We start from the raw sequence: 204,136 nt of genomic DNA, 5'->3' as shown, positions 1-204,136 counted from the left end.
CTGCCGTCGTCCCCGCTGGCACAACCGGCGGTCGATCGGTGCCGCCTCTTGACTTAAACCGCGATAGAGAAGCGGACGTTATCGGATTTGACCAAAGGTGCACGTCCGACTCTTCTCTGACTAGGCGCGACCTGTTGGATAGCCTTATCCGCCTAGCGGCAAAGGGAGCCGTATGGGCGGGGTCAATCGATGATGTGATAACCGCCATCGATGTAGAGGACCTGGCCGGTCATGAGCCGGGCTGCATCATGCGCGAGAAATGCCGTCGCGGTGCCGACATCCTCAATCGACACCAGTTCGCGCGCGGGCGCCTTGCGCTTGGCCTTGTCCAGCAGGGCATCGAACTCGGGGATTCCCGAGGCGGCACGCGTCGCCAGGGGGCCGGGCGAGATCGCGTGCACCCGAATGCCCTTCGGCCCCAGCTCGGCGGCCATGTAGCGGACGGCGGATTCGAGAGCGGCCTTCGCCACACCCATGATGTTGTAGTTCTCCACCACCATCTGCGAGCCGTAGTAGGTCATGGTGAAGAGCGTCCCGCCGTTCTTCATCAGCGGCTCGGCCAGCTGCGCCATCTGGATGAAAGACCAGCACGAGACCTCCATCGTCTTCAGAAAACCTTCCAACGGGGCGTCGACAACGCGGCCGGCCAACGTGTCGCGCGGCGCGAAGGCAATGGAATGGATGACGAAATCGAGCTCGCCCCAGGTCTCCGTGATCCGCTCGAACACGGCTTCCATCTGCCCCGGCTGAACGACGTCCAGAGGCAGCACGATCGGTGCTTCGAGCTCCCGGGCGAGCGGCTCGACATAGGGGCGCGCCTTCTCATTGAGGTAGGTCACGGCCAGTTCGGCCCCGAAGGCGCGGAAGGCCCGGGCACAGCCCCAGGCGATCGAATGCTCGTTGGCGATCCCGACGATCAGGCCCTTCTTGCCTTCCAGCAACTTCGCTTTGACGGTTGGAATGCTCATGGGCGGCCTCGGCTCAGGGAGTGGCGGTGATCAGTCTCAGGGTATGGCCGGCGATCATCCGTTCCTCGTCCGTCGGAACGACGTAGAGGCCGACCTGGCTGGCCGGTGTCGAGATCAGCAGCGAGCCGGCCTGATTGGCTTCCGGATCGAGCTCTGCTCCCAGCCACGCCATGCGGCGAATGATCCGCGCCCGCAGCTCGGGCGCGTTCTCTCCGATGCCCGCCGTAAAGACCAAGGCATCGAGCCCATCGAGCGCCGCCGCCAGCGCACCGATATTGAGGGCGCAGCGATAGACGAAGTGGTCGATCGCGAATGCGGCGCGCGGGTCCTCGCTCGACAGCAGATCGCGCATGTCGTTGGAGATGCCCGACAATCCCTTCAAGCCCGCCTCATGATAGAGCAGCTTCGAGACAGCCTCCGCCGACATCCCCTTCTGCATGATCAGGTGCAGCACGACGCCGGGGTCAAGCTGCCCGGGACGCGTGCCCATCGGCAGGCCGTCGAGCGCGGTGAAGCCCATCGTGCTCTCCATGCTCTGGCCGTTCAGCAAGGCGCACATCGAGGCGCCGCTTCCGAGATGAGCGATGATCACGCGGCCGGCGGCTCGATCAGGCATCAGCTCGCGTAGACGGCCGGCGACAAATTCGTATGACAGCCCATGGAAACCGTAGCGCCTTATTCCCTCGGCGTGAAAAGCCAGCGGGAGCGCGTAGAAGTCCGCCAGTTGCGGATGGCTGCGATGGAAGGCTGTGTCGAAGCAGGCGATCTGCGGCACGTCCGGGTTGATCTCCATCGCGAGCCGGATCGGCAGGAGATTGTTGGGTTGGTGGAGCGGCGCCAGCTCGGCATAGGTCGCCAGCTTGTCGAGGAGCGCGTGGTCGATGATGGTCGGCGCGGCATAGTCCGGCCCGCCATGCACGACGCGGTGGCCGATCGCCAGGAGGCTGAACCCCTCCAGGCTGCGCAGCCAGTTTCGCGTCCTGTCGATCGCGGCCGGGAGGTTCGGTACCTCCTCGCGCTGGAAGTTTACGTCGATCAGGGACGAGCCCTTGGCGTCGTAAGCGCGTAGGCGCGGCCGCTGCCCGATGCCGTCGAGCTGCCCGCGCACCTGACGTGCCAACATCCCCCCGGAGACACTGAAGATTTGGAACTTCAGGCTCGACGAGCCAGCGTTCACCACAAGGATCGCATCCATCATGAATACAGGCCCTAGACCGCCGCCACCGAGGAGGTTCCTCGCCTAGCGGCCGCGTAGAGTGCGGCCACGGCGCATGACGCCAATCGCGTGCGCACCGAGTCCGCCCGCGAGGTCAGCACGATCGGCACCCGCGCTCCCAGCACGATGCCGGCGGCGTCGGCATGGGAAAGAAAGGTCAGATTCTTGGCGAGCATGTTGCCGGCCTCGAGATCGGGGACGACCAGGATCTGCGCATGCCCCGCCACGGGCGACACGATGCCCTTAATCGCCGCTGCTTCCGGCGATATGGCGTTGTCGAAGGCCAGCGGGCCATCGACCAGGGCACCGGTGATCTGGCCGCGATCGGCCATCTTGCAGAGCGCCGCCGCCTCCATCGTGGACGGGATCTTGGTCGTGACGGTCTCGACGGCCGAGAGGATCGCGACGCGCGGCACGCCGAGGCCGATGCCTCTCCAGAGATCGACAGCGTTCTGGATGATGTCCCGCTTCGCGTCGACGTCGGGGAAGATGTTGATCGCTGCGTCCGTGATGAAGAGCGTCTCGGCATGGCCGGGCACATCCATGATGAAGACATGGCTGATGCGCCTCTCCGTACGCAGCCCGGTCGCGGAGGCGGCAACTTCCCGCATCAGTTCGTCGGTATGCAGGCTGCCCTTCATCAGCAGCTCGCCTCGCCCTTCCCGAACGAGCTTCACGGCCTGGGCTGCCGCTGCATGGCTGTGGGGCGCATCGACGATCTCGATGCCGTCCAGATCCAGCCCCTCGGCCTTGGCGACTTCCAGGATCCTGGACCGCGGCCCCACCAGAATCGGCGTGATCAGGCCCTCATCGCGCGCCTCGAGCGCGCCGCGCAGGGAGGTCGGATCACAGGGGTGCGCGACGATCGTCACGGCCGGCGCGTCGCTCCGGGCCGCCGCGATCAGCCTTTCGTATTTGGAGCCCGGCTGCCCGGGGCCTGCAGTGGATGACCTGTCGTCGGCCGCGTGCATGCTAAGCCCTCTGTCTTGTGACGACGCGCAGCTTCCCGGGCTCGTTCGAGCCTACCGGCGAAGCAAGCTCGAACAGGCGCCGGATTTCGTCGAGCCGGCCCGCCGGCTCGCCCGAAAGCGGGCCTCGCGCCGTTGCGACCCGCTGAACGAGCTCGAATGCGGCGGTGCGCTCCTCTTGGCCCGGTGGCAGCAGGCCGGGCAGCGTCCTCAGCGCCTCTTCCTGGTCGATCAGCAGCATGAAGAACTGTTCGCGCGCTAATGATTTGAACTCGCTCAGCGTCAGGCGGCGAGCGGAATCGCCCTGCTCGCGAAGCCGCCGGATCGCTTCGAAACCGCGTTCGTCAACGCTTTCCTGCGCCATGCCGACATAAAGAAGCGCCCTCACGCAGGCGTGGAGCACGTCTCCCGCCGCCAGGCCGGTGCGCAGCTCTTCGATCCGCTTCGCCAGCAGTTCGGCGTGCAGCCTGCTCTTCGGGGCGCTTCGAGGGCGCTGCTCCGAGCTCGTGTCGATGCCGACGGCCGATTGCAGCAATGGCGCGCCGTAGATGCTGCGGAACGCCTGCTCGGACATCTGCTCGACCACCTGGCGCCAGTTGTCGAGGGCGTTGACGATCTGCGCGGAGGCGGCTTCCTGGGCCTTCAGGAAGACGTTGTCATCGGCCACCGGCTGGCGCTCCTGACGAACCCCCGACACCGCGGCGTCCAGCCAGGACAGGAACGGGTTCTTCGGGCCGAACATCTCGTATTGCAGGCGCAGCGGATGCATCGCCTGCATCGCCTTCGCGATCACGGGGTTAGCGATTGCCTTCACCCATGGCTGCACCAGCGCGCGGTAGAGCGACAGGTTGATCTCCGAGACGCGGGCGGCGGTCGCGAAGCGGCGCTCGTCGTCGAGGTCGTTGCCGCCGAGCGCGCGGATGTCGTCGAGCGTCCGCGCCTCGCAGCGCATCACCCATTCGCCGGTGACCAGATCCGGGTTGGCGTCGGCGCCGGCTTTCGGTTCGAAGACCGCCTCGTAGAGCCCCGGCGGCAGGACATCGATGAAATCGATGTTGGAGGCGAACTCGTCATGTTCCTTCCGCGCAACCCCCGCCGAGACGAAGATGCCGAGATGCCCGATCTTGTCGTGAATGGCGTAGACGATCGTCTGCCCGTAGGAGCGGATCTCGTCGACGTTGCCATAGAGGTCGAGAATCCAGTCCAGCGCCTGCTGCGGCGGGGTGATGTTGTCGCCCTTCGAACAGAACACCACGATCGGCGAGCGAATGTTGCGGAGGTCGATCGCCGTGCCGTCGGAAGCCCTGATCTCGCCGCAAGCCAGACGATTGCCGATGAAAAGCTCGTCGACGATGAACTGGATTTCCTCGGCGTTGAGCGTGACGTGCCCGCCCCACCATTTCTCGAAGCCGAGATAGCGCTCCACCTCCGTGTCGATCTTCGAATACAAATTGTACTGCTTGCTCCAGAGCGTGTTGGCCGGGTTCTGGTTTTCGAAGTTCTGGACGAGCCACGCGCCGTCGAAGGTTCCCGCGCCGAGATCGCTCGTCAGGGCGGTCAGCCAGCTCCCGCCCAGCAGGCCGCCGGTATATCGCATCGGGTTCTGGCCCTTGACGCCGGCCCAGTAGGACAGGGGCGAGCCGGCGAGAATGATCGGTCCAAAGAGCTCCGGCCTGAGCGCGGCCAAGATCATGACGGCCCAGCCGGCCTGGCAGTTCCCGATCACGCAGGGCTTGCCGTCGGCTTCCGGATGCCGTGCGATGACCATCTCCAGGAAGGCCGCCTCGGCAAGCGCCACATGTTCGATGGTCTGCCCGGTAACCGCGTCGGGCAGGAAGCCGACGAAATAGCAGGGATGCCCCGCCTTCATGGCTACGCCGATCTCACTGTCGGCCTTGAAGCCGCCGATCCCCGGTCCGTGGCCGGCGCGCGGATCGACAATGACGAATGGACGCTTCGCCGGGTCGATGACCATCCCTTCAGATGGCAGGATCCGCGCCAGGACATAATTGACCGGCCGGGGAAGGGAGCGTCCGTCGCAAACGAGCTCGGCCTCATAGTCGAGCACATTTGGGGCGAGCTCAGAGAGGTGCTCCTCGTACTGGACGGCGCGCTGCCTCAGGGCGTCCAGCATCAGGACGAGACGCTGCCCGGCATCCGTTGCATAGGCGAGCGCGTCGGCGAAGGCATCCGTGGGGGCTTTGACCATGGCCGCACTCCGAACCGCTTCAGGTTGAATTTGATGTTCGACGTCGCTGCGGGGGATCCTGCGATCCATCAGACACGATGCTTGAGCGCAGCCCAAAGCCGCGTCGCTGTTCATTCACCGCCCAGCGCGCGTTTCCCCGTCGCGTGGTGCTGCCTCTGTCGGGCATCTCCACCTCCTACGCCGCCCACACCACCACAACGGGCGGCTTCGACGTATTGTCCTTAGGTACAGGTTGCGGTGGCGAAAAATGGCCTCAGACCGCATCGCTCCGCCACGTCATCGCCGGCGAAAATCCCTAGGCTAGCACTCCTTTCAGCCAGGCCAGCGCGCGGTCTTTCTCATCTGCCGGAAATCGGCGGATGTCGGCCGCGACGAAGTGCTTCGCCACATGCGGCTCGAGCTTCAGGAACTCGCTGTCCGAAACGACGGCAATCCGCTCCACCTTGTCATGGTGGCCCATGACGAATTTGAGATGGGAGATGAGGGCGCCGGCATCCTCCCAGCCCCCCCAACCAACGCTGAAGCAGCACAGGAACCCCGGAAATCGGGGCTTTCCTGGGCTGTTTTGCTTTGACGGCCAGTACGAGCTCCCGCAACCACTTCAACTTGGGAGGATGTAAGTTCTGGCCGACGAGACCTTCGAGGATGTCGCCGCCGATCTTCCGCGCTTCATCGATCAGGTCTACAACGCCAGCCGATTGCACTCCGCGCTCGGCGATCCCAGCCCGCAGCAGTTCGAGGATCAGCACGCCCGGCTCACGGTCAAATCCGCAGCCTGATCCTATCCATCGCCAGGGGTCCAATCCAATGCAGAGTCCGTCTTGGGAGCATTCGGGCCGGTGACAATACGTTGTCAGATCAGAGAAATCGTTTCCGCTGTCCCAGCTGCCATGAGCTGGCGCGGCGATAGGGGAAGATCGTTGCTGTGCAACTTGCCGGGTTGCGGTGCGTTGACCCGGGCATCCGCCGCAGGGGCGCAACATCATGACGGATCAGATCCTCAAGGCCACGCGGCAAGTGCCGGCCGACACTGCGTTTGAGCGCTATGTCAGCCTGTGTGGCTGGCGGCGCGAGATAGCCGATCTCTATGCAGCCATCAGGGCAATGCCCGCTCGGGAAGGCTGGGTGCATTGGCGCGGCGTGCGCGACCGGCTGTTCCGCGAGCATTCGCAGTCACCTCTGGCAGCGGCGCGCAGGGCGCAATTTAGCGGCATCGACTGCTTCGCCTACGATCCGTCGCTGCGCTTCGAGGTCGAGCTCGGCCCGGCGCTCGACCGTGCGACGATCGAGTTGGAGGCGGGCAAGGACGGAATGCTGACACTCGTGCCGTTCGCCATGACGATCGGTCTGGAGCCCGCGCTGGGCAAGGAGCTGACGCTCTACTGGATCGAGGGTTATGGCGGCGGGCTGTTCCTGCCCTTCGGCGACGCGACCAATGGGCGCGAGAGCTTTGCCGGAGGGCGCTATCTGCTCGATACGATCAAGAGCGCCGACCTCGGCCGCACGGCCGATGGCCGCCTGATCCTCGATTTCAATTTCGCCTATTATCCGTCCTGCGCCTATTCGAAAGCCTGGGTCTGCCCACTCTCGCCGATCGAGAATCGCCTGCCGGTGGCGATCCGGGGCGGAGAACGGAATGCCCTGCCCGGGGTGTGGTGAGGGATATGGGTCTTCCATCGGGCGAAGCGAACCGCGCGTCACCATTCTTTGTTTCGCCCGTTCCTTGCATCAGCCGCCGCGCTTGCTAGCGTACCCCCATCGCATCCCAAGGAACCCAAGCCATGCGCATTCTCAGAACGGTCTTTGCGGCTGCCGCAGTGGTGGCGGCCGGCCTTTCAACCGCCTCGGCCCAGACCATCAAGATCGGCTCGAAGAACTTCACCGAGCAGTTCGTCGTGGCGGAACTCTATGGTGCGGCGCTGGAGGCCGCGGGCTTCAAGGTCGAGCGCAAGATCAATCTCGGCGGCACGCTCGTCGCGCATGAGGCGCTGAAGAGCGGCGCGATCGACCTCTATCCGGAATATACCGGCACCGGCCTCAACGCCGTGATGAAGGCACAGGGCGTCACCGAGACCGACCCCGAGAAAGTGCGGGGCATGGTCAAGGCCTTCTACGAGAAGGAGTTCAACCTGACTTGGCTGAAACCGTCGGGCATCAACAACGGCTATGCGATCGTGGTGCGGCCCGAGACTGCCAAGGAATTCAACCTCAAGACCTTGAGCGATCTCGGCAAGGCCTCGTCGAAGCTTCGGCTGGGGGCGGGCACGGAGTTCGTCGATCGTCGCGACGGGATTAAGGGGCTGAAGGAGGTCTACGGGGCCGAATTCGCCGAGTTCAAGCAGTTTGCGGCGCTGCGGCTGCGCTATGAGGCGCTGAACCAGAAGCAGATCGAGGTTGCCAACGGCTTCTCGACCGACTGGCAGATCGCGGCTGAGAAATTCGTGGCGCTCGACGACGACAAGTCGCTGTTCCCGCCCTATTTCCTCGCGCCGGTCGTCCGCCCCGAGATCGCCGCCAACGAGAAGATCGTCGCCGTGCTGGAGAAGGTTGGCGCCGCGCTCGACAATCCGACGATGCAGGAGCTCAACCGCCAGGTCGAGGTCGACAAGAAGGAGCCGCGCACCGTCGCAGCCGCGTTCCTGAAGGCCAAGGGGCTGGTGAACTGAGCGCCGGATCGACGCCGGCACGCGACGCGGCTGCGGGCCCCGCCGCGATCGTTCTCGGCGAGGTTGCGATCGGAATCGAGGCGGTCGTCGCGGTCGCGCGCGACTTTGCTCCTGTCGCCCTGCACCAATCCGTCGGCCCGCGCCTGCGGGCGGCACGCGCCGTCGTGCTGCGCGCGCTCGAACGCGGCGACAGCGTCTACGGTCTGACGACCGGACTCGGCGCTGCCGTCGATACGAAGCTTTCGGGCGAGGCCATTCCGGCATTCCAGGCGCGGGCGATCCGGGCGCGGGCCGTCGGCGTCGGCGAGCCCCTGACGACGGAGGCGGTGCGCGCGCTGCTGTTCGCGCGCCTCATCGGCATTTGCTACGGCGCATCGGGGGTGTCGCCGGCGCTGGCAGCGACGGTCGCCGCCATGCTCAACGCCGGCGTCCATCCGATCGTGCGCGGGATCGGCTCGCTCGGCGAGGCCGATCTCAGCCCGCTGGCGCAGGCCTTCCTGCCGCTGATCGGGGCGGGCGAGGCCGAATTCGGCGGCACGGTTCGACCCGGCGGCGAAGCAATGGCGGCAGCCGGCATCGCTCTGCCGGAACTCGGCCCCAAGGACGGGCTCGCTCTGCTCAATGCCAATTCGCAAGGTATCGGACTGGCGGCGCTGGCGGTCAACGCGCTGCGCACGGCCTTGCAGGCCAGTGTCGTAGCGGGCGCGCTCGCGCTGGAGGGATTCCGCGCCAATCTCTCGCCGCTCGACGCCGACCTCGCCGCGATGAGGGGCATGCCGGGTCATCGTGCAGGCGCCGATTGGCTGCGCACGCTGCTTGCCGGCAGCGACCTGTTCGAGGCAGGCACGGCACGGCGGATTCAGGACCCCCTCTCCTTCCGCTGTCTCGCTCCAATTGCAGGCCATGCATCGCGCGCCGTCGCAGCGGCGAGGACAGTGGTCGAAGCGGAAATTGCCAGCGTCTGCGACAGCCCGGCCGTGCTGGTGTCGCGCGACGCCATGCTCTCCAGCGTCAATTTCGACACGACCGAGCTGGCGCTGACGCTGGAGGCGGCAGGCCTTGCGCTGGCGCATCTGGCGACCATATCGGCTGCGCGCATCATGAAACTGATGTCGCCTTCGATGAGCGACCTGCCACGCTTTCTGACACGACATGGCGGCTCGCATTCGGGTTTCGCGACCTCGCAGAAGACTGTGTCGGCGCTGGAGGCCGAGATCCGCCATCTCGCCCTGCCGCTCGGCGCCATGACCCTGCCTGTCGCCGATGGCGTCGAGGACTACGCGCCAATGACGCCGCGCATCGTCGAGAAGACGCATGCGATCGCAAGGCGTCTGACGCGGTTGGCAGCGATCGAGCTCGTCGTCGCGGCGGAAGCCGTCGATCTGCGCGGCGGAATCACGCTCGGGCGCGGCACCGCCGCCGCGCACGCCTTCGTTCGCCGACACGTCGACCGCCTCGACGACGACCGGCCGATGGGGTGCGAATACGAGGCTTTGTCTCTCACCATCGAAGCTGGTGGGCTGGTTCTGGCAGATATAGCGACCGGCGAAGGCTCGGCGCCATGAGTTGGACGATCGAGAACTACGACCGGCTGCTGTTGGCGCTGTGGGAGCATATTCAGCTCGTCGGCGTCGGCCTTGCGATCGCGCTCGCCATCGGCCTGCCGCTCGGTGTGCTCTCGGCGCGCAGGCCTGGCTTTGCGCTCGTCGTGCTGCTGGTATCGGGCGCGCTCTACACCGTGCCGGCGCTCGCGATCTTCGCGCTGCTGATCCCCTATCTGGGGCTGGGCTTCTGGCCGGCGATCGTGGCGCTCGTCGCCTATGCGCTGCTGATCATCATCCGCAATGTCGCCACCGGCCTGCGGGAGATCTCGCCCGATATCCTCGATGCCGCCGACGGCATGGGGTATGGCCGCTGGCGCCGGCTCCTGACCATCGAGCTGCCGCTGGCACTGCCGGTGATCATCGCCGGTATCCGCATCACGGTGGTCACGCAGGTCTCGGTCGCGACCGTGGCCGCCTTCATCAATGCGGGCGGCCTGGGCGACATCATTTTCCAGGGCATCACCCAGGATTTCGGCGAGAAGGTCGTGGCCGGCGCGGTGATGACCTCAGCCCTGGCCGTGCTCTGCGACGAGAGCCTGCGCCGGGTCGAGCTCTGGCTTCGAGCCAAGCAGGCGGAGGCCGCCTGATGGCCGGATGGATCGCCGCCAACCCCTCGATCTTCATCGTCGCGCTGCAGAATCACCTCTGGTTGACCGGTGTCGCGCTGGCTGCCGTGTTGCTGATCGCGCTGCCGCTCGGGCTCGCCCTGACGCGCTATCGCCGCTTCGCCAATGCCGCGATCGCAATCGTCAATATCCTCCGGACCGTGCCGTCGTTGGCGTTGCTCGTCATCATGCTGCCGCTGCTGGGCACGGGCTTCCTGCCCTCCGTCGTGGCGCTGACGCTCTACGGACTCCCGGCCCTGCTGCTGAACACCTATACGGGACTGGCCGAGGTCGATGCCGACATCGTCGAGGCGGCGCGCGGACAGGGCTTGTCCGACAGGCAGGTGATGACGCAGATCGAGATCCCGCTGGCACTTCCGGTGATCTTCGCGGGCATCCGCACGGCCGCCGTCCAGATCGTCTCGGCGGCGACGCTGGCGGCCTTCATCGGCGGCGGCGGGCTCGGCGAGCTGATCACCGCCGGCATGGCCAATTTCAACTTCCCACAGCTGATCGCCGGTGCCGTCGCAGTCGCCCTGTTGGCATTGACGGTCGAGGTCGCCTTTGCGGGAATCGAACGGCTGATGACACGCCAGCTACGGATGGGAGCCTCATGACGATCCGGCTGGAGAAGGTCACGAAGCTGTTCCCCGGCGTTGCTCGCCCGGCCGTGGATGCGCTCGACCTGACGATCGAGAAGGGCAGGGTCTGCGTGCTGATAGGCCCCTCCGGCTGCGGCAAGACCACGACGATGCGGATGGTCAACCGGCTGATCGAGCCGACCTCAGGGCGCATCATCGTCGGCGACAGGGACGTGACCAAGGCAGATCCAGTCGAACTGCGGCGGCATATCGGCTACGTCATCCAGCAGATCGGCCTGTTTCCGCACATGACGATCGCGCAGAACGTGGCCACCGTGCCCAGGCTGCTCGGCTGGGACGCCGCGCGCATCAGGGCGCGTAGCGAAGAGATGCTGGAGCTCGTCGGCCTCGACCCCGCGCTGTATCTCTCGCGCTATCCGCGCCATCTCTCCGGCGGGCAGCGCCAGCGCGTCGGCGTGGCGCGCGCGCTCGCGGCCGATCCGCCGGTGATGCTCATGGACGAGCCTTTCGGGGCCGTCGATCCAATCGTGCGCGGCCGCCTGCAGGACGAATTCCTCGCGATCCTGAAGCGGCTGAGCAAGACCGTCATCCTGGTAACGCACGACATCGACGAGGCGATCCGCATGGGCGACGTCGTCGCGATCATGAGGGACGGCAAGCTTGTGCAATACGACACGCCGGATCGGTTGCTGGCTGCGCCCGCCGACGATTTCGTCGCCGATTTCGTTGGCGCCGATCGGGCTCTGCGCCGGCTTTCGCTGGTGCTTGCGCGCGATGCGGTCGAACCTGGCGGCGTGGCCGAGGGGTTCGACCTCCCGGGGTCGCTTTCCGTCCGTGAGGTGCTGTCGGCATTCCTGGCCGAGGGCCGCGACGCCGCGACGATCCGCGACGAGGACGGCACGGCACTGGGGCAGATCACGCTGGCGGCGATCCGGGCGCGAAGTGCTGGCGGCACCTTATCCTGATCGTCATTGCTTCGCTGTGCTCGCACTGACGGAGGAACTCGGTCAGCTGGGCTGCGCGTAGCCAGCGGCGTCGGCAGTGTCGACCTCGCGGGCCAGCACCCGATAGCTGTCCGGCTCGACCGCCGAGAACCCCGCGAGACGCAGACGCGCCAGGATCTCGCAGCCGGCCCGATCATCGGCTGCGGTCAGGAGGGTGTGCCGCAGTGCCGCGATGGTCGCATCGGCGACGCCTTGCGAGGCTACCAACAGCGGCATCGGTCGCGGCGCTGTCGTCGCGACCACGCGCAGCCGCGCAACTGTCTGAGGTTCCGCTGCCAGCAATAGGTCGTGGAAATACGAGTCGAGCGGGCCGATATCGATCTCGTCGGCGAGCAAGGCATCAATCACCCGGCGTGGCGTCGACAGCGGCCCGATACTGCGCGCGTAGAGCCGGCCCTTCGCCTGCCAGTGGGGAAGCAGATGCGTCCTGACGGCGTTGAAGCCCGATTGCGAGTGCTCCACCGTCCAGCCCAGCCGCTGCCCGAAGCTGTCCTCCAGGGTTGCGATATCGCTGTCGGCCCGTACGACGAGATGCGTCGCATAGAGCGGCCGGCCATCGCCTGAGGCAGGGATCGGCGCGGCCACCGGCCTCAGCGCGAAGCCACCACGCGCGAAGGGATAGCCGCAGATGAAGGTGAGCCCGAGATCATCGCGACGCCAAAGCTCTTCGAGCGGCGCCGGCGCGGCATGTGCGATCACGTCGAGCGCGACCCCGCTCCGGGCGGCAACGTGCGCAAACAGAGCTGCCCAGGCTGCGGCCGTCGTCGCATCGACGGCATACATCCGCGCATTGGCGACCAGGCTCACGCGTAGCGCAGCCGCTGGCCGAGGCCCATCGTCCTGGCTTTTTCCAGCATGAAGTGGCCCAACGCGATGTCCGAAAGCGAAAGGCCGCGATGCCAGAACAGAATGGTCTCGTCATCGCTTTCGCGGCCAGGCTTCAGGCCGGCGACGATCTCGCCCATCTCGGCATGCAGCGTTTGCTCCGAGAGCTTGCCCGCCTCGACATGGGCGCGCAGCGAGCCGAAAGGGCCGCCCTTGCACTGGCCCCAGTCATCGACGACGAGCTTGCTCATGATGTCGGTGAGCGACAATTCGACCGCGCTCATCGTGCCATACGGTACGACGAAGGCGCCCTGCTTGATCCATTCCGTTTTCAGCATGGGCTCGGGCGTGTTCAGCCGCGAAGCCTCGACGACGATGTCGGCGCCTTCCACGCAGGAGCGCCAGTCATCCGTGACGACGATGCGCTTGCCGAGATCGGCCGAAAGGCGCTCGCCAAAAGCGTCCCTGCTTTCAGGGCGTCGGGAATGGACGCGAATCTCGTCGAAGTCGAACAGGGAATCGAGCAGGCGCACGTTCCAGTATGCCGTGCCGCGCGCGCCGACATGGCCGAGCACCTTCGAGTTCTTGCGCGCGAGATATTTCGCGCCAATCGCCGTGATGGCACCGGTGCGCATATCGGTGAGGTGGCTGCCGTCGACGATCGCGGTCGGCACGCCCGTCAGAGGGTCCATCAGCAGGAGCAGCCCCATCTCGGAGGGCAGGCCCTGCTTGTAGTTGTCGACGAAGTCACCGATCACCTTCACGCCGGCGCGATTGATCGGCGCGCGAAAAGCGCCGCGCAGCACATTGAAATGGCCGTTGGCGCCGGCCTTCGGCATCAGATGCACGCGCGGTTCGATCTCTGTCTGCCTGTGCCCCTGTGCGGCAAGACCTGCCTCCACGGCGGCGATGATCTCCGCGTCGGTCAGGGCCAACGCCTCGACATCGAGCGCATTCAGGAAGTCGATGTGAAGCGGGGGATGAGGCATAGCCGTACCACAGCACAACCCGCCGCAACCGTCCAATCCTGGGCGGTATCGCCTCTCATGCGGAGACGACACAAGCGTGGAATCCGGTCGCTCGGCATGGCTGGAAACGGGGTCCTTTCGGAGCCCCTGCGTTGGTCGTCTGATCAACGCTTCCGCATCGGATCGTCGGCAGCCACCTATCCAACCCGCCACCCGCGTCCAGCTTCCGGAAGCGCCCCACTGCCGGCCATGACCCATTCCACCCGAACGCGACGGCACGCTTGTGGCGCGCTGGAGCGGTCGAAGCATCGATCCAACGCGGAGGTCGGCGTCGGTGGACCCATTGGGCAACCCCAGTTTGTGAAGACAGGCGGGGCTTTCGCGTTCCAGGCAAGAGGACAGAAGCTTGGACCGACAGCCAGAGGCAGTGGGTTCGTGACCGCCGATGGCCTCAAAGCCGGGGCCCTTGCCGTTCTTTCCCAGCGAGATAATGCTTTTCGTGTGAAGCGGGCCAGCCCTCGTCGTTGAGGCCGTGTGGTCGCTTGCGACCGAAGAGACGAAAATGGGGGCAGGCGTGGCTGCATCGTCCAAAAACAGCGGTGCCTCGGCGCCTGAGGAGACCGCGCCCGAGCACCCGCGGACCGGCTCCGGCGCTCCTGAGGCAGGGCGTGGCCTGGAGCAGGCCATCGGCCAGCGCATCCGCGCGATCCGGCGCGATCTCGACCTGACCGTATCCGACCTGGCCGGTTCGGCGGGCATCTCCGTCGGCATGCTCTCGAAGATCGAGAACGGCCTGATCTCGCCGTCGCTTGCCAGCCTGCAGGCGATCACGACGGCGCTGAACACGCCGATCAGCTCGCTTTTCACGAGTTTCGAGGAGAAGCGCGACTGCTCCTATGTCGCGGCCGGGCAGGGCGTGCGCATCGACCGGCGAGGCACCAAGGTTGGTCATATCTACGAACTCCTCGGCCATGCGCTCGGCGGCGACATCGCGGTCGAGCCCTATCTGATCACGTTGAGCGAGGATGCCGTCCCCTATACCGGCTTCCGCCATGCCGGGGCTGAGTTCATCTATATGCTGACCGGCGAGGTCGTCTATCGCCATGGCGACAGCCGCTACCATCTGCGGCCCGGCGATTCCCTGATGTTCGATTCCGCCGCGACGCATGGGCCGGAGGACCTTCTGGTCCGCCCTATGACCTATCTGTCGATCATCATCTACGGCCGGCAGCCGGGCAGGATGTAGTTTCTTCATAGGAAAAATATATTCCTTTCGATTGACGCGGCCCCGATGCCTCCTTAAGAATTCCTCGTCATCGGACGATGGCTTCTCCAGGGATCGGCGCCATGTGCGGAATCGTCGGGCTGTTCATCAAGGATCGCGCTCTGGAGCCAGAGCTCGGCGCGATGCTTTCCACGATGCTCGGCGTGATGTGCGATCGTGGGCCGGATTCCGCCGGCTTCGCCATCTATGGCGATGGGACGCCCGGCGCGATCAAGCTCACCTTGCGCGGCCCGGCCGGAACCGACTTCGGCGCGTTGGGCTCGGAACTCGGTGCGGAGATCATCGCGCGCGACACCCATGCGGTGCTGACGGTGTCCGCCGCCGGCGAGGCCGCCTTGCGCGCCAAGCTGGCTGAACTCGCACCCGGCATCGCCGTGGTCGGTGCGGGCACCCGGATGGAACTTTACAAGGAGGTCGGCCTGCCCAGCGATGTGGCGACCCGCTTCGGGTTGGAGCGCATGGCCGGCAGCCATGGCATCGGCCATACCCGAATGGCGACCGAGAGTGCGGTCACGACCGACGGAGCCCACCCCTTCTCGACCGGGGCGGACCAGTGCCTCGTCCATAACGGCTCGCTCTCGAACCATCGCGGCCTGCGCCGCGGGCTGGAGCGCCAGGGCCTGAGCTTCTCGACCGACAACGACAGCGAAGTCGCAGCCGCCTATCTGACGGCCCGCATGCGCGGCGGCGACAGCCTCGGCGAGGCGCTGGAGCATTCGCTGGACGATCTGGACGGCTTCTACACCTTCGTCGTCGGCACCGAATCGGGCTTCGGCGTGCTGCGTGATCCGATCGCCTGCAAGCCCGCTGTGATGGCCGAAACCGAGTCTTACGTCGCCTTCGGCTCGGAATATCGCGCACTCGCCGACCTGCCCGGCATCGGCACGGCGCGGCTCTGGGAGCCGGAGCCCGCGAAGGTCTATTTCTGGGATCGCGCGGAATGACCGAACATCACGCCATCGACCTCGCATTGGGCAGCGTGCGGGAGCTGAACGCGGCCCTGCATGCGCTGGACGGTAAATCTGCCACCGAAAGGCTGCCGACCAACGAGACGCTGTGGCGCGTCGCCAATCCGCGCGGCCAGCATTCGGTCGCGGTCGGCGTCGACGCACCCGTTACGATCGAGGTGGACGGGCCGGTCGGGTACTATTGCGGCGGCATGAACAAGCAGGCCCGCATCACCGTCAACGGCAATGCCGGGGTCGGGCTGGGCGAGAACATCATGTCCGGCTTCATCCATGTGAAGGGCGATGCCAGCCAGTCGGCCGGCGCCACCGGCTGCGGCGGCATGATCGTCATCGACGGCAATGCCTCGGCGCGTTGCGGCATCTCGATGAAGGGCGTCGACATCGTCGTGAAGGGCTCGGTCGGCCATATGTCGGCCTTCATGGCTCAAGCCGGCAATCTCGTCGTCCTCGGCGATGCCGGCGAGGCGCTGGGCGACAGCCTCTACGAGGCCAGACTGTTCGTGCGCGGCAAGGTGGCGAGCCTCGGCGCCGACTGCATCGAGAAGGAAATGCGCGACGAGCATCGCGCCGTGCTGGCCGCCAAGCTCGCGGAGGCAGGGCTCGCGGGCATGGTCGATGTCGGAGAGTTCCGGCGCTACGGCTCGGCCCGCACCCTCTACCATTTCCACGTCGACAACGTGTCGAGCTACTGAGGCGGAGCGCGATGAGCGAGCTGAGCAAGGCCCCCCGCACCCTGCCGCGCGGCTCGGCGACCTTCGACGACTACACCCTCTCCGAGATCCGCCGCGCGGCGGCGACCGGCATCTACGACATCCGCGGCGCCGGTGCGAAGCGCAAGGTCCCGCATTTCGACGATCTGCTGTTCCTCGGCGCCTCGATCTCGCGCTATCCGCTCGAAGGCTATCGCGAGAAATGCTCGACCGAAGTCGTGCTCGGCACGCGCTTTGCCAAGAAGCCGATCACGCTGAAGATTCCCGTCACCATCGCCGGCATGAGCTTCGGCTCGCTCTCCGCCAACGCCAAGGAGGCGCTCGGGCGCGGCGCCTCCGCCCTGGGCACCTCGACCACGACCGGCGACGGCGGCATGACGCAGGAGGAACGGCGGAGCTCGCAGACGCTGGTCTACCAATATCTGCCTTCGCGCTACGGCATGAACCCCGACGATCTGCGCAAGGCCGACGCCATCGAGATCGTCGTCGGGCAGGGTGCCAAGCCAGGCGGCGGCGGCATGCTGCTCGGCCAGAAGATCACCGAGCGCGTCGCCGCGATGCGGACCCTCCCCGTGGGGATCGACCAGCGCTCGGCCTGCCGCCACCCGGACTGGACCGGGCCGGATGATCTCGAGATCAAGATCGGCGAGCTGCGCGAGATCACCGATTGGGAGAAGCCGATCTATGTGAAGGTCGGCGCGGCACGGCCCTACTACGATACGGCGTTGGCGGTGAAATCCGGCGCCGACGTCGTCGTCGTCGACGGCATGCAGGGCGGCACGGCGGCGACGCAGGACGTCTTCATCGAGCATGTCGGCATCCCGACGCTCGCTGCCGTCCGTCAGGCCGCCCAGGCGCTGCAGGACCTCGACATGCATCGCAAGGTCCAGCTCATCGTTTCCGGTGGCATCCGCAACGGCGCCGATGTCGCCAAGGCGCTGGCGCTGGGCGCCGATGCGGTGGCGATCGGTACGGCGGCGTTGGTCGCGCTCGGCGACAACGATCCGCATTGGGAGGCTGATTATCAGGCGCTGGGCAAGACGGCCGGCGCCTATGACGACTGGCATGAAGGCCGCGACCCGGCCGGCATCACCACGCAGGACCCCGAGCTGTCGGCCAGGCTCGATCCTGTCGCGGCCGGCCGCCGCCTCGCCAATTACCTCGCTGTGCTGACGCTGGAATGCCAAACCATCGCGCGCGCTTGCGGCAAGAGCCACGTCCACAACCTCGAACCGGAGGATCTGGTTGCGCTGACGATCGAGGCCGCCGCGATGGCACGAGTCCCGCTTGCGGGCACGGACTGGATACCGGGAGGCACCGGCCGGTTCTGAGCCGCGGCGCGCCGCACAATGTGAATGAGCCCGAAAACGGGCCTTCGAGGGGATTTCGACGGACATGGCCACCGATCTCGCAAAGGTCGCAAGCGAACGCGGCATCAAGTATTTCCTGATCTCCTATGTCGATCTGTTCGGCGGATTGCGGGCCAAGCTCGTCCCTGCGAGCGCGATCGGGCCGATGCAGCGCGACGGCGCGGGCTTTGCCGGCTTTGCGACCTGGCTCGACATGAGCCCGGCTGATCCCGACCTCTTCGCCGTGCCCGATCCCGACAGCCTGATCCAGTTGCCGTGGAAGCCGGAGGTCGGCTGGCTCGCCGCCGATCTCATGATGGACGGCAAGCCGGTTGCCCAGGCGCCGCGCACCGTGCTGAAGAACCAGCTCGCCGCCGCCGATGGCTACACGATGAAGACCGGCGTCGAATGCGAGTACTTCCTGATCTCGTCCGACGGCACCGCGATATCGGACGCGGCCGACAACGCCGTGAAGCCCTGCTACGACCAGTCGGCTCTGATGCGCCGCTATGAGGTTATTCGCGAGATCTGCGACGCGATGCTTTCGCTGGGCTGGGGCGCCTATCAGAACGACCATGAGGACGCCAACGGCCAGTTCGAGATGAACTGGAACTATGACGATGCGCTCAAGACGGCCGACCGCCACGTCTTCTTCAAGTTCATGGTCCGCTCCATCGCCGAGAAGCACGGCCTGCGCGCGACCTTCATGCCGAAGCCCTTCATCGACCTTACCGGCTCGGGCTGCCACATGCATGTCTCGCTGTGGCAGGGGGAGACCAATGCCTTCGCCGATCCGAAGGGTGAACTCGGTCTATCAGGCCTGGGTTATGGCTTCATCGGCGGCTTGATCCACAATGCCGAAGCGCTCTGCGCCATCACCAATCCGACGGTGAATTCCTACAAGCGCATCAATGCGCCGCGCACCGTCTCGGGCGCGACCTGGTCGCCCAACACCGTGACCTATACCGGCAACAACCGCACCCACATGATCCGCGTTCCCGATGCCGGGCGCTTCGAGTTCCGCCTCGCCGACGGTGCCGCCAATCCCTATCTGCTGCCGGCGGCGGTGCTGGCGGCGGGCATGGACGGCATCCGGAACAAGCGTGATCCCGGCAAGCGTCTCGACATCAACATGTATACGGACGGCCACAAGGTCCGCGGCGCCCGGAAGCTGCCACTGAACCTGCTCGACGCGCTGCGCGCCCTCGACAAGTCGAGCATCCTGCGCAGCGCGCTCGGCGCGCCTGTCGTCGATGGCTTCCTGAAGCTCAAGACAGAGGAATGGAACGCCTATTCGCGTCACCTCACGCAATGGGAGCGCGAGACGACGCTCGACATCTGATCGATCGGGTCAGGGATGATCCGGCAGGCCGAGCGCATCGTCAGGCCTGATCCCGAGCGGCCAGCGGAAGCGGCGGTCCGCCTCGTCGATGGCGACGTCGTTGATGCTGGCCTCGCGCCGCCGCATCAGCCCGGCCTCGTCGAACTCCCATTGCTCGTTGCCATGGGAGCGGAACCAGGCCCCCGCATCGTCGTGCCATTCGTACTGGAAGCGCACGGCAATCCGGTTGTCGTGGAAGGCCCAGAGTTCCTTGACGAGGCGATAATCCAGTTCGCGCTGCCATTTGCGGCTCAGGAAGGCGACGATGGCGTCGCGGCCCTGAAAGAACTCCGAGCGGTTTCGCCAGCTGCTGTCTTGCGTATAGGCCTGCGCGACCTTTTCGGGATCGCGCAGGTTCCAGGCGTTCTCCGCCATCCGGGCCTTCAGGATGGCGGTCTCGCGCGTGAAGGGCGGCAGCGGCGGGCGGCTCATCGCCTCACGCCTCCTTGAAGCCGTAATCCGGGATGCCCTGCTCGTTGCCGTAATATTTGTAGGGGAGGAACTTGCCGGACATGCCGATCTTGACGCGGTCGCCCTTCGGGTTGGGCTCGCGCTCGAATTCGATGTTGAAGTCGATCGCGGACATGATGCCGTCGCCGAACTCCTCCTCGATCAGCGCCTTCCAGGCCGGGCCGTTGACCATCACCATCTCGTAGAAGCGGTAGATCAGCGGGTCGGTCGGCGGCATCGGCGTGCCCGTGCCGCGATAGGGCACTTCGTTGAGCATCCGCTTCTCGTTCTCGGTCAGCCCGAACAAAGCAGCTGCCTTCTCCGCCAGCGGCTTCACCAGCTTCATCTGCCCGAGCAGCGCGCCGACGATCAGCACCTCGGACATCCCACCGATCTCCTCGGTGATGTATTTCCAGCTCCAACCCTTCTCGCGCTTGATGTCGAGGATCTTCTCGGTGAGCTCTTCGCGCTTCATTGATGCTTCTCCTTGGGCGGCTTCGATGAATATCGGGCAGTGGGGATCATGCGGCTTGGCGTCCGGCATCGGGGCCGTCCCCGCCTGCGCTCGGTCGCACCACCGGGGGGTGGCGGCGGTCGTAGCCGGCGGGAATGGCGTCCCTGAACGACTTCGAACGGGTGACGAGGAAATCGATCAGGTGGTTCCGGATGGCGTAATAGTCGGGGTGGTGATGGACCTGCGTGCGCAGACGCTCGCGCGGCAGCGGATTCTCGACGATCTCCGCGATCATCGCCTGCGGCCCGTTGGTCATCAGCACGATCCGGTCGGCGAGGTAGATCGCCTCGTCGACGTCATGCGTGATCATGAAGGCGGTCTGGCCGGTTTCCAGGCAGATGCGCCGGACCTCGTCCTGCAGAGTGCCGCGCGTCAGCGCGTCGAGCGCCGAGAAGGGCTCGTCCATCAGCATCATCTTGGGCTCGATCGAGAGCGCGCGCGCGATGCCGACTCGCTGCTTCATGCCGCCCGAAAGCTCGGACGGCTTCTTCAGTTCGGACCCTTTCAGCCCGACTTTCTCGATGAAGGCCATCGCATGGGCGTTCACCTGCGCCCTGGACCAGTCGCGATGCCTTGCCTTGACCGCATAGGCGACATTGCCCAGCACCGTGCGCCAGGGCAGCAGTGAATGGCCCTGGAAGATCACGGCCCGGTCGAGCGATGGGCCTTCGATCGCCCGGCCGTCGACGATGGCAGCTCCCGTATCCGGTGCGTCGAGACCGTTCAGGATGTTCAGGACCGTCGTCTTGCCGCAGCCGGAATGGCCGATGATGCAGGCGAATTCGCCCTTCTTCATCGAGAACCAGAGATCCTCGAACACCGTGGTCGTCCCCCCGCCAGCCTTCGGATAGCGCCGGGCTATGCCTTCGATCGAGATGAACTTCGGGGCTCCAGAGTTCTCCTGCATGACATCAATCCGGATAGGTGACGGCGCGCTGGAGCCGCGCCAGCGTCTGGTCGAGCAGCATGCCCATCACGCCGATGACGGTGATGGCGACGATGACGTTGGTGATCGAGAGGTTGTTCCACTCGTTCCAGACGAAGTAGCCGATGCCCGTTCCGCCGACGAGCATCTCTGCGGCGACGATGACGAGCCAGGCGATGCCGATCGAGATGCGCATGCCGGTCAGGATCGTCGGTGCGGCGGCCGGCAGGATGATGGTGAAGGCCCGCTTCACTGGTCCGACCTCGAGCGTGCGGGCGACGTTCAGCCATTCCTTGCGCACGGCCGAGACGCCGAAGGCCGTGTTCAGCAGCATCGGCCAGACCGAGCAGATGAAAATCACGAAGATCGCCGAGATGCTCGAATCCTTGATCGTGTAGAGGGCGAGCGGCATCCAGGCCAAGGGCGAGATCGGCTTCAGGACCTGGATGAAGGGATCGAGCGCCCTGGAGATCAGCGGCGACATGCCGATCAGGAAGCCGAGCGGTACGGCGAGCAGCACCGCCAGCACATAGCCCAGCAGCACGCGGCCGAGCGAATAGGCGAGTTGGATGCCGAGCCCCTTGTCGTTGGGACCCTTGTCGTAGAACGGGTCGCGCAGATGGCCCCAAATCGTCTTTGCTACATCGAGCGGGCCGGGCATGGCCGATTTGCCCTGGGTGACCTGCTGACCCATCAGCTTGGCGTATTCCGGGTCGATGTTCGCCGCCGGCCCTGCGCCGCCCGACTGGGTCGCGATATGCCAGCAGGCGAGGAAGACGATGAGGATCGCCAGCGAGAGCACCGAAGCGCGGATGTTGAGGGGGAGGGTCATGTTATGGCTCCGCCGTCATTGCGAGAAGCGTAGCGACGAAGCAATCCAGGGGGACGTAGCGCCCTGCGGTCTGGATTGCTTCGCTTCGCTCGCAATGACGGTTCGCGTTTCGCGCGACATCAAGCGTCTCACGTCCGCTTGATCGCGAAGCTCTTGATGTAGTCCTCGGGCTTCGTCGCATCGAAGGTCTTGCCCATCACGACGATCGTCTTGGAGCCGGACGGCGGGGTGAGGCCGACCTCCTGCATCAGCCTCGCGGTGTCGGTCTGGAGGAAGACCTCCTTCGCGACCTTGGCGTAATCGACGTCGCCCTTGATCTGGCCCCAGCGCTTCATCTGGGTGAGGATCCAGACGGCGAAGCCTTCCCAGGGGAAGGGGTCGAAATCGATGCGCTTGGGGTCGCGCTTGATGTTGCCGAGCCCATCCGCATAGGTCCCGGTCAGCACCTGCTCGACCACGGTCACCGGCTGGTTGAGATAGTTGGCGGGCGCGATCGCCTCCGCGATCTGCTTGCGGTTCTCGGCCTTGGAGGCGAAGGCGGTCGCGTCGATGATGGCCTTGAGCAGGGCGGCATAGGTGTTGGGGGTCTGCGTCACGAATTCGCGCGAAGCGGCGAAGGCGCAGCAGGGGTGCCCGTCCCAGATCTCCTTCGACAGGATGTGGATGAAGCCGACGCCGTCGAAGACCGCGCGCTGGTTCACCGGATCGGGTGCGAGGAAGCCGTCGATGTTGTCGGCGCGCAGATTGGCGACCATCTCCGGCGGCGGCACGGCGCGGATCTGGACATCGGTGTCCGGATCGATGCCGTTCTCGGCGAGATAGTAACGCAGCAGGTAGTTGTGCATCGAATAGTCGAAGGGCACGGCGAATTTGAAGCCCTTCCAGGATTTCGGATCGCGCTTGTCCTTGTGCTTCGTCGCCAGCGTGATCGCCTGGCCGTTGATGTTCTCGACCGCGGGCATCGTGTAGGGGATCGGGTTCGAGCCCGCCCCCATCGAGATCGCCAGCGGCATCGGCGAGAGCATATGGGCGGCGTCGTATTCCTTGTTGATCGTCTTGTCGCGGACCACGGCCCAGCCCGCAGTCTTGATGACCTCCACATTGAGGCCGTGCTTGGCATAGAAGCCCATCGGCGAAGCCATGATGATCGGCGTGGCGCAGGTGATCGGGATGAAACCGACCTTCAGGTCCTTCTTCTCCGGCACGGCCTGGGCGAAGGCCTCGGTCGCGGCGGCGAGCGGGAAGAGGCTGGAGATCGCCGTCATCGCGGTCGAGGCGCCGACCTGCTTCAGGAAGAAGCGGCGCTGCGCGTCATGCGGGAAGAGCGCGCGCATGACCGCGTTCTCGACGACGCGGGAATAGCGCCCGTCCTCCGAGGCCGAAACCTCGATCGCCTCGGCCCGCATGGCGCGCTCATGGGCGGACTGGCTCTCATGCCGCCCGCAGTCGCAGCCCCGGCGGATGCGGCGCTCGCCATCGAAGGGATTCTTGAACAAGGCCATGCGCTGTCCTCCGGCTCGTCGAATGGGCTGCTGGTCGTGTCGCTTGGATTAGCAAGCGCTGGGCCAACCGGGCGGGCTCTCGCGGGCGCTTGAAAATCAATAGCTTATGAAAAATCGTGACTTGACGAAATTTCGTGAATGACGAGAGTTCGTGATTTAATTCGCGAGATTTCGTGAGGATCGACGCTGTGAGCGAGCATCCGCAGACGACCTGGCTGTTCGAGAGCATGGTCGACGCCGCCATAGCGGTGGACGTGCTCTCGGGACGGATACTTGCGGCGAACGGGCAGGCGCGGCGGCTGTTCGAGCCGGCTGGCGGCGATCTCGTCGGAACCTCGATCCTGTCGCTCTTTCCGGAACAGGCGGCGGCGCTGATCGTCTTCACGGAGGCGGTGCTGCACAAGGGCAGCTATTGGACGCGCTCGCTGGCGCCGCTGCGGGCCGATGAGGCGCCGATGCACGCCGAATGCATCGGCTCGCGGCTGCTGACCCGGCCGGACCCCTCGATCCTACTCACGTTCTATGATCTGGAGATACGCCACCGGCGCGATCTCGATGCCGAGGCCGAGGACCATCTGCGAGGCGGGCTCGGCGAATGGCGACGCACCGAGCGGCTGTTCCAGGAGCTCGAGCGCAGCAACCAGCTCATCTTGCGCGCGGCCGGCGAGGGCATCTTCGGCGTCAATGCGGAGGGGCGGACGACCTTCGTCAATCCGGCCGGCGAAGCCATGCTCGGCTGGGAAACGGGCGAGCTGATCGGCCGCGACATGCATGCGGCGGTCCACCACCACCGTCCGGACGGCACCCACTACCCGCACCAGCAATGCCCGATCTATGCCGCCTTCCGCGACGGGGCGGTGCATCACGTCGAGAACGAGATGTTCTTCCGCAAGGACGGCTCGGGCTTCTGGGTCGAGTACACCTCGACGCCGATCCGCGACCGGGGCCGCCTCGTCGGGGCGGTGATCATCTTCCGCGACATCAGCCAGCGCCACGAGGCCGACGAGCGCCTGCGCGCGGCGCTGGCCGAGGTCGATACGCTGCGCGAGCGGCTGCAGCGCGAGAACGCCTATCTGCAGGAGGAGATGCGGCTGGAGCGGGACCATCGCGGCGTCGTCGGCCGCTCCGGCGCGATCCAGAAGATCCTGAGCCAGGTCGAGCTGGTGGCGCGCACCGATGCCGCCGTGCTGGTGACCGGCGAATCCGGCACCGGCAAGGAACTGATCGCCAGCGCGATCCATGAGGCGAGCGGACGCAATGCCCGCCCGCTGATCCGCGTGAACTGCGCCGCGATCCCGCGCGAACTTTTCGAGAGCGAGTTCTTCGGCCATGTGAAGGGCGCGTTCACCGGCGCGCTGCGCGACCGTATCGGGCGCTTCGAGCTCGCCGATGGCGGTACCCTCTTCCTCGACGAGGTCGGCGAAATCCCGCTCGAACTTCAGGGCAAGCTGCTGCGCGTGCTGCAGGAGGGCCAGTTCGAGCGCGTCGGCGAGGAGCGCACCCGCCATGTCGATGTCCGCATCATCGCCGCGACCAACAAGGATCTGCGCCGCGAGGTCCGCGGGGGGCGCTTCCGCGAGGACCTCTATTTCCGGCTCGACGTCTTCCCGATCCTGTCAGCGCCGCTGCGCGAACGCGTCGAGGATATTCCGTTGCTGGCCCTGCATTTCCTCGCTGGTGCTTCCCGCAAGCTCAAGGTCGAGGGGCTGACGCTGAGCGAGGGCGATGTCGCGCGGCTCTGCGCCTATGACTGGCCCGGCAATGTCCGCGAATTGCAGAATGTGATCGAACGCGCCGCGATCCTGGCCCGCAATGGCCGACTCCTCATCGACCTGCCGCGCGAGCGCGGGCAGGCCGGCGCGCAGCAGCTTCCCCATGCGGCGACCGCAGCCGTCCTCACCGAGACGGAGAGGCGGGCCCGCGACCGAGCCGCCATCCTCGCGGCGCTGGAGGCAGCCGGCGGCAAGATCAGCGGCCAAGGCGGCGCTGCCGATCTGATGGGACTTCGGCCGACGACCTTGGCTTCGCGGATTAAGGTGCTCGGAATCAGGTGGCGGTCGAACCGTTAGCCGCCAAGCTGCGTGATGCGGGCGAGCGCCGCCGCGAAGCCGTTCAGCGAGATGTTGAACGCGACCGGCTCGCCGGTGGAAAGGTTCAAGGCAGCGGCCGTCAGCGTCTTGCCCGTCTTCATGGCGTCGGTCGCGATGGTCGGGAACGACACCGGCAAGAGGCAGCCGGCCGGCACGCAGGTCGAAAAGCGCAGGCCCTGGCCGAGATCCTTGTCGTCGAGGCGCAGGATCGCGCCGTTCTCGAGGCGCAAGCCGAAAGGCATCAGGATCGCGCCCTCGGTCTTGCCACCCGCCGGCGTGCGCAGCTCGATCGCGAAGACGCGCTGGTTGTTCTGGTTGTTGCCCTGGGCCTGCGACAGCACGCAGGCCTTCTGCCCGTCGCTGAGGCGGCAATCCACCGTCCAGTCGCCGAAGATCTCATTGATGGCGCTGGCGCCGTTGGGCAGCGTCGCCCCGGCCGATTGGCCGACGAATGCGGGGGCGGCGGACTGTGCCTGCGTTTGCATCGGGGCTGTGGCCGGTGCGGGGCGTGCCGCCGGCCTGGCCGGCGCCGGCGCGGGCGGCCGGGGCGCGGTTCGCGGCGGGCTGATCGGCAGCGGGGCGGCGCGCGGCGCCGCGGCGGCGGGCGCTTCCTCCCCGGCGTCGCTGGCCGGCTGCTGCTGCGACCATGCGGCCGAATGCAGGCCGAGCGCGATCACCGAGGCGAGAAGGGCGGCCGGCAGGCGGGAGGCGATGCGGTGGGGCTGGGACATGATCTGGCTCATTGGAAGGGCATTTGGCGTGCCGGTTCAGCGGACGAAGGCGAGCGGGCGTGTGGTGTCGGGATGCAGCATCACTCCCATGCCCACGCCGTAGATGGCTTCGAGTTGCTCGGGTGTCAGGATCTCGTCGGGCGTCCCGCGCGCGATCAGCCGGCCGGAATGCAGGGCGATGATCTCGTCGCAGAAGCGCGCCGCCATGTTGACGTCATGCAGCACGAGGATCACGCCGAGCCCGCGCTCGTCGGCCAGCCGGCGCACCAGCGCCAGAACCTCGATCTGGTGCGCGACGTCGAGTGCCGAGATCGGCTCGTCGAGCAGCAGGCATTCTGCGTCCTGGGCGACCAGCATGGCGAGCCAGACGCGCTGGCGCTCTCCGCCCGACAAGGTCTCGACCAATCGGTCGGCGAACATCTCGACATCGGTCAGCGCCATCGCCTCGGCCACCTTCTCGCGGTCGACCTGCCCGAAGCGCCCGAGCGCGCCATGCCAGGGATAGCGGCCGAGCGCGACGAGTTCGCGCACCAGCATGCCGGTCGCCGGCGGTGTCTGCTGCGGCAGATAGGCGACCTTGCGCGCGAATGTCCGGTCGCCCCAGTCGCCGAGCGGCTTGTCCTCGAATTGCACGCGCCCGCCGCTGGCCGGCTGCTGGCGCGCGAGAATCTTCAGTAGCGTCGACTTGCCCGAGCCGTTGTGGCCGATCAGCCCGACTACGCGCCGCGCCGGCAGGGTCAGCGTCAGCGGCTCCAGCAGCATCCGCTCCGAAATGGAATAGGAAACGCCATCCAGCGCAAACAGGGGCGCGGTGCCGGGGCGTTCCGACGGCGAAGCGTCAAACCGGGAGGGGCTGTTCTTGAACAGTGATTTCATCCGACCGGGCCTGTTGGAAACCTGAGCAAGTTCGTACTGCGCATTGCCCCGCTCGACATCACGGCAGAGGATTGTCGGGCATCACTTAGCCAAAGCCAAATTATCTCACAACAACAATGATTTAGAGAGATTCTAGGATGGCGCGTGAAGCAAGCCTTCATCCGTGACGCATCGCCCGCTTATCGGACGCTGCTGACATGTGATGTCGCCAGGCGAGTTCAGCCGGCCGGTTCGGGCTGCTATGTTCCGCTCCGATACGCGGCGCAGAGTTCGGCGATTTCGCTGCCTGCCTGCGACAGCAGACGCGGGAGAGCCCAGATGACGGCAACACGAGGCACGGTCAGGGTCGGGATCGGCGGCTGGGTTTTCGAGCCCTGGCGCGGCACCTTCTATCCGGACGGCCTGCCGCAGAAGCGCGAGCTGGAATATGCCGCCGGGCGCCTCGGCTCGATTGAGATCAACGGCACCTATTACGGTTCCCAGAAGCCCGAGAGCTTCGCCAAGTGGCGAGAGGAGACGCCCGACGACTTCGTCTTCGCGCTCAAGGGCTCGCGCTACATCACCAATCGTCGCGTCCTGGCGGAGGCGGCGCCTTCGATCGAGAAGTTCATCACCAGCGGCCTGACGGAGCTCAAGCACAAGCTCGGGCCGATCAACTGGCAGTTCATGGCGACGAAGAAATTCGATCCCGCCGATTTCGAGGCTTTCCTGAAGTTGCTGCCGAAATCGCATGACGGCATCGCGCTGCGCCATGCCGTAGAGGTCCGCCATGACAGCTTCCGCACGCCCGAGTTCATCGCGCTGCTGCGGGAATACGGTGTCGCCGTGATCACCGCTGCCGATTCCGATTACACACAGATCGCCGACGTGACGGCGCCCTTCGTCTATGTCCGCATCATGGGCACGCGCGAGGCCGAGCCGAACGGCTATTCCGACGAAGAACTCGACCGCTGGGTCGAGCGCGCCCGGAGCTGGGCGAAGGGCGAGGTGCCCGCCGGGCTTGACAAGGTCGGCCCGGCGGCGTCGGAGGCCGGTCCGCGCGACGTCTTTCTCTATGTCATCAGCGGCGACAAGGTGCGTAATCCGCCAGCCGCGATGGCTTTGACGCAGCGGCTGGCGGGCGGGAACTGATCAGGTTCGTCAGGCTGGATCCTGGCAGACATCGACCCATTCGGCCGATGTCAGTGTGGCCATGCGCTCGGGCGAGATGCGCACGGCGCTCTGGGTCGATCCGGCGGCAGGCACCACCTCGTCGAAAGCCTTGAGCGAGACGTCGCAATAGACCTGCAGCGGCGTGGCGAGGCCGAAGGGGCAGACGCCGCCGACGGGATGGCCGGTCAGGGCGACGACCTCCTCGGCATCCAGCATGCGCGGCTTGCCGCCGAGCGCGGCCTTGACCTTGCGGTTGTCGAGCCTGGCATCGCCGCGCGCGACGACGAGCACGACGCGCTCCCCGATGCGCAGCGAGAGCGTCTTGGCGATGCGCGCCGGCTCGACGCTATGCGCAGCGGCGGCGAGCGCCACCGTCGCGCTGCTCTCGGGCGTCTCGATGATCGCGATGTCGGGAGCATGCTCTGCGAAGAAGGCACGGACGGAGTCGAGGCTCATCGGGCTACCGGAACCTGAGGAAGAGCAGGATCGCGAAGGCGGCCGGCAGGCCGAAGACCAACGAGAAGAACGGCATCTCCTGCAACACCGTATAGCCCGCGCGGCTGACGCCGACCCAGAGGTTGACCAGCGAGGCGACCAGCCACAGAGGCAGGAAGAGCTTGACGGCAAAGCCCGTCGGATCGCCGCCGCCGAGCTTCAGCCAGCGCGCCAGGAAATGCAGGGCGCCCAGCAGAGCGAAGCCGGCTGCAATGATCTTCACCGTATGCATGCCGTCTCCGTTCCCTGTCCGAAAAATGCCTCAGTGCCGGAAATGGCGATGGCCGGTGAAGACCATGGCGAGGCCGGCCTCGTCGGCCGCCTTGATGACCTCGTCGTCGCGCATCGAGCCGCCCGGCTGGATCACGGCCGTGGCGCCGGCCTCGGCTGCAGCTAGCAGGCCGTCGGCGAAGGGGAAGAAGGCGTCGGAGGCCACGACCGAGCCCTTGGCGAGCGTCTCCGACAGGCCGGCCGCCTTGGCCGCCTCGCCGGCTTTCCAGGCGGCGATGCGCGAGGAGTCGACGCGGCTCATCTGGCCGGCGCCGATGCCGACGGTGGCGCCGTCCTTCACATAGACGATGGCGTTCGACTTGACGTGCTTGGCGACGCGGAAGGCGAAGCGCAGATCGGCTAGCTCCTGCGCGCTCGGTTGGCGCTTGGTCACGACCTTCAGCTCCATGTCGTCGACGACGGCATTGTCGCGGGCCTGGGCGAGGAAGCCACCGGAGACGGTACGCAGCGACAGACCGGGCGCGCGCACATCCGGCAAACCGCCGGTGAGCAGCAGGCGCAGGTTCTTCTTGGCCGCGATCAGGGCGATGGCCTCCTCGTCGGCATCGGGCGCGATGATCACCTCGGTGAAGATCTCGACGATCTTCTTCGCGGCCTCGCCATCGAGCTTGCGGTTGAGCGCGACGATGCCGCCGAAGGCCGAGACGGGATCGCAGGCCAGCGCCCGCTCATAGGCGGCGAGCAGCGAGGCGCCGGTGGCGACGCCGCAGGGATTGGCATGCTTGACGATGACGCAGGCAGCCGATGCCTCGGGAGCGAACTCGGCGACGCATTCGAACGCGGCGTCGGTGTCGTTGATGTTGTTGTAGGAGAGCTGCTTGCCCTGAACCTGGCGCGCGGTCGAAACACCGGGCCGGTTGCCCGGCGTGCGGTAGAAGGCGGCCCATTGATGCGGGTTCTCGCCATAGCGCATCGCCTCGGCCAGCTTGCCGCCGAGCGCGCGATAGGCCGGCGCGGTATCGCCGAGTTCGTTCGCGAACCAGTTCGAGATCGCGGCGTCATAGGCCGCGGTGCGGGCATAGGCCTTCTGCGCGAGCTTGCGGCGCAGCGTCAGCGTCGTCGCGCCTTTCTGGGCCTCGAGCTCGCTGAGTACGGAGGCGTAGTCGTCGGCATCCACGACGACGGCGACGTCGTGATGGTTCTTCGCGGCGGCGCGGATCATCGCCGGCCCGCCGATGTCGATATTCTCGATGCAGTCGTCATAGGGCTTGGCCGCGGCGACCGTCGCCTCGAAGGGGTAGAGATTGACGACAAGCAGGTCGATCGGGGCGATGCCGTGGCCCAGCATCGAGGCCTGATGCTCGGGGTGCGAACGGACGGCGAGCAGTCCGCCATGCACCTTGGGATGCAGCGTCTTGACGCGACCGTCCATCATCTCCGGGAAGCCCGTGAGATCGGAGACGTCGGTCACCGGAAGGCCGGCATCGGCGATCGCCTTGGCGGTGCCGCCGGTCGAGACCAGCGCGATGCCGAGCCGGTTCAGCGCACGCGCGAAATCGATCAGTCCGGTCTTGTCGGAGACGGATAGGAGGGCGCGTTCGACGCGGCGAAGCTCAGTCGGCATCGGGACAATTCCAGGATTCTGTGAGGCAGGCGATCTGCAAGGCAGGCGATTTCGCGCGAGCTATCACGCTGCGCCACGCAAAGCAAAAGGATGGCGGTGCGCAGCGGTGCTGCCGGGTTGAAATTTGGCTTGCCCATTTCAACCGTATGGGGAAATCTTGGCTGCAACAACTCAGGGGGTATTATGGCTGACGAGAATGACATTGCCCGCGGCGTCGTGCAGATCGCGAACGCCAACGGCGGCCTTTGCACTTACAAGCGCGCCTATCGTGAAATCCCCAATCACGTGCACTTAAGCGCAGCAAATCTGGCGCCCTCCGTCACGCGCCCAGGCGAGCCGATGTGGCACCAACTCGTACGCAACATTAAGTCGCACGATCAGGTTCCGGGGAACTTCATCAACGACGGTCGCTTAACCCATGTCCCGGGCGTCGGCTACCGCGTATGAGACCGAGGTTTCTCAGTTGAACCGGTGCTTATAGCCCGGCTTGAACCACTTCAACTCGGTCCCGCTGGGCGCATCTTTGTCCCAGACAAACCACGCATACGCGGTGGTACCGCTTCCTTGTTGGACTGCGCCAGCGGGATAGAACGTGATCCGCTCGCTGAACACCCAGACGCGGTTTGGCGGGCATTCGGAGAAAATTGTATTCGCCCGGTTGGCACCTTCAAGAAAGGCGAGCCGCAGGAGCAGCGCGAATTTGTGTTTGGCTTGGGAAACGCCAGACCGAACGAAACCTTCAGCGGCATTGTAAGGTGGATTGGTAACGATATTGTCGGCTCGGCGCTTTGCTTGGAGGAAGTCGATGCCAGCGTCACCGTAACCTCGATCGTACAAATCTGAGCTTACCACTGACCGGGATGCTTGTTCGAGAACGCGTGACATCGCACCGTTGCCGCAAGCCGACTCCCAGACTTCTCCCTTGAATGACTCGTTATCAATCAGTGCGTGTGTCGCCCAAGCAGGCGTTGGAAAGAAATCCGGGCCTTGAAGGTCGGCGAACCGCTTCATAGTCGGCTTGAAGCCGCCATTGAGATTGTAAGTGCTGTCCGCCACGAATCTCTCCTTTTGAGAAAGATTAAACGAATCAGCAGCTTAATATAGCTTTAAAGGGTGGGGCAAAGTGACTCATCTCACTTTGCCGCAGGATCACGCACCCTGTGCCGGTTCCGGGGGAATTCCGTTCTCCGGCGGTGGCTTGAAGCGCGCCGTCTGCGAGGCGGCTGCGCCGACACGGCTGAAGCGCCAGGCGATGCGGGGCATGGCGGCGGCGTCGAAGGCGACGCTGAGCTGCTCGGTGCGCCGCCGCCCATCGGAGGCGGCGAGGAAGATGCTCTCCTCGATCGAAACCGGGAGGCCCGAGGCCTCGAAGGCCCAGACCTCGCCATTCGGCAGCGACAGCATGGCGCCTTGGCCTTCCCGGATCAGGCTCGGCTTGACCGAGGGGTGCAGATGGAAGCGGGCGACGGCCGGCAGGTCGGCGGGCTTGGCCGTCAGTGTGATCTCGTCGTCGCCCGAAAGCGCCGCGCCGTCGCGGGCGAGCAGCAGCCGGCGCGTATGCACGGCGCCGAGCCCGCGACGATAGCCGTCATGGCTGCCGACCCATTCCTGGCCCTCTTCCGAATCCTGACGGGCGACCCGGACATCGGTCGGGCCGGCCACGACCCGCATCTCGCCGAGCACGAGGCCGAAGGCGGCGCTGGAGCGGTCGTCCAGCGTCACCGTGGAATGGGCGGCGGTGCTGCGCGCCGCCAGCCGCAACTCGTTCGAGCCATAGCGGCTGGTGCCGCAATTGACGACGAGGCGCTGGGAGCCGCTGGACAGCTCGAAGGAGAGGCACCCCGCATGCGCCTCGACCGACTGCGCTCCGCGCGGCGGCGGTCCCGCATCGATGACGACGACGCTGCGCTCGCCGGACAGCCGGCTGTAGCCGGAATAGGCCGCCTGCTCGATCGGGCGGGCGCGGGCATCGTCATAGGCGGCGAGCGTTGCCATCAGGTCGGGCGGGGTCGTACCCATGCCGTTGAACAGAGCGAGCGCGCCGTCGCCATGCCGGAACAGCCGCAGATGCGGCATCATCCGCTCGATTCCCATCAGCACGCCACGAGGCGGCTCGATGCCGCGCGCCATGAAGGTCTCGCGCAGCGGCAAAAGGTCGAGCAGGAACTCGATCAGCAGGCGCGGATTGCGGCTGACATGGCCGCCATCGGGCAGGATCTGGTGGTCGAGTTCGTCGGAGAGCAGATATTCCAGCCGCCGCCGACGTCCGTCCTGCCCATCCAGGCAGATCGCGGCGAAGGCGACGGCGATCAGGCAGTTGAGCCGCGCACTGCCTTCGACGGCTCCGGCTAGAGCGAGATTCAGCCGGTCGGCGAGCCGCGAGACATGGCGCACGAAGCGCTCGTAGAAGACGTGGTCGGCGCCCTCGAGCAGCAGCGGCGAATGTGACAGGAAGGAGATCAGCCGCCGCGCCGCGACGGCCGGCCGGCGGGCGATCTCCGTGCGATCGCGCCGTCTCGTCATGAAGTCGTCGACCAGCGCGCGGGCATTGGCGCGGGCGATCGCGGTGTCGGCCGCGTGCATGTGGCGCAGCCAGCCGAAGCCGTGCAGCGCCTCGGCCCAGGCCTCGCTGGGCGGCTGGCTGTCGAAGGGCGATTCGCCATGGGTGCGCAGCGTGCGTCCGGCGAAGGCGTAATAGCCGGCATAAATGTCGCCGGCGGTCGTCGGGTCGGAGGTCCGCAGGTCATGTGGAGCGAAGAGCAGGCGCGTCGCCGTGGAGCGGCCGAAGGGCCAGAGCTTGCGCGCGAAGCCGACGAACTGGCCGCGGGTCCGCCGGGCCGCCCGTCCGATCGCGGCCTGCGCCAACCCCCTGCGCTCAGACCACCCGTTCAATGCCCCGATACGCCCCGTACCCATTACGCATAGAGCCGGATGATTTCAAACGGGATCACGGAGTGAACCCGTTTGAAATCTGAATCCGTCTCTCACCAAAAGCTAGAGCAGGATTCATGCGAAAAAACCGGTTCCCACTTTTTCGCATCCTGCTCTGTGCCGTTCGACAACGCGAATCCCCGCATCGTCATAGCCTGATCAGGCGGCTTGCGTAAAATCCGCTCCATCCCGAGAGGCGGGGCGTCTCGTTGCGGAGCTGGTGCGGGAGCGTGCGCAGGTCGCCATTGCCATCGATCGCATCGGCAAGCCCGCCGATTTCGGCCGGCTCGACCGGCTTGCGGGCGAAGTCGGGATGCGCAGCGAGAAAGGCCTCGATCTGGGCTTCGCCTTCCTGCGGTTCGAGCGAGCAGGTGCAGTAGACCAACCGTCCCCCCGGCCGCGTCAGCCGCGCCGCCGCCTCGAGCAGGCGCGCCTGCAGGGCGACGAGCTTGGCGCGATCCTCGGGAGACTTGGTCCAGGCGACGTCGGGGTGGCGCCGGATCGTGCCGGTGGCGCTGCAGGGCGCGTCGAGCAGCACGGCGTCGAAGGGCTCGGACTCCCAGAGCAGGGCATCCTTCGTGACGATCTCAGCGGACAGGCCGAGACGTTCCAGATTCCCTCTGAGACGGCGCAGGCGCGGGCCGGAGCGGTCGACGGCCGTGACCTGCGCGCCGAGCGCGGCAAGCTGCGCCGTCTTGCCGCCGGGCGCAGCGCAGAGATCGGCGATGCGCTCGCTCGGTTTGGGCGCGATCAGCCGCACGGGCAGCGCGGCCGCGGCGTCCTGCACCCACCACGCGCCTTCGTCGAAACCAGGCAGGCCGGTGATGGCTTGGCGCTCGCGCAGGCGCACGGAACCGGTCGGCAACAGCAGGCCGTCGAGCTTCTCGGCCCAGCTCGCTGCGTCCTCCTTCACGGAGAGGTCGAGCGGGGGCTCGTCGCGATGGCTCTGCGCGATCGCGGCAGCGGTGTCTTCGCCATAGCTCTCCATCCAGCTCTCGGCGAGCCATTCGGGCGTGTCGAGGAAGGGGTCGACGGCTTCCGCGAGAATGGCTTCGCGCTCTCGGGCGAGACGCCTCAGCAGCGCGTTGCCGAGCGCGACATAGCGCGAAGCGCGGGCGTCTTCGTGCAGATGGCGGATGGCGAGATCGACGGCGGCATGGTCGGGCACGTCGAGAAAGAGGATCTGTGCGGCGGCCGCGACCATGATCGGCTCGAATGGCCCTGAATTGCGCGGGCTTCCGCGCTCGAGCCTGGCGTTGATCGCTTCCTGGATCGTGCCGAGGCGACGGAAGGCGGTGATCGCAATGGCGCGGGCGAGCGCGTTGTCGGCCGCGTCCAACCCGAAAGGCGGCGCCAGCCGGTCATGGGTATCGTCGAGCGCCAGCTTCGCGCGCAGCACCTCGTCGATGACGGCTGCCGCGAGCTTCCGCGCCGGCAGCCCCTGAACGGGGGCGCTGTCCGCATCGCCGTCATCCTGCGGCACCTGGTTGCGAGCGCCCTGCCTGCCTGCCTTCGCCACCGGATCAGCCCCACGGCCCGGGCTGATGGCCCGAGCCCGCCCCGCCCCATGGGCTCTGCGCAGCCTGGCCCATAAAGCCGCCAGCATGGCTGCCGATGCCCATGGCGCGAGCCTGCTCCATCAGCGCGGCGATGCGATTGCCGGTGTCGGGGTGTGTCGAGAACAGGGAATCCATGCCGCCGCCAGTCAGGGGATTGATGATGAACATATGCGCCGTAGCAGGCTTCGCCTCCGCCGTCTCGTTCGGCGTATGCGCGACGCCGCCGGCGATCTTGGCGAGAGCATCGGCGAGCCAGACCGGGTTGCCGCAGATCTCGCCGCCGAGCTTGTCGGCCTCGTATTCGCGCGAGCGGGAGATCGCCATCTGGATCACCATCGCCGCCATCGGCGCCAGGATCGAGAGCAGGATCTGGACGACGAGGTTCGGGCGGTTGTCGCGCGAGCCGAACATCATGCCGAAGGTCACCAGCGAGGAGATCGCGCCGGCCATGGTGGCGGTGATCGTCATCGTCAGCGTGTCGTGATTCTTGATATGCGCCAGCTCATGCGCCATCACGCCGGCAAGCTCTTCATAGCTCAGCGTGCGCAGGATGCCGGTCGTCGCCGCGACGGCTGCGTTCTGCGGGTTGCGACCGGTGGCGAAGGCATTGGGCTGATCCTCGTCGATCAGATAGACGCGCGGCATCGGCATGTTCGCGCGCGCCGCGAGGTCGCGCACCATGCCGTAGAGCTCCGGCGCGCTGCGCTCATCGACCTCGTGGGCGTTGTGGGCGGCGAGCGCCAGCCGGTCGGAATTCCAATAGCTGAAGAGATTGGTGACGGCGGCGAAACCCAGCGCCATCAGCATGCCACTGCCGCCGCCGAGCAGGTAACCGACCGCGCCGAAAAGCGCGGTGAGGCCGGCCATCAGCATGCCGGTGCGGACGTAGTTCATCTTCTTCCCCTTATGCGCGCGGATTCGGAACGCGGCGACATGCCTCTCCCCGAACGCGAATTTGCGCCTTATGTGGTGAAGCCGATGCCGATCCTGCAAGAGAGTGCGAGCCGATGAGCCGGGAGAACGAGACCAGCGCCGCGGCGGAGCGATCCGAGACGCCTGCCCGCAAGCTGCCGCCGGCGGCCGAGCGTGCGCTGGCGGAAGCCGCTGCGCGGCGCGCGGCGCTCGACGCCAAGGCCTCGGACCTTGCCGGGGAGCGCGAGATCAACGGCCGTGGCGGGCTCGATCCGGTCCGCTACGACGACTGGGAGGTCAAGGGGATCGCCAGCGATTTCTGAAGCCTGATTGCCATGGCTCTGGCGGCGATCGATCTGTCGTCGTCATTCCGGATCAGCGCCGCTTCGCGGCTTGTCCGGAATGACGACGCGTTGAAGCGCTCGGGACTTTCCCCGCCTATTTCGCCCGCTTCGACCCGACCAGTTCATCCCATTTGCGGAAGGCGACGACCATCTTCTCGGGCTTGAGCGGCAGCTCGATCGGGTTGTTGGCGATCAGATCGGCATATTCCGGCCGCCCGAACTCGGCAATCACCTTCTGGCTGGCCTCGGGCGCGAGCGAGAGCGGCACGTTCTTCACCGCCGGGCCCGGATAGAGATAGCCCTCGTCATAGGAATAGGCCTGCATCTTCGGGGTCAGGACATGGGCCATGATGTCGAGCACGACGGCGAGCCGGTCGTTCGGGATGCCCTTGGGCACGCACATGAAGAAGGCGTCGGAGACCCAGTGGAAGCCCTTGAGGGTCTGGATCTTCGCCTCCTTTGGCACGATGCCGAGCGCGCGGGGATTGATGTCCCAGCCCGTCGTCGAGATGATGATGTCGCGCGAGCCGTCGCCGAACTCCTTCATCGTCGCGCCGGTGCCGGCGGGATAATACTCGATGTACTGGCCGAGCTCCTGGAGATAGGCCCAGGTCTTGTCCCAGCCGCCGACCGGGTCCTGCGGGTCCTTGTCGCCGAGGATGTAGGGCAGGCCCATCATGAAGGTGCGGCCCGGGCCGGAATTCGTCGGCCGCGCATACATGAACTTGTTGGGGTTCGCCTTGGCCCAGGCGAGCAACTCCTCGGCCGTGGTCGGAACCTGCTTGACCCGGGCGGGCATGTATTCGAGCAGCGGGCCGGAGGGGTAATAGTTCACCACCACACCGAAACCGTCGCCCTGGACCTTGTGCAGGTTGAGCGCAGCCGGCTCGTAATTCGCCTCGATATTAGGAAACTTGTCGGCGAAGTCGGGCAGGATCTTCTGCCAGAGCTTCTGGTCGAGGCCCGCTGCGAGACCATCGCTGCCGGTCAGGACGAGGTCGAGATCGGCGCGCCCGGCCTCCTGCTGCGCCTTGATCTTGCTGGCGAGCTCGGGCGCCGGCGCCTTCACGAAGGCGATGCGCGAGACCAGCTTGGGATTGGCGGCGCGATAGTCCTCGAAGGCCTTCTGCATCAGGGCGAGAGCGCCGCCGACGTCGATGATGCTGATGACCACCGGGGCGGAAGGCAGGGGCGGGGAGGCGGCGAGCGCGCCGCCCCTCCCCGTCGCCATCGCGGTGAGACCGCCCAATACGGTGCGGCGGTCGAGGCCTGTCGGATTCCGGCTCATCTGATGTTCTCCCCTTTTATGGTTCAGGCGTTGGTCGGTTCAGGTCGTGGGTTGGGCATCCAGTCTGGTGGCATGACCGAAGCGACGCTCGATTGCGCCGAGACGGACACGCGTGACGGCGAGGTCGTCGGACCAGTCGATCTCGCCGCGATCGAGCCCGACGCCGCGCACCCGCAGGGCGGGCTGCAACGCGGCGAGTGGGTGGTCGGAAGCCATCGCGACGGCCTCGACGGCCGAGGCCAGTCCCCAGGCGACGAGATTGCGGACGGCCTGGTCGAGGCAGAGCGCGGAGCCGGCGAGATTGGCAGCATTCGGCTGGCGCACCGAACCGTCCTCGCGAAGGTCCACGCTCATGCCGGCGAAAGGATAGCTACCCGGCTGCGATGCTGCGGCCGAAACCGCGTCGGTCACGAGAATGGAGCGATCGAGCCCCTTCGCTCGCATCAGTGAACGCAGGGCCTTCGGGTGAAGATGGATGCCGTCGGCGATGAAGCTCGCCCAGAGCCGGTCCTCGGCGAGCTGGGCGAATATCGGATTGACCAGCTTGTGGAGCTGCTGCGGCATGCCGTTGCCGAGATGGGTCGAGAGCGTGGCCCCCGCATCGGCGGCCGCGGCGACCTGGTCGAAATCGGCTGCGCTGTGGCCAATCGCGACGATGCGGCCGGCCCTGGCCAGAGCCGAAACGAGCGCCTGCGCGCCGTCGATCTCCGGCGCCAGCGTCACCATCAGGATCGGCCGGGCGAGGCGGCTTTCCAGCCGTTCGACGAGGTCGGGGTCGGCAGGCGTCATGGCCTGCGGCGGATGGCAGCCGGCATAGCCCGGGGACGGGTTCAGGAACGGCCCTTCGAGATGGTAGCCCGGGCACATCAGCGGGCCGAGCCGGCTCGCCGAGATCGCCGCATCGAGAGCCTGGAAGCGTTCCTCCAGCTCTTCCTGATGGGCGGTGATGATGGTCGGGAGGCAGAGCGTGACGCCCGTCGCGAGCATCGCCTCCAGCGCGTGGTCGATCTCGGCCGGCGTCACCGAGCCGGAATTGAAGTCGATGCCGGCGAAGCCGTTGACCTGGAGATCGATGAGGCCGGGTGTCCGCATCCTCTCCGCCCCGCTCAAGGCTTATTCAGCAGGGCGGCGGCCGGCGGATCGATGAACAGCACGGTGTTCGCGTGCGTCTGCAGGATCGAGGCCGGATGCAGGTTGCTGACGGGACCCTGCAACGCGTCCTTCGCGGCTTGAGCCTTGCGCGTGTCGGAGACGGAAAGCACGATCAGCTCGCTCTTCAGGATCTGCCGCACGCTCATCGAGATCGCCTTCTCGGGCACGGCCTCGAAGGTCGGGAACCAGCCTTCGCCGAATTGTTGCTGGCGACAGGCATCGTCGAGCGTCACGACGATATAGGGCTTATCGGTCTCGAAATCGGCCGGCGGGTCGTTGAAGGCGATGTGGCAGTTCTCGCCGATGCCGGCGAAGCAGACATCGATGCGCTTGCCGGTGATCAGGGCGTCGAGGCGCTCGGTCTCCGCTTCGGCGTCACCCTCGCCGTCGACCGGCACGAAGGCGGGCGCATTGTCGAGCGGTGCCATGAAGCGCAGGCGCAGATAGCGCCGGAAGCTCGCCGGATGTTCCTCCGAGAGGCCGACATACTCGTCGAGATGGAAGGCGGTGACCCTGGTCCAGTCGATCCCCTCGGCGATCACCAGATTCTGCAGCAGCTCGAACTGGCTCGCGCCCGTCGCGACGATGATGTTGGCATGGCCGAAGCGGGCCTGCGCCTCGCGGATCGCCTTTGCGCCCAGCGCGGCGGCCTGCACGCCGAGCGTCGCCTTGTCCGGGACGATGCGGATATCGACCATGCGATTTTTGAACCTTTGCCTATGTGATTGTTTTTTATATCGTCTTGAGAGCTTATGGGCCTCACTTCGAAAGGCAACAGCTATTTTTGAACCTCTGCGTTCGAATAAAGGATTGGGCAGAGCGTGATCCTCGCAACCTTCGACGACAGCGGCTTCGCCGCGGCCCATGACCGCGACTGCGCCCGGGTCTACCGGCTGGTGCTTGGCGGCCTCGCGCATTCCCGTAGCGAGATCGGCCGCCAACTCGGCCTGCGCTCGACGACGACATCGCGCGTGGTCGCCGATCTCGTCTCGCGTGGGCTCCTGCTCGAGACGATGGGCGAGGTCGCGGGGAGGGGGCGGCCAGCCGCCGTGCTGCTCGCCAATACGCGACGCATCGGGGCCTCGGTGGTTTATGTCTCGAGCCGATCGCTGTCGGGCGTGCTGGTCGATCTGTCCGGTCATCTTCTGGCGGAGCGGTCGATCACGATCGACAGCGAGGCCGACAACGATGCGATCGCCGCGGTGATGGCCGAACTCGCCCGGCATCTGCTTGCGCATATGCCGGCCGGCATGAGCCATGCCGGCACGGCCGTTTCGCTATCGGGGCTCATCGACCTGCCGCGCGGGCAATGGCTGATGGCCTCGCGCTGGCCGCGCATGCGCGGTCTCGACGTTGCGGCCGTGCTCGCCCCGATCGCCGGCCCGGTCGAGATCTGCCGCAATCTCGACGCGGAACTGCGGGCGCGGGCGGTGCGCGAGCCCGAACAGTTCTCCGGCGGCACGCTGCTGCTGCATTGGGGCTGGGGCATCGGCCTGTCCTATGCGGTGGACGGACGCCCCTTCGCGCCTGCCGGCTCCTTCGGCGAGATCGGCCATTGGCGACTCTCGGCGCTGGACGGGCGGCGCTGCGGCTGCGGCAACACCGGCTGCCTGGAGACGGGGGCGGCGCTGTGGTCGCTGCTGCCGGCGCTGCGAGCGCGCTGGCCCGATCTGGAGGAGGACGAGGCACGCCTCGCCCGGCAGCTCGCGGGGCGCGATCTTCTCAGTCTTGCGGAGATCGACCAGGCCGCGCGGCTGCTGGCGCGGGCGCTCGCCAATGCCTGCCGCATCTTCTTTCCGACGCGGATAGCCGTCAGCGGCCCCTTCGCCGCCAATGCCGCGCTTTGGGCGCGTTTCGCAGCGCTGCTGCGAGCTGAGGGCACGATGGACGGCCTCGCCCTACCGGAACTCGCGAGCGTGCGGGCCAGCCAGCTTCACGAGATCCATGGAGCGGCGGCGCCGCTACTCGGCCGCGCCACGGAAGCGCTGCTTCGGCAGCAGGGTTGAGGGCCGGGCTCTGGGCGGCCGACTGCGGAATGTCTGCTCGTGATCTCGGGCGCGACCCGCGTCCAGCGCACTGGACGCGCACTTTCGTGGTGCACTAGTATCCCAGCCAAGAGCCCGCAGCCTGCATTTCGCAAGCTTGAAGAGGTCTCGATCCAGGGAGACGACATGACCCATCTGACACGCCGCAACGTGGTTGCCGGCGCGGCCGGCCTTGCGGCCCTCGCCGCCAGCCGCGCTTACGCACAGAACGCGCCAGTCGCGCTCAACATCATCGACGTCGCCGGCAACCTGCAGTTGACGCAGGCGGCGATCGAACGCTTCGCCAAGGACAACCCAAAGCTGATCTCGCGCCTGAACTTCTCGCGCGCGCCCTCGCCGGAGCTGCCGGCCAAGATCAAGGCCCAGCAGCAGGCCAACCGTGTCGATATCGACCTCGTGCTGACCGGGCCCGGCGCGATGTCGGACGGCATCCAGCAAGGACTCTGGATCGACGTCTGGAAGTCGCACACCGCCAGCCTGCCCAAGGCCGAGGACGTCTATCACGAGCAGGCGCTGATGATGCAGCGCAATTTCGGCCAGAACGAAGGCGTGGCCGTGGCCTACTCGCCCTCGGGCCCGCTCTTCGAATATGTCCCGGCGCGCCTGAAGGCGGTGCCGAAGACGGCCGAGGAACTGCTGGCTTATGTCAAGCAGAACAAGAACCGCTTCACCTATGCGAGGCCCGTCAATTCCGGCCCCGGCTGGACCTGGCTTCAGGGCCTGCCCTACATTCTCGGCGATGCCGACCCCAGCGATCCGATCAAGGGCTGGGACAAGAGCTGGGCCTATCTCAAGGAGCTCGGCTCCGGCGTCGATTACTACCCCGCCGGCACCGCCGCGACGATGAAGGAGTTGGGCGAGGGCACGCGCGACGTGATCGTCTCGACGCTGGGCTGGGACATCAATCCGCGCGTCCTCGGCATCGTGCCGAAGGAGGCCGAGGTCTTCGTTCTCGCCAACACGCACTGGATTCCGGATACGCAGTTCATGTGCATCCCCAAGGGCGTGCCGGCCGACAAGGTCACGGCGCTGCTGGCGCTGATGTCCTACATGCTGAAGCCGGAGGCGCAGGCCGGGACCTATGACAAGGGCTATTTCTATCCCGGCCCGGCCGTGAAAGGCATCACGCTCGCCATGGCGCCACAGGAGAGCCGCGACGTGCTCGCCGAATACGGCCGCCCGAAATATGACGAGCTGATCCGCACCCTGCCGACCAAGCCGCCGCTGACGCCGGAACGTCTGGTCGCGGCGTTCCGACGCTGGGACCAGGAGATCGGTGTCGGTCACGCGCCAAAGTAAGGCGTGTCCAGATGCGGTTTGCTGCCATCGGCCTCGACCATCGCCACATCTACCATATGGTCGCAGGCTTGCTGGAGGCCGGCGCGGAATGCGCCGGCTTCGACCCCGCGACGAGCGACGAGCGCGTGCTCGCCGGTTTCCGCGAGCGCTTTCCCGATCTGCGTCCGGTCGAGGCGCAACGTCTGCTCGACGACCCCTCGATCGATCTGATCGTCTGCGCCGGCATCCCCAGCGAGCGCACGGCGCTCGCGATCAGGGCGATGCGGGCCGGCAAGGACGTCATGGTCGACAAGCCCGGCGTGACCAGCTTCGATCAGCTTGCGGCTGTGGAGGCCGTGGTCGCGGAAACGGGCCGCATCTTCTCGGTCTGCTTTTCCGAGCGCTTCGTCGTGCCGGCGACGCTTATCGCCGAAAAGCTGATCGCGGATGGCGCGATCGGCCGTGTCGTCCAGACCGTCGGGCTCGGGCCGCACCGGCTCAATCGCACGATCCGGCCCGGCTGGTTCTTCGATGCAGCGTTCTATGGCGGTATCCTGACCGACATCGCCTCGCATCAGATCGACCAGTTCCTGCATTTCACCGGCTCGACCGAAGCGGAGATCGTAGCCTCCGGCGTCGGCCATTTCGGCGAGGCCGACCTGCCGGACTTCCAGGATTTCGGCGAGATCCTGCTGCGCAGCGACCGGGCCGGCGGCTATGTCCGCGTCGACTGGTTCACCGCCGACGGGCTCTCGACCTGGGGCGACGGCCGCCTGACGATCCTCGGCACGCAGGGCACGATCGAACTGCGCAAATATGTCGACGTCGCCGGCCGTCCCGGCACGGACCACGTCTTCCTCGTCGACAGGGCCGGCACCCGCCATATCGACGCCTCGCGCGAGCCGCTGACCTATTTCCGCAACCTGATCGCCGATATCGGCGCGCGCGGCGAAACCGCAGCGCCGCAGCGCCACACCTTCACCGTCTGCCGCCTCGCACTGGAAGCGCAGGCCAAGGCGGTCTGGCTGCCGGCGAAGCCGGCTGTCGTCCATTCCTGAGGATCGCCAGATATGACAAGCAAGCTCGGCATCGCCGTGATCGGCCTCGGCCCGGCGTCTCTGCCGCATTCCAAGAGCCTGCTGGATCTGGCCGACCGCGCGGACGTCCGCTGGGCCGTCAGTCGGACGGCGGATCGCGCCGAACGCTACGCGCAGCAATTCCCGTTCCCGACGACGACGGATCTCGACGCCGTTCTCGCCGATCCCGCCGTCGAGGCTGTGATCGTGCTGACCCCGCCGTCGAGCCATCTCGACGTCTCCGCGCGCTGCCTCGAGGCGGGCAAGCATGTGCTCGTCGAAAAGCCGCTCGAACTGACCAGTGAGCGCGGGCAGCGTCTGGTTGATGTCGCACGGCGCACCGGCCGGGTCTTCGGCGTGGTGCTGCAGCATCGCTTCCGTCCGGCGAGCCTTCGATTGAAGGCTGCGCTCGATGCCGGCGAACTCGGCGGCATCGAAGCGGCGTTCCTGAGCGTGCCGTGGTGGCGGCCGCAGAGCTACTACGACGAACCGGGTCGCGGCACGCTGGCGCGCGACGGCGGCGGCGTGCTGCTGACGCAGGCGATCCACTCGCTCGACCTGTTCCGCTCGCTGGTCGGCGTCTCCCGGGTCGTCGCGGCGCAGGCCCGCACGACCGGGCTGCATCGCATGGAGACCGAGGACTATGTCTCCGCCCTGCTGGAGACAGGCAATGGCGCGCCGGCGACGCTGATCACGACGACCGCCGCCTATCCCGGCTATCCCGAGCGTATCGAGATCACCGGGACGAAGGGCTATGCCAGCCTGATTGGTGGGCGGCTCAGTCTCGCCTTCCTCGACGGGCGCGAGGAGATCGTCGAGGCGGAGGGATCGACCGGCAGCGGCGCCAACATCATGGATTTCCCGCACGACGCCCACCGCGCCGTCATCGCCGACTTCCTCGACGCGGTCGAGACGGGGCGCGATCCGGTCGTCGCTGGCGAGGAGGCGCTCGCCTCGCAACGCCTCGTCGACGAGATCCTCCTCGCCGCTCGCCGGAGCGCTTGACTTGTATCGGATTTGTATCTTCGATGGCGCGTCCCCGGTGAGGCCGCCCCTTGGTTCGCTACCACGACATCGCTCGCAGCCTCGAACTCGCCCTTGCGGTCGATGGCGGCGATTCGAGAGCCGTTCCCTCCGAGCACGAGCTCTGCGAGCGCTATGACGCGAGCCGCACCACGATCCGCGCCGCGCTGAAGCAGTTGCAGGATCGGGGGCTGATCGAGCGCCGACAGGGCAAGGGCACGTTCTATCGGCCGCGCCACATCGCCAAGGATCTCGGCAGCATCACCGATTTCCACACCGAGGCGCGGAGGGCAGGACGCGTGCCGACCACGCGGATCCTGTCCTGTGGCCGGCGGCCGGCCAGTCCGGTGGAGTTCGCCTTGTTCGGAGCCGATATCGCTGCGGAGGGGATCGTCGACCTGACGCGGCTGGGCTACCTCGATGACGAGCCGGCGGTGCTGCAGCATTCCCGGATCGGGCACGCGACCCTCGGCGAGCTCGATGCGGGGGCGCTCGTGCAAGGCTCGCTCTATCGCTACCTGGCGGATCGCCGCGGCGTCCATGTCGCCACGGTCGAGGAGACGCTGGAGCCTCATAACGCCGATCCCGAGGAAGCCGCCCATCTCGCCATCGTGCCGGGGATGGCGGTCTTCCGTTCGCAGCGCATCTCGCGCGACCGCGTCGGTGCGGTCGTCGAGGTCAGCGTCAACCTGATCCGCGGCGACATGTATCGCTTCACGACGCGCCGCGAGGGGCCGGGGGGCGTTCCATGAGCGTTGTCCTCGCCTGCGATCTCGGCGGCACCAGTTTCCGCGCGGCCCTGATCGACGAGGCTGGTGCGACACGCGCCGAAAGCATGATCCTCGGCCCGACCGCCATCGATCGTATGGGCTGGTCCGAGATCGACGCGACCGAATGGTGGCGCATTCTGGTCGAGTCCGCAGGACAACTCGCGGAGGCCGAGCCCGAACTGTTCGGCACCATCGAGGCGGTGGCGATCTGCGGGGTGACGCGTACGCAGGTCTTCATCGGCCGCGACGGGCGCCAGTTGCGCCCGGCCATGACCTGGAAGGACACCCGCTCGGAAGCTGCCGCCGCCCGGCTTCGCGATAAGCTAACCGACGCCCATCCGGAAAGCGCGCGGATCAATGCCTTCCACCCTCTGGCCCGCCTCGCCTGGCTGGGCTCGGAGGAGGAAGAGAGCTTCCGCGCGCTGGCCTGCGTGCTGGAGCCGAAGGACTATCTGAATGCCCGCCTCACCGGCCGGCAGGCGAGCGACCCGGTTTCGATGGCCCGGCTGTTGGCCTCGGCGGAGACCGTATCGAGCATCGATCCCTTCGCCGCGATTGGGCTGCCGGCCTCGATTTTGCCGCCTATGCTGGAACCTTGCGAGCCGGTCGGGCCGGTGCTGCCGGGCCTGCCGGCGCCGCTCGACCGAATTGCGGGCGTGCCGGTGCTCTGCTCGTCGAACGACACTTGGGCCGCGGTCGCAGGCCTTGGCGCGCTCCGTTCGGGCTATGCCTACAACATCTCCGGCACGACGGAGGTGCTCGGTGCTGTCGGCTTGGAGCCGGTCGAGGCGGAGGGCCTGCTGACCGTCGACTGGCGCGGGCTCTGGCAGATCGGCGGCCCCAGCCAGAACGGCGCCGACACGGTCTCATGGCTGCTCTCGCTGCTCGGGCGGGAGGGTGGCGAGCCCAGCTCGGTCGGGCGCGAGATCGGCGCTCTGCTCGCCGGCCGACGCCACCCCCAGCCCTTGCTCTTCCTGCCCTATCTCCAGGGCGAGCGCGTGCCCTACTGGAACCCCTCTTTGCGTGGCGCCCTGATCGGGCTCAACCGCCAGCATGGTGCAACCGACCTCGCTTTCGCGGTGCTGGAGGGCGTCGCCTTTCTGAACCGGATCGTGCTGGAGCGGGCGGAAGCCGCGCTCGGCGGCCCGGTCGCCGAAATCCGCTTTGGCGGTGGGGCGGCAGTCAATCCGGTCTGGAGCCAGATCAAGGCGGATATCTGCGGCCGGCCGATCGTCGTCGGGGCTTCGAAGGAGCCCGGCCTGCTGGGTTCCGCTATCGTCGCTTGGACCGGGCTTGGGCGCTTTGCCTCGCTGACGGAAGCGCAGGCCGAACTGGTCACGCCGGCCGCGCGCTTCGAGCCCGAGCCTTCGCGCAAGGCTGCCTATGACAGCCTCTTCGCGCTGTACCGGCGCAGCGAGGCGGCTCTCGCGCCGATTTCGGGTGACCTGGCCGCAATCGGGCTTGGTTCCAGTCTCCTGCCCGGCGTCGTCACGCCTTCGCCTTGAGGATCGCTTCCGATGAGCGTCGCCCGCATTGAGAACCGACCCAGCCCCGTCAGCCTAGTAACGGGCGCATCCGGCGGCATTGGCGGCGCGCTCGCCTTGATGCTGGCGGGACAGGGGCACCGGCTGCTGCTGTCGGGGCTCGAGCAGGCTGGGCTCGACGCTGTGGCGCAGGAGGTCGGCGCGCGCGGCGGCGAGGTCGCGACGCTGGCCGGCGATATGCGCGAACGCGATCTCGCCCAGGCTTGCGTCGATCTCGCGGTCTCGCGCTTCGGGCGCCTCGACAATCTCGTGACCGGGGCCGGCGCCTCGCGCCCCGTGCCGCTGGTCGAGATGGAGCACGACGAGTGGGACAAGCTCGTCGATATCAACCTCTCGGCGGTTTTCCGCATCTCCAAGGCCGCCTCGCGCCGGATGATCGCACAGGGCGAGGGCGGCGCGATCGTCCACATCTCCTCGATCGCCCATGCCAATGGCGGCGCGAACCTCGCCTATGGCTCGGCCAAGGGCGGTGTCGCGACCCTCACTTACGGCATGGCCCAACAACTCGGGCGACATGCGATCCGCGTGAATGCGGTTGCGCCCGGCATCATCGATACGCCAATGGTGCGTGGCGGCTTCGCCCAGCGGTTCGACGCGCTGGTCGAGGGCGCGTCCGTGCGCACGCCGCTCGGACGTTTGGGACAAGCTGAGGATGTGGCCGCCGTGATAGCCTTCCTGCTCTCGCCCGGTGCGGCCTTCGTCACCGGGGCGCTGATCCCGATCACCGGCGGCATCGAGATCCTCCAGCCGATCTCGACGATCGCGGCGGGAGCCTGACGCGGATGGGCCGCATCGATCTGCGCACCCTGATCGGGCACTACGGTACGGCGATCGCAGGCCTCGCACTGATCCTGTTCTTCCTGATCTTCGCGCCGAACTTCGCCAGCACGACCAACATCATCAACGTGCTGAAGGATACGAGCTTCCTCGCCATCCTGGCGCTCGGCTTCGCGCTCGCCTTCACGGTCGCCGAACTCGACCTCTCGATCGCGGAGATGGCGAGCCTGGCGGCGGTCGTCTGCGGCTGGCTCGTCCATGCGCAACATCCTCCGGGGGTGGCGGTCGCTGCGGCGCTTGCCGTCGGCATCGTGCTCGGCAGCCTGAACGGCTACGGCGTCACCGTGCTGCGCATTCCCTCGCTGATCATGACGCTCGGCACGGCCGCCATCGCCAAAGGCCTCGCCTTCATGATCACCCAGGGCGTCGCTTTCGTCGGGCGCTGGCCGGTCGGCTTCACCGGCTTGGCGCGCGGCTACACGCTCAGTATTCCCAATCTCGTGCTCTGGATGGCCGGAGCGACCCTGTTCGCCTGGGGCCTCGTCAAATGGACCCGTACCGGCGCGCATATGGTCGCGACCGGCGAGGCGGACGAGGCGGCGCGGCTTGCCGGCATCGCCACGGCGCGGATGAAGCGCATCGGGTTGCTGCTGGCCGGCATCTTTGCTGGGCTGATGGCGGCGCTGCTCGCCGCCAACCTGTCCTCGGCCGCGCCGAACATGGCCGGCGACTACCTGCTCTACGCCATCGCTGCCGTGCTGCTGGGGATGACGATGTTCGAGCCCGGCAAGCCGAACATTCCCGGCACGGTCTTTGCCGCGCTGGTGCTCAAGGTGCTCGGCAACGGCTTGGTGCTGCTCGGCGCGCCCTACTACATTCAGGACATCGTTCTCGGCGCCATCATCATCGGGTCCGTGGCCTTTTCGGCCAGTGCGATGAAGAAGGCGGCGTTCAAGGTCTGACGATTTCGCAAACAATCAAAAACGAGGGGAGACATCATCATGTTCGGGTTCAGGAGAATGCTCGTCGCGGCGGCCGCGCTGGTCGCAGCCTGCCAGTCCGCGCAGGCCTTCGAGGTCGGCATCATCGGTTTCCAGTTCTCGTCGGAGACGCATGCGCGCGTCGCCAACGCCGCTGCCGCTGCCGCCAAGGCCAAGAGCTGGGGCGTGACGCTGCTGAACTCTGAGGGCGCGCTGCCCAAGCATGCCGAGCAGTTCGACGCGCTGATCGCCAAGAAGGTCGACGCCATCATCATCGCCATGGGCAAGCCGGTCGAGGCTGACGCCCAGTTCAAGGCGGCCAAGGACGCGAAGATCCCGGTCATCACTGTGCAGTCGGGTTCGAGCCCGCATGCGCTGTTCGACATCCAGACCAACGAGTACAAGGTCGGCGCCGATGCGGCACTCTACCTGCTCGGCCAGCTCGGCTACCAGGGCAACATCGTCACGGCCCGCTTCGACCTCAATGTTGCCTCGCGTATCCGCGGCCGCATCCTCGATGCGGTGCTGGCGGAGAATCAGGCGGTGAAGGAACTCGGCAAGTTCTCGATGGCCCGCACCCAGAGCTGGCGCGACGACGTCCGCGCCGGCATGCAGGCACTGCTGCTACAGAACCAGGGCAAGATCAACGGCATCTGGGCGTCCTTCGACGGGCAGGCCTACATCATCGACGACCTGCTGCAGGCTCAGGGCGTGAAGAAGGGCCAGATCCCGCTGATCTCGGTCGATGGTGGCAAGGAGACCTATGCCCGCATCGCCGACCCGGCCTCGACCTTCCTGGCCACCGTCGCGATCCCCTTCGAGGAGATGGGCAAGCAGGCGGTCGACGCGATCCAGACCATCGTCGTCGAGAAAAAGCCGAAGGAGGCGGTGGCGAGCGGGCCGTATGTGTTCACGGATGCCGTGCTGGTCGACAAGACGAATGTCGAGAAGTTCCTGAAGTGATGACGGAGGCGCGGGGAACCCCTCTCCCGGATTGGAGAGGGGCAGGGGTGAGGGCAGGTCGGTGCCGAATGGAGTGGCGGCGGTCCCTCATCCGCCCCTGTCGGGGCACCTTCTCCCATCCGGGAGAAGGCAGAGACTGTCGCGGCGACCGAGTCTCGCAATCCAGTCGGAACAAGCCATGAGCACTCCCGCCCCCCTTCTCTCACTGCGCGGCATCGGCAAGAGCTACGGCGCTGTCGTCGCCGTGCGCGAGGTCGATCTCGACATCTTCCCGGGCGAGGTGGTCGCGATCTGCGGCGACAACGGGGCCGGCAAGTCGAGCCTGATCAAGGTGATTTCGGGCGCCGAGGAGCCGACCGCCGGCGCCATCAGCATGCGCGGCAAGCCGGTCTCCTTTGGCTCGCCGCATGATGCACTCGACCATGGCGTGGCGACGATCTATCAGGACCTCGCGCTCGCGCCCCGGCTCTCGATCGCCCAGAACGTCTTCATGGGCTCGGAGCTGACGAAGCCATTCCTGCTGCCCTTCCTGCGCATACTCGACAAGAAGAAGATGATCGCGGAATCCCTGCGCTACCTGTCGCAGCTCTCGGCCGCGGTCACCGACATGACGCGCCCTGTCGAGCGGCTCTCGGGTGGCCAGCGCCAGGCGGTCGCGATCTCCCGCGCGCTCCGCTGGAACGCCGAGATCATCATCATGGACGAGCCGACGGCGGCGCTGGGCGTCAAGGAGAGCGCGCTGGTGCTCGACCTGATCCGCAAGCTCAAGGCCGATGGGCGCACGGTCATCCTGATCAGCCACAATATGCGCGATGTGGTCGCGCTGGCGGACCGGGTCGTGATCATGGGGGCGGGCCGCAAATATGTCGACCGGCCGCTCGGCGACCTCTCCGCCGACGACATCGCGCACATGATCATGGCCGGCAACGCCAAGGTGGCATGACGATGCCCGAGCCGATCATCGTCGATACCGATCCGGGGCAGGACGACGCCGTCGCGCTGCTGCTCGCCTTCGCCAGCCGGGACGACCTCGACATCCGCGCCATCACCACGGTGCCCGGCAATGTTCCGGTCGCGCAGACAACGGTGAATGCGCTGCGCATCCGCGATCTCGGTCGCGCCGGGTCGGTTCCCGTCTATCGCGGGGCGGAGGCGCCCTTGGTCGTCGCCCTGGAGACGGCGGAGTTCGTCTGTGGTCCGGACGGGCTGGCCGGCGCCGACCTCCCGTCGCCTGCGAGCGCGGCCGAGCCAAGCCATGCCGTCGAGGCGATCATCCAGATCTGCCGCGCCGCGCCGGATGGCGGCATCACGCTTTGCCCGCTCGGGCCGCTGACCAATCTCGCTCTGGCCTTTCGGCTGGCGCCGGACATCCTGCCCAAGATCAGGCGCATCGTGATGATGGGCGGGGCGATCGGGCTCGGCAACATGACACCGGCGGCCGAGTTCAACATGCATGTCGATCCGCATGCGGCGGCAATCGTCTTCGGCTGCGGCCGGCCGATCGTGATGTTCGGGCTCGGCGCGACGCTGCAGGCGATCGCCAGCCATGAGCAGATCGAACGCATCGGCGCGCTCGGCAACGCGGCGGGCCGGGCGATCCACGGCATGCTGACGCGCCCGCGTCCGGGTGGGCTCGGCACGGCCGGCCATCCGATGCACGACCCTTGCGTCATCGCCTTCCTGCTCTGGCCGGAGCTGTTCTCGGGCCGCGACTGCCATGTCGAGGTCGAGACCGGCGACGGCCCCTTGCGCGGCCGCACCACCATCGACTGGAACGGCCGCCTCAAGCGCGCGCCCAACGCCCATGTCGTCGCGACGGTCGAGGCGCATGAGCTGTTCGAGCGCATGATCGAGCGCCTCGCGACCTTGCCCTGAGCATCGGACCGAAAAGTGGAATGCACTTTTCGGATCAATCTGATGCGAAAACGGAGAGATAGTTCGCCATGCCCCATTTCGTCGATGCCCTGCAGCAGGAGGCCTCAGTCGCCATCGCGCGGATGCGTGAGAGCGCGATCGAGGCACGCCGCCTGCATGCCCGCGCCGAGTTGATGCGCCATATGCTGACGACGGCGCGCAAGGTGAAGGACAAGCCGCAGGCCGAGGCGGTCGAGATGGTCGTCACCGAATGGATGGAAGCCTGGAACCTCGGCCGCAGCGACTGGCCGCATATCGCCCGCGAGATGGAGCTCTTCACTCAGGCCTTCTATGACTATGCGAATGATCCCAGCGACGCCAACGATGCTCGCGTCGCCGCGGGGGCCGAAGCGCTCGACGCGGCGCTGGCGCGCGAGGGCACCTCGATCGCCGAGCAGATGGCCTTCCGCTCGCAATGCGCCCATGGCTGGTGGGAGCTGGTCGCGCCGACGCCGACCGACCTGCCTGGCCGAAAGACCCGCCCCTCGATGCCGCAGCCGCGCCCCGACGCGCCGTTCTGGGAGGCCGGCTGCGCGGACTTCTGTCGGTAGGTGGCTCAGCCGCCGGGCAGGAAGGCGGTTCGGCCCTCTGCATCCCGCACGGCCTCGATCGGCACGCCATAGAGCGTTTCGAGCTGGTCGGGCGTCAGCAATTCGCCTGCGGGTCCGCTCGCCAGCGCCTGCCCGTCGCGGATCATCATCACGCGGTCGGCATGGCGGAGCGCCTGGTTCGGGTCGTGCGTGGTGAAGAGTACGCCCAGGCCCTCTGCCGCCAGTCGCCGGATTTCGCGCATCACCCGGCCCTGATTGCCGAAATCGAGGCTGGCCGTCGGCTCGTCGAGGATGACATAGGCGGGCTCCTGCGCGAGCGCGCGCGCGATCAGGACAAGTTGGCGCTCGCCGCCGGAGATCAGCGTGTAGGGGCGCTCAGCCAGGCGATCGACGCCGAGCCTCTCCAGCATCGCATGCGCGACCGCATGGTCGCGGGCCGAGGGCGCGGCGAAGAGCCCGCCATGCGCGCTGCGGCCCATGAGCACGACCGCGAGCACGCTGAAGGCGAAGGTGCCGGCATGGGCCTGCGGCACATAGCCGAGCGCCCTCGCCCGCTCTGGCGGGGACAAGTCTCCCAGAGGGCGTCCGTCAAGTGTCAGCGAGCCGCCTCGCGCAGGCAGGAGGCCGAGCAGCGTCTTCAGCAACGTCGTCTTGCCGCTGCCGTTGGGACCCAGCAGGGCCAGGACCTCGCCCTTCGTCAGCGAGAGCGAGATGTCGCGGCCGATGATCCGCTCGCGATAGCCATAGGTCAGGGCGCTGGCAGCGAGGCTCACGACCAGCCTCCGCGTGACGAGGCCAGCAGCCAGATGAAGAACGGCGTGCCGATCACAGCAGTGAGGATGCCGAGCGGTGTCTCGACCGGCCCGGCGGTGCGTGCGAGCGTGTCGATGACGAGGAGATAGCCGCCGCCGAGGATCGCGGCTGTCGGCACGAGCCTGCCGAAATCCGGACCCACCAGAAAGCGGGCGAGATGTGGCACGACGAGCCCGACCCAGCCGATGATGCCCGCCGCCGCGACGCTCGCCGCCGTCACCAGCGTCGCGGCGACGACGATGGCGAGACGCAAGGGGCCGGTGCGCAGGCCCAGCGCGCGCGCTTCCTCCTCCGGCAGCGACATCGCATTCATCCGCCAGCGCAGCGCGACCAGCGCGGCCGAGCCGAGCAGCACCGGCCCGAGCAATGGCAGGAGATCGGCCTTCGACGTACCGGCGAGGCTGCCGAGCAGCCAGAACGTCATGGCGGGAAGCTGGTTGTAGGGGTCGGCCCAGTATTTCACCAGGCCGATCCCGGCGCCGAGCAGCGAGCCGACGACGACGCCGGTCAGCACCAGCACGAGGACGGGATCGCCGCGCCGGATCGCCGATCCGACCAGATAGACCGCGCCGACCGCCACGAGGCCTCCGACGAAGGCGGCAAGCTGGATCGCGAACAGACCGAGCGAGAGATAGATGCCGAGGACGGCACCGAGAGCCGCGCCCGAGGAGGCGCCGAGGATGTCGGGCGAGACGAGCGGGTTGCGGAACAGGCCCTGAAAAGCCGTGCCGGCCACGGCGAGCGCCGCGCCGCAGAGGAGGGCGGCCAGCACGCGAGGCCCGCGGATGTTCCAGATCACGGTTTCCATCTGGGCCGGCAGCCCCGATGGCTGGCCGCTCAGGCCGGACCAGAGCAGGCGCGCGAGATCGCCGGGGCCGATGGGAAAGCGTCCTAGCCCGAAGGCGAGCAGGACAGCGACGGCGAGCAGGGCGACCGCGATGGCGTTGCCGCCGAGGGCGGAGGGCCGCATGGCAGTCAGTTCCGCCCCGCCATGATGCGGTCGAGCTGGGCCTCGTTCGGCGTCACCTGGTAGAACAGCGTGTGGAAGTCGCGCGCGATGGCGCGGATGTCCTCCGGGAAGGCGTCCGGATAGAGCAGCTTGGCCAGCCACCACAGACCGGCCATTCGGTTGACTGAGGGTGGGAAGTCGACCCAGCCGAAGGGCAGCTTCGGCGAGAGATGGACGAGGCCGGTCCTCACAGCCCGCACATCGGCCCAGGCAGGATCGCTGCGCAAGCCTTCGGAGAAGGCGAGGTCGATCGTGACGATCACCTCGGGATCCCAGGCGAGCACCTGCTCGAGCGAAACCTGCGTGAGGCCGCTGCCCGGCTGGTCGGCGACGTTGCGGGCGCCGAGAAAGGACAGCGTCTCGACATTGATCGAGCCGCCGAGCCCGGTTTCCAGCCCGCGCGGGCCGCGTGCATAGTAGACCGATGGACGCTTCTCGGCTGGAATGCCGGCGATCCGCCCCCGTATCGTTGCCATCGCGGTTTCGCACCAGACCGCCAGCGTTTCGGCGCGCTCGCCGCGGCCGGTCAGGCGGCCGAGAATGCGGTAGCTTTCGGGGATCGCGGCGAAGCGGCCGTCGAGCAGAGCATAGGGGATGCCGGTCTGCCCCTGTACGCGCTCGGCCAATTCGACATAGGTCCGCCCGGTCGAGCCGGCATCGACGATCAGGTCGGGCTTCCATTGCAGCACGGCTTCGAGATTGGCGCTGTTGCCGCGCCCGGTGATGCGGCCGACCTCCGGCCGGTCGCCGATGCCGGGTAGCAGGAATTCCAGCTCCTCCGGGCGGTTGGCGCGAGGCCAGCCGAGCAGGAGATCGGGCGCCAGCGTGTAGAGCTGGATCGCGGCCGGCGGGCCGGCGGGGAACACCCGCTCGACCTTGCCGGGAATCGCGATCTCGCGGCCGGCGCCGTCGCGAACGGTCGCTGCGCGGGCGATCCACGGAGCGGCGACGAGCGATCCCAGCCCGGCCAGGACGAGGCGACGGTCAGGCTTGCGCATGGCGATGCTCCCGATCCCGCGAGCCATGCGGGCAGCGATGCGGCTTGATGTCGAGCAGCGGCGTTCCGTCGAGACAGTCGAGCCCCCGCACCAGCAAAACGCTGCCTTCGACGCCCAGCAGCTTCACCCGCGACAGCGCGATCGGGTTCGGTCTCACTGGGGAGCGTAACGCGAAGGTGCCGAGCGGCCGGCCGTCGCGCGGGGTCTGGGTCAGGAGGTCGCGCCGGGCCTCATGCATCCAGTAGAGCAGGTCGAGCTGCTGGAACTGGTCGATGCCGGCGAGCGCGTCGCGCCAAGGCTCGTCGATTTCGACGCGGCAGACCGGGCCGTTCTCCGCATCGCCCTGCCTCGGGCACTGGTCGCGGGAGGCGAAGGGCGTGCGCAGGCGGCCGATGAAGACGAGATGCGCGTCCTGCCGGTCGGGCAGGGGTGCGGAGGTCTCGCCCGGTCGTGTCGCCTGCCAGTCCAATGTCGTCTCCGTTCAGCCGGCCTCACGCGGCAGCGCCGGCGCAGCGAAGCCGTGCCGGGCCAGGATCGCCTGCCCATCCCGCGAGAGAATGAACATGGCGAAGCGCCAGGCATTTGGCGAGGCCCCGTTCAGGACGGTGAGCCCGTAATCCGCACCGACCGCCAGCGTGGCCGGAAGGCGCACCAGCTTCAAGCTCGGCTGCTCTTTCGCGATAGGCGCGGCATTGGTGCAATAGGCGAGGAAGATGTCGGCCTCGCCGCTCGCGAGCTTGTGTCCGTAGGTGTTGATGCCGTCAGGCGTGGGCACGTTCGTCGGCCCGCCCGTCAGCAACAGTGCCTTGGCTTCCAGCGCAGTCTTCGCGCCGCGCTTCACCGCTTCGGCCCGTGCAAAGACCTGGAAGGCGTAGTCGCCCGATGGGTCGGCGCGGGGCGTCGAGGTGCCGAGCTTGATCGCGGGGTCGAGCATCCGCTCCAGCAGGGTCTCCGGCGTCACCGCGACCTCGGGGCGCGCGAAGGCGCAGAGCTCGTTGCGGGCGAAGAGCACGACCGGCCCGGTAAGGCCTGCCTCAGCCAATGCGCGCGGATTGCCGAGATCGGCCGAAGCGAAGACCTCCGCCGCCTCGCCCTTGGCGATCCGCTCCCTCAGCAGGCCGGAAGCGCCGAAGGCTGGCTTCACCGCCAGCTTGCTCTGGAGGGTGAAGGCCTGTGCGACCTCGGTGAGCGCGGCGCGCAGGCTGCCGGCTGCATGGAGGAGGACAGGCTCCTGCGCTTGCGCGACGGAGGCCGTGGCCGACCCGGCCATCACGAGGAGCCCGGCGAGAAGGGCGCGGCGCATCGATTCACGCGCCGGCCTGTGCCGCGTTCGCGAAGAAGAGCTGCTGGCCCTCGATCTTGTAGTCGGCGATCGCCTTCTGGCCCTCGGGGCTGACCAGCCAGTTCACGAAGGCCTGGCCGTCATTGATCTTCACATGCGGGTGCTTGGCCGGATTCACGGCAATGACGCCGTACTGGTTGAACAGTCGCTTGTCGCCTTCGACGGCAATGACGAGATCACCGCGGTTCTTGAAGGAAATCCAGGTGCCGCGGTCGGCCAGCACATAGGCGCCCATGCCGCCGGCCGTGTTGAGCGCAGCGCCCATGCCCTGGCCGATCTCGCGATACCACGCGCCCTTCTTGGCTTCGAGGTCGACGCCGGCCACTTTCCAGAGCGCGAGTTCGGCGGAGTGGGTGCCCGATTTGTCGCCCCGCGAGACAAAGGGGACGCCCTTCTCCTGGATCGCTTTGAGCGCGGCCGCGATGTCCTTCGTGCCGCTGATGCCGGCCGGGTCGCTCTTCGGGCCGATCAGCACGAAGTCGTTGTACATCACCGGCTTGCGCTCGAGGCCGAAGCCCTCGGAGACGAACTTCTCTTCCTGCGCCCTAGCATGGACGAAGACGACGTCGGCGTCGCCGCGGCGGCCGGTGTCCAGCGCCTGCCCGGTACCCTGCGAGACGACGCGGACCTCGATGCCGGTCTTCCCCTTGAACAGCGGCAGAATATGGCCGAACAGGCCGGAATCCTGGGTCGAGGTCGTCGAGGACACCGTGATGAAGCGGCCGTCGCCAGCGGCCGGCGCGGCTGCGGCGGGCGGCGTCGCGGTCGTGGTCTGGGCGAGCGCGAGACTGGTCAGGGCGGCGGAAAAGCCGGCGGCGAGCAGCAGGCGGCGGGTTACGGTCATGGTCGTCTCCTTGGGTTTCTTATTGGTCATCCGATGGCTCACCAGATCAGCTCGCCGGCGAGGAAGGCCTTGGCCTCGGGCGAGTCCGGGCCGGCGAAGAAATCTGTCGCAGGAGCGTCCTCGACCAGTTTGCCGCGATGCAGGAAGAGCACGCGCGAGGCGAGGCGCCGGGCCTGGCCGAGATCATGCGTCGACATGACCACCGTGATGCCTTCCGCCACGAGCGCGGTCAGCAACTCCTCGATCTGCCGGGTCGCGGCCGGGTCGAGCTGCGATGTCGGCTCGTCAAGGAAGAGCAGTTCCGGCCGCAAGGCCCAGGCGCGCGCGATGGCGAGGCGCTGCTGCTCGCCGCCCGAGAGCAGGCGCGCCGCCTGCGCAGCCTTCTCCAACAGGCCGAAGCGCGCCAGCGCCGCCTTGCTGCGCTCGGCGCGTTCGCTGCCGGAGATGCCGGCGGCGGCCAGCGCGTGGGCGATGTTGGCCTCGACCGAGCGACGCAGCATGATCGGCTTCTGGAAGACCATGGCGTGCCGCTTGGCACGTCCCTCCAGTTGCGCCGCCCAGCGTACCCGGCCCTGGCTCGGCGCGAGCAGGCCGTGGCAGAGCCGCAGCGTCAGGGACTTTCCGGCTCCGTTCGGGCCGAGCACGACTGTCAGCCCGCCGGCGGGGATGTCGAAGCGCAGGCCGTCGACGAGCGTGCGCCCGTCGCCGCGGAAGGAGACGGCCTCGACGGCCAGCGGCAGGATCGAGACGAGGTCACGCATGGCTCTCACCCTGCATAGCGGGCGCCGATGCGGCTGGCGCCGAAGGCGACCGCGTTGATGGCGAGCGTCAGCGCGATCAGCACCAACCCGAGACCGAGCGCCAGCGGCAGGTCGCCCTTCGACGTTTCCAGCGTGATCGCCGTCGTCATGGTGCGGGTATGGCCGGCGATGTTGCCGCCGACGATCAGCACGGCGCCGACCTCGGCGCTGGCTCGGCCGAAGCCCGCGAGCAGTGCAGTCGCCAGGGCGAAGCGGCCGTCGAAGAGCAGTGTAGGGATGGCCCTGACGCCTTCGAGCCCGACCGAGCGTAGATGGTCGCGATATTCGATCCAGAGATCTTCGACCGTCTGGCGCGTCAGCGCGATCACGATAGGCAGCACGAGGATCACCTGCGCCGCGATCATCGCGGTCGGCGTGAACAGGAGGCCGAGCGAGCCGAGCGGCCCGGAGCGCGACAGGAGCAGGAAGACGAACAGCCCGGCGACGACCGGCGGCAGCCCCATGAGCGCGTTGAGGCAGACGATGACGGCGGAGCGGCCGGGAAAGCGGGCGAGAGCGAGCGCCGCTCCGAGCGGCAGGCCGACGAGTGCGGCGATCAGGACGGCGGTCAGCGTCACCCCTAGCGACAGGCCGACGATCGCCAGGAAGGCAGGGTCGAGGCCTACCACCAGGGCAAAGGCCGCCTTGAGGATCGCTCCGAAGTCCAAGGTCCGTCCGCTCCCGCTGCTCCGCCGCGATGCAGAGCCTTGTATTTTCTAGAGTTCAATGCGATCAAATGCCAATTCTGGAAAGTTTGCAGGCCAGAGCATGACCGTGCAGGATCTGGTTTATCTCACCACGGAAGAGGCGGCCGGCTATCTGCGGCTTAAGGAGCGCAAGCTCTACGAGCTCGTCGCCAACAGCGCGGTGCCCTGCACCAAAGTCAGCGGCAAATGGCTGTTCCCCCGTGCCGCACTGGACCGTTGGCTGGAAGCGGGGCTGGCCCGGCCCGAGGGTATGCAGGTGGTGAGTCCGCCCCCGATCATCGGCGGCAGCCAGGATTCCCTGCTGGAGGTGGCGGTGCGCGATTCCGGCTGCGGGCTCGCGCTGCTGGCGGAAGGCTCTCAAGCCGGGCTCGACCGGCTGCTGCGTGGCGAGGTCGCCATCGCCGCCATTCACCTCCATGCTACGCCCGACGACGACGAGGCCAATCCGGCCGCGATCCGGGCCGAGCCTGGCCTCTTCGACGCGGTCGTGATCGGCTTCGCCCGGCGCGAGCAGGGGCTGTTGGTCGCGTCCGGCAATCCGCTTGGCATTGCCGGCCTGGCTTCGGCGGTCGTCAAGCGGGCGCGCTTCGCACGGCGCCAGAAGGGGGCCGGCGCGCAGCTTCTGCTCGCCAGCCTGATCGAACGTGAGGCCTTGCCGCAGCAGGCGATGGTGCTGGCCGAGGGCATCTGCGCCACCGGGCAGGATTTGGCGCTGGCGATCCGCACCGGCCGCGCCGATTGCGGCATCGCCTCGCGGGCGATCGCCAGCGCCTTCGGCCTCGATTTCCTGCCGCTGGTCTGGGAGCATGTCGATCTGGCGATGCGGCGGCGCACCTATTTCGAGCCGGCGACGCAGACGCTGCTCGCCTGGATGCGGGGCGACGCGATGCGAGCGCGGGCGCGCGAACTCGGAGGCTATGATCTCTCCTGCAGCGGAATGGTCCGGCTCAATCGTTAAGCCGTTGCATCAGGTCAGCGCGCCGCGCGCCGCCACCGGCCAGAGCGCCTCGACATGGGCGTCGGGCGTGTGCAGGCCGCGCACGCAGACATACCAGTCGTGCAGGTTGACCGTCGGGTCGCAATGGCCCGGCACCAGCAGGAGCCTGTCGCCGCGATGGGGCAGGGCGATCGGATCGCCGGTGAGCACGCCATGCTCGTCGGAGGGCTTGGTGTAGACCACGCCCTCGCGCCGGAACGGCGTCGGCAGGCCTGAATCGATCGCCGCGGCCTTGTGCCCGGCATCGACGACAGCGCGGTCCGGCACCGGCTTGCTCATCACTGCGGTCAGGATGAACAGCGAATGCTCGAAGGTGCGGAAGGGCGTGCCGTCGGCCTGCCGGTTGCGGGCATAGTCGGCGTCCATGAAGATGTAGGAACCTGCCTGGATCTCGTTCCAGATGCCGGACTGACTCTCGATCTCGAAGGTGCCGGTGCCGGCGCCGCTGACGACGCCGCAGGCGAGCCCGGCCTGGGTCAGCCGCTCCACCGTATTGCGCGCTCCGAGGCCGGCGCGTTCGATCGCCTCGCGGCGCTCGTCGATCGAGCGCATATGCTGGGCCGTGCCGTGATAGGCCTGCAGGCCGCCGAAGCGCAGCGTATTGCTGCGCGCGATCGCCTCGGCGAGGCGCACCGCGGTCTCGCCCGGCGCGACGCCGCAGCGCCGGCCGCCGACATCGATCTCGACGAGAACGTCGAGCACAACGTCGTGGCGCGCTGCGGCTTCTGCGGCCTCGCGGACGCCATCGAGATGGTCGACGCAGAGGCTGATCCGCGCCTGGCGGGCGAGCTTCGCCAGCCGGTCGAGCTTGGCGGCGCCGGCGACCTCGTTGCTGACGAGCACGTCGGTGACGCCGCCCTCGACGAGGATCTCGGCCTCGCCGACCTTCTGGCAGCACTGGCCGACAGCGCCATGGGCGATCTGGCGGAGCGCGATCTCGGGGCTCTTATGGGTCTTGGAATGGGGCCGCAGCCGGACGCCGTGGCCCTGCGTATAGGCCGCCATGGTGACGAGATTGCGCTCGAAGGCGTCGAGATCGAGGATGAGGGCCGGGGTGTCGATCTCATTGAGGCTCTGGCCGGCCTGGGCCGGCGGATGCAAGGGCATGGGCTGTCGCGCTTTCCTGAATCGGTTGCGGCCATGGGACGCCAGCTTCTTGTCTGGAGCAAGACCCGACAGGCAAATGGCCCCGGTAGCGTCGTCGCCGCCGCCATGTTAGGTCGCGCGCCATGAAGATAGGCCGCGTTACCGACGACACTCTCGCGCTTTTCCTCCGCGTCTGGCGCGAGCAGGTCAGAGCCTATCTGCCGCAGATGGCGATGATCATGGCCCTCGTGGTGGTGATCGCGGCGACGACGAGCTTCTATCCGCTGCTGATCAAGGCGGCGTTCGACGCCTTCGCCGACCCGCTGACCGCCGAGGCCACCGGCTTCGTGCGCCGGATGGAGCGCCTTGTCTCCAAGTCGATCGGGATCGAGATCGGCGTCGTCAATGCGGTCGCCGTCGTCGTCGTCATCGTCACGGCGATCAAGGGATTCTCGCTGCTGTCCCAGACCGTTATGACGAACAGCGTCGTCAGCCGGATCGAGGCCGACATGCAGACGGCGCTCTATTCGCATCTGATCCGCGCCGACCTGGCGCAGCTTCATCGCGAGAACCCGGCCTCGCTGACCCAGCGCTTCACCACCGATTTCACCTTCGTCAAGGAGGCGCTGACGCGGCTGATCAATATCGCCGTGCGCGACGTGCTGACGGCGATCGCGCTCGTCGGCGCGATGTTCTGGATCGACTGGCAGATGACCCTGGTGGTCATGCTGATCGCGCCGATCGTCGCGCAGCCGATCGGCAAGATCGGCCGCAAGCTCCGCCGCATGGCGACCTCGCAGCAGGAGCAGACCGGGGTCATGGCGAGCCTCGTCACCGAGAGCTTGCAGGGCGCGCGTGCCGCCAAGACCGACACGCTCGAGCCCTATCTCGAACGGCGCGCCGCCGATGCCTTCGCGCGTATTCGCGCGCTCAAGATGAAGGCCGCCAATGCCCGCGGCCGGCTCGATCCGCTGCTCGAGGTCGGCGGCGGCATGGCGGTAGCCGGCGTGCTGGCGGCGATCGGCGTGCGCATCACCTCCGGCGGCTCGACGGTCGGCGATTTCACGGGATATGTCTCGGCGCTGCTGCTGGCGGCCCAGCCGATGCGCTCGCTCGGCAACCTCAACGCCATCGTCCAGGAGGCCGGCGCCTCGCTGAAGCGCTATTATGCCCTGCTTGACGAGCAGCCGCAGATCACCGAGAGGCCGGATGCGAAGCCGCTTGAGGTTGGCGCCGGCGAAGTCGCCTTCCGGCATCTGCGCTTCCGCTATCGCGACGATGCGCGCGCGCTGGAAGGCATCGACCTTGTGGCCGAGGGCGGCAAGACCACGGCGCTGGTCGGTCGCTCCGGCTCGGGCAAGTCGACGTTGCTGGCGCTGGTGCCGCGGCTCTACGACCCCACCGAAGGCCGCGTCGAGATCGACGGGCAGGATCTGCGCGACCTGACGCTCGCCAGCTTGCGCGCGCAGGTCGGTGTCGTCAGCCAGGATGTCGTGCTCTTCGACGATACGGTGCGGGCCAATATCGCCTTCGGGCGGCCGGGCGCGAGCGAGGAAGAGATCGTCGCCGCCGCCAAGGGGGCCGCCGCGCACGACTTCATCATGGCGATGCCGGAGGGCTATGCATCCTCCGTCGGGGAGCGCGGCCAGAAGCTTTCCGGAGGCGAACGCCAGCGCATCGCCATCGCGCGTGCCATCCTCAAGGATGCGCCGATCCTGCTGCTCGACGAGGCGACGAGCGCGCTCGACGCCGAATCAGAGCGGCTGGTGCAGCAGGCGCTCGGCCGCCTGATGAAGAACCGCACCACACTCGTCATCGCCCACCGGCTGTCGACGGTCCGGGAGGCCGATCTCATCGTTGTGCTTGAAGAGGGCAGGATCGTCGAGACCGGAAGCCATGAGGCGCTGCTGACCCGCGACGGCGCCTATGCGCGGCTGCACCGGCTGCAGTTCATCGAGGATTGAGGCGCCTCGCGCTCCGAGCGCGAAGCGCCGTCGGTATCAGGCCGCTACGGCCCTGGCGGGCAGGGCGGTCCCGCGCATCGTGATCGAGAAGGCGGCTGCGAAGAGGCAGAGTGCCCCCGCGATGAAGAAGGCCGGCAGGTAACTCTCATAGACCGTGCGGCTGAAGCCGGCGCCATAGGCGGCGAAGGCCGCGCCGAGTTGGTGCCCGGCGAAGATCCAGCCGAAGACGAGATTGGCCTTGTCGCCAAAACGGTCGGCCGTGATCTTGATCGTCGGCGGCACGGTCGCGATCCAGTCCAACCCATAGAACACCGCGAACAGCCAGAGCCCGTAGAACGAGAAATCGCTGAAAGGCAGGTAGAGCAGCGACAGCCCGCGCAGGCCGTAATACCAGAACAGCAACCAGCGGCTGTCATAGCGGTCCGACAGCCAGCCCGAGCCGACCGTGCCGGCGAAATCGAAGATGCCGATCATCGCCAGCACACCCGCCGCCGTCACCGCCGCCATCCCGTAATCGCCGCAGAGCGAGATGAAATGCGTCTGGACCAGCCCGTTTGTGCTGGCGCCGCAGACGAAGAAGGTGCCGAACAGCACCCAGAAGGTGTGCGTGCGCGAAGCCTCGCGCAGCGCCAGCAGCGGCGACATCAGCATGGCGCGCATGCTGGCATCCTGAGCTGGAGCGGACACGATCTGCTCTGCGCCGTAGGGTGCGAGCCCGACATCGGCGGGCCGGTCGCGCATCAAAGTCAGCACGGCCAGCGCGGCGACGATCAGCATGACCAGGACGACGAGGAGAGCGCTGCGCCAGCCGACACGCTCGGTCAGGCTGGCCAGCAGCGGCAGGAAGAGCAACTGCCCCGTTGCCGTGCTCGCAGTTAGCAGGCCGAGTACCAGCCCGCGCCGCGCCGAGAACCAGCGTGTCGCGACGGTCGCGCCCAGAACCATGGCGGTCAGTCCGGTGCCGAAGCCGACAACGACTCCCCAGAACAGGACCAAATGCCAAAGCTCCGTCATCACGAATGAGCCGAGAATGCCGAGCGTGACCAGCCCGAGCGCGACGCTTGCGACGCGCCGCAGCCCGAAGCGGTTCATGAAGGCGGCGGCGAAGGGGCCCATCAGCCCGAAGAGCAGCAGACGGACCGCCAGCGCCGAGGAGATGTCGGCGGTCGCCCAGCCGAACTCCCGCTGGAGCGGGCCGATCAGCACGCCCGGCGCGCCGACGGCGCCGGCGGTCACAAGCATGGTCAGGAACGTTACGGCGGCCACGACCCAGCCATAATGCCAGCCACGCCTCGCCATCGCGGCTGGCAATCCGGTCGGCTGGGCGGTCTCGGCGGCTAGTGAGGACATGGCGATTTCCTTTTGCGGGTATCTACCCGCATTTGGGTGAGAAAGAAGTGGTCATAGGGCGTTCAAAGCGGCGCGAAGGCCGTCGGCATGTTCGGGTCCGAGCCGGGCCTCGATCTGGCCCTGCACGGCTTCCCAGAGCGGCGCGCCGTCATCGAGAACCCGGTGCCCGTCCGCCGTCAGCGATACCGTGGCCTCGCGCTGGTCCTTGCCGCGCCCGATGGCGAGGAGGCCCATGCGCTCGAGCACGCGGGCATTGCGGCCGATCGTCGAGCGGTCGAGTTCGGTCAGCCGGCCGAGTTCCGTCAGGGTCACCGGCGCGGCGCGCCTGACGGTTCTGAGCAGGCTGAACTGCGAGATGTTCACCCCGACCGGCTCCAGCGCTGCGTCATAGGACGCTGCGATCCGGCGCATGGCAGCGCGAAGGACGGTGCAATAGCAGGGGCTGTTCATATTGCGGGTATATGCCCGCGATCGAGTCTTTGCAAGTGCCGTCATGCCGGCCACGGGGCGCCGTCATCAAACCCTCATGAGCCGCACCGATTCTCCGGCGATGGCTGATTCGATCCTCCGGCTTCATGCTGCCGTGCTGGCGGCGCGCTCGCGTGATCCGGCGCTGTCGCGCACGGCGAGGCTTGCGGGCGAGGGCCTGCCTAAAATGGCCAAGAAGCTCGCGGAGGAGGCCTTCGAGGTTGGGCTCGAGGCGGTGCAGGGCGACCGCCGCCGCACCATCCTGGAAAGCGCCGACCTGATCTACAATCTCGTGGTCCTGTGGAGCGAGATCGGCATCGCGCCGGAGGATGTCTGGCGCGAGATGGACCGCCGCGAGCAGCTTTACGGCATCGCTGAGAAGCTGCCGAAGGCCCGCGGTAAACCGGGAGCAGGCCTGGCGCCGGGTGCGCCGCCGCTGGCCGGGCTCGAACGCTGAGAGGCGGTCTGCGCGCGGCAAGGCTGCGGCGCATGCCGGTCGCGCATTCTCCGGGGCTGCATTCTGCGGTCGGCAAAACTTTCGGGAGCCCGAGACTTTCAGGGTTGCCAAGACGAAAGAGAGCGGCTATCTCCCCCGACATCGGGCCACACGCCACGCGCTGCGGCCCCGATAGGCGCCCGTAGCTCAGCTGGATAGAGCATCAGACTACGAATCTGAGGGTCAGAGGTTCGAATCCTTTCGGGCGCGCCATTTTCTCTTGTAAGTTGCAATTAATGCGACTCAGTCACACATAATCCGACTTTCAGTCAGAGATAGTGCGGCTTCAGCTCAAATTGCGTCACGTCCGAGCGTGATTCCAGCGAGGCGGTGTGAGAATATGCCTGTCGCGCGGGGCCACTCGGCCCCTGGAGTGCGCCCATCGAGGCGGACAGCGTGGCGGCGAGGAATAACCGGGGAGCCGAGCATTCGAACGATGGAAGCCCATGGCCCCACACCGTTCCCTTAAGCTCCAGGACAGAGACCGATTTCATAGCGCCAGACGTCCAGCGGGACGATTCCCTCTGGCGTAGGCAAGTGGCTGGTCATCACGGCCACTAGACGCCAGCCCAGCTTCTCATAGAACCGCGCCGCGCGATCGTTGCCGATGGCACAGGCAAGCCACGCCGTGTCGAAGCCGGCATCGCGAATACGGTCGAGCGCGTCCGTCATCATCGCCGCGGCAACTCCTGGACCGCGCGCAGGAGCCGAGACGTAGAATTGATTGACCATCCGCAACAAGCCTCGCGATGCCGCCGTGTTCGGCGACGATCTGGGCAAGAACCTTTTTCATGTCTGCGGTCTCGACGCGGCCGGCGCGCCGATCCAGCGGGCGACGTTCCGGCGGGACACGCTGCTGCAGTTCTTCGAGCGGGCGACGACGCCGACGATTGTCGGCATGGTGGCCTGTCCTGGCTCGCAGTGGCTGGCGCGCAAGCTCAAGGCGATGGGCCACACGGTTCGGATCGTTCCGGCGAAGTTCGTGAAGCCCTATGTGAAGAGCAACAAGAACGATCTGATCGACGCGGAAGCCATCGCCAAGGCGGTATCGCGTCCAACTTCGGGCGCAGGCTCAAGACCCTCAAAGGCCTCACGCCCTACGAGTTCATCGGCAAACGATGGACGATCGAGCCCGAAAAGTTCAACCTCAATCCGATCTACCAAATGCCGAGACTAAACATCTAGGCCGTTCGCGACGACAATCCGTCTGGTCACACTCGCCTGTGCGGGTGATGCTTCCGCCTTGCGGGCTGTAACCAGCGTTGACATGTGGGATGTCAGGCTCCCCTCGAGCCAAGGCCCGCGTCCCCGCTCATTGCGGCTCGATGCCGAACTCCTTGATCAGCGCGCCCATGGTCGCGATTTCCTTCACCAGGAAGGCGCTGGCGCCAGCGGGCGTTGCGAGCGGGCCAATGTCGACGTCGAAGCCCAGCGTCGGCGCGCGCTCGCGGACATCCGGCAACTGAAGGATCTCGCCGATTCTCTGGGCCATCGCCTGGACGATCTCGGGCGGCGTCCCGGCCGGTGCCATCACCATGAACCAGCCGCCGATATCGGCGCTGGCGAGGGTTTCGGCGATAGCCGGGGTTCCGGGCAGCGAAGCCAGCCGCTTGGTGCCGGCGACCGCCAGCGGCCGCAGCGTCCCTTCCTTGATGAAGGGCTCCGCCACCGAGGCCGACTGGATCGTTGCCTGGACGCGTCCGGCGATCGTGTCCTGGATCGAGTTCGCAGCCGAGGCATAGGGCACCAGCACCATCTTGATGCCGGCGCGCCGGTTGATCGTCTGGCCGATGAGGCCGGAGATGTTGCGCTCGCTGTCGACGGCCAGGCTGATCTCGCCGGGTTTGGCCTTCTCCTGGGCGATGAGGTCCTCCAGCGTCTTGAAGGGCAGGGCCGGGTTGACCAGCAGCACATGATGGCTGCGCGCCGCCATCGCCACCGGCACGAAATCCTTCAACGGGTCGTAGGGCAGCTTCTTGAAGGTGTGCGGATTGGTCGAGAGCGAGGCGGAGGTGGCGAAGAGGAAGGTGTAGCCGTCCGGCGCGGCGCGGGCGACGGCCTGTGTGCCGACGATGTTGGCCGCGCCGGTGCGGTTCTCGACATAGACCTGCTGACCGAGGCTGCGCGAGAGCTTGTCGGCCAGCACGCGCGCCAGGATGTCGGGGCTGTTGCCGGCCGCCTGTGGCACGACGAGCGCTATCGGCCGCTGCGGCCAGGCCTGAGCTTGCGCGCCTTCGATCGCGGCGAGCGCGAGGGTGGCGCCCAGCGCCAGTGATCTGTACTTGGACATCGTGTCCTCCGGGCTCTTCTGTGGTGGGGAGAGAGCGCCGCCGGGCGTGCTCCGCGAGCCTCGAAGGCGCGCTTCCGGCGGCGTCGTTGGTCAGGCCTCTTCGGCGATGCCGTTGCGCAGGACGCCGAGGCGGTCGATCTCGACCTCGACGACGTCGCCGGGCTTCAGCCAGAGCGGGGGGGTGCGCTTGGCGCCGACCCCGCCTGGCGTCCCCGTCGCAATGACGTCGCCGGGTTCCAGCCGCGTGAAGGAGGAGCAGTAGGCGATGATCTTCGGGATATCGAAGATCATCTGCGCGAAGGTCGCGTCCTGCACGACCTGTCCGTTGACGCGGGTCTGCAGGCGCAGATCGGGCAGCGGGCCGAGCTCGTCCGGCGTCATCATCCACGGCCCGAAGGCACCGGTATCGGGGAAGTTCTTGCCCGGCGTGAACTGGTGGGTGTGGCGCTGGAAGTCGCGGACGCTGCCGTCATTGTAGCAGGCATAGCCGGCCACATGGGCGAAGGCGTCCTCGCGGGCGATGTAGCGGCCCGGCTTGCCGACGATGATGGCGAGCTCGCCCTCGAAATCGAGCTCGTGCGAGACGCGCGGCCTGACGATGTCGGCGCCATGGCCGGTCTGGGAATTGCCAAAGCGCGCGAATATCGTCGGGTTCTCGACCTCCGCCCGACCGGTCTCCTTGCGGTGCATCTCGTAGTTCAGCCCGACGCAGAGGATCTTGTCGGGGTTCGGCACGACCGGAAGCCAGGTCACGGCCGAGAGCGGATGGCGCGGGGCCCTGGCGGCGGCCGCGGCGGCCTCCGCCAGGGCCGAGGCGGCGATGACGCTCTTGAGGTCGGGATAGCGGGCCGACAGCACGGCTCCGAGATCGACGGCGTCCTCGCCGTCGATCAGGCCCCATGTCGGTGCGCCCTTGAGGCGGAAGGTGGCAAAACGCATCGGGACGGGTTCCTCTCAGGACAGGGCGTGTTCGATGGGGACGGCCGACGCCGCGGGGGAGCGGGTGGCGAGGCCGAGGGTGAAGGCGTCGATCAGTGCGGCCAGCGCCGGGCCGTCCGCGGCCGTGCCAAAGACGTAATGGTCCGGCCGCACGATCGCGGAGGCACGGCCGCAGGCGGCGAACCAGTCGCGCAGGACACCGTCGCATTCGGCGACGGTGACGTCGGCCTGGGCGACCGGCGCGGCTCCGGACGAGTCCAGCGCGATGACGCTGAGGCCCCCGGCCCGTGCCGTCGTGAGAAGGCCCTCCGGCAGGGTGCCGGCGAGCGTGGACTCGATCACGAGGCGGCTGCCCGCTCCCGCGACCGCGTCGAGGCGCGCGCGCCCCTGCGCCGTCTCGACCCAGGGCTGCGGGAAGAGCCGGCCGCGCGCCGGATCGGCCTCGTCGGCGAGGAGCCCGGCCGCGAGCGGCGGCACGATCTCCTGGCGAGTGATGATGCGCGGCTGGCCGCCGCCTTCGGCGAGGATGCGGGCGTCGCGTGCGCGGGCGGCGACGGGATCGCGCTCGCAGATGACCTGGCCGATCGCCTTGATGCGCGTCGTCAGCTCGCGAACATGCGCACTGCGCTCGACCTCATAGCTGTCGAGCAGGGCCTCTCCCGACGATCCCTCCAGCACGCGTGCCAGTTTCCAGACGAGATTGGCGACGTCGCGCACGCCCTGGCACATGCCCTGGCCGATGAAGGGCGGCTGCTGATGTGCGGCGTCGCCGGCGATGAAGACGCGGTCTGCGCGCCAGTGCTCCGCGACCAGCGCATGGAAGCGGTAGCTCGCCGCCCGCCACAGCGTCGCGTCGGCCGGCGTCAGCCAGCGGGCCAGAAGTTCCCAGACGCGCTCCGGCGTCTGCGTCACGCGCGGATCCTCGCCCGGCAGCAGCATGATCTCCCAGCGGCGATGATTGCCGGGGCCGATGACGAAGCTGGTTGGCCGGCGCGGATCGCAGAACTGCGCCGAGTTCTGCGGCAGCTTCGCCAGGGCGGCGTCGTGGACCAGCATGTCGACGACGAGCCAGGGCTCATCGAAGACGAGATCGGCAAGACGGATTCCGAGCCGCTCCCGGACGGCGCTGGAGGCGCCGTCGCAGGCGATGACGTAGTCGGCCGTGACACTGCACTGCGGGCCGTCCTCCTGCCGCAACTCCAGCGTCACCCGATCGGGAGTGGATTGCAGATCGACCAGCTCCGTCCCAAGCCGCACCTCGATGCCGGGCCGCGCCTGCGCATGGGCTCGCAGCGCCGCCTCGACGGGAGGCTGCGTGAAGACCATGGTCGGCACATAGCCCTGTGGATAGGGCTCGGGCACGGTGTCGATCCGGCGGATCAGCTGGCCGTCCGCGCCGAAATGCTCGGACGCATGGAACGGCGCGACATGCGGCAGCACTGCCTCCGCCAGGCCGAGATTGTCGAGGATGCGCAGGATCTCATGGTCGATCGCGATGGCGCGTGGCTTGTCATAGACCTCGCGCTGCTTGTCGATGACAAGGCTGCGAATGCCGCGCTGCCCGAGCAGATTGGCGGCGACGGCGCCGCTCGGGCCGAAGCCGACCACGACGATGGGGTAATGCGCGGAATCGGAATCGATGATCTCGCTCACCTCTACGGAAGTCCTGTGCCGGTCGTTCATCGGGAGCCCGCCGGGTTGGCCGCCGGGCGATAGGTGATGGCCATCTGGGCGGCTTTCACATGGTCTGCCTTGGGGGGGGCGATGCCCCAGTGGTCGGTTCGTCCAGGCGGCCAAACCCACTCGTCGGGCCCGCGCACACGGTAGCCGTCGTCGACCTGCAGCACCTCCGCGGTGAACTCGACGACGAAGCCGACGGGGTCGACGAAATAGGCGAACACGTTGTCGCCGGGGCCGTGGCGCCCGACACCCCAGCCGATCGGATGGCCCGCATCGATGAGCCGTCCGGAGGCCCGCATCACCGATTCCCAATCCGGCACGAGGAAGGCGATGTGGTTGAGGCCGCTGGCTTTCGCTTCGGCCAGCACGACGGCGTGATGGTCGCTGTTGCAGCGCAGGAACGCCATCAGCTTCGAACGGTCGGTCAGCGCGAAGCCGAGCCCCTGTTCGAAGAAGCGCGCCTGGGCGTCGACATCGTGGCTGTTGAGGTTGACATGGGCGAGCCGCGACGCCCGGTCGGGCTTCTCGCCGGCATCGTCATGGAGCGCATCGCCCCGGACGAAGCGATAGACGCCACCCTGCGGCTCGGCCAGTTCGAGCAGCAGGCCGCCGCCGGGCTCGGATGTCGGGGCAGGGGCCGCCGCCACCCGGGCGCCCTGCCGCACGGCCCCCTCGGCCAGGGTCGTCAGATCGCTTGCCGGATCGACCCTGAAGGTCACCGACAGGATCTCCGCCGCCGCTCGCGGATGCAGCGAGAGGACGTGATGGTCCGCACCCGTCGCGCGCAGATAGACGGCCTCGTCCTGCCGCGCCGCGACCTCCAGCCCCCAGATCTGCGTGTAGAAGCGCTCCGAGAGGGCGATGTCCGGCGTGCCGATCGCGACGCTGCGCAGGGCGGTGACGGGAAAACGGCTCATGGCGTGACCTCGCTCGGGCGGCCGAGGAAGGTCACCGCATTGTCGCGCAGCAGCCGCGCGCGCAGCGCCTCGTCGGCGAAGGCTGACTCGATGCGCTCGACCGGGCGGCGCTCATGGAAATTGAACGGATAGTCGGTCCCGATCATGACCTGCGTCTCTCCGAACAGGCGCACGAGATGCTGCAGGGTCGGCTCGTCATAGACGAGCGCGTCGTAGAACAGCCGTCGGGCCTGCTCGGTCGGTGAGGCTTTGATGCTCTCCTGGAGGGCCGGAAAGACGCGGCGGCCTTCCTCCAGCCGCGGCAGCAGCAACCCGAGCGTGCCCCCGCCATGGCTGAAGGCGACCCGAAGGCGCGGATGCCGCAGCATCAGATTGGAACAGATCACGGAAGCTGCTGCGAGGCCGACATCGCCGGGATAGGCCAGAACCTGCTGGAGCTGCCCCGGCCCCACCAGCCGGTCCTGCCCGCAGGGGCGCACGGCATGGACGAACACCGCCGCTCCGAGCTCTTCGGCCGCTGCGAAGAACGGGTCGAAATCGGGGGCACCGATCGGGCGGCCATTGACGTTGCTGCCGACCTGCACCCCGACGAAGCCGGGATCGCGCATCAGCCGTTCCAGCTCGGCCAGCGCAAGGTCCATGTCCTGCAGCGGCAGTGCGCCGAGCCCGACCAGCCTGCCCCCTGACTCGCCCACCATCAAGGCGATCTGGTCGTTGACGTAACGCAGCAGCTCGTTCGCGTCGGCCGCGTCCATCCAGTAGGACATCAGCTCCGGCATCGCCGAGATCGCCTGCAGCGAGAGGCCCATCTCCTCCATGTCGGAGAGGCGCTTGGGCACGTCCCAGCAGCGGTCGGAAACGGTGCGATAGGTGCGCCCGTCGATGACGACGTGGCGATGGCAGGGCTGTGCCTCGGCCATGGCGGGCCAGCCCTTCGGCGCCGGACCCTTGAGATAGGCCGGAAAGCTCGCGGGGACGACATGGGCATGGATGTCCACACCGCAGCGACAGCCACCGAGCTTCCAGCCCCGCTCCGATTTCGTCGCGCCCGCCACGATCCCTCCCGAGGATTCGATTTTTGTAGCTGATGGAGAACATATTCGATAATCTTGCTCTGTAAATCAGAATTTATAAATTTTATGAGAGGGAGGCCGCGTGTACAGATCACCCATCGGGAGCACACCGGGCGGCGGTGCGCGCCGACCCGCTTGGCAGGAGATCGATCCCCTTCGCATGACAGCGCCGATCCCATCGACCCGTACGCTCGATCTCTATGACAAGCTGCGCGAGGATCTCCTCTGCGGGCGGCTCAAGCCGGGCCAGAAGCTGCAGATGCGCTTCCTGATGGAAGCCTATCAGGCTGGCCAGACGCCGTTGCGCGAGGCGCTGAACCGGCTCACCTCCGAGGGGCTGGTGCAGTCGCGCGAGCAGCGCGGCTTCGTCGTGTCGCCCGTCAGCAAGTCAGAGCTGCAGGAGCTGACGATGACGCGCTGCTGGATCGAGGGGCTTGCGCTGCGCAAATCCATGGAGGCCGCGACGCCCGACTGGGAGGAGGCGCTGCTGGTCGCGCATCATCGCCTCGCCCGGACTCCGCGCTCGCTCAATCCCGACCAGTTCGAAGACAATCCCGACTGGGAGCGCCTGCACCGGATTTTCCACCGCACCCTGATCAGCCAGTGCGGTTCGGCCTCGCTGGTCGGCTTCTGCGATCATCTGGCCGACCAACTCTACCGCTACCGCCGTGTCTCGATCCGCCGCGTCTTCCCGACGCGCAAGATTGGCGACGAACATCAGGCTATTCTGACGGCAGTGCTGGACCGGGCGGTCGACCGCGCGGTCACGCTCCTGGAAAAGCACTACCGGCAAACCGCGGACGTCATTCTCGACGATCCAGCGTTTTGAAGAGCCGCGCCCGTCGGTCTGCACGGCGCGGACGCTGAACGAGTGGTTGAAGAAGCCCGAGTTCGACCGCGGCCGCAGGTCCGGTCTGACCACGGACATGGCGGCCGGGAGCTTCGGGAGGCGAAAGAGATCCTGCGCAAGGCGTCAGCGTATTTTGCCCAGGCGGGCTCGACCGCCAACGTCGGTCATGATCTTCGGCCGCACGCGCGCTCTGACCGCTACCCTCCAACCGTTCCGAACACCCCGAGCATGTCGAAGGCCACGGGTCGGCGGCGGTCGAGGGCGATGCTGCTGGCAAGTTCCTCGATATGCTCGCGCATCATCGCGACAGCCGCCTCGACCTTGCGTGCCGCGCAGAGTTCGATCAGGTCGCCATGGTGATCATGCCAGCCGGCAAGGCCACTCTGATTCTCGAAAAGGTTGATGATCAGGCTCGTCCGCGCGACCAGGAGCCTCACCTGCTCGGCGAGAATGCTGTTTCCAGAAGCTTCGGCCATCAGCACGTGGAAGCCGCCCGACAGATGGATGGCCTCGCGCACGCGGCCCTGCTCTCGCAGGGCGTGCTCCTGCGCGATGTTGTCCGATAGGCGCTGGAGCGCGGCGGGCTCGCCGGCGCGGGCGACCGCTTCGGTCGTTCCAGCCTCGATCGCCATCCGCGCGGCAAACACCTGCTTGACTTCGTCAGCCCTCGGTGCCGCGACGAAGGCGCCGCGGTTGGGAAAGATCACCACCAGCTTCTCCCAGACGAGGCGCTGCAGCGCCGCCCCGACCATGCGTCGACTGACCCCAAACGTCTCGACCAGCACGAGTTCCGAAAGCTTCGTGCCAGGAAGCAGCCGCTGGTCGACGATCGCGTCGAAAAGATGCCGGTAGGCATCGTCGGCGGTATCGACCGTGGGCCTGTTGCGGCTGTTCATCACCCCGACCATCCGGCTCTTCTGCTGCGGCATCGATCTCGACCTGCTCACTCATTGTGCGCGAAATTGCGCGCAATCTAGCGCAACCTATTGAATCATATCAAGCGCACAACATGGCACACTGGTTGCAGCACCCTTTCAGCTCCATTGCGAAAGGACAGCCGATGTCGTCGACACAAACGCCCCGGATTTCGCTGACTCGCCGGGCCCTGCTGCAGGCTGGTCTGGCGACGCCGATCCTGCTTCGCTCCGACCCCGGCCGCGCCGCCGCCGTCGATCTCAAATTCTCGCTGGCCGCGCCGTTCGACGGCTCCAATGCAGCCTTCTTCCTCGCCGAAAGCCAGGGCTGGTATCGCGAAGCCGGGCTGAACTGCCAGTTCGATTCCTCGGGCGGCTCCGGCGAGGCAATCTCGCGGGTCGGCTCGGGCGTCTATGATCTCGGCGTTGCAGACATCAACGCGATGACGGAGTTCAACGTCAAGAATCCGGGATCCGCGATCCATAACGTCTACATGCTGTATTTCCGCAGCCCACTCAGCGTGGCGACGCTCGCGAGGTCAGGCATCGCCAAGCCCGCCGACATCGCCGGCCGCAAGATCGGCGCGGCGGCGACCGACGGCGCCTACCGCCTGTTCCCTGCTTTCTCGAAGGCTGCCGGCGTCGATCCGGCCTCGGTGAAATGGGAGATGGTCGGGCTGCAGTTGCGCGAGGCGGTTCTCGCGCGCGGCGATGTCGAGGCGATCCTCGGTTTCGACTCGACCATGTTTTTCGGGCTGACCAAGGCCGGCATCAAGCCCGACGACATCAAGTTCGTCTATTACGCGCACGCGGGGCTCGACCTCTACGGCAACGGCATCATCGCCTCGCGAAAACTGCGCACCGGCAACCCCGACGCCCTGAAGCGATTCGTCGCGGTCACCGCCCGCGCCTGGCAGGCGGCGGCGGCCGACCCGAAGGTGGCCATCGCGGCGCTGAAGAAGCATGCCCCGCTGATCAATGCCGAGGTCGAGGAGGACAAGCTGCGCTGGCTCGTCAAGAACCAGCTCACGACCGACGAGTCCCGTGCGGACGGCCTGGGCGGCGTCCGCGCCGGGCGTTTGAGCGCCGCGCTCGCCACCATCGCCGCAAGCTACAACCTCGGCGCGACACCTAGGCCGGAGGACGTATTCGACCCGGCCTTCCTGCCCGAAGCGAGCCTGCGGAAGCTGCCCGCATGAGCTTCGACCTCGTCATCCGTGGCGGCACGATCGCCACGGCCGCCGATGTGACGCGGGCCGATCTCGGCATTCGCGACGGCCGGATCGTCGCGATGGCCGAGCGGCTGACAGGCGGCGACAGAACGATCGACGCCGGAGGCAAGCTCGTTCTGCCGGGCGGCATCGATGCGCATTGCCATCTCGACCAGCCGCATGCGCCGGGGCTCGCCGGCAATGGCGCGGTCATGGCCGACGGGTTCCTCACCGGGAGCATCAGCGCGGCGTTCGGCGGCACCACCACGATCGTGCCGTTCTGTGTGCAGCATCGCGGCACGTCTCTCACCGCCGCTGTCGACGATTATCACCGCCGTGCCTCAGGGCAGGCGGTGATCGACTATGCCTTCCACCTCATCGTCAGCGATCCGACGCCGGCGGTGCTTGGCCAGGAGCTGCCGGCGCTGATCCGGCGCGGCCACACCAGCCTCAAGGTCTACATGACCTATGACGCGATGGTGCTGTCGGACCGGCAGATCCTCGACGTCTTCGAGGTCGCACGACAGGAGAAGGCGATCGTTCTGATCCATGCCGAAAACCACGACATCATCGGCTGGCTGGCGGAACGGCTCGAAGCCGCCGGCCGAACCGCCCCCAGGGAGCACGCAGCCTCGCGCCCCCTGCCGGTGGAGCGCGAGGCGACGCACCGCGCCGTCACCCTGGCCGAGGTCGCGGGCGTCCCGCTGGTCGTGGTCCACATCTCTGGCGCCGACCCGCTGGAGGAGGTCCGGCGCGCCCGCGCGCGCGGACTCACCGTCATCGCCGAGACTTGCCCGCAATATCTGCTCCTGACGGTAGACGATCTCGACATGCCGGACATGAAAGGCGCCAAGGCGATGTGCAGCCCGCCGCCGCGCGACACCGCGAGCCAGGCGAGTCTCTGGCGCGGCATCGAGGACGGCAGCTTCGACGTCGTCAACTCCGATCACGCGCCCTACCGCTTCGATGACGAGGGCAAGCTCAAGGCCGGCCGCAACGCACCCTTCCGCAAGGTGGCCAACGGCATTCCGGGCCTCGAAACCCGCCTGCCGCTGCTGTTCAGCGAGGGCGTCGTAAAGGGGCGGATCGACCTGCCGCGCTTCGTCGCCCTGACGGCGACCAACAACGCCAAACTTTACGGGCTGTCGCCGCGCAAGGGCACGATCGCGATCGGCGCAGACGCGGATATCGCCATCTGGGATCCCGAAAGACGCCTCACCCTGAGCAACGACATGCTGCACCACAATGTCGACTACACGCCGTTCGAGGGGCTGGAGATCCAGGGCTGGCCGGAAACCGTGCTCAGCCGTGGCGAGATCGTCGTCGAGGCCGGAGCGCTCAAGGGCATGCCCGGTCGTGGTCGCTTCCTCGAACAGTCGACTTCGTCGGCCTGGCGTTCGGAGGCAGGAGCCAACTCATGGATCTGAACATTTCCGGACGTCGCGCCCTGGTCCTGGGCGGCAATCGCGGAATGGGGCTGGCCATCGCGAAGGCTCTGGCCCGCGAGGGTGCCGATGTCGCGATCGCGGCGCGCGACGAGGCGGCGCTGGCGGCTGCGGCCAATGAGATCGGCTCCGCGCAGACATTCCCTCTCGACCTCTCCGACACAGCCGGTTTGCCCGCTTTCGCCAAAGCTGTCGGCAAGATCGACATCCTCGTCAACAACACTGGCGGCCCGCCCTATGGCGGCGCCATCGGGCGCGATCCGCAGGACTGGGACGAGAGCTTTCGTTCAATGGTGCTCTCGGTGATTCGTCTCACCGACCTGTTCGTGCCGGCCATGCGCGCTGACCGCTGGGGCCGGATCCTGACGCTCGTGAGCACGGGAGCTGTACAGCCGATTCCGGTTCTGGGAATCTCGAATACCCTGCGCGCCGGGCTGATCGCCTGGTCGAAATCGCTCGCCCCCGAGGTCGCCAGGGACGGCGTCACCGTCAATGTGCTGATGCCGGGCCGGATCGCCACCGAGCGCGTGCGGCTGACCGATGAGGCGACGGCGAAGCGCGAGAGTGTCGGCGTTGAGACCGTGCAGATGCGCTCCTGGTCGCAGATCCCGATGGGTCGCTATGGCTCGCCCGAGGAGATCGCCGCCATGGCGGCCTTCGCCTGCAGCGATCTCGCATCTTACGTGACCGGGAGCGTGTTCAGGGTCGATGGCGGCTATGTTCGCCATGTCTGACGCGCTTCCTCCTGACGCGCTCCCTTCTGACGCACGCGCTGCGGAAACCGGGCAGGATGTCCGCCGGGCCGCGCGAGCGGGCTTCGCAGGCCTGACCGTCGGCCGGGCGCCCGGCTTCGTTCAAGCCAATCTGGTCTTGCTGCCGCAGGCTCATGCCGCTCATTTCGCGGCCTATTGTCGGGCGAACGCCGCCGCCTGCCCCTTGCTGGCGATGGGCGAACCCGGAGGGATCGGTCTCGCCGAACTCGGCCAGGACATCGATCTGCGAACCGACCTGCCGGCCTACCTGATCCATGACGGCGGCAAGGCGCACTACGCAAACGCGATCGGGCAGGCCTGGCGCGACGATCTCGTCGCCTTCGCCATCGGCTGCTGGTTCGGGGCGGAAGCCGCGCTGGCAGCGGCTGGAATCCGCATGCGCCATGTCGAGCTTGGCCTGCAGGGGCCGCTGTTCCGCACCGACCGTGCGACGGTTGCGGCCGGTCCCTTCCATGGTCCCGTGGTCGTGTCGATGCGCTCCTTCGCGCGCGCGGATGCCGGCCGCGTCGCCGCCATCACCGGGCATCTGCCCCGCAGCCATGGCGCCCCGATCCACCAGGGCGATCCGGCGGCGCTGGGCATCACCGACCCGGACCATCCCGACTGGGGCGAGCCGCTGCGCCCGCTGGCGCATGAGACCGCGCTGTTCTGGCCCTGTGGTCTGACCGCGCTCGCTGCGCTTCAGGCCGCGCGCCTGCCATTCTTCATCACGCATGCGCCCGGCGCGATGCTGGTGACCGACATCAAGGAAGGCATTCCGACATGACGCTCGTTCGACCAGCCCGCAAGCTGACGCATGCCGGCGCCCTGCATCTGCTGAACGCCGCGGTCGAGGCCGCAACTGCGATGGGCGTGCCGCAATGCATCGCTATCGTCGACGAGGGCTGCAACCTGATGGCTTTCGCGCGGATGGACGGCGCCCGCGTCCTGTCGATCGAGAGCGCCACCCGCAAGGCGATGACGGCGGCAACCACCGGGCAACCGACCGGCGGCATACCCATCGACAAGGCCCCGGCGCTTGCGGCGGCAACCGACGGCCGGATGACCAATCTCATGGGCGGCCTGCCGCTGCTGAACGGCGGCCACGTCATCGGCGGCATCGGCGTCGGCTCCGGAACGGGCGAGCAGGACCTCGACATCGCCCGCGCGGCGGTCACGGCCTTCGATGCGGCGCTGTTGGAGAGCACCCCATGAACGACCACGCCGCACCCGCCCCGACGCAGGTCGAGACCGTGCCAGCGCACGAACGCATCGTCCAGCTCGAGGACGTCCGGGTCCGCTTCGGCACGGACGCCGATGCCTTCCTCGCGCTCGACAGGACGAGCCTCACCGTCGAGGCCGGCGATTTCGTCGCGATGGTCGGCCCGTCGGGTTGCGGCAAGTCGACCATCCTCAAGCTCGTCGCCGGGTTGCTCAAGCCCAGCGAGGGCGAGGTCTTCGTCGCCGAGCGCGAGGTCGGTGCCAAGAAGATCGGCATCGGCATGGCATTCCAGAACCCGACGATGTTGCCCTGGCTCTCGATCCGGCAGAACGTGATGCTGCCCCTGAAGATCGTCGAGCCCTACGCCTCCTCCTTCGCGGCCCACAAGAACACCGTCTTCCGCGACCGGGTCGAGGCCCTGCTCGCAAAGGTCGGTCTCGGCGGGCTGGGCGACCGGCGCCCCTGGCAGTTGTCGGGTGGAATGCTGCAGCGGGCCAATCTCTGCCGGGCGCTGATCCATGAGCCCCGGCTGCTGATGCTCGACGAGCCGTTCGGCGCACTCGACCAGTTTACCCGCGAGGAGCTCTGGTCGATTCTGCAGGACCTCTGGATCGAGCAGCGACCCACGGTTTTCCTCGTCACCCATGACCTGCGCGAGGCCGCGTTCCTGGCCAACCGCATCCTGGTGATGAGTTCGCGGCCCGGACGGGTGACGGAAGACCGGCGGGTCGATTTCGCCAGGCCGCGCACGATCGAAACCACCTATCAGGACGGGTTCACGACCCTGACCCATGCGCTGCGCACGCTCATCGTCGCAGGCCGGCCCAGTCGCGGAGCATTGATATGAAACTCTCCCGGCAAACCCGCGAACATCTCAGTTCGTTTGTCCTGATCGCCTCGCTTTTCGCGACCTGGGAACTCGCCTGCCTGATCTTCAATGTCAGCGCGATCGTGCTGCCGCGGCCCAGCCAGGTCATCGGGACGCTGATCACTCAGTTGCCTGCCCTCTGGCCGCATATCGTGCAGACGCTGGTGACCACGATGATCGGCTTTACGCTCGGAATGGCATTCGGGGTCGCGCTCGGCGTCATCGTCGGCATCTCGCGTGCCGCGTATAATGCGGCTTATCCGCTGCTGGTGGGTTTCTCGTCTATCCCGAAGGTCGCGGTCGTACCGATCTTCGTCCTCTGGTTCGGCTCGGGCTCGGTTCCAGCGATCCTGACGGCGTTGACGACCTGCATCTTCCCGATCGTCGTCAATGTTGCGACGGGGCTTGCCACGACCGAGCCGGAGATGGAGGACGTGCTGAAAGCGCTCGGAGCCTCGCGCTGGCAGGTGCTCCGGAATGTCGGCCTGCCGCGCACGATGCCGTATTTCTTCGCATCACTGAAGATCGCCGTCACGCTGGCTTTCGTCGGCACGGTGCTGTCCGAGACCGTTGCCGCCAATCGCGGGATCGGCACCGTCATGATGATGGCCAGCGCCAGCTTCGACGTGACGCTCGCCTTCGCGGGGCTGTTCGCGCTCGCGATCCTCGGCATCCTGCTCTACGTCGTCTTCGCACTCGTCGAACAGCGCGTCTGCGGCTGGGCCAACCGCAAGACCGATTTCGCGGTGGCGTGACGACGGCGCAGCGGGCGCCGGCCACCGCATTCCAGGACAGTTTGCCGCGACGCGCCCTTTCCACGTGCGCGAACGGAGAAGTGTTGCGTTTGCCGGGGCGGGCATCGGTCCGCACGCCCCGGCCATGAGGCGCGGAGCGACCGGGAATCCGGCGTTCCGAGCAGCGTCCCATCCTACTCCGGGCCGCGGCACCGGCGGGCGGGGCGGTAGGCCGAGATGCTGCACAGCGACGGGCGTGGACGCTCATCGAGCCCAGGCAGTGCCTCATCTCATTCGCGTTCTGCAAGCAACCGCGTTCCAACGGAGAGACCCATGGCACTGAACCCCGCGGACGGATATCCGCATACCCCTTACGATTACGCCCAATATGCTGGCAATCGAGACCAACAGGCCGAGCAATACGTCCTCGATATCGACTCAATCATGCGCGCCACCTATGCGCCCAACATCTACGATATCGGGCGGAACATCTTTCCGATCCTCTATGCGGAATCGACCTTCGACGGCGGCCGCTACACGCTGGTCAGGGACGCACACACGTCCTACACCTACCAGAACGTTGCTCCGATCTATGATCAGGTGAAGGCAATCTGCCATATCCCGCTCGGCATCTTTTCGATCGTGTCGGCCTATTTCCAGTATGCGGCGAACAGGCAATGGCAACCCGCGCTGCAGGATTATCAGAGCAAGGTTCAGCTCGTCCGGGACAATCTGGATCGCCTCGGGCTTCCCGACACCTTCACGCGCACTTTTTGCCGGAACATCCTGGATGGATCCCTGACTTACATGCAGACGATCACGGGAGGCGGCGCGCTTTCGGCGGAAAGCTTCGCGGCCTATGCCCGGGCGCTGACCACCCAGATCGCGCATTGCCAGGGCGTGGCCGCCCGGAACCAGGTTGACGTCATGACCGGCGTTCTGAACGGCTGGAAGGAGATGCTCGGCCAGGAAGAGTGGGACAAGATGTATGTCGTCGTCGGCGCCATCTGGACGCTCAGCAAGGAAAGCGCCCATGAACTCATTATCAAGGCGATGATGAAGCCCGAGCTGAGGGAGACCCATGTGATCGTCAGCGAGGCCGTCCCGACCCTGGACGACGCCAAGACGCTGCTCGGCCGCATTGTCGGGGACCGGATCATGTCGGAACTGGTCTTCGATCCTGACGGCGGCGAGGTGGGCAAGGAGAACATCTATTCGCTGTCGACCCGTCGCGACCTGCTGTCCCAGGCGATCGAGGAGATCGTCGGTGATGTTGCGTCCAAACAGGTCGCCGCCACGGCTGGCTGCCCACATATGGCCTGACCCGGGAAGGGAGGCGCAGGTCGGCGGTTCTCGTTGATTTGCGCCTTCTGGGTCGGCCCAACACGGGGAACTTGTTTCCTCGGGCCTCCCTTTCGAGACAACAGGCCGGAGATGAAAGCGCCGACTGCCGTCGCGATCTCCGCCGGCGCGCACGCATCATCCGCTATCCTCACGATCGGCTCTCGACCCAGCGGCATCAGACGGGCAGTGCCCGAGGCGCTCCTGCGTCCACTCGATCATGGTCCGAGCTGCGCCAACCTTGGCCTGCCGGATGGCGCGGCTGGTCTCGACATCGATGATGATGACATGGTCGAGGTCGATCAGGTTGCTGGTGGCATAGGCGAAGAAGGCATGGCCCTTGGGGCGTGATACCTCTCTCGCGAGTTCCTTCTTCGAGTAATCCGGGTGTTCGCAGCTCTGTACTGGAGCGGTTGATATTTGGCGCGCCAGTCGGGATAAAGTTGCGAACGCTTATATATTTGAAATACCGATGTAATTCAAAATACTCTCTGAACCGTCCAATGTGGCCGGTCACCTTTCCCTGAGGCTGTCAATCAGCTCGAACTGGGGCCCGCGCCGGCTGAGATCGAGATCACTTCTGAGATGGTTGACGCTGGGATCGCCGTTGTTGAGGATTTGGCGGATCAGTTTCCAAAGCCTCTTTTGGTAGAGGCGGTCTTTCAGGCAATGGCGGCGGTCCGGTCAGATAGCGCAGCGGCGGGTGTCCAAGGAAGTTGATGGGACCCGTGAGGTCGCAACGGCGCTAGATTGCGGGCGATCGGCTCGGGGGAGCAGATCGATGGTGATACGCGTCGCCAGTCGTTTGCCGGCTGCTGGTTCCGACCGGTTGCCTGTTGCGTCGCTCCCGTCAGGGGCGCGGTCGCAGCGGCAGCACGGCGCCGCGCAGCAGCGAGACGAGCTGGCTCTGCTGCCGCGTCTCGGTCTTCTGGAAAATCCGCGCGAGATGGGTTCGCGCCGTCGAGATGCGAACGCCCTGCGCAGCCGCAGCCTGCATCAGCGACATGCCGCTGGCCAACGCCGAAGCGAAGCGGGCCTCACTCTCGGTCAGGTTGAAGAGCTGGCGGCTGCTGAGGACCAGATCGGCCGTCATGCCGAGCGGCCGCAAGGCGATCATCACCTTGGGCGGCCCACCCGCGCGGCTCTGGGAAGGCGCGGTCGGCACGACGCAGGCCGAGAGCGCGCGGGAGCCGTCCCCGCCACCCTGGATGATCAGGCTGCTGCGGTGTTCCGCCAGCGGGTCGGCAGCGCTGCGCAGCGCCGTTTCGACCAGCCGCTTGAAGTGGCGCTGGTCGGCCGGCTGGCGTGCGAACAAGCGGCCCTGATGGAGGCCGACGGCAGCCTCGGGATCGGAGAGAATTTCGTCGGCGCCTTCATTGGCGTACGAGACCAGCAGGTCGCGGTCGACGATCACGATCGCCATGGTCAGGGCGTCGAGCGCGCCGCGGGCCTCGTCGCGTTGGATTTTCAGGTGCCCGACCTCCCGCTGCAGCTCCGCGACCCGCCGCAGCGTCGGCGACAACCGCAAGAGCAACGTCGTGTCGTCGGCATCGAAGCGCTCCTGGTGCTTCCCGCGTTGCACGTCGAAGAACCAGCAGGAAGGGCCGGCCTCGGCGACCCGGCAGGCGATCCCGCCATACATGTCCTGCGGCGCCATCCATTCGCGCCAGGCTCGGCTGGAACGAAGGGCCTCTTCACCGAAGACGTCATTGTCCCGATAGACGACGCCGACCGGAATGCTGCGCAGGGCCTCGCCCATCCGAACGAAATCCTCAGCGAGATCTTCGTAGCAGCGACGGAGCATGGCCTCGTCGCTGTTGGTGCTGATCGCATCGGCCGCCGTCATGCCGGGGCCGAGACGCGCGAGGCAGGCTTTCGAGCCGTTGAAGAGCTGGCGCAACTGGTCGACCGCCGACGGCATCCGCTCGGCGTCGAGCGCACCCGCGAGAAGGCTATCCACGGCAGACATCACGGTGTCGACGCTCGGAGCCGGCATGATCGTCCTTTATCCTCGCAGTGTCCCCCACAGAACGCTTACGGTGCGGAAGGGTAGCAACATGGGTTGCTTCCGGAAAGTCCAAAGACGATCCATAAAACGCGATCTGTCGTCACGGTTGCGTGCCGAGCAACTGGTCGATATCGGCCTGCGTGCCGAGAGCCTCGAACACGCCCGGTCGGCGGGTCGCTATCGCGCCAGCCGCCGCGGCTTCGCGCAGCGCGTCGGCGGTCGCGCGGCCCCGCGCCAGGGCAAGGCCGAGCGTCGCCGCGAAGGCGTCGCCGGCGCCCAGCGCATCCACCGCCTCGACCGGCAACGCCGGCTGCCCGATGGCGCCCTCGCTGCTGATCGCCACCGCGCCGGCCGCTCCCAGCGTCAGCACCACGAGCTTCGGGCCGCGGGCCAGCAGCGCCGGACCCAGTTCCTCGATGAAGCGCGCGGGTTCGGCAGGCTCGCTTGCACCGGGCAAGATCTCCGCCGCGAGCGCCTCGGCCTCGGTCTGGTTCAGCACAAGAATGTGGGTGTCGGCGAGAATCTCCGGCGGAGTCGAACGATAGGGCGAGGGGTTGAGCAGTGTCGGCACGTCCGCCTGCCGCGCCAGCGCGAAGGCCTCGCGGATCGGTTCGTCGCCGATCTCGAACTGCGCCATCACCATCGCGGAAGCGGCGATCCGCGCTGAGGCATCGCTCACATGCCTGGCCGAGAGCGCGCGATTGACGCCGGGATCGACGGCAAGGCAGGTCTCGCCCTGCGCATCCGTGAAGCCGACGCCGCAGCCGGTCTTGCCGGGGAGAGCGATCAGCATCACCGCGGGCAGGCCGGCCTTCGCCAGTGCCGGCGCCGCGAAGGCCGCGGCGATGTCGTCGCCGATCGCGAGGAGCCCGTCGACCTTCGCGCCGAGACGCCGGGCGGCGATGGCGAGATTCAGTCCTTTGCCTCCGGGCTCGATTGTCACAATATCGGCGGCGAGCGACTCTCCGGGGCGGGGGAAGCGCTCGACCTTGGCCGAGCAGGACACGACGAAGCTACCAAGAACGAAAATCGACCCGTCGGTCATCGCGTTTGAACCTCTCAACTTCCTCCGGCACGTTTGCCGCCGCTTCGTATCGTCATGCCCAGAACCACGCCCTCATCGAAGGTTCCGTCGAAGCCGCCGTTCCAGGACCTGCTGGAACTGCGCGACGACACCGCCAAGCCGCTGTACCAGCAGCTTGAAGATCAGCTGACGCGGCTGATCGGCGACGGAACTTTGCCTCCGGGAACGACGCTGCCGGCCGAGCGCCAGCTCGCCGAGCGGCTGAGCGTCAGCCGTGCTACCGTGCAGCGATCCTACAATGCATTGCGCGAGCGCAAATTGCTCAGCGCGCAGGGGCGCCTCGGCTCGATTGTGCAGGGTTTGGGTTCGCGCTTGCATCCCGGCATGGACCGGCTCAAGGGCTTCACGGAGGAGATGCGGGAACTCGGCCGAGTGCCGTCCTCGCGCATCCTGGAGCGCATGGTCGTGACCGATCGCTCCATCGCCTTGATCTTCGGTCGCTCGTCCGATGCCCGCTTTCTCAAGCTCGTTCGCGTGCGCAGCGGCGATGCCAGGCCGATGTCGCGCGAGGTCGCCTGGTACGATCTCGAACGCGCCCCGGAACTGGAGCATGTCGATCTGAGCGGGTCCGTCTATGCCGAGCTGGCGCGGCTCGGCACGCCGCTCGAACGCTGCGAGCAGACCATCGAGGCCGCGGCGCCGACCTCCGACGAATGCGCGATCTTCGGCTTCGCCGAGCCCTTGCCCTGTCTCTTGATCAAGCGCCGCAGCTTCGGCCGTGATGGCGAGATGCTCGAATACGTCGAGGGCCTGTTTCGCGGCGACGCCTACACCTACAAGCTGTCGCTGCGCATCTGACGCGAGAGCATATTCGAGCGAAGCGGATACCGGTTCGCGTGACGCAAAAGGCTCCAGGTCTCAGTCGCGTGTGATCAAGGTCACAGAGCCGCGACGCTCGCTCGCCGACAATCCCCGTCCTTGCGATTGAACCCGTCGTCGCCGTGACGCGACGAAAGGGGGACAGGAGAATCTTCAGCCTGTCATGGCCGGGTCCGGCGCACTGTTACTTGAGGGACAGCGAAGATGCTCCAGCTTGTTGAATCTCCTCGCATGACGATGAGCTTCTCCTTTCCCTCCCCGACGGGCTATTCCGCTCCTCCCTCCCGTGGCGCCGACGCGGATTCGGACGATGTGGGCCGCGGCGCCAAGCCTCTTTTCATCATCGATGCCGATCTGCGCATCCATTTCAGCAACCAGGGCGCTGCGGCGCTGGCGCGCGAGGGCCTCGGTGCAGGCGGCCGTCTGGTCTGCGCCGACAAGCTCTTCTCGGCCCGTCTCCAGACCTGGCTCAAGCGCCGCTGCGCCGGCGCGGCGGCGGAGGAGATACGCCTGTCTCTCTCCACGTGCTGCGGTCGGCAGATCGTGGTCGATGCGGTGCATCTCGGCGGGGCCGGCATGGATCTGTTCGTGCTGACGATCGACGATCCTCAGCGCATGATCGACCGCAATGTCGACGAGGTCGCCGAGGCCTGCGGACTGACGCCGACCGAAGCGCGCATGCTCGGGCTGATCGTGAAGGGGCTCGACACCGTCGTTGCCGCCAAGAAGCTCGGCATCGCCCGCACCACCGCCCGCACGCATCTTCAGCGGCTTTTCGCCAAGACGGGGACGGCCCGCCAGAGCGAACTCGTGCGCTTCGTCGCGACCTTCATCGAAGAGGCGGCCTGAAGCACACGGCCGCGCGGTCAGGTCGGTCCGTGCGCGTCGATCCAGCCATCGACCAGTGTCAGACCGAGCAGGAACTCGGAGCTGAAGGCGCTGCGCGTTAGGGGCTCGATGGTGATCGGCCGCGAAAGAGATAAGCGCTCCTCCGCCAGGGCTGCGACCGCCTCGGCATGCGACACCGCGCGAAAGGCGATCTGCGTGCCCGGCCTTGCCTGGGCAAGGCGACCGAGATCGGCGCCGATGATGGTTGCGATCTTGGGGTAGCCGCCGGTCGATTGGCGATCGGCCATCAGCACGATCGGCTGGCCTTCGCCGGGAACCTGGATCGCGCCCATGGCAACGCCGTCGGAGGGAATGTTGAAGCCGAGCCTGTGGCTGAGTGTCGGCCCCTCGAGGAAGCAGGCCATGCGGTCGCCGCGCGCCGATATCCGCCATGGCCCGGCAAGAAAGGCTGCGATCTGGTCTTCGGAGAAGTAATCGTGCTGCGGACCGAGCAGCACGCGAATCGTCTCGGGCTCGCGTGCGAGCAGGGGCGCGATGATGAGGCCCGTCGCGATCTCCTTGGCCTCGGGCGCGCCTGCCGGCAGCCGGTCCCCGGCGCGCAGCATGCGCCCGTCGAGGCCGCCCATGCCAGTGCGCGTATGCGTCGCGCTGGAACCGAGCACCTGCGGCAGGTCGATCCCACCCGCGATGGCGAGGTAGCACCAGACTCCGGCAGAGCCAGCGCGCAGCCTTAGAATCGCGCCCGGTTCGAGGCGCGCCACCACGCTTGCGGGCAGTGCCTGGCCGTCCAGCGCAATCTGGAAATCGCCGCCCGCGACCGCGATCGTGATCGCGGCGTCCTCGGCCGTGACCTCGATCCCGCCGAGCGAAACCTCGATCGCGGCGGCATTGGTCAGGTTGCCGAGCGCATGATTGGACAGGGCATGCGCGAACGGATCCATCGGGCCGGCACCGGTGACGCCATAGCGCAGATAGCCATGCCGGCCGCCATCCTGGACAGTGACGCCGGGCCCGGCGGAGACGACGCGCAGCGAAGCCGTCATGGCGCCAGCCTCCGCGCCACCACCTCGCCGGCTTCGGCGCGCGCATCGAGCAGCGCGAAGGTTGCGGCGTCGATTGGCTCGAAGCGCAGGCTGTCGCCGGGTTCGAACAGGAAGGCGCTCATGCGGTCCGGCGCGTAGAGCCGTTCCGGCGTGCGCCCGACGACATACCAGCCGGTCGGCATGGAGAAAGTCGCGATCGCGCTCAAGCCGCCTCCGACCACCACCGCCTTGCTGTCGTGGGGCGGGCGCGGCCTGGTTCGGCGCGAGATCGCAATCGCCTCGGGCAGGCCGCCGAGATAGGTGAAGCCCGGCGAGAAGCCGTACATGTAAACCCGGTAGCTGGCCGAGGCATGGATGGCGGTCGCCTCGGCTGCGGACAGCCCCATCAGCGCGGCCATTTCGGCCAGATCCTCGCCATGGGGGAGATCGTAGCAGCATGGCACGATCCATTGTGCCGCGGCGCGCTTCGCCTCGACTGCCGCTGTCAGGCGATCCTCGACCAGAGCGACCAGCCGTGCCCGCTCGAGCCGGAGCGGATCGTAATGGATCATCAGCGAGCGGTAGGTCGGAACCAGTTCGCGCAGCCCTTCCGGCGGCTCGGCGGCCAGCGCCGCGTCGAGGGCCAGCACGCGGTCGTTGATGGCCGGATCGACCGTACGGCCGAACTCGACCACGAGCGCGGCCTCGCCGGCATCGAGAAACAGGGGGCGGTTGCCCTGATCAGTGCTCATGCGAAGGCGGAAAGCCCGATGCCGGCCTGCTCCAGTGCCGCACGGACGCGCCGGGCGGTGGCGACGGCATGGCTCGAATCGCCATGCACGCAGACGGAGCGGATCGGCGTCGGCAAGCGCCGGCCGGACAGCGTGATGATGGCGCCCTCGGTGACCATGGCGACGACGCGGTCGGCCGCCTCCTGCGGGTCGGTGATCATCGCGCCCGGCAGGCTGCGCGCGACGAGCAGGCCCTCTTCGGTATAACCGCGATCGGCGAAGATCTCCTGGTAGACCTGCAATCCCGCCGTCTCGCCGGCCGCGACCTGCGCCGTCAGCGCCGTCCCGAGCAGGGAGAGCGCAGGGTCGACCGCCTTGATCGCCCGCGCGATCGCGTCCGCCACGGGGCGCTCCTCGCAGGCGATGTTGCCGAGCGCACCATGCGGTTTGACATAGGTGATGCGATGGCCGGCATAGGCGGCAAGAGCGGTCGCCGCTCCGATCTGATAGGCGACGAGGCGCTCGATCTCGCCGGTGGAGAACGGAATCCGCCGGCGGCCGAAGCCCCAGAGATCGGGAAAGCCGGGATGGGCGCCGACCGCGACGCCGCGCTCGCGCGCGACCATGAAGGCGTTCGCCATGATCTCGGGGTCGCCCGCATGCAGGCCGCAGGCGACATTCGCCGATGTCACGATCCCGAGCATGGCCTCGTCGTCGCCGCAGCGATAGGCGCCGAAGCCTTCGGCGAGGTCCGAATTGAGATCGATCGTCGTCATGCCCTGCCCCTCGACCCGGCGCCGGACGGGGCGCAGACTCGCTTTCGCCGACCATAGGATGATCGGCACAGGCGGAGATAGAGGCTGATGATCAGTAAGTCGCCCTGCCGCCCGACAGGTCGAAGATGCCACCGGTTGAGAAGGAGCACTCGTCCGAGGAGAGCCAGAGCACCATCCGCGCCACCTCGTCGATCTCGACGAAGCGGGCCATCGGAATTCGGCCGAGGATGTCGGCGCGGCGTTCGGCCGAAATCTCCCGTGCCATCGCCGTCTCGGCTGCGGCCGGGGTTATCGCGGTGACGATGATGCCTTCCTGCGCCGTTTCCTTGGCGACGCTCTTGGTCAACGCCATCAACCCGGCCTTGGAGGCGCTGTATGCCCCCGCCCGTGCCATGCCTTCCTTGCCCTGGATCGAGGCGATGTTGACGACATGCCCGCGCAGCGGATGTGGCGTCACGCGCGAGGGGCGCGGCGCCTGCCTCCGCATATGTCCGACGACCGCGCGCGTCACCAGATAGGCGCCGAAGAGATTGACCTGCAGGACGCGCTGGAAATCCTCCGGCGATGTCTCCCAGATCGGTTTCACCTCGCCGAGAACGCCGGCATTGTTGATCAGGATGTCGATCCCGCCATGGGCGGAGAAGGCCGCGTCGGCTGCGCGCTCGACCTCCGCCGGGTTGGTGATGTCAACGGTACGGATGCTGACGCCGAGCTCGGTTGCTGCCTCCGCCAGCGCGGCGGCATTGGCATCCCAGAGCTCGACCCGAGCGCCGGCGTCGAGAAGGGCCCGGGCGATGCCGCGCCCCAGCCCGCCGGCGCCGCCGGTGACGATCGCGAAGCGACCGGAAAGGTCATAGGTCGCGCCCATCAGCCGGCACTCCAGGCGGTCTTGGTCCGCGTGATCTGGTGGCGATAGAGCCCGAGAGAATAGGGGCCCCGGCCGCCGATCGCATCGAGCTTGTCCTGAGCGAGCTCGGCTTTCGCCGTCGCGACGAAGCCCGGCTCGTCGCCCCAGCCTTCGAGCAGCAGCACCCAGCGCGGCACGGTGTTGGCGACGCCGCGCGCCTTCTGCTCGGCGGTGGCGACGCCGCTCGCCTCGGCGTCGGCAGTCAAGAGATGCACGGAGGCGGTTCCCGGCTTTCCGAGCAGGTCGGGAATCGTCCGGCGTAGCAGGCTCGCCTTATGCGTTGCCGCATGTTCGTCGGCAACGTCGTAGCGCAAGGTCGCGATCAGCCCGCCCTGGGCCGGGCCCGCGCTGTGGGCGACGCGGCAGATCGAGCGCGCCACCGAGCGGAAATGCTTCACGGCGGAAAGCGTCCAGGGCGTCGGCGCATTGACCCGCGCCGTATAGTCCTGCCCCTTCAGCACCTCCACGCTCAAAGCCTCGTAGAGATTGAAGAATTCGAGGTCGGCCTCGATCGCGACATAGCGCCGCCCGCGCTGGAAACCGGGTATGCCGACGCGCTCCGGCATGTGTTCCTGACCATGCCAGGCATAGAATTCGTCGCGCCCCTCCGGCGCGATGTCGTGCCAGATCGCGACCGCGCCTTCCCCAGACAAACTCACTGGCATCCTCCCGCTCTTGTTTGGCGAGGCGCGTTGACTCCGCCTCTGTGGCCTCATATACGGAAATCGATTCCGAATTGGAATTCAATTCCAAAAATAAGAATACAGGGATGAAACGGTGACGATCGCAGCGGTGGAGCGCGCGCTGAATATGCTGGAGGCCCTGGCGGGGGAGCCCGACGGTGCCGATCTCAGCGTCCTGTCGAGCCGTCTCGATCTGCCCGCCAGCGCGACGCATCGCCTGCTGACGACGCTGGCCGAGCGCGGCTTCGTCGCGCAGGATGTAGCCACCGGCGCCTACGGGCTGACGCTGAAGCTCTCGCAGCTCGCCTTTCGCAATCTCGATCTCCGTGGCCTACCGGATGCGGGGCAGGTCGTGCTCGATGCGCTCGCCCACAAGACGCGCGAATATTGCCGCCTCGCCGTGGTCGAGGATGAGAGCCTGGTCTGGATCGCCCGGGCCCAGGGCGCGACCGCTGGCTTGCGTTACGATCCGCCAATGGGCACCGAGATCGTCCTGCACGCGACGGCGACCGGAAAGGCCTGGCTCGCCTCGCTGCCCGAGGCGGAGGCGCTGAGGATCGTCTGCGCCCGCGGTTTCCAGCTGGGCGACCGGACGGGTCCCAACGCCCTTTCGGACGTCGATGCGCTGCGCGCCCACCTCGCCGAGACGCGCAAGCGCGGCGTCGCGCTGGCCGTCGAGGAGGGCGAGATCGGCACGGTCGCCATGGCCATTGCCTTCCGCGAAGGTCCCGCCCCCGACGCCGCCATTGCCGGCACGCTCAGCGTTGCCGGACCGTTGCCGCGCATGACCGAGGAGCGGCGCGGCCCGATCGCCCAGGCGCTGCAGGAGGCGGCGCGGGACATGGCCGCGATCTGGCCGCTGCGCCGGAGGCAGATGCAGGCGCCGGCGAGGCCCGGCGCCAAGGGACAGCCGCAAGCCGAACTCCAGGCGAGAACCAGCGCATGACCGACAACGCCGCTCCTGCCCCGACGACACGGTCGGCTTCTCGGTCCGAAGTCGCTCCGAGCCGCTTGGCCGCTTGGGCCTCGGCGATCGCCTGGCCGCTGGCGAGCTTCGGCGTGCTGCTTCTGGCCTGGGAGGTGCTCGTGCCCCTGGCCGGCATTCCGGAATACATCCTGCCGGTGCCGAGCGCCTTCTTCGAGCGGCTCTGGACGGACCGGGCTCTGATCTTCCAGCACACGCTGGTCACCGCCAACGAAATCGTGCTCGGCTTCCTGATGGCGGCGGTGATCTCGATCCCGCTCGGCTACATCATCGTCTCTGTCCGCCTGCTGGAGAAGGCGGTCTATCCGGTGATCGTCTTCTTCCAACTCGTGCCCAAGATCGCGATCGCACCGCTCTTCGTGGTCTGGTTCGGCTTCGGCCTGTTCCCGAAGGTGCTGCTGACCTTCCTGCTCTGCTTCTTCCCGACGCTGGTCGCCAGCATGACCGGCTTCCGGGCGCTGGACGAGCGCGTGCTTTATTTGACCCGCTCGATGGGCGCGACGCCCTGGCAGACCTTCCGAAAGGTGCGGGTCCCGGCGGCGCTGAACTACATCTTCTCGGGCCTGAAGGTCTCCGCAGTCTTCGCCGCGACCGGCGCGATCGTCGGCGAGTTCGTCGGCGCCAATTCGGGCCTCGGCTACCTCCTGCTGCGCGGCACGAGCTTCCTCGACATGCCCCTGATCTTTGCCTGCCTCGTCGCGCTGAGCTTCGTTGGCATCCTGTTCAGCTATCTCGTCGACGGGCTGGAGGTGCTGCTGATGCCCTGGCAGCGCAAGAGCTGAGAACCACCCCATAAATCATCGATCCGGGCTCAACCGGGACATCTGGGAGGATGAAGGCCATGAACCGACGCAGTCTGATCACCGCCGCCACCCTGCTGGCGCTGAGCACGAGTACGGCATTCGCGCAGGGCGTCGGCAAGCCGATGAAGATAACGCTGAACTTCCTCGCCGCAGCCCCCAATGCAGGCTTCATGATGGCCAAGCAGATGGGGCTCTACGAGAAGGCCGGCATCAACCTGACGATCGAGGAGGGCAAGGGCTCCGGCACCACCGCCCAGATGGTCGCCACCGGTCAGGCGGATGTCGGCTTCGCCGATGCGCCCGCCGCGATGCAACTGCGCAGCAAGGGCGCGCCGGTGAAGATCGTCGCGCCGGTGCTCCAGACCAACGGCTTCGCCATCATCTCGCTGGCCGAGAGCGGCATCGCCTCGCCCAAGGACCTCGTCGGCAAGAAGGTCGCTGTCCAGCCCGGCACGGCGCAGACGATCCTGCTGGAGGCCATCCTCGCCAGCAACCAGATCGACAAGAGCAAGGTCGACGTCATCGCCATCGATCCCGCCGCCTTCGTCGGCGCGCTTCTGGAAAAGAAGGTCGACGCCATCCTCGGCGGTGCCGATTTCCACTCGATCCAGATCCGCGAGCGCGGCTTCAAGGTCACCGACATCTTCTATCGCGACGTCGGTGTGCCGACGGTTGGCCTTTCGATCATCGCCCGCGACGACCGGATCAAGGCCGATGCGGAACTCTACAAGAAATTCGTCGAGGCGAGCCTGCAGGGCTGGGACGCCGCCCGCAAGAACCCCGATGCAGCTGCAGACGCCGTCGTTGCGCAGTTCCCTGCGGTGAAGAAGGCGCAGGTTCTGGCCCAGTTCGACGTCGTCAACAAGCTGCTCTGCGCGCCGGGTGCCACCTCGCTCGGCAAGGTCCCGGAAAAGAACTGGACCGTCAGCTACGAGCTGCTGACCCAGTATCTCGGCCTGCCCAAAGACAAGCCGATCACCGACTACTACAGCACCGAACTGCTGCCGGCCTCGGCTGCGGCGTGTTCGTGAGGACGACGTGACCGAACTTGCCGTCAGCACGAGCGCAGGCGCCGCCAGCATGGGGAAAAGCGCCGCGTCCATCACCGGGCGCGGCATCGTCAAGACCTTTGGCGGCTTCACGGCCGTCGACGGTCTCAACTTGGACATCAGGAGCGGGGAGTTCGTCAGCCTGATCGGACCTTCGGGCTGCGGCAAGAGCACCTTCATGCTGATGGCGGCGGGGCTCATCCCGGTCACCACCGGCGAGCTTCTCGTCGATGGCGAGGCCCTGACCTCACCGCTGACCGATATCGGCATCGTCTTCCAGGACCATCTGCTGCTCGAATTCAGGACGGCGCTGGAAAACGTGATGCTGCAGGCCGAGATCCGGCACCTGCCGCTCGAACCGGCGAGACAGCGCGCGCTCGAGCTCTTCGCCAAGCTCGGTATCAGCCATGCGGTGAACCGCTATCCCAAGCAGCTCTCCGGCGGCATGCGCCAGCGCGTCTCGATCGCGCGTGCGCTGATTCATGATCCGAGCGTGCTGATGATGGACGAGCCGTTCGGCGCGCTCGATGCGATCACCCGCACGCAGATCCGCCACGACCTCGAAATGCTCTGGCTGGAGACCGGCAAGACCGTGGTCTTCATCACCCATTCGATCGAGGAGGCGATCGGCCTCTCGGATCGCGTGCTGGTGATGTCGCCGACGCCAGGTCGCGTCGTCGACGAGATCGCGATCGAACTGCCGCGTCCGCGCCCGGCCCATCTCGGCGATTATCCGAGCTTCAACGCCTATGCCGATCGCATTCATGACGCCTTCCGACGCTTCGGCGTGATCAAGTACTGAGTGCGGCGGTTTCAGCTTACGGCTTGCGCCCGAACCGCGCAGAACTTGAACTCGGGGATCCTGCCGACCGGATCGAGCGCCGGATTGGTCAGCAGGTTCGCGGCGGCCTCGGCATAGCAGAACGGCAGGAACACCATGTTCTCGGGCACGTCCCGGTCCGAGCGCACCTTGAGCGCGACCGCGCCGCGACGCGTTTCCAGCCGGACCAGCCCGCCGGGCGCGAGGCCGAGCCGCCCGAGGTCGCGTGGCGACATCAGCGCGACCGCCTCGGGCTCCAGATCGTCGAGCACGCCGGCGCGCCGCGTCATTGAGCCCGTATGCCAATGTTCGAGCACGCGCCCGGTCGACAGCACCATCGGATAGGCGTCGTCGGGCACTTCGTCGGGCGCCACGATGCCGGCCGGCACGATCCGGGCGCGTCCCGTCTCGGTCGGGAAGCCCTGCGCGAAGATGATCTCGCTGCCCGGCTGGTCCGGCCCATCGACCGGATAGGTCACCGCGCCTTCGCGCTCCAGTCGCTCCCAGGTGATGTTGCGGAACGACGGCATCGCCATTGCCATCTCCGCGAAGACGTCGGCGGGGCCGGCATAATGCCAGTTGCAGCCCATGCGCCGGGCGATCTCCTGGATGATCCACCAATCCTGCTTCGCCTCACCGGGCGGTCGCACGACCTGGCGGGCCATCTGCACGCGCCGGTCGGTATTGGTGAAGGTCCCGACCTTCTCGGTGAAGGCAGAGGCCGGCAGCACGACATCGGCATGGAAGGCCGTCTCCGTCAGGAACAGGTCCTGCACGACGAGATGATCGAGCTTGGCCAGCGCGCCGCGCGCATGGTTGAGGTCGGGGTCCGACATCGCCGGGTTCTCGCCCTCGATATACATGCCCGCGATCTCGCCGGCATGGATCGCGTTCATGATCTCGACGACGGTCAGGCCCTTCTTCGGATCGAGCGGCTGGTCCCAGAGCTCCTCGAAGGTCGCGCGGACCTCAGCCTTCTCGACCGACTGGTAGTCGGGATAGACCATCGGGATCAGGCCGGCATCGGAAGCGCCCTGGACGTTGTTCTGCCCGCGCAGCGGATGCAGGCCCGTGCCCGGCCGGCCGATCTGGCCGGTGACCATGGCGAGCGCGATCAGGCAGCGGGCATTGTCGGTGCCGTGGATGTGCTGGCTGATCCCCATGCCCCAGAAGATGATCGAGGCGCGCGAGCGGGCATAGGCGCGAGCAACCTCCTTCAACGTCCCAGCCGGGATGCCGCAGACGGCTTCCATCTTCTCCGGCGGGAAGGCCTGGATGCTCTCCTTCAGCCGCTCATAGCCCTCGGTATAGCCGGCGATGTACTGCTCGTCGGTCAGCCCCTCGCCGATGATCGTGTGCAGCATTGCGTTCAGCATCGCGACGTCGCTGCCGGGCTTGAAGGCCAGATGCCGCCAGGCATGGCGTGACAAGGCCTGCCGTCGCGGGTCCATGATGACCAGCTTCGCGCCCTTCTTCGCGGCGTTCTTCATGAAGGTCGCGGCGACCGGGTGATTGATCGTCGGATTCGCGCCGATCACGATGATGACCTCGGCGTCGAGCGCAGCCGAGAACGGCGCCGTGACAGCCCCCGAATTGACGCCTTCCATCAGCGCGGCGACGGAAGAGGCGTGGCACAGCCTGGTGCAATGATCGACATTGTTCGAGCCGAAGCCGGTCCGCACCAGCTTCTGGAACAGATAGGCCTCTTCGTTCGAACCCTTGGCGGAGCCGAAGCCGGCGAGCGCCTTGCGCCCCTTGTCGTCACGAATGCGCGTCAGCCCCTCCGCCGCGAGGTCGAGCGCCTCCTCCCATGAGGCTTCGCGAAAATGTGTCCAGGGATTGGCCGGGTCGACCTGGTCGGTCGCATCCTTCCGCATGTTGGGCAGGCGCACCAGCGGCTTGGTCAGGCGGTGCGGATGGTGGATATAGTCGAAGCCGAAGCGGCCCTTGACGCAGAGGCGGTTGTGGTTGGCCGGCCCGTCGCGTCCCTCCGCATAGACGATCCTCTCGTCCTTGACGTTGTACGAGACCTGGCAGCCGACGCCGCAATAGGGACAAAGCGAGTCGACGGTCCTGTCGGGCCAGACCGTGCGGGTCTGGTTGGTGTCGAGGAAGGTCGAGGGCATCAGCGCCCCGGTCGGGCAGGCCTGCACGCATTCGCCGCAGGCGACGCAGGTAGACTGGCCCATCGGATCGCCGAAATCGAAGACGATCTTGGAGCCGGCGCCGCGATAGGCCATGCCGATCACGTCGTTAACCTGGACCTCGCGGCAGGCGCGTACGCACAGGCCGCACTGGATGCAGGCATCGAGATTGACGCTCATTGCGGTGTGGCTGACATCCGAAGGCCAGCGCTCGACCGCCGGGAAGCGGCTTTCGGTGACGCCGGTCCTCTCGGCCCAGTTCCAGAATTTAGAGGTGGGATCATGCGCGGTTGCGCGCGCCGGCTGGTCAGCGACCAGCAGTTCCATCACCATCCTGCGGGCCTTCTCGGCCCGCTCCGTCCCGGTGTGGACCTTCATGCCGACGGCCGGCTTGCGCATGCAGGAGGCGGCGAGCACGCGCTCGCCCTCGATCTCGACCATGCAGGCCCGGCAATTGCCGTCGGCTCGGTAGTCCGGTGCGGGCGAGTAGCACAGATGCGGGATCTCGGTGCCGAGCCGTCGCGCCACCTGCCAGATGGTCTCGCCGTGGCCGGCTTCGACACGCGCGCCGTTCAGCTCGAAGACGATGCCTTCGTTCATTCCGCCGCTTCCGTCGTCATGAATTCCTCGGGGAAGTAGCGCATCACGCAGGCTAGCGGGTTCGAGGCCGCCTGGCCGAGTCCGCAGATCGACGCATCGCGCATCGCCTGCGAGAGTTCGCCCAGAAGCTCCTGGTCCCAGACCGGCCGCTGCATCAGCATCACCGCTTTCTGCGTGCCGACCCGGCAGGGCGTGCACTGGCCGCAGCTCTCGTCCTCGAAAAAACGCATCAGGTTCAGCGCCGCCGCGCGCATGTCGTCCTGGTCGGACAGGACGATGACCGCGGCCGAACCGATGAAGCAGCCATGCTTCTCGAGCGTGCCGAAATCGAGCGGGAGGTCGTCCATCGTCGCCGGCAGGATGCCGCCCGACGCGCCGCCCGGCAGATAGGCATGGAAGCGGTGGCCCTCCTGCATGCCGCCGCAGAATTCCTCGATCAACTCGCGGATGGTGACGCCGGCCGGCGCCAGTTTGACACCCGGGCTCCTGACGCGGCCGGAGACGGAATAGCTGCGCAGGCCCGTGCGGCCATTGCGGCCGTGCGAGGCCCACCAGCCCCCGCCCTTCTCGACGATGTCGCGGACCCAGTAGAGCGTCTCGACATTGTTGATCAGGGTCGGCCGGCCAAAGAGCCCGACCTGGAACGGGAAGGGCGGCTTGTGGCGTGGCAGACCGCGCTTGCCCTCGATGCTCTCGAGCAGAGCCGATTCCTCGCCGCAGATATAGGCGCCCGCGCCGCGACGCAGATGGATCACCGGGCCGCCTGGCGGCAGCCTGGTGATCTCGCGCGTGAGGATTTCGCGCGCCAGCGGATATTCGTCGCGCAGATAGATGTAGACCTCGCTCGCCTCGACGACATGCGCGCCGATCAGCGCGCCCTCGAGAAAGCGGTGCGGGTCGGTGTTCAGATAGTGGCGATCCTTGAAGGTGCCGGGCTCGCCTTCGTCGGCATTGACGGCCATCAGCCTTGGCCCGGGTTCGCCGCGCACGGCGCGCCATTTGCGCCCCGCCGGGAAGCCCGCACCGCCGAGCCCGCGCAGCCCGGCATCGTCGAGCGCGGCGAGGATCGTTTCGCTGCTGCGTTCGCCCGCTCGCAGGGATTCCAGCAGGCGATAGCCGCCGCCAGCGCGATAGGCATCGTAGTCGACATAATCCGTCATATGCGGATGCGTGTCGCTCGCCGCAATCGCCGCCAGCACCGTCTGCGGGGTCGCCTCATGGATGAAATGGTGGCCGACCTCCGCCACCGGAGCGTGATCGCAGAGGCCGAGGCAGGGCGCCCTGACCACGCGCGCGCCGGGGTCGACCATTTTGTCGAGGCCGTCATGCAGCGCCCGCGAGCCGTGCATCTCGCAGGTCAGGCTGTCGCAGACCCGCACGGTGAGCGGCGGGATCGGCGCATCGCCCTCCTTCACGACGTCGAAATGGGCATAGAAGGTCGCCGTCTCGAAGACCTCGGCGAAGGACAGCCTCATCTCCTCGGCGAGGGCTGCCAGATGCGCTGCGGAAATCTGGTGGTAGCGGTCCTGGATCAGGTGGAGGTGCTCGATCAGCAGGTCCCGACGGCGCGGGCGCGCGCCGAGAAGCGCTACGATCTCGTCGAGGGCACGAGGCTCGACCTGCCGCCCCTTCGGCGTCGATCGGGCGCGCCTGCGGCCCGATCCGGGATGTTCGAAGGACTGGACGTCATGGCCTTGGCGATCAGGCGAAGTCATCGACCGAACCGTTCTCTCCCCGTCGGAGCGCCGGGCTCCGCTCATCCGCGCCGTTGGCCGGCAGCTTGTAGCGGAAGGGTATCCCAAAGGCGCGAATCCGCCAGCCCGTAACGACGCATGGCGTCACGTCGCGATGTGGAGCATGTCGAGAGTGCGACGAAGGCTGGTGCTGCGAGAGAGGATTGAAATCCCTCAGCATCTGCCTTGCGATCTGATTCTAAAGGGTTTTTCGGCCAAAAATGAGCCCGTGATGTACCACCGCAAGGTATCACTGGCAACCGCTCTGATTGCTCACTCCGCCAGTAGTCCTGAGATCTCGCGGTCCGTCATCCGCTTGACGGACTGGACGGCGGGGTCGTCGCTTTCGCCCTGCGTGGTGACTTGGATCAGGCCGCCACGCGGATTGCGAAGGACGAATTCGCAGGTCGCCTTACCAGTCCCGAGGCACCAGCGCGTCTCCGGGAACGTCGCGCACACGTCGGTGCGACCGGGGGCACAGCGATCGTTCTCAGCGGCGGGAAGCTGCTCTGCTAGGAAGCCGGCCCGCAGAAGCTGCGCCCTAACCTGCGTGTATGGTGTGTCCTTCTTGAACTTTGGAACGGTCTGAGCGGTTGCGGCAGACGTGGCGAGGATCAGTGCGGATGCAAGCAGTAACATCACGGTAGGCATTCCCTTGGTCGTGGCAGGCCGGAATCGTTGACGTATCGGAATGGATACCCGATGCAACCGCTGGCGTCTTTGGCCCGAAGCTGACAGCCTACTGAAAGCGTCGCCTCTTGAATGCCGCGACATCGGAACCGGTTAGTTTGAACCACTCACCATTCGCGCGCCGATCGCCGAACCTCCGATGCCAATAGGCTTCGATCCCTGCCGGATCATCCGTCGCAATGACGTGCACAAGCTCGGCCTTGTCTGGAAGCGCGATCCTGATTTCCTTTACGCGGCGCTCAAGTTCGTCACTGCGCCCGATCTTGTAGTGAGCGCCCGATTGAATGAGGTAGACCGAACCGTCAGCCGGCCGGCGAGATGGGCGCGGCGCGGGTGCGGCAGGTGTTTCCGGTAGGAAGGCCGCAATGTCCGCGAACTCCGGGTTCGTCCCGATCCACTCGCGTAGAGCTTCGGCGAGCATGATCCCACTGAGGGCGGTTGAAATCGTGGTATGCGACGGGAAACCGGGCTTACCTCGCCCGAAAATGCGAAGCTCGCCATGCGTCGGCACCTTGCCGAAGTGCCGGGCGGCCTGCGCAATCTCCCGCAGTATAGCGTCTCTATCGAGGCGCTTTTGCATGACGTTGGGGCTCAGGCCAGCTTCCGTAACGGCGTCGCCCCAACGCGCCCAATAGACGCCATACCACTCATGATAGCGAATGCCGGTGGCCGCTTCGAATGCTTGCCGGCCAAGAGCCTTGCCGCCATTCTCAGCCGCAAGGCGTTTGATTTCTGACAGGATTCGTTCACGCATCCGCGAAGGCTAGCTGCTGAAAGGAAATGGGGCCAGATCACGTCTGCGGAGATGAAGCCAGCGCAGCATTTTTGATGTTGATGTGCGTCACCTTGTTCCTTTTCTTCCAAAGCTCTTTGTCAGGATGCTCTAGGGTTTCACAGTATTTTTCCAACGCATCCATCAGCGCGAGCTTCTTGGGATCGTCTTCACCTACCTTCACAAGGAATTCTCTCACTTGAGCGGGGCTAGGTTGATCGTAGAAATTCCGCAGTTTCTTCCATTCTTCTCTGATTTTATCGTATTCATGGCCCGTCGGATGAGGAATTATTGAACCGCCAAGGATTGAATGAATGTAATCTGATTTAACAAAATAGTCCCAATTGTGTTTTCTGATTTCAAGAATTCGTTCTTCTTCAATACCTGCGTCCTTCATGATACCAATAATTCGATCAAAGAAGTGATCTCTGTTCAACATCTCTGGATCGAAAATTCTTCCGTGCGCCTGAAGTGAGAATAATTGAGCTTCAGACATTATTTCAATGAGTTTGTTTAAGTCTTGAATCTTGTCTTTTGCTTCTCGGAGGGTTGCGGAAACTCCGCTGGTTGACGCGGATATCTCGCTAAATTTGTCCGTGTTCGCCAAAAACATGCAGACGATTGCCGCGACAGACAGCGGCCACGCCCCGGACGGGCTGACGAAGGCGGCAACTGCCATCAACACTAGCAGGGCACCGGCCGCGATATGGAGCCATGCCCGGCCAGTCTTTATTGCCGTCAGTAGTTGAGACAGGTCCATGCTTCGCCCCACGATTCTATAGGGACGAACCTCAGGGGCAGCCGTCTGCGGCGTCAAGGCCCGGAGGGGGGTCCAGCGTCGCAAAGCAATGCCCTGGTCATTGTTCTATCGTTGCCAAGGGACGAAATCGCTTCGGCCGGTATCGAACCCTCTCTGCCGCCACGATCTCCGCAACCTCGCTCTCGGTTGCGGTTTCATGCTCAAGCAAATGAAATCCTAGGGCTTGGACAGCCCGCCAAACGCGTGGGTTCGTCATCATCAGGCAGGCCTCACGCCACGCCCATCGCTGGATTGCCTGCGCCTCTGGCGATGCGGCGGTCTTTCGGCCTCCCGAAGGGTTCATCATTGCCGCAGCAAACATGCTGACCATGCTGAGCTGCTGCCGATCTCCTGCACCTGCGGATTCGAGGTCTGCCCCATCGCCTTGCCATCGCAACTGTGCAGCCATGCCGGCCATGAGCTGAATGCAGCCGTTCAATCCACGATCAACATCGGCGGCAATTGATCCATGCAGCCAATGATGCGGCGGGGCATGGAGCATGACGCGCCCATTGGACCGTGCGGCGTCGTTAGCCTCGATTGACACATGATCGAAGGGCAAGCCTAGGAGCGAGGCGGCGACCGCGTGTCCTGCCTCATGGATATGGGTGGCTTCATCGTCATCGAAATGCCAATCCCCGAGGCTCTGGCTGGTCAGGCCGAAATCCTCGGCCGCCGCGAGCATCCGGCGCCTATCTGCAAGCCTTCCGGTCAATTGCTTTTCTCCAAGAGTCGACTGACCTGCACGGCACTCCAAGAGCCGCCGCGTGTCGTCGGGATGTTGCGTTCATTCAAAGCTCTGGCGATCTCCCGCAGCGAGGCAGCGCCAGCCTCCTTGATCTCCGCAATGATGGGAGAAAGATCGGCAACGCGGCTGCTGGCCTTCTCCTGCCGCACCCGGAGGCTCACGGCGCGGCCCTGAGCGGCAACGGCCGGCAGGTTGCCACGATCCCCGCCCAACGTGACGCCACGAGCCTTTGCGGCTGCCAGAGCGTCCTTGGTGCGGATGGAAATGGCCTTGGCCTCATGCTCGGCAACAGCGGCAAGGATATGGACCGTCAGTCGGTTCGCCTGCGGGAAATCGACCGCGACGAATTCGACGCCCGACTCCATCAGGTTCGAAATGAACGCCACGTTGCGCGCCAGCCGGTCCAATTTGGCGATGATGAGCACGGCGTTGTGCAGGCGGCAAAGTCGGAGAGCTTCCGCCAGCTTCGGGCGATCCGAGCGCTTGCCGCTCTCAATCTCGACAACCTCGGCAACGAGATTCCAGTTGCCGCCATTGAGGTGCGAGCGAACGGCTTCCTTTTGCGCTTCGAGTCCGAGGCCAGAGCGTCCCTGCCGGGCGGTCGAGACGCGGTAATATGCGACGAATTTGCCCTCAGCCATCTGTTACGCTTTCATCTACGTTCGTTGCTACAAACGTAACGGACTCCACATTGCCCCGTCAATCGGTATTTTGAGGCCATGAACGTTCGCCCGGTCATGATCGTGATTGCCCTACTGCTAGCGCTCTCGGTTGGTGAGGCGGCGGGCTACTGCACGCCCAAGAACGGCAGGGATCGCATCGTCAAGACAGGCTTCTGCCCCTCGGGATACTTCGCTTCGGGCGACTGTTGCGAGGCGTTTGCCACGGACACGAAAAAGGCGACGCCGAAGCTCCCCGGCGTCGCCTGTCCAACTGGAACGTACGTCAGCGGCGGTGCCTGCGTCTCCCTCAGGTGAGATCAGGGGCAGGCTTGGGCTCTGGCGGCAGGCTCAGCGCCAGCCGGTCGAGACAGGCATAGCTCGCCTCAAGTGCATCATCGGCCACAAGGTGAAGGTCGCTGCCGGGCGGCTGGTCCTTCGCGAACGCGCTCAGCAGGCGGCAGGTAGTCTCCATCGAATTGATTAATGTCGTCACAGGCATAGGCGTCGGCATCTCCGTGCATGATTGCAATATCAACAAATACACATCCAATTTCTTGAAGCAATTTGTATTGATGCAAGCGGAAATTCTGCTCAAGGCATCAGATTTATATCTGAAATCAATCCATTACCTCTTCTTTTGCGCGGTAGTGGTGTTTGAATTCAAGCAAGTGTCGATTTTTTTCTGAGGAAGGGGCCACCCTTTCGGGTACCTACCCTCCTACACTTGCGACCAGCAAAAGGGGTCCATTTCGACCCCACCCCTCAAATCCAAAGTCCCCACGCAAGTTCGCGTCAAAAATCAGGCGCGACCAGAGAAAAGACATGTCCGAAGAAATCGAAGTCAAAGCCAGACTAACAGCAACCAATGAAGCCAGTCCCGTCATTCGTCAGCTCAAGCGGGACGTTGATGCTCTGACCGCGTCCATCAAGAAAGCTTTCGCCGTCAACGTCGGAACTGAGCTAACCAAGAGATTGCAGCATGTTGCTGACGATCACCGAGACATCGCGGATCAAGTGCGCCGACAGGCCGCTGAGATGAAATCCGCTCGCGATGCTCGTCGTCGCCTTAATGCGGAAATCGTCCGGGGCAGCCAGATCAGCCAGACAGCCGCCCGTGTCCATGTTCGCCAACAGGCAGCAGCGCTCGACTATGACAAGGCTCGGCTGGGCTTCGCCCTTCGCATGAGCCGTCAACGCGATAGAGAGGCTGCACAGGCCGAGCGGGAGCATCAGGCCAGCATGCGCCGCTTCGGTCGCGAGAGGGCCGCTGCTGGCCGCACTGCGCTGTCCAGAGGACGGGAAGCGGCCAATCAAGGAGCCAGCGGCTTCGGGAGATCCACCCGAGCGGCCGGGACGGTCGGCGCCATCGGCTTCGGTGCGGCTGCCCTCGCGGCTCGCAAGACTCTCATGTCTGAGGTTGCGGTTGATGCTGCCGAGATCAACACCCGCATTTACGGCCAGCTCGGCAAGGATACTGCCGCCGCGCTCCGCAAGGATTGGGCCGGGCCGCTCTCGCAGCAGCTTGGCGTGACGACTGCCGATCTCCTGCGAAGCTATGTCGAGGCGATCAAGGTCGGGATTCCTGACATAGGAGCGAAGGAATTCTCGTCGCTCGCGACGCAGGTCAGCGAGGCGTGGGAACTCCCGTTCGATCAGGTGGTAGACACCCTCGGCACCGTCAACACGTTGCTGACATCCGGGGGCAAGGCGTTCGACATCAATCGCATTCGCTCCGTCGCGAACGGCATCCAGCACCTTGCCGCCTCTATGGCGACGACGCCGGAGAAAATGGTTTCCTTCATGCGGCGCGGTGCCGGTGCGGCCCAATTGCTCGGCATGTCTCAAGAGGCGGGTCTTGCCTTCGGCGCGGCGTCCACGTCGCTGGGCAACGAGGCAGCGTCTTCGGGGCGGGCCTTCGACTTCTTGGCAAGTCGGCTGGCGGAACTACCCCGGATCATGCGCCGAAATGGTGATGATGCCAGAGAGGCGCGCAAGATCATCGGGCAACTCGGCTATGGCAGCTTGCAGAACATGCTCGCGCAGCAGAAGGCTGACCCGGACTCGTTCATTTTCGAATTCTTGGACCGCTTCAATCGAATCCAAGACCCGCAAAAGCGGAATGAAGCGCTTCAATGGGTGACTGGAAGGGAGTGGGCTGGGGAGCTGGGCCGCATGGTGACGGGCATGAGCACCGTTCGGGAAGCTCAGCGCCTCGCCAAAGAGGCCAAAGGGCTCGACTCGATCAGCTCGGTTTGGGAGTTACACCGGACCAAGTTGATGTTCGCGTTCAAGCAAGTCCGCGTCGGCTTCCTCAACGTGCTTGGCGAGGCCGGCATGCTGTTGTCGCCCGTCATCGCTCAGGTTCGCGACTATTTCCTCGGTTGGGTCGGCGTTCTTCGCAACGGCGGACTCAGAGATCGCCTTGCAGCGGCGGGACAGGGGTTTCTCGACGGCCTCGGCTTCAAGAGCCTGCCGGATATGCTCAACGGCGTGTTCGGCAAGCCGGGCGAAGGCGATGCCGGCTCAGTCGAGGCATGGGGTAAGGCCGCTCGCGGCTTCGCTGCTGGCCTCGCGGATGTCGGCCGGTCAATCAAGACGCTGTTCTCGGCTCTGCCGGGCGGCGGTGACGCCGAAGGTATCGGGCGATGGACCGCTCGCCTGCTTGGTTTCAGTATGGCGGCACGGATCGCCAGCCCCGCCTTCGATCTGCTGGCGGGGTTCGGCACTGTTCTGCTTGGCCTCGCCAACGCGGTCTTGTCGTTCGTCGCCATCCGTCGCGTTGCGGCCCTCGCTGGTCTGCTTGGTGGCGGCGCTGCGGTCGGCGGCGCGGCAGCAGGGGCGCTCTCGCTGTCCCTCGCCGGGGTTATGTTGGTCGGTGGTGCGCTCGCCGTCGCCATCATGAACTGGGATGCGATCAAAAAGGGCAAGGAAGCCGTTTCGGACTTTTGGGACTTCTCATGGAATGGGCCGAAAGACCCGGAATGGAAGCAGAGGATCGATGACGCCAAGAAGGCTCAGCAGGGACCGTTTGAAACGCTCGGCAAGGCGCTTCGGGAGCTTTTCGGCATCAGCAGCGCCAAGGCTGGCGAACTGCCGCCCGGCTTCAGGAATTCCAACCCGGCACGTCGACTTGAGCAGTCGGCGGAAAAGATCAGCGCCACCATGGATGGCATCGGTGCACGCTTTCAGCTTGCCGGCCTCACGGGCGGCGGCGGTTTCGGTAGCTTCTCAGGTGGCAGCGGCAGCTCTGCCTTCATCGGCGGCGGCAGCATCGGTAACGGCATCCTCAATCCTCGCGGCCTCACGCGCAGGGGTATCTTAGGCGGGGGCTATTCATCCGGCTCGCCGGGGGCTGGCCTGTACGATGCCATCATCAATGCGGAGGGGACGGCGAAGGGTGGGCGCGACCCGTACAACACCGTGCTCGGCTATGGGCGGTGGGGTTCGCCCGCGAAGACCCTGACCGACATGACCTTGAACGAGGTTCGGGAGCACGGCCTTGTCATGAGGCGCGCTCAGCTCGCCAACGGCACGCGGTGGGAAAATACGTCCAGCGCATCGGGTGCCTTCCAGATCGTCGGCAACACGATGATGAACGCAGCTCGAGCTTTGGGCCTCGATCCCGGGTCGACCAAGTTCACCCCGGAAGTCCAGCGGCAGATGGCCGGGTGGATCGCCCGCAACCAAGGCCTAGGCGCATGGGAGGGCTTCAAACACCATCCCGGCGAGCTGGGGAAGGCACGCGGAGCGATGGCAGGCGGTAGCATGGACTTGTCCGGCCTCGCCGCTGGCATGATCCCGGTGAAGACTAGTGGTGGCGGCACCGCCATGATGGACCCTCGCAACGGGTTTGGTCAGGCGTTCGGTGGCGGGGCGACGCATGCCGGCGTCCTCGCAGCGGCTCAGGCCATCACCGGCAGCGGCATTGCAGGTGGACTTGGGCGCTTCAACGGCTTCAATGACGCCTTTCATGCGGGGCGGAATTCGAGGCATGCGCTTGGTCTAGCTGGTGACTTCACCATCAAAGACCCCACGCGCTCGGCGGAAGCGGCTGAGCAGCTTCGCAATGCTTTCCGGGCCGCTGGCTTGGCTGAGAACATGTTCAAGGTCATCGATGAGTACCGCAATCCATCGCGTCACTCGACCGGAGGTCACTTGCACTACCAGTTCAATAGCTCGGAGGCCGCTGACCAGTATGCAGCCCATCAGCGGGCGAAGGCTCTGGCGACGCAGACGCCGCAGGGGCTGGCTTCCTCGATCCGGTTCACGCCGCCGCCTGCTAGACCGGGTGGCATGTTCGACCCGAATGGCGGGGCCGGTGTCTCAGGCTTCAATGCGCCCATCACCATCAACGGGGCCAATCAGTCGCCTGAGGAAATCGCCGCAGCCGTCCAGCGTCGGATTCAGGAAGCAATGAACTGGCGCACCCATGACGTCGAGAGCGAGCTGACTTGAAACGAACCGTGAACGTGGCCAGATAGAAGGGTTCGGGCGAGGCCGGAGATTTTTCCGGCCCTGCCGGAATTTTCGAGGTTGATGGGGAGGGGGACTGTGGTGAGTGTCGGCCTCGCTCCTCCTTGCCTCCCCATAAAAGAAGAATTTCGGATTATTTTTCGAGGAGAAGCGGTCTGAATCAGTATTCAAGCCATTGAATCAAAAGGCGATGTAATAATTGGTGTAGTATACATTTTCATGATGTAGCTTACATTAATCTGAATTTCACCTGAAACTACAAAGCCCTGCCGGCGTGATCTTTGCGAGGGATCGTCGGCAGGGCTTCGAGAGTGACTTGAGCATGAAGAGATATAACATCGACTTGCCGGAATGGCAAGATCCGACCGCTTTGACTGGCGGATATTCCGGCCTCGGAAGCGATTTCAGTTTCCAAAGTGCGAACGACAACCAATCCGAGCAGATTGGCGTTGAATCCCAATGTGTTGACGTATCCCCGGAAGGGGCTGAAGGCTGTTCGGGACTCTTACATAGTTCTGGTCGCGTCAAAACTCCCAAGCCCGGCAGACCACGCTCCGCACCTTGGTATCGCCACCGCGAGAACGGGCGGCTCCGGTATTGTCGGAAGGCGATCACCAAGTTCATCGCTGACGATGTAGTGGCGGAAATGTTGGACGGCGCTCGACATGCCGGTGTCATCAAGGCTCCCCTCAACACGTTTGTCACGATCCGGCCAGCCAACATCGACAACGAGGTCACTCCGGAGGATCGATCGGCGTTCTGGTCGGATGAGAGAAATCGAATCCAGATGTGGCTCAAGCACCATGGGGTGGAGCCGGTCTTCGTCTGGTCTAGAGAGAGCGATCCGGAGAAAGGAGAGCGGTACGGTACGGGGGAGCACTTGCACCTGCTCCTGCACCTGCCGGGCAAATTCAGGGACAAGCTCAGGGCTTCACTTATCGAGCGGTATCCAGATCATGCCGAGGTCGATGTCAGGCCGGCATCGGAGATCGCCCGGCGGGCTGAGAACGGCAAGATCATGTCGGCCGTGACCTACGTCGTGAAAGCGCTCAGCCCGCAGGCTAGACGGAGATCCAGCCAACCCTATCGGAAGAGCGGACCCGTCGTTGGCAAGCGCGCGGGCATGACACGAAACATCAGCGCGAAAGCAGTCGCTGCGTATCGATCATCATCAAGCCAGTTCACGCGTCGAGTTGCGTGAGCAAATATGCAACACATCTGTCGCAATGAAAGATTTCGAACGAACTCAGAACATAAGTTCTTGACATTTCCCTAGGGATGCATTAGTCTGAACACTAGATTGCAACAATTCAATCCAGAGGTCGCCACCATCCCGTGGCGACCTTTTTTGTTGCCCGCAAGGACAGATCGCCATGAAACTCATGAATGAGCGGACCTACGTCAGACTTCCTGACGGTTCGCTCGAAATCCTCGGCCGCATCGCCGCCGAGTTCAAAATGAAACCATCCGACTACATCCGCACCGCCATCACCAACCAGTTCGAAGCTGACGGTTTCCTCGATACGGGACGCCGGATCGGTGCCAGCCTCAAGGCTCTTGGAAAGGTCGCTCGATGACCACGATCCAAGTGTCTTTCCAGCTTCCGAGTGAGATGGTGAGGGCTATCGATCGCATCGCCAGCGAAGACCTAGAAAGCCGAGCTGCATGGTGCCGTCGCGTAGTCCTCGCTGAGCTTCGCAGGATCAAAACGCAGCAATCGGAATCCAGCCGATGACCGCCATCTCATTCATGCTCGACCACGACACGGCTGAGCAGATCGGGAAGCGAGCTGCCGAAGCTGGCCACACAGGAAGCTCTTGGATCGCCTCCCGCCTGCCGGAATGGCTTGAGGGAGACAAGCTCGCCCATGAGCTTGAGGCGGCGCTCACCGGCCAACGCCAGACCCTTGCGGAGGCCATCAACGAATGACCAGCAATTCCGAAGCCGTCGCCTCTGACATTCTCGGCAAGCGCGGCCTGACCCTCTCAGAGGCCGGCAAGTTCGCCGTGCTCGGCTGGCTCGAGTCCAATCTCCAAGTCCGTCACGACAGCGCCGGCAAGCTCAGCGTCACGGTCGTCAACTATGACGGCAGCGAGATCGCGCCGGAGGCATTCTTCGCGGACTGGACCGCTCGCCATCCCGGCTATTTCGCCGCCAGCACGCCAGCAACCAAGATCGCGTCGCCAGAGTCCAGGACGTTGACGGCGCGTATGGTCGCGACCGTCGCGGCTCAGAAATCCGATCGGAAGGACGAGGCTGCCAAGATCGCCGAGGCCGGCAACCCTTGGACCGCATCCACCAGAAACCTGACCCGGCAAATGCAGATCAGCAATCTTGATCCGTCGCTGGCAGCCCAACTGAAGCAGGAGGCCGGGATTGGCCACGACTGAAACATTCGACACCAAACACCGGGAGATTATCGACGGCTTTGCTCAGTATCTTTGTGAGCGAGGTGGCGTGGACTGGTCTTTCTCGGGAGCGAAACACCGCTGGCGCGAGGATGCCGAGCGCATGATCAACTCGCTGCGAGAACTGGGGATCGACGTTGGAATCGCCTTCTGGGCTACGGGACTATGGAGCGAGCTGATCGCGAACGACGCTGCCAGAGCGCAATATCTCCGCGATCCCGAAGCCTACAACGAGGCGCACCCATGATTGCCTTTGAAACACGCGCCGTCGAAATTCGAGACCGACTCGCCCGACACCTTGCAGACGAAGCCGACCAGGACTTTCTGCATGGTGCGATCCGCGCCCGATGGCAGGCCGAAGCGCAAGCCCGGATAGACGGGTGGATGCGCAATCCGAAAGAGCCGGCGAACGACACAGACCGGCTCTGCGAGGAAGCCCGCCAGAACCATCAGCAGATGGAGAGGGTACGTGCGGAGCGTGCGGAAGGCCGCAGAGCCCTCAGGGCGGCTCGGGAAGCCCAAGACGCTCCTGACCCTACCATCGCCACCGTGAACGTGAAGGACGCGCTCACAGGCAAGATATGGGCGATCACGCTGCCGGTCGATCAGGTCAAGCAGGTAATCACAAACCGGCTGTCAGGAAACTAGCCGTTCAGCCGCCCACGAAATGGGTGCCGGCAGGCAGCGGGTGTGTCTCAACTCTCCGCACTCGCTGCCTGCTGTCTTGTCTCACCCGGATTCCATTCGAGCATGGACGGAATCTTGGCCATCTCCTGTGCCAAGCCGGGCAACATGGCTTCGCTTTTCCCATAGATGTTTCGCGAGGACGCGGTGGCGCGCCCGGCCAGATAGTGGGCCGCATCGCTGGGAATTCCGGCCACCGTCATAAGGTCATCGAAAAGGTGCCGCCACCCATGATTGGGGCCGACGCCTTCACGCGTGATGCCGACAGTCTCGCGAACCCACGTCCCCACGTTTTCGTGGGCGCGGGCGACGAAAAGCCTCCCCCCGCCATGTTGGGCGACGAACTTAAGAAATCCATCCTTCACCAGAACCGGGTGGACTGGAATTCGCCTCTCCGAGCTGCGTGTCTTGAGAGATCGGCCGCCGGATTTCGTCAGTTTGTAGAAATTGACGCCGTTGACCATGAAGAAATCTTCTTTTGTCAGGGCGTTCAGCTCACTTATGCGAGCCCCAGAGAATGAGCAAAGCCATGGTAGCCACCGCAATTCAGGGGCGTTTTCTGATTTCGCGGCTGTGAGGATCGCTTTTGCTTCAGTGAGCGTGAAAGTCCTCTCGTCGGAAGGCTTCTCATCGTAGCTTGGACGCTCAACATGGGAGAATGGATCATCAAGCGGAAATCGCTTCCGGTTTTGTTTCTGCCCCCATTTCCAGACGGTCCTGACGTTCGTCAGTGCGTTGCCGATGGTTCTGTTGCTGAGACCACCTTCGTCCTGAAGGTGGACAACCCAAGCCGAAATTTCTTCATCGGTTACGGTAAGGGCGTCGTCGCTCTTCCTGTGATCGACGAAGCTTTGAGTCTCACGCCTGAACTTCGTGAAAGTCTTCTCGCTAACGCCTTGGGCTCCCTTGCCACGCGTGCGGCGCTTGTATTCCTCATCAATGATCGACTTGAACGTGATAGGTTCCTGCGACTTGGCCGGGGCTGCGGCAGGCGTGTCCAAACGGGGGTAGCGGCGCATCGAATAGTCGCGGCGTGCCATCGTCTCAACGTCATGAAATGCGTCGCGGACGGCGAGGGCGATATCCTCAAGCAGTTCCTCCCGGCTCTCGTCTGTGATCCGCCACCCCCGCTTCGCGAGAGCCTCGTCAACGAAGTCGCCAACCAGCATGTCCAGCAGTTTGACGCGGGCCTTACGGTCGTGGTCCTGTTCAAGGGCTACGTCCATTGCTCCGGCGAAATCCTGCCACTGCTCCGGTTTGCCGGGCTCGTCCTCATGGCGGGCGTTGATGGCCTCTCTGACCTCGCCAGCGAGGCCGTGCCGCACTCTGGACGTCAGTGTGATCGGTCCCGTCCGCACGACGCGCCAGAAGTCCTCGACAGCAGCGAGCACGTCAAAGAGCCGGCGCTTCGCCTCAGCCCGATCCTTGGTATCGAGACTGACCTTGACGTGGGAGCCGATCTTGATCGGTCGAAGCTGCCCCGCCACCGGCACGCTGATCAGTTCTCCCTTCGCCTTGGTAGCGAGGTCGGCTGGAACAATGATCCGGCAGTAGAACATGCCGGTCTTCGGGTGCGGCCAAGGCTCAGGCATCTTGAGGCTCAAAATGTACCACCCCCATGTACCACCGGGGGCCGGAAAACCTCAAAGAAATCAGAAAGTTCAACGTTGTCAACGTTGGGTGCTGGTGCTGCGAGAGAGGATTGAACTCTCGACCTCTCCATTACCAATGGAGTGCTCTACCACTGAGCTACCGCAGCAGGATCGTCGGCCATGTTGTCTGGCGGTCGCCTTGAGGCGAGGGTCAGCGCGGGCGTCGTTCCGAAGCGGCGTCCTGATGCCACAAGCCCTCCGCGGACGCAACCCGTCTCATCATCGCTGCCGTCGAGAGATGGGGATGGCCGCCATGTCACTGTCGCCAGCCGCGCCATGCGGGTGAAGTCACCGCGCCGGTTCAGTCCGGCAGCAGGAGGCGCGGATCGATACGGAACAGCCTGGCGTCGCCGAGCAGATGGGCGCTGAAGCCCTGGCCCAGCAGCGGCCGGAACGCGGCATCGCGCAGGTTCAGGCCGCCGGCATACGCGCCCATCGCCGGCATGACGCAGCGCTTGGCCGACAGCGCAAAGCAACGCCGCCGCAGCGCCCGTCCGCGCATCCGGACCTTTGCCGCCGGGTGGAGATGGCCAGCGATCTCGTATCCGGTCTCCCTGGCATCCGGCTCGTGACGCAGGGTCACGCCGGCAAGATCGATGCTGTCGGCGCTATCGCCGCCCATCGCCAGGCTGATCCGCGGGTCGTGATTGCCGGTCACCCAGAGCCAGTCGCGGCCGACTTGCAATCGCCGCAGCATCGAGAGGTCGTCGGCGCCGATGCGTGCTTCCGCCGCGCGGTCATGGAAGCTGTCACCGAGTGCGATCACGCGGAGCGGGGCGCGGCGAAGGACTACCGACCTCAACGCCGCGAGCGTGGCCGTCGAATCATAGGGAGGCAGGAACACGCCACGCGCGGCATAGGCCGAGCCCTTCTCCAGATGCAGGTCGGCGACCACGAGCGTGCGCTCGTCCGGCAGCCAGAGCGCGCCCGACAGGTCCGGCACAGCCGCAAGTCGGCCCAGCATGAAAGCGGGGCTTTCCATCGTGCTTGCCGCCGCCGCTGCGTTCACGCCATCGCCTCCTCGATCAGCATTGCTTCCGCCTCCGCCAGGATCTCGTCCGCCGCCTCGCCATAGACTGCCTCGCGGCCAATCTCGAGCATGACGGAGACGCCGAGCGGCGACACATGGTCGAGCGGCTGATGCACGATTCGCCCGCTCACACGTGTCAGCATCTCACCGAGCCGGCGAATGTCGAGCAAGCCGGTTGCCGCATCCGCGCGTGCGGCCTTGAGCAGCACATGGTCGGGCTCGTGCCGCCGCAGCACATCATAGACGAGATCGGTCGAGATCGTGACCTGCCGGCCGCTCTTCTCCTGGCCCGGGAAGCGCCGCTCGATCAACCCGGCGATGACGGCGCAACTGCGGAAGGTGCGCTTCATCAGCGCCGATTCCGCCAGCCACTCCTCGAGATCGTCGCCGAGCATGTCCTGCGCGAAGAGATCGTCGAGGCTCAAGGCTCCGCGCGCGATCGCGGCGGTCATGTCGCCGAGCCCCCAGCAGGCCATGCCGTAGTCATTGCAGACGAAGCCGAGCGGCCGCATCTTCGCGCGCTCCAGCCGCCGCGTCAGCAGCATGCCGAGCGTCTGATGGGCCAGGCGGCCTTCGAAGGGGTAGGCCACGAGATAGAAGCGCCCGCCCCGTGGAAAGGTCTCGACCAGCAATTCGCCGGGCTTCGGCAGGCGTGATTTCAGCCGCTGGGCGTGGAGCCAGGACGACACCTCATCCGGTAGCGTGCTCCACTCCTTCGGGCTCGCCAGCATGGCGCGGACGCGCGCAGCAAGAAAGGTCGAGAGCGGGAACTTGCCGCCGGCATAGGACGGGATCTTGGGATCGGTGCCGGGCGTTGCGCGCGAACAGACGGCCTCGTTCTCGGTGATGCCCTCGAAGCGCAGAACCTCGCCGGCGAAGATGAAGGTGTCGCCCGGCGTCATCGTCTCGGCGAAATACTCCTCGACCTGGCCGAGGACCCGCCCACCGCGCGTGATCGTCGACGGCTGATTCGGCTTGCCCGCGCGAGCCCGGCCGAGCCTGACCTTGAGCATGGTCGATTCGACGATGGTGCCGACATTCATGCGGTATTGCTGGATGACCCTGGCGTTGCTGGCACGCCAATACCCGGCCTTGTCCTGCCGGAGCTTGGCGAAGCGCTCATAGGAGCGCAGCGCATAGCCGCCGGTCGCCACGAAGTTCACCACCGCGTCGAAATCCGCGCGCTCCAGCCCGGCATAGGGCGAGGCGGTGCGGACCTCCTCATAGAGCGCATCGGCATCGAAACCATCCGAGCAGGCGACGCCGAGCACATGTTGGGCGAGAACGTCGAGCGCGCCGATCCTCGCATCCGCCGTGTCCTGCGCGGCCTCTGCGACGGCATCGAGCGCGGCGCGGCATTCCAGCAGCTCGAAGCGGTTGGAGGGCACGAGCAGCGCCTGCGACGGCTCGTCCATGCGGTGGTTCGAGCGGCCAATGCGCTGCATCAGGCGGCTCGCCCCCTTCGGCGCACCGAGATTGACCACGAGATCGACATCGCCCCAGTCGATGCCGAGATCGAGCGTCGCGGTGCAGACCACGGCCTTGAGCCGGCCAGCGGCCATCGCAGCCTCGACCTTGCGGCGCTGCTGGGCATCGAGCGATCCGTGATGCAGGGCGATCGGCAGATTGTCGTCGTTGATGCTCCACAGCGCCTGGAAGGCGAATTCGGCCTGCATGCGCGTATTGACGAAGACCAGCGTCAGCTTGTGCGCGCGGATGGCGTCATAGATGGCCCCCATCGCATGGGCCGTGGTGTGGCCCGCGAGCGGAAGGCGGGTCTCTGTCCGCAGGATGCCGATCCGCGCCGCCGCGCCACCGGTGACCGTGACCAGCCCTGCCGGTGTCTCGCTGCCACCGAGAAAGCGCTGGAGATCGGCGGGCTCACGCACCGTCGCCGAAAGCCCGACCGCGCTGACCTGCGGCGCGAGCGCGCGCAGTCGCGCCAGGTCGAGCGAGAGCAAATCGCCGCGCTTCGAGGTGACGAGCGCGTGCAGCTCATCGAGCACGATCCGGCGCAGGCAGGCAAAGAAGGGCGCTGCGTCGCGATGCGAGACCAGCAAAGCGAGCTGTTCCGGCGTCGTCAGCAGGATATCGGGCGGGCGCTGGATCTGGCGGGTGCGCTTGGCTGCCGAGGTGTCGCCGGTGCGGGTCTCGACGGTGATCGGCAGCCCCATTTCGCGGATCGGCGCTTCCAGATTGCGCGCGATATCGACGGCGAGCGCCTTCAGCGGCGAGATGTAGAGCGTGTGCAGGCCATTGCGCTCAGCACCCCGCTCCGTCAGCTCGACCAGCGAGGGCAGGAAGCCGGCGAGCGTCTTGCCGGCGCCGGTGGGGGCGACGAGCAGGGTCGAGCGCCCGGCGCGGGCTTCATCGAGCAGCGCGAGCTGATGCGGTCGCGCGCTCCAGCCGCGGCTGGAAAACCAGGCGGAGAAGGCGGGAGGGAGCGGGGAGGGCGCGGCCATGCGCTCCAGAGATAGGGCGTGGCGTGGGAGAACGAAAGGGGTCCAACGGTGCGCGGGACGGGGTCGCCCAGCGCTTTCCTTACGGCGTGCTGGGCGGCAGGAGGTAGAGCGTCATGGCGAAAATCAGATAGACCATCAGCAAAACCACGCCGACGAACCAGGCCGAGCGCCCGCCGCTGGTCGTCAGGAATGCCGTCAGCGTCGAAATCAGGACCATGACGACCGCACCCGGCCAGAACAGCAGGTTCATGGGCGCTGGGCCGATGACGTAGCTGAGGAGGACCAGCGTCGGCGCCACGAAGAGCGCGATCTGGGACGCGCTGCCCAGGGCGATGCCGACGCTCAGGTCGAGCCGGTTCTTGCGTGCGCCGGAAAACGCCGAGGCCATCTCGGCCGCGCCGCCGACGAGCGCAACGACGATGAAGCCCACGAAAGCAGGGGTCATCCCCAAGGCGACGGCGGCCTGCTGGACGGATTCGATGAAGACTTCGCTGACCAGCGCGACGAGAACCGTGACGCCGGCCAGGGTCGCGAGTGCCAGCCCCAAAGGCAACGCGCTTTCGCCGGTTTCCTCGGTGGTCGCGCTGCCGAAAAATTCGCGATGGGTCCTGAGCGAGAAGACCAGTCCCAGCGCATAGGTCGCGATGAGCAGGATCGACAGACCGACGCTCAATGTCTGCGTGAAGGTCGACGATGCAGCAGGTCCGGCTTCCGAGACGATCGACGGAGCCAGCATCGCGACGACGGCCAGGAAGAGCAGGCTCGTCTGAAGGCGTGCGCCGACACGGTTGAATTCCTGGACATGATGTTTGAGGCCGCCGATCAGGAATGAAGCCCCCAGCATGAACAGCGTATTGGTGACGATCGCTCCGGCGATGGAGGCCTTGACCAGCGTGTACTCTCCGGCACGCAAGGCGGTCAGCGCGATGATCATCTCGGTCAGGTTGCCGAGGGTGGCATTGAGGAGGCCGCCGACGGCGTCGCCAGTCTTGGCGGCGACGGATTCCGTGGCATGGCTCAACAAGGTCGCCAGAGGCACAAGCGCCAGTACGGCGAGCACGAAGAGCAAGGTGTGAGCGTCGGGAAGGAGATGATGAGCGACGAAGACGACGGGAACGAGAGCCAGAAACCAAAGGATCACATGGTGTCCGATTTCACGGAGAAGTGGGGCGATCGTTTCCATCGAAAGGTTCCCTGCCCATAGGCTGCGACCCGCTCTGTGACGCCGGTCATTTTTCTATCTGTCTTCGTGTGATGCCCGTTCGGTCTCGGTGGAATCGATCTCTGTCGCCCGAAGTGCCTGGACGCTGACCGCGGCAACCAGGCCGGTCAGCACGATGCCGGCGAACCCGATGAAAAGCGCGAGCACGCGCGAACTGAGATTTTTTGGCGTCAGATCTCCGTAACCGATCGTAAGACCGGTCACGAAGGTGAAGTAGAGAGCCTCGCTCAGCCGCCAATCTTCGATGCGGCCGATCAACACCCCAAGCCCGGCCATGACCACGAGCACGCCGGACACGATTGGCCAAATCACGAGAAATTGTTGGGCGAGGGCGACGAAGAAGACGCGCCGTTTGTCTTTGGGGGCCATCTGGTGAGAGACGGCCCGATCGGCCGGTCTGTCAAGTCATTGTATTCATCGGTGGAATCCGGCGCCCGGGAGGTTCGAGGTGATCCGGTCCAGCCGTCGATCCCGGTGAGGAGGAGGCACATGCGCCCGTATCGATTTGAGATCGAGGGCACCTTGGCTTCCCTCCAGACCGAGCGACCTTCAGCGCCTCTCCGCCACCACCAGCAGCCCCGGCACGGGCACGCCGCGATCCTGCCGCGTGCTGGCGGGCTCGACGATTACGGATGCGAAGCCCGCTTCCTTCAGCCGTTGCCGCAACCACACCTCCGCATGTGCGAACCGACGATCCGCTCCGACGACGACGCCCTCGCCCTCATGGCTCTGCACTGTGAAGGCGAAGAGGCCGCTGCGCTTCAGGACGCGCGCACTCTGGGCGAATGCGGGCGCAAGTTCGCCGAGATAGACGAAGACGTCCGCCGCGACGACGAGGTCGGCGAAGGCATCCGGCCGGCTCGTCAGGAAGGCGGTGAGGCCCGCCACCGCCAGCTTGTCGTAGAGCGGGCTGCCGTCGGCCTGCATCTTCACCCGCGCCCGCTCGATCATGCGCGGCGAGAGATCGCAGCCGGCGAGGAAGCTGGCCTCGTCGCGGATCGCCTCGCCCATCAGCCCGGTGCCACAGCCGAGATCGAGCACCGTATCGAACCGGAAGGGCCGGCCGGCGTTGTCGCAGATGCGGGCCAGCGCGGCCTTCAGCAGGGTGGGGGCGTTGTAGTGCAGGGCCTGCGTCAGATGACTGTCGAAGCGTTCGGCATAAGTGTCGAACAGCGTGCCGGAGAAGTTCTCGGAGGTGGCGTCCTCAGCCGACATGGCGCCGATGCGGGCGAGGTCGAGTCGCGCGCCGAAATGATCGTTGGGGTCGAGGTCGAGACATTGCCGCCAGGCGGTGGCGGCTTCCTCCCTGTGACCGAGCGCCTCCTGCGCCAGCCCATAGAGATGCCAGGCTGCGGTGAAGTGGTAGGCCTGCGCCAGGGTCTGGTCGAGGATCTCGACGGCGGCCTGGGCATCGCCCTCCTTGAAGGCGGCTTCCGCCCAGGCATAGCGGCGGTCGAGCGTCGGATCGCCGGAACTGGCGGAATGCGCGGTGGAGCCCTTTTCGATCATGCCTGCGGGTCTATCTGAGGAGTATGACACTGGCCAGACCACGCACCGCGCCGACGATGCGACCGTCCGATCTGCTGATCCCGACGCCGGCCGGCCTGTGGTGCCCGCCGGCCGACATTTATATTGACCCGGTCCGGCCCGTATCGCGGGCGCTGATCACCCATGGCCATTCCGACCATGCCCGCGCCGGCCATGGCGCGGTAATGGCGACGCGCGAGACGCTCGCCATCATGGCGCTACGCTATGGCGAGGGCTTCACCGGCGAACGGCAGGAGGCGGTGCTCGGCGAGACCGTACGGATCGGCGGGGTCGATTTTACCTTCGTGCCGGCGGGCCATGTGCTCGGGTCCGCCCAGATCGTGGTCGAGAAGGATGGGCTGCGCATCGTCGTCTCCGGCGACTACAAGCGCGAGCACGATCCGACCTGCTCCGGCTTCGAGCCCATCTCCTGCGACATCTTCATCACCGAGGCTACCTTTGGCCTGCCGGTGTTCCGGCACCCGCCGGCCCATGCCGAGGTCGCCAAGCTGCTCGAATCGGTGCGTGTCTTTCCGGAGCGGACGCACATCGTCGGGGCCTATTCGCTCGGCAAGGCGCAGCGCCTCATGGCCCTGATCCGCGAGGCCGGCTACGAGCGCCCGCTCTACATCCATGGCGCGATGGAGAAGCTGACCGATTTCTACCTGTCGGAGGGGGCGGTGCTGGGGGAGATCCGGAAGGTCGCAGCCGGCGATCGCAAGGCCCTGGGGGGCGAGATCGTGATCTGCCCGCCCAGTGCCACGCAGGATCTGTGGGCGCGCAAATTCCCCGATCCGGTGACCGGCTTCGCCTCGGGCTGGATGCGGATCAGGGCTCGCGCCCGACAGAAGGGCGTGGAACTGCCACTGATCGTCTCCGACCATGCCGATTGGGACGATCTGCAGGCGACCATCCGCGAAACCGGCGCCGGCGAGATCTGGGTCACCCATGGCGAGGCGGAGGCGCTCGTCCACTGGTGCGGCACAGTGGGGCTCAAGGCCAAGCCCCTGCATCTCGTCGGCTATGGCGACGAGGGCGAGGCGGAGCCCGCCGGAACAGAACTGGCAGGAGAGAGCGCCGATGCGGTTGCTGTCTGAGCGCGCGTTATTGGCTCTGCGCCATGACGGGACGGCCCGTGGTCGTCAGCGAGACGAGTCCGGCCGCCATGTCGCGGGCGAGGCAGTCATAGCCCGCATCGCTCATATGGAAGCCATCCGTCCAGAGCGCCGTCTTGAACGCCTCGGCATCGGTCCGGTGCCATTCACGCATCGCCGCATAGCGGGCAAAGACGGGCACCGCCTCGCGGCGGGCAATCTCGCCGACGGCCTCGACATAGGCGCCATAGCGCTGCGGATCGCGGACGGAGGGGAAGAACTGCTGGTCGAGGATGGCAAGAGCCGGTCCGGCCTCGCGCACCATCGTGATGCCGTCCCGCACCATCGCCCGGAAGGCTTCGAGGTCGCCGCCCCTGACGGCGTCGTTGGTGCCGACCTGCCAGATCACGAGGTCGTAGTGGCGGGCGGCCAGCGCGGTTTTCATACGGGCGAGGGTCTGCGGAGCCGTCTCGCCGCCGATGCCGGCGTTGACGATCTCGATCTGCGACGTCGGCCACGCCTTGGCGAGCAGCGCCTGCAGGCGGGCGGGATAGGTCCTGTCCCTGGCGCTGGCCCCGACGCCTTCCGTCGACGAGGAGCCGATGGCGAGGATCGCGAGCGGCTGGCCCTGTGCAACCTTGGTAGACAGAGGCGCGAGCGTGGTGCTCGAGCGCATGATCGGCGCTTCGCGGCAGGAGAAGCTCGCCGCTTGTGCGGGGGCTCCGGCCGAAAGCGTCGCGGCGATGACAGGCAAAGCAAGGAACCGCATCGCGGCGCGCATCAGCATGACTCTCCCCTGTACTCTCCTGCGGGTAACGTTCCGTTCATGAATGGCGGCTGAACGATGCGTTGCAGCAAACAGCAAACGGCGAGCCGTGGCAGGAGGGTGACAGCGTGAACCGCTTCGCCTGGCTGCTCGACCGCCTGGCCTATGAGCCGCGCCGCAATGCGAAGCTCGCGCTCATCGCCGACTATCTGCGCACGACGCCCGATCCCGATCGTGGCCTTGCCTTGGCGGCGATGACGGGCGGACTGGTCTTCCCTAACGCCAAGGCTGGGCTCATCCGCGCGCTGATCGCCGAGCGCACCGATCCGGTGCTGTTCGCGCTGTCCTACGACTATGTCGGCGATCTCTCCGAGACGGTGGCGCTGATGTGGCCGGCCAGGCATGGCGCCAACGACGTTCCCCATCTTCCCGATGTCGTCGCCGGCCTGCGTAGTGCAGGTAAGACCGACCTGCCGCGCCTCGTCGCTTCCTGGCTCGATGCGCTCGACGAGACCGGCCGCTGGGCGCTGCTCAAGCTGATCACCGGGTCGCTGCGCATCGGCGTCTCGGCGCGGCTCGCCAAGACCGCGGCCGCCAGTCTCGGCGGCGTCGCGCCCGATGACGTCGAGCAGGTCTGGCATGGGCTGGAGCCGCCCTATCGCGAACTCTTCGCCTGGCTCGAAGGAAGCGGGCCTCGGCCCGAGGCGACCGATCCCGCCCCGTTCCGGCCGGTGATGCTCTCGCACCCGATCGAGGACGGCGATTTCGAGAAGATGGCGCCGTCCGAGTTCCAGGCGGAGTGGAAATGGGACGGCATCCGCGTGCAGGCCGCCAGCGGCCGGCGCCCCGACGGTACCCGCGTCACCCGGCTGTTCTCGCGCACCGGCGAGGATATCGCTGCCTCCTTCCCGGATGTCGTCGAGGCACTGACGCAGGACGGGGCGATCGACGGCGAACTGCTCGTGAGGCGCGAGGAGACCGTGCAGAGCTTCAACACGCTGCAGCAGCGGCTCAACCGCAAGAGCGTGACCGCGAAGATGCTGGTCGAGTATCCCGCCCATATCCGCGCCTACGACCTGCTGGTCGATGGCGAGGAGGATCTGCGCGAACTGCCGCTCTCGGAACGCCGGCAGCGATTGGAGGCCTTCGTCGCAAGGCTGGCGAGCCCCATCGTCGATCTCTCGCCGCCGATCGCCTTTGCCGACTGGGAGGACCTCGCCGCCGCCCGTGCCGACCCAGCCGCTGCCGGAGCAGGCGCCGATGCCGAGGCCGTCGAGGGCTGCATGATCAAGCGGCTCGGATCGCCCTATCTGCCTGGTCGGCCCAAGGGGCATTGGTGGAAATGGAAGCGGCAGGCCAGGCTCGTCGATTGCGTGCTGATGTATGCCCAGCGCGGCCACGGCAAGCGCTCCTCCTTCTATTCGGATTTCACCTTCGGGGTCTGGCGCGCCGGTGAGAACAGGACGGACGAACTGGTGCCGGTCGGGAAGGCCTATTTCGGCTTCACCGATGAGGAACTGCTCGAACTCGATCGCTACGTCCGCAAGCACACGCTGAACCGCTTCGGGCCGGTGCGCGAGGTCACCCACAATGCCGAAAGCGGGCTCGTCTTCGAGGTCGCGTTCGAGGGACTGCAGCGCTCGACGCGGCACAAATCCGGCCTCGCCATGCGTTTTCCCCGGATCAACCGCATCCGTTGGGACAAGCCGCCGCGCGAGGCCGATCGGATTGAGGCGCTGGAGGCGCTGCTGCCGGCGTCGGGTTGAACGGCTCGATCTGGCCATTCGTCGCAATTGCTACCGGGCGCCGGATGGTTCACAGCCTTGGCTGCGATGCTCGATGGTCGGCATGCTTGAGATCATGGCCCTGCTTGAGGCAGGATGCGGGCAGACATTGAGGATGGTTCCCATGAAACGGCAGCCTTCGACGCGGATCGTGATCGCGGACGATCATCCGCTCTTCCGGGGGGCGCTGCGGCAGGCCGTCTCGACGGCGATCGAGGGCGCCGATGTCAGCGAGGTGGGCTCGCTCGAGGCGCTGACGGAAGCGCTCGACAGTGGTGGCGATGCCGATCTCGTCCTGCTCGACCTGACCATGCCCGGCGTGCAGGGCTTCTCGGGGCTGCTCTTCCTGCGCGCCGATCATCCCGAGATCCCGGTCATCGTCGTCTCCGCCAATGACGATCCGGCTATCATCCGCCGCTGCATCGAATTCGGCGCGCTCGGCTTCCTGCCCAAGACGGCGGATGTCGAGCAGATGGGCGAGGCTATCCGCGCCGTGCTCGAAGGCGGCGTCTGGACGCCGCCGGGCATCGATCTCAATGCTCCGGTCGATGCCGAGACCGCTACCATGGTCCGCAATCTCTCGACCTTGACGCCGCAGCAGGTCCGCGTGCTGATGATGCTGTCGGAAGGCCTTTTGAACAAGCAGATCGCCTATGAACTCGGCGTCTCCGAGGCGACGGTGAAGGCGCATGTCTCGGCGATCCTGACCAAACTCGACGTCGACAGCCGCACGCAGGCGGTGATCGCAGCGGCCAAGATCGCCGGCACCGCCTGGGCGACGGCCGGAGCCTCTGCCACCTCGTGAGGTCGAGGCCCTGCCGGTTGACAAGGCGTTCAGCCCCGGTTCAACCCTCCGGGGCTCAAATGCGTGCGTATCGGGGATAGATCGGCCATGGCCAACGGCAACATCGAACGTTTTCTTGGCGGCTCGCCGCTCGCCGTGCTGGTGCGCCTGCTCTTCATCTCGCTCTTGGTCGGCGCGGCTATGGCCTTTCTCGGCCTGTCGCCGCGCGGGCTCTACGAGACGGCTGCGCGCTTCATCCGCTCGCTGGGCGATCTCGGCTTCGGCGCGGTGCGCGAAGTCGGGCAATGGGTCATCGCCGGCGCGCTGCTGGTCGTGCCGCTCTGGCTGCTGTCGCGGCTCTTCGCGGCGCGTCGCTGAGGCTTCGCGCTCCTTCGCACGACAGAGTGGTCAGCCTGGCAGCGCCCGAATCGCCGCTCCCAGGCAGACGATCAGCATGATCGTCGGCAGCGCCCAGCGCAGATGCAGGCGCAAGATGGCGGCCTGGCCGCTGCCGCGCCAGTGCGGATTGGCGATCGCCACCGACAGCATGATCTCGAACATCAGCACGGCCACCAGATAGAGGTAGCCGAGCGAAATGATCTCGGCGATCGGCGTGTTCAGCGAGATCGAACCCGGGAAGCTCGATTCGAAGGTGAAGCTGATCGCGGCCAGCGCCAGAAGCGAAGAGAAGATCAGCCCGCCCTTGTCCTGCTCCTTCAGCCCCGGCGACCACAGCACGAACAGCGACACCGCCAGCACGGCCAGGATCGGGATGAAGACGCGCAGCAGATAGCGCTCGGCATCCCGCGCCATGGTCACCGTGACGTTCAGGCGGGAATAGGAGCGCGCGTTCCAGCCCATCACCAGATCATTGGCGAAGTGCAGGCCGGCAGGCCGCCAATCGACGACCGAAAGAGCGCTGTCGATGCCCGAGAACTGGCGATCCGCCTCGGTCGTCACGATGACCGCCTCCTGCTGCGGATAGCGCGGCAGCGAGAGCGCGATCGTGAGGTTCTGCTTGTCGAAGGGGAAGGCGTCCATGTTCATCCGGAAGCGGAAGTCGCTCTCGAAACGCTCGATCAGCATCACCTCGCCATTGGCGTGAACCGACAGCGCGACCGTGCGTGAATCCTTGTCGCCGATCTGGTTGTCGAGCGACAGGCCGGGCGTCCAGATCGTCTTGAGATGCTCGTCGGCCTCGTCGCCGACGCGGTCGTCGCGGGCAAGCCCGCGTGCGATGGCGTCGAAGGCGAGGCGCGGGTCATGCCAGCGCTGGGTCAGTTCCACATGAAGCCGGCCCTGGCCGGCAACCTCCTTGATCTCGAGGACGTTGAGGACACGCAGCGCGACCCGCACCCTGACCGGCAACTCGACCGTGAGCGGCAGCGTCGGTCGGCTGGCGGAGGCGGCCTCCTCGGCGCGCGCGGGGGCGGCGAGGCCGGTGAGCAGCAGGAGCAGCAGGACGAGCCGGCTCATCACGCGACCCGCCGCCGCTTACCGGCCAGGACGAGGAAGCAGACGAAGGCGACGATGCCGCCGCACAGCGCCAGCACCCAGAGTTCCGTCGTCAGGCGTTGCCCATCGGAAAGCTGCTCTTGCTTGAGGATGATCGTCATGCCGATGAGCCGGCCGGAAAAATCGACCAGCGGTTGCGCCATCACGCCATAGAGCCGGCCTTCGAGCCTGCGGGTGCCGATCTCGACATCGCGAAGGGGCTTGGCGGGGTGAGCGCGTAGGAAGCTGGCGAACAGGGCCTCGTTCGTCGAAGCCATCACCGTGAGGTCACCGATCATCGGCAGCTTCGGGTCGAGCGCCACGCCGCTCAGCGAATGCGCCGCCACCACGGCGATCTCGGTGTTGGTCGAGGTCTTCACGAGGTCGAGCAGCGGGCGGATGTCGAGCCCCGCTTCGACGGTGCCCACAAGCTCGCCGGCCTGCTCGACCGGGGTGACGCCGCGAATGCCGATGCCGGCGATGCCGATCTCCACGCCGGTCTGCGCGCGGCGCAGCCTGTTCGCGGCGACGATCATCGCCCGGAACGCGGAGATGTCGTCGCCATGCTGATCGGGACGATGCATGCGCAGCAGATAGCGCAGGTCCCGCGAGTGATAGCCGAAGATCTGCACGCTGGCCTGGCGGTTCAGATACTGGAAGGCGTCCTTCGAGAGCGCTTCGAGCCTAGCCCGGTCGGCTGCGGCCAGGGCCTCGCGAATCTGAGGGGTGCGCGCGAAGGTTTCGGCGAGCGACAGAGAGAATTTCGCGGCCTGGTCGAAATTGGAGCTGAGCAAGGAGCCGACGAGCCGCATCTGCGCCTCGCGATCACGTTCCGCCGTCCGCCTCAGGCTGTTCTGCTGGTGCCACAGCATCGCGCCGAGGATCAGGGCGATCAGCAAGGCCGGCGGAACCGCACTCGAGAAAAGCTTCTTCCAGTCAAGACGTAGCAAGATCAGGCCCTCTGTAGACATAGGCGGCCGAAGCGCGGCGCAGGCGTGAGGATGCGCCGGTTCGTTGAGGCAGGCGGAGATAGTGGGGGGCGCTAGAGGCCCTCGCCGCGTGCGATCGCGGCCGCGTCGCGGCCGACCAGCGCTGCGAGCTTCGGGAGGCCTGCCTTGCGCGCCTCGGTGGCGAGTCCCGCCTTGACGGTCTTCACCAACCCAGGCCCCTTGAACACCATCGCCGAATAGAACTGCACGAGATCGGCGCCGGCCCGGATTTTGGCGAAGGCGGTGGCCGCCGAATCGATGCCGCCGACGCCGATCAGCGGGAACTGGCGCTCGACGCGCAGGAAGGTCTCGGCGAGCAGTTTCGTCGAGGCGGTGAAGAGCGGTTTGCCCGAGAGCCCACCCGTCTCGTTCTTCGCCGCGCTGCGCAGGTTCTCCGGCCGCGCGATGGTGGTGTTGGAGACGATCATGCCGTCGATGCCGCGCCGGCGCGCCACCGCGACCATGCCGTCGAGTTCGGGCAGGGTCAGGTCGGGTGCGATCTTGAGCAGCATCGGCGTGCGACGGCCGCCTCGTGCCGCCTCGTCGCGCGCCTCGATCGTGCGCGCGACGAGGTCGTCGAGCGCCGATTCCGCCTGCAGATCGCGCAGGCCAGGCGTGTTGGGCGAGGAGACGTTGATCGTCAGGAAGTCGGTGACGGCCGCGAGCCGGCGCGTCAGCACGGCGTAGTCGGCGGCGCGATCGGCGGAGTCCTTGTTGGCCCCGAGATTGACGCCGACGATGCCGCCGCGCGCGCGTCGCGCCGCCAGCCGCTGCGCCACCACCTCCATGCCCTCGCTGTTGAGGCCGTAGCGGTTGATCACCGCCTCGTCCTCGACGAGGCGGAAAACGCGCGGCTTCGGATTGCCGGGCTGGGGCAGGGGGGTGACGCCGCCGACCTCGACGAAGCCGAAGCCGAGGCCGAGCGCACCGTCGACCGCCTCGGCATGCTTGTCGAAGCCCGCCGCGAGACCGACCGGATTGCTGAAGGACAGCCCGAAGGCTTGTGTGGCGAGAACCGGATCATCGGCGGCCGGCCGCAGTGCCGGAGCTGCCGCCAGGGCGGCGACCGTCAGGCGATGGGCCGTCTCGGCATCCATCCGATGGATCAGGGGACGCGCGAGGTTGAACAGCGAATCGATCACGCGATGTCCTCCGGAATCATGGGTAGCCCGTCCGCGTCCGACGGCAGGGCCTGGACCCAGCGGACGGCTCTGGGGGCGAGCGCGGCGTAAAGATGCGGAAACAGCGCGCCGCCGCGCGAGGGCTCGTAGCGCAGGGCCGGCCCCAGCTGGGCATCATCCACCGCGATCAGCAGCAGGCCGTGCTGGCCGGCAAAGTGCTTCGCCGCGGTTTCGCGAACCTGCGGCCCCGTCGAGAAATGGATGTAGCCATCGGCGAGATCGACCGGCGCGCCGGAAAAACGCCCGGCGGCCTCGGCTTTACGCCAGAGCGCGTCGGGGCAGATCTTGTAGATGAGGGGCACGCCAGACCTCGCCGGATGGAGACTGCGGACGGCATATCGCCTGTCAGGAGGCTTGGGCAATTTTTATCCGCATTCCCGCGAAAATCAGATTGAAATCTTATTTGATAGGGGATATTTCCTATTTCTGTCCCCGCCAGACGGCAACATCTCCTGCAGGAGTTTCGCGGTGCTGTCCCATGACCAGATCTGGAGCGCGATCGACTCGCTCGCGCAGCGCTACGGCTTCACCGCCTCGGGGTTGGCGCGCAAGGCGGGCCTCGACGCCACCACCTTCAACCGCTCCAAGCGGGTCGGGCCGGATGGGCGCGAGCGCTGGCCCTCGACCGAATCGATCGCCAAGATCCTCGGTGCCACCGGCGCCTCGCTGGACGAGTTCATGAGCGTGGTGATGGGGCGCGGCGCGGCGCCTTCCCGCACCATCCCGCTGATCGGCTTCGCGCAGGCGGGCTCGGGCGGCTTCTTCGACGATGGCGGTTTCCCGGTCGGGACCGGTTGGGAGGAGGTCGCCTTTCCCGGCGTTGCCGACGAGAAGGCCTATGCGCTGGAGATCTCCGGAGATTCAATGCTGCCGCTCTATCGCGACGGCGACACCATCATCGTCTCGCCGACCGCGACCGTCCGGCGTGGTGACCGTGTCGTGGTCAAGACCATCGAGGGCGAGGTGCTGGCCAAGCAGCTCAAGCGCCAGACGGCGAAGACGGTCGAGCTGGCCTCGCTCAATCCCGATCATGCCGACCGGGTTCTCGGCCTTTCCGAGATCGCCTTCATGGCCCGCGTGATCTGGGCCAGCCAGTAGGGCAGGTCCCGTTGTCAGGCCGCCGCCTGCCTGCGGCCCGGCAGCGTCACCTTGAACACCGCGCCGGTGTCCGATGGTTCGAGCGCGATCGAGCCGCCATGCAGGCGCACCAGCTCGGCAGCGACGGCAAGGCCAAGTCCGGTGCCGCCGGGCGTGACCGATCCCCGGAAGGCCTGGAACAGGTTCGCCCGAGCCCGCTCGGGCACGCCGGGGCCATTATCGACCACGCGCAGGATCACCGAGCCGTTGTCGCGCTCTGCCTTGACGGCAAGCGTCGGCCTCCTGCCATCCTCGGCCCCGGCCTGCGTCAGCGCCTGCACCGAATTGCGCATCAGGTTGAGCAGGACGCGCGCCATCTGGTCGGGATCGCAGGGCGCGATCAGTTCGCCGGGTACGTCATTGCTGAAGCTTACCTGTGCGGTTTCGGAGAGGCCGAGCATGTCGGCCTGGTCGGCCACGAGCTGGCGTAGCGCGACATCCTTCAAGACCGGCGTCGCCTCGGCCGCACGGCCATAGGCCAGCGTCGCCTGGCAGAAATCGATGGCGCGGCCGAGCGTCGCGATCAGCCGTGGCGCGAAGCGCTTGATCTTGGCGTCGCGGGTCTCGACCAACTGGTCCGACATCAACTGGGCCGCCGCCAGCATGTTGCGCAGATCATGGTTGATCTTGCTGACCGCGAGGCCGAGTTCGGCGAGGTGTTTCTTGGTCCGCAATTCGCCGGCGAGCGTCATCTGCATGCGGGCGAGAGCGCGCTGGGCCTCGCCGATTTCGTCGGCCCGCTGCGTCGGATCGATGATGCGGTGCGGATTCTCCGGATCGACCTCGAATTCCATGACATTGGCGGCGAGGTTGCGGATCGGCCCGACGATCATCCAGTTGAGCGCGACATAGACGGCGACTGCCGTCAGCCCCGAGATCAGCAGCGAAAGCAGCAGCAGATTGCCCGCGAATTTGAGCATGGCGCGCCGCAGCGGCGCCTCGTCGATGACGAGCTCGACGAAATCGGCTCCGCCGACCGCTTCGCCGATCACTCGCATGGGCAGCTCCGCAGGCGGCATCACCAGCGTCTCGAGCGCCTCGCCGATCGCCTCGATCCAACCCAGCGTGCGCAGGTCGACGGTTTGCGAGACGGCGGCAGGCGGCATCGAATCGAGGCTGAGCAAGCGTCGTGCGCCGCCGACCCGGGCCGCGATCGCGCGTGCGCCGACGCCCATCAGCAGGCGGTTCTCGCTGCCTTCGGGCAGTCCGTCCTGCGGCGCGCCCTCAAGCACGAGGACCGCGATCTGCGCCGCCGCCAGGCGATCGTTCAGCCAGTTGCGCCGGAAATTGGCGACTGACGGCAGATAGATCAGCACTTCTGCCAGCATCACGAAAAGAACGGTCAGGGCGAGCAGCTTCGCCGAAAGCCCGAGCCGCGTCAGGCCGCGCGGCAGGCTGACGGAAAGCTGGTTTCTGTCGGGCTCGTAGGGCTGCATCGGTGCCGACTCTATCCGAAACGGCGCAGGAAGCCGATGAGCCGGCGCAGAGCGGGCTTCGCCGCCAGCGGAGCGAGGAACGAGGTCGCTGCGCGCCTCGAGAGCTCGGACAGCGCCGGATACGGCATGACGAGTTCCGCCATGTCATGCGCGCTCATGCCCGTCTTCAGCGCGAGGCACCAGGGCGTGATCAGGTCGCCCGCCCGTGCCCCGACGATGGTGACGCCGAGGAGGCGGCCCTTGGCGTCCGTCACGACCTTGACGAAGCCCTCGGTCTCCCGCCCGGCCTGGGCGCGCTCGCTTTCGGCATAGGGCCAGCGCAGCACGCGGATCGCGCCAGCCTTGGCTCGCGCCTCGTCTTCGGAAAGGCCGACGCCGGCGAGCTCGGGTTGGGTCAGCGTCAGTCGCGGTACCAGGCTCGCATCGAAGCGGCCGGGCTGGCGGAACAGCGCGTTGCGCAGTACGAGCCGGGCCTGCTCCTCCGCGACATGGCCGCCGCGTCGCGCGCCAAGCGCTCCGCCGACGCAGTCGCCGATGGCGTAGATGTGGCGATTGCTCGTGCGAAGGCCCCGGTCGACGCGGATGCCGCCGGCTTCCACAGCGATGCCGGCAAGCTCGAGGTCGAGGGTTTCGAGCGCTGGCACCGGCGTGGTCGCGAGCAGCAGATTCGTGCCCTCGATCATCTGCTCGGCGCCATTGTCGCCCGCCCGAATGACGAGCCGCACCCCGCCCCTGACGGATTGTCCCCGCAAGACCTGCGCTCGCTCATGCAGGACGACGCCGTCTCGCAACAGTGCGCGGCGCAGGATTCCGACGGCCTCCGGGTCTTCGCTGCCGAGCAGGTCGGAGGTATCGATCAGCGCGACCTCGCTGCCGAGCCGGACCATCGCTTGCGCAACGGCAACGCCAGTCGCGCCGCCGCCGAGCACGATGAGGCGCCCGGGCCGGCGTGTCGCCATTGCCAGGCTTGCATCGGTCAGGCAGGCGATCGCATCCAGACCCGGAATGAGCGGCGCGACGCTGCGGGCACCGGTGGCGATCACGAAGCGCCGGGCCTTGATCGTCTGCTCGTCCACGACGACAGTGCTGCGGCTGATGAAACGGCCTTCGCCGCGGATCACGGTCGCGCCGAGCGCCGTCATGCGCTCGGCCGAGGCATTGGGCGCGCCCGCCGAAAGCACGTGCTGGACATGGTCGTGCAGCTGGGCGTCGTTGACCTCGGCCTCGCCGGCGGCGATGCCGAACTGGCGCGCCTCGCGGACGGCCTGCGCGCGAGCGCCGGCGGCGGCCAGCGCCATGACTGCGCTGTCGCCGGCGTGGCCGCCCAGCCTGTCGCGCTCGATGATGACGACGGAAACCCCGAAGGCGGCTGCCGCCGTCGCAACGGCGAGCCCCGCCGTGCCGGCCCCGATCACGCAGAGATCCGGCGTCAGTGCTGCGGGCTTCACAGGGGGAACCGCGCTCAGGCTCAAACCGCTCCTCCCGCCAGGCAAGGCCGTGACGGACCCTCGGACCGGCTTGACCGATCGGGCCATGATGAGAGCCGGCGTTCGGGCGAGATCATGCTGCCTCCCAGACTGCGGACCGATTCCACTGTTGCTGATGCGTTGCCAGATGAGCGGAATCAAGACCGCATCCGCCGAAACAGCTGTTGGAGGCAAATCGACGGAACGATAGGGGGCCGACGATGGTTGAGTACCGCCTTCTCGCGCCGTGCTCAGGCGACGTTGCGGCCCTTGCGCGGCATGAAGCTCGCCAGCGGCTCCGGCCTGCCGAAGAGATAGCCCTGGGCGCGCTGGGCGCCGAGAAGCTGCACGGCGATGCGCTGCTGCTCCGTTTCGATGCCTTCGACGACGACATTCATCGAGAGGCGTCGCGCGAGTTGGCAGACCGCCTCGATGATCGCCTTCGAGGCCTCGCTGGAATGGACGGTGCGGGTGAAGCTCTGGTCGATCTTCACCTGCGCGAAGGGATAGGTCGACAGATAGGCTAGCGACGAATAGCCAGTGCCGAAATCGTCGAGCGCGAAGGTGATGCCCAGCGTCCGCAGATCGTCGATCACGCCGAGCGTCGTCTTGTTGTCCTCGATCAGCAGCGATTCCGTCACCTCGAGCGTCAGCCGGCGCGAATTGAGATTGGATGTGATCAGCGCGTCCTTCACCGCCTCGACGATGCGGCGCGGCTCGCGGAATTGCAGCGGCGAGATGTTGACGGAGACGCCGATATGCTCGTCCCAGGAGGCCGCGTCCTTGCAAGCCTGGCGGATAGCCCAGTCGCCGATCGATGCGATCAGGCCGGACTGTTCCGCGACGGGGATGAACAGGCCCGCCGGCACCATGCCGCGCGTCGGGTGGCGCCAGCGCATCAGGGCCTCGCGCGAGACGGTTTCGCCGGTCCGCAGGTCGATGATCGGCTGGTAGTAGAGTTCCAGCGAGCCGTCCTCGCAGGCCTTGCGCAGATCGACCTCGATCTCGTGGCGCTCGAGCATCTCCTCGGCCATGGCCGGGTTGAAGAACATCAGCGTGTTGCGGCCGGCGGCCTTGGCCTTGTAGAGCGCCGTGTCGGCGTGGCGCAGGAGGTCGGCCGGCGTCGCGCCGTCGAATGGCGCCATCGCGATGCCGATGCTGGCCGTGACATAGACCGTCTTGTTGTCGAGCAGGAACGCCTTCGACATCGCATCGATCATGCGCTGCGCGATCATGGTGACGGCGGCATGGTTTGCCGCAGGCAGGATCAGCAGGAACTCGTCGCCGCCGAAGCGGGCGAGCAGGTCGCTGTCGCGAATGGTGCTGCGCAAGCGGTTCGCAGTCTCCATCAGAACGCGATCGCCGATGTCGTGGCCAAGGCTGTCGTTGACCTGCTTGAAGCCGTCGAGATCGACATAGAGCAGCGCGAAGGAGTCGCCGGTGCGCTCCATCCGGCTGAAGGATTCGACGATGTTGCTGTTGTACTCGAAGCGATTGGCGAGCCCGGTCAACTCGTCGAAGCGCGCCATCTGCTCGATGCGCGCCTCGGTCGCTTTCCGCTCCGTCGCATCCTCGGTCGACATCAGCACGCCGCCTTCGGCCGCCGGCGCGAAGGTCACGACCAGGACCCTGCCGCCACGCGTCTGGATCTCGCGGCTCGTCGTCTGCTGCGTGCCCTGGATTTCGGCCAGGGCCTCCCTGAGATCGCGCAACTGGCCGGCGGCGACGACCTGGCGTTCGACCAGGAAGCGGCCGATCGCGGTGATCGGCGTGCCGGGCAGGGCGAGCGTCTCGGGCAGCCCGTAGAGCGCCCGGTGCGGCGCGTTGCTGACGGCGAGCTTGAGGTCGCGGTCGAACATCGCCAAGCCATGGATCATGGTGTTGAGCGCGGCGTCGAGCGTCAGGTTCTGCGAATGCAGGGCCGAGGCCAGCGCCTTCGACTGCTTCGTCGCGTCGCTCAACGCCAGAAGATTGCGATGCAGCGAGTTCGTGATGGCGATGTTGGCCGCCACATAGAGAAAGGCGAAGTAGCCGATGTACTGGTAATAGACGTTGTGGGCCTGGATCAGGCCGATCGCCATCGGCACGCAGAAGGTCAGCAACTGCACCGCGACGAATTTCGGCCGGCCGGCATTGCGAGAGACGTAGCCGGAGGCGAGTGCGATGGTCGATGCGACGGAGGTGATATGCGCCGCGGGGTCGTCCGTCAGGGTCAGCGCGGCATAGCAGCTGTAACCCAGCACGCCGGCGAAGGTCGTCGCTCCCAGGAAGTAGTCCCGGTCCCAGCGCCGCGTCTCCAGGTAGCTGTCGCGGGCGTGGTCCCTCCTGCGATAGGAGACGAAGGTCAGGAGCCGCAGGACGACGACGACGCTGACGAGGATCGTCAGGTCCATGAAGAGTTCGAGACCGGTCGAGACCCAGCACAGGAACGGCGTCAGGATGCCCGCCACGCCCCCCGGGATGATCGAGGCCGGCGACGAAAACAGCGAACTGACCAGCAATACGTAGCCGGGCAAGTCGAAATCCTCGCCCGGATCACGCGCTCTGGCGTTCCACATTCGCTTGAGCGCGCCCGCCATCCAAATCCTGCCCTCGCGGTCGCAGAGAAGGCGTGCCGAGAGCGCCCGCAATCTCCGCCGCTAGGACGATTTAGGGCCTGAGAGGTAAATGTTTCGTGTTTGGAACAGCTTCAGGCTGCAAAACGGCTTCCGAAGGATCAGACGCTGAGCGGCAGGGCGGCCGCCACCGGGCGCAGATAGACCCGCGCGAGCATGCGGTCCTGCGTCTGCGCGATGCGCTGCAGCTTCGAGATCGCGCTCGGGCTGAGCCTCAGCATGCAGTCGGTCCAGATCTGGCCGAGATGGTCGAGCTCTTCCTGCAGGTCGCCGGCCCGGCGGTTGAAGGCGGCGAACAGCGCGGTCTTCGCGGCATGGATCGGCAGGGAGTCATGCGCGTACTTGCGGATCCAGGCCTCGCCGGTCCCCGTCGGCACCACCGCCTCCAGCCCGCCCGCCTCCATGAACTGCTGGGCGCTCATCTCCTCGCCGGAGAGCAGCATCTGCTCGGCCGCGCGCGCGCCCATCCGGCGCGACAGGATCGCCACCGCGGTGATCGGGAAGTGGTTGAACTTGATCTCGGGGTAGACGAAGGAGGCCTGCTCTTCGGCGATCATGACGTTGCATGAGCGCGGCGCGTCGATGCCGCCGCCGATCGCCTTGGCGTGGATCGTCGACAGCGTCACCACGAGGCCGTTGAGGCCGCTCGCGTTCAGGACGGCGCCGGCGCTCGACAGGCGCGCATACTCGGCCAGGGCCGCGCGATCGTTCTTGGCCAGGCAATCGAGGTAGAAGTCGAGATCGCCGCCGAGCGTGAAGAACGGGCCGGCTCCCCGGAAGGCGAGGAAGCGTACCGGAGCGCGGTGGTACTGATCGGGCGCGCCCCAGAGAGCGGAAATCGCGGTCTGGATCTTAACGAGGCTGTCGAGGAGCTGGAGCGTGAAGACCGGCTTCAGTTCAGGGCGGATCGTGACCCACAGGGTCTTGATCTCGGGCTCGTAGGCGATCTGCGTTTCGGGCAGGAACCCCGCCTTGTGGCGGATGGCATCGATCACCTCGCAGCTTTCGAGCACGGCTGCAGGCGCGGAGTCCATGGCCGAAACAGATGACTGGAGCATGCCGCTGATCCCCATTGCCACACATCGAGAGCGATGGCGACAAGGTAGGTGAAGTTAATAATCTGTAAACGAAATCCCTTGGAAATGGTTAATTACATTAAGTTTTATTCCCTAACGTCATCTTTGGGCTGCGAACCGTGCCGCAAATGCACAATGGGCTGACGGTGCGGCCCATGACAGCAAATGCCATGCCGCCGCTGCTGCGCCGCGCTTGTCCAAATCGGCGCATGCGGCTAACCATGCGCCGCGAATTCGCCGTGATCCGAGCGTTGAACCCCGGTACCGAGTTGTTGCCGTGAATCGCCAGACAGCCGCAGACGACGAGAAGAGGGCGCGCCTTGCCGCTGCCCTTCGGGAGAACCTGAAGCGCCGCAAGGCACAGGCCCGGGCTCGCCGCGCGGAGGAGGCGCCCGCGCAGGAGCCGGAACCGCAAGCCCAGGCCGAAACTGATCGGTCCTGACCCGACTTTCCCCAGCCGCCGCCGGCCTTCAGCCGGCAGGCTCAGCAGGACCTGACGATGGACAAGATCCGCATCACCGGCGGCCAGCGCCTCAATGGCGCGATTCCGATCTCGGGCGCGAAGAACGCCGCATTGCCGCTGATGATCGCGAGCCTGCTCACGGACGAGACGCTGACGCTGACGAATGTGCCGCGCCTCTCCGATGTCAGCGCGCTCTCGCGCATTCTGTCGAATCACGGCGTCGATCGCTCGATCGCCGGCAAGCGCATCGGCCAGTCCGCCGAGACCGGCCAGACGATCACCCTCACCGCCCGCCAGATCGTCGATACCTGCGCGCCCTACGAACTCGTCTCGACGATGCGCGCCAGCTTCTGGGTGATCGCGCCGATCCTGGCCCGCATGGGCGAGGCCAAGATCTCGCTGCCCGGCGGCTGCGCCATCGGCACTCGGCCGGTCGATCTCTTACTGATGGCGCTGGAAAAGCTCGGCGCCGAGATCGAGATCGAGAACGGCTATGCGCTGGCGCGAGCCCCGAAGGGCCTCAAGGGCGCCGAGATCGTCTTCCCGAAGGTGACTGTCGGCGGCACCCACACGGCGCTGATGGCGGCCGTCCTCGCTCAGGGCACGACGGTGATCGAAAACGCGGCGCGCGAGCCCGAGGTGGTCGATCTCGCCGCCTGCCTCGTCAAGATGGGTGCGAAGATCGAGGGCGCGGGCACGAGCCGGATCGTGGTCACCGGCGTCTCGCGCCTCGGCGGGGCGCATCATGCCGTGCTGCCGGACCGGATCGAGACCGGCACCTACGCCATGGCCGTGGCGATGACCGGCGGCGATGTGCTGCTGGAAGGGGCGCGTGCCGACCTGCTGCAATCGGCGCTCGACGTCTTGGTCGAAGCCGGCGCCGAGGTCAGCTCGACCAACGAGGGCATCCGCGTCCGCCGCAACGGGCAGCCGCTCGAATCCGTCGATGTCGACACCGACCCCTTCCCGGGCTTCCCGACCGATCTCCAGGCGCAGTTCATGGCGCTGATGACGAAGGCCAAGGGCACCTCGCGCATCCGCGAGACGATCTTCGAGAACCGCTTCATGCATGTGCAGGAGCTGGCGCGGCTCGGCGCGAAGATCCGGCTCGACGGCGATGCCGCCCATGTCGACGGGGTCAACAAGCTGACCGGCGCGCCGGTGATGGCGACCGATCTGCGTGCTTCGGTTTCGCTCGTCATCGCCGGTCTCGTGGCGGAAGGCGACACCATGATCAACCGCGTCTACCATCTCGACCGTGGCTTCGAGGCGCTCGAGGCGAAGCTGACGCGCTGCGGCGGCCTGGTCGAGCGCATCAGCGGTTGACGTCGGCGGGTGGCGTCGCCAGAACACTTTCCATGTCGGATGATGCTGCAGACCCGCTGAAACTCGTCGCGCTCGACGCCGATGATCTCGAGATCGTGTCGGCCCATCTCCAGGATTCGGTCCTGAAGGTGGCTGACATCGTCTGGCTGCCGGCCGAGAAGCGCTTCGCACTTGCTGCCCGCCGCTTCGACTGGGAGGGCGTCGCGCACGGCCATCGCCGCCGCCGCCTGACCGCCCTGCATTTCGACCGCGTCCTGGCTGTGCGTAGCACGAAGATCGACAAGGCATCGCCCGATCAGGTGCTGAGCCTGCTGGCGATCGGCTTTGCTGCTCGCGGCGACGATCCCGACGGCGAGGTCACGCTGCATTTCTCCGAGGGCGCCGCGATCCGGCTCGAGGTCGAATGCATAGAGGCCCAGATGAAGGATCTCGGTCCGGTCTGGGAAGCGCTGGCGACGCCGGGGCATCCCGACGGCCCCTGAGCCGTTTCCAGCGACAATGACGATCCGGGGATAGCGATGCCGATCAGGCTCGACGACAGCAGCGCCGCATTCGAGCGGGAGTTCCGCGATCTGCTTTCGGCCAAGCGCGAGGTCTCCGAGGAGGTCGATCGCGTCGTCGCTGACATCATCGCCGATGTGCGCGAGCTCGGCGACGCGGCCGTGATCGACTACACGCAGCGCTTCGACGATCTCGCCCTGACGCCGCGGGCAATGCGCGTCTCGCCGGAGGAGATCGATGCGGCGATCGCTGCCTGTCCGCCCGCGCAGATCGCGGCGCTGGAGACCGCCCGCGAGCGCATCGAGGCCTATCATCTCCACCAGAAGCCGATGGACGCCTGGTTCACGGATGCCGCCGGCGTCCAGAGCGGCTGGCGCTGGAGCGCCATCGAGGCGGTCGGTCTCTATGTGCCCGGCGGCACGGCGAGCTATCCCTCTTCCGTTCTGATGAACGCCGTGCCCGCGAAGGTCGCCGGCGTCGATCGCGTCGTGATGGTCGCCCCGACGCCGCGCGGTGAGACCAACCCCCTCGTGCTGGCGGCGGCGCGCTTGGCCGGCGTCGACGAGGTCTACCGCATCGGCGGGGCGCAGGCCGTGGCGGCCCTGGCCTACGGCACGGCCAGCATCGCCCCGGTCGCCAAGATCGTCGGACCCGGCAACGCCTATGTCGCCGCTGCCAAGCGCCGCGTTTTCGGCCAGGTCGGCATCGACATGATCGCCGGCCCATCCGAAGTTCTGATCATCGCGGACGGCACGGCCAATCCGGACTGGATCGCGGCCGATCTGCTCGCGCAGGCCGAGCACGACGTATCGGCACAGTCGATCCTGATGACCGACGATGCGGGGCTCGCGGGCGAGGTCGAGAAGGCGATCCGGGCGCAGTTGCAGACGCTGCCCCGCGCCGCGATCGCTGCGAAGAGCTGGGACGATTTCGGTGCGATCCTGCTGGTTGCGGATCTGGAACGAGCGGTGCCGCTGGTCGACCGGCTGGCGCCGGAGCATCTCGAGGTCATGACGGCCGATCCCGACCGGCTTTCCGGCATGATCCGCAACGCAGGCGCGATCTTCCTGGGCGGTCATACGCCCGAGGCGATCGGCGACTATGTCGGCGGCCCCAACCATGTCCTGCCGACGGCCCGATCGGCCCGCTTCTCCTCGGGCCTCGGCGTGCTCGACTTCATGAAGCGGACATCGCTGCTGCGATGCGGCCCCGATGCGTTGCGCGCTCTCGCACCGGCCGCGACGCAGCTCGCCGAAGCCGAGGGCTTGCAGGCGCATGGCCGTTCCGTGACGATCAGGCTCAATCGCTGAGCGCGGCCGATTCTCGACAAGGAGATTGCGCCGCAACCGGGAGCGGAGGTGTGATGCTTCAAGCCACGACATCCGACAAGCAGCGCCTCGTCGGCGTCACGCTCGACTCGTCTTCGCTGGGCGGCGGCTCGGCCGATCAGGAACATGAGCGCGCGGTTGCGATCTACGACCTGATCGAGCGGAACCGTTTTGCGCTACCGGGCCATGACGGCGGGCCCTATCTCGCCCACCTCGCCGTGGTCGAGCGTCGATTGGCCTTCGAGATCAAGGAAGCCGACGGCGCTCCCGTCGTCACCCATCACCTCTCGCTCACGCCGTTCCGCCGCATCGTCAAGGACTATGCGATGGTCTGCGAGAGCTACTACGCAGCCATCCGCACGGCGACGCCCTCGCAGATCGAGGCGATCGACATGGGCCGGCGCGGCCTGCATGACGAGGCGGCCGGTATCCTGGTTGATCGTCTCGCCAGCAAGGTCGAGATCGACTTTGACACCGCAAGGCGATTGTTCACGCTCATCTACGCGCTGCACTGGAAGGGCTGAGCGCTTGTCGCCACCCGCTGCGCGCAAGGTCCAGAGCGTATTGTTCATGTGCGCGCACAATGCGGTGCGTTCGCCCATGGCCGAGGCGATGGCCAAGCACTTCTTCGGCAAGTCGGTCTATGTGCAGTCGGCTGGCGCACGGCGCGGCGAGGTCGATGCCTTCGCCCTCGCCGTGCTCGACGAGATCGGCATCGACGCGCACAAGCACAAGCCGAAATCCATTGAGGACCTCGAGGAGTGGGAGGGGCTGAATTTCGACCTGATCATCTCGCTCTCGCCGGAAGCGCATCACAGGGCGCTGGATCTCACCCGCACGGTCGCCGCCGAGGTCGAATACTGGCCGACGGTCGACCCTACGGTGGTCCAGGGCTCGCGCGACCAGGTCATGGACGCCTATCGCGACGTTCGTGACGGGCTGATGCGCCGGATCAAGGCTCGTTTGGCCTCCTGAGCAGACAGATCGTACACGCGACGAAACGTCGCGGCATGGTGGGGCGAGATTCGATATCCGATGCAGCTGCAATCATGGGTTGATCCGGTCGGGCTGCTGCTTTCGCGGAGAAATCAGGCGCGTCCCAGCGCTTTTTGGTAGAATGTCGCCGAACTGAGGTTTCGTCCGCTCGATGTCGATAGAGCACGACGCAAGGGCAGAATCTCCCACAATCCAGCGTTGTCGGAGCCGAGGCTCGCTCTTGGCCGCCGCTGTGTCGGCAAGCTTGGGAAACGTCGCAGGGGGATCGCCGCTAAAGGGACCCTTAACCCGAACCATCCCATTTGGAACCGTCTGCTGGGGGGCTGCGGGCGGTCGTCTAGCGTTCGGACAATCCATGGAATCGAGAATGATGATCCAGGCCCCAGCGAACCGGGGATTGTCCGGCCGCGAGCGCGCCGCACTGTGCCTCATGTTCTTCGCCAGCATCTTCGTTGCTTTGCTCGCATTGCCGGGCGCCTCGCCGGGGCAGGCGCAGCCGGTGGCTATCGTCTTTGCACCCTGGGTATCGGCAGATGAAGCCATCACGCGCAGCCTATCCGCCGGCTATCCGGTGCTGCGTTCGGGAAGATCGTCCTTCGTCGTGATCGCGGCGCCAGCCGAAGCGGCTCAATGGGCCAGGCCACAGGGCGCCGTCATGGTGCTGGCCCTCGTGGGGCTCGCCGGTTGCCTCGACGCGGCGGCACCGGAGCCTGCGGCGTCATGATCTGGACCCTCGATGTCGTCCGCCAGCGCGTGGCCTGTGTGCTGCTCGGGCTCGCCTTCCTGCATGTGCCGATCATCGGGCTGGCGTTCTGGCTGCGCGGCGAGGAAGGCCTGGTGCCCGTCGCGATGGCCTTCGCCCTCGCTGCGGGCGCCTTGCTGCTCTATGCGACCCGGGGTGCCGCCACCCTGACGCAACTCTTCATGGCGGTCACGTTGATCGGCCAGGTGTCGATCCTCGTGTTCAGCCTGGCCGGCCATCCCTGGCAGCCGGACATGCACATGTATTACTTCGCGATCCTGGCCGTGCTCGCCGGATTCTGCGACTGGCGTCCCATCGTTATGGGCGCCGCCCTGACGGCGGTCCATCACCTCGTCTTGCAGTATGTGCTGCCCTCTGCCGTGTTCTATCAGGGCGGCAGCCTGCTGCGCGTGCTGCTGCACGCGGTCATCGTGATCATGGAGACCTCTTTCCTCGCCACCATCGCGGTGATCATGGAGCGCATGTTCCTGTTGAACTCGGACAGCCTCGCGCTCGCACGCGAAACCGCCGAGCGCGAGCGTGTCGCGGCCGAGAACGAGAAGCGCCTGGCCGATCAATTGAGCCGTCGCGCGCAGGTGCTGCACGAGATCGTTTCCCATTTCCAAGAGAAGATGGAGCTGGAGATGGCCGTGCTCGACCGTTCGGCCGATGTCATGCAGGGCGAGGCCACGGCCTTGATCGGGACTTCGGATCAGGCGCGACGTCAGACCGTCTTGGTTTCGGATGCGACCTCCGAAACCATGTCGGGCATCGACCATCTCTCCGCGGCCAGCGACGAACTGGCGGTATCGATCGGGGAAATCGGCCGCAATGTCTCCCATTCGGCCGAGGGCTCGACGACGGCGGCTGAATTGGCGCGCAAGGCCAGCAGCGAGGTCGAGGTACTCGCCCGCAACAGCGAGAGGGTCGGGGCTGTCGTCGACCTGATCCGCGGCATCGCCGCGCAGACCAGCTTGCTCGCCCTCAATGCGACGATCGAGGCAGCCCGCGCCGGAGAAATGGGGCGCGGCTTTGCCGTCGTCGCCAGCGAGGTCAAGACGTTGTCGGCCCAGACAGCCAAGGCGACGGACGAGGTTTCCTCTCAGATCGGCGCCATGCAGGAGGCCTCACAGCGCTCGCTGAAAGCGATCCGCGACATCGTTGTGGCGATCGGCGATGTCGAGCGCGTCGCCGATGCGATCGCTATCTCGGTAGAGCAGCAGGGGCAGGCGACCTCCGAGATCGCCCATCAGGTCCGGATGTCCTTCGAGGGCGCGCGGCGCAGCGCCGATATCGTCGGCAGCTTCGAGGCGATGACCGAAGGCGCCCATGACGCCGCCCGGCAAGTGCAGGACTCTGCCGATCAACTCGCCGCCCAGGTGCGCAGCATCCGGGCGGAGGTCGCGGAGTTCTGCGAGCGCGTCGCGGCGGCCTGAGCGCCTACCAGACCCGGCCTGGCCCCACCGGCCCGACGCCGAGCCAGTGGCCGAGCGTGGCGGCGATGTCGGCGAAGCTCTCGCGCCGGTCGAGTGCCGTCGGCGCGGTGCCAGGCCCAAAGGCCAGGATCGGCACATGCTCGCGGGTATGGTCCGTGCCGGGCCAGGTCGGGTCGTTGCCATGGTCGGCGGTAATGACGGCGAGGTCGCCGGGCTGTAGCGCCGCTTCCAGCCGGGGCAGCATCGCGTCGAAGGCTTCGAGCGCTGCCGCATAGCCCGGCACATCGCGGCGATGGCCGTACTCCGTATCGAAATCGACGAGATTGACGAAGCAGAAGCCGCCGTCCGGCAGGCGCTCCCAGGCCGCCAGCGCAGCATCGAACATGGCGGCATTGCCGAAGGGCTTGATCTCCTCGCCCGTCGCACGATGGGCGAAGATGTCGCCGATCTTGCCGACGGTGATCACCTTGCGTCCGCGTGCGGTCAGGCGATCGAGGATCGTCTCGTTCGGCGGCGGGATGGCGAAGTCCTTGCGGTTGCCGGTTCGCGTGTAGCCGGTCTCGGCTGAGCCGATGAAAGGCCGCGCGATGACACGCCCGATCTTCAGGGGATCGACCAGCATCCGCACCTTGCGGCAGAGCGCATAAAGTCGTTCCAGCCCGAAATGCTCCTCATGCGCCGCGATCTGCAGCACGGAATCGACGGAGGTGTAGCAGATCGGCTGACCCGTCCGGATGTGCTCCTCGGCCAGTTCGTCGATGATGGCGGTGCCCGAGGCGTGCTTGTTGCCGAGGATGCCGGGGAGGCCTCCTTCCCGGATGATGGCGGCGACCAGCGCGGGCGGGAACGAATTCTCCAGCGCGGTGAAGTAACCCCAAGCGAACGGCACCGGGCAGCCGGCGATTTCCCAGTGGCCGGACGGCGTGTCCTTGCCCTGGCTCCGTTCGACGCCATAGCCGTGCCGCCCACCAGGCGTGGTGGGCTTCACGGCCCCGGTGAGTGGCCGGCCCGTGGAGGCTTCACAGGCATGGGCGAGGCCGAGCCGCACGAGATTTGGCAGGGCGAGGGCTCCGCTGCGCAGGCCCGCGCGGTCGCCGCCCCCCTCGGCGCAGGCCTGCGCGATATGGCCGAGCGTGTCCGCACCCGTGTCGCCATAGAGATGGGCGTCCTCGGCCCCGCCGCAGCCGACGGAATCCAGGACGATCAGGATCGCGCGGGCCATGCTCAATCCCTCACGGCGGCGCTTCCGGCCGGCTCGAGGTTGAGCGCCGCCGCCAGCAGCGCCTGCGTGTAAGCCTCACGCGGTTGCGAGAAGATCGTCTCGGCCGGGCCTTCCTCGACAACCTTGCCGTTCTGCATCACCAGCACGCGATGGGCCATGGCCCGCACGACCTTGAGATCGTGACTGATGAAGAGATAGCCGAGCCTGCGCCGCGCCTGCAGGTCGCGCAGCAATTCGACGATCTGGACTTGCACCGACATGTCGAGCGCGGAGGTCGGTTCGTCCAGTACGACGAACTTGGGATCGAGCGCCATGGCGCGCGCGATCGCGATGCGCTGGCGCTGGCCGCCGGAAAACTCATGCGGGTAGCGGTCCATCGCGGACGGGTCGAGCCCGACATCGCTCAGAGCCTGCGCCACGACCTCGCGGCGTTCCGCATAGCTTTGCTGCCGGGCCTGTACGGTCAGCCCCTCGGCGACGATCTCCGCCACCGACATGCGCGGCGAGAGCGAGCCGTAAGGGTCCTGGAAGACGACCTGGAGATCCTTGCGCTTCGGCCGCACGGCCGAACTCGACAGCCCGTCTATGCGGTCGCCGAGGAAGACGATCGGTCCTTCCGAGGAAATCAGCCGGAGGATGGCGAGCCCCAGCGTCGTCTTGCCCGAGCCCGACTCGCCGACGACGCCCAGCGTCTCGCCCTCGCGGACCTTCACCGCGATGCCGTCGACCGCCTTTACATGGCCGGTCGTGCGGCGCAGGAAGCCGCTCTTGATCGGGAACCAGACCTTGATCGGCCCGGCATCGACCAGAGGCGCAGCATCCGTTGGAACGGGGGCCGGGCGGCCTTTCGGCTCGGCGGCGAGCAGGCGCTTCGTATAGGCGTGCTGCGGGTTGCCGAAGATCTCCGCCACTGGCCCCTGCTCGACGATCTGGCCCTTCAGCATGACGCAGACCCGGTCGGCGATGCGCCGGACGATGCCGAGATCATGCGTGATGAAGAGCATCGCCATGCCGAGCCGCTCCTGCAGTTCCTTCAGCAGCTTCAGGATCTGTGCCTGCACCGTGACGTCAAGCGCCGTGGTCGGCTCGTCGGCGATCAGCAGGTCAGGCTCGTTGGCGAGCGCCATGGCGATCATCACGCGCTGGCGCTGCCCACCGGAGAGCTGATGCGGATAGGCGTCGAGCCGGCTCCTTGCATCGCGGATGCCAACGAGCTCGAGCAGTTCGAGTGTGCGTGCCCGCGCAGCCTCGCCGCGCAGCCCCTTGTGCAGCTCGAGGATCTCGCCGATCTGCCGCTCGATCGTGTGCAGCGGGTTGAGCGAGGTCATCGGCTCCTGGAACACCATGGTGATGTCGTTGCCGCGCACCTTGCGCATCGCGTCCTCATCGGCCGCGATCAGGTCCTGGCCGTTGAACATGACCTTGCCGGAAGGGTGATGAGCCGAGGGGTAGTTCAGCAGCTTGAGAATCGACAGCGCCGAGACCGACTTACCGGAGCCGGACTCGCCAACGATGGCCAGCGTCTCGCCCTGGGCGAGGTCGAAGGAGACGCGATCGACGGCCAGCGTCTCGCGCCCGCCCTGGCGGAAGGCGACGGAGAGGTCCTGGACGGAGAGGAGGGGGGCGGTCATGCGAACGTCTTCCGCGGGTCGAACGCATCCCGCACGGCCTCGCCGATGAAGATCAGCAGCGAGAGCATCAGCGCGATCACGACGAAGCCGGAGAGACCGAGCCAGGGTGCCTGCAGGTTCGACTTGCCCTGTGCCAGCAATTCTCCCAGCGAGGGCGAACCGGGCGGCAGGCCGAAGCCGAGGAAGTCGAGCGAGGTCAGCGTGGTGATCGAGCCGTTCAGAATGAAGGGCAGGAAGGTCAGCGTCGCCACCATGGCATTGGGCAGAAGGTGCTTGATCATGATGGCGCGGTTGGACAAGCCCAGCGCGCGGGCGGCGCGGACATATTCGAAGTTGCGCGCGCGCAGGAATTCGGCGCGCACGACACCGACGAGGGCGACCCAGGAGAACAGCAGGAGGATGCCGAGCAGCACGAAGAAGCTCGGCGTGATGACCGCGGCGACGATGATCAGCAGATAGAGCGCGGGAATCGAGGTCCAGATCTCGATGACGCGCTGGAAGATCAGATCGGTCCAGCCACCGAAATAGCCCTGGATCGCGCCCGCCGCGATGCCGATCACCGAGGAGATACCGCACAGGATCAGCCCGAACAGGATCGAGATGCGGAAGCCGTAGATCAGCCTCGCGACCACATCCCGGCCCTGGTCATCCGTGCCGAGCCAGTTCCATTCGAGGTCGCGGCAGCCGGTGCCGCCTGTCCGCTCGGCGATGGCGCGGCACTGCTCGTCCTTGAGCATCCAGGTCGGCGGGGCAGGGGCCGGCACGGGCAGGTCGAGGTTGTGCGTGCGGTAGCTGTAGCGGATCGGCGGCCAGATCGCGAAGCCGTTGCCGTCGATCTCCTTGGCGATGACGGGGTCGCGATAGTCGGTCGTGGCGAGGAAGCCGCCGAACTTCTCTTCTGGATAGTTCACCGCGACCGGAAACAGCCACTCGCCCTTGTAGTGGACGATCAGCGGTCGGTCGTTGGCCAGGAACTCCGCGAAGAGCGAGAGCACGAACAGCGTCAGGAAGATCCAGAGCGACCACCAGCCGCGCTTGTTCGCCTTGAAGTTGCTCAGCCGGCGCCGGTTGATCGGCGAGAGCTTGAGCCAGCCCTGGCTCGCCTCGATCGGGGCCAGTGGTACCTCGCTGCGCAAGGCGGGCGGCGGCGCATCGATCAGCGTGTCGCTCATCTCAGGTCTCCCGCGTCTCGAAATCGATGCGGGGATCGACCCAGGTGTAGGTCAGGTCGGTGATGAGATGCACGATCAGACCGATCAGCGAGAAGATGTAGAGATTGGCGAAGACGACCGGATAGTCGCGGTTGACGATCGCCTCGAAGGACAGGAGCCCGAGCCCGTCCAGCGAGAAGATCGTCTCGATCAGGAGCGAGCCGGCGAAGAGCGCATGCACGAAGGCGCCGGGAAAGCCTGCGATCACGATCAGCATGGCGTTGCGGAAAACATGGCCATAGAGCACGCCGCGCTCGGAAAGCCCCTTCATCCGCGCGGTCAGGACATATTGCTTGCGGATCTCGTCGAGGAACGAGTTCTTGGTCAGCAGTGTCGAGGTCGCAAAGGCGCCGAGCGCCATAGCGGTCACCGGCAGGGCGATGTGCCAGAGATAGTCCGCGACCTTGCCGAAGAAACTCAGCTCCGAGAAATTGTCCGAGTAGAGCCCCCGCAGCGGGAAGATCTGCCAGAACGAGCCGCCGGCGAAGAGCACGATCAGAAGGATCGCGAACAGGAAGCCGGGGATGGCGTAGCCGATGATCACGACCGCGCTGGTCCAGGTGTCGAAGCGCGAGCCGTCCTTCACGGCCTTGCGGATGCCGAGCGGAATCGAGATCGCATAGGAGAGCAGCGTCATCCACAGGCCGAGCGAGATCGAAACCGGCAGCTTCTCCTTGATCAGCTGCAGCACCGGCGCGTCACGGAAATAGCTCCGCCCGAAATCGAAGCGGATGTAGTCGCCCAGCATCTTGAGGAAGCGCTCATGCGCCGGCTTGTCGAAGCCGAACTGCTTCTCGAGTTCCTTGATGAAGGCGGGGTCGAGCCCCTGCGCACCGCGATAGGAGGAGTCCGCTGCCTGCGCGCCGGCGTCGCCGCCCGAGCCGCCGCCGACACGGTCGGAGGCGCCGCTATTGGGGTTCTGCAATTGCGAGATCACCCGCTCCACCGGCCCGCCGGGAGCGAACTGCACGATGACGAAGGAGATCAGCAGGATGCCGAACAGCGTCGGCACCATCAGGGCGAGGCGGCGCGCGATATAGCTCAGCATGCCGCTTTACGCCTTCCCGATCTTCTTCGCCTTCTCGGCGTTGTACCACCAGATCGACGGTGCGCCGGAGCCGAATTTAGGCTTGGTCTGCGGCCGGTCGAACATGTCCCAATGGGCGATCCATTCCTCGTCGTTCCACCACATTGGGATCCAGTAGCGCCCGGCCCGCAGCAGGCGGTCGAGGCATTTGGCGGCGACGACGACCTTGGCGTAGCTGTTGGCCTGGCCGATCGCCTCGATCATGGCATCGATCGCGGGGCTGCTGACGCCGCCGAGATTGCGCGAACCGGAGGTCCTGGCCGCCTGCGAGCCATAGACGACCCTAAGCGTGTCGCTGGGGATCGCGCTGCCACCCAGTGCCATGCTGACGATGTCGAAGTCGAACTCCTGCGTTCGCCGCTGATACTGCGCCGGATCGACTAGGCGCGAGGTCGCGTTGATGCCGAGCCGTTTCAGATTGGCCTGGAAGGGCTGGGTGTGGGGCTGGAGCGCGCCCTGCGAATCGAGGAACTCGATCTCGAAGGGCTGGCCGTTCGGCAGCTTCAGGACATTGCCGTCGCGCTTGCAGCCGGCGGCGCGCAGCATCTCGTCGGCGCGGCGCAGCAAGGCGCGGTCGCTGCCCGAGCCGTCCGAGACGGGCGGAAGCCAGGGCTCGCCGAAGACCTCGTCCGGGACCTTGCCTCTGAAGGGTTCGAGCAGCGCGAGCTCCTCTGGCGAAGGCTTGCCGACGGCCTTCGAATCCGAGTTCTCGAAATAGGACGTCATCCGCTCGTAGAAGCCGAACATGATGGTCTTGCGCGTCCACTCGAAATCGAAGCACAGCCCGAGCGCTTCGCGGATGCGCGGGTCGGCGAATTTTTCCCGCCGCAGATTGTAGATCCAGCCCTGCGAGCCGACCGGATCGGTCTTCGGTAGAGACTCCTTCTTGACCTTGCCCTCATGGAGCGCCGGGAAGTCGTAACCGGTCGCCCAGATGCGCGAGGTGAACTCTTGCTGGAAGGTGATGACGCCGCTCTTGAAGGCCTCGAACGCCACCTGGCGGTCGCGGAAATACTCCCAGCGCACCCGGTCGAAATTGTTGACGCCGATATTCACCGGCAGGTCCTTGCCCCAGTAGTCGGCGACGCGCTCGAACTCGATGAAGCGGCCCTGTTCGAAGCGGCCGACCTTGTAGGCGCCCGAACCCAGCGGCGGCTCCAGCGTCGAGGCCTCGAAATTCCGGGTCGACCAGAACTTCTCGGAGAAGACCGGCAGCCCGGCGACGACTAGATGCAGGTCGCGGCTGCGCTTGGGCGAAAGCTGCACGACGACGATGTCGTCGCTTTCCGCCTTGGCTGAGACCAGCTCGTTCAGGATCAGACGGTAGGACGGATGCCCCTTGCTCTTGAGCAGGTTCATACTGAAGGCGACGTCCGAGGCCGTCACCCGGCTGCCGTCATGGAAGCGCGCCTCGGGCCGGAGTCGGAAGCGATAGGTCAGCTTGTCCGGGGAGACCGCGACACTCTTCGCCAGCAATCCATAGAGCGTGCCCGGTTCGTCGCCCGAGCCCGACATCAGGCTGTCGAAGCAGGCGTCCATGCCGGCCGCGCCGTCGCCCTGCAGGACGAAGGTGTTCAGCGTGTTGAAGGTGTCGAAGCTCTGGTTGCCGCTGGCCTGCTTGATCTGGATGGTCAGCGTCCCGCCCTTCGGCGCCTTCGGGTTCACATAAGGGAAATGAGGGAAGTCCGCGGGCAGCCCGAGCTCCCCGAAGGTCGAGAGGCCATGCATCTCCGCTTCCTGTGCGAAGGCGCGCCCGCCGAGAAGGCCTCCCCCAAGCCCCGGCAGAGCCGCTCCCGCCGCCGCAAGAGCAGCGGTTTCCAGAACTCTGCGGCGGGTGATGCGGGTGGTCATCGGGTCGCGTCTCCTCGTCGGCCGGGGCTTCCGGCGAATCGCCTTGATTCATGTCGCCCACCCGTCGAGCGCGTGCAACCATGCCACTCGACGCCATCGTGGCGGCAACACCATGGCGGGCGCAAGCGAAAGGCCGACCAAGCAAAGCCGGGCAAAGGAAAAGCCGGGCACTTGGCCCGGCTTCACGAATTCATCAGCGCTGCCGAAAAAGCCGCTCAGGGCTTGGGCAGCGGCTTGGGGGCGTCGGCCAGCGTGTTGAGATAGGCGACGACGTCGGCGCGCTGGTCGGGCTTGCCCATGCCGGCGAAGGCCATGATCGTGCCGGGCAAATAGGCCTTGGGGTTCTTCAGGAAGCCGTCGAGCTGCTCGGCTTCCCACTTCTCGCTCGACTTGCCCTTCATCGCGGCGGAATAGGCGAAGCCGTCGACGCCGGCCTTGGCGCGGCCATAGACGTCGAAGAGATGCGGGCCGATCTTGTTGGCGCCGCCCTTCTCGAAGGTGTGGCAGGCCTTGCAGGCGCCGACAGCCTTCTCGCCCTTGGCCGGGTCTGCCTTGGCGAGGCGGACAGCGATTGGCTCGTCGGCCACAGCAGCAGCGGCTGCGCCACCGGCTGCGGCCGGTTCCGCGCTCGGCAGGTCGAAGCCCGGCACGGCCGGCTTGTGCGGCGCGAACACGATGCCGGCGATCATGTTGAGGCCCATCACCACCAGCAGCGTGGACAGAGCCGCGCCGGCGATCTTGTTGGTTTCGATATCCATCGTATCCGAACCCTCGGCCCCGGCGCCCTCGGCGCAGGAAGCAAGACAGCTTTAGGCCGGGGCTGAAGGCACCGACACCCGAGCGTTGCTTAACCGCTTTGCGCGCTTCATTGCAACTCGTATAAGCACGCTCCGCTTTGAGACCTTTTGACGCTTGCAACGGCGCCTCGCGCACGGCCCGCGCTGCACGCATCGACCGAAGAGCTTGCCGATTCCGATGTCCGATCCGCTGATCCTGATTCCGGCCCGCATGAAGGCCACGCGCCTGCCCGGCAAGCCTTTGGCCGACATCCATGGCGAGCCGATGATCGTGCGAGTCTGGCGACGTGCCGTCGCGGCCGATATCGGGCCTGTCGCGGTGGCGACGGATTCTCGGGACATCTGCGCGGCCGTCGAGGCGGTCGGCGGGCGGGCGGTCATGACGCGCGAGGGCCACCCCTCAGGGTCGGATCGTATCAAGGAAGCCGCCGACATCCTCGACCCGCAGGGGCGCCATGATGTCATCGTCAACGTCCAAGGCGATTTCCCGACGCTCGAACCCGTGGCCATCGCGGCGTCCATGATCCCGCTCGCCGACCCGGAGGTCTCGATCGCCACGCTGGTCGGCCTGATCACCGACGATGAAGAGAAGGTCGCGCCGAGCGTGGTCAAGCTGGTCGGCAGCCATGTCACGCCGAGCCGCCTGCGAGCACTCTACTTCACGCGCGCGACCGCCCCCTATGGCGAGGGGCCGCTCTATCACCATGTCGGCATCTACGCCTACCGGCGCGCGGCGCTGGACCGCTTCGTCAGCCTGCCGCAATCCATGCTGGAGAAGCGCGAGAGCCTCGAGCAGTTGCGGGCGCTGGAGGACGGCATGCGCATCGACGCGATGATCATTGATCACGTACCCCGTGGCGTCGACACGCCGCCCGATCTGGATCGCGCCCGCGCGATCCTCGAAGCCCACGCCGGAGCCTGAAGTCCATGTCCGATAAGAAGAGCTCCGTCATCGTGTCCTATCAGGGCGAACCCGGCGCTTTCTCGTCGCAGGCCGCGCTGCAGGTGTTCCCGGATTGCGAGCTTCTACCATGCGCGACCTTCGAGGATGCGCTGGCGGCGGTCTCGGACGGCACGGCCCGCTATGGCATGATCCCGATCGACAACTCGATCGCCGGCCGCGTCGCCGATATCCATCATCTGCTGCCGCGTTCGGGCCTGCACATCATCGGCGAGCATTTCCTGCCGATCCGCTTCCATCTGATGGCGGTGAAGGGCGCGACGCTCGCGACGCTGAAGACGGTGCAGAGCCACATCCATGCGCTCGGCCAGTGCCGCAAGATCATCCGCAAGCTCGGCCTCAAGGCCGAGGTCGCCGCCGATACGGCCGGCTCCGCCCGTCAGGTCGCGGAAGCCGCCGATTTCAGCCGCGCCGCGATCGCGCCGCGGATCGCGGCCGAGGTCTATGGCCTGGAAATCCTGATGGAGGACATCGAGGACGAGAAGCACAATACGACGCGCTTCGTGATCCTCTCGAAATATCCGGAATTCGCCCGCCAGGGCGCCGCCAAGACGGTGACGACGCTGATTTTCCAGGTCCGCAACCTGCCGGCCGCGCTCTACAAGGCGATGGGCGGCTTCGCCACCAACGGCATCAACATGACGAAGCTCGAAAGCTACATGGTCGATGGCCATTTCTCGGCGACGATGTTCTATGCCGATGTCGAAGGGCATCCGGACGACCCGGCGCTGCGTCGCGCGCTCGACGAACTCGCCTTCTTTTCGAAGGAGGTGAAGATCCTCGGCGTCTATCCGGCCAACGCCTTCCGCGAGAGCTTTGCCGAGGTGGAGCAGTAGAAGGGGGGGGGCCGCGTGACGCGTTCCGCTTCGGGCACCGGAATGAACCACTGCCCGCGCCTGCAACTCGACCACCTCACCGTGATCGCGCCGACCCTGGCGGAGGGCGTATCGCATGTCAGGGCTTGCCTCGATCTGGACGTCCCCTTCGGCCAGCGCCATGACTACATGGGCAGCCACAACCACCTGCTCCAGCTCGGCGATTCCGTCTATCTGGAGATCGTCGCGCTCGATCCCGCGGGCCGCTCGCCAGGCCGACCGCGCTGGTTCGGCCTGGACGATCAGAAGGGCCTGAGGGCGGGCTGGGATGCTGGCCGGCGCCTGCGGGGCTGGGTTGCGCGCACCGATGCAATCGATGCGGTTCTCGCCGGGCGCGAAGCCGTCTTCGGAAGGAAGGTCGCTCTCCCCTTTATCGAACCAACCTTCGACTTCGCGATCCCAGATGACGGCTCTCTCCCAGCCGATGGAGCCTTTCCTTCGATCATCGACCGGCGCGGCAAGGCGCGCTCGATGGCGACGATGGCGGACCTCGGCGCAAGGCTGAAATCGCTCGTGCTCGATCATCCCGGGCCGGTCGCCGTTGCGCAGCTCTACGACGAATTGACCATCGACCGCCCGCCCGAGGTCAGGCTGGGATCTGAGCTCCGCTATCGGGCACGAATCGAAACGGCCGCAGGCGTGAGGGAGCTGACCTAAACCCGCTCGCCCTCGACCGCCCAGGCCCGTAGCAGGGTATTGGCGATGGCGAGGTGCTGCGGGCTGGTGAAGCCATCTGGATGTGTGCCCTCGAGCATCTGCAGCGCTTCCTCGCGCGAGAACCAGCGGCCGGCCTCGAGCTCGGTCATGTCGAGCACGATGTCGTCGTTGAGCGCGGCCGCGATGCAGCCGATCATCAGCGAGGACGGGAACGGCCAGGGCTGCGAGGCGATGTAGCGGACGGTGCCGACGCGAAGCCCGGCTTCCTCCCAGCTCTCGCGTCGCACCGCGTCCTCGAAGGTTTCGCCCGGCTCGATGAAGCCTGCGATGCAGGAATACATCCCCGGTGCGAAGCGGGCCTGCCGCGCCAGCAGGCAGCTGTCGCCGCGTGTCACCAGCATGATCACGACCGGGTCGGTGCGTGGGAAATGCTGCGCGCCACAGGCGCTGCATTCGCGCTTCCAGCCGGAGGCGCCGAGCGTCGTCGGGCCGCCGCACTGGGCACAGAAACGGTGGCGCGCATGCCAGTCGAGCAGGGCCTTGCCCTCGCCGAGTGGGCCGAGTTCGTCCTCCGGCACGAGGCGCTTCAGCGCGACGGAGCGCAGATCGGTGACGAACAGCTCCGGTCGCTCTCGCAAGGGGTCGGCCTGGGCACGGTCGAGCAGCCTGGCGAAACGCGGGGCGCCGTCGGGGGTGAGGCCGAGGAAGGCCTCCTCCAACCCCTCGCCCAGCAATTGCGTCTCGCCATGGCTGAACCAGACCGAGAGCGCCTCGCCGTCGAGCCGCTTCAGGATCGGCGTCTCGCCGGCGACGATCGCGATGCGCGTACCGGAGCGGTGGCGCAGCGCAGAGACCGCATCGGGCTTGTTGCGCAGGTCCTCGCGTCGGTCGAGCTTGTTGACTGCGAAGCCGGTGAGGGCCGAGCGTTCGCGCGGGCGGGAGGCGTCGTTCATGAGAACCGTCCTAAACCCGCCCTACGCCCTCGCGCAAGCGTGCTTCACGAAGCGTCCCGGCCGCGCAGCAGATGGACGATCGCGGAGAAGTCGGCGCCGCCTTCGCCCCAGGCGTTGTGAAGGCCGTAGAGCTGCGTCGCGGCGGCTCCGAGCGGCGTCGAGGCGCCGGCCGCCTGTGCGGCTTCCTGCGACAGCTTGAGGTCCTTCAGCATCAGCGCCGAGGCAAATCCTGGCTTGTAGTCGTTGTTTGCGGGTGACGTCGGCACCGGGCCGGGCACCGGGCAATAGGTCGTCAGCGACCAGCATTGGCCCGACGAGGTCGAGGCGACATCGAACAGCGCCTGGTGCGAGAGGCCGAGCTTCTCCGCCAGCACGAAGGCTTCGGAGACGCCGATCATCGAGATGCCCAGGATCATGTTGTTGCAGATCTTGGCCGCCTGGCCGTTGCCGGCCGAGCCGCAATGCACGATTCGCCGCCCCATCGCTTTCAGGACGGGCTCTCCGAGCGCGAAAGCCTCCTCGGAACCGCCGACCATGAAGGTCAGCGTGCCGCTCTTGGCCCCGCCTGTCCCGCCGGAGACGGGTGCGTCGAGCGACAGGCAACCCTGCTGCTCGGCCATCGCATGCGCCTTGCGGGCGCTGTCGACGTCGATGGTCGAGCAGTCGATCACCAGCGCCCCCTTCTTCACCGCGGGCAGGATGTCGGCCCAGACGGAGAGCACGTGCTTGCCGGCCGGCAGCATCGTGACCACGATTTCGGCTTCCGCGACCGCGTCCTTCGCGGAATCCGCGATTTCGACGCCGATCTCCGCGGCGGCATCCTTGGAGGCCTGAACGAGGTCGAATGCGCGGACCTCATGGCCGGCCTTGACGAGATTGCCGGCCATGGGGCCGCCCATATTGCCGAGGCCGATGAAGGCGATGCTGGTCATGGTCGTATCCTCTCATTCCTCTTGACGGAATACTTTATGCGGAATAGCCTTCGCGCCTGTGATCCGATCTTTCGCGCAAAAGGATGCCGAATTCCTGTTTCACGACAGGCCGGTTCGGCGTTTCGCGGCGATAGAGCGCATCATCCGCCGCAAGCTGCTGCTGCTCCATGCCGCCGGCCGGCTCGACGATCTGCGGATCCCGCCCGGCAACCGGCTGGAAGCTTTGCGTGGTGATCGTGCGGGGCAGCATTCGATCCGCGTGAACGATCAGTGGCGGATCTGCTTCGTGTGGAAGGACGGGGAAGCGCATGATGTCGAAATCGTCGACTACCATTGATCCGCCGGCCGTCTCCGAGGACGCCTTGGCACCGATCCCGCCCGGGGAGGTGCTTCTGGAGGAATTCATGAAGCCGCTCGGCGTCAGCCAGAACCGGTTGGCGCGCGACATCGACGCGCCTGTCAGCCGCATTTCCGGCATCGTCAAGGGCGAGCGTGCCATCACGGCCGACACAGCCCTTCGCCTGGCGCGGTTTTTCGATACGAGCCCCGAGATGTGGATGGCCCTGCAAACCGATTACGATCTGCGCCTCGCCCGCTCGGCATCGGGACGGGAGATCGAGAAGCGCGTGAGACCGCTCGCCGCATAGCCTCAATTCCCCTTCGCCCGGCCGACGAGCCCGCGCGCGACGATCATCCGCATGACCTCGTTCGTGCCCTCCAGGATCTGGTGGACGCGGAGATCCCGGACGATCTTCTCGATGCCGTAATCGGCCAGATAGCCGTAGCCGCCATGAATCTGCAGGGCGTCGTTGGCCACCGCGAAACCGGTGTCGGTGGCGACGCGCTTGGCCATGGCGCAGAGCTTCGTCGCCTCGGGGGCCTTCGCGTCCAGCGCCGCTGCCGCTCGCCAGAGCAGGCTGCGTGCCGCTTCCAGCTCGATCGCCATATCCGCGAGCTTGAACTGCAGTGCCTGGAAATCGGCGATGCGTGTGCCGAAGGCCTTGCGTTCCTGGGCATAGGCTAGCGCCTTGTCGAGCGCGCTTTGCGCCCCGCCGAGCGAGCAGGCGCCGATATTGAGCCGCCCGCCATCGAGCCCCGCCATGGCGATCTTGAAGCCGATGCCCTCCGGCCCGAGCCGGTTGGCCACCGGTACCCGGCAGTTCTCGAAGATCACGGCGCGCGTGGGCTGGGCGTTCCAGCCCATTTTCTTTTCGTTCGCTCCGAAGGAGAGGCCGGGCGTGTCTTTCTCGACGACGACAGTCGAGATGCCCGAGGGGCCGGCCTCGCCGGTGCGCACCATCACGACATAGATATCGGAGACGCCTGCGCCCGAGATGAACTGCTTCTGCCCGTCGAGGACATAGTGGTCGCCGTCGAGCGTCGCCTTCGTCTTCAGCGCGGCGGCGTCCGAGCCCGCACCCGGCTCGGTCAGGCAATAACTCGCCAGATGCTCCATCGTGCAGAGCTTCGGCAGGAACGCCTGGCGTTGCTCCGGAGAACCATAGCGGTCGATCATCCAGGCGCACATGTTGTGGATCGAGATATAGGCCGCGACGGTCGGGCAGCCGGTCGAGAGCGCCTCGAAGATCAGCGCTGCATCGAGCCGGGTCAGCCCGGAGCCGCCGACATCGTCCTGGATATAGATGCCGCCCATGCCGAGGGCTGCCGCGGCGCGCATCTCGTCGATTGGGAAATGCTTCTCCTCGTCCCAGCGCATGGCATGGGGCGCGAGCGTCTCGGTAGCGAAATCCTGCGCCATGTCGCGGATCGCGATCTGGTCTTCGGTCAGGGAAAATGGCGTCACGGTCGGCGCTCCTGAGGCTGTGGGGGGCGCTGCGGTGGGGCGGGCCGCGCCCTGCGGAGACCGGGGAAGGCCCCGTCATACTGGCTTCCGTTGGCGCGGTGCGGCGAGCGTGGTGAATCCAGCGTCACGAAGTCCTCCGCCGTTGCGGGCTCGTCGGGGCGGCCGACGAAGACGCGCGGGCCGCGATCGGTCACCACCACATCGCCATAGACAATGTCTCCCGACGACAGGAAGGTCTCGACCGTGACCGGCGGTGGCCGCGAGGGTGTTTTTGCCTCCTGCTCCCGCCTCTGGCGGTTCTCCTCGCGGGTCTGGCGCAGGCGCTCGCGGCTGAGCTGTCGTCTCTCCGCGATCCGCTCGCGCCAGATGCGCTGGCACTGCGCTTTCTCGGCCTCGGTCAGGATCAGCATTTCGACCGTGCCAGCTTCGCAGATCAGCTCCAGCGGCACGCGCGGCGCAGGGTCGATATCCGCCTGCGCCGCAGTCGCGCCGCAGAGGAGGCTCAGGATCGGGGCCATCGTTCGCAGCCGCCGTCTCATGCCTCCTCCGGTACGAGCTGCGTCAGCTCATCGTCGGGATGACGAAGCTCGCGCCATCCTTGATACCGCTCGGCCAGCGCGCCGTCACCGTCTTGGTCTTGGTGTAGAAGCGGATCGAATCCGGGCCATGCTGGTTCAAGTCGCCGAAGGACGAGCGCTTCCAGCCGCCAAAGGTGTAATAGGCCAGCGGCACCGGGATCGGCACGTTGATGCCGACCATGCCGACCTGCACCTTCGAGGCGAAATCGCGCGCTGCGTCGCCGTCCCGGGTGAAGATCGCGGTGCCGTTGCCGTATTCGTGGTCGTTGGTGAGCTTCAGCGCCTCGTCATAGCTCTCGGCGCGAACCACGGACAGGACGGGCCCGAAGATCTCCTCCTTGTAGATGCGCATGTCCTTGGTGACGTTGTCGAAGAGGCAGCCGCCGACATAGAAGCCGTTCTCGTAGCCCTGCATCTTGAAGGCGCGGCCATCGACGGCGAGCGTCGCGCCTTCCTGCAGGCCGAGATCGATATAAGAGCGGATCTTCTCTTCCGCCTGCTTGGTGACGACCGGACCGTAATCGGCGGTGACGTCGGTCGACGGGCCGACCTTGAGGCCCTCGACACGCGGGATAAGGCGCTTCACCAGCTCGTCGGCGGTGGCCTTGCCCACGGGAACCGCGACCGAGATCGCCATGCAGCGTTCGCCGGCCGAGCCGTAGCCGGCGCCGATCAGCGCATCGACCGCCTGGTCCATGTCGGCGTCGGGCATGATGACCATGTGATTCTTGGCGCCGCCGAAGCACTGGACGCGCTTACCCGCAGCGCAGCCACGGGCGTAGATGTACTCGGCGATCGGGGTCGAGCCGACGAAGCCGACGGCCTTGATGTCGGGATCGTCGAGGATGGCGTCGACCGCCTCCTTGTCGCCGTTGACGACATTGAGGATGCCGGGAGGGCCGCCGGCCTCGATGAAGAGCTCGGCGAGCCGCATCGGCACGCCCGGGTCGCGCTCGGAGGGCTTCAGGATGAAGGCGTTGCCGCAGGCGATCGCGGGGCCGAGCTTCCAGAGCGGGATCATCGCCGGGAAGTTGAACGGCGTGATACCGGCGCAGACGCCGAGCGGCTGGCGCAGCGAATAGATGTCGATGCCCGGCCCGGCGCCGTCGGTGAACTCGCCCTTCATCAGGTTCGGCACGCCGAGCGAGAACTCGACCACCTCGACACCGCGCTGGATGTCGCCCTTGGCGTCGGGAATGGTCTTGCCGTGCTCGCGGGCGAGCAGTTCGGCCAGCTCGTCGTTGTTCTGCGCGATCAGGTCGAGGAACTTCATCAGCACGCGGGCGCGGCGCTGCGGATTGACGGCGGCCCATTTCGGCTGGGCCTCGGCGGCGTTCTCGACGGCGCCGCGCAGTTCGGCGGCAGAGGCCAGCGCGACCTTGCCGATCACCGTGCCGTCCATCGGCTGGTAGATGTCGGCGGTGCGGCCCGAGGTGCCGGCGACATGCTTGCCGCCGATGAAATGACCAACCTGACGCATGGCGTCCTCCCCTACGAATGGTGGTGTCTCGAAATCCGGCTCTCCCCTACCATTCATGTTTGCGCACGGCTATAGCGACATGAGATCAAGCGTCGTGCAAAAACACAAATATCAGGGAGCGTGGCGGTGGAGCGGTTCGACTGGGACGATCTGCGCTTTTTCCTTGCTGTGGCCCGCTCGGGGCGGCTGACGGCAGCCGCGCGCCGCCTTGGCGCCGATCACGCCACGGTCTCGCGCCGCATCACCTCGCTCGAGGGCTCCCTCAAGGCCAAGCTGTTCGAGCGCCGGCCTCAGGGTTACACGTTGACTGCCCATGGCGAACGCCTGCTGACGAAGGCGGAGAACATGGAGACCGATGCGCTCGCCATTCAGAGCGATATCGGCGGCGCCGACATGGCGCTGGCCGGCACGGTCAGGATCGGCGCGCCCGACGGTTTCGGCACGACCTTCCTTGCCCCGCGTCTTGCAAAGTTGGCGAGCGCCTATCCCGGCCTCGAGCTCCAGCTCATCGCGATGCCGCGCCTGCTCTCGCTGTCGAAGCGCGAGGCCGATGTCGCGATCACGCTCGCCCCGCCCAAGGAGGGCAAGGTCGTGGCGCGCAAGCTCTGCGACTACCGTCTCGGTCTTTATGCGACACAAGCCTATCTCGACTCGATGCCGCCGGTGACGAAATCGGAGGATCTCTTTGCCCACCGCATCGTCGGCTACATCGACGACCTGATCTTCACGCCCGAGCTCGACTATCTCGACGAGGTCGCCAAGGGCCTGCGCGCGCAGGTGCAGAGTTCGAGCGTGCTGGCCCAGATGAACGCGGTCGTCGGCGGCGCCGGTATCGGCGTCATCCACCATTTCATGGCGGAGGGAGAGACGCGCCTTGTGCCGGTGCTGCCGGATACAGTCTCGATCACGCGCTCCTTCTGGCTGCTCGTGCATGCCGATCTGAAGGATGTCGCCCGCGTCCGGGCCATCGTCGATTTCGTGGTGCGCGAGGCCAAGGCGAGCCGCGCCCTGCTGATGGGCGAGCCGCCCGCTCCGGTGACCGTTCAGGCCTGAATGCGATTTCGCCCGGCCTGCTTGGCGGCATAGAGCGCCCGGTCGGCCTTGCGCAGCGCCAGGTCGAGGCTGTCGTTGGCCGTCATCTCGGCAAGCCCGATCGAGACGGTCAGTCCCAGCGTCAGCTTGCCGACCGACATGCTTCGGCTCGCCACGCCGGCGCGAACGTCGTCGGTAAGGCTCGCCGCTTCGCTCTCTGTCAGGCCCGGCAGCAGCAGCGCGAATTCCTCGCCGCCGAGCCGGGCGAGCAGATGCGGTTGCCCGTGCAGCGACTCTGCCAGATGGCCGGCGAAGATGCGCAGCGCATCGTCGCCCGCATCATGGCCGTGTTCGTCGTTCAAGAGCTTGAAATGGTCGATGTCGAGGATCGCGACGGAGGTCGCCTGACCGGCGCGACGGGCCTCGGCGATCAGCTTCGGGCCCCGCTCGAAGAAATAGCGCCGGTTGAACAGCCCGGTCAGGTAGTCGCGCCAGGCCAGGTCGTGAAGCTGGCGCATCCGCAGCAGCGTCTCGGCATTCGAGGCGATGCGGCACTGCAGCTCTTCCAGCACGAACGGGCGTGCGATGAAGTCGTGCGCGCCGGCCTTCAGGAAGCCGGCAGAGGTGGTGCGGTCGGTCGAGGAGGAGATGCCGATGACCCGCACCTGCTCGGCCGGGTAGCGGCGGCGGATGCGGCGGGCGAGTTCGTAGCCGTCCATGTCCGGCATGTTGTAGTCGGAGACGACGAGCCGGATTTCCTGGTCCTTCTCCAGCATGGCCAGCGCATCGGCGCCGGAACCGACTTCGACGACGGTGTATTGCTGGCTTATCAGCATCTGGCCGAGCAGCCGGCGCGTCGTCGTCATGTCGTCGACAACGAGAATGCGCGTCTCGCGATTGGTCAGCGCCCGCTTGACCGAGTTGACGAGATTGCCGAGCGCGAACTCGGAATCCTTGAGGACATAGTCGAAGACCTCGCGCTCCATGATGCGGGCGCGCGTCGCGGTGTCGAAGCTGCCGGTGAAGACGATGCTCGGGATGCCGTGGCTCACCGTCCAGTCGAGCGCCTCGCCATCGGGTGCGTCGGGCAGGTTTAGATCGACGACCGCGATCGCATAGCCTTCCTGGTCGCGCAGGATGGCGTTGCTGAGGTCCTTCAGGCAGGCGCAACTCGTGACCTTGAGACCCGTCTCCGCTTCGATCATCTGGCGCAGCGCGATCGAGAAGGTCTTGGAATCCTCGACGACGAGGACCCGGCGTTTGTCCTGCGGCCGGAAGAGCGGCTGCCGTTCCGCTGTGCGCTGATTCATGGGACCGTCCTCAGGGCGCGAGCGCGCCATGGTCGAGACGCCTCAGCCGGCACGCGGCGGTTGCCGGGCTGACGCATCGCCAACCTCTAGCAATGCGGTGGTTAACGGTATCTTGTGCCGGGAAGTTGTCGTCGTGCCGCCAGAGCGGGGCGGCCCGTCAGATTCGCCAGGGCAGGACGTTCTGCGGCAGCCGCTTGGCCAGCATGTCCAGCATCAGCATGGCCGAGAGAATGACGGCTGATGCGCTGATCGCGATGGCGGCCGCCTCACCCGCGAGCCCGGCCTCCTTCAGCGAGAACAGGACCACGCCGAGCGTCTCGGTGCCCGACGACCAGAGCAACGCCGACACCGTGAGTTCGTTGAAGGCGACCAGGAACACCATCAGCGCGCTGACCATCGCGGCCGGGGCCAGGATCGGCGCCACGATGAAGCGCAGCATCTGCCAGAGCGTGACGCCGTCGAGCTTTGCTGCCTCCTCGTGATGCGCCTCGATTTGCGCCATCGCCGCCAGCGGCGCCTTCAGGGCCAGCGGCAGGAAACGCGCGAGATAGGCGAAGAGGATGATGAAGGGAGTCGCATAGATGCTGAAACCGAGCAGGGGCAGCGGCTTCAGGAACATCAGGATGCAGGCGATGGCCAGGACGACGCCGGGCAGAGCGTAAGGCATTTCGATGACGATCTCGACGACGCGCCGGAGCTTGCCCATGCGCCGCTCCAGCGCATAGGCGAAGGCGATCGAGACAAATGCCAGGATCAGAGCGGCGCTTCCGGCGAACAGGAAGGAGTTGCGGAAAGCGCGCATCGTCACGTCCTGCCGGATCAGCACCTCGGCGAATTTGTCGAAGGTCAGGCTCTGCCAGCTCAGCGCCACGCCGAGCGCCGGCGTCAGCGCCTCGCCGAGCAGGGCGAGGAAGGGCAGGCCGAGCTTGATCGCGAGCAGGAGCCACAGTCCCCCCGTGACGAAGGGTTGCGCCCGGCCGAGCAGCCAGAAGGGCTGCAGCGGTCGCTCGATCTCGATCTTGCCGCGAGCGCGCCGCGTCGCCAGCATGCCGGCGATGATGCCGAGCCCCGCCACCAGCGCGACCAGGATCGACAGTGCCGCGGCATCGGGCAGGCCGGCCGGGCCGAAGCTCGACAGCCGCCGGTAGATCAGCGTCGGCAGCGTCAGATAGTTCACCGGCAGGCCGAGCAGCGCGGGGATGCCGAAATTACCGACGCCCGCGACGAAGGCGAGCAGCGCCGCCGCGATGATCTGTGGCCGCAGCACGGGCAGCAGGATGCGCGCGACGATGCTGCCGGGGCCGGCGCCTTCCATCTGCGCGGCCTCGACCAGTGATTGCGGCACGCTGCGCAGCCCGGTCCAGAGCGTGATCGCGACCAGCGGCGCGTGATGCAGCGCCATCACCAGCGCGATGCCGCCGCGCCCGAGTAGCGGGTTCGGCGTGCCAGGTTGCGGCGCCAGGCCGATGAAAGCGAGGATCGGGGAATGCGGCGCGAACAGGCTCAGGAAGGCAAGCGCCGCCACCTGCGGCGCGATCATCATCGAAAAGACGAGCGCAAAGGCGATCGGCCGCTTGCCACGCACATCCGTGACGCTGAGCATGATCGCGGCCGTGCCGCCGATCAGTAGCGCGCCGAGCGCCGACAGGCCGGCTGTCTCCAGTGTGTGCAGCGTCGCGTTGATAGCAGCGCGGCTGCCGATCTCGGCCAGCGCCGCGTCCGGCGCGAATTGCCATCCGGGCGCGAAGGCGGCCGCGACCAGCCGCAGGAAGGGCAGCCCGCCGAGCACAATCGCGCAGGCCGCCACCACCACCGGCAGCCCGAGGCCGGTCGGAAGGCTCAGGCCTCGCCACGAAGGGCGAGGCCTGCTTTCCTGCCAGCCGGTATGGGCGGCGAGTGTCACTCGAAGATCGCGCTGAAGCGCTTGCGCGACGCGGCTTCGTCCGCCAGTGCCTTGGCGGCGTCGAACGGCATCAGCTTGATCGCGGCCCGGTCAGGATAGCCGGCGGGCAGCGCGACGTCGGGATGAGCCGCGACATAGCCCTGCTTCAGGGCCAACGCCTGGCCTTCCTTCGAGATCAGGAAGTCGACGAAGGCCTTGGCGGCCTCGGGGTTCTTGCTGGTCTTGAGGATCGCGACCGGCTCGCTGACGGCGGAGACGCCCTCGCTCGGGAAAACGAACTCGACGGGCGCGCCCTTGGCCTTCTCGCGGATCGGCATGAAGTCGACGATCATGCCGTAGAGCTTCTCGCCGGTGGCGACCTGGCGCAGGATGTCGCCATTGGCGCCGGCGGCGAGCGCGCCGTTCTTCTGCAGGGCCTCATAGAAGCCCCAGCCGCTCGGCAGGCTGCCGGTCAGCGTGATCGTGTGGATCATCGCGGCGCCGGAATTGAGCGGGCTCGGCATCGCCAGCAGGTTCTTCGCCTCGGCCTTGGTCAGGTCGAGCCAGCTCGTCGGCTTCATCGTCGCCTTGGTGTTGTAGACGATGCCGGTGGTGATCAGCTTGGTGGCGAACCAGAACTTCGCGGGATCGTGGATGCCGGCCGGATAGGCTGATGTCTCGGCCTTGTCATGTGCCAGCAGCCGGTCTTCCTTCTTCAGACCTTCCATCGTCACCGCATCGGCGATCAGCAGCAGGTCGGCCTGCGGCGCCCCGGCTTCGAATTCGGCGCGCAGTTTCGCCATCACGCGCGGCGTGCCGTCGCGCACGAAGCTGATGTCCACCTTCGGATACTTCGCCTTGAAGGCGTCGATGGTCTGCTGCGCGTCGGTGTTGGGCTGGCTGGTGTAGAGCACGAGCTTGCCTTCGACCGCCAGGGCGGGAAGCGCCGCCAGGGTGAGAGCGGCGGTGACGATTGCGATCGGCGCCTTGTGACGCATGAAACTCTCCTTTGCGCGTGCCCCGACGGGCTTCGCGCTGGCGGTAGTCCCCGCATATGACATATCCATGAAGGTTGCGTCATGATCGTGAGGCGGTTCGGCCGCCATGACAATGTCGGGAGGCCGGCATAAGCATGCAGAGCTACTGTGTCGCTCGGTGGCTTGACCCTGCGCCGCCTGCGCCCCACGTTCCGCCCCATCAATGCCTCTGATCGCGACGAGACCGCCATGACCGCCTCCAAGCTCGACCAGCTCCGCAAGATGACCACGGTCGTCGCCGACACCGGCGACATCGAAGCGGTTCGCCGGCTCAAGCCCGTCGACTGCACCACCAACCCGACGCTGATCCTCAAAGCCGTCGAGACGCCCGCCTATGCCAGTCTGGTCGATGAAGCGATTGCCTGGGGCAAGAAGGCCGGCGGTGGCGACAAGGCCGTGCATGCGGTCTGCGACAGGCTCGCCGTCACCTTCGGCGCCGAGCTGACCAAGATCGTGCCCGGTCGCGTCTCGACCGAAGTCGATGCCGACCTCTCCTTCGACACGCAGGCCACCATCGAGAAGGCGCGCGCCATCATCGCCGCCTACAAGGAGCGCGGCATCGAAAAGGAGCGCATCCTGATCAAGATCGCCTCGACCTGGGAGGGCATCCAGGCGGCCAAGGTGCTGCAGGCCGAGGGCATCGACTGCAATCTGACGCTTCTGTTCAGCCTGCCGCAGGCTGTCGCCTGCGCCGATGCGGGAGCCTTCCTGATTTCGCCCTTCGTTGGCCGCATCCTCGACTGGCACGTCAAGGCCGGCGGCGGGCCGTACACGGCTGAGACCGATCCCGGCGTCGTCTCGGTGAAAAGCATCTACGCCTACTACAAGACCTTCGGCATCAAGACGGTCGTGATGGGCGCGTCCTTCCGCAACACCGGCGAAATCGAGGCGCTGGCCGGCTGCGATCGCCTGACGATTGGGCCTGGCCTCCTCGACGAGCTGGCTGCGGCGGCCGGTGACCTGCCGCGCAAACTCTCGCCGGCCTCCTCTCCCCAGGCGGACTCGGAACTGGCGAAGAAGATCGTTCTCGACGAGAAGGCGTTCCGCTTCGCGCTCAACGAGGATGCGATGGCGACGGAGAAGCTCGCCGAGGGCATCCGCGGCTTCGTCAAGGACCTGCGCGGACTGCGCAAGCTCGTCGCCGCCAAGCTCGTCTGATGGCTAAGCTCGGCTGGCGGCGGAGTTCCTGACGCTCAGGGCTTCGGCGCGACGTCGGCCTGCGCTGTCACGGCGGGCTTCGGTGGGGCGGAGACCGCCTCGAAGAAGCTGCGGCCGCCGGCGGCGGCCGTCTCGAGTTGGTGCTTCCAGCCCTTGGCGTCCTTGCCGCCGCCGAGCGCGGTGAAATCGGCGCGACGGTTATCGTCGCTGCCGCGTCCGCCCTGATAGACCATGACGCCATTGGCGGTGACGACGATGTCGCCGCGCCTTAGCGTCGGGTCCTTCAGATACCAGTTCGGATCGGTTGCCGGGTCCAGTTGCACGACCGGCGGCTTGGGTTTGGTCGAAGCCTCGGGCGCCTTTTGACGCGGCGCGCGCTGGTGCACCGGCTCGTCATATTCGTAGATTGGCGTCGCTCGGAAGCGCGGACCGCCGCCGAAGATGGCGCGCCCCAGCTCCTCGAACAGATTCGCCGCCTGGGCTCCAGGCGCACCGGTGACGGCCATGGCCACCACCATCCCGAACATCACCACGCGCCGCGCAAACATCGCCGTCGTCCTCTACTGACTGGCAGTTCAACGTCTGATGGTCGCAAAAGGTTCAGGGCAGGTTCACCGACGCGGTTAATATATTTTAAGGCACTGCGGCCGGCCGGCCCGGAAGGCTGCAGGGCGCTGGCTTCACCATTTCGTGTGCGTGCGGTTCCGCCGCTGCAGCGCCATTTTCCACGCTGCAATCTGCCTGGATGAAGCGCGTCGTGCTGCTCGTTCTCGGCCTGCTCCTGGTCGGTCCGGCGGTGGCCCAGACACCTTGGGCATTCCAGCCGGGCGCGGCCGAGGTGGAGTTCGTCGCGCGCCGCTTTGGATTGCCGACTGCCACAGGACGCTTCCAGCGTTTCGACGGCACCGTTGCTCTGGATTTCGACCGACCCGAGCGGAGCCGAATCCGCATCAGAATCGATACGGGCTCACTGCAAACCGGCACGGCGCTCGTCGATGCCTTCATCAAGGGCGAGAGCATGCTCGACGCTGCCCGCTATCCCGTCGCGTCCTTTGTCTCCGACACAGTCACCCGCACCGGAGAGGGCAGCCTGTCGATCCGGGGGCAACTTACCATCCGCGCGATCACGCGGCCGGTGACAGCGACCGCCGTTGCCGATAGCAGCCCCGGCGGAGTCCGGCGCGGCGAGCCGCTGGCCTTCCATGCCAATGCCGCCTTTCCGCGTTCCGCCTTCAATATCGGGGACGACGTCAACGTCGTCGATGATCAGGTCGAGATCGCGATCAAGGGGCGGCTGTCGCGATGATCGGGTCTGCCAGCCGGCCACGATGCTGGCATCCGGCCCTCGTCGGGCTGCACTGGCTCACGGTTATCCTGATCGCGCTCCAATACGGGCTCGCTCGTCTTATGGGCGATGAAACGCGCGATCTCCTCGGCCGTTTCGCATTGTACCAATGGCACAAATCCGTCGGGCTGACGGTCGCGCTCTTCGTGGTGTTTCGCCTCACATTGCGCCTGGTGTTGCCCGCTCCGGCGCCCGTGCGTGTCAGTCCCCTGCAGCGATACGCAGCCTGGGTCGTCCACGCCGGGCTCTATCTCTGCCTTGTAGCACTGCCGGTCACCGGGCTGCTGATGGTCTCTTCGGCACCGATCCAGATCCCGACCCTGTATTTCGGCTGGTTCGTGGTGCCCCATCCGATCGGGCCCGACAAGGCGACCTATGCATGGATGCGCGCCCTGCACGAACGGGCCTTCGACGGCCTGTTCGTGCTCGGTTTCATTCACATTGGCGCAGCTCTGCTGCATCAGCTCGTCTGGCGAGACGGCCTGATGCGTCGGATGTGGTTTCGCGGCGCCGGTTCAGGCGCCGCGTGACGCCTGAGCCGCCAGCGCCTCGGCGCGGATCGTCGAGAGCGACTTCGCCGGGGTGATCGCCTCCGGATCGAGCAGGCAATGGATGATCGACGCCTTGCCCGAAGCGACCGCGCGCTCGAAGGCCGGGCCGAACTCCTCGGTTTTCTCGACGCGCTCGCCATGACCGCCGAAAGCCTTGGCGTAAGCGGCGAAGTCCGGGTTCTTCAGCGTCGTCGCCGAGACGCGCCCGGGGTATTCGCGCTCCTGATGCATGCGGATCGTGCCGTACATGCCGTTGTCGACTACGACCACGACGACTGCGAGATCATATTGAACCGCAGTCGCGAAATCCTGCCCGTTCATCAGGAAGCAGCCATCGCCGGCGAAGGCGACCACGGTCCGCTCCGGGAACATCCGCTTGGCGCCGATCGCGGCCGGCACGCCATAGCCCATCGAGCCGGAGGTCGGGGCGAGCTGCGTCGCGAATTTGGTGAAGCGGTGGAAGCGATGCACCCAGGTCGCGTAGTTGCCGGCGCCATTGCACATGATCGCGTCGTCGGGCAAGTGGTTGCGCAGCCAGCGCACCATCTCGCCGGGATGGAAGCTGCCCGCCACCGGGGCGGGCTGCTCGCTCCAGCCGAGATAGGCCTCATGCGCTTCGGCGGCAGCACCGGCCCACGGGATCTCCTGCGGCGGATGCACGGTCTCGAGCGCCGCGCAGAAGGCGGTCGGCGAGGCGTTGATCGCGAGCGTCGGCCGGTAGACGCGCCCGAGCTCCTCCGGGTCCGGATGGACATGGACCAGCGGCCGTCCCGGATTCGGGATGCCGAACAAGGTGTAGGACTGGCTCGGCATTTCGGAGAGGCGCCCACCGACGAGGATGACGAGGTCGCTCTCCTTGATCCGCGCCAGCAGCTTCGGATTCGGCCCGATGCCGAGATCGCCGGCGAAGTTCGGATGGTCGGCCGGGAACAGCATCTGCCGGCGGAAGGAGACGGCGACCGGCAGGTCGAAGCGTTCGGCGAAGCGCTGGAAGCGCTCGATCGCCTGCGGGTTCCAGCGCGAGCCGCCGAGGATGGCGACCGGCTTCTTCGCCGCCCAGAGCCGCTTCTGCAGGTCGATGGTCTGCAGCAGGGACGGATGCGTCTCCGTCACCTGATAGGGTTCGGCATCCACAGCCTCGACGACATCGGTCAGCATGTCCTCGGGCAGGGCGATCACCACCGGGCCGGGGCGGCCGGAGGTCGCGACATGGAAGGCGCGGCTGATGATCTCGGGGATGCGCTCGGCCTGGTCGATCTCGGTCGCCCATTTGCACATGGTGCCGAAGACGGCGCGGTAGTCGAGCTCCTGGAAGGCCTCGCGCTCGCGCATCGAGCGGTCGATCTGGCCGACGAACAGGATCATCGGCGTCGAGTCCTGCTGCGCGATATGGACGCCCGGCGAGGCGTTGGTGGCGCCGGGACCGCGCGTGACGAAGCAGATGCCGGGCTTGCCGGTCAGCTTGCCGGCGGCTTCGGCCATCATGGAGGCGCCGCCCTCGGCGCGGCAGATCGTGACCTTCATCTTGGCGTCGTGCAGCGCGTCGAGCACAGCGAGATAGCTCTCGCCCGGCACGCAGAAGGCGTCGGTCGCGCCATGGATCAGGAGTTGGTCGACGAGGATCTGCCCGCCAGTGCGCTTAGCCATGCTGCGGCCCTCCCCAGGCCGGATCGTTCAAAATCTCGTCGGCGTGCTCGCCGAGCTGCGGGCTCGGGCGCGGCGAGACCTGCCGCACCCCGTTCATGACGATGGGCGAGCCGACGGTCGGAATGCTGCCGCCCTTGGCGCTGGCGCTCGCGAGATTGACCTTCACGCCGCGTACGACGACCTGCGGATCCGCGAAGACCTCGCCGATATCGTTGATCGGCCCGGCCGGCACACCGACCTTCTCCAGCGCGGCCAGCAGGTCGGCTTTGAGATAGCGTTGGCAGAGCACGTGCAGACGCTCGGTCAGCGCGACGCGGTTCTTCACCCGCGATCGGTTGTCGATATAGGCCGGCTCGTCCGCCAGCGTCGGTTCGCCAAGCACCTCGCACAGCTTGCGCCATTGCCCGTCATTGCCGGTGGCGATGATGATGTGCCCGTCGGCGACCGGGAACACGTCATAGGGCACGATATTCGGATGGGCGTTGCCCAGCCGCGGCGGCGGATTGCCCGAGACGAGATAGTTCATCGCCTGGTTGCCGAGAACGGCGATCTGGCTGTCGAGCAGCGCCATGTCCAGATAGGCGCCTTCGCCTGTCGCGTCGCGCTGGCGCAGCGCCGAGAGGATGCCGACCGAGGCGTAGAGCCCGGTATAGATGTCGGCGACCGCATAGCCCGCCTTCATCGGCGCGCCCTCGGGCTCGCCGGTCACCGACATCGGCCCGCCCATGCCCTGCACCAGGAAGTCATAGCCGGCACGCGGCGCATAGGGGCCGTCCTGCCCGAAGCCGGTGACCGAGCAATAGATCAGCCGCGGGAATTCCTTGCGCAGCGAGGCGGCGTCGAGGCCGTATTTGACGAGGCCCCCGACCTTGAAGTTCTCGACCACGACATCGGCGTGGGCGGCGAGCCTGCGCACCAGCGCCTGGCCCTCGGCCGTGCGGAAATCGGCGGTGATCGAGCGCTTGCCGCGATTGGCCGAGTGGAAATAGGCCGCCGACAGGTTCTCGCCGTTCTCGCCCTCGACGAAGGGCGGCCCCCATTTGCGGGTGTCATCGCCCTCCGGCGCCTCGACCTTGACGACGTCGGCGCCGAGATCGGCCAGCAGCTGGCCGATCCAGGGGCCGGCGAGGATGCGCGCGAGTTCGAGGACGCGCAGGCCGGCGAGGGGAGGGGGGGCTGTCATCGCTCTAGATCCGCGCCGTCATCCCGGCCGAAGCGCAGCGGAGAGCCGGGATCCATGCCTGACCGCCGACCGGCGATGCTCTGGCATGGATCCTGGGTCGAGCTGCGCTCGCCCGGGATGACGTGGAGGGTGTCGGAAGGTCTCAGAAGAACGCCTGCAGGCCCGTGACGGCCCGGCCGAGGATCAGCGCGTGGACGTCATGCGTGCCCTCATAGGTGTTCACCGTCTCGAGGTTCGCCGCGTGGCGCATCACCTGATACTCGATCGAGATGCCGTTGCCGCCGTGCATGTCGCGGGCCTGGCGGGCGATGTCGAGCGCTTTGCCGCAATTGTTGCGCTTGACGAGGCTGATCATCTCCGGCGCCATCTTGCCCTCGTCGAGCAGCCGGCCGACGCGCAGCGAACCCTGCAAGCCGAGCGTGATCTCGGTCAGCATATCCGCGAGCTTCTTCTGGTAGAGCTGCGTCTGGGCGAGCGGCTTGTTGAACTGCTTGCGGTCGAGACCGTACTGGCGGGCGCGGTGGAAGCAGTCCTCGGCGGCGCCCATCACGCCCCAGGAAATGCCGTAGCGGGCGCGGTTGAGGCAGCCGAACGGGCCCTTCAGGCCGGAGACGTTCGGCAACAGGTTCTCTTCCGGCACGATGACGCCGTCCATGACGACCTCGCCTGTGATCGAGGCGCGAAGCGAGAGCTTGCCGCCGATCTTCGGCGCGGAGAGCCCCTTCATGCCCTTTTCGAGGATGAAGCCGCGGATCTGGTTGTCATGCGCGGCCGACTTCGCCCAGACCACGAAGACGTCGGCGATCGGCGAATTCGAGATCCACATCTTCGAGCCGGTCAGCTTGTAGCCATCGGCCACCTTCTCGGCGCGGGTCTTCATGCCCGCCGGGTCAGAACCGGCATCGGGCTCGGTCAGGCCGAAGCAGCCGACCCACTCGCCGGAGCCGAGCTTGGGCAGGTACTTCTTGCGCTGGCTCTCGTCGCCATAGGCGTAGATCGGGTACATCACCAGCGAGGACTGCACCGACATCATCGAGCGATAGCCGGAATCGACCCGCTCGACCTCGCGGGCGACCAGCCCGTAGGAGACGTAGTTCGCGCCGGCGCAGCCATATTCCTCGGGGACGGTGACGCCGAGCAGGCCGAGTTCGCCCATCTCGTTGAAGATCGAGCGGTCGGTCTTCTCGTCGAGATAGGCGTCGTGGATGCGGGGCGCGAGCTTCTCCTGCGCATAGCCGCGGGCCGTGTCGCGGATCAGGCGCTCGTCCTCGGTCAGTTGCTCGTCGAGCAGGAAGGCGTCGTCCCAAGTGAACTCAGCCAGCTTGTGGCTTGCGCTGTGGCTGCGGGCGGCTTCGGCCATGGTCTTGTTCCTTCCCTCGTCTCGTTCAACCGCGCGTCATCCCGGACAAGCCGCGAAGCGGCGCCGATCCGGGATCCATCATAGAACTCTGCACTCTAAGATGGATCCCGGATCTCCGCTTCGCTGCGTCCGGGATGACGCGGAGAGTGCGGTGTCAATCAATCACGCATCCACGTCGAAGCTGACGCCCTGCGCCAGCGGCAGCGTGGTGCCGTAGTTCAGCGTATTGGTAGCGCGGCGCATATAGGCTTTCCAGGCGTCGGAACCGGCCTCGCGGCCGCCGCCGGTCTCCTTCTCGCCGCCGAAGGCCCCGCCGATCTCGGCGCCGGACGGGCCGATATTGACGTTCGCGATGCCGCAATCCGACCCCTCGTCAGAGACGAACAACTCGGCCTCGCGCATGTTCAGCGTGAAGATCGAGGAGGAGAGCCCTGCGCCGACCGCGTTCTGCATCGCGATGGCTTCCTCGATCGACTTGTACTTCATCACATAGAGGATCGGCGCGAAGGTCTCGCGCTCGACCGGGCCGCACTGGCTGGGCATCTCGACCAGCGCCGGACGGACATAGAAGCCGCCCACGCCGACATCGACCTTTTCGCCGCCATGGACCTTGCCGCCCTCGGCCTTGGCCTCGGAAAGCGCCTTCTGCATGCCATGATAGGCGGCCTCGTCGACCAGCGGGCCGACCAGCACGCCGGCCTCGCGCGGATCGCCGATTCTCACCGAGCCGTAGACCTTAGCGAGCTTCGGCACGAGCGCGTCATAGACGCTCTCGTGCACGATCAGGCGGCGCAGCGTGGTGCAGCGCTGGCCGGCGGTGCCCATCGCCGCAAAGGCGATGCCGCGCAGCGCGATGTCGAGATCGGCGGAGGGAGCGACGATCGCGGCATTGTTGCCGCCGAGCTCGAGGATGGCGCGGGCGAAGCGCGCGGCGAGCTTCTGGCCGACCTCCTTGCCCATGCGGGTCGAGCCCGTCGCCGAGACGACGGGGACGCGGTGATCCGAAACGAGGATGTCGCCGATCTCGCGGCCACCGATCAGGATCTCCGAAAGACCGACGGGGGCCTCGGGGCCGAAGCGCTTCATCGTCTTCTCGACGATGGCCTGCACCGCGAGCGCCGTCAGCGGGGTCTTCTCGGAAGGCTTCCAGACGACGCTGTCGCCGCAGACGAAGGCGAGCGCCGCGTTCCAGGACCAGACCGCGACCGGGAAGTTGAAGGCGGAGATGACGCCGCAGACGCCGATCGGGTGCCAGGTTTCCATCATGCGATGGTTCGGGCGCTCGGTCGCGATCGTCAGCCCGTAGAGCTGGCGCGACAGGCCGACGGCGAAGTCGCAGATGTCGATCATCTCCTGGACCTCGCCGAGGCCCTCCGAGGTGACCTTGCCGGCTTCCAGAGTGACGAGCAGGCCGAGATCGGCCTTGGCGGCGCGCAGCTCCTCGCCGAGCAGGCGCACGAACTCGCCGCGGCGGGGGGCGGGCACCTTCCGCCAGGCCAGGAAGGCTGACTGAGCCCGTCCGATCGCGGCCTCGGCCTCGGCCGGGCTGGTCTCGCGCAGCGTCGCGACGGTCTCAGCTGTGATCGGCGAATGAGCGGTAAGCCCCTTCGTAGCGAAGGCGGCGTCGGTGACGCCGAGGCGCTTCAGCAGCGCGAGCGCGTCCTTGGGGAGGGGAGAGGTCATGTGCCTGCCTGATCACTGCTGTCGATGAAACACAGCCCTCATCCTGAGGAGCGCCGCAGGCGCGTCTCGAAGGATGGTCCACGAGGCTCCGGAGCCGCCTGGATCATCCTTCGAGACGCCGCTCCGCGGCTCCTCAGGATGAGGGCTCGGGGAAGGTCGCCCGAGGACCGGAACAATGCCCCCTTCCGCCATGTCACGGCAACCGATATGTTCTCACGACTTGATGAGAAAAAATCATGGATTTTGAACTTGTCCCCGGCCGGCTTTCGGTCCCTTCCCTGTCGGCGCTCGCTGCCTTCGAGGCGGCGGCGCGGCATGGCAGTTTCACGCGGGCGGCCGAGGAATTGAATTTGACCCAGGGCGCGGTCAGCCGGCAGGTGGCGCATCTCGAGAAGGTGCTGGGCGTCGGCCTGTTCCAGCGCGTGCGCCAGCGCGTCACCCTGACGCCGGCCGGCAGCGCCTATGCCACTGAAATTCGCGACGGGCTGTCCCGTCTGGCGGCGGCGACGGTCTCCGCCATGGCGTTTCGCGGCGCCGGCGGCGTGCTCAACCTCGCGATCCTGCCGACTTTCGGCACCCGCTGGCTGATCCCGCGCCTGCCGCGCTTCACCGAGGCGCATCCCGGCATCACCATCAATTTCACCACGAAGCTGGTGCCCTTCGACTTCGGTCGCGAACAGCTCGACGCCGCCATCCATTTCGGCGATCCGGTCTGGGCCGGGGCGCGGCTGCATCGACTGATGGGCGAGGAGATCGTGCCCGTCGCCGCCCCTTCGCTGGTGGCGCGTCTCGGCCTGAAGGAGCCCGCGGACATGCTGCGCGGCTCGCTTCTCCAGCAATCGACGCGGCCCCGCGCCTGGGCCAACTGGCTGGAGCAGCAAGGCCTGCCGCCGCAGCGGGCGCTGATGGGGCCGCGTTTCGAGCAATTCGCCATGGTTTCGCAGGCGGCCGTCGCCGGTCTCGGCCTCGCCATCGTGCCGCGCTTCCTGATCGAGGAGGAACTGCGCTCGGGGTCGCTGGTCATTCCGTTCGATCGCCCCGTGACCGGCTCCGAGGGCTATTACCTGGTCTATCCCGAGGCCCGTGCGGAACTCCCGGCCGTCGTCGCCTTTCGCGATTGGCTGCTCGGCGAGTGCGCCGCAGCGAACTGACTCGACAAGTCTCGCCAGCCACGCCATTCATGCGTAGAGTTCACTAACCGGGACGCAACGCGTTTGCCCGGCTCATCCTGTGGGACCCGCCATGTCGTCTTCCGAAAGCGCCGATGTCGTCATTTGCGGAGGCGGCGCGATCGGCTCCTCCGTGGCCTATCATCTCGCCGCCGCCCCGAACTTCACCGGCAAGATCATCGTCGTCGAGAAGGACCCGACCTATCGCTACGCTGCATCGGCGCTGTCGGCAGCGTCGATCCGCCAGCAATATTCGAGCGCGGTGAACATCCGCATCTCGCTGCATGGCATCGACTTTCTGCGCAACATCGGCAGCCGCCTCGCCGTCGATGGCGAGGTCCCGGTCATCGATCTTCACGAGGGCGGCTATCTCTATCTTGCGGGCGAGGAGGGGGCGCCGGTACTGGCGGCGAACCAGGCGCTGCAGGCGGCAGAGGGGGCTGATATTGCGCTTTATGCTGCACCCATGCTGCGCAGCAGATTTCCCTGGATGAACACGGAGGACGTCGCCTGCGGCACCTATGGCGTCAGCGGCGAGGGCTGGTTCGACGGCTGGGCCGTGTTGCAAGCGTTTCGCAAGAAGGCGCGCTCGCTCGGTGTTGAATATCGGCAGGGCGAGGTCGCCCGCTATGTGGTCGAGGCCGGGCGCCTCACCGCGGTCGAGCTGGCCGACGGCAGCCGCATCGCCTGCGGCGCGGCGGTCAATGCCTCGGGCACGCATGGTGCGAAGCTCGCCGCGACGGCCGGTGTCTCGATCCCGGTCAGGTCGATGAAGCGCTATGTCTTCTCCTTCATGTGCAAGGGCGAGGTCGACAACTGTCCGTTGCTGATCGATCGCACCGGATCCTGGTGTCGTCCGGAGGGCAAGCGCGGAACGGAGGGCCAGCTCTTCATCGCCAGTTGCTCGCCGCTCACCCCCGAACAGGACGAGGAGTGGATCGAAACCGCGCCCTCCGTCGAGGATGTCGACTGGGCCTTCTTCGAGGACACGGTCTGGCCGGCGCTCGCCCACCGCATTCCCGCCTTCGAGCAGATCAAGACAGGCCGCGCCTGGGCCGGCCCCTACGACATGAACGAACTCGACCACAATGCCATCATCGGTCCGGCTGTTGGTGTGGACGGACTTTATCTCGCCAACGGCTTTTCGGGCCATGGCCTGCAGCAGGCGCCCGCCGTGGGGCGCGGCCTTGCCGAGCACATCCTGCAGGGCGCCTATCGTACGCTGGATCTCTCTGATCTCGGCCATGAGCGCATCCTTGCGGGCCGGCCGATGCTGGAGACCAACATCATCTGATAGGGTTGCCACAAGCGCATCTCCGGGAAGCCTCGCCATGATCGATACGACCTATGTCCGCACGCTGGCGTGCTACAATGCCTGGCAGAACGGCAGCCTCTACGCCGCCGCGGCGAGCCTAGACGATGCCGCACGGCGGCTGGATCGCGGCGCCTTCTTCCAGTCGATCCACGGCACGCTCTGCCATCTGCTCTGGGCCGACCAGATGTGGCTCTCGCGCTTCGCCGATACGCCGAAGCCGGCGGCCCGCATCCACGATTCCCCCGGGCTGGTGGCGAACTGGGACGAACTCGTAGCCGAGCGAACGGCCTTCGACCAGACGATCACCGACTGGGCCGCTGGTCTCTCGAACGATTGGCTGGCGGGAGACCTGACATGGTTTTCCGGCGCGACGCAGCGCGAGATGCGCAAGCCCGTCGGCCTCCTGGTGACGCATATGTTCAACCACCAGACGCATCATCGCGGCCAGGTTCACGCCATGCTGACAGCGGCCGGCGCGAAGCCTGAGGATACCGACCTAATGTTGGTCGACGTCGTGAACTGACAGCCTCTGCGGCTAGGTCGATCAGACTGACACGGCTTGCGCGTCCTCGGTCTGTTGCGAGCGGGGCCGGCCCTGACCAGGCGCCTTGCCCTTCTCAGCGTCGGCATGGTCCGGAGGCACGGCAGCGGTCGCGTTCTGGCTGAGCTTCTGGAACAGGCCGAGCCCGACCATCGCGGTCACCGCGAGGAAGACGAGCAGGCCGGGATAGATGATGTTCCCCATCGTCTCGCGCGACGTCTTGGCGATCAGCACGAGCGATTCCAGGCTGAGCGCGACAATCATGATGGTCATGAACTTGGTCAGCGATCCCCGCGCCTCGGCCGGGCGGCGCAGTTCGCGGTCGGCGACGACCTCCTCCTCGAACAGGAACTTGCCGACATCGGCGACGGCGACCGCGATGATGATCAGGCCGATGCCGTCCAGCATTGTCTCCAGCGCGTTGTCCCCGGTCCAGTAGCCCGTCGCGGTGCGCCAGACCGCGACTCCGATCAGCATGATCGAAGCGGCGAGCAGCGCAAATGCGATCACCGTGTAGAGAATGCGGCTGAACAGCGTCATCGTTGATCCCCCCACCCGGACTCCGGGTCAGGCGAGACAACCATCTCGATGGCGCGGAGTTCCCTGGCCGGCCCGGCGCCGGCGCAGCGCGGAGAACCGCCATGCCGCGGTGGCGATTGTGCCGCAGCGCGGGTTCTGCGAAGCCTGGGGCAGTTCAGGAGCCGCGCCATGCCCGACACCACCCAGCTTGCCGCCTTCGCCTTGATCTGCCTGGGCATGGTGGTCACGCCCGGCCCCAACATGATCTATCTTATTTCGCGCTCGATCGCGCAGGGACGCGTGGCCGGTCTGATTTCGCTCGGCGGCGTCGCGCTCGGCTTCATCGTCTACATGCTCAGCGCCGCCTTCGGCATCACGGCGCTGCTCTTCGCTGTGCCTTACGCTTATGACGCGCTGCGCATCGGCGGCGCGCTCTACCTGATGTGGCTGGCCTGGCAGGCGCTGCGGCCGGGCGGTCGTTCGCCCTTCCAGGTTCGCGACCTGCCGCATGACCGGCCGCGCAAGCTGTTCGGCATGGGCTTCCTGACGAGCCTGCTCAACCCCAAGATCGCCATGCTCTATCTGGCGCTGCTGCCGCAGTTCATCGATCCGGCTGCGGGTAGCGTTCTGGCGCAATCGGTGACGCTGGGCTCTATGCAGATCGCCATCAGCCTGTCAGTCAACGCCATGATCGCCATTGCCGCAGGCAGCATCGCGGTCTTCCTGCGGACGCGACCCTTCTGGTCGCTGGTGCAGCGCTGGCTGATGGGCACCATGCTCGCAGGCTTCGCGCTGCGCATGGCGCTGGAAAGCCGCCGCTGAGCCTCCGAAACGCGCGGGCAGAGGCGCTCAGCCCGGCCCGCCGCTGGATCTAGGCGAGGCCCGGCTGCGGCAGGCGGGCTTTGATGATCCGGGTGATGCCCTCCCGCGCCGGCATGACGGCGCCCGCCCGCTCATGCTACGCTGTCCTAGCGTAAGCTGGCGCGCGCCGAGCGATGCTATGCGCGAGCCCGGGCATGAGGGAGGTGGCGATGGCCTGCTCGTTCTCGCGGATCGGATGGCTGGCGGCGCTCACGGTCTCGCTGGCTGCAACCATCGCCACAGCGCCCGCTTCGGCCCAGAAGGCAGAGACGATCGCGCTCTGCAAGGCCGAGAAGACCGAAAAATCCATCGCAGCCTGCACGACCGTGCTGAAGGGGCGCGGCGACCAGAAGGTCAAGGCCTCGGCACTGCTCAGTCGCGCCCAGGCTTACTGGGCCCTCAGCCGCCTGGCCGAGGCAGAAAAGGATTACAGCGAAGCGATCCGGCTGGTGCCGAATTTCGGCGCGCTCTACCGCGATCGGGCGCAGATCCGCTTCGGCCTGGGCAACCAGGACGGCGCGATGGCTGACTTTACCGTCGCACTCGAGAAGGATCCCTTCGACGCCGACAACTATGCCAATCGCGGCTATCTCAAGCTGCTGCAGTATGATTTCGCTGGCGCGGGCGAGGACATCCGCAAGGGGCTGTTCTGGCAGAAGGGGCATCCGCGCAGCGAGTACATGCTCGGCCTGCTGCACTACTCCACCGGGCGCTATAGCGATGCGATCGCGCAGATCGACAGGGCCCGCGACCTCGGCTTCCGCGGCAGCGAGGCCTCGATCACCAGGGCCCGCAGCCTGTATTATCTCGGCACCTATGAGGCCGCCATCCGCGAGGCGACGGAGGGGCTGCAGGCCTTTCCGGCGCAGTACGACCTGACGGAGATCCGTGCGCGTTCCCGGTTGGCCCGTCGCGATTTCGGCGCGGCGCTGGCCGATGTGGAAGCCGTGCTGCAGGCGGCGCCGCGATATGGCCGCGCCTATGCCACGCGCGGCGCTGTCCGGCTCGCGATGAAGGACATTGCCGGCGCCACCGCCGATGCCGACAAGGCGATCGAACTTGGCCCCACATTGTTCGATGCACAGGAACTCAAGGCCGATATCCTGCTGGCCTCTGGCGATCGGGCTGCGGCCCGCGCCGTCCTCGCGCAGTCCGCTGCCCGAACCGATGCCAGAATGGACTACGACATCACCTCGCGGGCGCGCCATGCGGCAAGGGTCGCCGAGTTTGACAAGCCGAAGCCTATCCTCGTGACCGAGCTCGACGAGGCAGAACTGAAGGCGCGCTGCGGCAAGCGAGACGATCCGCTCCGCATGCCAAGCTGCGACAGGCTTGTCGAACTGGCGACTACGCCGCAGGTGAAGGCCGACATGCTGGTCCTGCGTTCACAGGCTCGGCCCTATGACGCCCAGATCGCCGATCTCGATCTCGCCGTGGCGGCTGCGCCCGACTATCTCGTCGCGACCATCGCCCGTGCGCAAGGACACCTGGCGGATTATCGCTTCGGAGCCGATCTGCGACCTTACGAGCGGGCCTGGGCCGACGCCGACAGCGCCGTTCGCCGCGCGCCGACCGGCTCCGACGAGCTCAAGAGCGCGCTGCTGACACGCGCAATGGCCTCCCATGGCAAGGGCGACTACGAGGCGGCCATCGCGGATCTGAACCGGCTTCTGGAGCGCGACCCGTCCGCTCCTTATCTCATCGAGATGCGAGGCGAGGCCCTGCTCATGGCCGGTCGCCCAGAACCGGCCCTCGCCGACCTGCGTGAGACCAGGCGGCTGACTGCGGTTGATCGGCGCCAGTTCCTGCAGGACGACGATTTCGTGGTCGCACTGATCGAGACCGGCAGGGTCGACGAGGCGTTGGCCGAGCTGGAAGCTTGGAAGCGCGAGGGAACGGGCGGTGAAATTTTCCGCGAGGCGCTGCGGGCCCGCGCCCTGCTCGCCAAGGGCGATGCCGTCGAGGCTCGAGCGGTCTCGGCCGCGGTGCTCGGCACGAACCGTTCGAATCTCGCTGCTATCGCCATTCGCGGAATGGCCTTGGCAAGCATGGGACTGTCGCTCGACGCGGTGCCCGACCTCACGCGGGCGATCGACGACGCTGCGGTCCCGTTCAAGGCCGCGAGCTCGGGCATGACGCCGGGACATACGGCCGACCTGTTCCTGTATCGCGGGCTGGCACGCCTGCGGCTGAACCAGAGCAACGCCGCCCATGCCGATTTCGGGGAGGCGATCAGGCGTGCTCCCGATCGCGCCCGGGCCTATGGCGAGCGGGCTCGGCTCCTGCTGATGGCCGACAATCCCGCTGCCCTGACCGATGTCGCCATGGCGCTCCGCATCGAGCCCAACGAGCCGCGTTGGCGGGCGCTGGCCGCGCGCATCAATCTGGCGACGGGTGATCTCGTGGCCGCCGAGCGTTTCGCCTCTGAAGCGCTCGCGGCACCCACGCCGGAGCCCGACCTGGTGCTGCTGCGCGCCAAGGCCAGACTTGGCCTCGGCGATTTCCGCGGAGCCGCCGAGGATGCGGTGGCGCGTCTGGCGACGATGCCGGCGGACGCCGACGCGCTGCTGGTCCGGATCGAGGCGCGGACCGGCGAGGGCGATCTCAAGGCGGCGCTGGCCGATGCCGAGGCGGCGCACGCCGCGCGCGGTGGCGATGTCCGGATTCTGTTGGCCCTGGCCGAGCTGAAGGCGCGAACCGGCGATGCGCCTGGGGCGATCGGCGTGTTCGAGGAGGCGGCGAGCAAGCCCGAGGCGGCGCTCCAGGCCAACAAGCGCCTCGGGGACCTTTATGCCGGCATCTCCTCCGACCAGTTGGCGCTGGGCTATTACGCCAGGGCGATCGAGCAGCCTGCACGCAGGCTGGATGACGAGGCGCTTCGCACCGCCGCCCGGATCGCCCGAGATGCTTTGATCCGCAAAATGGTGGCGCCGAAGTAGCGCGCCCCGCATTTTTGCGAAGGGCCGGTGGCATCATGGTGCTACCGGGTGCGACGCTCATTGTCTAAGCTGCCGGATAGTCCCGTCCGGAACCATGAGAACGAATGATGAGCGCAATGACGTCCGAGGAAGCCAAGGTCGTTGACTGGCTCGCCAGCCGCAAGGAGGCGATGGTCGCGCTGCTGCGCGAGATGGTCGACACTGACTCCGGCTCCTACGACAAGGACGGCGTCGACCGCGCCGGCCAGGTCATCGCCCGCTTCCATGCCCAGAATGGACTCGAGGTCGAGATCATTCCGGATGCTCGCTTCGGCGATGCGGTGAAGGCGCGCCTGCCGAACCCGACCGCGAACGACCAGCGCCCGGTCCTGCTGCTCGGCCACCGCGACACCGTCTTCCCGAAGGGCGAGCCGACGCGGCGCCCCTTCACCATCAAGCACGGTCGGGCTTATGGGCCGGGCGTCGCCGATATGAAGGCGGGTCTCGTGATCGAGGCCTTCGTCGCGGCGGCCTTCGCCGAATGCGGTGGCCTGTCGGCTCCTCTGACGATGCTGACGACCAGCGACGAGGAGATCGGCTCGCCATCCTCCCGCCCGGTCATCGAGGCCGCCGCGCGCGAGTCGCGCTGCGTCTTCAATGCCGAGCCCAGCCGACTTCCGGCCGGTACCACATTCGCCCGCGATCATCGGCAGTCGGTCACCAGCGGCCGCAAGGGCGGCGTCTTCATGCGCGCCGAGTTCATCGGCAAGCCTGCCCATTCCGGTGCGAACTACGAGAAGGGCGCCTCGGCCATCGTCGATCTCGGCCACAAGATTCCGAAGCTCCAGGGTCTGACCGACCTCGCCAAGGGCATCACCGTCAATGTCGGGTTGATCGGCGGCGGGCAGACGGTGAACACCGTCGCGCCCAATGCCTGGTGCGAGATCGACCTGCGCTATGTCACGGCCGCTCAGCGCAGCGAACTCGTCGAGGCCATCCGCGTCATCATCGAGACGCCTATCGTGGCCGAGACCAGCGCCAGGCTGTCGATCAAGGGTGAGTTCCTACCCCTCGAAGGCACGGCCGAATCACAGAAGCTGTTCGAGGCCTATCGCGAGGCGGCGGCCGGTTTTGGCATCGCCACCATCGCGGAGTTCACCGGTGGCTGCGCCGATTCAGGCTTCACGGCCGCTCAAGGCACGCCGACTCTGTGCAGCGTCGGCCCGATCGGCGGCATGGCGCATACGCCGGACGAGTTCCTGGAAGTCGAGAGCATCGTCCCGGCAGCGCAGACGCTGGCGCTGTCGGTGATGCGGGCGGCGAAGTTGATGGAGTGAGCTGGAGAGCGTCATGCTCGGGCGAAGCGTAGCGCAGACCCGAGCATCTCCATCAGGATCGAACGCGTCATGGTCGGGGCAAGCCCGACCATGACGCCAAGCTCCTCAGAACGCCTCTTCCCAGTCCCGGCTGAGCCGCATCGCCGAATTGATCAGCCCGACATGGGAATAGGTCTGCGGAAAATTCCCCCAGAGTTCGCCGGTGTGCAGATCGGCGTCCTCGGACAGCAGGCCGAAGCTGTTGCGCCGTTTCAGGATGCGGCCGAAGAGGGCCTTCGCCTCGTCGGCGCGGCCGATCGCGTTCAGCGCATCGACATACCAGAAGGCGCAGATCAGGAAGCCGGTGTGCATGAAGCCGAAATCGTCCTGCGTCGCATAGCGCAGCAGCAGGTCGCCGCGCGTCAGATCGCGGCCAATCGCCTCGACGGTGGCGACGAAGCGCGGATCGTCCGGCTTCAGGAAGCCGAGCTCCGAGACCAGCAGGAGCGTGGCGTCGAGGTCTTCGCCGCCGAAGGTGGAGACCAGATGTCCTCGCTCCTCGTTCCAGATGCGTTCGAGGATGAAGGCCTTGATCCGCTTCGACTCGCCCTTCCAGTACTCCTTGCGCTCGGCGCGGCCGAGCGTGCCGGCGATGCGCGCCAGCCTGTCGCAGGCCGCCCAGCACATCACGCTTGAAAAGGAATGGACGGCCTCCTTCTCGCGTAGCTCCCAGGGGCCGGCATCGGGCTTGTCGAAATAGGCGATGGCCAGTTCTCCCATCCGTTCCAGCTGGCCGAACAGGGCCTCCTTGCCGGGCTGGATCAGGCGCTGATCGAAGAAGGAATGCGTCGCCGCCAGCACGACCGCGCCGTAGCCATCGTTCTGGATCTGCGTCGCCGCGCCATTGCCGAAGCGCACCGGCTGATGGCCGCGATATCCCGACAGGCTCGGAGCCTCGAACTCGTCGAGCGCGCCGCCACGCGTGATCGGATAGAGCGGCGGCAGGTGCTCGGCGCCGCTTTCGGAAAAGGTGTCGACGATATTGGTGATGAAACCGAGATAGTCTTCCATCGTCCGCGTCGTGCCGAGGCGGTTCAGCGCGTGGACGACGAAATAGGCGTCGCGCAGCCAGCAGAAGCGGTAGTCCCAGTTGCGCTGCGTTCCCGGCGCTTCCGGGATCGATGTCGTCAGCGCCGCGACGATTGCGCCCGTCTCCTCGAAGGCGCAGAGCTTCAGCGTGATCGCGGCCCGGATGACCTCGCGCTGGTATTCGAAGGGCAATGACAGCGACCGCACCCAGTCGCGCCAGTAGTCCGTCGTCTTGTCGAGAAACTCTCGCGCGGTTTCCTCGATCTCGGCCCGCAGCGCCTCGTCCGAGCCAATGAAGAAGGAGAACGGCCGGTCGACGGCGAAGGGCACGCCGTCGACGACATAGGAAATCGGCGCATCGGTCGTCAGCCGGATGGTCTGGTCGGCACCGACGAAGCGGACATGGTTGGAGCCGCGCGTGATCTCGTCCGGCTCCTCGCCGAGGCCGAGGCAGGGCTTGACCACCGTGCGGATGCGCGGCCGGCCGGAAATCCGGCGCACGCGGCGCACGAGCTGCGGCGGCCGGAAAAAGCGCTCATAGCGGACGAAGCGCGGCGCGAAATCGAGGATCTCGATGGCGTTGCCCTGATCGTCGGAGAGCACCGAGGACAGGATCGCCGTGTTGTCGAGATAGGTTTGCTCGCAGCGTGTCATGCCGACGAGTTCGATCGCGAAGACGCCCTTGCGGGGCATGGCGTCGCCGTCCTCGGCCTGATTGTCGATCAGCGCGCAGAAGACCGGATCGCGATCGAAACGCGGGAAGCAGCCCCAGACGATGCGCGCGCGTCGGTCGATGAGGGCTGCGATCGAACAATTGCCGATCACGCCGAGGTCGAGCGAGGCGGAATGCAGCCCCGCTGCCGTCGTCGTCGAAACTGTCATCGTCATCCTTGCGAGAAGCTGGAGGCGGTCAGGCTGCCGCGCTCGGCGGCGTCGAGAAGAAGGCGGCGCAGCGCGGTTGGTGAATCGAGGCGCAGCTTCGCGCAGGTCGCGCCTGCGCCGATCCGGATCGACAGCCCGCCGAGCGCATTCACGGCCTCGAAACCGTGCTCGTCGGTGATGTCGTCGCCGATGAAGACCGGCAGGCGACCGGCATAGGGGGCAGCCTGCATCAGCTGGGCGATGGCCGTGCCCTTGCTGGCTTGGGCGGGAACGAGCTCGGCGACCGCTTTGCCTTCCTGCAACCGGATCGCCGGGCCCATGCGGACGGCGATTGCACGCATCAGGTCGAGCGCCTCGTCATGGAGCTGCGGCGCCAGTCGCCAGTGCAGGGCCACCGAAATGCGCTTGTCCTCGACGATGATGCCGACATGGCTGTTCGCGAAACGCACGAGGTCGCGCAACGCGCCGCGCATTTCAGCGGGCACCTCGACCTGGGACTGGATCTCGCCGTCGAGCCTGATCTGGGCGCCATGCAGCGCGGCCGTGTCGAAACGATAGGGGGTGAGCGCGGCGTCGAGGAACGAGACCGGCCGCCCGGACACCAAAGCGAGCGCGCCGCCCAGCGCCTGGCGCAGGGAATCGAGGGCTGCCGGCACCCGCCGGTCGAGCCGCACCTCGTCGGGCGCCGGGGCGATCTCCACCAGAGTCCCATCGAAATCGAGAAACAGTGCGATGCCGTCCTCGGCCGCAGCCAGGTCGCGGGCATCACTGACGGTTCCGGGTTCGGTGAATGTCATCATCTCAGCCTGTCTGGCCAACAAAACCGGCGGAAACGCGGCGCGGGATCGGCCCGACGGCCTTGATCGCGGGGATCGCCACGCATCGCGAGGCATGCTCTCGAACTCGCCACATTCTGCCTTCAGCCTGCCCCCGTCGCCTCGTTTTCAACGCAAGGCCGACATCGCGACGCCGAAGATCGGCGCGCGCCCATGGAAACATTACGCTCGCAGCGGCGTTCTGTTCCTGCCTCAGTGTCGAATTTCGGGCATCCGCCACGTTCAGGCCCCAGGCCGACCAGGGAGAACCGACCCGTCATGCGTCTCGTCATCGTCTCTAACCGTGTCACGATTCCCGAGCGCAATGAAAAGGCGGCAGCCGGCGGCTTGGCGGTGGCGTTGCGCGAGGCCCTCGAAAAACAGGGCGGCCTCTGGTTCGGCTGGAGCGGCGCGGTCAGCGAGGTGGCGGCGGCGCCCAGCGTGATGCAGCGGGGCAAGGTCACCTACGCGGTCACGGATCTGACCGAGGCGGAGCGCCAATCCTACTATCTCGGCTTCTCGAACCGCGCTCTCTGGCCGCTGATGCATTACCGGCTCGGCCTGACCGAGTTCTCGCGGGCCGACTATGCCGGCTATCTTGCCGTCAACCGCCGCTTCGCCAAGGCGCTGATGGCGATGCTGCAGCCAGACGACATCATCTGGATCCACGACTACCATCTGATCCCGCTGGCGGCCGAACTGCGCCGCCGCGGCGTCACCAACCGCATCGGCTATTTCCACCATATCCCCTGGCCCCCGGCCGAGGTCTTCGGTGCGCTGCCCTTTGCAGCGACGCTGGCCAGCACGATCGCCGCCTATGATCTCGTCGGGATGCAGACCGCGATCGACGTCAACAACCTGATCGGCGGCCTCGTCTCGATGTGCGGTGCCAGGAGCGACGGGCGCAAGGTGCGGGTCGGGCGCCGGGAGACGATCGTGCAGCCCTTTCCGATCGGCATCGACGTCGAGGCCTTCCGGAAGCTGGCGGCGGCATCCGTCCGCTCGGCCACGACACCGCTCCGGACGACGCGCCAGTCGCTGGGCGAGCGCAAGCTCGTCGTCGGAGTCGACAGGCTCGACTACTCCAAGGGCATCGTCCAGCGTCTCGAGGCGTTCGGACAGTTCCTGCGCAGCCATCCCGACCAGCGCGGCCGCGTTGGCATGCTCCAGATCGCGCCACCCTCGCGCTCCGACGTGCCCGAATATGCCGAGCTCGACAGGCAGTCCGACGAGGTCGCCGGGCGCCTCAATGCGGCGCTGGGCGAGTTCGACTGGACGCCGATCCGCGTCGTCAAGAAGGCCTATTCGCGCAATGCGCTGTCCGGCTTCTATCGTCGCGCCCAAGTCGGGCTGGTGACGCCGATGCGAGACGGCATGAACCTCGTCGCCAAGGAATACATCGCGGCTCAGGATCCGGCCGATCCCGGTGTGCTGGTGCTGTCGCGCTTCGCCGGAGCTGCGCAGCAGCTGGGCGAGGCGCTCATCGTCAATCCTTTCGACACGCATGAGGTAGCCGAAGCGATCCGGACCGCTCTCGCCATGCCGAAATCGGAGCGCATCCGCCGCTTCGAGCGCCTCTACGCCACGATCGAGGCGACCGATATCGCCTGGTGGACGCAGCGCTATCTTGCCGCCCTGGCGGGCTCCGACATGGCCCCGGCCGCAATCGTCCCGCCGGTCGGGCAAAAGTCGACGCCGGTCGCAGTGGCCCGCAAGGGCAAGGCTGCGCGGCCTGCCGCAAGGAAACCTCCCTCCGACAAGGTCGCGATCACGTCGTCGCCGGCGGTTTCGTCCGCCATTATGCCGGCATCGTCCTGAGCGGTCTGCGACCTTCTCTGCACATCCGGTCTTCCGAAAGGATTTCCGCTGAAAGCGGGGCAAATGGGCGCTGTCCTTTACCTTTGGCTCGCTGGGCCTTGCCGAGCATGGCCTTCGCTGGCTAGAAGGCCGGGAACGCCGAGGGTGCTTGCGACTCGGCTTCGACAAGTGTCTGGTCTGCGATGAACGTCGGCCGCAACGGCCGGGCGGCAGGCGGAGGATCTGGGATCGATGCGAGGCGCTCACGGAGGATCGGGCGTTCTGCTGCGCCGCCTTCGTGAGGTGATGGCAGCGTCGATCAGCCCGCAGGAGCGGCTGGATCGGCTCGTCGTCCTGATCGCCGGCAATCTCGTCGCCGAGGTTTGTTCGGTCTACGTCCTGCGCGAGGACGGCTCGCTCGAACTCTATGCGACCGAAGGTCTCAACCGCGAGGCTGTGCATCTCACCACGATGCGGGCGGGCGAGGGCCTCGTCGGCCTGATCGCGCGCGAGGCCGAGCCGCTGGCGCTCTCCGACGCGCAGAGCCACCCCGCCTTCTCCTACCGTCCCGAGACGGGCGAGGAGATCTATCGCTCCTTCCTCGGCGTGCCGATTCTGCGCGGCGGCGCGGTGATGGGCGTGCTGGTCATCCAGAACCGCGCCTCGCGCCTCTATAGCGACGAAGAGATAGAGTCGCTGCAGACCACCGCCATGATCATGGCGGAGATGATCGCGGCAGGCGGCCTCAAGTCGCTGGCGCGGCCAGGCGCCTCCATCGGCCTCGACCGTCCAATCCACGGCATCGGCGTCGCGCTCGCCGACGGCGTCGGCCTCGGCCATGCCGTGCTTCACGAGCCGCGCATCGCCATCACCAACCTCATCGCCGAGCACCCCGCCGCCGAGGTCAACCGGCTCGAGGCCGCGATCGCCGAGATGCGTGCCTCGATCGACGAGCTGATCGAGCGCGGTGACGTCGCCCATATCGGCGAGCATCGCGACGTCCTCGAAACTTTCCGCATGTTCGCCCATGACCAGGGTTGGCTGCGCCGCATGCGCGAGGTCGTGCTGACCGGCCTGACGGCGGAGGCGGCCGTCGAGCGCGTCCAGTCCGACACGCGCGCCAAGATGCTGCGCCAGACCGACCCCTATCTGCGCGAGCGCCTGCACGATCTCGACGATCTCGCCAACCGCCTGCTGCGCACGCTGGCGGGCAAGGCCAACGGCGTCGCGCGCGAGGAACTGCCCGAGAACGCCATCCTGATCGCCCGATCGATGGGCCCGGCCGCGCTCCTCGATTACGACCGCGCGCATCTGCGCGGCCTCGTGCTGGAGGAGGGCGGCCCGACCAGCCATATCGCCATCGTCGCGCGCGCGCTCGGCATCCCCGCCGTCGGCGAGATCGGCAATGCGACGGCGCTGATCCAGTCGGGCGATGCCGTCATCGTCGACGGCCAGGCCGGTGCCGTGCAGATCCGCCCGCAGCCCGATGTCGAGAACGCCTACAAGGACAAGGCGCGGCTTCGCGCCCGCAAGCAGGAGCAGTACCGCAAGCTCAAGAGCCAGCCCTCCGTCACCAAGGACGGCGTGCCGATCGTGCTCCAGATCAATGCCGGCCTCATCGTCGACATGCCGAATCTGGAGGCGACGGCGGCTTCCGGCATCGGCCTGTTCCGGACCGAGCTGCAGTTCATGGTCGCCGAGACCATGCCGACGACGAGCGAACAGCAGGCGCTTTATGCGGCAGTCCTCGATCAGGCGCAGGGCCGACCCGTCACCTTCCGGACGCTCGATATCGGCGGCGACAAGGTGCTGCCCTATATGGAGCGTATCGAGGAGGAGAACCCGGCGCTGGGCTGGCGCGCGATCCGCATCGGCCTCGACAAGCCGCGCCTGCTGCGGGCGCAGGTGCGGGCCTTGCTGCGGGCGGGTTCGGGCCGCGACATGAAGATCATGCTGCCGATGATCGCGACGGTGGACGAGTTCCAGCGCGCCCGCACCATCGTCCGGCGCGAGCAGGCGATGCTGGAGAAACAGGGCCATGTTCCCCCGCTGAGCCTGCAACTCGGCGTCATGGTCGAGGTGCCGTCGCTGCTGTTCGAATTGCCGGAGATCGTGCGCGAGGCCGATTTCCTGTCGATCGGTACCAACGACCTGATGCAGTTCCTGTTCGCGGCCGATCGCGAGAACAAGCGCGTCGCCGATCGCTTCGATCCGCTCGGCGTCGGCGCGCTGCGGGCGCTGCGCAGCATCGTCGAGGCCGCAGCCGAAGCGAACTGCCCGGTCACGGTCTGTGGTGAGATGGGCGGCAAGCCGCTCGAGACGATGGCTCTGATCGGTCTGGGCTATCGCGGCTTCTCGATGTCGGCGGCTTCGATCGGTCCGGTCAAGGCGATGCTGCGCGCGCTCGACGCGGGCAAGCTCGCCGAGCGGCTCGACTGGCTCCTGGCGGCCGGAGAGGGCACCAGCAGCCTGCGCCCGCAGCTTGCGGCCTTCGCGGCCGAGTTCAAGGTTCCGGTCTAGCGACGTCATCGAACGTCGTCCGAGCCTCCCGTTTTCCGATTTCGAGTTTATCATGTCCCTTCAGCTCCCGCAGGATCGTCTCGACGCCATCGTGGCCCGCCACGCCGCAGCGACGGCCGAGATCAACACGGCGACCGAGGCCGCGCGCACCGTCGAGCTCGCCAAGGAACTCTCGGAGCTCGATCCGGTCGTCGCCGCGATCGCCACCTGGCGGCAGGCCCAGACGAGCCTCGCCGAGGCCGAGGCGTTGATCGAGGACCCCGCCACCGACCCCGAGTTTCGCGAATTGGCCTTCGAGGAGCGCGATGCGGCCCGTCTCGAAATCGAAGCGCGTGCCCGCGAGATCCTGATCGCGCTGCTGCCAAAGGATGCGGCCGACGAGCGCGGCGTCATCCTCGAGATCCGGGCCGGTACCGGCGGCGACGAGGCCTCGCTCTTCGCCGGGGATCTCCTGCGCATGTATCAGCGCTATGCCGCACAGAAGGGCTGGAGCGTCGATATCCTCTCTGAGAGCGAGGGCACGGTCGGCGGCTTCAAGGAGGTCATCGCCGAGATTGCGGGCAAGGGCGTCTATGCACGGCTGAAATACGAATCCGGCGTGCATCGTGTCCAGCGCGTACCGGATACCGAGACCAGCGGCCGTATCCACACCTCGGCGGCGACTGTCGCCATGCTGCCGCTCGCCGGCGATGTCGATATCGTCCTGAACGATAGCGACATCCGCATCGACACGATGCGCGCCGGCGGAGCGGGCGGCCAGCACGTCAACAAGACCGAATCGGCGGTGCGTCTGACGCATATGCCCAGCGGCATCGTCGTCGTGGTTCAGGACGAGCGTTCCCAGCATAAGAACAAGGCACGTGCATACGATCTGCTGCGCGCCAAGCTCTATGACGTAGAGCGCGGCAGGCTTGACGCCGAACGCTCGGCGGACAGGCGCTCCCAGGTCGGTTCCGGCGATCGTTCGGAACGTATTCGCACCTACAATTTCCCGCAGGGTCGCGTGACCGACCACCGCATCAACCTGACGCTCTACAAGCTGGATGAGATGATGCAGGGGCTGGTGCTCGACGATATCATCGACGCCCTGACGGCGGAGCATCAGGCCAGGCTGCTCACGGCGGAGACCATGGGTTGAGCGACGACAGAAGAGCGCCGATGAAACCTCTTTGCCCCTCCCGCGTTGTACCGGCATCGATAACGCAACAGGGGGGACCCTCCGATGACCAAGATTTTCTCGAGCATCGCCATGACCGCACTGATGGTGGGCGTGCTGGCGATACCAGCCCAGGCGCAGGGCACGGCGACTCAGGTCGAGCGGTCGATGCAGGGGGGCCTGAAGCGCGCGACCGCGGGAGAGCCGGCGAAATTGCAGGGCGCGATGACGCAGTCGCAGGCGCGCCGGGTTTGCCAGCAGGAGATGGCCGGCGCGCGCGAAAGCAAGTCGGCGATGCGGTCCAAGATGACCTTTTGCGTCAACGAGAAGATGCAGGGGCGCTGACGGGCCTTTCCATCGCGGACGCACGCCGCAGGCTTGCGGCGAGACTGAGAGAGGGTGGCAGCGACAGCGCCGCCCTCGATGCGCGTCTGCTGATGGAAGGCGTCGTCGGCGAACGCGATCCCGATCCTTTCGCGAAGCTCGATGCCGATCAGGAAATGCGCCTCGAGGCCTTCGCGTCGCGCCGGCGTGCAGGCGAGCCGGTCTGGCGCATCCTGGGCGAAAGGGAGTTCTGGGGGCTGCCGTTCAGGCTGTCCGCGGCAACGCTGGAGCCACGCCCCGACAGCGAGACTCTGGTCGACGCTGTCCTCGATCATCTGGCCGGGCGCCGGCAGGAACCATTGGCGGTTCTCGACCTCGGAACCGGCACGGGCTGCCTGCTGATCGCCGTGCTCAGTGAATTTCCGATGGCGACGGGCCTAGGCGTCGATCTTTCGCCCGAGGCCTGTGAGACGGCGCGCGGCAATGCACAGTTGAACGGTGTGGCGGAACGTTGCCTGTTCCAGCAGGGCTCGTGGACGGCGGGGCTGGACCGGCGCTTTGATCTGATCCTGTCCAATCCTCCCTATATCCGGACCGACAATATCGAGACGCTGGATGTTTCCGTTCGCGATCACGATCCCAGGCTCGCGCTCGATGGCGGAGATGACGGGCTCGGACCCTATCGCATCTTCGCAAGGACGTTGCCGGATGTGCTGGCACCCGACGGGGTCGTCGTGTTCGAAATCGGTGCGGGCCAGGAGGCGGATGTGATCGCGCTCATGCGCGATGGGGGCTTCGTCTGGCTAGGCTCCCGCCGCGATCTCGGCGGGCATCCGCGCGCTCTGATCTTCACGATCGACTGAATTCTCGCGGCCGTTCATGCGATTTTGCTTGGAACGGCGCCCAAAACCCGCTATGCACCATTCTAGCCGAAGCTGGTGTCGTCAGCACGGAGCCGCAGGCAAGGCCTTCGGGGACCAGTCGCTTCATCAGGACATGTCCGGGAAGCGACGGAACTGACAAGCCAGGTTGGATACCGAAGGCGCCAAGGCGCAAGTCGGCTCATGGGACTGAAGGTCCCTTTTTGGAAAGAGCGCGTGAAGACCAGCGGCGTTACGCCACTTCAGGTCACTCTTACCCGGTGCAGCGACGCAACCCGCTGTGCACCGGAACGCGCATGATGACCCCACGGTTGCTTTGAGCACAGAAGCGCGAGATTCACGCGAATGAGACCAGGTCAGAACCGGCGCATGCGCGGCCGTAACAACAATAACAACAATAACAACAGCGGTAACCGGAAAGCGCCCAACCCGCTTCAGCGGAGCTACGAGTCGAACGGTCCGGACGTAAAGGTCCGTGGCACCGCTCAGCACGTCGCGGAAAAGTACCTGCAACTGGCGCGCGACGCTCAATCGTCGGGCGATCCGGTCGCAGCCGAGAACTACTTCCAGCACGCCGAGCACTATTATCGGATCCTGCTCGCCGCGCAGGAGCAGATGGCCCAGCAGTTCGGTCACAGCTTCCCGCCGAATCGCGCCTTCAACGAGGATGCCGACGAGGGCGAGGACGAGGGCGGCGACGACGAGGCACAGCCCTTCCCGCAGGGCAGCCCGCAGCCGGAGATCCGCAACGCTTCCGGCGGCATGAACGGCAATGGCTATAACGGCCAGCGTCAGGATGGCGATGGTGCTGACGGCCAGCGCTTCGACCGTCAGCCGCGCAACAACGATCGCAACAACAACCGCCGCTTCGACCGCAATGATCGTCAGGATCGCGGCGAGCGTCGTTTCGATCGGCCTGAAGGCGGACAGAACGTCCAGGGCGGCTACACCCCGCGCCCCGATGCGCCGCGCTCCGACATCCCGGTTCCGGGCGAGCAGCCGGAACTGGCGCCGCGGCCGGTTCAGGGTGAGCGTCGCTTCGATCGCCCCGAGCGCGGCCCGCGTCCCGAGCGCCGTCCGCGCCGCGAGCGCGAGGCTGAACTCGATGCCGACAATGCGGGCGACGTCGCTGCCGCGCTGCCGTCCTTCCTGACCACGCCCGTGCGCGTACCTGTCGCCGAGCCGGTGCCGGTCGCCGTCGAGGCTGCCCCGCAGGATGTTGCGGAAGCCGCTCCGGCCGAGAGCGCGCCGAAGCGCCCGCGTCGTCGCCGCTCGCCGCGCGAGGTCATGGACGCACTCGGCTCCGAGACGGACGGTACGACCGAGTGATCCCGGTCGGGCTGCAGTCGAGATGAAAGAAGGGGCTCGTGAGGGCCCCTTTTCCATTGCTCAGTCGATCCCAAGTGCGGCCGGAGCGGCGGCGATCTCCAGTCTTTCGCCCTCGGCCAGTCGGCCGCCGGCGAGGACCTTGCAATAGATGCCGCAATCGACATGCCCGAAGCTCGTCATCAGGGCCTTCGGCAGCTGCAGGTCGCGGGCGCCGGTCTGGGGGTCTACATTGGTCGCTGCGCAACGCTCGATCCGCTTGATCACCTCGAGCTTCGCACCGGCTGCCGTCGTCAATTCGCACCCCGCCAGATCCAACTCGGCCCAGGGCTCCAGCCCCTCCACCATGATATTGCCGCGGAAGCGCAACGGGTCGATCGATGCACCGACCCGCTTCTCCAGATCGGCGACGCTGGCGAGATTGATGATCGAGACGAAGCCCGAACGGGAATCGGTGAAACGGTAGCCGGAAGGGGCCTGCAGCAGCCGCGGCTGGCCGCGCAACGCCTCAGGCATGAAAGCTTCGAAGAAGGCGGTGATGCTGTCCTTGCCCTCTTGCGTCGCCGTGCTGGCGCGCAGCAACTCCTTGCCGCCATGGCCGATGACGAGATCGCCGCTGGCATCGTCATAGCGGGTGCGCAAAGTCGCGAGCACCTCGTTTCGCATCAGCATCAGGTATTTGATCTTGGGCTGGTGGACAGGCTCGGCCGGGTCGAAGCCTGACGAGCCGTTCTCGATCGCGAACAGCCGGTCGCCCGGGAAATAAGCGCCTTGGGCGAGGTCGGCGGAGGTTAGGCGCTCGGGCGAGAGGCCCTTGACGGGATAACGGTAGAGCGAGGCGATGCGCATGAAGGCGGCCCAGGATCGAGACGGGATGGCAGGATAGCGCGAGGACCGCGAGGAGATCGATGAAATCCTCGCATGAATGCGATCATTTGCGCGCGATGCGCGTCCGGATTGCCTCTTCCTCGATTTCCGGCAGCTCGGCGACCGAACGCTGGCAGCCCCAGCCGGCAAGCACGGCGTCGGTATCCTCGACCACGAAGAAGCGCGCGGCCTCGCGATCATAACCGTCCGCCAGCAGATGTTCGTAGTCGGTATGGACGTGCCGGACATGGCTGCCGAGTGCGAGCCAGAGCGCGGTCGCCGGCGGCAGGTCCTTCATATGGCGGCGCTCGGCCAGCGCGACCACGGCCTGTGCATCGGCGAGCGGAATCCCCGGCGCCAGCGCCCGGAGCGCCTTGCGGATCGACTGCTGTCGCTGCGTTCCTGCCATGGCCCCATGGTGCCCCCGGGATTTGACGCAGGTCAATTGCGTTCCCGCCCTCTTCCGTTGCGCGGATGCCACACCTATCTCTGTCGGCGAGGGGCGGCCCTGATGGGAGCTCCATCCTGACGAAAGGCAACCGGACCACGCTGCTACGGGGCGTGCCGGTGGGCGGAGTGAAGCTATGAACATTGAAAAATATACGGATAGGGCGAAGGGATTCCTGCAGGCGGCACAGACGATCGCGCTGCGCGAAGGCAACCAGCAGTTTACGCCGGAGCATCTGCTCAAGGCGCTGCTCGACGACAATGAAGGCATGGCCGCCGGGCTGATCGACCGCTCGGGCGGCAATTCGAAACTGGCGCTGCAGCTCACGGATGCGGCGCTCGCCAAGCTGCCGAAGGTCAGCGGCGGTTCGGGCGGCCTTAACCTGACGCCGGGCCTCGCCCGCGTCTTCGACACCGCCGAGAAGGCTGCCGAGAAGGCCGGCGACAGCTTCGTGACGGTCGAGCGGCTCTTGCTCGCGCTCGCGATCGAGAAGGACAGCGAGGCCGGCAAGGCGCTCGCGCGTGCAGGCGTCACGCCGCAGAACCTCAATGCCGCGGTCGAGGCGATCCGCAAGGGCCGCACCGCCGATTCCGCGTCCGCCGAGCAGGCCTATGACGCGCTGAAGAAATACGCCCGCGATCTCACCGCCGCGGCGCGCGACGGCAAGCTCGACCCGGTCATCGGCCGCGACGAGGAGATCCGCCGCACGATCCAGGTGCTGTCGCGCCGGACCAAGAACAATCCCGTCCTGATCGGCGAGCCCGGCGTCGGCAAGACCGCGATTGCCGAGGGCCTCGCGCTGCGCATCGTCAATGGCGACGTGCCCGAGAGCCTCAAGGACAAGGAACTGCTCGCCCTCGACATGGGCTCGCTGATTGCCGGCGCGAAATATCGCGGCGAGTTCGAGGAGCGGCTGAAGGCCGTGCTGAACGAGGTTTCGTCCTCGGATGGCGGGGTCATCCTGTTCATCGACGAGATGCACACCCTCGTCGGCGCCGGCAAGACCGACGGCGCGATGGACGCCTCCAACCTGCTGAAGCCCGCGCTGGCCCGCGGCGAACTGCACTGCATCGGCGCGACCACGCTCGACGAGTATCGCAAGTACGTCGAGAAGGACGCGGCGCTGGCCCGACGCTTCCAGCCGGTCTTCGTCGATGAGCCCACCGTCGAGGACACCATCTCGATCCTGCGCGGCCTCAAGGAGAAGTACGAGCAGCACCACCGCGTCCGCATCACGGATTCGGCGCTGGTCTCGGCTGCGACGCTCTCGAACCGCTACATTACCGACCGCTTCCTGCCCGACAAGGCGATCGACCTCGTCGACGAGGCCTCGGCGCGTCTGCGCATGCAGGTCGACTCCAAGCCCGAAGAGCTGGATTCGATCGACCGCGAGATCGTGCGCCTGAAGATCGAGCAGGAGGCTCTGAAGAAGGAAAGCGACTCAGGCTCGAAGGAGCGACTGAAGCGACTGGAGTCCGAGCTGGCCGACCTCGAGTCGCGCTCGGCCACGATCACGGCCAAGTGGAAGGCCGAGAAGGACAAGCTCGGCGCCGCGGCGGAATTGAAGACGAGGCTGGACAATGCCCGGAACGAACTGGCGCAGGCGCAGCGCAAGGGCGAGTACCAGCGTGCTGGCGAGCTTGCCTATGGCGAAATCCCGCAGCTCGAGAAGACGCTGGCCGAGATCGAGGCGCGCGGCGACGATTCCGGCATGGTCGAGGAGGCGGTGACGCCCGATCACGTCGCAGCCGTCGTCTCGCGTTGGACCGGCGTGCCGGTCGATCGGATGCTGGAAGGCGAGAAGGACAAGCTGCTCCGCATGGAGCAAGTGCTGGCGTCGCGTGTCGTCGGTCAGCGCGAGGCGGTCGAGGCCGTCTCCACAGCCGTCCGCCGCGCCCGCGCCGGGTTGCAGGACCCCAACCGTCCGATCGGCTCCTTCATGTTCCTGGGACCCACCGGCGTTGGCAAGACCGAGCTCACCAAGGCGCTCGCCTCGTTCCTGTTCGATGACGACAGCGCGATGGTGCGCCTCGACATGTCCGAATACATGGAGAAGCACTCGGTCGCCCGTCTGATCGGCGCTCCTCCCGGCTATGTCGGCTACGAGGAGGGCGGGGCGCTGACGGAAGCGGTGAGGCGCCGGCCCTATCAGGTCGTGCTCTTCGACGAGGTCGAGAAGGCCCATCCGGACGTCTTCAACGTCCTTCTGCAGGTGCTCGATGACGGGCGCCTGACGGATGGCCAGGGCCGCACGGTCGATTTCCGCAACGTGCTGATCATCATGACCTCGAATCTCGGTTCGGAGTTCCTGGTCAACCAGGCGGAGGGGCACGATACGGATGAAGTCCGCGACGAGGTCATGGCCGTGGTCAGGCAGGCCTTCCGGCCGGAATTCCTGAACCGCATCGACGATATCATCCTGTTCCACCGCCTGCGGCGGGAGGATATGGGCGCGATCGTCGACATCCAGATGGCTCGCCTCGCCAGGTTGCTGACCGATCGCAAGATCGTGCTGGAATTGTCGAAGGAGGCGCGCCAATGGCTGGCCGACAAGGGCTATGACCCAGCCTATGGCGCCCGCCCGCTCAAGCGCGTTATCCAGAAGTCGGTTCAGGATCCGCTGGCCGAGCTGCTGCTGGCCGGAAAGATCCATGACGGCGAGACCGTACCCGTCACGGTCGGTCCGTCGAGCTTGATGCTCGGCGACATCGCGGCGGTGAAGGAAAAGCGACCTGCCGGCGTGCCGCTGAACTGACGCGACGAAGCCGCGTCATCCTCGGGCGGCGCGCAGCGCTGACCCGGGGGGCTCGTCGAGAGAAGCTCTGGTCAAGCCCCGGCATGACGGGAGCGTCAAGCCCCCGTCACCCCCGCTTCAGCAGGAACACCGCCTGAGCGCCGAAGAGGTTCCAGAACCACCAGGGCGCGCTGACGCCGACGCGGCCGCCTGCCGCGTCGAGCGCGACTGCGCGTTCTTTCACCGCGCCGATCGTGTCGCAGAGCGTCACGAAATCGCGGATCGTGCAGAAATGGATGTTGGGCGTGTCCCACCAAGCATAGGGCAGGGCGTCCGTCACCGGCATGCGGCCGAGGAAGAAGACCTGTCCGCGCATCCGCCAATGTCCGAAATTCGGGAAGGAGATGATGGCGCGCCGGCCGATGCGCAGCATCTGCTCGAGCACGAAACGCGGATTGCGCGTCGCCTGGATCGTCTGCGACAGGATCACATAGTCGAAGGCATCGTCCGGATACTCGGTCAGGTCGGTGTCGGCGTCGCCCTGGATGACCGAAAGACCGCGCGCGACGCAGCCGGCAACGCCCTCGCGCGACAATTCGATGCCGCGCGCATCGACATTGCGGGTCTCGGCCAGAAGAGCGAGCAGTTCCCCGTCGCCGCAGCCGACATCGAGCACGCGCGATCCCGGCGTCACCATTTCCGCGACCAGCCTGAGATCGATGCGGTTGGTCTGGAGATCGGGCAGGGTCATGGCGTCAAATTCCCCTCGCCCTTGCGGCCGCGCGGAGGAAGCCGCGCGTCGTGGCGAACAGGTTCGGCTCTTCCAGCAGGAAGGCGTCGTGCCCCTTGTCGCTTTCGAGCTCGACGAAGGAAACCGAAGCGCCGGCCGCGTTCAGGGCGTGGACGATCGCGCGCGAATCCGAGGTCGGAAACAGCCAGTCGGAGGTGAAGGAGGCCACGCAGAAGCGTGTTTTCGTGCCCCTGAAGGCGTTGGCCAGCACGCCGCGGTGGTCTTCTGCGAGGTCGAAATAATCCATCGCCCGCGTCACGTAGAGATAGGAATTGGCGTCGAAGCGCTCGACGAAGGACAGGCCCTGGTAGCGCAGATAGCTCTCGACCTGGAAATCCGCGTCGAAGGAGAAGGTCGGTGCCTCCCTGTCCTGCAGCTTGCGGCCGAATTTGCGGTGCAGGGCGGGCTCCGAGAGATAGGTGATATGCGCGCCCATCCGCGCCACGGAGAGGCCCTTTGAGGGGCGCGTGCCCTCTTCGAGATAGCGCCCGCCACGCCACTCCGGATCGGCCATCACCGCCTGGCGGCCAACCTCGTGGAAGGCGATGTTCTGGGCTGAGTGCTTGGCGGCGGTCGCCAGCGGCAGCGCCGAGAAAACGCGCTCGGGGTAGCTCGCCGCCCATTGCAACACCTGCATGCCGCCCATCGAGCCGCCGGCGACGCAGAACAGCGTCTCGATGCTTAAGCGATCGATGAGGTGCCGCTGCGCCCGCACCATGTCGCGGATCGTCACCATCGGGAAGGCGAGGCCCCAGGGCTTGCCCGTCTCGGGGTTGGTCGAGGCCGGCCCGGTTGTGCCGGTGCAGCCGCCGACGACATTGGCGCAGATCACGAAGAAGCGGTCTGTGTCGATCGGCTTGCCGGAGCCCACCATCGCGGTCCACCAGCCGCCCTTGCCGGTGATCGGGTTGCGGCTGGCGACATGCTGGTCGCCGGTCAGGGCGTGGCAGACCAGGATCGCGTTCGACCGGGTTTCATTCAATGTGCCATAGGTCTGGTAGGCGATCTGCCAGTGGTCGAGCGCGACGCCGCAATCCATGACCAGGGGCGTGTCCGGACCGAAGCGCGCGACCTCGCTGGTGGGCTCGTTGGCCTCCTTCAGCGGATCGGCCAGGCTTGAGGAGAAGTCGCTCATTCTTGTCCGCTTCGACGGGATAGTTTGTCTTGCCGCCCGGCTTGTTCGGAAGATCGAACTCTAGCGATGCCGCGACGCGCGCGTTCTGTCAACGCGGCGATGCAAAGGGCGGCTTTGCCAAGGGGCGAAGGGAGCGCTAAGAGCCTAGTCCAACCCTGAGCCCTCATCCTGAGGAGCCGCGAAGCGGCGTCTCGAAGGATCCTCCAGCGCACCCTGGAACATCCTTCGAGACGCAGGCTGACGCCTGCTCCTCAGGACGAGGGCTGAGGAAGTCAGCCAAGAAGCGCGACATGACCGAAGCCGCTCCGACCACCCTTGCCGATCTGCGCGCCGAGATCGACCGCATCGATGCGGAGATGCATGCCTTGCTGATGGAGCGCTCCTCGATCATCGAGACGTTGATCTCGGTGAAGAAGACCCAGGCCTCGGGCTCTGCCTTCCGGCCCGGCCGCGAGGCCGACATGATGAAGCGTCTGGCGCTGCGCCATAAGGGGCTCCTGCCGCTCGACACGATCGAGGGCATCTGGCGCATCATCATCGCGACCTTCACTTATGTGCAGGCGAATTACGCCGTGCATGCCGACGTCTCCGGCGGCGATGCGGCGATGCGCGATTCCGCCCGCTTTCATTTCGGCTTCACGGTTCCCTTCGTCACCCATGAGGATGCCCGCGCCGTCATTCGTGCGGTCGCCGAGTCGGCTGGCGATCTCGGTATCTTCCGCATGGACCAGGGCGCCAGCGCCGGCATCTGGTGGCGGGACCTGATCGGCGCCGACGCTCCCAAGATCATCGCGCGGCTGCCCTTCATCGAGCGTCCGGACCATCCGGCCGGCACGCCGGTCTACTGCATCGCCAAGCCCCTCGCCGATGCGGCGGTGCGCGAGATCGTGCTCTACGCCGCCCGTGTCGAGCGCTGGTCGGAGGGCTTGCGCCACGGCCTCGCCCAGCATCTCGCCGAGGTCTCGGCCTCGGCCGCGGACGGCTCGCATCTGTCCCTTCTGGTCGCAGCCTCCGGCGAGGTCGATCAGGTCGCGATCCGCAAGGCGCTGGAGCCTGCCGGTCTCAGCGACTTCTCCGAGATCGGCAGCCACGCCGCCCGCTTCGCCTTCAAACCCGTCCGTTCGTGAACCGCTTCTGATGTCCTCCTGAACCGCCATCGTCATCCTGGACGCCGCGCAGCGGCGATCCGGGATCCATCGTAGAGTGCCGAGCCCTCCGATGGATCCCGGGTCTACCTGCCGTCGCTCAGGATGACGGTGCGGTTGTTGCAATCGAAGAGAGCCAGACCATGTCCGCAGCCACCCGCCCCGTTCCCCGCCCCGGCGTCCTCGACATCGAGGCCTATGTGCCCGGCAAGTCGGCCGCTCCCGCCGGCGTCAAGCTGCACAAGCTCTCCTCGAACGAGACCCCGCTCGGCCCGAGCCCGAAGGCGATCGAGGCCTATGGCAGGATCGCCGGCAAGCTCGAACTCTATCCGGACGGTTCTTCGACCAAGCTCCGCGAGGCCATCGCCGCTCGTTACGGCCTCGATGCGGGCCGCATACTCTGCGGCACCGGCTCGGACGAGCTGCTCCAGCTCATCACCAAGGCCTATCTCGGCGATGGCGACGAGGGCGTCTTCACCGAGCACGGCTTCCTCGTCTACCGGATCGCCATCCTGGCCGCCGGCGGCAAGCCGGTCGTCGTCGAGGAGAAGAACTTCACGGCCGATGTCGACGCCATCCTCGCGGCCGTGACGCCGCGCACCAAGATCGTCTTCCTCGCCAACCCCAACAACCCGACCGGGACCTATCTGCCCTTCGACGAGGTCAAGCGCCTGCATGCAGGGTTGCCCTCGCATGTGCTGCTGGTGCTGGACGCGGCCTATGCCGAATATGTCCGCCGCAACGACTATGCGTCCGGGCTGGAGCTGGTCGCGGAGAGCGAGAACGTCGTGATGACGCGCACCTTCTCGAAGATCTACGGCCTCGCCAATCTGCGCATCGGCTGGATGTACGGCCCGGCGCACATCATCGACGCGCTGGAGCGCATCCGCGGCCCCTTCAACGTCAACGGCGCGGCGATCGAGGCCGGAGCGGCCGCCATCGCCGACGAAGCCCATGTCGCGGCGGCCATCGAGCACAACGACAAATGGCTGGCCTGGACCACGGCCGAGCTGGAGAAGCTCGGCCTGACCGTGACGCCCTCGGTCGGCAATTTCGTCCTGATCCATTTCCCGACGACGCCGGGCAAGACCGCCAAGGAAGCCGACGCCTTCCTGACGCAGCGCGGCCTGATCCTGCGCGGCGTCGGCGCCTATGGGCTGCCGGGCTCGCTGCGCATGACCATCGGCACCGAGGAGGCGAACAGGCTCGTCGTCGCCGCGCTCGCCGAATTCCTGGCGGCGTGATGGCGCAGGCTTCGCAGAAGTTCGCCCAGCAGAGCTTCGCGCCGCGACGCTCCGAGCCGCTCTTCGGCCGGCTCGCGATCATCGGCGTCGGGCTGATCGGCTCGTCGATCGCCCATGCCGCCAAGGATCTGAACCTCGCTGGCCGCGTCGTCCTCTATGATCGCGACGCGGCCGTGCGCCAGCGCGCCCGCGAACTCGATCTCGGGCACGAGGTGGCGGAGACGGCGTCCGAGGTTGTCGAGCAGGCGGACCATGTCGTGCTCTGCGTACCCGTCGGCGCCTGTGGCGCGGTCGCTGCCGAGATCGCGGCCTCGCTGAAGCCGGGCGCGATCCTGTCCGATGTCGGCTCGGTCAAGAATTCCGTGGTCGAGGCGGTCAGGCCGCATCTCCCCGAGGGCGTGCATTTCGTTCCGGCTCACCCCGTGGCGGGTACCGAGAATTCCGGCCCCGATGCCGGTTTCCCGAGCCTCTTCCTCAATCGCTGGTGCATCCTGACGCCGCCGGACGGCACCGACGAGACGGCGATCGCCCGCACGCGACAGCTGTGGGAGGGCATGGGCGCGATCGTCGAGGTGATGACCGCGACGCATCATGATCTCGTCCTCGCCGTCACCAGCCATCTGCCGCATCTGATCGCCTACAACATCGTCGGCACCGCCGAGGATCTGGCGGCGGTGACGCAGTCCGAGGTGATCAAGTTCTCGGCCGGTGGCTTCCGCGACTTCACCCGCATCGCGGCCTCCGACCCGACGATGTGGCGCGATGTCTTCCTGCACAACAAGGACGCGGTGCTGGAGATGCTTGGTCGCTTTAGCGAGGATCTGGCGGTGCTTACGCGGGCGATCCGCTTCGGCGACGGCGAGACCCTGCACAAGCACTTCACCCGCACCCGCGCCATCCGCCGCGGCATCGTGGCGCTCGGCCAGGAGAAGCCGGAGACGGAGAAGCTGCGCAAGGACTGAATTTCGGGCATGCCGCTCGGCATTGCCTTGCCGGGAACTTGCCAAGAATCGGCCGGGCTGGTAGAGGCTGCCGCGTCGCCGCAATAGCTCAGCTGGTAGAGCACCTCATTCGTAATGAGGGGGTCGGGGGTTCGAATCCCTCTTGCGGCACCACTCTCCTTCTCCCTTCGCTACGATTGCGCGAACTGGCCGAAGCGGCGGGTTTCGCGGCGCGTTGGGTCGAGGTCCTTGCATGGGGCGCCGACCATCGCCCGCAGGAGGCCGTCAGGTCTTCAGCCACTTCCCGACCAGGGTCATTTCCGCGTGGTAGAGGTCCGATCCGTCGGAGCTGCGGACATGGACGCTGAAGATGCGCTCGTCTCCGTCCGGAAGCGCCTCCCGCACCATGTCGGGCAGCGCGTCGAGCGCCGCGATCCGAGCAGCCGCGTCGTCGTCGAGATCCAGTCCCGTATCGTCGCGTTCGGAGCGCGCACCATCTGAGCTGTCGATGAAGTAGCGAGGCATGACGGCTAAATGCGACAGCGGCCTGGGTGTTCCCTAAGGCTTTCGGTCAGCGCGGCTCGCGTGTCAGATTGAGATAGGTCGGATCGAAATCGCCGAGCTTCGCCAGCGCAGCGAAATCGCGGATATGGACGCGGCCGGCTTCCCAGGTGAAGTAGTCGGTCCGCTTGAGGCTCTTCAGCACGCGGTTCACGTGCACCAGCGACAGACCCATCATGTCGGCGAGATCGTATTGCGTCACCGGCAGGTCGAACGCGTCGTCGAAGACGAGGCCCGCCACCTGCAGGCGCAGATACAGTTCGCAGAGCAGGTGGCTGATATGGGCCATCGGCGAGCGCCGCCCGATCGAGGCGATCCAGGCCCTCTGGATCGCGCCGTCGATGACCGTGGACAGCCAGAACAGGCGTGTGAGATGCGGCGCCTGCTCGCTGATCCGCAGCAGGTCCGAATGCGGCACGAAGATCGCCTCGCAGTCGGTCAGTGCGACGACGCTATGGTCCATCAGCTTCAGCAGGAAGGCGTGCAGATCGACGAAGTCGCCGGGAACATGGATCGCCGAGATCTGCCGGGAACCGTCCGCCAGGAACGCCTCGCGCGCTGCCAGCCCGCCGGTGATCAGGCAGCTTTCGGGAGGCCGCGTATGCTCGATGACGAGCTGTGCGCCTTTCGGGAATGACTTCTTGCGCTGCGTCAGGCCCAGGATCTGACCGCGATCCTCTTCGGTCAGTTCGTCCCTGCCGCCGAGAGCATTGATGAGATAGGTCAGTCCGGACACCTTGGCTCCTTCGCCTTGGGCTATGGTATCGCACATCGCATCGTTCGTGCTCGCGAGTTGCCCTGCCGTCAGGCTGTCCCGCACGCGGTGCCACCAATCCGGTTCTACCGTCATGTCATTTGATATGTTCCCGCGAGAAACGTCCTTCCAGCATCCCATCGCGCCGGGAAATGAACCTCCCCCATCGCGCGCCAACTACGGAAACTCTCTCTCCCGGCTCTCGGCTAAGCTTCTGACTGCGGTTTTTGCAGCCGCGCATTTTGTGTCAGGAACTCCACGATGTCGGCTGCGACCGAACGCCGTTCCTTCTTGACGGCGCCCGTGCCGGCAATCTCACCGGCCAACTCCGCCGGCGAAGCCGCTCGTGCTGGTGATGTCGAGAAGCGGCTGCACGAAGCCTGCGCGGCGATACCGGGCAGCATCGTCTTCACCACCAGCTTCGGCCTGGAAGACCAGGTTCTGACGCATGTCATAGCGCGCGTCGGGCTGGGCGACAGGATCTCCTTCGTGACGCTGGATACCGGCCGGCTGTTTCCGGAGGTCTATGATCTCTGGGCGCAAACGGAAGAACGCTACGGCATTCTGATCGAGGCGCATTTTCCCCGGGCCGACGATGTCGAACGCCTGGTGCGTGATCAGGGCATCAATGGCTTCAGAAGCTCGCCCGAGGCCCGCAAGGCATGCTGCGCGGTGCGCAAGCTCGTGCCGTTGGATCAGGCCTTGCGGGGCGCGTCCGGCTGGATCACAGGACTGCGCGCCGACCAGTCGCAGGCCCGCGCGGACACGTCGTTCATGCAGGAGGATATCGAGCGTGGCCTGATCAAGATCAGCCCGCTCTACGACTGGTCGCGCGAAGGGGCGCTGGATTTCGCACGCGGTAACGACGTTCCGCTGAACCCGCTGCATGAGCGCGGCTTCGTCTCGATCGGCTGCGCGCCCTGCACGCGGGCGATCGCGCCTGGCGAGCCCGAACGGGCCGGCCGCTGGTGGTGGGAGCAGGATGCTGCCAAGGAGTGCGGCCTGCATGTCGGGGCGGACGGCCGTCTCGTCCGTGTGCGCGCCGTGGAGATCGCCTCGTGATCGCTCCGGGACATCTCCAGAAGCTCGAAGCCGAGGCGATCTTCATCCTGCGGGAGGTCGCGGCGACCTGCGACAATCCTGTGCTGCTCTATTCGATCGGCAAGGACTCGGCCGTGCTGCTGCACCTTGCGATGAAGGCCTTCGCGCCCGGCAAGCCGCCTTTCCCGCTGCTGCATGTCGACACGACCTGGAAGTTCCGCGAGATGATCGCCTTTCGCGACGAGACCGCACGCCGGCTCGGGCTGGAGCTGATCGTCCATATCAACCAGGACGGCGTGAAGGCCGGCATCGACCCGATCTCCTCCGGCTCGCGCATCCATACCGATGTGATGAAGACGCAAGGCCTGAAGCAGGCGCTCGACAAATACGGCTTCGATGCCGCTTTCGGCGGCGCGAGGCGCGACGAGGAGAAGACCCGCGCCAAGGAGCGCGTCTTCTCGCTGCGCAGCGCCGATCATCGCTGGGACCCGAAGAACCAGCGGCCCGAGCCCTGGTCGCTGTTCAACACGGCCAAGCGCAAGGGCGAGAGCTTCCGGGTCTTCCCGCTCTCGAACTGGACCGAGCGTGACGTCTGGGACTACATCGCGCTGGAAAGCATCCCCGTCGTGCCGCTCTACTTCGCCGCACCGCGCCCGGTCCTGCGCCGCGGCGACGCACTGATCATGCGCGACGACGAGCGTCTGCCGCTGCTGCCGGGCGAGGTGGTCGAGACCCGCATGGTCCGTTTCCGCACGCTCGGCTGCTATCCGCTGACCGGGGCGATCGAAAGCGACGCCACCACCCTGACCGATATCATCGCCGAGATGCGGACCTCGCAGAGTTCCGAGCGCCAGGGCCGGATCATCGACCATGACGGTTCGGGCTCGATGGAACAGAAGAAGCAGGAAGGCTATTTTTGATGAGTGCCCTGAATGCCCGGCAGCGCGCCCGCGAGGCGACGCTGCCAGGAAACGGCCCTGCCAATGACGACGGCCTGCAGCCACGTTCCCTCCTGCGCTTCATCACCTGCGGATCGGTCGACGACGGCAAGTCGACCCTGATCGGTCGCATCCTGTTCGAAACCGGGGCTGTCTTCGACGACCAGCTCGGTGCGCTGCAGCGGGATTCGCGCAAATTCGGCACGCAGGGCGACAAGGTCGATTTCGCGCTCCTCGTGGACGGGCTTTCGGCCGAGCGCGAGCAGGGCATCACCATCGATGTCGCCTATCGCTATTTCTCGACGCCGCGCCGCGCCTTCATCGTTGCCGATACGCCCGGCCATGAGCAATACACCCGCAACATGGCGACGGGGGCTTCGACGGCCGACCTCGCCGTCATCCTGGTCGATGCGCGCCTGGGTCTGCTCAAGCAGACGCTGCGGCACTCCTTCATCGTCGCGCTCGTCGGTGTCCGCCATGTCGTCGTCGCCATCAACAAGATGGATCTGGTCGGCTATGACCAGGCCGTGTTCGAGCGCATCTGCGCCGACTACCGTCGTGCCGTCGCAGGCCTCGGCTTCACCCAGATTAGCTTCGTGCCGATCTCGGCGCGCGACGGCGACAACGTCACCAGCGCCTCGGCGTCGATGGGCTGGTATCAGGGCGCGCCGCTGCTCGACCATCTCGAGACCGTCGCTATCGAGCCCGAAAGTGCGGCCCATCCGGGTGCCGTGCTGCCGGTGCAATGGGTCAACCGGCCCGATTCCAGTTTTCGCGGCTATTCCGGCAATCTCGCCCTCGGCCATCTCAAGACGGGCGACGCCGTCGCCGTCCTGCCGTCCGGCCGCACCAGCCGGATCGCGCGTATCCTGACCCCGGCGGGCGATGCGGGGCACGCTTCCGCCGGTCAGGCGCTGACGGTCACGCTCGAAGACGAGATCGACATTTCGCGCGGCGACCTGATCGTCGCCGCCGCGCAGCGCCCGGCCGTGCGGCGCAAGCTGACCGCGCGGTTGCTCTGGACCAGCGAGGCGCCGCTTGCGCTCGGCAACAGCTATGCCCTGAAGCTCGCCAGCAGCAATGCCCACGCGGTGGTCAGGACGCTGCATCACGGCATCGACGTCGTGACGCTGGCCGAAGTGCCCACGACGGGCCTGGCGATGAACGATATCGGCCTGGCGACGATCGATCTCGACAGGCCGATCGCCGCCTTGTCTTTCGCTGAAAGCACGGAGCTTGGCGGCTTCATCCTGATCGACCGCATCAGCCATGAGACGGTCGCGTTCGGCTTTGTTGCAGAGGATATCCCGCAGCAAGCCGAGGCGGGCCGCCACTCCGAAAGCCGGTTGGCAGCCCTGCGTTCGAAGCTCCGCATTCATATTGGGTCGGCCGGCTCGGCCAGAAGAGCGGGTTTGGCCGGCCTGGGCCTCGGCCATACGGTTGCGAGCCTTCTGACGGGAGGCCTTGTCTACGGCTTGACGGGCAGCCTCGCGATGGCGTTGCCTGTTGCTGCGGCCGATCTCGTGCTGCGACCCGTTTTGCTCGGCGCGGGGTGGGCGTCTGCGCATACCCTCTGGCGGCACCGGAGCCGGAACCAACCGGCGCCGGAGAATGTTCTAGGCGACGGGATCTGAACATCTCAAAGGGGTAGAACTCTGCCCCGAAGGGAGGAAAATTAGCCTTCTTTGAGCGGGCCGAGCTTCGGCAGTCTATTCTCCGGAAGCGGTCAACTTTGAAACACAGTGCTGCCGCAAACAGTTGTCGGTCGATCTGGTTCAGCATACGCTTCGTTCTGTAAAAAGAACAATCGATCCATCGATTGTATTGTTCCCAACAACGGAGAGCACGATGGCCCGCCCCGCATTTCGCCGCCTGGTTCAAGCCGGCCTCGTTCTCGGAGCCTTCTCGTTGTGCTTCGGCGTTGTCGCCGGTGCTCGCGCCCAGACCGAGCTCCTGAACGTTTCCTATGATCCGACACGCGAACTCTATCGCGAGATCAACGCCGCCTTCATCGCGGAATGGAACGCCAAGAATGCCAGGAAGATCACCACGATCCGCCAGTCGCATGGCGGCTCCGGCGCCCAGGCGCGGACCGTCATCGACGGCCTGAACGCGGACGTGCTGACGCTGGCGCTCGCCGGAGACATCGATGCGGTGGC

At 66.4% G+C, this 204,136-nt stretch carries 193 protein-coding genes, 3 tRNA genes and 5 pseudogenes; 98 read left to right on the top strand and 103 right to left on the bottom strand.

The annotated features are described in order from the left end of the window. Positions 1-182 precede the first annotated feature (182 nt). The 6 genes from fabI to AC1RMY_RS21155 form a co-directional block, all read right to left on the bottom strand. Positions 183-968 carry an enoyl-ACP reductase FabI gene (gene fabI / locus AC1RMY_RS21180; RefSeq protein ID WP_492867882.1) on the bottom strand — a complete coding sequence of 262 codons (786 nt, stop codon included), beginning with the start codon at positions 966-968 and terminating at the stop codon, positions 183-185. A 13-nt stretch (positions 969-981) separates the two neighbouring features. Further along, complete coding sequence (locus AC1RMY_RS21175) at positions 982-2,163, bottom strand: acetate/propionate family kinase (protein ID WP_492867895.1); 1,182 nt, start codon at positions 2,161-2,163, stop codon at positions 982-984. Between the two features lie 14 nt (positions 2,164-2,177). Continuing rightward, positions 2,178-3,155: a phosphate acetyltransferase gene (locus AC1RMY_RS21170; protein WP_492867880.1), complete on the bottom strand. Its 978-nt coding sequence runs from the start codon at positions 3,153-3,155 to the stop codon at positions 2,178-2,180. 1 nt (position 3,156) lies between these two features. Beyond that, on the bottom strand, positions 3,157-5,361 hold the full coding sequence (locus AC1RMY_RS21165) for a DUF3141 domain-containing protein (RefSeq protein ID WP_492867879.1): 2,205 nt from the start codon (positions 5,359-5,361) through the stop codon (positions 3,157-3,159). A 295-nt stretch (positions 5,362-5,656) separates the two neighbouring features. Beyond that, on the bottom strand, positions 5,657-5,821 hold the full coding sequence (locus AC1RMY_RS21160) for a SpoIIAA family protein (protein ID WP_492867877.1): 165 nt from the start codon (positions 5,819-5,821) through the stop codon (positions 5,657-5,659). Next, positions 5,808-6,110, bottom strand: a complete 303-nt coding sequence (locus AC1RMY_RS21155; RefSeq protein ID WP_492867875.1) for a hypothetical protein — start codon at positions 6,108-6,110, stop codon at positions 5,808-5,810. The genes AC1RMY_RS21160 and AC1RMY_RS21155 overlap by 14 nt, the downstream gene beginning before the upstream one ends. A gap of 235 nt (positions 6,111-6,345) precedes the next feature. On the opposite strand from AC1RMY_RS21155, the gene AC1RMY_RS21150 reads away from it, so the two are divergent. The 6 genes from AC1RMY_RS21150 (at position 6,346) to AC1RMY_RS21125 (ending at position 11,803) form a co-directional block, all read left to right on the top strand. Further along, positions 6,346-7,020: a DUF1684 domain-containing protein gene (locus AC1RMY_RS21150; RefSeq protein ID WP_492867874.1), complete on the top strand. Its 675-nt coding sequence runs from the start codon at positions 6,346-6,348 to the stop codon at positions 7,018-7,020. A gap of 122 nt (positions 7,021-7,142) precedes the next feature. Continuing rightward, on the top strand, positions 7,143-8,027 hold the full coding sequence (locus tag AC1RMY_RS21145) for a glycine betaine ABC transporter substrate-binding protein (RefSeq protein ID WP_492867872.1): 885 nt from the start codon (positions 7,143-7,145) through the stop codon (positions 8,025-8,027). Next, a complete protein-coding gene (locus AC1RMY_RS21140; protein WP_492867893.1) occupies positions 8,024-9,592 on the top strand; it encodes an HAL/PAL/TAL family ammonia-lyase in 1,569 nt (522 codons plus the stop codon). Before AC1RMY_RS21145 ends, AC1RMY_RS21140 begins: the two co-directional genes overlap by 4 nt. Then, on the top strand, positions 9,589-10,218 hold the full coding sequence (locus AC1RMY_RS21135; protein ID WP_492867870.1) for an ABC transporter permease: 630 nt from the start codon (positions 9,589-9,591) through the stop codon (positions 10,216-10,218). The genes AC1RMY_RS21140 and AC1RMY_RS21135 overlap by 4 nt, the downstream gene beginning before the upstream one ends. Beyond that, positions 10,218-10,853 carry an ABC transporter permease gene (locus AC1RMY_RS21130; RefSeq protein WP_492867868.1) on the top strand — a complete coding sequence of 212 codons (636 nt, stop codon included), beginning with the start codon at positions 10,218-10,220 and terminating at the stop codon, positions 10,851-10,853. Before AC1RMY_RS21135 ends, AC1RMY_RS21130 begins: the two co-directional genes overlap by 1 nt. Next, positions 10,850-11,803, top strand: coding sequence for an ABC transporter ATP-binding protein (locus AC1RMY_RS21125; RefSeq protein WP_492867866.1), 954 nt, complete (start codon positions 10,850-10,852; stop codon positions 11,801-11,803). The genes AC1RMY_RS21130 and AC1RMY_RS21125 overlap by 4 nt, the downstream gene beginning before the upstream one ends. Before the next feature lie 42 nt (positions 11,804-11,845). On the opposite strand, the gene AC1RMY_RS21120 is transcribed toward AC1RMY_RS21125, so the two are convergent. Continuing rightward, a complete protein-coding gene (locus AC1RMY_RS21120) occupies positions 11,846-12,649 on the bottom strand; it encodes a phosphate/phosphite/phosphonate ABC transporter substrate-binding protein (RefSeq protein ID WP_492867864.1) in 804 nt (267 codons plus the stop codon). Then, positions 12,646-13,656, bottom strand: coding sequence for an ornithine cyclodeaminase family protein (locus tag AC1RMY_RS21115; RefSeq protein WP_492867862.1), 1,011 nt, complete (start codon positions 13,654-13,656; stop codon positions 12,646-12,648). The genes AC1RMY_RS21120 and AC1RMY_RS21115 overlap by 4 nt, the downstream gene beginning before the upstream one ends. Before the next feature lie 541 nt (positions 13,657-14,197). On the opposite strand from AC1RMY_RS21115, the gene AC1RMY_RS21110 reads away from it, so the two are divergent. From AC1RMY_RS21110 to glnT, 5 genes are all read left to right on the top strand, one after another. Continuing rightward, complete coding sequence (locus AC1RMY_RS21110) at positions 14,198-14,881, top strand: helix-turn-helix domain-containing protein (RefSeq protein WP_492867860.1); 684 nt, start codon at positions 14,198-14,200, stop codon at positions 14,879-14,881. Between the two features lie 101 nt (positions 14,882-14,982). Continuing rightward, positions 14,983-15,864, top strand: coding sequence for a class II glutamine amidotransferase (locus tag AC1RMY_RS21105; protein ID WP_492867858.1), 882 nt, complete (start codon positions 14,983-14,985; stop codon positions 15,862-15,864). Continuing rightward, on the top strand, positions 15,861-16,580 hold the full coding sequence (locus AC1RMY_RS21100) for a protein glxC (RefSeq protein ID WP_492867856.1): 720 nt from the start codon (positions 15,861-15,863) through the stop codon (positions 16,578-16,580). Before AC1RMY_RS21105 ends, AC1RMY_RS21100 begins: the two co-directional genes overlap by 4 nt. An 11-nt stretch (positions 16,581-16,591) precedes the next feature. After that, positions 16,592-17,929 carry an FMN-binding glutamate synthase family protein gene (locus tag AC1RMY_RS21095; protein WP_492867854.1) on the top strand — a complete coding sequence of 446 codons (1,338 nt, stop codon included), beginning with the start codon at positions 16,592-16,594 and terminating at the stop codon, positions 17,927-17,929. A 64-nt stretch (positions 17,930-17,993) separates the two neighbouring features. After that, positions 17,994-19,289, top strand: a complete 1,296-nt coding sequence (glnT, locus tag AC1RMY_RS21090; RefSeq protein ID WP_492867852.1) for a type III glutamate--ammonia ligase — start codon at positions 17,994-17,996, stop codon at positions 19,287-19,289. A gap of 9 nt (positions 19,290-19,298) precedes the next feature. Here glnT and AC1RMY_RS21085 read toward each other — a convergent pair whose 3' ends face one another. The 5 genes from AC1RMY_RS21085 to AC1RMY_RS21065 form a co-directional block, all read right to left on the bottom strand. Continuing rightward, positions 19,299-19,760, bottom strand: coding sequence for a nuclear transport factor 2 family protein (locus tag AC1RMY_RS21085; protein ID WP_492867850.1), 462 nt, complete (start codon positions 19,758-19,760; stop codon positions 19,299-19,301). 4 nt (positions 19,761-19,764) lie between these two features. Then, positions 19,765-20,253 (bottom strand): cyanase, encoded by a 489-nt coding sequence (gene cynS / locus AC1RMY_RS21080; RefSeq protein WP_066717228.1) that lies wholly within the window; start codon positions 20,251-20,253, stop codon positions 19,765-19,767. 46 nt (positions 20,254-20,299) lie between these two features. Further along, positions 20,300-21,199 carry an ABC transporter ATP-binding protein gene (locus tag AC1RMY_RS21075; protein ID WP_492867848.1) on the bottom strand — a complete coding sequence of 300 codons (900 nt, stop codon included), beginning with the start codon at positions 21,197-21,199 and terminating at the stop codon, positions 20,300-20,302. Between the two features lie 4 nt (positions 21,200-21,203). Beyond that, positions 21,204-22,049, bottom strand: coding sequence for a nitrate ABC transporter permease (gene ntrB, locus AC1RMY_RS21070; protein WP_492867846.1), 846 nt, complete (start codon positions 22,047-22,049; stop codon positions 21,204-21,206). 128 nt (positions 22,050-22,177) lie between these two features. Then, on the bottom strand, positions 22,178-23,551 hold the full coding sequence (locus AC1RMY_RS21065) for a CmpA/NrtA family ABC transporter substrate-binding protein (protein ID WP_492867844.1): 1,374 nt from the start codon (positions 23,549-23,551) through the stop codon (positions 22,178-22,180). Positions 23,552-23,778: 227 nt separating this feature from the next. Here AC1RMY_RS21065 and AC1RMY_RS21060 point away from each other — a divergent pair, with 227 nt between their 5' ends. Beyond that, positions 23,779-25,620, top strand: a complete 1,842-nt coding sequence (locus AC1RMY_RS21060) for a sigma-54 interaction domain-containing protein (protein WP_492867891.1) — start codon at positions 23,779-23,781, stop codon at positions 25,618-25,620. Here the strand turns inward: AC1RMY_RS21060 and AC1RMY_RS21055 are convergent. After that, complete coding sequence (locus AC1RMY_RS21055) at positions 25,617-26,372, bottom strand: invasion associated locus B family protein (protein ID WP_492867842.1); 756 nt, start codon at positions 26,370-26,372, stop codon at positions 25,617-25,619. The two genes, AC1RMY_RS21060 and AC1RMY_RS21055, sit on opposite strands and share 4 nt — an antisense overlap. Before the next feature lie 36 nt (positions 26,373-26,408). After that, a complete protein-coding gene (locus tag AC1RMY_RS21050; protein WP_492867840.1) occupies positions 26,409-27,248 on the bottom strand; it encodes an ATP-binding cassette domain-containing protein in 840 nt (279 codons plus the stop codon). 318 nt (positions 27,249-27,566) lie between these two features. Between AC1RMY_RS21050 and AC1RMY_RS21045 the strand changes: the two genes are divergently transcribed. Then, positions 27,567-28,379 (top strand): DUF72 domain-containing protein, encoded by an 813-nt coding sequence (locus tag AC1RMY_RS21045; protein WP_492867838.1) that lies wholly within the window; start codon positions 27,567-27,569, stop codon positions 28,377-28,379. A gap of 9 nt (positions 28,380-28,388) precedes the next feature. Here the strand turns inward: AC1RMY_RS21045 and AC1RMY_RS21040 are convergent, their stop codons facing one another. Genes AC1RMY_RS21040 through purH form a run of 3 tightly spaced genes read right to left on the bottom strand, consistent with a single transcriptional unit; the run spans position 28,389 to position 30,750 of the window. Beyond that, entirely contained in the window at positions 28,389-28,856 is a 468-nt protein-coding gene (locus tag AC1RMY_RS21040) for a YbaK/EbsC family protein (RefSeq protein ID WP_492867836.1), read from the bottom strand. Between the two features lie 4 nt (positions 28,857-28,860). Further along, a complete protein-coding gene (locus AC1RMY_RS21035; RefSeq protein WP_492867834.1) occupies positions 28,861-29,127 on the bottom strand; it encodes a hypothetical protein in 267 nt (88 codons plus the stop codon). A 30-nt stretch (positions 29,128-29,157) separates the two neighbouring features. After that, on the bottom strand, positions 29,158-30,750 hold the full coding sequence (gene purH / locus AC1RMY_RS21030) for a bifunctional phosphoribosylaminoimidazolecarboxamide formyltransferase/IMP cyclohydrolase (protein WP_492867832.1): 1,593 nt from the start codon (positions 30,748-30,750) through the stop codon (positions 29,158-29,160). Between the two features lie 90 nt (positions 30,751-30,840). Here purH and AC1RMY_RS21025 point away from each other — a divergent pair, with 90 nt between their 5' ends. Next, complete coding sequence (locus tag AC1RMY_RS21025) at positions 30,841-31,197, top strand: hypothetical protein (RefSeq protein WP_492867830.1); 357 nt, start codon at positions 30,841-30,843, stop codon at positions 31,195-31,197. A gap of 12 nt (positions 31,198-31,209) precedes the next feature. On the opposite strand, the gene AC1RMY_RS21020 is transcribed toward AC1RMY_RS21025, so the two are convergent. The 4 genes from AC1RMY_RS21020 to htpX form a co-directional block, all read right to left on the bottom strand. Then, positions 31,210-31,806: a hypothetical protein gene (locus tag AC1RMY_RS21020; RefSeq protein WP_492867828.1), complete on the bottom strand. Its 597-nt coding sequence runs from the start codon at positions 31,804-31,806 to the stop codon at positions 31,210-31,212. A gap of 93 nt (positions 31,807-31,899) precedes the next feature. Next, on the bottom strand, positions 31,900-33,615 hold the full coding sequence (locus AC1RMY_RS21015; RefSeq protein ID WP_492867826.1) for a heparinase II/III family protein: 1,716 nt from the start codon (positions 33,613-33,615) through the stop codon (positions 31,900-31,902). Between the two features lie 214 nt (positions 33,616-33,829). Beyond that, entirely contained in the window at positions 33,830-35,200 is a 1,371-nt protein-coding gene (locus AC1RMY_RS21010; protein ID WP_492867824.1) for an RsmB/NOP family class I SAM-dependent RNA methyltransferase, read from the bottom strand. Between the two features lie 4 nt (positions 35,201-35,204). Beyond that, a complete protein-coding gene (htpX, locus tag AC1RMY_RS21005) occupies positions 35,205-36,134 on the bottom strand; it encodes a zinc metalloprotease HtpX (RefSeq protein ID WP_492867822.1) in 930 nt (309 codons plus the stop codon). A gap of 113 nt (positions 36,135-36,247) precedes the next feature. Here htpX and AC1RMY_RS21000 point away from each other — a divergent pair, with 113 nt between their 5' ends. Further along, complete coding sequence (locus AC1RMY_RS21000; RefSeq protein WP_492867820.1) at positions 36,248-36,475, top strand: DUF1674 domain-containing protein; 228 nt, start codon at positions 36,248-36,250, stop codon at positions 36,473-36,475. Between the two features lie 115 nt (positions 36,476-36,590). Here AC1RMY_RS21000 and AC1RMY_RS20995 read toward each other — a convergent pair whose 3' ends face one another. Genes AC1RMY_RS20995 through AC1RMY_RS20985 form a run of 3 tightly spaced genes read right to left on the bottom strand, consistent with a single transcriptional unit; the run spans position 36,591 to position 39,634 of the window. Then, positions 36,591-37,784, bottom strand: a complete 1,194-nt coding sequence (locus AC1RMY_RS20995; RefSeq protein WP_492867818.1) for an extracellular solute-binding protein — start codon at positions 37,782-37,784, stop codon at positions 36,591-36,593. A 39-nt stretch (positions 37,785-37,823) separates the two neighbouring features. Further along, positions 37,824-38,876: an N-acetylglucosamine-6-phosphate deacetylase gene (locus AC1RMY_RS20990; RefSeq protein ID WP_492867816.1), complete on the bottom strand. Its 1,053-nt coding sequence runs from the start codon at positions 38,874-38,876 to the stop codon at positions 37,824-37,826. Between the two features lie 14 nt (positions 38,877-38,890). Continuing rightward, positions 38,891-39,634, bottom strand: coding sequence for a glucosamine-6-phosphate deaminase (locus AC1RMY_RS20985; RefSeq protein WP_492867814.1), 744 nt, complete (start codon positions 39,632-39,634; stop codon positions 38,891-38,893). 123 nt (positions 39,635-39,757) lie between these two features. Between AC1RMY_RS20985 and AC1RMY_RS20980 the strand changes: the two genes are divergently transcribed. The 12 genes from AC1RMY_RS20980 to AC1RMY_RS20925 all read left to right on the top strand — a co-directional run bounded on the left by AC1RMY_RS20980 (position 39,758) and on the right by AC1RMY_RS20925 (position 51,857). Next, positions 39,758-40,942 (top strand): ROK family transcriptional regulator, encoded by a 1,185-nt coding sequence (locus tag AC1RMY_RS20980; protein WP_492867812.1) that lies wholly within the window; start codon positions 39,758-39,760, stop codon positions 40,940-40,942. A gap of 165 nt (positions 40,943-41,107) precedes the next feature. Beyond that, a complete protein-coding gene (locus AC1RMY_RS20975) occupies positions 41,108-42,280 on the top strand; it encodes an extracellular solute-binding protein (protein ID WP_492867810.1) in 1,173 nt (390 codons plus the stop codon). 11 nt (positions 42,281-42,291) lie between these two features. After that, complete coding sequence (locus AC1RMY_RS20970; RefSeq protein ID WP_492867808.1) at positions 42,292-43,317, top strand: Gfo/Idh/MocA family protein; 1,026 nt, start codon at positions 42,292-42,294, stop codon at positions 43,315-43,317. 12 nt (positions 43,318-43,329) lie between these two features. Next, positions 43,330-44,340 (top strand): Gfo/Idh/MocA family protein, encoded by a 1,011-nt coding sequence (locus AC1RMY_RS20965; protein WP_492867806.1) that lies wholly within the window; start codon positions 43,330-43,332, stop codon positions 44,338-44,340. 50 nt (positions 44,341-44,390) lie between these two features. Next, entirely contained in the window at positions 44,391-45,110 is a 720-nt protein-coding gene (locus AC1RMY_RS20960; RefSeq protein WP_492867804.1) for a GntR family transcriptional regulator, read from the top strand. Continuing rightward, a complete protein-coding gene (locus tag AC1RMY_RS20955; RefSeq protein WP_492867802.1) occupies positions 45,107-46,633 on the top strand; it encodes a xylulokinase in 1,527 nt (508 codons plus the stop codon). Before AC1RMY_RS20960 ends, AC1RMY_RS20955 begins: the two co-directional genes overlap by 4 nt. Before the next feature lie 12 nt (positions 46,634-46,645). After that, positions 46,646-47,449: an SDR family NAD(P)-dependent oxidoreductase gene (locus AC1RMY_RS20950; RefSeq protein WP_492867800.1), complete on the top strand. Its 804-nt coding sequence runs from the start codon at positions 46,646-46,648 to the stop codon at positions 47,447-47,449. Positions 47,450-47,454: 5 nt separating this feature from the next. Next, entirely contained in the window at positions 47,455-48,411 is a 957-nt protein-coding gene (locus tag AC1RMY_RS20945) for an ABC transporter permease (RefSeq protein WP_492867798.1), read from the top strand. 39 nt (positions 48,412-48,450) lie between these two features. Further along, on the top strand, positions 48,451-49,392 hold the full coding sequence (locus AC1RMY_RS20940; RefSeq protein ID WP_492867796.1) for a sugar ABC transporter substrate-binding protein: 942 nt from the start codon (positions 48,451-48,453) through the stop codon (positions 49,390-49,392). Between the two features lie 178 nt (positions 49,393-49,570). Next, a complete protein-coding gene (locus AC1RMY_RS20935; protein ID WP_492867794.1) occupies positions 49,571-50,335 on the top strand; it encodes an ATP-binding cassette domain-containing protein in 765 nt (254 codons plus the stop codon). Between the two features lie 2 nt (positions 50,336-50,337). Then, positions 50,338-51,267 carry a nucleoside hydrolase gene (locus AC1RMY_RS20930; protein WP_492867792.1) on the top strand — a complete coding sequence of 310 codons (930 nt, stop codon included), beginning with the start codon at positions 50,338-50,340 and terminating at the stop codon, positions 51,265-51,267. Positions 51,268-51,335: 68 nt separating this feature from the next. After that, positions 51,336-51,857: a hypothetical protein gene (locus AC1RMY_RS20925; RefSeq protein WP_492867790.1), complete on the top strand. Its 522-nt coding sequence runs from the start codon at positions 51,336-51,338 to the stop codon at positions 51,855-51,857. Positions 51,858-51,862: 5 nt separating this feature from the next. On the opposite strand, the gene AC1RMY_RS20920 is transcribed toward AC1RMY_RS20925, so the two are convergent. Genes AC1RMY_RS20920 through AC1RMY_RS20885 form a run of 8 tightly spaced genes read right to left on the bottom strand, consistent with a single transcriptional unit; the run spans position 51,863 to position 58,331 of the window. Beyond that, the gene (locus tag AC1RMY_RS20920) at positions 51,863-52,630 is read right to left on the bottom strand and encodes an ABC transporter ATP-binding protein (RefSeq protein WP_492867788.1); all 768 of its coding nucleotides are present in this window, start codon (positions 52,628-52,630) and stop codon (positions 51,863-51,865) included. After that, positions 52,627-53,640, bottom strand: a complete 1,014-nt coding sequence (locus tag AC1RMY_RS20915) for a FecCD family ABC transporter permease (RefSeq protein WP_492867786.1) — start codon at positions 53,638-53,640, stop codon at positions 52,627-52,629. Before AC1RMY_RS20915 ends, AC1RMY_RS20920 begins: the two co-directional genes overlap by 4 nt. A 5-nt stretch (positions 53,641-53,645) precedes the next feature. Continuing rightward, positions 53,646-54,677, bottom strand: coding sequence for an iron ABC transporter substrate-binding protein (locus tag AC1RMY_RS20910; RefSeq protein WP_492867784.1), 1,032 nt, complete (start codon positions 54,675-54,677; stop codon positions 53,646-53,648). Further along, on the bottom strand, positions 54,664-55,146 hold the full coding sequence (tsaA, locus tag AC1RMY_RS20905; RefSeq protein ID WP_492867782.1) for a tRNA (N6-threonylcarbamoyladenosine(37)-N6)-methyltransferase TrmO: 483 nt from the start codon (positions 55,144-55,146) through the stop codon (positions 54,664-54,666). The genes AC1RMY_RS20910 and tsaA overlap by 14 nt, the downstream gene beginning before the upstream one ends. Before the next feature lie 12 nt (positions 55,147-55,158). After that, positions 55,159-55,980, bottom strand: a complete 822-nt coding sequence (locus AC1RMY_RS20900) for a molybdate ABC transporter substrate-binding protein (RefSeq protein ID WP_492867781.1) — start codon at positions 55,978-55,980, stop codon at positions 55,159-55,161. A gap of 4 nt (positions 55,981-55,984) precedes the next feature. Beyond that, positions 55,985-56,863 carry an ABC transporter substrate-binding protein gene (locus tag AC1RMY_RS20895; RefSeq protein ID WP_492867780.1) on the bottom strand — a complete coding sequence of 293 codons (879 nt, stop codon included), beginning with the start codon at positions 56,861-56,863 and terminating at the stop codon, positions 55,985-55,987. A 38-nt stretch (positions 56,864-56,901) separates the two neighbouring features. Beyond that, positions 56,902-57,624 carry an ATP-binding cassette domain-containing protein gene (locus AC1RMY_RS20890; RefSeq protein WP_492867778.1) on the bottom strand — a complete coding sequence of 241 codons (723 nt, stop codon included), beginning with the start codon at positions 57,622-57,624 and terminating at the stop codon, positions 56,902-56,904. A gap of 5 nt (positions 57,625-57,629) precedes the next feature. After that, complete coding sequence (locus tag AC1RMY_RS20885) at positions 57,630-58,331, bottom strand: ABC transporter permease (protein ID WP_492867776.1); 702 nt, start codon at positions 58,329-58,331, stop codon at positions 57,630-57,632. A 100-nt stretch (positions 58,332-58,431) separates the two neighbouring features. On the opposite strand from AC1RMY_RS20885, the gene AC1RMY_RS20880 reads away from it, so the two are divergent. After that, positions 58,432-59,328, top strand: coding sequence for a substrate-binding domain-containing protein (locus tag AC1RMY_RS20880; protein ID WP_492867775.1), 897 nt, complete (start codon positions 58,432-58,434; stop codon positions 59,326-59,328). Positions 59,329-59,337: 9 nt separating this feature from the next. Here AC1RMY_RS20880 and AC1RMY_RS20875 read toward each other — a convergent pair whose 3' ends face one another. Then, positions 59,338-60,474 carry a DSD1 family PLP-dependent enzyme gene (locus tag AC1RMY_RS20875; protein WP_492867773.1) on the bottom strand — a complete coding sequence of 379 codons (1,137 nt, stop codon included), beginning with the start codon at positions 60,472-60,474 and terminating at the stop codon, positions 59,338-59,340. Between the two features lie 122 nt (positions 60,475-60,596). Between AC1RMY_RS20875 and AC1RMY_RS20870 the strand changes: the two genes are divergently transcribed. Further along, the gene (locus tag AC1RMY_RS20870) at positions 60,597-62,417 is read left to right on the top strand and encodes an ABC transporter ATP-binding protein (protein WP_492867771.1); all 1,821 of its coding nucleotides are present in this window, start codon (positions 60,597-60,599) and stop codon (positions 62,415-62,417) included. Between the two features lie 36 nt (positions 62,418-62,453). Here AC1RMY_RS20870 and AC1RMY_RS20865 read toward each other — a convergent pair whose 3' ends face one another. Next, positions 62,454-63,767: an MFS transporter gene (locus AC1RMY_RS20865; RefSeq protein ID WP_492867770.1), complete on the bottom strand. Its 1,314-nt coding sequence runs from the start codon at positions 63,765-63,767 to the stop codon at positions 62,454-62,456. Between the two features lie 51 nt (positions 63,768-63,818). Next, positions 63,819-64,178: a MarR family winged helix-turn-helix transcriptional regulator gene (locus AC1RMY_RS20860; protein ID WP_492867768.1), complete on the bottom strand. Its 360-nt coding sequence runs from the start codon at positions 64,176-64,178 to the stop codon at positions 63,819-63,821. 139 nt (positions 64,179-64,317) lie between these two features. Between AC1RMY_RS20860 and hisE the strand changes: the two genes are divergently transcribed. Together hisE and AC1RMY_RS20850 are read left to right on the top strand one after the other, a co-directional pair. Beyond that, positions 64,318-64,692, top strand: coding sequence for a phosphoribosyl-ATP diphosphatase (gene hisE / locus AC1RMY_RS20855; protein WP_492867766.1), 375 nt, complete (start codon positions 64,318-64,320; stop codon positions 64,690-64,692). 175 nt (positions 64,693-64,867) lie between these two features. Then, positions 64,868-64,944, top strand: a tRNA-Arg gene (locus AC1RMY_RS20850). A gap of 252 nt (positions 64,945-65,196) precedes the next feature. On the opposite strand, the gene AC1RMY_RS20845 is transcribed toward AC1RMY_RS20850, so the two are convergent. Next, positions 65,197-65,406, bottom strand: coding sequence for a GNAT family N-acetyltransferase (locus tag AC1RMY_RS20845; protein ID WP_492867765.1), 210 nt, complete (start codon positions 65,404-65,406; stop codon positions 65,197-65,199). A gap of 49 nt (positions 65,407-65,455) precedes the next feature. Between AC1RMY_RS20845 and AC1RMY_RS20840 the strand changes: the two are divergent. Together AC1RMY_RS20840 and AC1RMY_RS20835 are read left to right on the top strand one after the other, a co-directional pair. Next, positions 65,456-65,791: pseudogene (locus AC1RMY_RS20840) on the top strand (IS110 family transposase); the annotation flags it as partial. Further along, positions 65,782-65,916, top strand: a pseudogene (locus tag AC1RMY_RS20835) (IS481 family transposase); the annotation flags it as partial. The pseudogenes AC1RMY_RS20840 and AC1RMY_RS20835, both read left to right, overlap by 10 nt. A gap of 127 nt (positions 65,917-66,043) precedes the next feature. On the opposite strand, the gene AC1RMY_RS20830 reads toward AC1RMY_RS20835, so the two are convergent. The 5 genes from AC1RMY_RS20830 to AC1RMY_RS20810 all read right to left on the bottom strand — a co-directional run bounded on the left by AC1RMY_RS20830 (position 66,044) and on the right by AC1RMY_RS20810 (position 71,612). After that, positions 66,044-67,021, bottom strand: coding sequence for a Bug family tripartite tricarboxylate transporter substrate binding protein (locus AC1RMY_RS20830; protein ID WP_492867763.1), 978 nt, complete (start codon positions 67,019-67,021; stop codon positions 66,044-66,046). A gap of 90 nt (positions 67,022-67,111) precedes the next feature. After that, positions 67,112-67,960, bottom strand: a complete 849-nt coding sequence (locus tag AC1RMY_RS20825; protein ID WP_492867761.1) for a fumarylacetoacetate hydrolase family protein — start codon at positions 67,958-67,960, stop codon at positions 67,112-67,114. A gap of 15 nt (positions 67,961-67,975) precedes the next feature. Further along, entirely contained in the window at positions 67,976-69,604 is a 1,629-nt protein-coding gene (mhpA, locus tag AC1RMY_RS20820) for a bifunctional 3-(3-hydroxy-phenyl)propionate/3-hydroxycinnamic acid hydroxylase MhpA (protein WP_492867889.1), read from the bottom strand. A gap of 35 nt (positions 69,605-69,639) precedes the next feature. Then, a complete protein-coding gene (locus AC1RMY_RS20815; protein WP_492867759.1) occupies positions 69,640-70,557 on the bottom strand; it encodes a VOC family protein in 918 nt (305 codons plus the stop codon). After that, positions 70,554-71,612 carry an amidohydrolase family protein gene (locus AC1RMY_RS20810; RefSeq protein WP_492867758.1) on the bottom strand — a complete coding sequence of 353 codons (1,059 nt, stop codon included), beginning with the start codon at positions 71,610-71,612 and terminating at the stop codon, positions 70,554-70,556. The genes AC1RMY_RS20815 and AC1RMY_RS20810 overlap by 4 nt, the downstream gene beginning before the upstream one ends. Positions 71,613-71,790: 178 nt before the next feature. Here AC1RMY_RS20810 and AC1RMY_RS20805 point away from each other — a divergent pair, with 178 nt between their 5' ends. Continuing rightward, positions 71,791-72,459 (top strand): GntR family transcriptional regulator, encoded by a 669-nt coding sequence (locus tag AC1RMY_RS20805; RefSeq protein WP_492867757.1) that lies wholly within the window; start codon positions 71,791-71,793, stop codon positions 72,457-72,459. A 19-nt stretch (positions 72,460-72,478) separates the two neighbouring features. Beyond that, positions 72,479-72,652 (top strand): annotated as a pseudogene (locus AC1RMY_RS20800) (IS3 family transposase); the annotation flags it as partial. Positions 72,653-72,677: 25 nt separating this feature from the next. On the opposite strand, the gene AC1RMY_RS20795 reads toward AC1RMY_RS20800, so the two are convergent. Further along, on the bottom strand, positions 72,678-73,409 hold the full coding sequence (locus AC1RMY_RS20795; RefSeq protein WP_492867755.1) for a GntR family transcriptional regulator: 732 nt from the start codon (positions 73,407-73,409) through the stop codon (positions 72,678-72,680). A 131-nt stretch (positions 73,410-73,540) separates the two neighbouring features. Here AC1RMY_RS20795 and AC1RMY_RS20790 point away from each other — a divergent pair, with 131 nt between their 5' ends. The 8 genes from AC1RMY_RS20790 to AC1RMY_RS20755 all read left to right on the top strand — a co-directional run bounded on the left by AC1RMY_RS20790 (position 73,541) and on the right by AC1RMY_RS20755 (position 80,949). Next, positions 73,541-74,593, top strand: a complete 1,053-nt coding sequence (locus AC1RMY_RS20790) for an ABC transporter substrate-binding protein (RefSeq protein ID WP_492867753.1) — start codon at positions 73,541-73,543, stop codon at positions 74,591-74,593. Beyond that, positions 74,590-76,032, top strand: coding sequence for a dihydropyrimidinase (gene hydA / locus AC1RMY_RS20785; RefSeq protein WP_492867751.1), 1,443 nt, complete (start codon positions 74,590-74,592; stop codon positions 76,030-76,032). The genes AC1RMY_RS20790 and hydA overlap by 4 nt, the downstream gene beginning before the upstream one ends. Beyond that, positions 76,023-76,784: an SDR family oxidoreductase gene (locus AC1RMY_RS20780; protein ID WP_492867749.1), complete on the top strand. Its 762-nt coding sequence runs from the start codon at positions 76,023-76,025 to the stop codon at positions 76,782-76,784. Before hydA ends, AC1RMY_RS20780 begins: the two co-directional genes overlap by 10 nt. Beyond that, entirely contained in the window at positions 76,777-77,589 is an 813-nt protein-coding gene (locus AC1RMY_RS20775; protein WP_492867747.1) for a D-glutamate cyclase family protein, read from the top strand. The genes AC1RMY_RS20780 and AC1RMY_RS20775 overlap by 8 nt, the downstream gene beginning before the upstream one ends. Continuing rightward, positions 77,586-78,017 (top strand): GlcG/HbpS family heme-binding protein, encoded by a 432-nt coding sequence (locus tag AC1RMY_RS20770; RefSeq protein WP_492867746.1) that lies wholly within the window; start codon positions 77,586-77,588, stop codon positions 78,015-78,017. Before AC1RMY_RS20775 ends, AC1RMY_RS20770 begins: the two co-directional genes overlap by 4 nt. Further along, positions 78,014-78,871: an ABC transporter ATP-binding protein gene (locus AC1RMY_RS20765; RefSeq protein ID WP_492867745.1), complete on the top strand. Its 858-nt coding sequence runs from the start codon at positions 78,014-78,016 to the stop codon at positions 78,869-78,871. The genes AC1RMY_RS20770 and AC1RMY_RS20765 overlap by 4 nt, the downstream gene beginning before the upstream one ends. Then, positions 78,868-79,647, top strand: a complete 780-nt coding sequence (locus AC1RMY_RS20760) for an ABC transporter permease (RefSeq protein WP_492867743.1) — start codon at positions 78,868-78,870, stop codon at positions 79,645-79,647. The genes AC1RMY_RS20765 and AC1RMY_RS20760 overlap by 4 nt, the downstream gene beginning before the upstream one ends. 216 nt (positions 79,648-79,863) lie before the next feature. Next, complete coding sequence (locus AC1RMY_RS20755) at positions 79,864-80,949, top strand: hypothetical protein (RefSeq protein ID WP_492867741.1); 1,086 nt, start codon at positions 79,864-79,866, stop codon at positions 80,947-80,949. 177 nt (positions 80,950-81,126) lie between these two features. Here the strand turns inward: AC1RMY_RS20755 and AC1RMY_RS20750 are convergent. From AC1RMY_RS20750 to AC1RMY_RS20740, 3 genes and pseudogenes are all read right to left on the bottom strand, one after another. Next, positions 81,127-81,309, bottom strand: a pseudogene (locus AC1RMY_RS20750) (IS5/IS1182 family transposase); the annotation flags it as partial. Positions 81,310-81,817: 508 nt separating this feature from the next. Next, entirely contained in the window at positions 81,818-82,927 is a 1,110-nt protein-coding gene (locus tag AC1RMY_RS20745; RefSeq protein ID WP_492867739.1) for a helix-turn-helix transcriptional regulator, read from the bottom strand. Between the two features lie 148 nt (positions 82,928-83,075). After that, positions 83,076-84,020 carry a PfkB family carbohydrate kinase gene (locus AC1RMY_RS20740; protein WP_492867737.1) on the bottom strand — a complete coding sequence of 315 codons (945 nt, stop codon included), beginning with the start codon at positions 84,018-84,020 and terminating at the stop codon, positions 83,076-83,078. A 54-nt stretch (positions 84,021-84,074) separates the two neighbouring features. Between AC1RMY_RS20740 and AC1RMY_RS20735 the strand changes: the two genes are divergently transcribed. After that, entirely contained in the window at positions 84,075-84,857 is a 783-nt protein-coding gene (locus tag AC1RMY_RS20735; protein ID WP_492867735.1) for a GntR family transcriptional regulator, read from the top strand. Positions 84,858-85,109: 252 nt separating this feature from the next. Further along, positions 85,110-85,727 carry a helix-turn-helix transcriptional regulator gene (locus AC1RMY_RS20730; RefSeq protein ID WP_492867734.1) on the top strand — a complete coding sequence of 206 codons (618 nt, stop codon included), beginning with the start codon at positions 85,110-85,112 and terminating at the stop codon, positions 85,725-85,727. Positions 85,728-85,744: 17 nt separating this feature from the next. Here AC1RMY_RS20730 and AC1RMY_RS20725 read toward each other — a convergent pair whose 3' ends face one another. The 5 genes from AC1RMY_RS20725 to AC1RMY_RS20705 all read right to left on the bottom strand — a co-directional run bounded on the left by AC1RMY_RS20725 (position 85,745) and on the right by AC1RMY_RS20705 (position 89,822). Next, on the bottom strand, positions 85,745-86,770 hold the full coding sequence (locus tag AC1RMY_RS20725; protein WP_492867732.1) for a 5-oxoprolinase subunit C family protein: 1,026 nt from the start codon (positions 86,768-86,770) through the stop codon (positions 85,745-85,747). Next, positions 86,767-87,501 (bottom strand): 5-oxoprolinase subunit B family protein, encoded by a 735-nt coding sequence (locus AC1RMY_RS20720; RefSeq protein WP_492867731.1) that lies wholly within the window; start codon positions 87,499-87,501, stop codon positions 86,767-86,769. The genes AC1RMY_RS20725 and AC1RMY_RS20720 overlap by 4 nt, the downstream gene beginning before the upstream one ends. Next, entirely contained in the window at positions 87,498-88,256 is a 759-nt protein-coding gene (locus AC1RMY_RS20715) for a 5-oxoprolinase subunit PxpA (protein WP_492867729.1), read from the bottom strand. The genes AC1RMY_RS20720 and AC1RMY_RS20715 overlap by 4 nt, the downstream gene beginning before the upstream one ends. Before the next feature lie 91 nt (positions 88,257-88,347). Further along, entirely contained in the window at positions 88,348-89,124 is a 777-nt protein-coding gene (locus tag AC1RMY_RS20710; RefSeq protein ID WP_492867727.1) for an SDR family NAD(P)-dependent oxidoreductase, read from the bottom strand. Next, complete coding sequence (locus AC1RMY_RS20705) at positions 89,124-89,822, bottom strand: hypothetical protein (RefSeq protein ID WP_492867725.1); 699 nt, start codon at positions 89,820-89,822, stop codon at positions 89,124-89,126. Before AC1RMY_RS20705 ends, AC1RMY_RS20710 begins: the two co-directional genes overlap by 1 nt. Before the next feature lie 118 nt (positions 89,823-89,940). On the opposite strand from AC1RMY_RS20705, the gene AC1RMY_RS20700 reads away from it, so the two are divergent. Genes AC1RMY_RS20700 through AC1RMY_RS20685 form a run of 4 tightly spaced genes read left to right on the top strand, consistent with a single transcriptional unit; the run spans position 89,941 to position 93,485 of the window. Then, positions 89,941-90,792, top strand: a complete 852-nt coding sequence (locus AC1RMY_RS20700; protein WP_492867723.1) for an IclR family transcriptional regulator — start codon at positions 89,941-89,943, stop codon at positions 90,790-90,792. Further along, positions 90,789-91,613: an ABC transporter permease gene (locus AC1RMY_RS20695; protein WP_492867721.1), complete on the top strand. Its 825-nt coding sequence runs from the start codon at positions 90,789-90,791 to the stop codon at positions 91,611-91,613. Before AC1RMY_RS20700 ends, AC1RMY_RS20695 begins: the two co-directional genes overlap by 4 nt. Positions 91,614-91,672: 59 nt before the next feature. Further along, complete coding sequence (locus AC1RMY_RS20690; protein WP_492867719.1) at positions 91,673-92,665, top strand: ABC transporter substrate-binding protein; 993 nt, start codon at positions 91,673-91,675, stop codon at positions 92,663-92,665. Between the two features lie 7 nt (positions 92,666-92,672). Continuing rightward, positions 92,673-93,485, top strand: a complete 813-nt coding sequence (locus tag AC1RMY_RS20685; protein WP_492867717.1) for an ABC transporter ATP-binding protein — start codon at positions 92,673-92,675, stop codon at positions 93,483-93,485. 11 nt (positions 93,486-93,496) lie between these two features. Here AC1RMY_RS20685 and fdhF read toward each other — a convergent pair whose 3' ends face one another. The 8 genes from fdhF to AC1RMY_RS20645 form a co-directional block, all read right to left on the bottom strand. Beyond that, positions 93,497-96,247, bottom strand: coding sequence for a formate dehydrogenase subunit alpha (fdhF, locus tag AC1RMY_RS20680; RefSeq protein ID WP_492867716.1), 2,751 nt, complete (start codon positions 96,245-96,247; stop codon positions 93,497-93,499). Next, entirely contained in the window at positions 96,244-97,962 is a 1,719-nt protein-coding gene (locus tag AC1RMY_RS20675) for an NAD(P)H-dependent oxidoreductase subunit E (protein ID WP_492867715.1), read from the bottom strand. Before AC1RMY_RS20675 ends, fdhF begins: the two co-directional genes overlap by 4 nt. Before the next feature lie 291 nt (positions 97,963-98,253). After that, entirely contained in the window at positions 98,254-98,619 is a 366-nt protein-coding gene (locus AC1RMY_RS20670) for a hypothetical protein (protein WP_492867713.1), read from the bottom strand. A 100-nt stretch (positions 98,620-98,719) separates the two neighbouring features. After that, positions 98,720-99,424 carry a GIY-YIG nuclease family protein gene (locus AC1RMY_RS20665; protein ID WP_492867712.1) on the bottom strand — a complete coding sequence of 235 codons (705 nt, stop codon included), beginning with the start codon at positions 99,422-99,424 and terminating at the stop codon, positions 98,720-98,722. Positions 99,425-99,461: 37 nt separating this feature from the next. Continuing rightward, on the bottom strand, positions 99,462-100,202 hold the full coding sequence (locus AC1RMY_RS20660; RefSeq protein ID WP_492867710.1) for a hypothetical protein: 741 nt from the start codon (positions 100,200-100,202) through the stop codon (positions 99,462-99,464). Positions 100,203-100,299: 97 nt separating this feature from the next. Beyond that, positions 100,300-100,956 carry a hypothetical protein gene (locus AC1RMY_RS20655; RefSeq protein WP_492867708.1) on the bottom strand — a complete coding sequence of 219 codons (657 nt, stop codon included), beginning with the start codon at positions 100,954-100,956 and terminating at the stop codon, positions 100,300-100,302. Further along, positions 100,953-101,630: a recombinase family protein gene (locus tag AC1RMY_RS20650; RefSeq protein ID WP_492867706.1), complete on the bottom strand. Its 678-nt coding sequence runs from the start codon at positions 101,628-101,630 to the stop codon at positions 100,953-100,955. Before AC1RMY_RS20650 ends, AC1RMY_RS20655 begins: the two co-directional genes overlap by 4 nt. A gap of 328 nt (positions 101,631-101,958) precedes the next feature. After that, positions 101,959-102,150 (bottom strand): hypothetical protein, encoded by a 192-nt coding sequence (locus AC1RMY_RS20645; protein WP_492867705.1) that lies wholly within the window; start codon positions 102,148-102,150, stop codon positions 101,959-101,961. 323 nt (positions 102,151-102,473) lie between these two features. Here AC1RMY_RS20645 and AC1RMY_RS20640 point away from each other — a divergent pair, with 323 nt between their 5' ends. The 7 genes from AC1RMY_RS20640 (at position 102,474) to AC1RMY_RS20610 (ending at position 109,180) form a co-directional block, all read left to right on the top strand. After that, complete coding sequence (locus AC1RMY_RS20640) at positions 102,474-106,106, top strand: phage tail tape measure protein (protein WP_492867704.1); 3,633 nt, start codon at positions 102,474-102,476, stop codon at positions 106,104-106,106. Between the two features lie 334 nt (positions 106,107-106,440). Next, positions 106,441-107,325 (top strand): hypothetical protein, encoded by an 885-nt coding sequence (locus AC1RMY_RS20635; RefSeq protein ID WP_492867703.1) that lies wholly within the window; start codon positions 106,441-106,443, stop codon positions 107,323-107,325. A gap of 172 nt (positions 107,326-107,497) precedes the next feature. After that, positions 107,498-107,701 carry a hypothetical protein gene (locus AC1RMY_RS20630; RefSeq protein WP_492867702.1) on the top strand — a complete coding sequence of 68 codons (204 nt, stop codon included), beginning with the start codon at positions 107,498-107,500 and terminating at the stop codon, positions 107,699-107,701. Positions 107,702-107,855: 154 nt separating this feature from the next. Continuing rightward, positions 107,856-108,053: a hypothetical protein gene (locus AC1RMY_RS20625; protein WP_492867700.1), complete on the top strand. Its 198-nt coding sequence runs from the start codon at positions 107,856-107,858 to the stop codon at positions 108,051-108,053. Continuing rightward, entirely contained in the window at positions 108,050-108,514 is a 465-nt protein-coding gene (locus AC1RMY_RS20620) for a hypothetical protein (protein WP_492867698.1), read from the top strand. Before AC1RMY_RS20625 ends, AC1RMY_RS20620 begins: the two co-directional genes overlap by 4 nt. Then, positions 108,501-108,779, top strand: coding sequence for a hypothetical protein (locus AC1RMY_RS20615; RefSeq protein WP_492867696.1), 279 nt, complete (start codon positions 108,501-108,503; stop codon positions 108,777-108,779). The genes AC1RMY_RS20620 and AC1RMY_RS20615 overlap by 14 nt, the downstream gene beginning before the upstream one ends. After that, positions 108,776-109,180, top strand: coding sequence for a hypothetical protein (locus tag AC1RMY_RS20610; RefSeq protein WP_492867694.1), 405 nt, complete (start codon positions 108,776-108,778; stop codon positions 109,178-109,180). Before AC1RMY_RS20615 ends, AC1RMY_RS20610 begins: the two co-directional genes overlap by 4 nt. Before the next feature lie 47 nt (positions 109,181-109,227). Here the strand turns inward: AC1RMY_RS20610 and AC1RMY_RS20605 are convergent, their stop codons facing one another. From AC1RMY_RS20605 to AC1RMY_RS20575, 7 genes are all read right to left on the bottom strand, one after another. Beyond that, entirely contained in the window at positions 109,228-110,808 is a 1,581-nt protein-coding gene (locus AC1RMY_RS20605) for a DUF6538 domain-containing protein (RefSeq protein WP_492867692.1), read from the bottom strand. Between the two features lie 92 nt (positions 110,809-110,900). Continuing rightward, positions 110,901-110,975: transfer RNA gene (locus tag AC1RMY_RS20600), tRNA-Thr, on the bottom strand. A 194-nt stretch (positions 110,976-111,169) separates the two neighbouring features. After that, a complete protein-coding gene (pdeM, locus tag AC1RMY_RS20595; protein WP_492867888.1) occupies positions 111,170-111,850 on the bottom strand; it encodes a ligase-associated DNA damage response endonuclease PdeM in 681 nt (226 codons plus the stop codon). Between the two features lie 23 nt (positions 111,851-111,873). Beyond that, on the bottom strand, positions 111,874-114,360 hold the full coding sequence (locus tag AC1RMY_RS20590) for a ligase-associated DNA damage response DEXH box helicase (protein ID WP_492867690.1): 2,487 nt from the start codon (positions 114,358-114,360) through the stop codon (positions 111,874-111,876). A gap of 79 nt (positions 114,361-114,439) precedes the next feature. Further along, positions 114,440-115,534, bottom strand: coding sequence for a calcium/proton exchanger (gene cax / locus AC1RMY_RS20585; protein WP_492867886.1), 1,095 nt, complete (start codon positions 115,532-115,534; stop codon positions 114,440-114,442). A gap of 63 nt (positions 115,535-115,597) precedes the next feature. Next, on the bottom strand, positions 115,598-115,951 hold the full coding sequence (locus AC1RMY_RS20580) for a potassium channel family protein (RefSeq protein WP_492867688.1): 354 nt from the start codon (positions 115,949-115,951) through the stop codon (positions 115,598-115,600). 180 nt (positions 115,952-116,131) lie between these two features. Continuing rightward, positions 116,132-117,091: a class I SAM-dependent DNA methyltransferase gene (locus tag AC1RMY_RS20575; RefSeq protein ID WP_492867686.1), complete on the bottom strand. Its 960-nt coding sequence runs from the start codon at positions 117,089-117,091 to the stop codon at positions 116,132-116,134. Positions 117,092-117,114: 23 nt separating this feature from the next. Here AC1RMY_RS20575 and AC1RMY_RS20570 point away from each other — a divergent pair, with 23 nt between their 5' ends. Beyond that, complete coding sequence (locus AC1RMY_RS20570) at positions 117,115-118,206, top strand: ligase-associated DNA damage response exonuclease (RefSeq protein WP_492867684.1); 1,092 nt, start codon at positions 117,115-117,117, stop codon at positions 118,204-118,206. Between the two features lie 7 nt (positions 118,207-118,213). On the opposite strand, the gene AC1RMY_RS20565 is transcribed toward AC1RMY_RS20570, so the two are convergent. Beyond that, a complete protein-coding gene (locus AC1RMY_RS20565) occupies positions 118,214-118,990 on the bottom strand; it encodes an SGNH/GDSL hydrolase family protein (protein ID WP_492867682.1) in 777 nt (258 codons plus the stop codon). Positions 118,991-119,097: 107 nt separating this feature from the next. On the opposite strand from AC1RMY_RS20565, the gene AC1RMY_RS20560 reads away from it, so the two are divergent. The 3 genes from AC1RMY_RS20560 (at position 119,098) to AC1RMY_RS20550 (ending at position 121,915) form a co-directional block, all read left to right on the top strand. Continuing rightward, positions 119,098-120,735 carry a cisplatin damage response ATP-dependent DNA ligase gene (locus AC1RMY_RS20560; RefSeq protein ID WP_492867680.1) on the top strand — a complete coding sequence of 546 codons (1,638 nt, stop codon included), beginning with the start codon at positions 119,098-119,100 and terminating at the stop codon, positions 120,733-120,735. Between the two features lie 142 nt (positions 120,736-120,877). After that, positions 120,878-121,558 carry a response regulator gene (locus AC1RMY_RS20555; protein WP_492867678.1) on the top strand — a complete coding sequence of 227 codons (681 nt, stop codon included), beginning with the start codon at positions 120,878-120,880 and terminating at the stop codon, positions 121,556-121,558. An 87-nt stretch (positions 121,559-121,645) separates the two neighbouring features. After that, positions 121,646-121,915 carry a DUF6460 domain-containing protein gene (locus AC1RMY_RS20550; RefSeq protein WP_492867676.1) on the top strand — a complete coding sequence of 90 codons (270 nt, stop codon included), beginning with the start codon at positions 121,646-121,648 and terminating at the stop codon, positions 121,913-121,915. Positions 121,916-121,945: 30 nt separating this feature from the next. On the opposite strand, the gene AC1RMY_RS20545 is transcribed toward AC1RMY_RS20550, so the two are convergent. From AC1RMY_RS20545 to AC1RMY_RS20530, 4 genes are all read right to left on the bottom strand, one after another. Then, positions 121,946-123,013, bottom strand: a complete 1,068-nt coding sequence (locus tag AC1RMY_RS20545) for a neurotransmitter-gated ion-channel ligand-binding protein (RefSeq protein ID WP_492867674.1) — start codon at positions 123,011-123,013, stop codon at positions 121,946-121,948. Then, positions 123,013-123,981 carry a cache domain-containing protein gene (locus tag AC1RMY_RS20540; RefSeq protein ID WP_492867672.1) on the bottom strand — a complete coding sequence of 323 codons (969 nt, stop codon included), beginning with the start codon at positions 123,979-123,981 and terminating at the stop codon, positions 123,013-123,015. Before AC1RMY_RS20540 ends, AC1RMY_RS20545 begins: the two co-directional genes overlap by 1 nt. 92 nt (positions 123,982-124,073) lie before the next feature. Next, on the bottom strand, positions 124,074-125,162 hold the full coding sequence (locus AC1RMY_RS20535; RefSeq protein WP_492867670.1) for a quinone-dependent dihydroorotate dehydrogenase: 1,089 nt from the start codon (positions 125,160-125,162) through the stop codon (positions 124,074-124,076). Then, positions 125,159-125,503 (bottom strand): DUF952 domain-containing protein, encoded by a 345-nt coding sequence (locus AC1RMY_RS20530; protein WP_492867669.1) that lies wholly within the window; start codon positions 125,501-125,503, stop codon positions 125,159-125,161. Before AC1RMY_RS20530 ends, AC1RMY_RS20535 begins: the two co-directional genes overlap by 4 nt. 166 nt (positions 125,504-125,669) lie before the next feature. Here AC1RMY_RS20530 and AC1RMY_RS20525 point away from each other — a divergent pair, with 166 nt between their 5' ends. Then, positions 125,670-126,299 carry a S24 family peptidase gene (locus AC1RMY_RS20525; RefSeq protein ID WP_492867667.1) on the top strand — a complete coding sequence of 210 codons (630 nt, stop codon included), beginning with the start codon at positions 125,670-125,672 and terminating at the stop codon, positions 126,297-126,299. 14 nt (positions 126,300-126,313) lie between these two features. On the opposite strand, the gene AC1RMY_RS20520 is transcribed toward AC1RMY_RS20525, so the two are convergent. The 4 genes from AC1RMY_RS20520 to AC1RMY_RS20505 all read right to left on the bottom strand — a co-directional run bounded on the left by AC1RMY_RS20520 (position 126,314) and on the right by AC1RMY_RS20505 (position 132,913). Further along, complete coding sequence (locus AC1RMY_RS20520; RefSeq protein ID WP_492867666.1) at positions 126,314-127,774, bottom strand: sensor histidine kinase; 1,461 nt, start codon at positions 127,772-127,774, stop codon at positions 126,314-126,316. Positions 127,775-127,785: 11 nt separating this feature from the next. Then, the gene (locus AC1RMY_RS20515; RefSeq protein WP_492867665.1) at positions 127,786-129,246 is read right to left on the bottom strand and encodes a dihydrolipoyl dehydrogenase family protein; all 1,461 of its coding nucleotides are present in this window, start codon (positions 129,244-129,246) and stop codon (positions 127,786-127,788) included. Between the two features lie 245 nt (positions 129,247-129,491). Next, the gene (locus tag AC1RMY_RS20510; protein ID WP_492867662.1) at positions 129,492-131,819 is read right to left on the bottom strand and encodes a putative bifunctional diguanylate cyclase/phosphodiesterase; all 2,328 of its coding nucleotides are present in this window, start codon (positions 131,817-131,819) and stop codon (positions 129,492-129,494) included. A 137-nt stretch (positions 131,820-131,956) separates the two neighbouring features. Beyond that, a complete protein-coding gene (locus AC1RMY_RS20505) occupies positions 131,957-132,913 on the bottom strand; it encodes an enoyl-CoA hydratase-related protein (protein WP_492867661.1) in 957 nt (318 codons plus the stop codon). Between the two features lie 517 nt (positions 132,914-133,430). On the opposite strand from AC1RMY_RS20505, the gene murA reads away from it, so the two are divergent. The 7 genes from murA (at position 133,431) to AC1RMY_RS20470 (ending at position 139,723) form a co-directional block, all read left to right on the top strand. Further along, positions 133,431-134,720, top strand: coding sequence for a UDP-N-acetylglucosamine 1-carboxyvinyltransferase (gene murA, locus AC1RMY_RS20500; RefSeq protein ID WP_492867660.1), 1,290 nt, complete (start codon positions 133,431-133,433; stop codon positions 134,718-134,720). Between the two features lie 32 nt (positions 134,721-134,752). After that, a complete protein-coding gene (locus AC1RMY_RS20495) occupies positions 134,753-135,202 on the top strand; it encodes a DUF2948 family protein (RefSeq protein ID WP_492867658.1) in 450 nt (149 codons plus the stop codon). 36 nt (positions 135,203-135,238) lie between these two features. Further along, on the top strand, positions 135,239-136,531 hold the full coding sequence (hisD, locus tag AC1RMY_RS20490) for a histidinol dehydrogenase (RefSeq protein ID WP_492867656.1): 1,293 nt from the start codon (positions 135,239-135,241) through the stop codon (positions 136,529-136,531). A gap of 53 nt (positions 136,532-136,584) precedes the next feature. Continuing rightward, a complete protein-coding gene (locus AC1RMY_RS20485; RefSeq protein WP_492867655.1) occupies positions 136,585-137,073 on the top strand; it encodes a UPF0262 family protein in 489 nt (162 codons plus the stop codon). A gap of 46 nt (positions 137,074-137,119) precedes the next feature. Beyond that, positions 137,120-137,524, top strand: coding sequence for an arsenate reductase/protein-tyrosine-phosphatase family protein (locus tag AC1RMY_RS20480; protein ID WP_492867653.1), 405 nt, complete (start codon positions 137,120-137,122; stop codon positions 137,522-137,524). A gap of 388 nt (positions 137,525-137,912) precedes the next feature. Further along, entirely contained in the window at positions 137,913-138,269 is a 357-nt protein-coding gene (locus AC1RMY_RS20475) for a hypothetical protein (protein WP_492867651.1), read from the top strand. Then, on the top strand, positions 138,266-139,723 hold the full coding sequence (locus AC1RMY_RS20470; protein ID WP_492867649.1) for a methyl-accepting chemotaxis protein: 1,458 nt from the start codon (positions 138,266-138,268) through the stop codon (positions 139,721-139,723). The genes AC1RMY_RS20475 and AC1RMY_RS20470 overlap by 4 nt, the downstream gene beginning before the upstream one ends. Before the next feature lie 4 nt (positions 139,724-139,727). On the opposite strand, the gene AC1RMY_RS20465 is transcribed toward AC1RMY_RS20470, so the two are convergent. From AC1RMY_RS20465 to AC1RMY_RS20440, 6 genes are all read right to left on the bottom strand, one after another. Next, positions 139,728-140,945, bottom strand: a complete 1,218-nt coding sequence (locus tag AC1RMY_RS20465) for a phosphopentomutase (protein WP_492867648.1) — start codon at positions 140,943-140,945, stop codon at positions 139,728-139,730. A gap of 2 nt (positions 140,946-140,947) precedes the next feature. Next, entirely contained in the window at positions 140,948-142,576 is a 1,629-nt protein-coding gene (locus AC1RMY_RS20460) for an ABC transporter ATP-binding protein (protein ID WP_492867646.1), read from the bottom strand. Continuing rightward, on the bottom strand, positions 142,573-143,748 hold the full coding sequence (locus tag AC1RMY_RS20455) for an ABC transporter permease (RefSeq protein WP_492867644.1): 1,176 nt from the start codon (positions 143,746-143,748) through the stop codon (positions 142,573-142,575). Before AC1RMY_RS20455 ends, AC1RMY_RS20460 begins: the two co-directional genes overlap by 4 nt. A 1-nt stretch (position 143,749) precedes the next feature. Then, a complete protein-coding gene (locus tag AC1RMY_RS20450; RefSeq protein ID WP_492867642.1) occupies positions 143,750-144,835 on the bottom strand; it encodes a microcin C ABC transporter permease YejB in 1,086 nt (361 codons plus the stop codon). A 6-nt stretch (positions 144,836-144,841) separates the two neighbouring features. Beyond that, positions 144,842-146,725, bottom strand: coding sequence for an extracellular solute-binding protein (locus AC1RMY_RS20445; RefSeq protein WP_492867641.1), 1,884 nt, complete (start codon positions 146,723-146,725; stop codon positions 144,842-144,844). Positions 146,726-146,940: 215 nt separating this feature from the next. Further along, complete coding sequence (locus AC1RMY_RS20440; protein ID WP_492867639.1) at positions 146,941-147,483, bottom strand: c-type cytochrome; 543 nt, start codon at positions 147,481-147,483, stop codon at positions 146,941-146,943. 217 nt (positions 147,484-147,700) lie between these two features. Between AC1RMY_RS20440 and AC1RMY_RS20435 the strand changes: the two genes are divergently transcribed. From AC1RMY_RS20435 to AC1RMY_RS20425, 3 genes are read left to right on the top strand one after another with little or no spacing between them, the layout of a single operon-like run. Next, positions 147,701-148,444 (top strand): 3-deoxy-manno-octulosonate cytidylyltransferase, encoded by a 744-nt coding sequence (locus AC1RMY_RS20435; protein ID WP_492867637.1) that lies wholly within the window; start codon positions 147,701-147,703, stop codon positions 148,442-148,444. A 5-nt stretch (positions 148,445-148,449) separates the two neighbouring features. After that, complete coding sequence (locus tag AC1RMY_RS20430; protein ID WP_492867635.1) at positions 148,450-149,319, top strand: prephenate dehydratase; 870 nt, start codon at positions 148,450-148,452, stop codon at positions 149,317-149,319. Between the two features lie 15 nt (positions 149,320-149,334). Further along, a complete protein-coding gene (locus tag AC1RMY_RS20425) occupies positions 149,335-150,015 on the top strand; it encodes a VOC family protein (protein ID WP_492867633.1) in 681 nt (226 codons plus the stop codon). Here AC1RMY_RS20425 and nudC read toward each other — a convergent pair. Both nudC and mmsB read right to left on the bottom strand, forming a co-directional pair. Beyond that, positions 150,012-150,968, bottom strand: a complete 957-nt coding sequence (nudC, locus tag AC1RMY_RS20420; RefSeq protein WP_492867632.1) for an NAD(+) diphosphatase — start codon at positions 150,966-150,968, stop codon at positions 150,012-150,014. The two genes, AC1RMY_RS20425 and nudC, sit on opposite strands and share 4 nt — an antisense overlap. A gap of 44 nt (positions 150,969-151,012) precedes the next feature. Then, a complete protein-coding gene (mmsB, locus tag AC1RMY_RS20415; protein WP_492867630.1) occupies positions 151,013-151,900 on the bottom strand; it encodes a 3-hydroxyisobutyrate dehydrogenase in 888 nt (295 codons plus the stop codon). Positions 151,901-151,958: 58 nt separating this feature from the next. Between mmsB and AC1RMY_RS20410 the strand changes: the two genes are divergently transcribed. Together AC1RMY_RS20410 and AC1RMY_RS20405 are read left to right on the top strand one after the other, a co-directional pair. Then, a complete protein-coding gene (locus AC1RMY_RS20410; RefSeq protein WP_492867628.1) occupies positions 151,959-152,237 on the top strand; it encodes a type II toxin-antitoxin system RelE/ParE family toxin in 279 nt (92 codons plus the stop codon). Beyond that, entirely contained in the window at positions 152,209-152,547 is a 339-nt protein-coding gene (locus AC1RMY_RS20405; RefSeq protein WP_492867626.1) for a HigA family addiction module antitoxin, read from the top strand. Before AC1RMY_RS20410 ends, AC1RMY_RS20405 begins: the two co-directional genes overlap by 29 nt. Positions 152,548-152,549: 2 nt before the next feature. Here the strand turns inward: AC1RMY_RS20405 and AC1RMY_RS20400 are convergent, their stop codons facing one another. The 3 genes from AC1RMY_RS20400 to AC1RMY_RS20390 are packed head-to-tail and all read right to left on the bottom strand — an operon-like array spanning position 152,550 to position 155,762. Continuing rightward, positions 152,550-153,704 (bottom strand): isobutyryl-CoA dehydrogenase, encoded by a 1,155-nt coding sequence (locus AC1RMY_RS20400; RefSeq protein WP_492867624.1) that lies wholly within the window; start codon positions 153,702-153,704, stop codon positions 152,550-152,552. Next, a complete protein-coding gene (locus tag AC1RMY_RS20395; RefSeq protein ID WP_492867623.1) occupies positions 153,701-154,222 on the bottom strand; it encodes a hypothetical protein in 522 nt (173 codons plus the stop codon). Before AC1RMY_RS20395 ends, AC1RMY_RS20400 begins: the two co-directional genes overlap by 4 nt. Before the next feature lie 43 nt (positions 154,223-154,265). Then, positions 154,266-155,762 carry a CoA-acylating methylmalonate-semialdehyde dehydrogenase gene (locus AC1RMY_RS20390; RefSeq protein ID WP_492867622.1) on the bottom strand — a complete coding sequence of 499 codons (1,497 nt, stop codon included), beginning with the start codon at positions 155,760-155,762 and terminating at the stop codon, positions 154,266-154,268. A 126-nt stretch (positions 155,763-155,888) separates the two neighbouring features. On the opposite strand from AC1RMY_RS20390, the gene AC1RMY_RS20385 reads away from it, so the two are divergent. Next, positions 155,889-156,815, top strand: coding sequence for a LysR family transcriptional regulator (locus AC1RMY_RS20385; protein ID WP_492867620.1), 927 nt, complete (start codon positions 155,889-155,891; stop codon positions 156,813-156,815). On the opposite strand, the gene AC1RMY_RS20380 is transcribed toward AC1RMY_RS20385, so the two are convergent. The 3 genes from AC1RMY_RS20380 to AC1RMY_RS20370 all read right to left on the bottom strand — a co-directional run bounded on the left by AC1RMY_RS20380 (position 156,806) and on the right by AC1RMY_RS20370 (position 160,984). Continuing rightward, positions 156,806-158,104 (bottom strand): GGDEF domain-containing response regulator, encoded by a 1,299-nt coding sequence (locus AC1RMY_RS20380; protein ID WP_492867618.1) that lies wholly within the window; start codon positions 158,102-158,104, stop codon positions 156,806-156,808. The two genes, AC1RMY_RS20385 and AC1RMY_RS20380, sit on opposite strands and share 10 nt — an antisense overlap. A 157-nt stretch (positions 158,105-158,261) precedes the next feature. Continuing rightward, entirely contained in the window at positions 158,262-160,007 is a 1,746-nt protein-coding gene (locus AC1RMY_RS20375; protein ID WP_492867617.1) for an ABC transporter permease, read from the bottom strand. Beyond that, positions 160,004-160,984, bottom strand: coding sequence for an ABC transporter substrate-binding protein (locus AC1RMY_RS20370; protein WP_492867615.1), 981 nt, complete (start codon positions 160,982-160,984; stop codon positions 160,004-160,006). Before AC1RMY_RS20370 ends, AC1RMY_RS20375 begins: the two co-directional genes overlap by 4 nt. A gap of 228 nt (positions 160,985-161,212) precedes the next feature. Here AC1RMY_RS20370 and tal point away from each other — a divergent pair, with 228 nt between their 5' ends. Next, complete coding sequence (tal, locus tag AC1RMY_RS20365; RefSeq protein WP_492867614.1) at positions 161,213-162,181, top strand: transaldolase; 969 nt, start codon at positions 161,213-161,215, stop codon at positions 162,179-162,181. Positions 162,182-162,216: 35 nt separating this feature from the next. On the opposite strand, the gene AC1RMY_RS20360 is transcribed toward tal, so the two are convergent. Continuing rightward, entirely contained in the window at positions 162,217-162,729 is a 513-nt protein-coding gene (locus AC1RMY_RS20360) for a hypothetical protein (protein WP_492867612.1), read from the bottom strand. 197 nt (positions 162,730-162,926) lie between these two features. Here AC1RMY_RS20360 and AC1RMY_RS20355 point away from each other — a divergent pair, with 197 nt between their 5' ends. Beyond that, the gene (locus tag AC1RMY_RS20355; RefSeq protein ID WP_492867611.1) at positions 162,927-163,487 is read left to right on the top strand and encodes a YceI family protein; all 561 of its coding nucleotides are present in this window, start codon (positions 162,927-162,929) and stop codon (positions 163,485-163,487) included. After that, positions 163,484-164,056 carry a cytochrome b gene (locus AC1RMY_RS20350; RefSeq protein ID WP_492867609.1) on the top strand — a complete coding sequence of 191 codons (573 nt, stop codon included), beginning with the start codon at positions 163,484-163,486 and terminating at the stop codon, positions 164,054-164,056. Before AC1RMY_RS20355 ends, AC1RMY_RS20350 begins: the two co-directional genes overlap by 4 nt. Here the strand turns inward: AC1RMY_RS20350 and AC1RMY_RS20345 are convergent. From AC1RMY_RS20345 to amaB, 4 genes are all read right to left on the bottom strand, one after another. Then, positions 164,042-165,724, bottom strand: coding sequence for a thiamine pyrophosphate-binding protein (locus AC1RMY_RS20345; RefSeq protein ID WP_492867607.1), 1,683 nt, complete (start codon positions 165,722-165,724; stop codon positions 164,042-164,044). The two genes, AC1RMY_RS20350 and AC1RMY_RS20345, sit on opposite strands and share 15 nt — an antisense overlap. Continuing rightward, positions 165,717-166,907 (bottom strand): CaiB/BaiF CoA transferase family protein, encoded by a 1,191-nt coding sequence (locus AC1RMY_RS20340; protein ID WP_492867605.1) that lies wholly within the window; start codon positions 166,905-166,907, stop codon positions 165,717-165,719. Before AC1RMY_RS20340 ends, AC1RMY_RS20345 begins: the two co-directional genes overlap by 8 nt. 142 nt (positions 166,908-167,049) lie before the next feature. Then, the gene (locus tag AC1RMY_RS20335) at positions 167,050-168,267 is read right to left on the bottom strand and encodes an acyl-CoA dehydrogenase (protein ID WP_492867603.1); all 1,218 of its coding nucleotides are present in this window, start codon (positions 168,265-168,267) and stop codon (positions 167,050-167,052) included. A 162-nt stretch (positions 168,268-168,429) separates the two neighbouring features. Then, positions 168,430-169,950, bottom strand: coding sequence for an L-piperidine-6-carboxylate dehydrogenase (amaB, locus tag AC1RMY_RS20330; protein WP_492867601.1), 1,521 nt, complete (start codon positions 169,948-169,950; stop codon positions 168,430-168,432). Positions 169,951-170,186: 236 nt separating this feature from the next. On the opposite strand from amaB, the gene AC1RMY_RS20325 reads away from it, so the two are divergent. From AC1RMY_RS20325 to AC1RMY_RS20315, 3 genes are all read left to right on the top strand, one after another. After that, positions 170,187-171,101: a LysR family transcriptional regulator gene (locus AC1RMY_RS20325; RefSeq protein ID WP_492867599.1), complete on the top strand. Its 915-nt coding sequence runs from the start codon at positions 170,187-170,189 to the stop codon at positions 171,099-171,101. Between the two features lie 91 nt (positions 171,102-171,192). Next, a complete protein-coding gene (locus AC1RMY_RS20320; RefSeq protein ID WP_492867598.1) occupies positions 171,193-172,413 on the top strand; it encodes an NAD(P)/FAD-dependent oxidoreductase in 1,221 nt (406 codons plus the stop codon). A 37-nt stretch (positions 172,414-172,450) separates the two neighbouring features. After that, positions 172,451-172,957: a DinB family protein gene (locus AC1RMY_RS20315; RefSeq protein ID WP_492867596.1), complete on the top strand. Its 507-nt coding sequence runs from the start codon at positions 172,451-172,453 to the stop codon at positions 172,955-172,957. A 21-nt stretch (positions 172,958-172,978) separates the two neighbouring features. On the opposite strand, the gene AC1RMY_RS20310 is transcribed toward AC1RMY_RS20315, so the two are convergent. Continuing rightward, entirely contained in the window at positions 172,979-173,515 is a 537-nt protein-coding gene (locus AC1RMY_RS20310; RefSeq protein ID WP_492867594.1) for a GNAT family acetyltransferase, read from the bottom strand. Between the two features lie 168 nt (positions 173,516-173,683). Here AC1RMY_RS20310 and AC1RMY_RS20305 point away from each other — a divergent pair, with 168 nt between their 5' ends. From AC1RMY_RS20305 to AC1RMY_RS20295, 3 genes are all read left to right on the top strand, one after another. Continuing rightward, positions 173,684-174,316, top strand: a complete 633-nt coding sequence (locus tag AC1RMY_RS20305; RefSeq protein WP_492867592.1) for a LysE family translocator — start codon at positions 173,684-173,686, stop codon at positions 174,314-174,316. Between the two features lie 194 nt (positions 174,317-174,510). After that, positions 174,511-177,294: a tetratricopeptide repeat protein gene (locus AC1RMY_RS20300; RefSeq protein ID WP_492867590.1), complete on the top strand. Its 2,784-nt coding sequence runs from the start codon at positions 174,511-174,513 to the stop codon at positions 177,292-177,294. Between the two features lie 116 nt (positions 177,295-177,410). After that, positions 177,411-178,610 (top strand): M20 family metallopeptidase, encoded by a 1,200-nt coding sequence (locus AC1RMY_RS20295; RefSeq protein ID WP_492867884.1) that lies wholly within the window; start codon positions 177,411-177,413, stop codon positions 178,608-178,610. 105 nt (positions 178,611-178,715) lie between these two features. Here AC1RMY_RS20295 and AC1RMY_RS20290 read toward each other — a convergent pair whose 3' ends face one another. Beyond that, positions 178,716-180,560, bottom strand: coding sequence for a glycoside hydrolase family 15 protein (locus AC1RMY_RS20290; RefSeq protein ID WP_492867588.1), 1,845 nt, complete (start codon positions 180,558-180,560; stop codon positions 178,716-178,718). 2 nt (positions 180,561-180,562) lie between these two features. After that, positions 180,563-181,360, bottom strand: a complete 798-nt coding sequence (otsB, locus tag AC1RMY_RS20285) for a trehalose-phosphatase (protein WP_492867586.1) — start codon at positions 181,358-181,360, stop codon at positions 180,563-180,565. 294 nt (positions 181,361-181,654) lie between these two features. Between otsB and AC1RMY_RS20280 the strand changes: the two genes are divergently transcribed. From AC1RMY_RS20280 to AC1RMY_RS20255, 6 genes are all read left to right on the top strand, one after another. Further along, the gene (locus AC1RMY_RS20280; RefSeq protein ID WP_492867584.1) at positions 181,655-183,193 is read left to right on the top strand and encodes an alpha,alpha-trehalose-phosphate synthase (UDP-forming); all 1,539 of its coding nucleotides are present in this window, start codon (positions 181,655-181,657) and stop codon (positions 183,191-183,193) included. A gap of 231 nt (positions 183,194-183,424) precedes the next feature. Continuing rightward, complete coding sequence (gene ptsP / locus AC1RMY_RS20275; protein ID WP_492867582.1) at positions 183,425-185,692, top strand: phosphoenolpyruvate--protein phosphotransferase; 2,268 nt, start codon at positions 183,425-183,427, stop codon at positions 185,690-185,692. A 52-nt stretch (positions 185,693-185,744) separates the two neighbouring features. Beyond that, the gene (prfA, locus tag AC1RMY_RS20270) at positions 185,745-186,830 is read left to right on the top strand and encodes a peptide chain release factor 1 (protein WP_492867581.1); all 1,086 of its coding nucleotides are present in this window, start codon (positions 185,745-185,747) and stop codon (positions 186,828-186,830) included. Positions 186,831-186,914: 84 nt separating this feature from the next. Then, positions 186,915-187,193, top strand: coding sequence for a hypothetical protein (locus AC1RMY_RS20265; protein WP_492867579.1), 279 nt, complete (start codon positions 186,915-186,917; stop codon positions 187,191-187,193). Beyond that, positions 187,163-188,035 (top strand): peptide chain release factor N(5)-glutamine methyltransferase, encoded by an 873-nt coding sequence (prmC, locus tag AC1RMY_RS20260; protein ID WP_492867577.1) that lies wholly within the window; start codon positions 187,163-187,165, stop codon positions 188,033-188,035. The genes AC1RMY_RS20265 and prmC overlap by 31 nt, the downstream gene beginning before the upstream one ends. A 387-nt stretch (positions 188,036-188,422) precedes the next feature. Next, on the top strand, positions 188,423-189,382 hold the full coding sequence (locus tag AC1RMY_RS20255) for a DUF4167 domain-containing protein (protein WP_492867575.1): 960 nt from the start codon (positions 188,423-188,425) through the stop codon (positions 189,380-189,382). 60 nt (positions 189,383-189,442) lie between these two features. On the opposite strand, the gene AC1RMY_RS20250 is transcribed toward AC1RMY_RS20255, so the two are convergent. Both AC1RMY_RS20250 and AC1RMY_RS20245 read right to left on the bottom strand, forming a co-directional pair. Next, positions 189,443-190,228 (bottom strand): MOSC domain-containing protein, encoded by a 786-nt coding sequence (locus AC1RMY_RS20250; protein WP_492867573.1) that lies wholly within the window; start codon positions 190,226-190,228, stop codon positions 189,443-189,445. An 82-nt stretch (positions 190,229-190,310) separates the two neighbouring features. Beyond that, on the bottom strand, positions 190,311-190,655 hold the full coding sequence (locus AC1RMY_RS20245; RefSeq protein WP_492867571.1) for a DUF2293 domain-containing protein: 345 nt from the start codon (positions 190,653-190,655) through the stop codon (positions 190,311-190,313). Between the two features lie 175 nt (positions 190,656-190,830). On the opposite strand from AC1RMY_RS20245, the gene clpB reads away from it, so the two are divergent. Continuing rightward, on the top strand, positions 190,831-193,449 hold the full coding sequence (clpB, locus tag AC1RMY_RS20240) for an ATP-dependent chaperone ClpB (protein ID WP_492867569.1): 2,619 nt from the start codon (positions 190,831-190,833) through the stop codon (positions 193,447-193,449). A 106-nt stretch (positions 193,450-193,555) separates the two neighbouring features. Here clpB and metW read toward each other — a convergent pair whose 3' ends face one another. Together metW and metX are read right to left on the bottom strand one after the other, a co-directional pair. Beyond that, on the bottom strand, positions 193,556-194,179 hold the full coding sequence (gene metW, locus AC1RMY_RS20235) for a methionine biosynthesis protein MetW (RefSeq protein WP_492867568.1): 624 nt from the start codon (positions 194,177-194,179) through the stop codon (positions 193,556-193,558). Positions 194,180-194,183: 4 nt separating this feature from the next. Beyond that, positions 194,184-195,353 carry a homoserine O-acetyltransferase MetX gene (metX, locus tag AC1RMY_RS20230; RefSeq protein WP_492867567.1) on the bottom strand — a complete coding sequence of 390 codons (1,170 nt, stop codon included), beginning with the start codon at positions 195,351-195,353 and terminating at the stop codon, positions 194,184-194,186. Positions 195,354-195,643: 290 nt separating this feature from the next. Here metX and AC1RMY_RS20225 point away from each other — a divergent pair, with 290 nt between their 5' ends. The 4 genes from AC1RMY_RS20225 to AC1RMY_RS20210 all read left to right on the top strand — a co-directional run bounded on the left by AC1RMY_RS20225 (position 195,644) and on the right by AC1RMY_RS20210 (position 198,857). Then, positions 195,644-196,480: a chorismate mutase gene (locus AC1RMY_RS20225; protein ID WP_492867565.1), complete on the top strand. Its 837-nt coding sequence runs from the start codon at positions 195,644-195,646 to the stop codon at positions 196,478-196,480. A gap of 161 nt (positions 196,481-196,641) precedes the next feature. Continuing rightward, positions 196,642-197,742, top strand: coding sequence for a histidinol-phosphate transaminase (hisC, locus tag AC1RMY_RS20220; protein WP_492867563.1), 1,101 nt, complete (start codon positions 196,642-196,644; stop codon positions 197,740-197,742). Continuing rightward, positions 197,742-198,704 (top strand): prephenate/arogenate dehydrogenase family protein, encoded by a 963-nt coding sequence (locus tag AC1RMY_RS20215; RefSeq protein ID WP_492867562.1) that lies wholly within the window; start codon positions 197,742-197,744, stop codon positions 198,702-198,704. Before hisC ends, AC1RMY_RS20215 begins: the two co-directional genes overlap by 1 nt. A 77-nt stretch (positions 198,705-198,781) precedes the next feature. After that, positions 198,782-198,857 (top strand) — tRNA-Thr (locus tag AC1RMY_RS20210). A gap of 111 nt (positions 198,858-198,968) precedes the next feature. Here the strand turns inward: AC1RMY_RS20210 and AC1RMY_RS20205 are convergent. Then, positions 198,969-199,208 (bottom strand): DUF6894 family protein, encoded by a 240-nt coding sequence (locus AC1RMY_RS20205; protein WP_492867560.1) that lies wholly within the window; start codon positions 199,206-199,208, stop codon positions 198,969-198,971. Positions 199,209-199,254: 46 nt separating this feature from the next. Then, a complete protein-coding gene (locus tag AC1RMY_RS20200; RefSeq protein ID WP_492867558.1) occupies positions 199,255-199,980 on the bottom strand; it encodes a Crp/Fnr family transcriptional regulator in 726 nt (241 codons plus the stop codon). Positions 199,981-200,259: 279 nt separating this feature from the next. On the opposite strand from AC1RMY_RS20200, the gene AC1RMY_RS20195 reads away from it, so the two are divergent. The 4 genes and pseudogenes from AC1RMY_RS20195 to AC1RMY_RS20180 all read left to right on the top strand — a co-directional run. Next, positions 200,260-201,060 (top strand): phosphoadenylyl-sulfate reductase, encoded by an 801-nt coding sequence (locus AC1RMY_RS20195; RefSeq protein WP_492867556.1) that lies wholly within the window; start codon positions 200,260-200,262, stop codon positions 201,058-201,060. After that, positions 201,057-201,959, top strand: a complete 903-nt coding sequence (gene cysD, locus AC1RMY_RS20190) for a sulfate adenylyltransferase subunit CysD (RefSeq protein WP_492867554.1) — start codon at positions 201,057-201,059, stop codon at positions 201,957-201,959. The genes AC1RMY_RS20195 and cysD overlap by 4 nt, the downstream gene beginning before the upstream one ends. Further along, positions 201,959-203,611, top strand: coding sequence for a sulfate adenylyltransferase subunit CysN (cysN, locus tag AC1RMY_RS20185; protein ID WP_492867553.1), 1,653 nt, complete (start codon positions 201,959-201,961; stop codon positions 203,609-203,611). The genes cysD and cysN overlap by 1 nt, the downstream gene beginning before the upstream one ends. Before the next feature lie 214 nt (positions 203,612-203,825). Beyond that, positions 203,826-204,136: pseudogene (locus AC1RMY_RS20180) on the top strand (sulfate transporter subunit); the annotation flags it as partial.

The organism is Allobosea sp. GW822-FHT03F07 (genome assembly GCF_058801345.1).
The sequence above is the reverse complement of the archived record's forward strand: the minus strand, read 5'-3'. Positions and strand labels throughout refer to the sequence as shown.

Bases quoted from the DNA above. Each gene is read 5' to 3' on its own strand.
- fabI (WP_492867882.1), bottom strand. From the start codon at position 968: ATGAGCATTCCAACCGTCAAAGCGAAGTTGCTGGAAGGCAAGAAGGGC.
- AC1RMY_RS21175 (WP_492867895.1), bottom strand. From the start codon at position 2,163: ATGGATGCGATCCTTGTGGTGAACGCTGGCTCGTCGAGCCTGAAGTTC.
- AC1RMY_RS21170 (WP_492867880.1), bottom strand. From the start codon at position 3,155: ATGCACGCGGCCGACGACAGGTCATCCACTGCAGGCCCCGGGCAGCCG.
- AC1RMY_RS21165 (WP_492867879.1), bottom strand. From the start codon at position 5,361: ATGGTCAAAGCCCCCACGGATGCCTTCGCCGACGCGCTCGCCTATGCA.
- AC1RMY_RS21160 (WP_492867877.1), bottom strand. From the start codon at position 5,821: ATGGGCCACCATGACAAGGTGGAGCGGATTGCCGTCGTTTCGGACAGC.
- AC1RMY_RS21150 (WP_492867874.1), top strand. From the start codon at position 6,346: ATGACGGATCAGATCCTCAAGGCCACGCGGCAAGTGCCGGCCGACACT.
- AC1RMY_RS21145 (WP_492867872.1), top strand. From the start codon at position 7,143: ATGCGCATTCTCAGAACGGTCTTTGCGGCTGCCGCAGTGGTGGCGGCC.
- AC1RMY_RS21135 (WP_492867870.1), top strand. From the start codon at position 9,589: ATGAGTTGGACGATCGAGAACTACGACCGGCTGCTGTTGGCGCTGTGG.
- AC1RMY_RS21130 (WP_492867868.1), top strand. From the start codon at position 10,218: ATGGCCGGATGGATCGCCGCCAACCCCTCGATCTTCATCGTCGCGCTG.
- AC1RMY_RS21125 (WP_492867866.1), top strand. From the start codon at position 10,850: ATGACGATCCGGCTGGAGAAGGTCACGAAGCTGTTCCCCGGCGTTGCT.
- AC1RMY_RS21115 (WP_492867862.1), bottom strand. From the start codon at position 13,656: ATGCCTCATCCCCCGCTTCACATCGACTTCCTGAATGCGCTCGATGTC.
- AC1RMY_RS21110 (WP_492867860.1), top strand. From the start codon at position 14,198: ATGGGGGCAGGCGTGGCTGCATCGTCCAAAAACAGCGGTGCCTCGGCG.
- AC1RMY_RS21105 (WP_492867858.1), top strand. From the start codon at position 14,983: ATGTGCGGAATCGTCGGGCTGTTCATCAAGGATCGCGCTCTGGAGCCA.
- AC1RMY_RS21100 (WP_492867856.1), top strand. From the start codon at position 15,861: ATGACCGAACATCACGCCATCGACCTCGCATTGGGCAGCGTGCGGGAG.
- AC1RMY_RS21095 (WP_492867854.1), top strand. From the start codon at position 16,592: ATGAGCGAGCTGAGCAAGGCCCCCCGCACCCTGCCGCGCGGCTCGGCG.
- glnT (WP_492867852.1), top strand. From the start codon at position 17,994: ATGGCCACCGATCTCGCAAAGGTCGCAAGCGAACGCGGCATCAAGTAT.
- AC1RMY_RS21085 (WP_492867850.1), bottom strand. From the start codon at position 19,760: ATGAGCCGCCCGCCGCTGCCGCCCTTCACGCGCGAGACCGCCATCCTG.
- cynS (WP_066717228.1), bottom strand. From the start codon at position 20,253: ATGAAGCGCGAAGAGCTCACCGAGAAGATCCTCGACATCAAGCGCGAG.
- AC1RMY_RS21075 (WP_492867848.1), bottom strand. From the start codon at position 21,199: ATGCAGGAGAACTCTGGAGCCCCGAAGTTCATCTCGATCGAAGGCATA.
- ntrB (WP_492867846.1), bottom strand. From the start codon at position 22,049: ATGACCCTCCCCCTCAACATCCGCGCTTCGGTGCTCTCGCTGGCGATC.
- AC1RMY_RS21065 (WP_492867844.1), bottom strand. From the start codon at position 23,551: ATGGCCTTGTTCAAGAATCCCTTCGATGGCGAGCGCCGCATCCGCCGG.
- AC1RMY_RS21060 (WP_492867891.1), top strand. From the start codon at position 23,779: ATGGTCGACGCCGCCATAGCGGTGGACGTGCTCTCGGGACGGATACTT.
- AC1RMY_RS21055 (WP_492867842.1), bottom strand. From the start codon at position 26,372: ATGTCCCAGCCCCACCGCATCGCCTCCCGCCTGCCGGCCGCCCTTCTC.
- AC1RMY_RS21050 (WP_492867840.1), bottom strand. From the start codon at position 27,248: ATGAAATCACTGTTCAAGAACAGCCCCTCCCGGTTTGACGCTTCGCCG.
- AC1RMY_RS21045 (WP_492867838.1), top strand. From the start codon at position 27,567: ATGACGGCAACACGAGGCACGGTCAGGGTCGGGATCGGCGGCTGGGTT.
- AC1RMY_RS21040 (WP_492867836.1), bottom strand. From the start codon at position 28,856: ATGAGCCTCGACTCCGTCCGTGCCTTCTTCGCAGAGCATGCTCCCGAC.
- AC1RMY_RS21035 (WP_492867834.1), bottom strand. From the start codon at position 29,127: ATGCATACGGTGAAGATCATTGCAGCCGGCTTCGCTCTGCTGGGCGCC.
- purH (WP_492867832.1), bottom strand. From the start codon at position 30,750: ATGCCGACTGAGCTTCGCCGCGTCGAACGCGCCCTCCTATCCGTCTCC.
- AC1RMY_RS21025 (WP_492867830.1), top strand. From the start codon at position 30,841: ATGGCGGTGCGCAGCGGTGCTGCCGGGTTGAAATTTGGCTTGCCCATT.
- htpX (WP_492867822.1), bottom strand. From the start codon at position 36,134: ATGAACTACGTCCGCACCGGCATGCTGATGGCCGGCCTCACCGCGCTT.
- AC1RMY_RS21000 (WP_492867820.1), top strand. From the start codon at position 36,248: ATGAGCCGGGAGAACGAGACCAGCGCCGCGGCGGAGCGATCCGAGACG.
- AC1RMY_RS20995 (WP_492867818.1), bottom strand. From the start codon at position 37,784: ATGAGCCGGAATCCGACAGGCCTCGACCGCCGCACCGTATTGGGCGGT.
- AC1RMY_RS20990 (WP_492867816.1), bottom strand. From the start codon at position 38,876: ATGCGGACACCCGGCCTCATCGATCTCCAGGTCAACGGCTTCGCCGGC.
- AC1RMY_RS20985 (WP_492867814.1), bottom strand. From the start codon at position 39,634: ATGGTCGATATCCGCATCGTCCCGGACAAGGCGACGCTCGGCGTGCAG.
- AC1RMY_RS20975 (WP_492867810.1), top strand. From the start codon at position 41,108: ATGACCCATCTGACACGCCGCAACGTGGTTGCCGGCGCGGCCGGCCTT.
- AC1RMY_RS20970 (WP_492867808.1), top strand. From the start codon at position 42,292: ATGCGGTTTGCTGCCATCGGCCTCGACCATCGCCACATCTACCATATG.
- AC1RMY_RS20965 (WP_492867806.1), top strand. From the start codon at position 43,330: ATGACAAGCAAGCTCGGCATCGCCGTGATCGGCCTCGGCCCGGCGTCT.
- AC1RMY_RS20955 (WP_492867802.1), top strand. From the start codon at position 45,107: ATGAGCGTTGTCCTCGCCTGCGATCTCGGCGGCACCAGTTTCCGCGCG.
- AC1RMY_RS20950 (WP_492867800.1), top strand. From the start codon at position 46,646: ATGAGCGTCGCCCGCATTGAGAACCGACCCAGCCCCGTCAGCCTAGTA.
- AC1RMY_RS20945 (WP_492867798.1), top strand. From the start codon at position 47,455: ATGGGCCGCATCGATCTGCGCACCCTGATCGGGCACTACGGTACGGCG.
- AC1RMY_RS20940 (WP_492867796.1), top strand. From the start codon at position 48,451: ATGTTCGGGTTCAGGAGAATGCTCGTCGCGGCGGCCGCGCTGGTCGCA.
- AC1RMY_RS20935 (WP_492867794.1), top strand. From the start codon at position 49,571: ATGAGCACTCCCGCCCCCCTTCTCTCACTGCGCGGCATCGGCAAGAGC.
- AC1RMY_RS20930 (WP_492867792.1), top strand. From the start codon at position 50,338: ATGCCCGAGCCGATCATCGTCGATACCGATCCGGGGCAGGACGACGCC.
- AC1RMY_RS20925 (WP_492867790.1), top strand. From the start codon at position 51,336: ATGCCCCATTTCGTCGATGCCCTGCAGCAGGAGGCCTCAGTCGCCATC.
- AC1RMY_RS20915 (WP_492867786.1), bottom strand. From the start codon at position 53,640: ATGCGGCCCTCCGCCCTCGGCGGCAACGCCATCGCGGTCGCCCTGCTC.
- AC1RMY_RS20910 (WP_492867784.1), bottom strand. From the start codon at position 54,677: ATGCGCAAGCCTGACCGTCGCCTCGTCCTGGCCGGGCTGGGATCGCTC.
- AC1RMY_RS20900 (WP_492867781.1), bottom strand. From the start codon at position 55,980: ATGCGCCGCGCCCTTCTCGCCGGGCTCCTCGTGATGGCCGGGTCGGCC.
- AC1RMY_RS20895 (WP_492867780.1), bottom strand. From the start codon at position 56,863: ATGACCGTAACCCGCCGCCTGCTGCTCGCCGCCGGCTTTTCCGCCGCC.
- AC1RMY_RS20890 (WP_492867778.1), bottom strand. From the start codon at position 57,624: ATGCGTGACCTCGTCTCGATCCTGCCGCTGGCCGTCGAGGCCGTCTCC.
- AC1RMY_RS20880 (WP_492867775.1), top strand. From the start codon at position 58,432: ATGACCGTGCAGGATCTGGTTTATCTCACCACGGAAGAGGCGGCCGGC.
- AC1RMY_RS20875 (WP_492867773.1), bottom strand. From the start codon at position 60,474: ATGCCCTTGCATCCGCCGGCCCAGGCCGGCCAGAGCCTCAATGAGATC.
- AC1RMY_RS20870 (WP_492867771.1), top strand. From the start codon at position 60,597: ATGAAGATAGGCCGCGTTACCGACGACACTCTCGCGCTTTTCCTCCGC.
- AC1RMY_RS20865 (WP_492867770.1), bottom strand. From the start codon at position 63,767: ATGTCCTCACTAGCCGCCGAGACCGCCCAGCCGACCGGATTGCCAGCC.
- AC1RMY_RS20860 (WP_492867768.1), bottom strand. From the start codon at position 64,178: ATGCGCCGGATCGCAGCGTCCTATGACGCAGCGCTGGAGCCGGTCGGG.
- hisE (WP_492867766.1), top strand. From the start codon at position 64,318: ATGGCTGATTCGATCCTCCGGCTTCATGCTGCCGTGCTGGCGGCGCGC.
- AC1RMY_RS20845 (WP_492867765.1), bottom strand. From the start codon at position 65,406: ATGATGACGGACGCGCTCGACCGTATTCGCGATGCCGGCTTCGACACG.
- AC1RMY_RS20830 (WP_492867763.1), bottom strand. From the start codon at position 67,021: ATGTCCAAGTACAGATCACTGGCGCTGGGCGCCACCCTCGCGCTCGCC.
- AC1RMY_RS20825 (WP_492867761.1), bottom strand. From the start codon at position 67,960: ATGCGTTTTGCCACCTTCCGCCTCAAGGGCGCACCGACATGGGGCCTG.
- AC1RMY_RS20815 (WP_492867759.1), bottom strand. From the start codon at position 70,557: ATGAGCCGTTTTCCCGTCACCGCCCTGCGCAGCGTCGCGATCGGCACG.
- AC1RMY_RS20805 (WP_492867757.1), top strand. From the start codon at position 71,791: ATGACAGCGCCGATCCCATCGACCCGTACGCTCGATCTCTATGACAAG.
- AC1RMY_RS20795 (WP_492867755.1), bottom strand. From the start codon at position 73,409: ATGCCGCAGCAGAAGAGCCGGATGGTCGGGGTGATGAACAGCCGCAAC.
- AC1RMY_RS20790 (WP_492867753.1), top strand. From the start codon at position 73,541: ATGTCGTCGACACAAACGCCCCGGATTTCGCTGACTCGCCGGGCCCTG.
- hydA (WP_492867751.1), top strand. From the start codon at position 74,590: ATGAGCTTCGACCTCGTCATCCGTGGCGGCACGATCGCCACGGCCGCC.
- AC1RMY_RS20780 (WP_492867749.1), top strand. From the start codon at position 76,023: ATGGATCTGAACATTTCCGGACGTCGCGCCCTGGTCCTGGGCGGCAAT.
- AC1RMY_RS20775 (WP_492867747.1), top strand. From the start codon at position 76,777: ATGTCTGACGCGCTTCCTCCTGACGCGCTCCCTTCTGACGCACGCGCT.
- AC1RMY_RS20770 (WP_492867746.1), top strand. From the start codon at position 77,586: ATGACGCTCGTTCGACCAGCCCGCAAGCTGACGCATGCCGGCGCCCTG.
- AC1RMY_RS20765 (WP_492867745.1), top strand. From the start codon at position 78,014: ATGAACGACCACGCCGCACCCGCCCCGACGCAGGTCGAGACCGTGCCA.
- AC1RMY_RS20760 (WP_492867743.1), top strand. From the start codon at position 78,868: ATGAAACTCTCCCGGCAAACCCGCGAACATCTCAGTTCGTTTGTCCTG.
- AC1RMY_RS20755 (WP_492867741.1), top strand. From the start codon at position 79,864: ATGCTGCACAGCGACGGGCGTGGACGCTCATCGAGCCCAGGCAGTGCC.
- AC1RMY_RS20740 (WP_492867737.1), bottom strand. From the start codon at position 84,020: ATGACCGACGGGTCGATTTTCGTTCTTGGTAGCTTCGTCGTGTCCTGC.
- AC1RMY_RS20735 (WP_492867735.1), top strand. From the start codon at position 84,075: ATGCCCAGAACCACGCCCTCATCGAAGGTTCCGTCGAAGCCGCCGTTC.
- AC1RMY_RS20730 (WP_492867734.1), top strand. From the start codon at position 85,110: ATGACGATGAGCTTCTCCTTTCCCTCCCCGACGGGCTATTCCGCTCCT.
- AC1RMY_RS20725 (WP_492867732.1), bottom strand. From the start codon at position 86,770: ATGACGGCTTCGCTGCGCGTCGTCTCCGCCGGGCCCGGCGTCACTGTC.
- AC1RMY_RS20720 (WP_492867731.1), bottom strand. From the start codon at position 87,501: ATGAGCACTGATCAGGGCAACCGCCCCCTGTTTCTCGATGCCGGCGAG.
- AC1RMY_RS20715 (WP_492867729.1), bottom strand. From the start codon at position 88,256: ATGACGACGATCGATCTCAATTCGGACCTCGCCGAAGGCTTCGGCGCC.
- AC1RMY_RS20710 (WP_492867727.1), bottom strand. From the start codon at position 89,124: ATGGGCGCGACCTATGACCTTTCCGGTCGCTTCGCGATCGTCACCGGC.
- AC1RMY_RS20695 (WP_492867721.1), top strand. From the start codon at position 90,789: ATGACCGACAACGCCGCTCCTGCCCCGACGACACGGTCGGCTTCTCGG.
- AC1RMY_RS20690 (WP_492867719.1), top strand. From the start codon at position 91,673: ATGAACCGACGCAGTCTGATCACCGCCGCCACCCTGCTGGCGCTGAGC.
- fdhF (WP_492867716.1), bottom strand. From the start codon at position 96,247: ATGAACGAAGGCATCGTCTTCGAGCTGAACGGCGCGCGTGTCGAAGCC.
- AC1RMY_RS20675 (WP_492867715.1), bottom strand. From the start codon at position 97,962: ATGACTTCGCCTGATCGCCAAGGCCATGACGTCCAGTCCTTCGAACAT.
- AC1RMY_RS20670 (WP_492867713.1), bottom strand. From the start codon at position 98,619: ATGTTACTGCTTGCATCCGCACTGATCCTCGCCACGTCTGCCGCAACC.
- AC1RMY_RS20665 (WP_492867712.1), bottom strand. From the start codon at position 99,424: ATGCGTGAACGAATCCTGTCAGAAATCAAACGCCTTGCGGCTGAGAAT.
- AC1RMY_RS20660 (WP_492867710.1), bottom strand. From the start codon at position 100,202: ATGGACCTGTCTCAACTACTGACGGCAATAAAGACTGGCCGGGCATGG.
- AC1RMY_RS20650 (WP_492867706.1), bottom strand. From the start codon at position 101,630: ATGGCTGAGGGCAAATTCGTCGCATATTACCGCGTCTCGACCGCCCGG.
- AC1RMY_RS20645 (WP_492867705.1), bottom strand. From the start codon at position 102,150: ATGCCTGTGACGACATTAATCAATTCGATGGAGACTACCTGCCGCCTG.
- AC1RMY_RS20640 (WP_492867704.1), top strand. From the start codon at position 102,474: ATGTCCGAAGAAATCGAAGTCAAAGCCAGACTAACAGCAACCAATGAA.
- AC1RMY_RS20630 (WP_492867702.1), top strand. From the start codon at position 107,498: ATGAAACTCATGAATGAGCGGACCTACGTCAGACTTCCTGACGGTTCG.
- AC1RMY_RS20625 (WP_492867700.1), top strand. From the start codon at position 107,856: ATGACCGCCATCTCATTCATGCTCGACCACGACACGGCTGAGCAGATC.
- AC1RMY_RS20620 (WP_492867698.1), top strand. From the start codon at position 108,050: ATGACCAGCAATTCCGAAGCCGTCGCCTCTGACATTCTCGGCAAGCGC.
- AC1RMY_RS20610 (WP_492867694.1), top strand. From the start codon at position 108,776: ATGATTGCCTTTGAAACACGCGCCGTCGAAATTCGAGACCGACTCGCC.
- AC1RMY_RS20605 (WP_492867692.1), bottom strand. From the start codon at position 110,808: ATGCCTGAGCCTTGGCCGCACCCGAAGACCGGCATGTTCTACTGCCGG.
- pdeM (WP_492867888.1), bottom strand. From the start codon at position 111,850: ATGGAAAGCCCCGCTTTCATGCTGGGCCGACTTGCGGCTGTGCCGGAC.
- AC1RMY_RS20590 (WP_492867690.1), bottom strand. From the start codon at position 114,360: ATGGCCGCGCCCTCCCCGCTCCCTCCCGCCTTCTCCGCCTGGTTTTCC.
- AC1RMY_RS20580 (WP_492867688.1), bottom strand. From the start codon at position 115,951: ATGGCCCCCAAAGACAAACGGCGCGTCTTCTTCGTCGCCCTCGCCCAA.
- AC1RMY_RS20575 (WP_492867686.1), bottom strand. From the start codon at position 117,091: ATGATCGAAAAGGGCTCCACCGCGCATTCCGCCAGTTCCGGCGATCCG.
- AC1RMY_RS20570 (WP_492867684.1), top strand. From the start codon at position 117,115: ATGACACTGGCCAGACCACGCACCGCGCCGACGATGCGACCGTCCGAT.
- AC1RMY_RS20565 (WP_492867682.1), bottom strand. From the start codon at position 118,990: ATGCTGATGCGCGCCGCGATGCGGTTCCTTGCTTTGCCTGTCATCGCC.
- AC1RMY_RS20555 (WP_492867678.1), top strand. From the start codon at position 120,878: ATGAAACGGCAGCCTTCGACGCGGATCGTGATCGCGGACGATCATCCG.
- AC1RMY_RS20550 (WP_492867676.1), top strand. From the start codon at position 121,646: ATGGCCAACGGCAACATCGAACGTTTTCTTGGCGGCTCGCCGCTCGCC.
- AC1RMY_RS20545 (WP_492867674.1), bottom strand. From the start codon at position 123,013: ATGAGCCGGCTCGTCCTGCTGCTCCTGCTGCTCACCGGCCTCGCCGCC.
- AC1RMY_RS20520 (WP_492867666.1), bottom strand. From the start codon at position 127,774: ATGCAGCCCTACGAGCCCGACAGAAACCAGCTTTCCGTCAGCCTGCCG.
- AC1RMY_RS20510 (WP_492867662.1), bottom strand. From the start codon at position 131,819: ATGGCGGGCGCGCTCAAGCGAATGTGGAACGCCAGAGCGCGTGATCCG.
- AC1RMY_RS20505 (WP_492867661.1), bottom strand. From the start codon at position 132,913: ATGCTCCAGTCATCTGTTTCGGCCATGGACTCCGCGCCTGCAGCCGTG.
- murA (WP_492867660.1), top strand. From the start codon at position 133,431: ATGGACAAGATCCGCATCACCGGCGGCCAGCGCCTCAATGGCGCGATT.
- AC1RMY_RS20495 (WP_492867658.1), top strand. From the start codon at position 134,753: ATGTCGGATGATGCTGCAGACCCGCTGAAACTCGTCGCGCTCGACGCC.
- hisD (WP_492867656.1), top strand. From the start codon at position 135,239: ATGCCGATCAGGCTCGACGACAGCAGCGCCGCATTCGAGCGGGAGTTC.
- AC1RMY_RS20485 (WP_492867655.1), top strand. From the start codon at position 136,585: ATGCTTCAAGCCACGACATCCGACAAGCAGCGCCTCGTCGGCGTCACG.
- AC1RMY_RS20480 (WP_492867653.1), top strand. From the start codon at position 137,120: ATGTGCGCGCACAATGCGGTGCGTTCGCCCATGGCCGAGGCGATGGCC.
- AC1RMY_RS20475 (WP_492867651.1), top strand. From the start codon at position 137,913: ATGATGATCCAGGCCCCAGCGAACCGGGGATTGTCCGGCCGCGAGCGC.
- AC1RMY_RS20470 (WP_492867649.1), top strand. From the start codon at position 138,266: ATGATCTGGACCCTCGATGTCGTCCGCCAGCGCGTGGCCTGTGTGCTG.
- AC1RMY_RS20465 (WP_492867648.1), bottom strand. From the start codon at position 140,945: ATGGCCCGCGCGATCCTGATCGTCCTGGATTCCGTCGGCTGCGGCGGG.
- AC1RMY_RS20460 (WP_492867646.1), bottom strand. From the start codon at position 142,576: ATGACCGCCCCCCTCCTCTCCGTCCAGGACCTCTCCGTCGCCTTCCGC.
- AC1RMY_RS20455 (WP_492867644.1), bottom strand. From the start codon at position 143,748: ATGAGCGACACGCTGATCGATGCGCCGCCGCCCGCCTTGCGCAGCGAG.
- AC1RMY_RS20450 (WP_492867642.1), bottom strand. From the start codon at position 144,835: ATGCTGAGCTATATCGCGCGCCGCCTCGCCCTGATGGTGCCGACGCTG.
- AC1RMY_RS20445 (WP_492867641.1), bottom strand. From the start codon at position 146,725: ATGACCACCCGCATCACCCGCCGCAGAGTTCTGGAAACCGCTGCTCTT.
- AC1RMY_RS20440 (WP_492867639.1), bottom strand. From the start codon at position 147,483: ATGGATATCGAAACCAACAAGATCGCCGGCGCGGCTCTGTCCACGCTG.
- AC1RMY_RS20435 (WP_492867637.1), top strand. From the start codon at position 147,701: ATGTCCGATCCGCTGATCCTGATTCCGGCCCGCATGAAGGCCACGCGC.
- AC1RMY_RS20430 (WP_492867635.1), top strand. From the start codon at position 148,450: ATGTCCGATAAGAAGAGCTCCGTCATCGTGTCCTATCAGGGCGAACCC.
- nudC (WP_492867632.1), bottom strand. From the start codon at position 150,968: ATGAACGACGCCTCCCGCCCGCGCGAACGCTCGGCCCTCACCGGCTTC.
- mmsB (WP_492867630.1), bottom strand. From the start codon at position 151,900: ATGACCAGCATCGCCTTCATCGGCCTCGGCAATATGGGCGGCCCCATG.
- AC1RMY_RS20405 (WP_492867626.1), top strand. From the start codon at position 152,209: ATGATGTCGAAATCGTCGACTACCATTGATCCGCCGGCCGTCTCCGAG.
- AC1RMY_RS20395 (WP_492867623.1), bottom strand. From the start codon at position 154,222: ATGGCCCCGATCCTGAGCCTCCTCTGCGGCGCGACTGCGGCGCAGGCG.
- AC1RMY_RS20390 (WP_492867622.1), bottom strand. From the start codon at position 155,762: ATGCGTCAGGTTGGTCATTTCATCGGCGGCAAGCATGTCGCCGGCACC.
- AC1RMY_RS20380 (WP_492867618.1), bottom strand. From the start codon at position 158,104: ATGAATCAGCGCACAGCGGAACGGCAGCCGCTCTTCCGGCCGCAGGAC.
- AC1RMY_RS20370 (WP_492867615.1), bottom strand. From the start codon at position 160,984: ATGCGTCACAAGGCGCCGATCGCAATCGTCACCGCCGCTCTCACCCTG.
- tal (WP_492867614.1), top strand. From the start codon at position 161,213: ATGACCGCCTCCAAGCTCGACCAGCTCCGCAAGATGACCACGGTCGTC.
- AC1RMY_RS20360 (WP_492867612.1), bottom strand. From the start codon at position 162,729: ATGTTTGCGCGGCGCGTGGTGATGTTCGGGATGGTGGTGGCCATGGCC.
- AC1RMY_RS20355 (WP_492867611.1), top strand. From the start codon at position 162,927: ATGAAGCGCGTCGTGCTGCTCGTTCTCGGCCTGCTCCTGGTCGGTCCG.
- AC1RMY_RS20350 (WP_492867609.1), top strand. From the start codon at position 163,484: ATGATCGGGTCTGCCAGCCGGCCACGATGCTGGCATCCGGCCCTCGTC.
- AC1RMY_RS20345 (WP_492867607.1), bottom strand. From the start codon at position 165,724: ATGGCTAAGCGCACTGGCGGGCAGATCCTCGTCGACCAACTCCTGATC.
- AC1RMY_RS20340 (WP_492867605.1), bottom strand. From the start codon at position 166,907: ATGACAGCCCCCCCTCCCCTCGCCGGCCTGCGCGTCCTCGAACTCGCG.
- AC1RMY_RS20335 (WP_492867603.1), bottom strand. From the start codon at position 168,267: ATGGCCGAAGCCGCCCGCAGCCACAGCGCAAGCCACAAGCTGGCTGAG.
- amaB (WP_492867601.1), bottom strand. From the start codon at position 169,950: ATGACCTCTCCCCTCCCCAAGGACGCGCTCGCGCTGCTGAAGCGCCTC.
- AC1RMY_RS20325 (WP_492867599.1), top strand. From the start codon at position 170,187: ATGGATTTTGAACTTGTCCCCGGCCGGCTTTCGGTCCCTTCCCTGTCG.
- AC1RMY_RS20320 (WP_492867598.1), top strand. From the start codon at position 171,193: ATGTCGTCTTCCGAAAGCGCCGATGTCGTCATTTGCGGAGGCGGCGCG.
- AC1RMY_RS20315 (WP_492867596.1), top strand. From the start codon at position 172,451: ATGATCGATACGACCTATGTCCGCACGCTGGCGTGCTACAATGCCTGG.
- AC1RMY_RS20310 (WP_492867594.1), bottom strand. From the start codon at position 173,515: ATGACGCTGTTCAGCCGCATTCTCTACACGGTGATCGCATTTGCGCTG.
- AC1RMY_RS20305 (WP_492867592.1), top strand. From the start codon at position 173,684: ATGCCCGACACCACCCAGCTTGCCGCCTTCGCCTTGATCTGCCTGGGC.
- AC1RMY_RS20300 (WP_492867590.1), top strand. From the start codon at position 174,511: ATGAGGGAGGTGGCGATGGCCTGCTCGTTCTCGCGGATCGGATGGCTG.
- AC1RMY_RS20295 (WP_492867884.1), top strand. From the start codon at position 177,411: ATGACGTCCGAGGAAGCCAAGGTCGTTGACTGGCTCGCCAGCCGCAAG.
- AC1RMY_RS20290 (WP_492867588.1), bottom strand. From the start codon at position 180,560: ATGACAGTTTCGACGACGACGGCAGCGGGGCTGCATTCCGCCTCGCTC.
- otsB (WP_492867586.1), bottom strand. From the start codon at position 181,360: ATGATGACATTCACCGAACCCGGAACCGTCAGTGATGCCCGCGACCTG.
- AC1RMY_RS20280 (WP_492867584.1), top strand. From the start codon at position 181,655: ATGCGTCTCGTCATCGTCTCTAACCGTGTCACGATTCCCGAGCGCAAT.
- ptsP (WP_492867582.1), top strand. From the start codon at position 183,425: ATGCGAGGCGCTCACGGAGGATCGGGCGTTCTGCTGCGCCGCCTTCGT.
- prfA (WP_492867581.1), top strand. From the start codon at position 185,745: ATGTCCCTTCAGCTCCCGCAGGATCGTCTCGACGCCATCGTGGCCCGC.
- AC1RMY_RS20265 (WP_492867579.1), top strand. From the start codon at position 186,915: ATGACCAAGATTTTCTCGAGCATCGCCATGACCGCACTGATGGTGGGC.
- AC1RMY_RS20255 (WP_492867575.1), top strand. From the start codon at position 188,423: ATGCGCGGCCGTAACAACAATAACAACAATAACAACAGCGGTAACCGG.
- AC1RMY_RS20250 (WP_492867573.1), bottom strand. From the start codon at position 190,228: ATGCGCATCGCCTCGCTCTACCGTTATCCCGTCAAGGGCCTCTCGCCC.
- AC1RMY_RS20245 (WP_492867571.1), bottom strand. From the start codon at position 190,655: ATGGCAGGAACGCAGCGACAGCAGTCGATCCGCAAGGCGCTCCGGGCG.
- clpB (WP_492867569.1), top strand. From the start codon at position 190,831: ATGAACATTGAAAAATATACGGATAGGGCGAAGGGATTCCTGCAGGCG.
- metW (WP_492867568.1), bottom strand. From the start codon at position 194,179: ATGACCCTGCCCGATCTCCAGACCAACCGCATCGATCTCAGGCTGGTC.
- metX (WP_492867567.1), bottom strand. From the start codon at position 195,353: ATGAGCGACTTCTCCTCAAGCCTGGCCGATCCGCTGAAGGAGGCCAAC.
- AC1RMY_RS20225 (WP_492867565.1), top strand. From the start codon at position 195,644: ATGACCGAAGCCGCTCCGACCACCCTTGCCGATCTGCGCGCCGAGATC.
- hisC (WP_492867563.1), top strand. From the start codon at position 196,642: ATGTCCGCAGCCACCCGCCCCGTTCCCCGCCCCGGCGTCCTCGACATC.
- AC1RMY_RS20215 (WP_492867562.1), top strand. From the start codon at position 197,742: ATGGCGCAGGCTTCGCAGAAGTTCGCCCAGCAGAGCTTCGCGCCGCGA.
- AC1RMY_RS20205 (WP_492867560.1), bottom strand. From the start codon at position 199,208: ATGCCTCGCTACTTCATCGACAGCTCAGATGGTGCGCGCTCCGAACGC.
- AC1RMY_RS20195 (WP_492867556.1), top strand. From the start codon at position 200,260: ATGTCGGCTGCGACCGAACGCCGTTCCTTCTTGACGGCGCCCGTGCCG.
- cysN (WP_492867553.1), top strand. From the start codon at position 201,959: ATGAGTGCCCTGAATGCCCGGCAGCGCGCCCGCGAGGCGACGCTGCCA.